The 227,595-nt window shown below is 65.4% G+C and carries 205 protein-coding genes, 2 tRNA genes, 2 other RNA genes, 2 pseudogenes and 1 riboswitch (1 of these 212 only partly in view); of the genes and pseudogenes, 82 read left to right on the forward strand and 129 right to left on the reverse strand.

Translation table 11 applies throughout. The features are described from left to right. The 3 genes from DT069_RS09880 to DT069_RS09890 form a co-directional block, all read right to left on the reverse strand. On the reverse strand, window positions 1–2,074 hold a 2,074-nt coding region (locus DT069_RS09880; RefSeq protein WP_425450135.1), incomplete at its 3' end, for a carbohydrate-binding domain-containing protein. A gap of 581 nt (window positions 2,075–2,655) precedes the next feature. Then, window positions 2,656–4,002 carry an HlyD family type I secretion periplasmic adaptor subunit gene (locus tag DT069_RS09885; RefSeq protein ID WP_119460152.1) on the reverse strand — a complete coding sequence of 449 codons (1,347 nt, stop codon included), beginning with the start codon at window positions 4,000–4,002 and terminating at the stop codon, window positions 2,656–2,658. After that, a complete protein-coding gene (locus DT069_RS09890) occupies window positions 4,003–5,727 on the reverse strand; it encodes a type I secretion system permease/ATPase (RefSeq protein WP_119460153.1) in 1,725 nt (574 codons plus the stop codon). It lies immediately after the preceding gene. Between the two features lie 794 nt (window positions 5,728–6,521). Between DT069_RS09890 and DT069_RS09895 the strand changes: the two genes are divergently transcribed. Beyond that, window positions 6,522–7,379 (forward strand): ParB/RepB/Spo0J family partition protein, encoded by an 858-nt coding sequence (locus DT069_RS09895; protein WP_162913107.1) that lies wholly within the window; start codon window positions 6,522–6,524, stop codon window positions 7,377–7,379. Window positions 7,380–7,529: 150 nt separating this feature from the next. Here the strand turns inward: DT069_RS09895 and DT069_RS09900 are convergent, their stop codons facing one another. The 3 genes from DT069_RS09900 to DT069_RS09910 form a co-directional block, all read right to left on the reverse strand. Further along, the gene (locus DT069_RS09900; RefSeq protein WP_119460155.1) at window positions 7,530–8,201 is read right to left on the reverse strand and encodes a PEP-CTERM sorting domain-containing protein; all 672 of its coding nucleotides are present in this window, start codon (window positions 8,199–8,201) and stop codon (window positions 7,530–7,532) included. A gap of 349 nt (window positions 8,202–8,550) precedes the next feature. Further along, window positions 8,551–9,300, reverse strand: coding sequence for a trypsin-like serine peptidase (locus DT069_RS09905; RefSeq protein WP_119460156.1), 750 nt, complete (start codon window positions 9,298–9,300; stop codon window positions 8,551–8,553). 151 nt (window positions 9,301–9,451) lie between these two features. Beyond that, on the reverse strand, window positions 9,452–10,492 hold the full coding sequence (locus DT069_RS09910; RefSeq protein WP_119460157.1) for a LacI family DNA-binding transcriptional regulator: 1,041 nt from the start codon (window positions 10,490–10,492) through the stop codon (window positions 9,452–9,454). A gap of 168 nt (window positions 10,493–10,660) precedes the next feature. Between DT069_RS09910 and DT069_RS09915 the strand changes: the two genes are divergently transcribed. The 6 genes from DT069_RS09915 (at window position 10,661) to DT069_RS09940 (ending at window position 16,700) form a co-directional block, all read left to right on the forward strand. Further along, window positions 10,661–11,701, forward strand: coding sequence for a TRAP transporter substrate-binding protein (locus DT069_RS09915; protein ID WP_425450136.1), 1,041 nt, complete (start codon window positions 10,661–10,663; stop codon window positions 11,699–11,701). A gap of 74 nt (window positions 11,702–11,775) precedes the next feature. Further along, complete coding sequence (locus tag DT069_RS09920) at window positions 11,776–12,282, forward strand: TRAP transporter small permease (protein ID WP_119460158.1); 507 nt, start codon at window positions 11,776–11,778, stop codon at window positions 12,280–12,282. Between the two features lie 21 nt (window positions 12,283–12,303). After that, on the forward strand, window positions 12,304–13,581 hold the full coding sequence (locus DT069_RS09925) for a TRAP transporter large permease (RefSeq protein WP_119460159.1): 1,278 nt from the start codon (window positions 12,304–12,306) through the stop codon (window positions 13,579–13,581). A gap of 6 nt (window positions 13,582–13,587) precedes the next feature. Further along, the gene (locus DT069_RS09930) at window positions 13,588–14,127 is read left to right on the forward strand and encodes a VOC family protein (RefSeq protein WP_119460160.1); all 540 of its coding nucleotides are present in this window, start codon (window positions 13,588–13,590) and stop codon (window positions 14,125–14,127) included. Window positions 14,128–14,131: 4 nt separating this feature from the next. Beyond that, window positions 14,132–15,415: a ribulose-bisphosphate carboxylase large subunit family protein gene (locus DT069_RS09935; RefSeq protein ID WP_119460161.1), complete on the forward strand. Its 1,284-nt coding sequence runs from the start codon at window positions 14,132–14,134 to the stop codon at window positions 15,413–15,415. Next, a complete protein-coding gene (locus DT069_RS09940; protein WP_162913108.1) occupies window positions 15,381–16,700 on the forward strand; it encodes a four-carbon acid sugar kinase family protein in 1,320 nt (439 codons plus the stop codon). Before DT069_RS09935 ends, DT069_RS09940 begins: the two co-directional genes overlap by 35 nt. Window positions 16,701–16,725: 25 nt before the next feature. On the opposite strand, the gene putA is transcribed toward DT069_RS09940, so the two are convergent. Next, window positions 16,726–20,472 (reverse strand): trifunctional transcriptional regulator/proline dehydrogenase/L-glutamate gamma-semialdehyde dehydrogenase, encoded by a 3,747-nt coding sequence (putA, locus tag DT069_RS09945; protein WP_119460163.1) that lies wholly within the window; start codon window positions 20,470–20,472, stop codon window positions 16,726–16,728. A 131-nt stretch (window positions 20,473–20,603) separates the two neighbouring features. On the opposite strand from putA, the gene DT069_RS09950 reads away from it, so the two are divergent. After that, the gene (locus DT069_RS09950; protein ID WP_119460164.1) at window positions 20,604–21,065 is read left to right on the forward strand and encodes an Lrp/AsnC ligand binding domain-containing protein; all 462 of its coding nucleotides are present in this window, start codon (window positions 20,604–20,606) and stop codon (window positions 21,063–21,065) included. Between the two features lie 492 nt (window positions 21,066–21,557). Here DT069_RS09950 and DT069_RS09960 read toward each other — a convergent pair whose 3' ends face one another. From DT069_RS09960 to hflK, 15 genes are all read right to left on the reverse strand, one after another. Further along, window positions 21,558–22,625 carry a sulfotransferase domain-containing protein gene (locus DT069_RS09960; protein ID WP_425450137.1) on the reverse strand — a complete coding sequence of 356 codons (1,068 nt, stop codon included), beginning with the start codon at window positions 22,623–22,625 and terminating at the stop codon, window positions 21,558–21,560. Then, window positions 22,614–22,689: transfer RNA gene (locus DT069_RS09965), tRNA-Lys, on the reverse strand. Before DT069_RS09965 ends, DT069_RS09960 begins: the two co-directional genes overlap by 12 nt. A gap of 189 nt (window positions 22,690–22,878) precedes the next feature. Continuing rightward, window positions 22,879–24,750: a penicillin-binding protein 2 gene (mrdA, locus tag DT069_RS09970; RefSeq protein WP_119460166.1), complete on the reverse strand. Its 1,872-nt coding sequence runs from the start codon at window positions 24,748–24,750 to the stop codon at window positions 22,879–22,881. 1 nt (window position 24,751) lies between these two features. Next, window positions 24,752–25,267 (reverse strand): rod shape-determining protein MreD, encoded by a 516-nt coding sequence (gene mreD / locus DT069_RS09975; protein WP_119460167.1) that lies wholly within the window; start codon window positions 25,265–25,267, stop codon window positions 24,752–24,754. A 9-nt stretch (window positions 25,268–25,276) separates the two neighbouring features. Next, window positions 25,277–26,146, reverse strand: a complete 870-nt coding sequence (gene mreC / locus DT069_RS09980) for a rod shape-determining protein MreC (RefSeq protein WP_119460168.1) — start codon at window positions 26,144–26,146, stop codon at window positions 25,277–25,279. A gap of 114 nt (window positions 26,147–26,260) precedes the next feature. Beyond that, on the reverse strand, window positions 26,261–27,301 hold the full coding sequence (locus tag DT069_RS09985) for a rod shape-determining protein (RefSeq protein WP_119460169.1): 1,041 nt from the start codon (window positions 27,299–27,301) through the stop codon (window positions 26,261–26,263). A 77-nt stretch (window positions 27,302–27,378) separates the two neighbouring features. Further along, window positions 27,379–28,932, reverse strand: coding sequence for a 2-isopropylmalate synthase (locus DT069_RS09990; RefSeq protein ID WP_119460170.1), 1,554 nt, complete (start codon window positions 28,930–28,932; stop codon window positions 27,379–27,381). Between the two features lie 434 nt (window positions 28,933–29,366). After that, a complete protein-coding gene (gene ilvC, locus DT069_RS09995; RefSeq protein WP_119460171.1) occupies window positions 29,367–30,386 on the reverse strand; it encodes a ketol-acid reductoisomerase in 1,020 nt (339 codons plus the stop codon). Between the two features lie 71 nt (window positions 30,387–30,457). Further along, the gene (ilvN, locus tag DT069_RS10000; RefSeq protein WP_425450138.1) at window positions 30,458–30,961 is read right to left on the reverse strand and encodes an acetolactate synthase small subunit; all 504 of its coding nucleotides are present in this window, start codon (window positions 30,959–30,961) and stop codon (window positions 30,458–30,460) included. A 30-nt stretch (window positions 30,962–30,991) separates the two neighbouring features. Further along, complete coding sequence (locus DT069_RS10005) at window positions 30,992–32,746, reverse strand: acetolactate synthase 3 large subunit (RefSeq protein WP_119460173.1); 1,755 nt, start codon at window positions 32,744–32,746, stop codon at window positions 30,992–30,994. 175 nt (window positions 32,747–32,921) lie between these two features. Further along, a complete protein-coding gene (miaA, locus tag DT069_RS10010; protein WP_425450139.1) occupies window positions 32,922–33,905 on the reverse strand; it encodes a tRNA (adenosine(37)-N6)-dimethylallyltransferase MiaA in 984 nt (327 codons plus the stop codon). Window positions 33,906–33,994: 89 nt separating this feature from the next. After that, window positions 33,995–35,479, reverse strand: a complete 1,485-nt coding sequence (locus DT069_RS10015) for a DegQ family serine endoprotease (RefSeq protein WP_425450140.1) — start codon at window positions 35,477–35,479, stop codon at window positions 33,995–33,997. Between the two features lie 197 nt (window positions 35,480–35,676). Further along, a complete protein-coding gene (locus DT069_RS10020) occupies window positions 35,677–35,877 on the reverse strand; it encodes a DUF2065 family protein (protein ID WP_119460175.1) in 201 nt (66 codons plus the stop codon). A 135-nt stretch (window positions 35,878–36,012) separates the two neighbouring features. After that, window positions 36,013–36,930, reverse strand: a complete 918-nt coding sequence (gene hflC / locus DT069_RS10025; RefSeq protein WP_119460176.1) for a protease modulator HflC — start codon at window positions 36,928–36,930, stop codon at window positions 36,013–36,015. 28 nt (window positions 36,931–36,958) lie between these two features. Then, window positions 36,959–38,131, reverse strand: coding sequence for an FtsH protease activity modulator HflK (gene hflK, locus DT069_RS10030; RefSeq protein ID WP_119460177.1), 1,173 nt, complete (start codon window positions 38,129–38,131; stop codon window positions 36,959–36,961). Window positions 38,132–38,281: 150 nt separating this feature from the next. Between hflK and apbC the strand changes: the two genes are divergently transcribed. Further along, entirely contained in the window at window positions 38,282–39,409 is a 1,128-nt protein-coding gene (gene apbC / locus DT069_RS10035) for an iron-sulfur cluster carrier protein ApbC (protein WP_119460178.1), read from the forward strand. 53 nt (window positions 39,410–39,462) lie between these two features. On the opposite strand, the gene thyX is transcribed toward apbC, so the two are convergent. Continuing rightward, a complete protein-coding gene (thyX, locus tag DT069_RS10040) occupies window positions 39,463–40,398 on the reverse strand; it encodes an FAD-dependent thymidylate synthase (RefSeq protein ID WP_119460179.1) in 936 nt (311 codons plus the stop codon). A gap of 78 nt (window positions 40,399–40,476) precedes the next feature. Here thyX and ssrA point away from each other — a divergent pair. Continuing rightward, window positions 40,477–40,844: a transfer-messenger RNA gene (gene ssrA, locus DT069_RS10045) on the forward strand. Window positions 40,845–40,922: 78 nt separating this feature from the next. Further along, the gene (locus tag DT069_RS10050; RefSeq protein ID WP_119460180.1) at window positions 40,923–41,411 is read left to right on the forward strand and encodes an SspB family protein; all 489 of its coding nucleotides are present in this window, start codon (window positions 40,923–40,925) and stop codon (window positions 41,409–41,411) included. Here DT069_RS10050 and DT069_RS10055 read toward each other — a convergent pair. Together DT069_RS10055 and DT069_RS10060 are read right to left on the reverse strand one after the other, a co-directional pair. Further along, complete coding sequence (locus DT069_RS10055) at window positions 41,363–41,653, reverse strand: Rossmann-fold NAD(P)-binding domain-containing protein (RefSeq protein WP_119460181.1); 291 nt, start codon at window positions 41,651–41,653, stop codon at window positions 41,363–41,365. The two genes, DT069_RS10050 and DT069_RS10055, sit on opposite strands and share 49 nt — an antisense overlap. 10 nt (window positions 41,654–41,663) lie before the next feature. Next, window positions 41,664–42,182, reverse strand: a complete 519-nt coding sequence (locus tag DT069_RS10060) for an NAD(P)H-binding protein (protein ID WP_119460182.1) — start codon at window positions 42,180–42,182, stop codon at window positions 41,664–41,666. Between the two features lie 575 nt (window positions 42,183–42,757). On the opposite strand from DT069_RS10060, the gene DT069_RS10065 reads away from it, so the two are divergent. After that, window positions 42,758–42,991 (forward strand): hypothetical protein, encoded by a 234-nt coding sequence (locus tag DT069_RS10065; protein ID WP_119460183.1) that lies wholly within the window; start codon window positions 42,758–42,760, stop codon window positions 42,989–42,991. 117 nt (window positions 42,992–43,108) lie between these two features. On the opposite strand, the gene DT069_RS10070 is transcribed toward DT069_RS10065, so the two are convergent. Further along, entirely contained in the window at window positions 43,109–43,912 is an 804-nt protein-coding gene (locus DT069_RS10070) for a THxN family PEP-CTERM protein (RefSeq protein WP_119460184.1), read from the reverse strand. A 443-nt stretch (window positions 43,913–44,355) separates the two neighbouring features. After that, window positions 44,356–44,565, reverse strand: coding sequence for a hypothetical protein (locus tag DT069_RS10075; protein ID WP_119460185.1), 210 nt, complete (start codon window positions 44,563–44,565; stop codon window positions 44,356–44,358). 161 nt (window positions 44,566–44,726) lie between these two features. Here DT069_RS10075 and DT069_RS10080 point away from each other — a divergent pair, with 161 nt between their 5' ends. The 3 genes from DT069_RS10080 to DT069_RS10090 are packed head-to-tail and all read left to right on the forward strand — an operon-like array spanning window position 44,727 to window position 46,718. Continuing rightward, a complete protein-coding gene (locus tag DT069_RS10080) occupies window positions 44,727–45,041 on the forward strand; it encodes a GFA family protein (protein ID WP_119460186.1) in 315 nt (104 codons plus the stop codon). After that, window positions 45,038–46,441: a class II fumarate hydratase gene (gene fumC, locus DT069_RS10085; protein WP_119460187.1), complete on the forward strand. Its 1,404-nt coding sequence runs from the start codon at window positions 45,038–45,040 to the stop codon at window positions 46,439–46,441. Before DT069_RS10080 ends, fumC begins: the two co-directional genes overlap by 4 nt. A gap of 10 nt (window positions 46,442–46,451) precedes the next feature. Next, window positions 46,452–46,718, forward strand: a complete 267-nt coding sequence (locus tag DT069_RS10090; protein WP_119460188.1) for a ribbon-helix-helix domain-containing protein — start codon at window positions 46,452–46,454, stop codon at window positions 46,716–46,718. An 88-nt stretch (window positions 46,719–46,806) separates the two neighbouring features. Here DT069_RS10090 and DT069_RS10095 read toward each other — a convergent pair whose 3' ends face one another. The 4 genes from DT069_RS10095 to DT069_RS10110 all read right to left on the reverse strand — a co-directional run bounded on the left by DT069_RS10095 (window position 46,807) and on the right by DT069_RS10110 (window position 53,278). Further along, the gene (locus DT069_RS10095; protein WP_425450141.1) at window positions 46,807–48,078 is read right to left on the reverse strand and encodes a M24 family metallopeptidase; all 1,272 of its coding nucleotides are present in this window, start codon (window positions 48,076–48,078) and stop codon (window positions 46,807–46,809) included. A 190-nt stretch (window positions 48,079–48,268) separates the two neighbouring features. Next, on the reverse strand, window positions 48,269–49,912 hold the full coding sequence (locus DT069_RS10100) for an ABC transporter substrate-binding protein (RefSeq protein ID WP_119460189.1): 1,644 nt from the start codon (window positions 49,910–49,912) through the stop codon (window positions 48,269–48,271). Between the two features lie 96 nt (window positions 49,913–50,008). Continuing rightward, the gene (locus DT069_RS10105; RefSeq protein WP_162913110.1) at window positions 50,009–52,276 is read right to left on the reverse strand and encodes an aminotransferase class III-fold pyridoxal phosphate-dependent enzyme; all 2,268 of its coding nucleotides are present in this window, start codon (window positions 52,274–52,276) and stop codon (window positions 50,009–50,011) included. 138 nt (window positions 52,277–52,414) lie between these two features. Then, entirely contained in the window at window positions 52,415–53,278 is an 864-nt protein-coding gene (locus DT069_RS10110; protein ID WP_119460191.1) for a carbon-nitrogen hydrolase, read from the reverse strand. Window positions 53,279–53,449: 171 nt separating this feature from the next. On the opposite strand from DT069_RS10110, the gene DT069_RS10115 reads away from it, so the two are divergent. Genes DT069_RS10115 through DT069_RS10125 form a run of 3 tightly spaced genes read left to right on the forward strand, consistent with a single transcriptional unit; the run spans window position 53,450 to window position 57,232 of the window. Further along, entirely contained in the window at window positions 53,450–54,841 is a 1,392-nt protein-coding gene (locus DT069_RS10115) for an aminotransferase (RefSeq protein WP_119460192.1), read from the forward strand. Then, window positions 54,838–55,755 (forward strand): transcriptional regulator GcvA, encoded by a 918-nt coding sequence (gcvA, locus tag DT069_RS10120; protein WP_162913111.1) that lies wholly within the window; start codon window positions 54,838–54,840, stop codon window positions 55,753–55,755. Before DT069_RS10115 ends, gcvA (DT069_RS10120) begins: the two co-directional genes overlap by 4 nt. 13 nt (window positions 55,756–55,768) lie before the next feature. After that, window positions 55,769–57,232, forward strand: coding sequence for an aldehyde dehydrogenase family protein (locus tag DT069_RS10125; RefSeq protein ID WP_119460194.1), 1,464 nt, complete (start codon window positions 55,769–55,771; stop codon window positions 57,230–57,232). Window positions 57,233–57,249: 17 nt separating this feature from the next. Here the strand turns inward: DT069_RS10125 and DT069_RS10130 are convergent, their stop codons facing one another. Further along, window positions 57,250–61,098 (reverse strand): AsmA family protein, encoded by a 3,849-nt coding sequence (locus tag DT069_RS10130; protein ID WP_162913112.1) that lies wholly within the window; start codon window positions 61,096–61,098, stop codon window positions 57,250–57,252. 138 nt (window positions 61,099–61,236) lie between these two features. On the opposite strand from DT069_RS10130, the gene DT069_RS10135 reads away from it, so the two are divergent. Next, entirely contained in the window at window positions 61,237–61,410 is a 174-nt protein-coding gene (locus tag DT069_RS10135; RefSeq protein ID WP_119460196.1) for a DUF4169 family protein, read from the forward strand. 275 nt (window positions 61,411–61,685) lie between these two features. Here the strand turns inward: DT069_RS10135 and DT069_RS10140 are convergent, their stop codons facing one another. After that, window positions 61,686–62,177 carry a PAS domain-containing protein gene (locus DT069_RS10140; RefSeq protein WP_119460197.1) on the reverse strand — a complete coding sequence of 164 codons (492 nt, stop codon included), beginning with the start codon at window positions 62,175–62,177 and terminating at the stop codon, window positions 61,686–61,688. Window positions 62,178–62,478: 301 nt separating this feature from the next. Further along, window positions 62,479–63,375: a LysR substrate-binding domain-containing protein gene (locus DT069_RS10145; RefSeq protein ID WP_119460198.1), complete on the reverse strand. Its 897-nt coding sequence runs from the start codon at window positions 63,373–63,375 to the stop codon at window positions 62,479–62,481. 187 nt (window positions 63,376–63,562) lie between these two features. On the opposite strand from DT069_RS10145, the gene DT069_RS10150 reads away from it, so the two are divergent. Then, window positions 63,563–64,276 (forward strand): haloacid dehalogenase type II, encoded by a 714-nt coding sequence (locus tag DT069_RS10150; RefSeq protein WP_119460199.1) that lies wholly within the window; start codon window positions 63,563–63,565, stop codon window positions 64,274–64,276. Window positions 64,277–64,579: 303 nt separating this feature from the next. Here the strand turns inward: DT069_RS10150 and DT069_RS24610 are convergent, their stop codons facing one another. The 7 genes from DT069_RS24610 to DT069_RS10185 all read right to left on the reverse strand — a co-directional run bounded on the left by DT069_RS24610 (window position 64,580) and on the right by DT069_RS10185 (window position 71,620). Beyond that, window positions 64,580–64,879: a hypothetical protein gene (locus DT069_RS24610; protein ID WP_162913113.1), complete on the reverse strand. Its 300-nt coding sequence runs from the start codon at window positions 64,877–64,879 to the stop codon at window positions 64,580–64,582. Window positions 64,880–64,898: 19 nt separating this feature from the next. After that, window positions 64,899–67,274: a S8 family peptidase gene (locus DT069_RS10160; protein ID WP_162913114.1), complete on the reverse strand. Its 2,376-nt coding sequence runs from the start codon at window positions 67,272–67,274 to the stop codon at window positions 64,899–64,901. A 333-nt stretch (window positions 67,275–67,607) separates the two neighbouring features. Further along, window positions 67,608–67,865 carry a hypothetical protein gene (locus DT069_RS10165; protein ID WP_162913115.1) on the reverse strand — a complete coding sequence of 86 codons (258 nt, stop codon included), beginning with the start codon at window positions 67,863–67,865 and terminating at the stop codon, window positions 67,608–67,610. Window positions 67,866–68,035: 170 nt separating this feature from the next. Then, complete coding sequence (locus tag DT069_RS10170; protein ID WP_119460203.1) at window positions 68,036–68,734, reverse strand: ABC transporter ATP-binding protein; 699 nt, start codon at window positions 68,732–68,734, stop codon at window positions 68,036–68,038. Beyond that, window positions 68,727–69,515 carry an ABC transporter ATP-binding protein gene (locus DT069_RS10175; protein ID WP_119460204.1) on the reverse strand — a complete coding sequence of 263 codons (789 nt, stop codon included), beginning with the start codon at window positions 69,513–69,515 and terminating at the stop codon, window positions 68,727–68,729. Before DT069_RS10175 ends, DT069_RS10170 begins: the two co-directional genes overlap by 8 nt. Beyond that, the gene (locus DT069_RS10180; RefSeq protein ID WP_119460205.1) at window positions 69,512–70,696 is read right to left on the reverse strand and encodes a branched-chain amino acid ABC transporter permease; all 1,185 of its coding nucleotides are present in this window, start codon (window positions 70,694–70,696) and stop codon (window positions 69,512–69,514) included. The genes DT069_RS10175 and DT069_RS10180 overlap by 4 nt, the downstream gene beginning before the upstream one ends. 3 nt (window positions 70,697–70,699) lie before the next feature. Continuing rightward, window positions 70,700–71,620, reverse strand: coding sequence for a branched-chain amino acid ABC transporter permease (locus tag DT069_RS10185; protein WP_119460206.1), 921 nt, complete (start codon window positions 71,618–71,620; stop codon window positions 70,700–70,702). Window positions 71,621–71,933: 313 nt separating this feature from the next. Between DT069_RS10185 and DT069_RS10190 the strand changes: the two genes are divergently transcribed. Both DT069_RS10190 and DT069_RS10195 read left to right on the forward strand, forming a co-directional pair. Next, entirely contained in the window at window positions 71,934–73,079 is a 1,146-nt protein-coding gene (locus DT069_RS10190; protein WP_119460207.1) for a branched-chain amino acid ABC transporter substrate-binding protein, read from the forward strand. A 160-nt stretch (window positions 73,080–73,239) separates the two neighbouring features. Beyond that, window positions 73,240–74,187 (forward strand): LysR substrate-binding domain-containing protein, encoded by a 948-nt coding sequence (locus DT069_RS10195; RefSeq protein WP_119460208.1) that lies wholly within the window; start codon window positions 73,240–73,242, stop codon window positions 74,185–74,187. Between the two features lie 4 nt (window positions 74,188–74,191). Here DT069_RS10195 and argE read toward each other — a convergent pair whose 3' ends face one another. From argE to DT069_RS10250, 11 genes and pseudogenes are all read right to left on the reverse strand, one after another. Then, window positions 74,192–75,382, reverse strand: coding sequence for an acetylornithine deacetylase (argE, locus tag DT069_RS10200; protein WP_119460209.1), 1,191 nt, complete (start codon window positions 75,380–75,382; stop codon window positions 74,192–74,194). Continuing rightward, window positions 75,379–76,059 (reverse strand): DUF1028 domain-containing protein, encoded by a 681-nt coding sequence (locus DT069_RS10205; RefSeq protein WP_119460210.1) that lies wholly within the window; start codon window positions 76,057–76,059, stop codon window positions 75,379–75,381. Before DT069_RS10205 ends, argE begins: the two co-directional genes overlap by 4 nt. A 2-nt stretch (window positions 76,060–76,061) precedes the next feature. Next, window positions 76,062–76,478: a RidA family protein gene (locus tag DT069_RS10210; protein ID WP_119460211.1), complete on the reverse strand. Its 417-nt coding sequence runs from the start codon at window positions 76,476–76,478 to the stop codon at window positions 76,062–76,064. 39 nt (window positions 76,479–76,517) lie between these two features. Continuing rightward, complete coding sequence (locus tag DT069_RS10215; RefSeq protein WP_119460212.1) at window positions 76,518–77,018, reverse strand: flavin reductase family protein; 501 nt, start codon at window positions 77,016–77,018, stop codon at window positions 76,518–76,520. A gap of 32 nt (window positions 77,019–77,050) precedes the next feature. Next, a complete protein-coding gene (locus tag DT069_RS10220) occupies window positions 77,051–78,520 on the reverse strand; it encodes a 4-hydroxyphenylacetate 3-hydroxylase family protein (RefSeq protein ID WP_119460213.1) in 1,470 nt (489 codons plus the stop codon). Between the two features lie 171 nt (window positions 78,521–78,691). Further along, window positions 78,692–79,027 (reverse strand): DUF2149 domain-containing protein, encoded by a 336-nt coding sequence (locus tag DT069_RS10225; protein ID WP_425450142.1) that lies wholly within the window; start codon window positions 79,025–79,027, stop codon window positions 78,692–78,694. Further along, a complete protein-coding gene (locus tag DT069_RS10230) occupies window positions 79,024–79,500 on the reverse strand; it encodes a MotA/TolQ/ExbB proton channel family protein (RefSeq protein ID WP_119460215.1) in 477 nt (158 codons plus the stop codon). The genes DT069_RS10225 and DT069_RS10230 overlap by 4 nt, the downstream gene beginning before the upstream one ends. Next, a pseudogene (gene cobN / locus DT069_RS10235) lies at window positions 79,497–83,435 on the reverse strand (cobaltochelatase subunit CobN). The gene DT069_RS10230 and the pseudogene cobN overlap by 4 nt, the downstream one beginning before the upstream one ends. 2 nt (window positions 83,436–83,437) lie before the next feature. Beyond that, on the reverse strand, window positions 83,438–85,399 hold the full coding sequence (locus tag DT069_RS10240; RefSeq protein WP_119460216.1) for a TonB-dependent receptor domain-containing protein: 1,962 nt from the start codon (window positions 85,397–85,399) through the stop codon (window positions 83,438–83,440). 145 nt (window positions 85,400–85,544) lie between these two features. Then, window positions 85,545–86,414, reverse strand: coding sequence for a universal stress protein (locus DT069_RS10245; protein WP_162913116.1), 870 nt, complete (start codon window positions 86,412–86,414; stop codon window positions 85,545–85,547). Window positions 86,415–86,530: 116 nt separating this feature from the next. Continuing rightward, window positions 86,531–87,037 carry an RrF2 family transcriptional regulator gene (locus tag DT069_RS10250; protein WP_425450143.1) on the reverse strand — a complete coding sequence of 169 codons (507 nt, stop codon included), beginning with the start codon at window positions 87,035–87,037 and terminating at the stop codon, window positions 86,531–86,533. A 198-nt stretch (window positions 87,038–87,235) separates the two neighbouring features. On the opposite strand from DT069_RS10250, the gene DT069_RS10255 reads away from it, so the two are divergent. The 8 genes from DT069_RS10255 to DT069_RS24935 all read left to right on the forward strand — a co-directional run bounded on the left by DT069_RS10255 (window position 87,236) and on the right by DT069_RS24935 (window position 94,258). After that, window positions 87,236–87,625: an MbcA/ParS/Xre antitoxin family protein gene (locus DT069_RS10255; RefSeq protein ID WP_425450144.1), complete on the forward strand. Its 390-nt coding sequence runs from the start codon at window positions 87,236–87,238 to the stop codon at window positions 87,623–87,625. Continuing rightward, entirely contained in the window at window positions 87,597–88,343 is a 747-nt protein-coding gene (locus tag DT069_RS10260; RefSeq protein WP_119460219.1) for an RES family NAD+ phosphorylase, read from the forward strand. Before DT069_RS10255 ends, DT069_RS10260 begins: the two co-directional genes overlap by 29 nt. Before the next feature lie 259 nt (window positions 88,344–88,602). Beyond that, on the forward strand, window positions 88,603–89,373 hold the full coding sequence (gene hutC, locus DT069_RS10265; protein WP_119460220.1) for a histidine utilization transcriptional repressor HutC: 771 nt from the start codon (window positions 88,603–88,605) through the stop codon (window positions 89,371–89,373). Beyond that, window positions 89,370–91,046, forward strand: a complete 1,677-nt coding sequence (gene hutU / locus DT069_RS10270) for a urocanate hydratase (protein WP_119460221.1) — start codon at window positions 89,370–89,372, stop codon at window positions 91,044–91,046. The genes hutC and hutU overlap by 4 nt, the downstream gene beginning before the upstream one ends. A gap of 44 nt (window positions 91,047–91,090) precedes the next feature. Beyond that, complete coding sequence (locus DT069_RS10275; protein ID WP_425450145.1) at window positions 91,091–91,693, forward strand: HutD/Ves family protein; 603 nt, start codon at window positions 91,091–91,093, stop codon at window positions 91,691–91,693. 202 nt (window positions 91,694–91,895) lie between these two features. Further along, window positions 91,896–92,147 carry a helix-turn-helix domain-containing protein gene (locus DT069_RS10280; protein ID WP_119460222.1) on the forward strand — a complete coding sequence of 84 codons (252 nt, stop codon included), beginning with the start codon at window positions 91,896–91,898 and terminating at the stop codon, window positions 92,145–92,147. Next, complete coding sequence (locus tag DT069_RS10285) at window positions 92,147–93,460, forward strand: type II toxin-antitoxin system HipA family toxin (RefSeq protein WP_119460223.1); 1,314 nt, start codon at window positions 92,147–92,149, stop codon at window positions 93,458–93,460. Before DT069_RS10280 ends, DT069_RS10285 begins: the two co-directional genes overlap by 1 nt. 522 nt (window positions 93,461–93,982) lie before the next feature. Next, on the forward strand, window positions 93,983–94,258 hold the full coding sequence (locus DT069_RS24935; RefSeq protein ID WP_425450146.1) for an SOS response-associated peptidase family protein: 276 nt from the start codon (window positions 93,983–93,985) through the stop codon (window positions 94,256–94,258). Here DT069_RS24935 and DT069_RS10290 read toward each other — a convergent pair. From DT069_RS10290 to DT069_RS10305, 4 genes are all read right to left on the reverse strand, one after another. Then, window positions 94,234–94,881 carry a PEP-CTERM sorting domain-containing protein gene (locus DT069_RS10290; protein WP_119460224.1) on the reverse strand — a complete coding sequence of 216 codons (648 nt, stop codon included), beginning with the start codon at window positions 94,879–94,881 and terminating at the stop codon, window positions 94,234–94,236. The genes DT069_RS24935 and DT069_RS10290 overlap by 25 nt on opposite strands. A gap of 890 nt (window positions 94,882–95,771) precedes the next feature. After that, window positions 95,772–95,847: transfer RNA gene (locus DT069_RS10295), tRNA-Glu, on the reverse strand. A gap of 74 nt (window positions 95,848–95,921) precedes the next feature. Further along, complete coding sequence (locus tag DT069_RS10300) at window positions 95,922–96,980, reverse strand: threonine aldolase family protein (RefSeq protein ID WP_119460225.1); 1,059 nt, start codon at window positions 96,978–96,980, stop codon at window positions 95,922–95,924. A gap of 34 nt (window positions 96,981–97,014) precedes the next feature. Beyond that, window positions 97,015–97,362: a DUF6476 family protein gene (locus DT069_RS10305; RefSeq protein WP_119460226.1), complete on the reverse strand. Its 348-nt coding sequence runs from the start codon at window positions 97,360–97,362 to the stop codon at window positions 97,015–97,017. 23 nt (window positions 97,363–97,385) lie between these two features. Here DT069_RS10305 and DT069_RS10310 point away from each other — a divergent pair, with 23 nt between their 5' ends. Further along, entirely contained in the window at window positions 97,386–98,366 is a 981-nt protein-coding gene (locus DT069_RS10310) for an RluA family pseudouridine synthase (RefSeq protein ID WP_119460227.1), read from the forward strand. Between the two features lie 185 nt (window positions 98,367–98,551). After that, the gene (rpoH, locus tag DT069_RS10315; protein WP_119460228.1) at window positions 98,552–99,439 is read left to right on the forward strand and encodes an RNA polymerase sigma factor RpoH; all 888 of its coding nucleotides are present in this window, start codon (window positions 98,552–98,554) and stop codon (window positions 99,437–99,439) included. A 33-nt stretch (window positions 99,440–99,472) separates the two neighbouring features. Here the strand turns inward: rpoH and DT069_RS10320 are convergent, their stop codons facing one another. From DT069_RS10320 to DT069_RS10350, 6 genes are all read right to left on the reverse strand, one after another. Further along, a complete protein-coding gene (locus DT069_RS10320) occupies window positions 99,473–99,973 on the reverse strand; it encodes a hypothetical protein (RefSeq protein WP_162913117.1) in 501 nt (166 codons plus the stop codon). Window positions 99,974–100,000: 27 nt separating this feature from the next. After that, a complete protein-coding gene (locus tag DT069_RS10330) occupies window positions 100,001–102,061 on the reverse strand; it encodes a protein kinase family protein (protein ID WP_119460231.1) in 2,061 nt (686 codons plus the stop codon). A gap of 330 nt (window positions 102,062–102,391) precedes the next feature. Further along, the gene (locus tag DT069_RS10335) at window positions 102,392–103,687 is read right to left on the reverse strand and encodes an adenylosuccinate synthase (protein ID WP_119460232.1); all 1,296 of its coding nucleotides are present in this window, start codon (window positions 103,685–103,687) and stop codon (window positions 102,392–102,394) included. Continuing rightward, complete coding sequence (locus DT069_RS10340) at window positions 103,684–104,847, reverse strand: ATP phosphoribosyltransferase regulatory subunit (protein ID WP_119460233.1); 1,164 nt, start codon at window positions 104,845–104,847, stop codon at window positions 103,684–103,686. The genes DT069_RS10335 and DT069_RS10340 overlap by 4 nt, the downstream gene beginning before the upstream one ends. Before the next feature lie 192 nt (window positions 104,848–105,039). Continuing rightward, the gene (locus DT069_RS10345; RefSeq protein ID WP_119460234.1) at window positions 105,040–105,834 is read right to left on the reverse strand and encodes a PhzF family phenazine biosynthesis protein; all 795 of its coding nucleotides are present in this window, start codon (window positions 105,832–105,834) and stop codon (window positions 105,040–105,042) included. A gap of 49 nt (window positions 105,835–105,883) precedes the next feature. Next, entirely contained in the window at window positions 105,884–106,018 is a 135-nt protein-coding gene (locus tag DT069_RS10350) for a DUF1127 domain-containing protein (protein WP_119460443.1), read from the reverse strand. Between the two features lie 198 nt (window positions 106,019–106,216). Here DT069_RS10350 and ehuR point away from each other — a divergent pair, with 198 nt between their 5' ends. After that, entirely contained in the window at window positions 106,217–107,617 is a 1,401-nt protein-coding gene (gene ehuR, locus DT069_RS10355; RefSeq protein WP_119460235.1) for a MocR-like ectoine utilization transcription factor EhuR, read from the forward strand. Window positions 107,618–107,659: 42 nt separating this feature from the next. Here ehuR and glmM read toward each other — a convergent pair whose 3' ends face one another. From glmM to DT069_RS10430, 15 genes are all read right to left on the reverse strand, one after another. Next, window positions 107,660–109,006 carry a phosphoglucosamine mutase gene (gene glmM / locus DT069_RS10360; RefSeq protein WP_119460236.1) on the reverse strand — a complete coding sequence of 449 codons (1,347 nt, stop codon included), beginning with the start codon at window positions 109,004–109,006 and terminating at the stop codon, window positions 107,660–107,662. A gap of 65 nt (window positions 109,007–109,071) precedes the next feature. After that, the gene (gene folP / locus DT069_RS10365) at window positions 109,072–110,232 is read right to left on the reverse strand and encodes a dihydropteroate synthase (protein ID WP_119460237.1); all 1,161 of its coding nucleotides are present in this window, start codon (window positions 110,230–110,232) and stop codon (window positions 109,072–109,074) included. Window positions 110,233–110,245: 13 nt separating this feature from the next. After that, window positions 110,246–112,177, reverse strand: a complete 1,932-nt coding sequence (gene ftsH / locus DT069_RS10370; RefSeq protein WP_119460238.1) for an ATP-dependent zinc metalloprotease FtsH — start codon at window positions 112,175–112,177, stop codon at window positions 110,246–110,248. Window positions 112,178–112,288: 111 nt separating this feature from the next. Next, window positions 112,289–113,752 carry a tRNA lysidine(34) synthetase TilS gene (gene tilS / locus DT069_RS10375; RefSeq protein WP_162913118.1) on the reverse strand — a complete coding sequence of 488 codons (1,464 nt, stop codon included), beginning with the start codon at window positions 113,750–113,752 and terminating at the stop codon, window positions 112,289–112,291. Further along, window positions 113,753–114,781 (reverse strand): tol-pal system protein YbgF, encoded by a 1,029-nt coding sequence (gene ybgF, locus DT069_RS10380; RefSeq protein ID WP_119460240.1) that lies wholly within the window; start codon window positions 114,779–114,781, stop codon window positions 113,753–113,755. It abuts the gene before it with no gap. Between the two features lie 249 nt (window positions 114,782–115,030). Beyond that, entirely contained in the window at window positions 115,031–115,555 is a 525-nt protein-coding gene (gene pal / locus DT069_RS10385) for a peptidoglycan-associated lipoprotein Pal (protein ID WP_119460241.1), read from the reverse strand. A gap of 144 nt (window positions 115,556–115,699) precedes the next feature. Beyond that, the gene (gene tolB, locus DT069_RS10390) at window positions 115,700–117,040 is read right to left on the reverse strand and encodes a Tol-Pal system beta propeller repeat protein TolB (protein WP_425450147.1); all 1,341 of its coding nucleotides are present in this window, start codon (window positions 117,038–117,040) and stop codon (window positions 115,700–115,702) included. 2 nt (window positions 117,041–117,042) lie between these two features. Then, the gene (locus tag DT069_RS10395; protein ID WP_119460243.1) at window positions 117,043–117,972 is read right to left on the reverse strand and encodes a cell envelope integrity TolA family protein; all 930 of its coding nucleotides are present in this window, start codon (window positions 117,970–117,972) and stop codon (window positions 117,043–117,045) included. Between the two features lie 5 nt (window positions 117,973–117,977). Next, the gene (gene tolR / locus DT069_RS10400) at window positions 117,978–118,454 is read right to left on the reverse strand and encodes a protein TolR (protein ID WP_119460244.1); all 477 of its coding nucleotides are present in this window, start codon (window positions 118,452–118,454) and stop codon (window positions 117,978–117,980) included. A 1-nt stretch (window position 118,455) separates the two neighbouring features. Beyond that, entirely contained in the window at window positions 118,456–119,217 is a 762-nt protein-coding gene (gene tolQ, locus DT069_RS10405) for a protein TolQ (RefSeq protein ID WP_119460245.1), read from the reverse strand. Window positions 119,218–119,221: 4 nt separating this feature from the next. Continuing rightward, entirely contained in the window at window positions 119,222–119,677 is a 456-nt protein-coding gene (gene ybgC, locus DT069_RS10410) for a tol-pal system-associated acyl-CoA thioesterase (protein ID WP_119460246.1), read from the reverse strand. Next, the gene (gene ruvB / locus DT069_RS10415; protein WP_119460247.1) at window positions 119,670–120,713 is read right to left on the reverse strand and encodes a Holliday junction branch migration DNA helicase RuvB; all 1,044 of its coding nucleotides are present in this window, start codon (window positions 120,711–120,713) and stop codon (window positions 119,670–119,672) included. The genes ybgC and ruvB overlap by 8 nt, the downstream gene beginning before the upstream one ends. Further along, window positions 120,710–121,330, reverse strand: a complete 621-nt coding sequence (gene ruvA, locus DT069_RS10420; protein WP_119460248.1) for a Holliday junction branch migration protein RuvA — start codon at window positions 121,328–121,330, stop codon at window positions 120,710–120,712. Before ruvA ends, ruvB begins: the two co-directional genes overlap by 4 nt. Then, window positions 121,327–121,857, reverse strand: a complete 531-nt coding sequence (gene ruvC, locus DT069_RS10425; RefSeq protein WP_119460249.1) for a crossover junction endodeoxyribonuclease RuvC — start codon at window positions 121,855–121,857, stop codon at window positions 121,327–121,329. Before ruvC ends, ruvA begins: the two co-directional genes overlap by 4 nt. A gap of 59 nt (window positions 121,858–121,916) precedes the next feature. Beyond that, on the reverse strand, window positions 121,917–122,666 hold the full coding sequence (locus DT069_RS10430) for a YebC/PmpR family DNA-binding transcriptional regulator (protein WP_119460250.1): 750 nt from the start codon (window positions 122,664–122,666) through the stop codon (window positions 121,917–121,919). Between the two features lie 480 nt (window positions 122,667–123,146). Between DT069_RS10430 and DT069_RS10435 the strand changes: the two genes are divergently transcribed. After that, on the forward strand, window positions 123,147–123,425 hold the full coding sequence (locus DT069_RS10435; protein WP_119460251.1) for a hypothetical protein: 279 nt from the start codon (window positions 123,147–123,149) through the stop codon (window positions 123,423–123,425). Window positions 123,426–123,485: 60 nt separating this feature from the next. Here the strand turns inward: DT069_RS10435 and DT069_RS10440 are convergent, their stop codons facing one another. From DT069_RS10440 to DT069_RS10460, 5 genes are all read right to left on the reverse strand, one after another. After that, window positions 123,486–124,310 carry a TIGR00282 family metallophosphoesterase gene (locus DT069_RS10440; RefSeq protein WP_119460252.1) on the reverse strand — a complete coding sequence of 275 codons (825 nt, stop codon included), beginning with the start codon at window positions 124,308–124,310 and terminating at the stop codon, window positions 123,486–123,488. Between the two features lie 72 nt (window positions 124,311–124,382). Then, window positions 124,383–125,033 (reverse strand): 5-formyltetrahydrofolate cyclo-ligase, encoded by a 651-nt coding sequence (locus tag DT069_RS10445; protein WP_425450148.1) that lies wholly within the window; start codon window positions 125,031–125,033, stop codon window positions 124,383–124,385. A gap of 31 nt (window positions 125,034–125,064) precedes the next feature. Beyond that, window positions 125,065–125,221, reverse strand: a non-coding RNA gene (gene ssrS / locus DT069_RS10450) — 6S RNA. Between the two features lie 12 nt (window positions 125,222–125,233). Then, a complete protein-coding gene (locus tag DT069_RS10455; protein WP_119460253.1) occupies window positions 125,234–125,563 on the reverse strand; it encodes a cell division protein ZapA in 330 nt (109 codons plus the stop codon). Between the two features lies 1 nt (window position 125,564). Beyond that, window positions 125,565–125,789: a hypothetical protein gene (locus tag DT069_RS10460; RefSeq protein WP_119460254.1), complete on the reverse strand. Its 225-nt coding sequence runs from the start codon at window positions 125,787–125,789 to the stop codon at window positions 125,565–125,567. 279 nt (window positions 125,790–126,068) lie between these two features. On the opposite strand from DT069_RS10460, the gene tkt reads away from it, so the two are divergent. Further along, the gene (gene tkt, locus DT069_RS10465; RefSeq protein WP_119460445.1) at window positions 126,069–128,033 is read left to right on the forward strand and encodes a transketolase; all 1,965 of its coding nucleotides are present in this window, start codon (window positions 126,069–126,071) and stop codon (window positions 128,031–128,033) included. A gap of 51 nt (window positions 128,034–128,084) precedes the next feature. After that, the gene (gene gap, locus DT069_RS10470) at window positions 128,085–129,095 is read left to right on the forward strand and encodes a type I glyceraldehyde-3-phosphate dehydrogenase (protein WP_119460255.1); all 1,011 of its coding nucleotides are present in this window, start codon (window positions 128,085–128,087) and stop codon (window positions 129,093–129,095) included. 100 nt (window positions 129,096–129,195) lie between these two features. Here gap and DT069_RS10475 read toward each other — a convergent pair whose 3' ends face one another. Both DT069_RS10475 and DT069_RS10480 read right to left on the reverse strand, forming a co-directional pair. Then, window positions 129,196–129,681 (reverse strand): VOC family protein, encoded by a 486-nt coding sequence (locus DT069_RS10475; RefSeq protein WP_119460256.1) that lies wholly within the window; start codon window positions 129,679–129,681, stop codon window positions 129,196–129,198. A gap of 55 nt (window positions 129,682–129,736) precedes the next feature. After that, window positions 129,737–130,168, reverse strand: coding sequence for a VOC family protein (locus DT069_RS10480; protein WP_162913119.1), 432 nt, complete (start codon window positions 130,166–130,168; stop codon window positions 129,737–129,739). 221 nt (window positions 130,169–130,389) lie between these two features. Between DT069_RS10480 and DT069_RS10485 the strand changes: the two genes are divergently transcribed. From DT069_RS10485 to DT069_RS10495, 3 genes are all read left to right on the forward strand, one after another. Further along, window positions 130,390–130,788, forward strand: a complete 399-nt coding sequence (locus DT069_RS10485; RefSeq protein WP_162913120.1) for a class II fructose-bisphosphate aldolase — start codon at window positions 130,390–130,392, stop codon at window positions 130,786–130,788. 127 nt (window positions 130,789–130,915) lie between these two features. Next, on the forward strand, window positions 130,916–131,836 hold the full coding sequence (locus tag DT069_RS10490; RefSeq protein ID WP_119460259.1) for a class I fructose-bisphosphate aldolase: 921 nt from the start codon (window positions 130,916–130,918) through the stop codon (window positions 131,834–131,836). Between the two features lie 80 nt (window positions 131,837–131,916). After that, on the forward strand, window positions 131,917–132,543 hold the full coding sequence (locus DT069_RS10495) for a thiamine phosphate synthase (protein WP_425450149.1): 627 nt from the start codon (window positions 131,917–131,919) through the stop codon (window positions 132,541–132,543). A gap of 13 nt (window positions 132,544–132,556) precedes the next feature. Here the strand turns inward: DT069_RS10495 and DT069_RS10500 are convergent, their stop codons facing one another. Then, a complete protein-coding gene (locus tag DT069_RS10500) occupies window positions 132,557–133,174 on the reverse strand; it encodes a CGNR zinc finger domain-containing protein (RefSeq protein WP_162913121.1) in 618 nt (205 codons plus the stop codon). Window positions 133,175–133,352: 178 nt separating this feature from the next. Here DT069_RS10500 and DT069_RS10505 point away from each other — a divergent pair, with 178 nt between their 5' ends. The 7 genes from DT069_RS10505 (at window position 133,353) to DT069_RS10535 (ending at window position 140,975) form a co-directional block, all read left to right on the forward strand. Next, window positions 133,353–134,492, forward strand: a complete 1,140-nt coding sequence (locus DT069_RS10505; RefSeq protein WP_162913122.1) for an MFS transporter — start codon at window positions 133,353–133,355, stop codon at window positions 134,490–134,492. Between the two features lie 92 nt (window positions 134,493–134,584). Next, window positions 134,585–135,631, forward strand: a complete 1,047-nt coding sequence (locus DT069_RS10510; protein ID WP_425450150.1) for an ArsR/SmtB family transcription factor — start codon at window positions 134,585–134,587, stop codon at window positions 135,629–135,631. Next, window positions 135,628–136,605 (forward strand): methylenetetrahydrofolate reductase [NAD(P)H], encoded by a 978-nt coding sequence (gene metF / locus DT069_RS10515; protein ID WP_119460262.1) that lies wholly within the window; start codon window positions 135,628–135,630, stop codon window positions 136,603–136,605. Before DT069_RS10510 ends, metF begins: the two co-directional genes overlap by 4 nt. A 105-nt stretch (window positions 136,606–136,710) precedes the next feature. After that, a complete protein-coding gene (gene efp, locus DT069_RS10520) occupies window positions 136,711–137,277 on the forward strand; it encodes an elongation factor P (protein WP_119460263.1) in 567 nt (188 codons plus the stop codon). Window positions 137,278–137,351: 74 nt separating this feature from the next. Further along, window positions 137,352–138,152: an inositol monophosphatase family protein gene (locus DT069_RS10525; RefSeq protein WP_119460264.1), complete on the forward strand. Its 801-nt coding sequence runs from the start codon at window positions 137,352–137,354 to the stop codon at window positions 138,150–138,152. A gap of 292 nt (window positions 138,153–138,444) precedes the next feature. Continuing rightward, window positions 138,445–139,587: a flagellar motor protein MotA gene (locus DT069_RS10530; RefSeq protein ID WP_119460265.1), complete on the forward strand. Its 1,143-nt coding sequence runs from the start codon at window positions 138,445–138,447 to the stop codon at window positions 139,585–139,587. Window positions 139,588–139,643: 56 nt separating this feature from the next. Beyond that, a complete protein-coding gene (locus tag DT069_RS10535) occupies window positions 139,644–140,975 on the forward strand; it encodes a peptidoglycan -binding protein (protein ID WP_119460266.1) in 1,332 nt (443 codons plus the stop codon). A gap of 505 nt (window positions 140,976–141,480) precedes the next feature. Here the strand turns inward: DT069_RS10535 and DT069_RS10540 are convergent. Then, window positions 141,481–143,340 (reverse strand): ABC transporter transmembrane domain-containing protein, encoded by a 1,860-nt coding sequence (locus tag DT069_RS10540; protein WP_425450151.1) that lies wholly within the window; start codon window positions 143,338–143,340, stop codon window positions 141,481–141,483. Window positions 143,341–143,651: 311 nt separating this feature from the next. Between DT069_RS10540 and rpmE the strand changes: the two genes are divergently transcribed. Beyond that, window positions 143,652–143,876, forward strand: a complete 225-nt coding sequence (gene rpmE / locus DT069_RS10545) for a 50S ribosomal protein L31 (RefSeq protein WP_119460267.1) — start codon at window positions 143,652–143,654, stop codon at window positions 143,874–143,876. Window positions 143,877–144,025: 149 nt separating this feature from the next. On the opposite strand, the gene DT069_RS10550 is transcribed toward rpmE, so the two are convergent. Further along, complete coding sequence (locus DT069_RS10550; protein WP_119460448.1) at window positions 144,026–144,481, reverse strand: DUF1465 family protein; 456 nt, start codon at window positions 144,479–144,481, stop codon at window positions 144,026–144,028. Between the two features lie 315 nt (window positions 144,482–144,796). On the opposite strand from DT069_RS10550, the gene DT069_RS10555 reads away from it, so the two are divergent. Beyond that, window positions 144,797–145,258 (forward strand): Hsp20 family protein, encoded by a 462-nt coding sequence (locus DT069_RS10555; protein ID WP_119460268.1) that lies wholly within the window; start codon window positions 144,797–144,799, stop codon window positions 145,256–145,258. Between the two features lie 25 nt (window positions 145,259–145,283). Here the strand turns inward: DT069_RS10555 and DT069_RS10560 are convergent, their stop codons facing one another. The 4 genes from DT069_RS10560 to DT069_RS10575 all read right to left on the reverse strand — a co-directional run bounded on the left by DT069_RS10560 (window position 145,284) and on the right by DT069_RS10575 (window position 148,903). Continuing rightward, the gene (locus tag DT069_RS10560; RefSeq protein WP_119460269.1) at window positions 145,284–146,126 is read right to left on the reverse strand and encodes an alpha/beta fold hydrolase; all 843 of its coding nucleotides are present in this window, start codon (window positions 146,124–146,126) and stop codon (window positions 145,284–145,286) included. A gap of 5 nt (window positions 146,127–146,131) precedes the next feature. Then, window positions 146,132–147,427, reverse strand: coding sequence for an O-acetylhomoserine aminocarboxypropyltransferase (locus DT069_RS10565; protein ID WP_119460270.1), 1,296 nt, complete (start codon window positions 147,425–147,427; stop codon window positions 146,132–146,134). A gap of 458 nt (window positions 147,428–147,885) precedes the next feature. Then, entirely contained in the window at window positions 147,886–148,671 is a 786-nt protein-coding gene (locus tag DT069_RS10570; protein WP_119460271.1) for a 3-hydroxybutyrate dehydrogenase, read from the reverse strand. A 46-nt stretch (window positions 148,672–148,717) separates the two neighbouring features. Continuing rightward, window positions 148,718–148,903, reverse strand: coding sequence for a DUF1192 domain-containing protein (locus DT069_RS10575; RefSeq protein WP_119460272.1), 186 nt, complete (start codon window positions 148,901–148,903; stop codon window positions 148,718–148,720). A gap of 101 nt (window positions 148,904–149,004) precedes the next feature. On the opposite strand from DT069_RS10575, the gene DT069_RS10580 reads away from it, so the two are divergent. The 6 genes from DT069_RS10580 to DT069_RS10605 all read left to right on the forward strand — a co-directional run bounded on the left by DT069_RS10580 (window position 149,005) and on the right by DT069_RS10605 (window position 155,080). Continuing rightward, the gene (locus DT069_RS10580) at window positions 149,005–150,018 is read left to right on the forward strand and encodes an NAD(P)H-quinone oxidoreductase (protein WP_119460273.1); all 1,014 of its coding nucleotides are present in this window, start codon (window positions 149,005–149,007) and stop codon (window positions 150,016–150,018) included. 270 nt (window positions 150,019–150,288) lie between these two features. Beyond that, a complete protein-coding gene (locus DT069_RS10585) occupies window positions 150,289–150,924 on the forward strand; it encodes a DUF1013 domain-containing protein (RefSeq protein WP_119460274.1) in 636 nt (211 codons plus the stop codon). Between the two features lie 110 nt (window positions 150,925–151,034). After that, window positions 151,035–152,027 carry an ABC transporter substrate-binding protein gene (locus DT069_RS10590; protein ID WP_119460275.1) on the forward strand — a complete coding sequence of 331 codons (993 nt, stop codon included), beginning with the start codon at window positions 151,035–151,037 and terminating at the stop codon, window positions 152,025–152,027. Next, a complete protein-coding gene (locus tag DT069_RS10595; RefSeq protein ID WP_119460276.1) occupies window positions 152,011–152,865 on the forward strand; it encodes an ABC transporter permease in 855 nt (284 codons plus the stop codon). Before DT069_RS10590 ends, DT069_RS10595 begins: the two co-directional genes overlap by 17 nt. Then, window positions 152,862–153,671 (forward strand): ABC transporter ATP-binding protein, encoded by an 810-nt coding sequence (locus DT069_RS10600; protein WP_119460277.1) that lies wholly within the window; start codon window positions 152,862–152,864, stop codon window positions 153,669–153,671. The genes DT069_RS10595 and DT069_RS10600 overlap by 4 nt, the downstream gene beginning before the upstream one ends. Before the next feature lie 356 nt (window positions 153,672–154,027). After that, a complete protein-coding gene (locus DT069_RS10605) occupies window positions 154,028–155,080 on the forward strand; it encodes a HEPN domain-containing protein (RefSeq protein WP_162913123.1) in 1,053 nt (350 codons plus the stop codon). Between the two features lie 186 nt (window positions 155,081–155,266). On the opposite strand, the gene DT069_RS10610 is transcribed toward DT069_RS10605, so the two are convergent. Both DT069_RS10610 and DT069_RS10615 read right to left on the reverse strand, forming a co-directional pair. Then, on the reverse strand, window positions 155,267–156,352 hold the full coding sequence (locus DT069_RS10610; protein ID WP_119460279.1) for a DUF3800 domain-containing protein: 1,086 nt from the start codon (window positions 156,350–156,352) through the stop codon (window positions 155,267–155,269). A gap of 230 nt (window positions 156,353–156,582) precedes the next feature. Further along, window positions 156,583–156,996: an amidase family protein gene (locus DT069_RS10615; RefSeq protein WP_119460280.1), complete on the reverse strand. Its 414-nt coding sequence runs from the start codon at window positions 156,994–156,996 to the stop codon at window positions 156,583–156,585. 144 nt (window positions 156,997–157,140) lie between these two features. Here DT069_RS10615 and DT069_RS10620 point away from each other — a divergent pair, with 144 nt between their 5' ends. Further along, on the forward strand, window positions 157,141–157,902 hold the full coding sequence (locus DT069_RS10620; RefSeq protein WP_119460281.1) for an NYN domain-containing protein: 762 nt from the start codon (window positions 157,141–157,143) through the stop codon (window positions 157,900–157,902). Window positions 157,903–157,991: 89 nt separating this feature from the next. On the opposite strand, the gene DT069_RS10625 is transcribed toward DT069_RS10620, so the two are convergent. The 8 genes from DT069_RS10625 to DT069_RS10660 form a co-directional block, all read right to left on the reverse strand. Next, window positions 157,992–159,437, reverse strand: a complete 1,446-nt coding sequence (locus tag DT069_RS10625; RefSeq protein ID WP_162913124.1) for an amidase — start codon at window positions 159,435–159,437, stop codon at window positions 157,992–157,994. Between the two features lie 93 nt (window positions 159,438–159,530). Continuing rightward, entirely contained in the window at window positions 159,531–159,992 is a 462-nt protein-coding gene (locus DT069_RS10630; protein WP_119460283.1) for a hypothetical protein, read from the reverse strand. Window positions 159,993–160,100: 108 nt separating this feature from the next. Next, window positions 160,101–160,967 carry an alpha/beta fold hydrolase gene (locus DT069_RS10635; protein ID WP_119460284.1) on the reverse strand — a complete coding sequence of 289 codons (867 nt, stop codon included), beginning with the start codon at window positions 160,965–160,967 and terminating at the stop codon, window positions 160,101–160,103. Window positions 160,968–161,072: 105 nt separating this feature from the next. Beyond that, window positions 161,073–162,578, reverse strand: a complete 1,506-nt coding sequence (gene amaB, locus DT069_RS10640; RefSeq protein ID WP_119460285.1) for an L-piperidine-6-carboxylate dehydrogenase — start codon at window positions 162,576–162,578, stop codon at window positions 161,073–161,075. Between the two features lie 148 nt (window positions 162,579–162,726). Continuing rightward, window positions 162,727–165,801, reverse strand: coding sequence for an efflux RND transporter permease subunit (locus tag DT069_RS10645; RefSeq protein WP_119460286.1), 3,075 nt, complete (start codon window positions 165,799–165,801; stop codon window positions 162,727–162,729). A 1-nt stretch (window position 165,802) separates the two neighbouring features. Next, the gene (locus DT069_RS10650) at window positions 165,803–166,960 is read right to left on the reverse strand and encodes an efflux RND transporter periplasmic adaptor subunit (protein ID WP_119460287.1); all 1,158 of its coding nucleotides are present in this window, start codon (window positions 166,958–166,960) and stop codon (window positions 165,803–165,805) included. Window positions 166,961–167,213: 253 nt separating this feature from the next. Then, on the reverse strand, window positions 167,214–169,139 hold the full coding sequence (locus DT069_RS10655; protein WP_119460288.1) for a propionyl-CoA synthetase: 1,926 nt from the start codon (window positions 169,137–169,139) through the stop codon (window positions 167,214–167,216). A gap of 253 nt (window positions 169,140–169,392) precedes the next feature. Beyond that, window positions 169,393–169,560 carry a YdcH family protein gene (locus tag DT069_RS10660; RefSeq protein ID WP_119460289.1) on the reverse strand — a complete coding sequence of 56 codons (168 nt, stop codon included), beginning with the start codon at window positions 169,558–169,560 and terminating at the stop codon, window positions 169,393–169,395. Between the two features lie 108 nt (window positions 169,561–169,668). On the opposite strand from DT069_RS10660, the gene DT069_RS10665 reads away from it, so the two are divergent. Beyond that, on the forward strand, window positions 169,669–170,310 hold the full coding sequence (locus DT069_RS10665; RefSeq protein ID WP_119460290.1) for a UbiX family flavin prenyltransferase: 642 nt from the start codon (window positions 169,669–169,671) through the stop codon (window positions 170,308–170,310). Here the strand turns inward: DT069_RS10665 and DT069_RS10670 are convergent. Both DT069_RS10670 and DT069_RS10675 read right to left on the reverse strand, forming a co-directional pair. Beyond that, the gene (locus tag DT069_RS10670; protein WP_119460291.1) at window positions 170,288–170,827 is read right to left on the reverse strand and encodes a TIGR02444 family protein; all 540 of its coding nucleotides are present in this window, start codon (window positions 170,825–170,827) and stop codon (window positions 170,288–170,290) included. The genes DT069_RS10665 and DT069_RS10670 overlap by 23 nt on opposite strands. A gap of 18 nt (window positions 170,828–170,845) precedes the next feature. Beyond that, window positions 170,846–171,928: an ATP-dependent 6-phosphofructokinase gene (locus DT069_RS10675; RefSeq protein ID WP_119460292.1), complete on the reverse strand. Its 1,083-nt coding sequence runs from the start codon at window positions 171,926–171,928 to the stop codon at window positions 170,846–170,848. Window positions 171,929–172,086: 158 nt separating this feature from the next. On the opposite strand from DT069_RS10675, the gene DT069_RS10680 reads away from it, so the two are divergent. Beyond that, a complete protein-coding gene (locus DT069_RS10680; protein ID WP_119460293.1) occupies window positions 172,087–172,287 on the forward strand; it encodes a YdcH family protein in 201 nt (66 codons plus the stop codon). A gap of 137 nt (window positions 172,288–172,424) precedes the next feature. Here the strand turns inward: DT069_RS10680 and DT069_RS10685 are convergent, their stop codons facing one another. After that, window positions 172,425–172,985 (reverse strand): PEP-CTERM sorting domain-containing protein, encoded by a 561-nt coding sequence (locus DT069_RS10685; RefSeq protein ID WP_119460294.1) that lies wholly within the window; start codon window positions 172,983–172,985, stop codon window positions 172,425–172,427. Between the two features lie 278 nt (window positions 172,986–173,263). Between DT069_RS10685 and purE the strand changes: the two genes are divergently transcribed. Next, window positions 173,264–173,785, forward strand: coding sequence for a 5-(carboxyamino)imidazole ribonucleotide mutase (purE, locus tag DT069_RS10690; RefSeq protein ID WP_119460295.1), 522 nt, complete (start codon window positions 173,264–173,266; stop codon window positions 173,783–173,785). Further along, complete coding sequence (locus DT069_RS10695) at window positions 173,782–174,870, forward strand: 5-(carboxyamino)imidazole ribonucleotide synthase (protein WP_119460296.1); 1,089 nt, start codon at window positions 173,782–173,784, stop codon at window positions 174,868–174,870. Before purE ends, DT069_RS10695 begins: the two co-directional genes overlap by 4 nt. Window positions 174,871–174,883: 13 nt before the next feature. On the opposite strand, the gene DT069_RS10700 is transcribed toward DT069_RS10695, so the two are convergent. From DT069_RS10700 to def, 6 genes are all read right to left on the reverse strand, one after another. Next, complete coding sequence (locus DT069_RS10700; protein WP_119460297.1) at window positions 174,884–176,575, reverse strand: adenylate class-3/4/guanylyl cyclase; 1,692 nt, start codon at window positions 176,573–176,575, stop codon at window positions 174,884–174,886. 143 nt (window positions 176,576–176,718) lie between these two features. Then, window positions 176,719–177,288 carry a hypothetical protein gene (locus tag DT069_RS10705; protein WP_119460298.1) on the reverse strand — a complete coding sequence of 190 codons (570 nt, stop codon included), beginning with the start codon at window positions 177,286–177,288 and terminating at the stop codon, window positions 176,719–176,721. A 99-nt stretch (window positions 177,289–177,387) separates the two neighbouring features. Beyond that, window positions 177,388–179,280, reverse strand: a complete 1,893-nt coding sequence (locus DT069_RS10710) for a TonB-dependent receptor plug domain-containing protein (RefSeq protein ID WP_162913125.1) — start codon at window positions 179,278–179,280, stop codon at window positions 177,388–177,390. A 164-nt stretch (window positions 179,281–179,444) separates the two neighbouring features. Further along, window positions 179,445–179,644: riboswitch (cobalamin riboswitch) on the reverse strand. Window positions 179,645–179,720: 76 nt separating this feature from the next. Then, a complete protein-coding gene (locus tag DT069_RS10715) occupies window positions 179,721–181,484 on the reverse strand; it encodes a tetratricopeptide repeat protein (protein WP_119460300.1) in 1,764 nt (587 codons plus the stop codon). Between the two features lie 22 nt (window positions 181,485–181,506). Then, entirely contained in the window at window positions 181,507–182,178 is a 672-nt protein-coding gene (locus DT069_RS10720; protein ID WP_119460301.1) for a COQ9 family protein, read from the reverse strand. Then, window positions 182,175–182,744 (reverse strand): peptide deformylase, encoded by a 570-nt coding sequence (gene def / locus DT069_RS10725; protein WP_119460302.1) that lies wholly within the window; start codon window positions 182,742–182,744, stop codon window positions 182,175–182,177. The genes DT069_RS10720 and def overlap by 4 nt, the downstream gene beginning before the upstream one ends. 270 nt (window positions 182,745–183,014) lie before the next feature. Here def and rpsU point away from each other — a divergent pair, with 270 nt between their 5' ends. Beyond that, window positions 183,015–183,218 (forward strand): 30S ribosomal protein S21, encoded by a 204-nt coding sequence (gene rpsU / locus DT069_RS10730; protein WP_119460303.1) that lies wholly within the window; start codon window positions 183,015–183,017, stop codon window positions 183,216–183,218. A gap of 464 nt (window positions 183,219–183,682) precedes the next feature. Here rpsU and DT069_RS10735 read toward each other — a convergent pair whose 3' ends face one another. From DT069_RS10735 to DT069_RS10745, 3 genes are read right to left on the reverse strand one after another with little or no spacing between them, the layout of a single operon-like run. Next, the gene (locus DT069_RS10735; protein WP_119460304.1) at window positions 183,683–185,074 is read right to left on the reverse strand and encodes an NAD(P)(+) transhydrogenase (Re/Si-specific) subunit beta; all 1,392 of its coding nucleotides are present in this window, start codon (window positions 185,072–185,074) and stop codon (window positions 183,683–183,685) included. Between the two features lie 15 nt (window positions 185,075–185,089). After that, entirely contained in the window at window positions 185,090–185,500 is a 411-nt protein-coding gene (locus DT069_RS10740) for an NAD(P) transhydrogenase subunit alpha part 2 (protein ID WP_119460305.1), read from the reverse strand. Between the two features lie 3 nt (window positions 185,501–185,503). Beyond that, entirely contained in the window at window positions 185,504–186,661 is a 1,158-nt protein-coding gene (locus tag DT069_RS10745) for a Re/Si-specific NAD(P)(+) transhydrogenase subunit alpha (protein ID WP_119460306.1), read from the reverse strand. 266 nt (window positions 186,662–186,927) lie between these two features. On the opposite strand from DT069_RS10745, the gene DT069_RS10750 reads away from it, so the two are divergent. After that, window positions 186,928–187,326, forward strand: a complete 399-nt coding sequence (locus DT069_RS10750) for a GFA family protein (protein ID WP_119460307.1) — start codon at window positions 186,928–186,930, stop codon at window positions 187,324–187,326. Window positions 187,327–187,392: 66 nt separating this feature from the next. On the opposite strand, the gene DT069_RS10755 is transcribed toward DT069_RS10750, so the two are convergent. Then, window positions 187,393–188,748, reverse strand: coding sequence for an ABC1 kinase family protein (locus DT069_RS10755; protein ID WP_119460308.1), 1,356 nt, complete (start codon window positions 188,746–188,748; stop codon window positions 187,393–187,395). Between the two features lie 44 nt (window positions 188,749–188,792). Beyond that, the gene (locus DT069_RS10760; RefSeq protein WP_119460309.1) at window positions 188,793–190,592 is read right to left on the reverse strand and encodes a M3 family oligoendopeptidase; all 1,800 of its coding nucleotides are present in this window, start codon (window positions 190,590–190,592) and stop codon (window positions 188,793–188,795) included. Between the two features lie 275 nt (window positions 190,593–190,867). On the opposite strand from DT069_RS10760, the gene DT069_RS10765 reads away from it, so the two are divergent. The 3 genes from DT069_RS10765 to DT069_RS10775 all read left to right on the forward strand — a co-directional run bounded on the left by DT069_RS10765 (window position 190,868) and on the right by DT069_RS10775 (window position 194,008). Then, window positions 190,868–192,670: an AMP-dependent synthetase/ligase gene (locus DT069_RS10765; RefSeq protein ID WP_119460310.1), complete on the forward strand. Its 1,803-nt coding sequence runs from the start codon at window positions 190,868–190,870 to the stop codon at window positions 192,668–192,670. A 147-nt stretch (window positions 192,671–192,817) separates the two neighbouring features. Then, a complete protein-coding gene (locus tag DT069_RS10770; protein ID WP_119460311.1) occupies window positions 192,818–193,735 on the forward strand; it encodes an alpha/beta fold hydrolase in 918 nt (305 codons plus the stop codon). A 48-nt stretch (window positions 193,736–193,783) separates the two neighbouring features. Then, a complete protein-coding gene (locus tag DT069_RS10775; protein WP_119460312.1) occupies window positions 193,784–194,008 on the forward strand; it encodes a hypothetical protein in 225 nt (74 codons plus the stop codon). A gap of 31 nt (window positions 194,009–194,039) precedes the next feature. Here the strand turns inward: DT069_RS10775 and DT069_RS10780 are convergent, their stop codons facing one another. Continuing rightward, on the reverse strand, window positions 194,040–195,110 hold the full coding sequence (locus DT069_RS10780; RefSeq protein ID WP_119460313.1) for an alkene reductase: 1,071 nt from the start codon (window positions 195,108–195,110) through the stop codon (window positions 194,040–194,042). Between the two features lie 116 nt (window positions 195,111–195,226). Here DT069_RS10780 and DT069_RS10785 point away from each other — a divergent pair, with 116 nt between their 5' ends. The 4 genes and pseudogenes from DT069_RS10785 to DT069_RS10800 form a co-directional block, all read left to right on the forward strand. Beyond that, the gene (locus tag DT069_RS10785; protein ID WP_119460314.1) at window positions 195,227–195,538 is read left to right on the forward strand and encodes an ArsR/SmtB family transcription factor; all 312 of its coding nucleotides are present in this window, start codon (window positions 195,227–195,229) and stop codon (window positions 195,536–195,538) included. A 334-nt stretch (window positions 195,539–195,872) separates the two neighbouring features. Next, a complete protein-coding gene (locus DT069_RS10790) occupies window positions 195,873–196,289 on the forward strand; it encodes a cupin domain-containing protein (protein ID WP_119460315.1) in 417 nt (138 codons plus the stop codon). A 76-nt stretch (window positions 196,290–196,365) separates the two neighbouring features. Next, entirely contained in the window at window positions 196,366–197,223 is an 858-nt protein-coding gene (locus tag DT069_RS10795; RefSeq protein WP_119460316.1) for an adenylate/guanylate cyclase domain-containing protein, read from the forward strand. Window positions 197,224–197,366: 143 nt separating this feature from the next. Beyond that, window positions 197,367–197,582 (forward strand): annotated as a pseudogene (locus tag DT069_RS10800) (IS630 family transposase); the annotation flags it as partial. Window positions 197,583–197,707: 125 nt separating this feature from the next. Here the strand turns inward: DT069_RS10800 and DT069_RS10805 are convergent. Next, on the reverse strand, window positions 197,708–198,691 hold the full coding sequence (locus DT069_RS10805) for an SDR family NAD(P)-dependent oxidoreductase (RefSeq protein WP_119460318.1): 984 nt from the start codon (window positions 198,689–198,691) through the stop codon (window positions 197,708–197,710). A 308-nt stretch (window positions 198,692–198,999) separates the two neighbouring features. Here DT069_RS10805 and DT069_RS10810 point away from each other — a divergent pair, with 308 nt between their 5' ends. After that, window positions 199,000–202,467 carry an indolepyruvate ferredoxin oxidoreductase family protein gene (locus DT069_RS10810; RefSeq protein WP_119460319.1) on the forward strand — a complete coding sequence of 1,156 codons (3,468 nt, stop codon included), beginning with the start codon at window positions 199,000–199,002 and terminating at the stop codon, window positions 202,465–202,467. Window positions 202,468–202,858: 391 nt separating this feature from the next. Then, window positions 202,859–203,749, forward strand: a complete 891-nt coding sequence (gene gcvA, locus DT069_RS10815; protein ID WP_119460320.1) for a transcriptional regulator GcvA — start codon at window positions 202,859–202,861, stop codon at window positions 203,747–203,749. Between the two features lie 18 nt (window positions 203,750–203,767). On the opposite strand, the gene DT069_RS10820 is transcribed toward gcvA (DT069_RS10815), so the two are convergent. Then, window positions 203,768–204,127 carry a DUF1127 domain-containing protein gene (locus DT069_RS10820; protein ID WP_119460321.1) on the reverse strand — a complete coding sequence of 120 codons (360 nt, stop codon included), beginning with the start codon at window positions 204,125–204,127 and terminating at the stop codon, window positions 203,768–203,770. 142 nt (window positions 204,128–204,269) lie between these two features. Between DT069_RS10820 and DT069_RS10825 the strand changes: the two genes are divergently transcribed. Beyond that, window positions 204,270–205,172, forward strand: coding sequence for a transcriptional regulator GcvA (locus DT069_RS10825; RefSeq protein ID WP_119460322.1), 903 nt, complete (start codon window positions 204,270–204,272; stop codon window positions 205,170–205,172). 12 nt (window positions 205,173–205,184) lie between these two features. Here DT069_RS10825 and DT069_RS10830 read toward each other — a convergent pair whose 3' ends face one another. Continuing rightward, entirely contained in the window at window positions 205,185–206,075 is an 891-nt protein-coding gene (locus DT069_RS10830; protein ID WP_162913126.1) for a sulfotransferase family protein, read from the reverse strand. A gap of 172 nt (window positions 206,076–206,247) precedes the next feature. On the opposite strand from DT069_RS10830, the gene DT069_RS10835 reads away from it, so the two are divergent. Then, entirely contained in the window at window positions 206,248–206,949 is a 702-nt protein-coding gene (locus DT069_RS10835; protein ID WP_119460324.1) for an endonuclease III domain-containing protein, read from the forward strand. A 9-nt stretch (window positions 206,950–206,958) separates the two neighbouring features. Here the strand turns inward: DT069_RS10835 and DT069_RS10840 are convergent, their stop codons facing one another. Then, window positions 206,959–207,855: a serine hydrolase gene (locus tag DT069_RS10840; RefSeq protein ID WP_119460325.1), complete on the reverse strand. Its 897-nt coding sequence runs from the start codon at window positions 207,853–207,855 to the stop codon at window positions 206,959–206,961. Between the two features lie 191 nt (window positions 207,856–208,046). On the opposite strand from DT069_RS10840, the gene DT069_RS10845 reads away from it, so the two are divergent. The 5 genes from DT069_RS10845 (at window position 208,047) to DT069_RS10865 (ending at window position 213,584) form a co-directional block, all read left to right on the forward strand. Next, a complete protein-coding gene (locus tag DT069_RS10845; protein ID WP_425450152.1) occupies window positions 208,047–209,669 on the forward strand; it encodes a peptide ABC transporter substrate-binding protein in 1,623 nt (540 codons plus the stop codon). A gap of 137 nt (window positions 209,670–209,806) precedes the next feature. Then, entirely contained in the window at window positions 209,807–210,730 is a 924-nt protein-coding gene (oppB, locus tag DT069_RS10850) for an oligopeptide ABC transporter permease OppB (protein WP_119460326.1), read from the forward strand. Continuing rightward, the gene (locus DT069_RS10855) at window positions 210,723–211,619 is read left to right on the forward strand and encodes an ABC transporter permease subunit (RefSeq protein WP_119460327.1); all 897 of its coding nucleotides are present in this window, start codon (window positions 210,723–210,725) and stop codon (window positions 211,617–211,619) included. Before oppB ends, DT069_RS10855 begins: the two co-directional genes overlap by 8 nt. Window positions 211,620–211,632: 13 nt before the next feature. Continuing rightward, complete coding sequence (locus tag DT069_RS10860) at window positions 211,633–212,598, forward strand: ABC transporter ATP-binding protein (protein ID WP_119460450.1); 966 nt, start codon at window positions 211,633–211,635, stop codon at window positions 212,596–212,598. Then, window positions 212,577–213,584, forward strand: coding sequence for an ABC transporter ATP-binding protein (locus tag DT069_RS10865; RefSeq protein ID WP_119460328.1), 1,008 nt, complete (start codon window positions 212,577–212,579; stop codon window positions 213,582–213,584). Before DT069_RS10860 ends, DT069_RS10865 begins: the two co-directional genes overlap by 22 nt. 38 nt (window positions 213,585–213,622) lie before the next feature. Here the strand turns inward: DT069_RS10865 and DT069_RS10870 are convergent, their stop codons facing one another. The 4 genes from DT069_RS10870 to DT069_RS10885 form a co-directional block, all read right to left on the reverse strand. After that, complete coding sequence (locus DT069_RS10870; RefSeq protein WP_119460329.1) at window positions 213,623–213,871, reverse strand: DUF2312 domain-containing protein; 249 nt, start codon at window positions 213,869–213,871, stop codon at window positions 213,623–213,625. 128 nt (window positions 213,872–213,999) lie between these two features. Next, the gene (locus tag DT069_RS10875) at window positions 214,000–214,305 is read right to left on the reverse strand and encodes a DUF1244 domain-containing protein (protein WP_119460330.1); all 306 of its coding nucleotides are present in this window, start codon (window positions 214,303–214,305) and stop codon (window positions 214,000–214,002) included. A 73-nt stretch (window positions 214,306–214,378) separates the two neighbouring features. Continuing rightward, window positions 214,379–215,515, reverse strand: a complete 1,137-nt coding sequence (locus DT069_RS10880) for a carboxylate-amine ligase (RefSeq protein ID WP_119460331.1) — start codon at window positions 215,513–215,515, stop codon at window positions 214,379–214,381. Continuing rightward, entirely contained in the window at window positions 215,512–216,342 is an 831-nt protein-coding gene (locus tag DT069_RS10885; protein WP_119460332.1) for an N-formylglutamate amidohydrolase, read from the reverse strand. Before DT069_RS10885 ends, DT069_RS10880 begins: the two co-directional genes overlap by 4 nt. A gap of 170 nt (window positions 216,343–216,512) precedes the next feature. Here DT069_RS10885 and DT069_RS10890 point away from each other — a divergent pair, with 170 nt between their 5' ends. Then, window positions 216,513–217,514: a 4-hydroxyproline epimerase gene (locus tag DT069_RS10890; RefSeq protein ID WP_119460333.1), complete on the forward strand. Its 1,002-nt coding sequence runs from the start codon at window positions 216,513–216,515 to the stop codon at window positions 217,512–217,514. A gap of 23 nt (window positions 217,515–217,537) precedes the next feature. Here DT069_RS10890 and DT069_RS10895 read toward each other — a convergent pair whose 3' ends face one another. Beyond that, window positions 217,538–219,016: a lipopolysaccharide biosynthesis protein gene (locus DT069_RS10895; protein WP_119460334.1), complete on the reverse strand. Its 1,479-nt coding sequence runs from the start codon at window positions 219,014–219,016 to the stop codon at window positions 217,538–217,540. 188 nt (window positions 219,017–219,204) lie between these two features. Here DT069_RS10895 and DT069_RS10900 point away from each other — a divergent pair, with 188 nt between their 5' ends. The 3 genes from DT069_RS10900 (at window position 219,205) to pyk (ending at window position 223,027) form a co-directional block, all read left to right on the forward strand. Further along, window positions 219,205–220,137 (forward strand): DMT family transporter, encoded by a 933-nt coding sequence (locus DT069_RS10900; protein ID WP_119460335.1) that lies wholly within the window; start codon window positions 219,205–219,207, stop codon window positions 220,135–220,137. Between the two features lie 153 nt (window positions 220,138–220,290). Continuing rightward, window positions 220,291–221,571, forward strand: coding sequence for a glycerate kinase type-2 family protein (locus DT069_RS10905; protein WP_119460336.1), 1,281 nt, complete (start codon window positions 220,291–220,293; stop codon window positions 221,569–221,571). Between the two features lie 37 nt (window positions 221,572–221,608). Then, window positions 221,609–223,027 (forward strand): pyruvate kinase, encoded by a 1,419-nt coding sequence (gene pyk / locus DT069_RS10910; protein WP_119460337.1) that lies wholly within the window; start codon window positions 221,609–221,611, stop codon window positions 223,025–223,027. Window positions 223,028–223,126: 99 nt separating this feature from the next. On the opposite strand, the gene DT069_RS10915 is transcribed toward pyk, so the two are convergent. Together DT069_RS10915 and DT069_RS10920 are read right to left on the reverse strand one after the other, a co-directional pair. Further along, window positions 223,127–223,360: a hypothetical protein gene (locus DT069_RS10915; RefSeq protein ID WP_119460338.1), complete on the reverse strand. Its 234-nt coding sequence runs from the start codon at window positions 223,358–223,360 to the stop codon at window positions 223,127–223,129. Window positions 223,361–223,429: 69 nt separating this feature from the next. Continuing rightward, window positions 223,430–223,990, reverse strand: coding sequence for a tetratricopeptide repeat protein (locus DT069_RS10920; protein ID WP_119460339.1), 561 nt, complete (start codon window positions 223,988–223,990; stop codon window positions 223,430–223,432). Window positions 223,991–224,098: 108 nt separating this feature from the next. On the opposite strand from DT069_RS10920, the gene DT069_RS10925 reads away from it, so the two are divergent. Further along, complete coding sequence (locus DT069_RS10925; RefSeq protein ID WP_425450153.1) at window positions 224,099–225,226, forward strand: M14 family metallopeptidase; 1,128 nt, start codon at window positions 224,099–224,101, stop codon at window positions 225,224–225,226. 107 nt (window positions 225,227–225,333) lie between these two features. Here the strand turns inward: DT069_RS10925 and DT069_RS10930 are convergent, their stop codons facing one another. Together DT069_RS10930 and DT069_RS10935 are read right to left on the reverse strand one after the other, a co-directional pair. Continuing rightward, the gene (locus tag DT069_RS10930; RefSeq protein WP_119460340.1) at window positions 225,334–226,515 is read right to left on the reverse strand and encodes a GAF domain-containing sensor histidine kinase; all 1,182 of its coding nucleotides are present in this window, start codon (window positions 226,513–226,515) and stop codon (window positions 225,334–225,336) included. A 247-nt stretch (window positions 226,516–226,762) separates the two neighbouring features. Continuing rightward, window positions 226,763–227,595, reverse strand: the 3' portion of a protein-coding gene (locus DT069_RS10935; RefSeq protein WP_119460341.1) for an adenylate/guanylate cyclase domain-containing protein. 406 nt of this gene lie beyond the right edge of the window; the window shows 833 of its 1,239 coding nt (coding positions 407–1,239); its start codon lies off the right edge, out of view; it ends in the stop codon at window positions 226,763–226,765.

Genomic DNA, 227,595 nt, shown 5'->3' on the forward strand with positions numbered 1-227,595 from the left:
CGCCCGCCGCGAACACCTGCCCGAACGTCACCACCCGGCCCGCATCAACTCCCGCGTCCCCCGCCTCCAGACGAAACCCGACAACCTCGCCAGGACCAGACGGCTGGAGAACGGTAGGCAGGCCGTCCTCATCGGGCGGGTTGCTGTCGTCCGGCGGGTTGCTGTCGTCGGGCGGATTGGATGCCCCGTCCATGTCGAAGACCAGCTTGCCATCCCAGGACATCTTCTCCGATCCCGGAAGGCTCTGGCCGTTGTCGCGCAGATAGCCCGCGTCCTCGGCCTCGTAGCGTTGACCGCCTACCTCGATGTAATCGACATAGAGATTGCAGTCCTCGCCGACCGCTCCGCCCCAGGCATCGTTCAGGAATCGAACCTCGACCTTGCCCGGCCCATCGGCGCCGAAGTCACCCGTCAGAGTGAATTCCTGCCACTCACCGTCGCCATGGGATGCGGTAACCGTGTGCGTTCCGCCGACCTTCTGGCCATCGACATACACTTCGAACTGCGGCGCGCCGTCATAGTGGTCGCCCGACACGCAGAGCTTGATCGTGTTCTGCGGCGGCAGCACGTCTACGGCGACTGAGGTGCTGGTGGTGGCCGTGTCGCCGTTCGATCCTTCCCGCGACTGGGCGGTGACGCTCAGGGAGAAATCCTCGCTGGCGCCCGCCGGCAGAGTGAGCTGCAAGCCCGGAAGCTGCGCGGCCGTCAGCGTCCAGTTGCCGTTGCCGTCCGACGTGCCGGCGCTCAGGCTGGCGCCCTGCGGCAAGCCGCCGACCGTCACCGTGAGCGTCTCGGAACCATCCTGATCGACAAGCGCCGCGGAGAGATCGAGCGGCAGGGTCGCGGCCTGGCCGGCACTCGCCTGGATCTGGAGCGTTGCCGGCGCGGCCAAGTTCGGCGCATCGGCCACCGCTTCGATGATGATCGGCAGGCTGGCGACTGTCTCGAGCGGCGTTCCATCGGCCGCCGTCGCCCTTGCCGAGATCTCGAGCGTGACGTCGCCGCCGGCATTCGCAGGCGGATTGAAGGTCAGCCCGGCGAGCTGGTCCGGCGTCAGCGTCCAGCTACCGTCCTCATTCTCCGTTCCGGCGCTGAGGCTCGCTCCCTCGGGCATGCCGCCGATCGTGATCGTGAGCGACTGCCCATCGGCGGCGTCACCCAGCCCCGCCGCGATCGCAAGCGCAATTCCGCTATCTTCACGCCCACCGGCCGGACCGACTTCCAGCGTTGGCGTTGGCGGTGTCGGCTCCGCGCCCTCCGTATCGAAGACCAACTTGCCATGCCACGGCATCTTCTCCTGGCCGGCAATCGTGCCGCGGCTGGTGAAGGTGGCGTAGGAGGCGTCCTCCGCCTCGAAGCGCTGACCGTTCACCTCGATGGAGTCGACGTAGAGATTGCGATCCTTGCCGGCCGCCCCACCCCAGGCGTCGTTCAGGAACCGGATTTCGACTTGGGCCGGTCCATCGCCACCGAACTCTCCGGTGAAGGTAAACTCCTGCCACTCACCCTTGCCGTAAACGGCGGAGACCTGCTGTGGCTCGCCGACCGGCTGGCCGTCGACATAGAGCTGAAACTCCGGCGTGCCCAAATAGTGATCGCCGGAAACGCGGACGGTGATCGTGTCGACGACCGGTTCGGGCGGAACCGGCGCAGCGCCTTCCGTCCTGAACAGGATATCGCCGTTCCACGACATCTTCTCCTGGCCGGCAATCGTGCCGCGGCTGGTGAAGGTGGCGTAGGAGGCGTCCTCCGCCTCGAAGCGCTGACCGTTCACCTCGATGGAGTCGACGTAGAGATTGCGATCCTTGCCGGCCGCCCCACCCCAACGATCGTTGGCGTACCGAACCGCAACCTCGCCCGGGCCGTCGGCGCCGAAATCGCCCGTGACAGAGAACTCCTGCCACTCGCCCTCGGAGCGGATTGCCGTGACCGTCTGCACCGCGCCGACCGCCTTGCCGTCGACGAAAATCTGAAACTGCGGTGCATCGAGATAATGATCGCCGGAAACCCGGACCACGATCGTGCTGAGCAGGGCCTCGGGCGCCAGAATATCGTTCAGGATCGTCTCGGCCATTGGCTAATTCCCCTATGCGACAGGTACTCTGCCGGGCGAGGGGCCTTTGGCCGTCAGGTGAGCAGATATGATCTCCGCCCGACTGCCGCGCCCCGAGCTGCGGCATTGATCTGACGACGAACATGCCCGAGAGGTTTGAAAAAGATGCTAACGCGTTGATGCTTCTAAAATGTCACTCAAGCATCCATTTGGATTTCCAGAGAGAAGCTGAAGTGAATCCAAGTCTATACGAAAAAGAATAACCTCTATCCTTCTGTGTTCTTTCTGTGTTATTATTGAATTTTAGATAAATTTTATAAACTTTCGGCTGATAACGCACGCCGGTCGATGGCGCATATTTCATCGCACTACGAATAACCTTCTGCGCGACAACGCCTGATAGAGTGAGATCGTCTACGGCCTGACAGAAGAAGGATGCAGGTGGGACCGGGAGATGCCCATGGTTGGCAGCACAACACGCCGGACCACGTCGCCGTGGTCGACGGCCGGGTGCTCGTCTGGGTCGGGCTCGACGGTCGCGTGACGGACGCCTCCTTCCGCCCGGACGGCCCCTGCCAAGCGCGAGAGTGGGCGTTATCCGGCTATTGCCGGAACGATTTCATGACTATTTCCTGCAGAGGCCCCATCAGATAGCCGAGAAGGGTACGCTCGTCCTTCTTGATGATGACCTCGGCCGGCATGCCGGGGATGAGTTCTTCACCGCCCAAGGCCTCCCGCCCCTTCTCGTCCACGAGGACCCGTGCCAGAAAATACGGCACGTTCGTCTTCGGATTGACGAGGCGGTCGGCCGAGATCCGCGTGACGACGCCACTAACCACCGGTGTCGTGTTCTGGTTGAACGCGGTAAAGCGAATATCCGCCGGCGCGCCGACGCGCAGATCGTTGATATCGTCCGGCCGCACTTCCGCATCGACCACCAAGTCGTCATCCTCCGGGACAATATCGAGGACCGGGCCGCCGGCCGGAATCACCCCGCCGACCGTGTGGACCGCGAGATTGACGACGACGCCCGCCGTCGGCGCCTGCAGCTCGAGCCGGCGCAGCTGGTCGCGAGCGGCGAAAATTCTTTGCGAGGTGTCGAAGATCCGCGTCTGAACCTCGCGAAGCTCGTTCTCGACGCCTTCTCGAAAGGACTTCTCGAGCTGGACGATCTGTAGCCCCGCCTCGCCGATCGCCTGCCGGACGCCGGCGATGTTCGCGACGATCTCGCCGCGCTCGCCTTCCAGCCGCTCATACTCCCGCTCGACCGCAAGAACCTGCGTCATGGACGCGTGTCCCTTGTCGAACAAGGTCTTCAGACCGGCGAGCTCCTTCTTGACCAGGGCGATCTGGCGCTCCTTCGCGCCCGCCTGCATCTCCAGCCCCTCGATCTGCGCGTTCGATTGCTCGATTCGGTTCTCGAGAATCGAGGTCTCGCCAACCAGCGTGCTACGGCGCGCCTGGAAGATACGCCGCTGCCCCGACAGGATCTCCGCCGCTTCGGGGTCCGTCGCCGCCCGCGCCGTCAGGTCGGCGGGAAATGCAATGTCGTGGCGATCGTCGCGCTCGGCCAAAAGCCGCGCCTCATAGGCGCGGTCGGCGTCGAAGCGGCCCTGGAGCAGCTCGAGCGTTGCGCGCGCCTGGGTGTCGTCCAGTCGGATCAGCACCTCGCCTGCGTCCACATGATCCCCGTCGTGGACCAGGATCTCCTTGACGATACCGCCTTCGAGATGCTGCACCTCCTTGCGGCTGGAATCGACGACGACGGTGCCCGGCGCGATCGCCGCGGAGCTCAGCGGTGCAAGCGCCGACCAAAGGAAGAGCCCGCCGAAGGCGACGAGGATGACGAGCCATCCGAAGGAGGTGACGCGCCGATAGCTTGTGGGGAAGCTAGGCGCCGGCTCGGCGCCCACGGCCGCGGCGCCGTGAGACGGCAACAAGGCGACCATCTACGACGCCTTCGCCGAAATTTGTCCGGTGGCGGTGACTGCCGAGGTCGCTGGCGCGGGCCGTGCCAGTCGAGCCAGAACTTCGCTCCGCGAGCCGAAGGCCCGGACCACACCGTCGGCAAGAACAAGGATTTGATCCATGGTGCCGAGGACGCTCGGCCGGTGCGAGACGATGACGACCGTCGTCCCCGCATCCTTCAGATCCATGATCGCGTTGGTCAGGGCGGTCTCTCCATCCTCGTCGAGGTTCGAGTTCGGCTCGTCGAGGACGACGAGCGCGGGATTGCCGAAGATCGCCCGGGCAAGACCGATGCGCTGACGCTGGCCGCCGGACAGGACACAGCCGCCCGGTCCGATCGGCGCGTCATAGCCGGAGGGCAGGCGCAGGATCATCTCATGCACTCCGGCGCGCTTTGCCGCGGCGACGATCTTCGCGGAGTCGAGCTCGCCGAACCGCGCGATGTTCTCGCTGACCGTGCCGTCGAAGAGCTCCACATCCTGCGGCAGATAGCCGATATAGGGGCCGAGCTCGTCGCGGTTCCAGTTATGGACGTCGGCGCCGTCGAGACGCACCTTTCCGGAAAAGGGCCGCCAAGCCCCCACGATCAGGCGCGCCAGGGTCGATTTCCCTGCGCCGCTCGGACCGACGACGCCGAGCACCTGTCCGGCCGCCAGCGGGAAGCTGACCTGGCGAAGCGTCGGGGCGCCGGCGCCGGGCGGCACCGCTGTCAGATTCTCGACCCGCAAGTCGCCCTTTGGTCTCGGCAGCGACGTCGAGGCGGCCGGCTCCGGCTGCTCCGCGAGCAGCGCGTTCAAGCGGGCATAGGCGGTGCGCGCCGACACGAACTGCTTCCAGGTCCCGATCGCCATCTCGACCGGCGCGAGCGCCCGGCCGACGAGAATGGAGGTCGCGATGATCACGCCAGGCGTGATCTCACCATAGATCGCCAGATGCGCGCCGGCGCCGAGCAGGGCGATCTGCAAGAGCAGCCGCAGCGACTTGGTCAGGGCGGAGATCGTGCCCGCCCGGTCGCTGGCCAGGGACTGCAGACGGAGCAGCTCCACCCGCCGATCGGCCCACGACCGCCGAAGGTTCGCGAACATCCCCATCGCCTGGAGCACTTCGGCGTTGCGCAGGCTGCTTTCGATGAAGCTGTTGACGCCGACCGAATGGCGGTTCGCCTCCTGCAGCGGCCGGCGCGTCGCAAGTTCGTTGGCGATCGCCAGCCCGAACAATATAAGGGCGCCAAGCGTGGCGATCACGCCGAGCAGCGGGTGGAACAGAAAGACCACCGCGATGATGATCGGCGTCCACGGCGCATCGAAGAAGGCGAAGGTGCCGGTGCCGGACAGAAATTGCCGCACGGTATCGAAGTCGCGCAGCCCCTGCACGCCGCCGCGCGGCGACTGCAGCGAGGAGCGGAAGATCGCCGAAAGGACCCGGGCGCTCAATCGGAGATCCAGCTGCCCGGAAACGCGAACCAGAATCCGCGCGCGGACGACCTCCAGAAGCCCCATGACGCCGAGCATGCCGCAGGCGAGCAGCGTCAAGACGACGAGCGTCTCCTCGCTTTGACTCGGCAGCACGCGATTGTAGACCTGCATCATGTAGAGAGGCGACACGAGCATCAAGAGATTGATGAAGAAACTGAATGCACCGGTCGTGATGAAGGCGTCCCGGCAGGACGACAGGGCGTCCCTGACCTCGGACTTGCTCTGTTTCATGCGCAGCCTTTTCTCTGCATGCCGTTTCGGGTCATGTCATCCGACGCCCCGCCCGAGGGCACCGGGGCGGGACGCGCCGAGCCAAAGGAGGGTGCCCAGTCGAGAGCCAAGCACGCCGGCTCCGGCCTATATCGCGCCACAGTGCAGGTTCCAAAGGGGATGTTACCAAACCGGAAGTTAATACTTGCTAAGTAGCCCAACATCGCCGGCATCGAACCCGTGCCGCCCCTTACGCCAGCGTTCCGGAAAGCCAGGACATCGGCTTCGATCTTCGTGCCCATCTCGCTCGCGCGATTGGGAGATCATGCGTCTCCCGCTGCTTTTGTGCGATCAGGCATGATGCTCCCCTTTCCCCCAAGCACGCTTCGGTCCGAAAGCGTTGCGTTCGGCCCAAGCGATGGTCGTTCCTGGCCTTGATACGCAATATGCCCGTCGAACCGGTGTAGGAAAATTGTGGCCCGAGCCGGCGACATCGAATCGGGGAAAGCCTCGGACCGATGGCAGTGAGGCGCTTTCCAGGAGAGCGCCTCTCCTCTCCATTCCTTAGAAAAAATTAATAAAATTAGCCCAGTTTATTGTTTGGACTCTGCACTGGCGCCGAAAGTCTTTCGAAGAGCGACAAGGGCATGTCTCAGGAGAATACAGATGCGAGCAGGCCGAGCGGGACTATTTCCACAGCCCTGACGGCGCCGGCCTTGCCAAATCCGGGGCTCCCTGCGCGGACCGCAGGCGAACAGCCGAAGGTCGTGACGGCGGCTCGGCCGGGCGAGCTCGCAAAGGCTGAGATCGCGAACGTGACCAGTCGTCGGTTCGGCCGGATCTGGTATGTCCCCACGGCTGCCATACACCCCGGACCGACGCCGATACGCAAGCGCCTCGCGTCCGAGGATTTGCAGGCGCTGGCCAACTCGATTCGCGAGAAAGGGATGGCGCAGCCGGTGCTGCTGCGCGTTCGCCGCGGCACTGCGGACCAGTTCGACCTGATCGCCGGCTATCGCCGCTGGCAGGCGGCGATGCTAGCGGACATGAACGAGGTTCCGGCGATCGTTATCGACAGGATTGGGGACCGCGAGGCGTTCGAGTTCGCCTTGGTGGAGAACCTGCAGCGTCGCGACCTCACAGTGATCGAAGAGGCGGAAGCCCTCCGTCTCATGATCGAGGGGTACGGCCGGACCCATGAACAGGTGGCGGCCCTCACCGGCCGGAGCCGCAGCCATATCTCCAACATCCTGCGCATTCTGAGCCTTCCGCAGGAAGTCAAGGAGATGATCGAGTCCGGACGCATCAGCTTCGGCCATGCCCGCGCCCTGCTTGCGGCCAGATCGCCGGTGCAGCTTGCAGCCCGAATCGCCGAGGAGCGACTGACGGTTCGGGAGACCGAGCGGCTGGCCCATGCCGTCGATGCGACGGTGCGAGCGACCCCTGCGGCACCCGCCTCCTCGCCCGGCCCCGAAGCTTTGATGGCGCTCGAGGCGGAGATTGCGCGGGAACTCGGCTCGATCGTCGAGATCAAGCTGGACGGCAAGCGACCGACAATTCGGATTCACACGCGCTCGCCGCAGGAAGCGGCCGCGGCCGCAAGGACGATCCGCGACGCGCTTCAACTTCTAGGCATGAACCGGGCGATGAAAAGCCTCGGCGGCATCAGCTGACTTGCGAATCTCTCGGATTCCGTGTGGAAAGTCTCGGGGCGGGAAATTGATTCGCCGCGATGACACGCTTCGCGGGATGCAGCCAAAAGAAAAGCGGCGGCCCCAGATAGCGGGAACCGCCGCCGAAGGTTCGAATGGATAGTGTCTCGATCAGGCCGCCTTGCGGCGACGCCCGATAACGCCCATGCCGAGCAGACCAGCGCCGATCAGAGTGAGCGTCGCGGGCTCCGGAACCTGGAAGTTTCCGGAATAGAGGACGCCGAATGGATTCTCGTTGGTGTTCTGCACCGTTCCGAACTGATAGGCGACCACTCTGATCGTGTGCGAACCACTGTCGACCGTCGTGGCCAGTTGGAAGTACTCCAACGGCTCGCACCCGATCGGGCCATCGGCGCAGGTGTTGTCGGTGAAGTTCGCGGCCTTGATCAGAACGTCGTCGAGATAGAGCTCGACCGTGTCGTCGGCCCAGATGTAGAAGTCGAGGCTGCCGGCCCCGGTGAAGGTCTCTTCGATCTGGAAGATCGCCTGCCTGCCGTCCGGGTTCGTCGCCGAGCCGTTATACGGCGCCAGCACGCTTCCGCCATAGCCGGTATCAGCATAGGAAACCCACTCGCCACCGTAACCGGGCGGGTTCGGAGAATTGGACTGCCACAACGGATGCGGCGTGATGGTCTGCGTGGTGCAGGCACCCGCACCACCGGAACCGCTCAACAGAGTACAGGTGCCATTACCGGCACCTGAGATGATCGGAGCGGCGAATGCGGCGCTGGCGGCGCACCCGATGCCAAGTGCCAGCAGCGCAGTAAGTGCAAATTGCTTCATAACCCAGGTCCTCCCTTGGGGGCGCAACAAGACTAACACCTGATTAGAAGCAACTCTCGTGCCATATTTACTTGAGGATCTCCAACGAAACAGTTCCCTCTGGATTTACAAGCATATACGCGAATGTTCTTCGACAATGCGGACATAAACGTTCCCCCACGGCCTTTTATTAACCATATACTGTAAACTATCCGGACGATTTGCGCAGGCTATATGCCCACTGCGGCCATCCTATCTGTGACCTTCGACGTCCAGGTAAGGGACACCAGGTGCGTCTCGGCCCCACCGGCCTACTGCGTGCCAGCCTGCGATGAGCCGACGCTGGTTGGGCTGTAAGGACTTCTGACGGTTAATGACCGGCGAGAACCGCCCGAAGCGCTGCGCTGAAACCCGCCGCGGATACGGCGAGACCGTGATCGGCACCATTGGATCGCACGACACCGAGATCGACGCCGACAAGGCTGACGCCCTTCTCCGTGCGCCGCAGCAGCGGCGAACCGGAATCGCCCCGGGTGGCATCGCAGCTATGCAGCAGCAGCCGTCCGCCACCGGATCGGCCTGAGATGCCGCAGCCCTCATGAACCGACAGGAGGTGGGCCCGATCCCGGCCATAACCGGCGCGCACCAGCCGGTCCCCGGCAGACAGCGCACGGTCGACAGCCCACACCGGGACCGGGCGAATATCGATCGGGTCGCGCAGCACCACAACTGCCCAATCCTCAGCCAGCACGTCCACGTTCATGGCGGCGTCCGGACGGTAGCCTTGCGGGACAACCAACGCGCGCGCCACCGAGTGGGCGAGATAGTCGCCTCGCTGATAACCGGCAACGAAGTGAATGTCGGACGGCACGATACGGCGCCTGCCGCGGTCGAACAGGCAATGTGCCGCAGTCAGGACCTGCCGCGGACCGACCAATGTGCCGGTGCAGAACCCGCCCGAAGCACGATTGACTCGTCCGATGGCGGTCCAAGGCCAGTCCAGGGATTCTGTCGGAACCCGGTCATCGTCGCCGAGAATGCCCGGCAAGGCCTCCAGCTGCGCGGTCGCCGGCATGACCGGGAGCAATTGCAAGCAGAGAAGGAGAAGGAGGCGCATCATGCTGACTCTGAACGGGCAATAGGTTCTCGATCGACGAAGACTAATGGATTCTCCTGGCGCTGCGCGGAAACAAAACAGTGGCCAAAGGAAGACGCCGTTCAGGGCTGCAGAAATCGCCTATTGGTCGCAAGCTGCCTAGGATATCCTGTCTCTACGGAATGTTCTCGCAGGAGATGATTTCGAGGTTGATTGGCGGCACGCCTGCTAGAATCGGCATGGCGGCGCGCAGGTTGGAAAAGATCTGCAGCGTGTTGTGAACGATGATATCCGGGCTCTGGGTGATGACGATGTCCATCGTACCGTCGATCAGCATCGCCCTTGTGTCCTCGGTAAGGCCGTGTCCGACGAACACCACGCCCTGCGCCCGTCCGGCCTCCCTCAGCGCCCGGGCGATGCCGTCCGACGAGCCGCCGATATTGTAGATCCCGATGAGATCCGGGTGATCGGCGAGCAGCACCTTGGCATGGTGGTAGTTCTCGGACCTGTCGTCGTGGCCTTCCCGCAGGCCGATCAGTTCCATCTCCGGGAACTGCTCATGCAGAAGGCTCATGAAGCCCATCTCCCGGTCCTGATGCGCGCGATAGTGCAGGCTGCCGGCGATGAGCGCGATCTTGCCGCTGTTGCGGCGCGTGAAACGGCCAAGCAGATAGGCCGCGGTTCTCCCGCAAGCGCGATTGTCGAGGCCGACATAGGCGGCCCGCTCCGAGTTCGGCAGATCGGACACGAAGGTGACGACATGCTTGCCATCGGCGGCGAGTGTCGCAACTGCCTCCCGCACTGCCGGATGCGCCAGCGCCATGAAGGCGATACCGTCGGCGTTCCTGCCGTGCCGCTTGAGAGCCTCGGCCAGTCCGAAGGGGTCGAAACCCTCGATGAAATAGGACTTGATCCGCAAGTTGAAGGCCGACTGCCGGTCGTCGCTACTGCGGATCCGCTCGCCGAGCAGACGCAGATATCGGTTAGTGCCGGAAGGCAGAAGGAACACCAGCTTCATCGGACTCGGATGCAGCGCCCGGGCGAGAGCTTCCTTTGGCAGATAGCCATGCTCGGCGGCGGCCTCCAGCACCCGTTTCAGGGTCACCTCGCGCACACCGCCGCGATGATTCAAGACCCGGTCGACCGTTGCGAGCGATACGCCGCTGGTGCCGGCGATATCGGCGATAGTCGGCCGCTTTGTTTTCGTCCTTGGCATAGTGGAACATCCGATCAACGGCGATGAAAGCCGTCAAAATCCCTCAAAAGCCATCAAGAGATACGCGTTGACCCGAAGAATAGACGCCAATAGCGTTCTTGGAAATCGGGGAAATAACCCGTGTCAAAGCTGCTCAGAACCACGCAAAAACCATCAAGGGAGGAATTGATGGCCACGTATCCATCCATCCTCGGATCCGTTTTCCGCGCGCGGCTCGGCGCTCTGGTCGGCGCAGCCTGCATCGCCGTGGCCACGGGGCTCGGCACGCCGAATCCCTCACAGGCCGCCGACCTTACCCTGCGCTATGGCCACATGAACGCGCCGACGAGCATCACCGGCATGCAGGCCGAATGGCTCGCGGAGGCGATCGCCAGGAACACCGGTGGCGAGATCGAAGTGCAGGTCTTCCCCTCTTCGCAGCTCGGCAAGCTGCAGGAACTCGCCGAGGCGGTGTCGACGGGAACGATCGCCCTGTCGCATAACACCGCCGGCGCGCTCGGCTCGCTCCACGCCCCGTTCTCTGCTCTCGATACCCCCTTTCTCTATCGGGATCTCGACCATCTGATGAAGGTCACCGACGTGAACTCGCCGGTGATGAAGTCGCTGAACGAAGGGCTGATCGCGAATGCCGGCGTGCGCGTCCTCTACGCCTTTTATTTCGGCACTCGCCAGTTGACTGCCTCTCAAGCAGCCTTGAGCCCGGCCGATCTTGCCGGCGTCAAGATCCGCTCGATCCCCTTTCCGATCTATATGACGGCGGTCGAAGGCCTCGGCGCGGTACCGGTGCCGGTCGACTGGTCGGAGGTTCCGACGGCGCTGGCCACCGGCGTCGTCGCCGGTCAGGAGAACCCGGTCAATGTGGTGCTGTCGAACAAGCTTTACGATGTCCAGTCGCACATGATGTTGACCGGCCACATCATGGGCGCCGAGGTGGTCGTCATCAACGAGAGCGTATGGCAGGACCTGACGCAGGCTCAGCGCGACGGCATCGCCGCGGCGGCCGAAGAGGTGCGGCAGAGGGCCTCGAAAGCGGTGGAGGCTCAGGAAGAAAGCGATCTGGAAGAACTCACCGGCTTGGGCATGACCGTCATCGGCCCGGAGCAGGGCCTTGAGGTCGATGCCTTTCGGAAGTCTGTAGGGAAGCTCGTAGGCGAGCGGTTCTCCGAGGAATATGGCGACCTGTATGAGATGATCACTGAAATCAAGTAGCGTCGCGCCGCCCGTCCTGCCGAAGAGTCGCCCGGCACAGCAGCCGTCCAAATCCTAGCAATCGGAGATCCGTCATGGCGACCGCTCCCGGAACCATGCGCCCCGGAATCATGCGCCTCGAGCATGTTCTGCGCTGGGTTTCCAGCGCAGGGCTTGCGGTCGCCATGACGATGCTGGTCCTCATGACGATCCTCATCGCCCTGCAGGTCGCCTGCCGCAACCTGCTGGATATGGGCCTGCCCTGGGTGGACGAGTTGGCCCGCTTCGCCGGCCTGTGGGTCGTCTATCTGACGGTTCCGCACCTGCTCCTCGAAGGCCGCCACATCGCCGTCAATATGCTGATGGGGCTGTTTGGCGGACGGGCGCGCAAGCTTCTTCACGTTCTGAACGAAATCTGCGTGATCGGCTTCTGCGTCCTGCTCCTGGTCGGTCTGCAGACATTTCTGGAGCGCGCGGCGACCTTCTCCACGCCGGCGATCGGCATGCCGAATTGGGTCTTCTACCTGCCGATGACGATCGGCATGGGCCTCCTGACCCTGGTCGCCATCTTTCGCCTCGTCCGTGCGCTACGCGGCGCCTGACCCCGAACGAGGTCCGCATCCATGACGACCCTCCTTCTCGCGCTGTTCGCCGTCACCATGCTGATGGGCGTCCCGATATCGATCGCCATGGGCCTATCCGCCGCGGTGGTGATCGTCCTCAACGACCTACCCGTCGCAGTCCTGGCCCAGCGTTCGGTCAACGCGCTCGATTCCACGCCGCTACTCGCCGTTCCGCTCTTCATCTTCGCCGCCAACCTTCTGAACGTCACCGGCGTGACCCGTCACCTGTTCGACCTGATCCGCATCCTGGTCGGACGGATCCGCGGCGGGGTCGCCCAGGTAACGGTGCTCGTCAGTCTGGTGTTTTCCGGGATATCCGGAGCCGCGCTCGCCGACATCGGCGCGCTCGGCAGCATGCAGATCAAGATGATGCGCGAGCGGGGGTATCGTGACGAATTCTCCGCAGGAATCACGATGGCCGCGGCGACCATCGGCCCGATCTTTCCACCATCCATACCAATCATCATCTTCGCCACGGCAGCCAACGTCTCTGCCGTGAAGCTGCTCCTCGCCGGGATCGTCCCGGCGCTGATCATCACGGCGCTGTTGATGATCCAGATCGCTGTGATGGCCCGCCTCCAGAACCTGCCGCGCGACGAGACCGTACCGAGCCTCTCGGAACTCGGCCGCCAATTTGCACTCAGCCTGCCGGCGCTGCTGGCGCCCGTCCTTCTGATCGGCGGCCTCTTGAGCGGCTTGTTCGGGCCGACCGAGGTCGCCGGTATCACTGTCGTCTACGCCATCCTGATCGGCCGGTTCTTCTATCACCAACTCAGCTGGACAGGCTTCGTCGGCGCGGCGCGGGAGACGGTCGAGGCAACCGCGAACGTGCTCTTCATCGTCGCCTCCGCGGCGCTGTTCGCCTGGGTCCTGACCATCGACCAGGTACCGGCCCGAGCGGCCGAACTGCTCTTGGGACTCTCGACCGATCCCATCGTCCTCCTGTTCATCGTCAACGGCCTGCTCCTGGTCGCGGGCATGTTCCTGGAGTCGATCGCCGCGATCCTGATCATCGCACCGATCGTCACCCCGATCCTGACCATGGCCGGCGTCGACCCGATCCAGCTCGGCATCGTGTTCGTGCTCAATCTGATGATCGGGCTGCTGACGCCGCCGGTCGGCATGAGCCTCTATATGGTCAGCATCGTCGCCAAGATGCCGCTGCCGACGGTCGTTAGCGGCGTGCTGCCGTTCCTGATTCCCCTCCTGTTATCGCTCCTGGTCGTGACGCTGGTTCCCGCCGCCTCGACTTGGTTGCCCGGTCTTTTGATGAAGTGAGGATATATGAGCAGGTTACTCGGAGAGGTCCGACAACTGGGCTATGTCGTTGAAGACATCGAAGCCGCGATGGAGTTCTGGATCGACGTCATAGGCGTCGGACCGTGGTTCTATAACGAGCATGTGCCGATCCGGAATTACCGGTTCCGCGGCGAGGCCTTCGACGTTCACAACTCGGTCGCGCTGGCCAATTCCGGCCGCGTCCAGGTCGAGCTGATCCAGACTCGCAGCGACACGCCGTCGATGTATCGCGACTTCCTGCGCGCAGGACATACCGGTCTTCAGCATATCGCCTTCTGGACAGAGACCTTCGACGACGACCTGGCCCGCATGGAGGCGCAAGGCTTCAAGGTCGAAATGAGCGGCGAGGTCGGTCAGAACGGCCGTTTCGTCTATTTCGACCGCCAAATGCATCCCGGCACCGTGATCGAACTCTCCGAAGTGCTCGGGCCGAAGGGCCGGATGTTCAAGATGATCCGTGACGCCGCAACCGGCTGGGATGGCTCCGACCCGATCCGCGACTTCCCGTCGCTCGAGGGGAACTGACATCATGAATCCGGGCAGCGCCGTCGTCGCGGAGTACCTGATCGAGACACCGCTGGAGCCGGCGCGGGTCGCTGAGATCATGGCCGGCGAGCAGAGCTGCGGCACGTTCACGCGCGTCGCCGGTGAGAGCGAGGAACTGCGCCGCCGCGCCGCCGCCGATGTGCTGCGCGTTGAGGAGATCGAGCCCAGCGCCCTGCCGAGCCTGCCGAGCGCCTATCTGGCGCGGCGCGGAGTCGAAGGTCCCTGGCGCCGGGCACGCGTCGAGATCGCCTTTCCGCTCGCCAATATCGGACGAAACCTGCCGACGCTTGCCGCCATCGTCGCGGGCAACCTCTACGACCTGGGCGAGATCACCGGGCTGCGGCTCCTCTCCCTGCGAATGCCGGATGCCTTCCGTAGCCGCTTTCCAGGGCCGGTGGCCGGGATCGGCGGAACGCGCGACAGCGTCGGCACCGGCCAGCGGCCGTTGTTCGGCACGATCATCAAGCCCAATCTGGGTCTCTCAGCCGAGGCGACGGCCGATCTGGTCGAAGACCTGTGCGAAGCAGGCGTCGACTTCATCAAGGACGACGAGGTCAACGCCAATTCGGATCATGCGCCGATCGAGGAGCGGGTGCCTGCGGTGATGCGGCGCATCCGCCGTCATCGCGATCAGACCGGCCGCACCGTCATGATGGCCTTCAACATCACGGACGAGGTCGATGCCATGCGGCGCCATGCCGATCTGGTCGAGGCGACGGGCGGGACCTGTGTCATGGCGAGCCTCAACTGGTGCGGTCTGGCGGCGGTCGAGGCACTCAGGGCCGCTACGCCGCTCGCGCTCCACGGCCATCGCAACGGCTTCGGCGCCTTCGCCCGCGATCCGGCGCTGGGCATTTCCTTCAGGGCCTATCAGGCGCTCTACAGGCTCACCGGCCTCGACCACATGCATGTACACGGCCTCGGCGGCAAGTTCGCCGATTTCGACGAGGATGTCGTCGATGCCGCGCGTGCCTGTCTTGAGCCGGTTGCCGTCGACGGCGCCGCGGACGATCGGGTAATGCCGGTGTTCTCCTCCGGCCAGTGGGCCGGCACGGTCGCGGCCACCTGCGAGGCAGTCGCCGGCCATGACTTCATGTTCCTCGCCGGCGGTGGCATCCTGGCGCATCCCGATGGTCCGGCCGCCGGCGTCGCCAGCTTGCGACAGGCGTTCGAAGCCGTCGAAGCGGGTGTCCCAGCCAAGCACTATGCGGAAGGGGCACCGGAGCTCCGCCGTGCCCTCGACTTCTTCGGCCCGACGCTCGGCTAAGATGGCGCCGCCCGAGATTACCTTCTGCGGCGACGACTTCACCGGCGCGAGTGACACGCTGGCGACCCTGGCGCGCGGCGGCCTGAAGGCACGGCTCTATCTCGACCCGCCCGGGCCGGAACGACGGGCGGAGATCGAGGCGTTGGACGCCGTCGGCGTCGCCACCGCCCTGCGCACCATGCCGGCGGCCGAGATCGCGATCGAGGCCCGGCGGATCGCCGAACGGCTCGTGGCGCTTCGGCCGCGCTTCGTCCACTACAAGATCTGCTCGACCTTCGATTCGAGTCCTGACATCGGCAGCATCGGCGCGGCGGTCGCTGCGTTCCGCCAACAGCTCGACACGCCCATGGTGGCAATCATCGGCGGACAGCCGAGCCTCCGTCGGCACTGCGTCTTCGGCACGCTGTTTGCCGCCAGCGGCGACGAGACATTCCGCATCGATCGCCATCCGGTGATGAGCCGCCATCCCGTGACGCCGATGGCCGAGGCCGATCTGCGCCGCCATCTCGCCTCCCAGGGTCTTGGCCCCATCGCGCTGATCGACCGCACCCTCATGGCGCAGGGGATGGGCCATGTGAGGGATCGCCTGACCGCCCTTCGCGCCAGCGGTGTGGCGCTCGCGCTGTTCGATATTCTCGACGCGGTGGACGTCGCTCTCGTCGGCGACGTGCTGCGGCGGGAGGCCGGTCCCGGGCCGCTTCTGATCGTCGGTGCGAGCAGCGTCGCTGAAGCGCTTCTCGCGGCCGCGGACAATCGCGCGAGAGAGGCGGCATTCGCCGTTCCGGCGACGAACGGGCCGGTTTTCGTGATGGCCGGCAGCCGCTCGCCGATAACGCAGGCGCAGATCGATGCGGCCGCCTCGTTCGAGAAGGTGGCGCTCTCACCCGCCCTACTTGGCGCCCGCGCGAGCGGCGGGGCGTTTCGCGCCGCCAGCGATCGATGCGCGGTACTGCTGCGGGAGGGAGCGCACGTTCTCGCCTTCGTGGAAGACGACATGGAGCACGGCCACTCGCGTCTGGAGATCGCAGCCGCCACGGCGGAGTTCGCAGCCCTTGTCGCAGCGGCGGCCCGGCCCGGCTGTCTCGCGATCGCCGGTGGCGACACCGCGAGCCTCGCGATCCGCCGGCTCGGGGTCGAGAGCATCTCCTATCTCGCCGACCTCGATCCGGGGGTGAGTTTGTGCTGCGCCCATGCGCCGGATCCGGCGCTCGACGGCATCCGGCTCGTTCTGAAGGGCGGACAGATGGGACGGGAGGATCTGTTCGATCGGCTGATCCAACTGTAAGGCCAAACCACCGGTCACAACCCGATCAGCCGATCGACATCAGGCTGGCATTGCCGCCAGCGGCGGCCGTGTTGACGCTCGTCGCCACCTCGTCGACCATCAGGTCGAGCGAATAGCCTTCCGCACCGCCGGCAAGCGCGGCGCTGGAAACGGCCTGCAGCAGAATGATCGGACCGTCGGTCTCGGCGAGCGCGCCCGCCGTCCTGATCACGGCATCCCCCGTCCCTTCCTGCAGCACGCCGACAATCGTCGTGGCTGCGGCACTGTCGACAATCCGCTCTTTGATCTCCGGCGGCAGATCGGCAAGGCTGTCCGCCAACCCGGATGCGGGATCGATCAGCGCCCGATTGCCGGTCGCGACTACGGCACCGAGTTGCAACGCCAGCCCCTGGAAGGTTTGCGGTTTGAGCAGGAAACAGCCCTTGGCGCGCAGGGCATAGGTATTGCGCTCACCCACCGGACCGGGCAGTTCGAGGATGAGGCAGGTGGCCGACTGGCGCGCATAGTTCGCGCAGCGTTCGGCCTCGGCGTCGAAGCCCTTGCCGCGCAGCCAGTTGCAATAGGTCGCGGCTGCGGTCTTTGGGGCGGTCCCGGCCTGATCACTCTCGATGAGATCGGGCAGCGCAATGCCGACGGTCTTGACGAGTCGGCGCAGATAAAGCGGGCCGCCGGCCTTGGGGCCGGTGCCCGACAGGCCGTGACCGCCGAAGGGCTGCACGCCGACAACTGCGCCGATAATGTTGCGGTTGACGTAGATATTGCCGACGCTGATACGGCTGATCGCCTGGCCGATCGTCTCGTCGATACGGCTATGGATGCCGAAGGTCAAGCCATAGCCCATGGCATTGATGTCGGCGATGAGTCCGTCCAGATTGCCGCGTTTGAAGCGCACGACATGGAGCACGGGCCCGAAGACTTCCGGCCCAAGATCGGCAACGTCGTTAAGCTCGATTATGGTCGGGGCCACGAAGGTGCCGTCGCGGTTCGATACGGGCAAGGATAGTTGCGCCGTGGCAAACCCGCGCGCAGCCATATCGGCGATATAGGCATTGATGGTCCGCTGCGCGTCTTCGGTGATGACGGGTCCGACATCGGTGCTCAGACGGTCGGAATTACCCAGGCTCAATTCCTGCATCGCCCCCTTGATCATGCTCAGGGTGCGGTCGGCGATATCATCCTGCAGGCACAAGAGGCGCAGGGCCGAGCAGCGCTGGCCGGCGCTGTCGAAGGCCGAAGTGATCACATCGGCGACGACCTGTTCGGGCAGGGCCGAGGAATCGACGATCATGGCATTCTGCCCGCCGGTTTCCGCGATCAGCGGAATGGGCCGCCCATCGGGCAGAAGGCGCTTTGCGAGCTCGGCCTGGATGAGGCGGGCGACGGCGGTCGAGCCGGTGAACAGGACGCCGCATGTCGCCTCGTGGGCAATGAGGGCGGCGCCGACGCGCCCGTCGCCGGGCAGCAGTTGCAGCACCTGCCGGGGCACGCCCGCCTCGTGCATCAGCCGCACGGCGGCCGCGGCGATCAGCGGGGTTTCTTCGGCCGGCTTCGCGAGTACGGGATTGCCCGCGGCGAGCGCCGCGGATATCTGGCCGGTGAAGATGGCGAGCGGGAAGTTCCATGGGCTGATGCAGACCACCGGCCCATTGGCGAGGTGGGTCGCATTGTCGAAATGGTCGATCACCCGCCGCGCATAATAGCGCAGGAAATCGACCGCCTCGCGGACTTCCCCGATCGCATTGACCGCCGACTTGCCTGCTTCGCGCATGGCGAGCCCCATGAAGACCGACATACGCTCTTCCAGGAGGTCGGCCGCGCGGAGCAGCGGCTTGGCCCGATCCGATGGCGCCGTCGCCGCCCAATCGTTTGCTGCAGCGGTGGCGATTTTCATGGCGCTGTCGATGTCCGCCTCGGAGGCATCGATGACCTCTCCGACGATGTCGCGGCGGTCGGCGGGGTTGCGCAGGAACCACCGTTCCCCCTCCGCCTCCCCTTCCCCGAGCAGCGGTTCGGCCCGCCAGACTTCCTTGGCGGTCGCGGTCAACTCCGCCTGAAGCACTTGCAACCGATGCTCGTTGGAGAGGTCCAGGCCTTCGGAGTTCTTGCGGCCTGGCCCGAGAATATGCGCCGGCAAGGCAATCTGAGGATGGGGAAGGCCAGGCGGATCATATTGGCGCGCGATCGCCACCGGATCCTCGACAAGGCTGTCGATTGAGATCGACTTGTTGGCGATCTGGTTGACGAAGGAGCTGTTGGCGCCGTTCTCCAGCAGGCGACGCACCAGATAGGCGAGCAGGGTCTCATGGGAGCCCACCGGTGCGTAGATGCGGCAGGGCCGGTCGAGCTTGTTCTTGCCCACGACCTGATCGTAGAGCGGCTCGCCCATGCCGTGCAGGCACTGGAACTCGTACTGCCCCTTCCAATAGTCCCCGGCCATCTTGTAGATCCACGCCATGGTGTGGGCGTTGTGAGTCGCGAATTGGGGATAGACCACGTCGGTCGCGGCGAGCAGCTTGCGGGCGCAGGCGAGATACGAGACGTCGGTATGCACTTTGCGCGTATAGACCGGAAAATCGTCCTGGCCGTCGAGCTGGGCGCGCTTGATCTCGCTGTCCCAATAGGCACCTTTGACGAGGCGGACCATCAGCCGATGGCTCGAGCGGCGGGCAAGGTCGATGAGATAGTCCAGCACGAAGGGGCAGCGCTTGGAATAGGCCTGGACCACGAAGCCGATGCCGTCCCAGCCCGCCAGGTCGCGATCGCGACAGAGCGCTTCGAGAATATCGAGCGAGAGTTCGAGCCGATCGGCTTCCTCGGCGTCGATATTGAGCCCGAGATCATATTGCCTGGCGAGAAGCGCCAGTTCCTTCACCCGCGGAAGCAGTTCGGACATCACCCGCTGATATTGGGCGCGACAGTAGCGCGGGTGCAGGGCCGAAAGCTTGATCGAAATGCCGGCGCCATCATAGATGCCACGGCCATTGGCCGACTTGCCGATGGCCTCGATGGCGGTGACGTAGTCCTTCATATAGCGGTCGGCATCGGCTGCCGTCATGGCGGCTTCGCCGAGCATGTCGTAGGAATAGCGAAAGCCGCGCGCCTCCTGCTTGCGCCCGTTGCGCAGAGCCTCCTCGATGGTCTGGCCGCAGACGAACTGCTCGCCCATGATGCGCATGGCCATATCGACGCCGGCACGAATGATCGGCTCTCCGCCCCGCGCCAAAAGCCGGGTCAGCGCGCCCGACATCGACTTGACATTGACCGGCGAGACGAGCCGTCCGGTAATGGCGAGGCCCCATGTGGCCGCGTTGACGAAGACAGACCGGTCGCCACCGAGATGGGCGCGCCAGTCGCCACGGGCGATCTTGTCCCTGATGAGCGCGTCGCGCGTCTCCTTGTCGGGTGTACGCAACAGAGCCTCGGCCAGACACATCAGCGCAACACCTTCGTCGCTCGAAAGCGCGTATTCATGCATCAGGCCCTCGATGCCGCCGCCGGTGCCGCGTTCGCGGATCGCAGTCACGACCTTGCGAGCCAGAGCCCTGATCTCTTCCTGCCGCGCTTCGCGCACCGCCGCCGCCTCGAGAAGCGGGGGCAGGCACTCGGTTTCAGGCCGCCGATAGGCCGCCGTGATCTTGTCGCGCAGGGCACTTTGGTGACCGGGCTTGCCGGCAAACTCGGAGAACGGGTCAGTCATCGGCACTCGCGCGACAGCCGCATCGGCTGAGGCGGACTTGCTCGATCTCGAATCTCCAGCGATGGAACGGGACATCACGGTCTTCCCTCATTGGCCCAGCGAGCAGGTTCCCAACCTGAGAGATAGCCCACCCGACCCCGGATAACCATTGCTATATTAGGCAACATGCCGTATGAATCGTGAAATATTCGTATGGAGCCGTATATATGGCGGATTTGGACGGAATTGATCGTCGCATCCTCAATGAGCTGCAGGCCGACGGCCGAATCTCCAATATAGAACTAGCGAACAGAGTCGGGCTTGCACCTACCTCGATGAGCGACCGGCTGCGGCGATTGCAGCGGCAAGGCTATATCGCCGGCTTCGGCGCGCGGCTCGACCCGCACCGCCTCGGGCTGGGATTGCTGGTCCTTGTCGAAGTGTCGCTCGATAAGACAACGCCGGACATCTTCGACAAATTTGCCGAGGCCGTCAGCAGGACGCCGGAAGTGCTGGAATGCCATATGGTTGCCGGTGGGTTCGACTACCTCATAAAGGCCCGTCTGCCCGACATGATCACTTATCGCCGCTTCCTGGGCGAGGTCCTGCTTTCCTTGCCAGGCGTCAGCGAAACCCGCACCTACCCGGTGATTGAAGAAGTAAAGAATGACGGCCCGCTGCCGATTTAGAGTGCCTGACATGACTTGCCCATGGTCGGCATTGGCCTGGGCGCGGCGCCGGCCCCGCCCGAAACCTCGGCACCATCACGTCCGCGGTCAAATACCTCGCTCGGCGATCATCAATCCTACCGCGCGTTCGGCGAGTGCGGCTATCGTCTTGGACGAGCTGAGGCCAAGCGCTCGCGGCACGATTGCTCCGTCCGGGACGTAAGGCCCGGATGGCCAAACACGCGTCCAGCGTGTCCGACCACGCCCGCCGCTGGCGCTGCAGCCATGTTGCACCCGCCAAGCGCTAACGTCGCGAATCCATCTACCTAGGGACTAAGTGAATCGCAGTGAGAGCCGGATGGCGTGCTGCATCCACTACGGGAGCGAAGCGGCCGGGCCGGAGGGTTCCGCGTCAGGCTGCTGTCCGCGTCAGGGTCATATTGTATCGCGGCAACAGATTAGGCGCGCGGTCAGGCGTCATATCCCGCACGGTCTTCTTGACAGGCGCTGACGTCAGACAGTCTCCGAATATGCCGTAATCGCATCATACACGTCGGCCTCATGATACGGCCCTATGCCTTCTGCGGAATAGCCGAAAGCTTTAAAAATTGGGCTGCGCTTCAAAATGGCTTCCACAAGCGCACGCTCTTCATCTTCGTACTCGACATACCGGCCCTTCCTAAATGCACCCCGGGTTTTCAGTGAGGAAGCGTCACCTTTTTTGCCGGGAGCGAGCCATGCCGCCTTATAGAGATTCTGCTCCTCCGCCGCTCGCATTTTTTCGAAAGAAGCAGCTTCGACAATTTGGCCAATGACGGCCTCATTTGCGGGAAGCTCTGAGAATCTCAAGATTCTCCCCAACTCATGCTTAGTATCAGCCAAGAGGTCTTCATATCGCAGCATCAGCACCGGAACGCCCGACTTGCGGATGCTCTGCACATAAAATGCTAAGTACTCTTCATATCTGCGAATACCGATTTTGGGGTCGGCAATAAAATTTTTAAATCGACATCCTTCATCCAAACGGATACCAAAAAACTTCTTGGTTTTCAGGTGCGCATAGAATGAAGCAACGACCTTTACTGGATCTCTTACCAGAAATATAACACCCGCGGGCGGGTTGTACCAAAGCCGCTCATAGTGATAACCGCTTAAGTCTTGATGCGGCGACACGCCGTGAACGTAATAGAACTTTGGCTCTTTGCGCCGTCGGTTGACAACACCATGAATATAGCGCCCCAAAGGTCGTCCGCTTATAGCGCTTTCAATGTGACATAGCATAAACCGCAACCAAGACCGCCCTGACTTGGGATATGACAGCACCGTATAATAGTCTCGATCGCGCTCCACCTCCCATTGCCGCACTCGCGAAGAGATGCGCTTCCAGAAGCTCTTCCGCCTTAGGAGCAGAACCAATCGTGTTTCAAAATCCAACAAATCGGATCGCCTCAATTTAGCAGGTCTGGTCCGTACAACGGCGATACTATCGACAGCCCATACAACAGCAGGGCGGATGCGTCGGAGCTTGGACACATCCGCCTCGTAAATAACTGATAAGCCTTGGGATTTTGGTGGGCGCACAAGGACTCGAACCTTGGACCCGCTGATTAAGAGTCAGCTGCTCTACCAACTGAGCTATGCGCCCCAAAACCCTGTCCGACCGCCGAGTCTCCCCTCGGCCACAGCATCGGCCGACCGGAGTGGGTCTGGAAAGACGGGCGGTATAGCAAAGCAGCCCTGCTTTGTCGATAGCTTTGGCCGATGCGGTCCGGTGACGGTTTGTCCTCGCCGCGACCCTCCTGCCGAGGCGGCGGCGCTCTCCGTGTCGCCGCGTTCATCCGGGGTCGATCCCCGCCACCTGTCGCGGCGGAACCTGCCGGCTGGGATCGCGCCGTTGTGTCTCGATCAGGATGTCGCGGGCGATCGGCGCGGCCACGGCTGACCCGCCGCCACCATGCTCGATCACGACGGCAACCGCGTAGCTTGGGGCCTGCACCGGCGCGAAGCCGACGAACAGCGCGTGATCGCGCTGGTTCCAGGGCAGATCCTCGTTCTTCCTCACCCCGGTGGCCCGCTCGCTCATGGTGATGCGTCGGACCTGGGCGGTCCCGGTCTTCCCGCCCATTGCCATGCCCGCCTCCTTGATTCGTGCGCCATAGGCCGTGCCTCGCGGGTGATTGGAAACCTGATCCATTGCCTCACGAATCAGCTCCAGCCTTCCCGGGGCGAAGCCGAGGGATGGAAAAGGCGGCTGCGCGGGCGTTTCTGGCGCGCCGTGGAAGACCGAGGGGCGGGTCAGGAACGGCTTCACCGCATATCCGCCGTTTACGATCCGCGCCGTCATCAGCGCGAGCTGCAGCGGCGTAGTCAGGACGAAGCCCTGCCCGATCCCGGTAACCATGGTCTCGCCCAGCTGCCACGGCTTGCCGATGTTGCCGAGTTTCCAGTCCCGGTCGGGGATCAATCCCGGGCGCTCGCCCGGAAGGTCGAGACCGGTTTCCTCTCCGAGGCCAAACCGGCGGGCCATCGCGGCGATCGCCTCGATCCCGACGCGCAGCGCGATGTCGTAGAAGTAGACATCGCAGGAATGCTTGATGCCGCCGATCATATCGACATGCCCGTGGCCAATCGCTTTCCAGCAATGGAACCGGGCATTGCCGAGGGTTATGAATCCCGGGCAGAAGACCTCTTCGCCGGGAGCGATACCGGCCTCCAGCGCAGCGAGCGCGACGATCATCTTGAAGGTGGAGCCGGGCGCGTACTGACCGGCGATCGCCTTGTTGTTCAGCGGACGGAACGGATCTGAAATCAGGCTATTCCAGCTTTGCGAGCTGATGCCCCGGTTGAAGGCGTTAGGGTCGTAAGTCGGCGTCGAGCCGAGCGCCAGGACGCCACCGCTGTGAATATCGAGCACGACGGCCGATCCGCTGTGCTCGGTGGCGAGGCGCTGTTGGACATATTGCTGGAGCGCCATGTCGATCGTCAGCACCTGGTCTTTTCCCGGCTGGCCCTCGTCGCGCGACAGCTCGCGGATGATTCGGCCAACGGCGTTCACTTCCACCTGGCTGGTTCCCGCCGAGCCGCGCAGGACCCCGTCATACTGCCTCTCGATCCCGCTCTTGCCGATCCGGAACCCCGGCAGTTCGAGCAGCGGCTCTCCGGTCAGGTCCGCCTCCGAAACAGCCGCCACATAGCCGACGACGTGGGCCGTCAGCCCACCGAACGGATAATCGCGCGTTTGCCCGACCTCGATGCTGACGCCCGGCAGGTCCGGCGCGTTCACCTCGATCTGCGCGACCTGATTCCAGGCAAGGTTGTCCCGCACGGTGATTGGAACGAAGGCGCGCCGATGGACGCCCTCGCGCAGGATCCGGATGTATTCGTCTTCGCTCAGGGGAATGATCCGCGCGAGATCGCGCAGCGTCACCTCGAGGTCGGGTGTCTGTTCCGGAACGATGACGACGCGGTAGTTCTGGTCATTCCTTGCGATCGGCACCCCGAACCGGTCGACGATTCGACCGCGCGGCGGCGGCAACAATTTGAGGCTGATTCGATTCTCATCCGCCAGGACGGTGTATTTCTCCGATTCGAGGACCTGCAGATAGTACATCCGCCCGGCCAAGGTGGACAGCAGCAGTGCCTTTCCACCGGCCAGCAGCGCGGTCCGCCGCGTGAAGATGCGATAGCGCTGTTGATCCTGCCGCATGTCAGTCCCGCCTCGACAGACCGCGCTGCGCGCGCGCGAACAGATGCGCCACGGCCGGGTAGAGCCCCACGGTCAGCAGGCAGTCGAAGATGGCGGGGCGTGGATCGACCACCGTTCCGAACAGCAGGCTGCTGATCACCCAGGCGGCAAAGGCTGCCCCTGCCGCCACCGCCGCGAAGCCGAGCCAGACGAGAGCGAAGGGGGCGCCCAGAAAGTTGCGGCGTTGTGAGACGATGATACCGTAAACGATCAGCAGCACCAGCACGCCGACGCCGACGGGCGCGTCGCCAAAGAAGTCATTGAGTACGCCGACCAGGAACACCGCCGGGGCCGGCAGAATCGTCGGGCGATGGAGCGCCCAATAGTAAACCGAGATCAGCGCGAATCCGGGGCTGACCGGCGCCAGATGCGGAATCTGTAGCGGCACGATCCCGAGGATCAGCAGCAGCACCGTAAGGGTGAACGGCCAGAGGGTACGCGCCACCAGATCGAGATGATGCCACAGCGATGACTTCACGGTGCGGCTTCAATCCGGCCGGTGCCCAGAGGGAGATAGGAGGATGCCCGGCAGTTCGTAATCGACCAGCCGGACATACTCGACGCGGCTCCAATCGACGAAAGGCTGCACGCTGACTCCGTCCTCACCGGCGGAGCTCACGACCCCGACCGGAAGCCCCGGCGGAAAAATGCCGCCGTGACCCGATGTGACGATCCGGTCGCCCGGTGTCGTTCCGGAGTTCGGCGGCAGATAAAGCAGGTGCGGAGAATTCGTGTTGTCGCCGGCGAGCACGGCGCGCTCGCGCGTCCGCTCGACGAGCACGGGAATGCGGGAGTTGATATCGGTCAGCAGCAGGATCCGCGCGGACCGCCGGCCCACCTCCGAAACCCGGCCGGCGAATCCCTCGCCCGTCATCACCGCCTGCCCCTTTCGGGCTCCGTCGCGATAGCCGGCAGTGACCAGGGCCGAGCGGACAAAGGGACCGGCGGTGTTACCGATCACCCGCGCCGAGATAAATCGGGCCCGCGGATCGGGCACAAGGTTCAGTAGCTCGCGAAGAGCCTGATTCTGCGCATCCAGCTCGCGGGCGACCGACTGCCATTGCAGAAGCCGCGCCCGGTCTTCGCGGAGGCGCGCATTCTCCTCTCTCAGATTCGCCAGTTCGCCGACATTCTCAAGGATCTCAGCCGCGCCCGAAACCGGTCGGGACAGGACATCGAGAATCGGACTGATGGCATCCACGACGGCGGCGCGCGTGCGTTCGATGATGATGCTGTCGGCCCGGTCGAGCAGCATCAGCGCGACGGACGCGCCGATCAAGAGGGCAAGCGTGAAACGCTGACTCCAGGCCTTCAGCGGAGATGCGAAACGCAGCATTGATCCTGCGTGTGACTTCATCGTCCCCCTCCCCGACGATGCTTACAGCGGACGGATCCTGCTGCCGTTCAGGAAAAAATAACCAATAGAAATCAGTGCTGTAGTAATGGTGACCTCAACCGCTCCGTAATGCAACTAATACATGTTTATCAAAACATTCTTCAATGTCTTCATTTCTTCCAGACAACGCCCCGTTCCCAGAGCAACACAGGACAGCGGATCGTCTGCGATCGAGACCGGCAGGCCGGTCGAGTGGCGCAGGACGAAATCCAGGTTGCCGAGCAGTGCGCCCCCACCGGTCAGCACGATGCCCTTGTCGACGATGTCCGCGGCGAGTTCCGGCGCGGTGTGCTCGAGCGCGACCTTCACCGCCTCGATGATCGCGCCGACCGGCTCAGCCAGGCTGTCGGCGATCTGACGCTGGCTGATCACGAGCTCCTTCGGCACGCCGTTCATCAGATCGCGCCCTTTGATCTCCATGACCTGCCCGTCACCGTCGTCCGGCGGGCAGGCCGAGCCGATCTCCTTCTTGATCCGCTCCGCGCTTCCCTCGCCGACCAGCAGATTGTGATTGCGGCGGATATAGCCGATGATCGCCTCGTCCATCTTGTCGCCGCCGACGCGGACCGAGCGGGAATAGACGATGCCGCCCAGCGAGAGCACGGCCACCTCGGTCGTGCCGCCGCCGATGTCGACGACCATGGAGCCGGTCGGCTCGGTCACCGGCAGTCCGGCGCCGATCGCCGCCGCCATAGGCTCCTCGATCAGGAACACACGCCGGGCGCCGGCGCTTTCCGCCGACTCCTGGATCGCCCGTCGCTCGACCGCGGTCGAACCCGACGGCACGCAGATGATGACCTGCGGGCTGGCGAAGCTGCGACGGTTGTGCACCTTTCGGATGAAGTGCTTGATCATCTCCTCGGCCACCTCGAAGTCGGCGATGACGCCGTCTCGCAGCGGCCGGATGGCGGAAATGTTGCCGGGCGTGCGGCCCAGCATCATCTTGGCCTCGTCGCCGACTGCAAGCACGTGCTTCTTGCCTCGGAGTTCGGCGATGGCCACGACCGACGGCTCGTTCAAGACGATCCCGCGCCCCTTGACATAGACCAGCGTATTGGCCGTGCCGAGGTCGATGGCCATGTCGGCGGACAGCATGCCCAGTAATCTAGAGAACATGAAACCTCACTCGTAATAAACGATGGCCGGTGTTGCCGCCCATCGCGGCGACAGCCCCGTTGTTTATCCTTGAACCGTCAAGCGGAAAGCGCTGCCGGCGCCGTCTTCTGGCGCTTCGTCAGCAGCTTGTTCAAAGCGTGGATATAGGCCCGGCAAGAAGCGACAAGCGTGTCGGTGTCGGCGCCTTGGCCGTTGACCGTCTTGCCGTTCTCTTCAAGCCGGACCGTGACTTCGGCCTGCGCGTCGGTGCCTGCGGTCACCGCATGCACCTGATAAAGCTGCAATCTGACCTCGTGCGGGAAGAGCTGCTTGATCGCGTTGAAGGTGGCGTCGACCGGGCCCGCCCCGATCGCCGTCGTGGTGTGCACCGCGCCGTCGATCTGCAGCTCGAGCTCCGCCTTCTGCGGCCCGCGCGATCCGGCGATCACCTGCAGCGAGACAAACCGGATCCGATCGTTGCTGCGGCCGACCTCGTCATCGACCAGCGCGACGATATCCTCGTCGAACACGTCCTTCTTCTTGTCGGCCAGATCCTTGAAGCGCCGGAAGGCCTCTTCGACCGCGTTGTCGCCGAGGTCGAAGCCCAACTCCTTCAGCTTCTCCTTGAAGGCGTGGCGGCCGGAATGCTTGCCCATCACCAGGGTCGAGCGGTTGAGGCCGACCGATTCGGGAGTCATGATCTCATAAGTCCCGGCATGCTTCAGCATGCCGTCCTGATGAATACCCGATTCATGCGCAAAGGCGTTGGCGCCGACGATCGCCTTGTTCGGCTGCACCACGAAGCCGGTGATGGTCGAAACCAGCCGCGAGGCCTTGGTAATGATCTCGGTATTGATGCCGGTGCTGTAAGGCAGGTTGTCGTGGCGCGTCCTGAGCGCCATCACGATCTCCTCCAGCGCGGCATTGCCCGCCCGCTCGCCGAGACCATTGATCGTGCATTCCACCTGCCGCGCGCCCGCGCCCACCGCCGCAAGCGAGTTCGCGACGGCCAGGCCGAGGTCGTTGTGGCAGTGGACGGAGATGATCGCCTTGTCGATGTTCGGCACCCGGTTCATCAGCATCGCGATCAGCGCCGCGAACTCCTCCGGCACCGCATATCCGACCGTATCAGGAATGTTGACGGTCCGCGCGCCGGCCTTGATCGCCGTCTCGACGCAACGGCACAGGAAATCATGCTCGGTGCGCGACCCGTCCTCCGGCGACCACTCGACGTCGTCGCACCGATTTCGCGCGTGGGCGACGCTGTCCGCGATCGCTTGGTGGACGGCCTCCGGCTCCATCTGCAGCTTATACTTCATATGCAGCGGGCTGGTCGAAATGAAGGTGTGGATGCGCGGCCGGGCGGCGCCGGACAGCGCCTCCCAGGCGCGATCGATGTCTTTCTTCGACGCCCGTGCCAGTCCGGCGACCGTGGCGCCACGGACCGTTCGGCCGATCTCGCGCACGGCGTCGAAGTCGCCGTTCGATGCGATCGGGAAACCGGCTTCGATGACGTCGACCCCGAGTTCCTCGAGAACCATCGCAATCCGCCGCTTCTCCTCCAGATTCATGGAGGCGCCGGGCGACTGCTCGCCGTCGCGCAGGGTCGTGTCGAAAATGATAACGCGGTTGCTGTCGATCGTGTGACTCATGGGATCACCCCTCCGTCTTCAGGCAACGCGGCGCGGCGGACAAGACATCCTCCGAGCGCCTGTTGCCGGCTACGGAGGCGCTCAGGGGTGCCTAGGAAGGGTTTGATCACCGGAAGCCAGGACGGGACAGAGGCAAGCCGCCCGAACCGGAGCAGCCGGGCGTAAAGCATCGGCGAACGCCCTGGAGAGGCTGCTGAAACGCGGCAAGGACATGGCTGTGCCTGTTTGTTCGAAAGACCGTGGCGGGTCCGATATTTTGTAACCCTGCCACGCTAAGGTTAACAAGTCCTTTGTTCAGTGTTGTGAAGAGCGGGACCAGGTCCCAAATGCGCGTAGCATAGGGCCGGCCCTATGTGGCCGTCCGATCGCACACAAAACGCCCGATCGGGGCGCCCACACAGGGACGCCCCTACGATCATGGATCGCCGACGGGATCAGTTCCGGTTCTTGTCGACGAGGCGGTTGGCGCCGATCCACGGCATCATACCCCGCAGGCGAGCGCCGACCTCCTCGATCGGATGCTCGGCATGGCGCCGGCGGGTGGCCTTGAAGCTCGGCTGTCCGGCTTGGTTCTCGAGCACCCAATCGCGGGCGAAGCGGCCTGACTGGATGTCCTCGAGGATCCGCTTCATCTCTTCTCGGACTGCCGGGGTAACGACCCGCGGCCCACGCGTGTAGTCGCCGTACTCGGCCGTGTTCGAGATCGAATAGCGCATATTGGCCATGCCGCCCTCATACATCAGATCGACGATCAGCTTCACCTCGTGCAGGCACTCGAAATAAGCCATCTCCGGCGCATAACCGGCCTCGACGAGGGTTTCGAACCCGGCGGTGATCAAGGCCGAGAGGCCGCCGCAGAGAACCACCTGCTCGCCGAACAGGTCGGTCTCGCACTCTTCCTTGAAGGTGGTCTCGATGATTCCGGAACGGCCGCCGCCGAGGGCGCAGGCATAGGAGAGGGCGATCTCCTGCGCATTGCCGCTCGGATTCTGCTCCACCGCCACCAGGCAGGGCACTCCGCCGCCGCGCTGATATTCGGAGCGGACGGTGTGGCCCGGACCCTTGGGCGCGATCATGAAGACGTCGAGGTCGGGCCGCGGCTCGATCAGCTTGAAATGGATGTTGAAGCCGTGCGCGAAGGCGAGCGCCGCGCCCTGCTTCATGTTCGGCGCGAGATCGTCGCGATAGAGCTGCGCCTGCAATTCGTCGGGGGTCAGCACCATCACGACATCCGCCCATTTCGCGGCGTCTGCGGCTGACATGACCGTGAGGCCGGCGGCCTCCGCCTTCTTGACCGTGGCCGAGCCGGGCCGCAGCGCTACCCGGACCTCGCTAACGCCGCTGTCCTTGAGGTTGAGGGCATGGGCGTGGCCCTGGCTGCCATAGCCGACGACGGCCACCTTCTTGCCCTTGATCAGGTTTACATCGGCATCACGGTCATAATAAACGCGCATCGGAAATCCCCATTGAAAACGGCAGAGGCCAGCCTGCGGAAAACAGTGTTTCGGCTACGGAAGGCGCTGTTTTAGATCGCCTCCGGCCCGCGCGCAATGGCAACGACGCCCGTGCGCGAAACGTCGACCAGGCCCAGCGGCTGCATCAGGTTGATGAAAGCGTTGAGCTTCTCCGGCGATCCGGTCATCTCGAAGACGAAGGACTCGAGGGTGCTGTCGACCACACGGGCGCGAAAGATATCGGCGATCCGCAGCGATTCGATCCGCTTGTCCCCCGTCCCGTTCACCTTGACGAGCGCCAGCTCGCGCTCGAGATGCGGCCCCTCGTTAGTCAGGTCGCTGACCCTATGGACGGGCACGAGGCGGCCGAGCTGTGCCTTGATCTGCTCGATGATCATCGGCGTGCCCGAGGTGACGATGGTGATACGCGACAGGTGCCTCGCCATGTCGACCTCGGCCACCGTCAGGCTTTCGATATTGTAGCCGCGGCCCGAGAACAAGCCGATGACCCGGGCGAGGACTCCGGCCTCGTTATCGACGAGAACGGAAATCGTATGTCGTTCGATTGCTTCCACCGGATAGCGCTCCAGTCCCAGATGCCACGGTTAGACCAAAACCATGCCTTCTTCGGAGACTGGCTTCGCGACATCATCGGGCCCGAGCAGCATTTCATTGTGCGCCGCGCCCGATGGGATCATCGGGAAGCAGTTCTCCGTCTGGTCGACGCAGCAATCGACGATGACCGGCGCCTTGACGGCGATCATCTCGCGAATGACGTCGTCGAGCTCGTCCGGCTTCTGGGCGCGCAAGCCCACGGCGCCGAACGCCTCGGCCAGCTTCACGAAATCCGGCAGGGATTCGGTGTAGCTCTCCGAATAGCGCCCGCCATGCAGAAGCTCCTGCCACTGCCGCACCATCCCCATCCACTGATTGTTCAGGATGAAGATCTTGACCGGCAGCTTGTACTGGACGGCGGTCGACATCTCCTGGATGTTCATCAGGATCGATGCCTCGCCGGCGACGTCGACGACGAGCGCGTCGGGATGCGCCATTTGCACGCCGACCGCCGCCGGCAGGCCGTAACCCATGGTGCCGAGCCCGCCGCTGGTCATCCAGCGATTGGGCTTCTCGAACCGGAGGAACTGTGCCGCCCACATCTGATGCTGACCGACTTCGGTCGTGACGTAAAAGTCACGGTCCCCGATCGCCGCCTGCAGGCGCTGCAGGGCATATTGCGGCTTGATGATCTTGTCCGAGTTTTTGTAACGCAGGCAGTCGCGCCCGCGCCATTGCTCGATGCTCCGCCACCACTCGGCGAGCGCCGCCGCGTCGGGCCGCGCCTTCGTCCGCTTCCAGGCCGCGATCATCGCCTCGAGCACCAGCTTGACGTCGCCGACGACCGGAAGGTCGACCCGGACGTTCTTGTTGATCGAGGACGGATCGATGTCGACATGGATCTTCTTCGAGTTCGGCGAGAAGGCGGTCAACCTGCCGGTCACCCGATCGTCGAACCGGGCGCCGATATTGATCATGACATCGCAGTCATGCATCGCCAGGTTCGCCTCGTAGGTGCCGTGCATGCCCAGCATTCCCAGGAAATGCGGGTCCGAGGCCGGCATGGCGCCGAGCCCCATCAGGGTCAGCGTGCAGGGAAAGCCGGTCATCCGGACGAACTCGGTCAGCAGGGCCGACGCTTCGGGGCCGGAATTGATGACCCCGCCGCCGCAATAGAACAGCGGCCGCTTGGCCGAGGCCATCAGCGCCACTGCCTGCTCGATCCGATCGGCGTCGGGCGTGGTCTGCGGCTTGTAGCTGCGACGCTCCACGTCGATACCGTCGGGATAGGCGCCCTTGCCCTGCAGGATGTCCTTCGGTAGGTCGACCACGACCGGTCCGGGCCGGCCGCTACGGGCGACGTAGAACGCCTCATGCATGACCCGCGGCAGATCGGCGATGTCCTTGACGAGATAGTTGTGCTTGGTGCAGGGCCGCGTGATGCCGACGGTATCGGCCTCCTGGAACGCGTCGTTGCCGATCAGATGAGTCGGCACCTGTCCGGTCAGGCAGACCACCGGGATGCTGTCCATCAGCGCGTCGGTCAGGCCGGTGACCGCATTGGTGGCACCCGGACCGGACGTCACCAGGACGACGCCGACCTTGCCGGTCGACCGGGCATAGCCTTCCGCGGCATGAACCGCGCCCTGCTCGTGCCGAACCAGGACATGACGCAGCGCATTCTGCTTGAACAGCTCGTCATAGATCGGAAGAACGGCGCCGCCCGGATAGCCGAATACGACATCAACGCCCTGGTCCACCAGAGCCTTGATGACAATTCCTGCTCCCGTCAATTCCTGCGTCATCGTCTCGTCCTCGCTATGACATGCGTTTCGACGCGATCGGCCTGGTTGCCGATCGCCCATGCTGCGCCGCGGTAAACCCCTGATCCAGCGGCGATATTCCGGTTAATGGCATCATGCGGAGCCTGTCGGCTTTCGCACTGCACCGTAGCCTAGGCCTTCGATCCGGAACGGTCAATCAATAATGACGAATTATGTTGCAGATCTCGTCTGCCAACCTTTCCGAATATTGCGCCGCGGAACCATCCACCTCCAATCGATGGGCGTCGGCCATCTGATGGCGGAACCAGGTCATCTGCCGCTTGGCATAGCGCCGCGTTGCCTGCTGCGCCGCGGTCGTCGCCTCGACGAGCGTCAGCTCGCCATGAATGTGGCGGCGGAGTTCAGGGATTCCCAGGGCCTTCATGGCAGGGAGCTGCGGATCGAGCCCGAGCGCATCGACACGCTCGGCCTCGACCAAGGCGCCCTGGTCGAGCATGCGCAGGAAACGGGCGTCGCAGGCCGCATAAAGCGCGGCCCGCGCCGGCGCCACGACGAAGCTGGTGAATTGAAGATCGCCCAGGGGATCGCCCGGGGAATCGTCCGGGGCACCGCCCAGGGAGGCACCCGGCGAGCCACTTGTCGGCGTGGCCGGCTCGCGCTGCCACGCATCGAGCGAGCGTCCGGTCGCCTCCAGCACCTCCCAGGCGCGCGCCAGCCGCTGCCGGTCGCTCGGGTTGAGCCGCGCCGCCATGGCCGGGTCGCGACGGGCCAGTTCTCGGTGGAAGGCCTCGCCTCCCATATCGGCCAGCTTTGCCCGCGTCGCCGCGCGCACCGCCAGCGGGATTTCGGGCACGGGCGCCAGCCCTCGCATCAGCACCCGCAGATAGAGCCCGGTACCGCCGACCACCACCGGAAGCCGTCCGGCCGCTGAGGCCGCGGCGATCTCCTCCAACGCCCGTTCGCGCCAGAGCGCGGCCGAGTAGGGCTGGGCGACCGGGAGAAATCCATAGAGGCGGTGCGGCACCGCGGCACAGTCGCTCGCGTCCGGCCGGGCGGTCAGGACCGATAGCTCGCGATAAACTTGCATGCTGTCGGCATTGATGATCGTACCGTCGAGAGCCCTGGCGACGGCGAGGCCGATCGCAGATTTGCCGCTCGCCGTCGGGCCCGCGATGACCACCGCCCGCGTCGCCGCGCGTTTATTTTCGATTTCCGTCCGGCCCACATCCGTATGTAGGGGCGGGTTTGAAACCCGTCCCTACGGTGCTGCTATCCTTGGTCGATCCGCAGGGCGACCCACTGATATTCGCCGTCGCGATCGACCAGCAGGGTGACGACACGGTAGCCATTCTCCCGGGCTTGGCTCACCCTTTGGTCGACATCCCCGGGATTGGCGACCGGCTCCTGATCGACCTCGACGATCACGTCGCCGGGGCGCAGATCCTTCTCAGCCGCCGAACCGGCCTGGTCGACCTCGGTGATCACAACGCCCGATGCGCCATCATCCAAGCCGAAGCGCTCTCGCAACTCGGGCGACATTTCCGCCAGGGCCAGCCCCAGCAGATCGACCGTCCCCTCCCGCCTCTCTGGCGTGCCTTGCGGCTCTTGCGGAGTGAGGGCGGCCATCTCTGCGGCCTCGTCCAGCTCGCCGAGCACGACATTCAACGTCACTTCTCGGCCTTGCCGCCAGACGACGACTTCGACCTCCTTGTCGATCGCGGTTTCGGCCACCATCCGCGGCAGCTTGCGCATCTCCTCGACCGGCCGGCCATCGAATTTCAAGACGACATCGCCCTGCTCGATGCCCGCCAGATCGGCCGGGCCGTTCTCGGTGACGTTCGCGACCAGCGCCCCTTCCGTGCTCGGCAGGCGCAGGCCTTCCGCCAGCTCTTCGTTGACCGTTTGGATGCGCACGCCGAGCCAACCGCGGCGCGTGTGCCCATATTCGCGAAGCTGGGCGATCACGTTGCGGGCGAGGTTGGACGGGATGGCGAAGCCGATGCCGACGCTGCCGCCCGAGGGTGAGAAGATCGCCGTATTGATGCCGATGACCTCGCCGTCCATGTTGAACATCGGCCCGCCGGAATTGCCCCGGTTGATCGAGGCGTCGGTCTGCAGGAAATCGTCATAAGGGCCGGCCATGATGTCGCGCTTTCGCGCCGAGACGATGCCGGCCGTGACCGACCCTCCCAGGCCGAAGGGATTGCCGATTGCAACCACCCAGTCGCCGATCCGGGTCTTGTCGGAGTCGCCCCAGGCCACCGCCGGCATCGGCTCTTTCGCATCAACCTTCAGCAGGGCGAGGTCGGTCTTATCGTCGATGCCGATAACCTCAGCCGTCAGCTCGGTATCGTCATGCAGCCTGACCGTGACCTCGTCGGCGCCCTCGATGACATGGTTGTTGGTGACTATATAGCCGGCCGGGTCGATGATGAAGCCCGAGCCGAGCGAGGTCGCACGACGCGGGCGCTCCATGCGTCCCTGACGGTCGAAGAACTCTTTGAAGAACTCGTCGAGTTCCTGATCGCCGCTGGTTCCCGCCATCTGCTCCTGCGTCGTCGAGACATTGACGACGGACGGCAGCAGCTTTTCGGCAAGATCCGCGAAGCTGTCCGGCGCCGGACGAGCGGAGGCTGCGGCGGCAGCCAGCAGAAGCGCCGCGGCGATCGGCAACGCGAGAAGCGGATGAAGCCATTGGGGAGCTGTTAAGGAATGGCGCCCGCTCGCAGAGAACAGCGCCGCGGTTGTCATCATTGCACGGGTCGTTGGCTTCAACGGAATCTCCATCACGACGGCTCATGAGCGGTCCGGTTCGCCGCCCATCGAACTTGGCGCATCTCGCATCTAAAATAGGCCATTTTCGCCCGCGATTGGTAAAGAATCATGCAATGGCCGCCAGCAAGACAGCCATCCGGCCCCCCATTGGCGTATCGGGGCGCGTCGGAGGCGCGTCATCCGCGCACCAGCCAAACGACAAGAACGCCGACGGCGGCGGATAACAACCCAACCAAACGGAGCGACTGCGCGGAATGCGCCAACATCTCGGCCACGAGCCGTTTGAGCAGATCCGGCGCCAATGCCAGCAGGAGGCCTTCCAGAACCAGGACAAGTCCCAGCGCCGTCGCCAGATCGAAGACACCGACCCCCGTCATCGCCGTTTCCTTCGGGCCGCAGTCAAATCATCAGCCCTGGATCCATCGACTTGGGCCAGGCCATCGGCCGAAGCGGCGGCAGGGTGACGAACATCGCTCCGCCGCCGTCCCCCGCGCCGCTACTCCTGGGTGCCGTTACTCCGCCTGGGCCTGCCGATTGCCGCCCGTCGACGCCGAGGCCTGGGACTCACCGGGCCCTTGCCCGAAGAACCGGAAGAAATCGCCGTCCGGCGGTCCGACGAAGGTCGTCGTCTCGCTCGGTAGTCCCTCCTTCAGAGCCTGCATCGACCGGTAGAAGTCGAAGAAGGTGGGGTCCTGCCCATAGGCATCATTGTAGATGGCCGTCGCCTGCGCATCGCCCTCACCGCGCAAGATCTCTGCGGTCCGCCGCGCATTGGCGAGGATGACGACGCTTTGCTTGTCGGCCTCGGCGCGGATCGTCTGCGCGTCGCGGGCGCCCTCTGCCCGAATGCGCCGCGCCTCCTGCTCGCGCTGCGTCTGCATGCGGCGGAAGATGGCCTGGCTGTTCTCCTCCGGAAGATCGAGGCGCTTTATCCGCACGTCGACGACGTTGATGCCGAAGGTCTGCGCCTCCACGTTCACCTGCTCGGCGATCTGCTGCATCAGCCCGCCGCGCTGGTTGGTGAGAATGAAGTCCAGAGGCACCTCGCCCAGCGCGCCGCGCAGGGTCGAACTGATGATCGAGCGTAGCCGCGCCTGGACACCTGCCTCATTAGTCACCGTCTGGAAGAACCGCAGCGGGTCGGTGATCCGGAATCGCGCGAACGCGTCGACCACGACCTGCTTCTGATCGACGGTCGGCACCTCCGCCGCCGGCGCATCGAAGTTCAGAACCCTGTTGCTGAAGACGACGACATTCTGAATGAACGGAACCTTGAAGTGCAGGCCGGGCTCCTTGACGACGCGCTGCGGCTCGCCGAACTGCAGCACCAGCGCCTGCTCGGACTGGTGCACGGTATAGACGGAGGAAAGCGCCACCAACACGGCGACGGCGGCCGCGATAGCCAATCCAATGAGGGCTGGACGCTGCATTATTATATCACTCCTTTGCCGCTGCCGATCATTCCGCCGCGGCGTTGGGGGAAACCCTCAACCCATCGCCGGACTTGCCCGCACCGGGCGTCTGACGGCGCATCAGTTCGTTCAGCGCGAGATAGGGGACGGTCCCGTTGGCACCGCCGGCACCCTGCGCCGCAGTATCGATCAGCACCTTGTCCATGCCGCGCATCACCTCCTCCATCGTCTCGAGGTAGATTCGGCGCGTGGTCAGTTCCCTCGCCTGGGAATATTCGTTGAGAACGGAAATGAAGCGCTGCGCATCGCCGCTGGCGATCGCGACCTTCTCCTCCTTATAGGCCTCACCCTCCTTGATCAGCCGCTGGGCATTACCTTCCGCCCGTTGGGTGATCTCGTTGTAGTAGGCCTGGGCCTCGTTGACGGCACGCTCGCGATCAGCACGGGCGGCCTGCACGTCGCGGAACGCCTCGATCACCGATTGCGGCGGATCGACCTGCTGCAGCTCGACTTGGGTTACCTCGATTCCGGCGCCATAGCTGTCCAGGATGCCCTGCATCGACTCCACCGCGCGCGCCTCGATTTCGGCCCGCCCCTGGGTCCGGGCGCGCTCGAAGGGGGTCTGGCCGACGATCTCGCGCATCGCGCTTTCGGCGACGCTCTTTACCGTGGCCTCGGGATCCGCGATGTTGAAGAGGTACTGGCCGGCATCCTTGATCACCCAGAACACGACGAACTGGATGTCGATGATGTTCTCGTCGCCGGTCAGCATCAGGCTCTCGGCCGGAATGTCGCGCGCGGACGCGCTTCGTCCGTTGCCGTCGAATCCCGAACTGAAGCCGACCTCGGCGCGGTTCACCCGCGTCACCTTCGGCGTCTCGACGGAGCCGATCGGCGCCGGCAGGTTGTAATTCAGGCCCGGCTGCGTAGTCGCCACCCATTCACCGAAGATCAGGGCGACGCCCTGCTCATTCGGCTGGACGCGGTAGAAGCCGCTGGCAAGCCACAGCGCAAGCGCTATGACGGCAATGAGCAACAACCCCCGCCCGCCGCCGAAGCCGCCAGGGAGAATGCTCCTGAACCGATCTTGGCTTTTGCGGAGAAGATCTTCAAAGTCGGGTGGCCGTTGCCCGGAGGGACCGCGCCCCCAGGGACCTTGGCCACCTCCGCCACCACCCCAAGGACCGCCGCCGCCGCCGCCTTGATTCTGCCAGGGCATAATCTGAATTCCCGTTCAAACGCGGACGACCACTATCCCGAGAGATCTCCTTCCCAACGGAAAGCGTTCGCCCTATATGACAGCCGGCACAATAGCGCACCCGGCCAGAAATGCACCCAGCATATTGGGGACACAAAGGAGTTTTCAAGAATGGCCCACCTCACCGAGAGCCAGGTTCTCGATGTTCTTCGCACCATAAAGGACCCGGACCGGTCCGGCGATCTCGTCAGCCTGGGCATGATCTCGGGCCTGGTCGTGAAGAACGGGAATGTCGGCTTCGCGATCGAAGTGGACCCTCGCCGCGGACCGCAGCTCGAACCGCTGCGCAAGGCGGCCGAGCAGGCCGTCGGGGCGCTCCCCGGCGTGCTGTCGGTAACGGCCGTGTTGACGGCCCATCGCGAGGCACCCGCCGGCGGCGCGCAGCAGCAGCCCGCCGCCGCCCCCGCTGCGGCGGGTCACGGCGGCAAGGCCCTGGTGCCTGGCGTCCGCTCCATCGTTGCCGTCGCGAGCGGTAAAGGTGGCGTCGGAAAATCGACCTGCGCGGTCAATCTCGCGCTCGGGCTGGCGGCCCAGGGCCTGCGGGTCGGCATGCTCGACGCGGATATCTACGGGCCTTCGCAGCCGCGCATGATGGGAATCGGCGGCCGGCCGACCTCGACCGACGGCCGCACGCTTCAGCCGATGCAGAACTATGGCGTCAAGGTGATGTCGATGGGCTTCATGGTCGCCGAGGACACGCCGATGATCTGGCGCGGACCGATGGTGATGAGCGCGCTGCAGCAGATGCTGCGCGACGTCGACTGGGGCGAGCTTGATATTCTGATCGTCGACATGCCCCCGGGTACCGGCGACGCGCAGCTCACCATGGCGCAGCAGGTGCCGCTCTCGGGCGCGGTCATCATCTCGACGCCGCAGGACATCGCGCTGCTCGACGCGCGCAAGGGCCTGAACATGTTCCGCAAGGTCGACGTGCCGGTCCTCGGCATCGTCGAGAACATGAGCTACTTCGCCTGCCCGCATTGCGGCGAGCGCAGCGATATCTTCAGCCACGGCGGCGCCCGCCGCGAGGCTGAAAAGCTCGGCACCGAGTTCCTCGGCGAGGTGCCGCTCCATATGGAGATCCGCGAAACCTCCGACAGCGGCCGGCCGATCGTCGTCGCCCGGCCGGACAGCGAGCATGCGAAAACCTACCGCGCGATCGCGGCCCGCATCTGGGAGAAAGTTTCCGCCGGCCTCTCCGGCGGCCAGCGCCAGGCGCCACGGATCGTGGTGCAGTAGATCGATAGAGCGCACCGATCGCATCTCCCTCTCCCCTTGTGGAAGAGGGGGCCTCACTCCCTCCCCAGCACCGCCATCAGCTCGCGCCACTCGCGCTTGCCAAGGCCGCTCGACTCGATCGCAACCTGCTCGCCGGCGAGCATCCGCTTCACCACCTTGAGTGCGGCGGCGGATAGCGTCGCGGCGTGGAGGCGGTGCTGTAGGAAGGCCTCGTAGGTGATCGGGACCCAGCGCTTCACCACATCGAGCATCGCCTCGGCATAGACGCGGATCTCGTACTGCGCGTGTGGATCGGCGCGCAGCGACAGGAAGTGCAGCAGGTTCTGCAGATCGATCTTCCAGTACCACTGCGTATAGAAATTGAGCGGCAGGTTCATGCGCGCGAGCTCGCGGGCGAGGCCGGCGCGCCCTTCATCGATCGCGCTGCCGTCCTCGCGCTCGTTCAGCATCTCGACATAGTGGTCATAGCTGCGAATCGAATCCTCGCGCAGCAGATCCAGGACCCGCGCCGCATCCTCGCCTTCGAGAAGATCGCCGCGGCCCTGACGGTTGGCGGTGGATTGCGCGGCCAGATGCTCCGGCGCCGGGACATAGAACTCCTTGTCGAGGATGGAGTAGCGCGCCGAATACTCGTTCACGTTGGCAGTGCGGTGGCGGATCCACTGGCGCGCGACGAAGATCGGCAGCTTCACGTGGAACTTCATCTCGCACATTTCGAACGGCGTCGAGTGGCGATGACGCATCAGATAGTTGATCAGCCCGCGATCCTCGCTCACCTGTCTGGTGCCGCGGCCGTAGGAGACGCGCGCCGCCTGCACGACGGCGCCATCGTCGCCCATATAATCGATCACCCGGACGAAGCCGTGATCGAGAACGGGGATCGGTTGGTAGAGGATCTCCTCCAGCGCCGGTACGGTGGCACGGCGGGTCGGCTGGGCGTCGACGCGGAGCTGGTCGACGGCGGCTTGCTGTTCGGGAGTCAGGGGCATCGGTGCATCAGGTGATCGGAGGTGATTGGGAGGCGCACTTTAACCACTCCCTCCCCTCCACGCTAGCATCGGACGCAACCCCTTCCGATTCGCCGCGGTTGCACCTATATTACCCCTGTCGGGAAACCGACTATGGCAATAAACGCCTTATGGCATAAGCGTAGCGGACCCGGGGGCAGTACCCGGCGCCTCCACCAATTTCTCCGACCCGGCTTCTCGGCCCGACGGCCACGCCGAGTCGGCCCCCGAGGAAAATATCATCCCGGGGGCACCAATGGGGGCGAACCAGGATCGACGCGCGTGGTAAAGGTAAGGTTTTTGCCCGGCATGGTTCCGCCGTTATCGGGCCGTTTCAAAAGTGCCAACGACAACCGTATGGCTCTCGCTGCCTAACATTGTTAGGTAAGCGCGGTTCGGGGGGCGCCGGGCAACAGAAGCCCCCCACTTCGCATGGCCGTGAAGAACGCGTCCCGCGATCGGGGCGATGAAGAAACGACTGAGGATACGGGGAAACACCGCGAGGCATGTCGGAAGACCAGTTGAGATATGACAGGCTTGTCGAGGATGCGCTGCGCAGCGTCGTCCGCGAGGCGCTGCTGCAGGTGGCCGAGCACGGATTGCCCGGCGACCATCACTTCTACATCACTTTCCATACCAACGATCCGGGGGTGGAAATTCCGGAGGTGCTGCACGCGCAGTATCCGGAAGAGATGACTATTGTGCTGCAGCATCAGTTTTGGGGGCTCGAAGTCGAGGAAAAGGCCTTCGCCGTCACGCTCAGCTTCAACAATCGACACGAGCGCCTCTACGTCCCGTTCTCGGCGATCACCGCCTTTGCCGATCCGGCGGTCAAGTTCGGCTTGCAGTTCGAGGTTTCGGAGGCGGACCTTCGGATGGAGACGCAGACGACCGCGGGCGCGGGGCAGCCAGACGCCGATGCCGCCGAGTCGGAAGGCGACGATGATCAGAAGAGCGCCGAGGTCGTCACCCTCGATGCGTTCCGAAAAAAGTAAGCCTTCCTGAAAGTCGCCACCGCCGCTGAGAAAGCGCCGAAGACGTCGACCCGCGTCGGCTCCCAGCCGAGGTTCCGCCGGGTCTTCTCGCTGCTCATCCGCTGGTCGAGGGCATAGCCGCGCGCCCACTCGCCCAGCTCGACGACGATCTCCTCAACAGGCCGCACTAGCGGCGCCTCGTCGCCGCATCCGAACCGGCGGGCAATGCCCCGGGCGATCTCACCGACCGGAACGCCAGACATCGACGCCCCGTTATAGGCGGCGCCCGGTAGCCCTCTCTCCAGCGCGCGCATTGAGGACCGCCAAGTCCTTCCTGTGCACCAGCGGCCACCGGATCGTCTCGCCGCCGACCACCCGCACCCGCCCGAGTCGTCTCGCGTCGTCGGCGAAGCCGGCCAACACACCACCGCCGTCGCCCCATAGGAGAGCCGGATAGAGCCAGCAACCGCCGGTATAGAGCAACGTCGGACTCCGTCCGCTCGCCCGCAACCGCGGCAGAAACGCCTCCACGAGCGCTTGGTCGACGACGCCCATATCGTCGGTGAACGTGGCCGCGGCATGCACCACGGCGTCAACCCTCTCGACCGCCTCGCCTAGCCATTGCTCCGGATCGCGAATGTCGCCAGACAGGGACCGCGCGCCCATGTCGCGCAGGCGACCGGCTGAGGCAGCGGACCGCACCAGCGCCGACACCTCATGCCCGCGCCCGACCAGGCATTGGACAACGGAGGCGCCGACCGCCACCGTTCCACCAAGAATCAGAACTCTCATGCACAACTCACGTCGCGGGATGGTTTGTGCCGATCCGCCATGAGAACTTTTTCGTGAAATCGGGTTTCAGTTTGTGGCGAACTTTGGAAACGCGATATTGGCTATCGTCGCCGAGCTTTCGACTTTTCGAATGCTGTGGCACCGACGCCACAATCAGTGAAATTCTCCCCGGTTTCTCTCCCATTTCGTTTGACGCGCTCGCCAGGCCGATCTTATTCTATGCGCGCCTCAACGGAGGAGGACGTCGAATGATGCATGCCAACGGCAAAGGCTCCATCGCAGCCTGACGATCGATGTCAGAAGACGCCGGATTGGCGTCTGATCCTCCACGAACTCCAAATTTGAGTTCCGAGCTTCCGACTTCCTGCTGACAATCGACCCGGGCTCCGCCGCGTTTCGATCGGCCCATTGCTTCAGATGGGCCGCGGCAGGATTCCATCCGGTCTGACTCGATCCCTTCGCAACCGCAAACGATCACGCCCGGCGGGCCGATGAACGCGACCGCAGCTTGGCGTCGGCGCCCCGACTCCGTTTTCGCCGACCCGCGGGATGTGACGCCTCAAGGAAGGTGGGACATGATGACCGCACATCTGGCCATTCTCTCGTTCTTCATCGGCCGCCCGATCGGCCGTGCGCGGCCGGGCCGCGCCGTACCGCAAGTGGACGAGCGCCCTCGCGGCCGGTGGGCGGCGCTGCTACGGCGTCCCTGGCAGGAACGAGCGCCACCGCTGCATCGCCTGAACAACCACCTGCGCCGAGACATCGGCCTTCCGCCCTTGGACGAGCGGAACCGCTGGCCTCGGTGGTGATGAAAGGCCAGGGCGGCTGGGGCCGAGATGTCCCCAGCCGGGCCTACCAGACGGCAGGCCAAAAAAGAGCGGCGGCTCGGAAGAGCCGCCGCTCACGAGAAAGCGATGTCGGTGTGGTTAGGCCGTCTTGCGACGCCGGACCACGCCGAGGGCGACGAGGCCCGCACCGAGCAAGGCCAGCATCCCGGGCTCCGGGACGACCCGCGGCCCGGTGATTCTGAGATTGGTGCCGAACTCGGTCAGTCCGTTCTCGGTAGTCTTGAAACCGATGCAACCCGCCTCGAAGCCGAACAGACCGCACTCTGCTGCGCCGAGCGGCGCCAGCGCGTCCGCTCCGAAGAACAGTGTGTAGGTCTCTTCGAGGAAGTCGAAGCTGTACTCGGTACCGCCCGCGGCGACCAGCAGGAAGATGTCGTCGCAGGTGCTGCCCGACGGGTATCCGCAGGGCGACTCGTTTGCGGTCTCCATGAACAGGAATTCGAAGAACGCGTCGATCGGGCCCACCGAGCCACCCGCTGCCGGGCTGAACGGTGTGAGCGTCGCCTGGACGCTCAGCCTGCCGCCGGTGAGGAACTCATCCGCTCGATTGCTCGCAATCGGATTGTTCTCGTGACGGATTCCGGCGCCGGCCACCGCCGATCCGTTCGTCACTAGGTTGTTGCCGCTCACGAAGCTGTCGACTTCCAGCGCGCTGCGGTCGGTGAGAGAACCTGACGGCCATTCGAGCCGGGTCGCCCCGCCCAGGACCGGATTGGGATTGGAACCCTCGACCCCTACGGCCGGATCCCAGTCGGTGAAGGCGTTGTTGATCTCATAGCTCCAGGTGGCAATCACCGGGGCTGCGCTGGCCGAACCGGCCGCGCCGGCGACGAGCGCAAAGGCAAGCGCACCGCCCCCAGCGAGTTTCTGCCATTTCTTCATTAACTGTCTCCGTTCTCAAAAAGACCCAGTTCCGTTTCCTCTTTCGGAAGGCCTCGGGTCCTGCGGCTCATTCCCCGGCAGGCTTGAAGCAAGTGTCGTGCCAGATGCCCTTTCTTGGCCTGTTCTCCGGACGGGCAAAGGAGGCAGGCCACTAGTAGGGGGGACGCGGCGCGGATTTTCCTTGGAATTGTCAGGAATTTTGACAACGAAACGGCGCCCGACAAGGCGCATAGACCGCCTCCAGCTACGCTCACGTCGCGAAGGCAGGAAAGAAGCTTCAACTAATACAACATGTTATTGAATATAATTCTTAGAAAAGGCCTTGTAAATTCCCCTGACAATACTGCGGTTTGCCGCATAGAAGCGGCGTTCTACCGGCGGTATGAGTAGTATCAGGATGTCAAGGCCGCCTGCGACTCGTGACCGGCCGGTTGGCCGGATGCCTACTTGGCGCGCTTCCCTGCCGTCAGCGGATCCCATTTGCTGATCGTCTTCTTCGGCTTGGGCGCCGGCGGACCGGCTTGGCGACGCAGATCCTGCTCCTTCAGTGCTGTCGTGAATGCGGTGAAACGGCGCTGTAATTCCTGCCGCTCCTCTGGGGTCATGTCCTCATCCGGACGCCCTGAAAAGTCCGCCTCCCGCAGATCGGTCATCGAACCGCCCTCCTCTCGCAAAGCCGGCTGCGCCCAGTCTTGCCCGCATGGTCACTCGCAAGGGTTCATAATTCCTTATCGACCGTCTTTCCGACCTGCCCCACGTCCCTTTAACGCAGCGCCCTTTGGGGATAAGGTCTGCCATCGATCGGAGCCGGACCATGATGATTTTGCCTCCCGATGGCGGCTGCCTCTGCGGCGCCATACGATACCGGGTAAGCACCCCACCGCTGCAGGCGGGCTACTGCCACTGCCGCCTGTGCCAACGATCGACTGGCGCGCCCGTCCTTTCCTGGGCGTCGGAAATCTCGATCAATCTGACGACGCTCGACGAGCCCGCAGCCATCGTCCCCGACCACCATATCTGGACCAGCAGCCGAATCGGCTGGTTCGAGGTGGCCGACGATCTGCCGCGTTTCGCCGAGCGGGGCCCGGTATCCCCCAATCAGCCAAAGGAAACAGGACTCGGAGAATGACGGACCACCAGAAGATGCGCATCGAAAGCGATTCCATGGGCGAGATCGAGGTCCCGGCGGACCGCTATTGGGGCGCCCAGACGCAGCGCTCGCTGCAGAACTTCCGGATCGGTGGCGAGCGCATGCCGGAACCGCTGATCCGCGCGCTCGGCATCCAGAAGCGGGCGGCGGCCGAGGTCAATATGGAGTTGGGCGCCCTGGATCGGAAGCTGGGCGAGGCGATCGTTCAGGCCGCCGACGAGATCATCGCCGGCAAGCGGAACGAGGAATTCCCCCTCGTGGTCTGGCAGACCGGCTCCGGCACCCAGACCAACATGAACGCCAACGAGGTGATCGCCGGCCGCGCCAACGAGATTTTGGGACAAGGCCGCGGCGGGAAATCGCCGGTCCACCCGAACGACCATGTGAACCGCGGACAGTCCTCGAACGACACCTTCCCGACCGTGATGCACATCGCCGCGGTCCAGCAGATCCACGACACAACCCTGCCGGCGCTGAACCGATTGCGGGAGTCGCTGGCCGCCAAGGCGGACGCCTTCGCCGACATCATCAAGATCGGCCGCACCCACCTGCAGGACGCAACACCGCTGACCCTGGGGCAGGAGTTCTCCGGCTATGTCGCGCAGGTCCGCAACGGCGTCGCCCGCATCGAGGCGACCTTGCCGCGCCTCTATGAACTGGCGCAGGGCGGCACCGCCGTCGGCACCGGCTTGAACGCGACCGCCGGCTTCGCCGAACTCTTCGCCGAGAAGGTCGCCGAGATCACCGGTCTGCCCTTCGTCACCGCCGAGAACAAGTTCGAGGCGCTGGCCGCCCATGACGCGATCGTCGAGGCATCGGGCGCCTACAATGTGCTCGCCGCCTCGCTGATGAAGATTGCCAACGACATCCGCCTCGCCGGATCGGGTCCGCGCTCGGGGTTGGGCGAGCTGCTGCTGCCGGAGAACGAACCGGGCTCGTCGATTATGCCGGGCAAGGTGAACCCGACCCAAGCCGAGGCGCTGACCATGGTGGCGACCCAGGTGATGGGCAACCACACGACGGTCACCGTCGCCGGCAGCCAAGGCCATTTCGAGCTGAACGTCTTCAAGCCGGTGATGATCTACAACCTGCTGCAGTCGGGCCGGCTGATCGCCGATTCCTGCCGCAGCTTCGCCGAGAACTGCGTCGACGGAATCGAGCCGAACCGGCCGCGCATCCGACAGCTCCTCGAGCAGTCGCTGATGCTGGTGACCGCGCTCAACCCGCATATCGGCTACGACAACGCCGCGAAGGTGGCGAAGAAGGCTCATGCGGAGGGCTCGACCCTGCGCGAGGCCGCCGTCGCGCTTGGCCTGCTCGAGGTCGAGGCGTTCGACCGTCTAGTGAAGCCGGAGGATATGCTCGGGCCGAGGCGGTGAGGCCCATTCAATGAAGGGCGCCGCCGACCGCCGGCTCCGCAAGCGTTCCGTCCTTCTCGCCGGCCATCGGACCAGCCTGTCGCTCGAGGCGGCGTTCTGGGACGCGCTCAAGGAACTCGCGACCGCCCGCGGGCTCTCGCTCAACCGGCTGATCGAGGAGATCGACCGCGCCCGCTCGGCCGACGCCATGCCCGGCAATCTGTCGAGCGCGGTGCGGGTCTTCGTCCTCGATGCCGTGCGGGCGTCGGCCTCCTATACCAACAGCCGAAAAGATTGACTCGCTTTGACAATGCAGGGACGGGTTCCAAGCCCGCCGCTACTCTCGACCCGGCGACGAAGGAGCGGCCCCAGAAGGTCGTCCCGCGTCATCCGCTGAGCAGCGTCTCCTCGAACGGGAAGGTCGACAGCAGTTCGACGCCGGTCTCCGTGATGAGAACCTGTTGCTCGAGCTTGACGCCTTCGTTCCCGGTATCCGCGCCGATGTAGCTCTCGACGCACACCGTCATGCCGGCCTCCAGCACGCCGTCATAGGCCAAGCCGTCGGTGAAGGCGTCGAAGTGCGGGATCACGGGATACTCGTCCGCCATGCCGACGCCGTGGACGGTCGCGGAATAGCGGCGCGCCCAGTAGACATCGGGAATCCGCCACGCCTTGTCGGCGTACTCGCGGAAGCTGACGCCGGGCTTCAGCAGCGCCATGTTGGCGTGGACCTGCTCGTAGGCCAAGCCATAGAGCCGGCGCTGGTCGTCGCTCGGGCGGCCCGGTCCGCAGAAATAGCTGCGGCTGATATCGGCGCAGTAGCCGAACGGTCCGATCAGGTCGGTGTCGAAGCTGACCAGCTCGCCCGCACGGATGACCCGATCGCTCGACTCCTGGAACCACGGGTTCGTGCGGCCGCCCGATGTCAGCAGCCGCGTTTCGATCCATTCGCCGTCCATGGCGATGTTGGTGGCGTGGAGAATGGCCCAGAGCTGGTTCTCGGTGAGCCCGGGTTCGAGCGCCTGGCGCATGCGCGCCATTCCGGTCTCGCAGACGGAGATCGCCACATTCATGCAGGCGATCTCGTCGGCCGACTTGATCGCGCGGGCGCGCTCGAGCGGGGCCTGGCCGTTCTTGACCTCGATGCCGAGCGCCGCCAAAGCGGCCGTTCCCTCGGGATCGCAGTGATCGAGCGCGAGCCGCCGGTTGCCGCCGCCATGCGCCGTGACGAGATCGGCGATCTCGGCGGCCCAGAGCTTGGCCCGCTCGTCCACGCGCGGGCCGGCGGCGAAGTAGTACCAGGGCTGCGTCGGGCGCACCTCGGCGATGGTCTCGAGCCCGTCGCTCAGATGGTCGCAGCCATGGAAGTCGAACAGGATGATCGGTCCCTCGGTCGGGATGAAGCAATAGCGCGCCGCGTTGTGGAGCGTCCACACGGTCATGTTCCGGCTGCCGGTGGCATAGCGGATGTTGATCGGATCGAAGAGCAGAGCACCAGCATAGTCGAGGTTCCGGAGCTGTTCGCGCACACGACCCAGGCGATAGGCCCTCAGGCGGACCATGTCGATGTCGGTGCGGGTGTCGGTCAGGCCAGCGCCCGGCGTCTTGCGGGCGCGGTCGATCGAGCGGGCGAGGCCAACGGACTCATCGCGTGGCACGGGATGGTTCTCCAGGGTTGGTGTGGGGATCGACGAGGTCCACGGTTCCGAGGGTTTAACGGTCGCTGCCGCATCGACAGGTGCGGTGATTCATGGCCGATTCATGGCCGACGGCGGGCGATACCGCGCCGAACGCGGATCGCCCGTCCGCGAAACCGCCATCATGCGCGGCGATGGCGAACACGCTCCCCTACGCTTCCAGGGACCACTCCTCGCAGAAAACATAGAGGGTCGGGTGCATTCGAAAGCCCTTCACCCGCTTGTCCATGGGAGCGAAGACGGCGCGCCAGAGCGGGATGATGGCCGGGCCTTCCTCGAGCATGAGCGTCTCGATCTCGGCCATGACCTCGCGCCGCTCGTCGAGATCGAGAATGCCCTCGGCCTTTGCCAGCAGCTCGTCGAAGCGCTTGTTCGAAAAGTGAGTCTCATTCCACGGCGCTCCCGTTCGGTAAGCCAGCCCCAGAACCATGATCCCAAGCGGACGGTGCGACCACTGGGTGAAGGCGAAGGGAACGTTCGGCTTGTTCCAAATCTCCCAATACTGGGCCGAGGGGATGAGGTTGATCTTCACCCTGGCTCCGGCCTTCTCCCACATCTGGACCATGGCCTGCACGCAGATCGGCTCCCATTCGGGGTCGCCCTTGCAGACGATCTCGGTGTCGAGGCCGTCCGGATAGCCCGCCTCCGCGAGCAGTTTCCTGGCCCCTTCGGTGTCCTGCTTCATGAAGCCGACATCGGCGTACTCCGGATGCACCTCGGCGACATGGTGATGCTCGCCGGGGCGTCCCAGGCCCAGCTGCGCGACCTGCAGCAGCTTCTCGGTATCGAGCGCCATCCGCATGGCCTTGCGCACCCGCGCGTCGTCCCAGGGCTTGTGGCTGGGCTGCATCCGCGCAACCGCCGTGTCCGCGGTGACGACGGAATGCAGCTCGACGTTCGGCAGCTTCTGCAACGCCGAATACTGGGCGGTGGACCCCTCCAGGAGACCGTGAACCTGGCCGGAGGCGAGGGCCGCCACCTGTGCCGCCGCATCATCGCCATGATCGATGAATTCGACTGTCTCGATCGCCGCCGGCTTGCCCCAATAGCCGTCGCGCCGCTTCAGGACGGCCTTCTTGCCGACCTCGTACTCGGTCAAGGCGTAGGCGCCGGTTCCGATCGAGCCGACGCCGAAGGCGCCGTTCTCGCTCGGATGGATGATGAGCGCCGGGTAGTGGAACAGATGCTCCGGCACGGCAAGCTGCGGCGAACGGGCGTTCAGGCGGATGGTGTAATCATCGACTTTCTCGATCGCGTCGGCGTTCCACAGGGCCGTGCCCTCATCATTCATCAGATAGCCTTGGACCAAGCCAAGAATCGACGAGCCGACCTTCGGGTCGACCCAGCGCTTCATGTTCCAGATCACATGCTCGGCGGTGAGCTCGTCGCCGTTGGACCACGTGATCCCCTTCTTCAGGATCAGGTCCCAGGTCTTCAAATCATCGCTCGCCACCCATTTCTCGAGCAGCCACGGCTCGGTTACGTTGTCCGGACCGGTCCGGGTCAGATAGTCGCAGACTTGCCGCGTTATATTGGAGTCCTGAACCCAGGAATAGGTATGTGGGCTTTCGAGCGGCATGACGCGCATGGAAATGCGTATCGTCCCGCCATCCGCCGCGCGGGCCGGCGCGACCATGCCCTGTTCCGGCACGCCCGCCAGCGCATAGGCCGCCGTCGCCGAAAGCCCCAGAAGGGTTGAGGTCCGGAGAAATTCCCGCCGGTCCAGCTTGCCCGCCTCGAGCTGATCGACCAGCGTCGGCAGGTAGGAGTGAATCGTCTTCAGATCCTCGGCCATGTTTCTCTCCCCGTCAGTTTATTGGCTCTGTTTCGAAGGCTACCGCCGACGGCGCGCGCTGAAGCGTCTCCGCTCCAGCCATTCAGGACGCCGTAGTCAATGCCCCATCTCCGTCAACACCGCATGCAGGGTTTCAACCAAATAGCTTGCGTTCTGACTCGAGAACGGCAAGGGCGGCTTGATCTTCAGGATGTTGAGATGCGGGCCGTCGGTGTTCAGCATGATGCCGTGTCCCAACATCCGCTGAACGACCTCATCCGCGGCCGCGGTCGCCGGCTCCAGGCTCTCTCGGTCCTGGACCAGTTCGACGCCGAGGAACAGGCCGCTGCCCCGGACCGCGCCGATGAGAGGGTGACGTTCCATCAAGGATTCAATTTCGGCCTTGAGATGCCCGCCCACCTCGGCGGCTCTCGCCTGCAGCGCCTCGTCGCGGATCACGTCCAGCACCGCCAGCCCGACCGCGCAGGCAACGGTGTTCCCGCCGAAGGTGTTGAAGTACCCCATTCCGTTGTGGAACGATTCGCCGATTTCCGGCGTCGTCACGACCGCGCCCAGCGGATATCCGTTGCCGATCGGCTTTCCGAGCGTGATGATGTCGGGGATGACGTTCTGTGTCTCGAAGCCCCAAAAATGAGAGCCGATGCGGCCGAAGCCGGTCTGGACCTCATCGACGATGCAGATCCCGCCGGCCGCGCGCACCGAACGGTAGACCGCATCGAGGTAGCCGGCGGGAATCAGCGACTGCCCGTGCAAGGACAGCAGCGCCTCGGAGAAGAACGCCGTCGGCCGCCTGCCCCGTTCTTCTATCTCAGCGAGGACGCGCCGCACCTCCTCAGCGTATTTTTGTCCGACCGGGGCATCATATCCCCTGTATGTCCCCCGATACCCGTCAGGGTAGGGCACCTTATGGACGAAGGGCCGTGCACCCGTCCCGCCCGGCCCGTCGAACTTGTAGGGGCTGATTTCGACGACCGCGCTGGTCTGGCCATGATAGGCGTAGTCCAGAACGACCACGTCCTGCCGGCGGGTATGCGTTCTGGCGAGACGGAGCGCCAGATCGTTCGCCTCGCTGCCGCTGTTCACGAAAAAGCAAACCCGCAACGGATCGGGCAGCATCGCACACAGGCGCTCTGCGTACGCGACGAGATTGTCGTGCAGATAGCGCGAGTTGGTGTTCAGGACCGCCATTTGCCTGTGGGCCGCCTCCACCACCCGCGGATGGCAGTGTCCGACATGCGCCACGTTGTTGACGCAGTCCAGGTAGGCGCGGCCCTCCTCGTCATAGAGATACTGGGCCCGTCCTCGGACGATCTTCAGCGGCGCCTGCGGGTAATGCACGCCCATCGCCTTGCTGAGATGCCGGTCCCGCAGCGCGAGAATCGTCTTTTTGTCCCGGCGCTGTCCCGATGGTGGATCGCACGCCGCCTCGAAGCGGCCCAGCACCATGACCGGGTCGATCCGGCGCAGGCGGGCCAGCGCCTCCCAGACCGCCCGCTCGCTGATCGACAGATAGTCGTTGTGCGGCTCGCAGGCCCGCTGATAGGCGGACATCGACACGCTGATGCACAGGCGGATGCAGATCAGGTCGAAGAGGACATCCAGCTCCGCGGGCGCGAGCGGAAAGATCTCGTTGTAGCCGCGCAGCAAATGCGTCGCCGGCGTGATCGGATCCGGTCTCCCCAGCATGGTGAACGCGGCGACCACGGCCGGTTCGGCGACCGTGCAGGTGCGCAGCATATCGCCGAAATCGATGAGTCCGAAGCTTTGAAGGGCATCATCGCACCGCCCCCGGCACAGGATGTTGAAGGGGTTTCCGTCGTTGTGAATGACGCTTGTTCGAAGGGCGCTCAACCTCGGCTCGACGAGCCGCTCGAACCTGTCGAGAAAGTGCTCGACGAGGCCGATGCGCTCGGCGTCTTCGATATAGGTTAGTCGGGCGCCAATATCGCTCGCCCGTCTCACGTCCCACGGCAGGGCGCGCTCCATGGCCGGATGCGCGAAGTCTTGGAGCGCCCGATCGACATGCCCGAAGAAGCGTCCCAGATTCTCCAGGAAGGCCGGCGACTCGTCCCCGACCGCTTCCAGAATGTCGCCGCGAACGAACGTCAACATCCGCGCGAGGCTATCGCAGCCTTGCGGCCCGCGGGCGCGTGCGATCTCCTCACCGGACAGGGTACGGCAGAGACGCGGACAGGCGATCGCCGCGTTCTTTGTCGCCAAATGCGACAGCGCCTTGTTCTGAAGATCGAGCACATCCATCGGAACGGATGACGGCACGATCTTGAGAACGAATGCTCCTTGTTCGCTGGTGACAAGGAAGTTCTGGTTGGCCAGATCGCCGACGAGGCGCTGCGCTTTGCCCACGATCCCGTAGCCGTTCGCGGCGATTCGCGCCGCGTGCTCTTCCGAGAATGTCGCAGGTTCGGAATTCTGACCTGACGTTCCTAGCAATGGAAGTATCCCTGCGACCGCTTCGTTGCGAGGCCATCTCTTCTGCAGTTCCTAGCTCCTCTGCGGCGTCCTGCCGTCCAGCGTCAGCAGCGGCCCATAGAGGTCCGGCCGGCGGTCGCGGAAGAGGCCCCAGGTGGCGCGCTTCTCGCGGATCGCTTCCAAGTCGAAGCTCGCGGTGATCACCTCCTGGTCCTCGCTGCCCGCCTCGACGACGATCTCGCCCGTCGGCCCGGCGACGAAGGAGCGGCCCCAGAAGTCGGTCGTGCCGAACTCGCCGCTCTCCCGCCCGACCCGGTTGGCGGCGATCAGCGGAGTCAGGTTCGAGGCCGCGTGGCCCTGCATCGCGCGCTGCCAGTGGCCATGGCAGTCGGAGCCGATGCCCGTCGGGTAGAATAGGATCTCGGCGCCCAGCAGGCACATGATCCGCGCCGATTCCGGAAACCACTGGTCCCAGCAGACGCCCACCCCGATCGTGCCGTGCTGCGTCTTCCAGGCTTTGAAGCCGGTGTCGCCCTCGCTGGTGTAGTTCTTCTCGAAGCAGCCCGGCGGGCCGAGGGGGATGTGCGACTTGCGGTAAATGCCCAGTTCGCGGCCGTCGGCATCGAATACCATGATCGTGTTGTAGTAGGCGTTGTTCGCCCGTTCGAAGAAATTGACCGGCAGGACGACGCCGAGTTCCTTCGCCAGCGCGCCCATGCGCTTCAGGATCGCGCTGTCCTCGACCGTTTCGGCGAGCGCGAAATATTCCGGCTTCCAGTCCATGAAGGCGAAGAAATGGGTCGCAAACATCTCCTGCAGCAGGACGATGTTGGCGCCGCGCCGCGCCGCCTCGCGCACCACAGTCTCCGCCTTCTCCAGATTCGCCGCGCGGTCCCAGCCACACGCCATCTGGGTCGCCGCCACCGTGACGTTCATTCCCCTTTTCCTCCGTTACACGAAATTTATCTTGGATAAATGACACAACACGTTGACGAGGTCAAACTGGAATCAGTAAATACAGGTTGGATGTTATAAAATTTCTTTTACCAATACTTCCTTTTACACCAGAGATAAGATTTTCTTATTTCACACGAGCGGGAGATCCCTATGACGGCATTCGACGATACGGCTGCGGCCGAGTTGGCACGCAAGGATCGGGCGCATGCCCTTCATCCCTGGGGCGAGGTCTGTCCGTCGGCGGACAACGGCTTCATGGTCGAGGGCGACGGCGCCTATATCCGCGACCTTGAAGGCCACCGGCTGCTCGACGGCGTCGGCGGACTGTGGTGCGTGAATATCGGCTATGGTCGGCGCGAGATGGCCGAGGCGATCGCCGCGCAAGTGATGCGCCTGCCCTTCTACAGCGCCTTCATCGACACGGCCTCGATCCCAGCGACAGAGCTGTCGGCCAGACTCGCCGAAGCGACGCCAGGCGATCTCTCGCGCGTGTTCCTGACGACCGGCGGCTCGACGGCGAACGATTCGGCGATCCGCTTTCTTCATTTCCTGTTCAACCGCACCGGCCGCGCCGGCAAGAAGCACATCATCACCCGGGCCGATGCCTATCACGGCAGCACCTATTTGACCGCTTCTGTCAGCGGCAAGTTCAGCGACCTGAGCGACCTCGACGTGCTGTCCGACCAAGTGCATCACCTGCCGTCGGTCAATCCCTATCGCCGTCCCGCGGGTATGAGCCTCCCGGAGTTCTGCGACGAGAAGGTTGCCGACCTGGAGCGCAAGATTCTGGAGCTCGGCCCCGAGACCGTCGCTGGCTTCATCGCGGAGCCGGTGCTGGCCTCGGGCGGGGTGATCGTGCCGCCGGAGGGCTATCATCGCCGAACGCTCGAGGTCTGCCGGAAGTACGACGTGAAATACATCTCCGACGAGGTGGTGACCGGGTTCGGGCGGCTCGGCCATCTGTTCGCGTCGGAATCGGTCTTCGATCTTGTTCCGGACATCATCACCTGCGCCAAGGGCCTGACCTCCGGTTATGTGCCGCTCGGCGCGATGATCCTGTCCGAGACCCTCTGCCGGGAGGCGAGCTGCGGCGAGAGCGCCGCATTCAGCAATGGCTTCACCTATTCCGGCCATCCGGTCGCCTGCGCCGCCGCGCTCACCAACATCGCGATTCTCGAACGCGAGGATCTGTGCGGCCATGTCCGGCGGCTCGCGCCTTATTTCATGGAGCACCTGGGGAGCCTGCGCGACCTGCCCCTGGTCGGCGACGTCCGCGGCATGGGCTTCCTCGCCGGCGTCGAGTTCGTCGCCGACAAGACGACCGCGCGGTCGCTGGCGCCGGAAGTCGGCATCGGCAAGCGGATCGGAGCGGCCTGCCGCCGCCGCGGCGTGATGGTGCGTCCGCTCGGCGCCGCCATCGGCATCTCCCCGCCCCTCACCATCGGCCGGGAGCAGATCGACATACTGGTGTCCGCCCTGCGGTCGAGTATTCTCGAGGCCGCCGATGAGCTTACCCGGGAAGGAGTCCGGCTTGCATCGTGACCCCGCGCTCGACCGATAGCCAAGCCTCGCGCGACCTGCCGCTCCATGCGCTCCGCGTCTTTGAGGTCTGCGCCCGTCACCTGAACTTCACCAAGGCCGCGCGGGAACTTCGGGTGACGCAGGCGGCCGTGAGCCAGCAGATCGCCGGGCTGGAGGCCTATCTCGGGCTGCATCTCTTCCGCCGGGTCGGGCGCGGCGTGGTGCTGACGGACGACGGCACCAGCTATCTGATCGCCGTGCGCGAGGCGCTGGCGCATCTCGATCTCGCCACCCGCAAGCTTCGTGCCCGCCGCGACGAGGCCGTCATCATCTGCAGCATCGCGACGACCATCGCGATGCGCTGGCTGGTGCCGCGGCTGCGCGGCTTCACCCTGGCGCATCCCGGGACCGAGGTGCGGCTCAGCATTACCGAGCGCTTCGTCGACTTCGCTCGCGAGGACGTCGATATCGCGATCCGTTACGGCGCCGGCACCTGGCCGGGCGTGGTCAGCGATCTTCTGTTCCGCGAGAGTCTCGTGCCGGTTTGCAGTCCCGAACTGTTGCGCGGCGAGCGCCCGATCGCGCGGCCGGCGGATCTTGCCGGACATACGCTGCTGCATTCGGCGAACAGCCTGCAGGATTGGGCGCACTGGCTCGCCGCCACCGGAACGAACGGGATCGACGCGAAGCGTGGCCTGATCTTCGATCAGCCGCATCTCGCTCTACAGGCGGCGGCCGACGCGCTCGGCGTCGCGATCGCCGACCGCTCGCTGGTCGAGGCCGAGATCGCCTCCGGCCGGCTGGCGACGCCGTTTGACGTGAAGCTGGCCAGGGCCGAAGGTTATTATGTCGTCGGTCCGGCGGCGGCGCGGGACAGCCTGCAAGTCGGCCCATTCTGGCACTGGCTCCTGGCCCAGGCGGTGACGAAATCATAGGACGAGAGCAGCGATGACCGAGCTGAAGGCTTATTGGCGGAATTTCGTCGGTGGGAAGTGGGTCGACGGCGCGCAAGGACGGCGCATCACTATCGAGAATCCCGCGACCGCGGAGCCGCTCGCCGAGATCGCGCGCGCCGAGGTCGAGGATGTAGACCGCGCCGTCACCGCCGCCCGCCGCTGCTTCGAAACCGGCGGCTTGACGGGCCTTCGGCCGGCCGACCGTGCCGCGCTGATGTTCCGGATCGCCGCGGAGATCGAGGTGCTGGCCGAGGAGATCGGCCTCGCCGAATGCCTCGACAACGGCAAGCGGCTCTCCGACGCGCGCGGCGAGGCGACCGCCGCGGCACGCTACTTCACCTATTATGGCGGCCTCGCCGACAAGCTCGAGGGGCGCTCGATCCCGCTGGGCGCCGGCTATGTCGACTACACCATCCCGGCGCCGTTCGGCGTCTCCGCCCAAGTCGTGCCGTGGAATTTCCCGATCGCCCTTGCCGCCCGCTCCTTGTCCTGCGCGCTGGCAACGGGCAACAGCGTGGTGATCAAGTCGCCCGAACTGTCGCCGCTCAGCATCTGCCTGCTGGCGCAGGCCTGCGAGCGCGCTGGGGTGCCGGACGGCGCGGTGAACGTGATCTGCGGCTACGGCAGCGATGCGGGCGCGGCGCTCGTCGCGCATGGCGATGTCGATCACATCGTCTTCACCGGCTCCGTCAAGACGGGACAGAGCATCCTGCGCGCCGCCGCCGAGCGGATCATCCCCTGCGTGATGGAGCTCGGCGGCAAGTCGGCCGGGATCGTCTACCCCGACGCCGATCTCGACCAGGCGGTCGCCAGCACCGCGATCGGCATCTTCTCCAACGCCGGCCAGATCTGCTCGGCTGCGTCGCGGCTCCTGGTCCATCGCTCGGTCCATGACACGGTGGTCGATCGGCTGGTCGCGCGCGCCAAGGACCTCAGCATCGGCCCGGGCATCGAAGAGCATGATCTGACGCCGCTGATTTCCGCCCCTCAGCTTGATCGGGTGGAAGCCTATTGCCTGGCCGGCGTACAGGCCGGCGCCGTCGCCGCCACCGGCGGCCGGCGCGTCACCGGCCGGCCCGGGCATTTCATGCAGCCGACGATCTTCACCGGCGTCGCCCCCGACATGACGATCGCGCGTGAGGAGATCTTCGGCCCGGTGCTGTCCGTCATGCCTTTCGACGAGCCGGCCGAGGCCATTGCCATCGCCAACGGCACCGATTACGGCCTCGTCGCCGGCGTCTATACCCAGGATCTCGCCCTCGCCCACTGGAGCGCGGAGCGGCTGGTCGCCGGACAGGTGTTCGTCAATGAGTGGTTCGCCGGTGGGGTCGAGACGCCGTTCGGCGGCACCAAGCGGTCCGGCTATGGCCGCGAGAAGGGGCAGGAAGCGCTGCTGAACTATGTGCAGACCAAGAACGTCGCGATCCGCCTCGGGAGCAGCCCGGGATGCGCCTGACGGAGACGGCGCCGCCCCTACTGCTGCGGTCGCAATTCTTCCAGCAGGCCGGGGATCAGGTCTCTGAACTCGCCGCCCGGGGTCGCTTCATCGTCTTGCGCGGCCGATCCCGCGTTGCCTGTCGGCGCGGGCTCGCCTCCCTCCGGCGCCTGCTGTTCCATCTCGCCGCCGGTCAGACCTGGAACCACTTCTCTCAGAAGGCCGCCAAGCGTCTCTCCGGGCTGGGCCGTGCCGCCCGAGAGCGCCGCGCCGCTGAGGCCGACATTCGGTTCGTCGAGAGGTCCCTGCAAGGTCACCGTCGCGAACGGCGTGTCCGGCGCCTGCTCGCCATAGACCTGCGCCACCATGTCGAGCGTCCAAGCCGCCAGATCGGCGCTCCCGACCGCCGTGGCGTGCACGCCGGTGCCGCTCAGCGTCGTGTCTTCCGTGCGCAGCACGCCGTCCTCGATGCGAAAGCTCCCGCTCAGCGCGTTCGGGCTGTCGGTGAAGGCTGAATAGAGCGCACCGATCCGCTCGGTCACGTCGAGGAGCCGCTCCTCCACCTCCCCACCCAGAAGGCCGAGCAAGGCCGACCCGACCTCCTGCTCCACCGGCGTCCGGACCGTGAGCGTCCCCTCCAGATTGCCCCCGCCCTGCAAGGCGCCGACCAGGTCGGCCATGCTCGCCCCCGCCGTTCGCAGGTCGGTGCCGACGGAAACCGGCCCGCGGACATGGTCGGCGAGCGTGGCACCCCGCATCACCTGATCGATGGCCACGCCGGTCGCGGTCAGGCTTGCCGTCGCCGCCGGGCGGTTGCGGCTCGCGAGTCGTCCGGTCATTTCGAGCGAGCCGCCATAGGCATCGCCCGTGAAGCGTTGGACTTCCAGTACGCCGTTCTCGAGCGTCATCGCGAGCCGCGGCTGGTCGATCCGGGTTTCGCCGAGAATGAAGGCGTCGGCCACCAGCTCGACATCGGCATCCAGCAGGTCAAGCGCGGACAGGTCGAGCGGTTCGGTCGACCAGCGCCCGCCCGCGTTTTCGCCGCCGCTCGCGTCATCACTTGCGGTGGCGGCCGGTTCGCCGGCGGTCAGCCAGCCGAGGACCATCTCGTTCCCCCGCAGATCGGCCGTCAGGCGGGGGCGCGTGCCGCCCGCCGCGACATCGACCGTTCCGGTCAGGCGCGTCGGGCCTGCCTGCAAGACCAGATCCGACAGGGCGAACGCCTCGGTGCTGCCCCGCGCCGCACCGGCCATGCTGAGGGCCCCCAGTGGCTCCCTTGGCCGCTGCTCGCCCTCAGCGAGGGCGGCGAGCAGCTCTCCAAGCTCGGGATGCGTCGCCTCGACCGCGACGTCGAACCGCGCCGGCATCGGCGTGACGGACAGCGAGCCGGTCACGCTGGCTTCACCGCCGAGTCCGGTCAAGGCCAGGTCGAGCCGCATGTCGTCGCCTCCGCCGGCCAAGGTACCCCCGATACCCAGCGCCCCGAGTTGCCCTGCCGCCGCTCCTCGAAGCCCCGCCAGCCTTAGAAGAGGCGCAGGTTCCTCCGCGTGCAGACTCAGGCGGGTATCGATCCGTGGCGTCGTCGCCAGCTCGGAGATCGTGCCCGCCAAGTCGCCGCGGCCACGGACTCCGGTCGCCGCGACGGACAGCTTGTAGGTTAGCCTGTCAGTCCCGGTTTCCGCGCTGCCGGTGACGGACAGGGCACCTAGCCCGGCTCCCGCCTGCTGCGGCAACCCAGCCAGATCGAGCAGCGGCCCCGGCTCGTCGGCCGCGATTTCGAAGGTCGTATTGAGGCGCGGAATGCCCGAACCGAGGCCGGCGGCGCTTCCCTCGGCCTGGCCGCGCGCATCGATCCCGCCGATCGTGAAGGCGACGTCATAGGCAATCTCGTCGGCGTCGCCGGAGAGCGTGCCGCCGAGCGCCAGCGCGCCAAGCTTGCCCGGCGCCGAGCTGGCCAGTCCGGCAAGCTCCATCACCCGGCCGGCGTCCTGGACCGTCAGGTCGAACTCCGTATCGAAGCGAGGCGTTCCGCTGATATCGGTCACGGTGCCGCTGAGCTTGCCCTGACCGCCGGCGAACTGCGTCACGCTCAACTCGCGCAACGTCAGGCTTCCCTGCTGCACGGTGCCATCGAGATGGATCCCCTGCAGGGTCTGCCGATTGTAGGTCAGGCTGCCGATCCGCATATCCAGATTGGCGGCGAGGTCGGCCAGAGGCGCCAGCGCATCCAGCGGCAGCCCCGCCGCCTGTCCCGCCAGCTCCGGTTCCGTCGCCGCACTGGCCTGGGTCGACGCGGTGCGGGGCAGATAGGCATCGAGGTTGACCTGATCCACCGCCAAGCCGACTCCGAATCCGGGCGTCCGGCGCGGTCCGGTCGGCAGCGCGACGACGACGCCGCCGCGCACATGCGAGGAATCGAGGCGAAGATCGATGTCGGCGATCTCGACGGTGGCGGGCGTGGCAGTGACGCGGCTGACGAAAGACATCCGACGCAGTCGATCGGAGGGCACCTCCGGCAGGCCGAACTCGAGCCATGCCAGCAGACTGCGGAAATTGTCCGAACTGGCCTCGACCGAGCCGGTGAAGCGCGGCGCGCCCTCCGCAGCGGCCAGGGTCCCCGCGATCGCGATATCCGACCCGCCCGGCAGCAAGGCGCTCATCCGATTCAGTTGAAGCGTCCCATCCGACAGGGTGGCTGCGAGCCGCAGATCGTTCATCAGCCCGCCCCGATAGGTGACGGCGACGACCGTGAGATCGATGTCGGCGTCGACGTTGCCCGGCAGGGCGAAGTCCCCGCCGCCCGACGCATTATTTCCTGCCTGGGTTTCCGCACTGGGGGATTCTGTTTCGGACTGGTTCGCGCGCGCCGTTCCGCCGTCCAGAAGTGGATCGAGATCGAGTCGGTTCACGGTCAGCGCGATATCCGCCTTTAGTGGAGCGCCGGGAATGACCGTCACCGTGCCGGACCCGGTGGTGTCGCCGAGTTGCACGGACAGGTCATTCAGCGCCACCGCGGTGGCCGTCGCGTCGAGATTGCCCGTCAGCGCGAAGGCCTGGTCGGCGGCGGCCTGTCCGCCCGTCCCTGACGACAGCGCCGCGAGCAGCCCACCGAGATCGGCGGCATTGCCCTCCAGCCGGCCGCGGATCCGACTATCCCCCCCTTGGAGGCGCAGGCTCCCGACGAACTGCAGGGCGGCATCGACGCGCGCAAGGCCTGCATTCAGGCGCAGCGACGCCGTTTGCCCGCCCTCGATCCGGCCGGTCCTGACGTCGAAGGTCACCGGCTCGCCGTCGACCAAACCTTCTCCGGTCGCACGGAACGGGCCACGCAGCGTTTCGGCGGCCACTTCGGCGTCAAGCTGCTCGACTCTCCGCTCGGTATCGGCGCCTAGATCGCGGTAGATGATCGTGCCGTTCTCGATCGAAACATCGTCGAGGCTGACGTTGAATCCAGTTTCCGCCCCCGCGGGCGCGCTATCCGGCGCGTTCGTCTCGCTCGCACCGAATTCCCAATTGTTGCGGCCATCGGCCGTGGTCTCGAGCAAAATCGTCGGGTTGACCAGGACGACCTCCTCGACCTGGATGTTCCCGCGCAGCAGTGGCCAGAAGGCGACGCGCACCCGAAGCGTGTCGAGTGTCGCCATCTCCGGCGCGCTGCCTTCCTCCATATTGGCGAACCGGACCCCCTCGGCGGACAGCGTCGGCGTCGGAAGAACGCGCACCGAAATGTCGCCCGTAATGTCGAGATCCCGCCCGGTGCTCTGCTCGACCGTTGCGGCTATCTCTTGCTTATAGCGGTTCCAATCGACGAAGCTAGGGCCGATCAGGATGGCCGCGACCGCCAGGACAAGCAGGATGCCGAGGGCGATCAAACTCTTGTTGAGCATTCCAGGTGCATCTCCGATCTGGTTCGCGAACGGCAGAATGCGCGGCGCCATTTGCACCGGCAGCGAATTGCATTACTCTGATCGCCGGGGCCATACGCGATCGTTTCCGACCTTCGTGTCGGCAGGAGCAGTATCAGTATGGGTGAAGTCGTCAACCTCAACAAATACCGCAAGGGGCGGCAGCGTTTGAAGGATGAGAAGCTCGCCGCCGAAAACCGGGTGAAGTTTGGCCGCAGCAAGGCGGACCTGAACCAGACCCAGGCCGAGATCGAGCGGGCGAGCAAGGAACTCGACGACAAGCGCCGAGAGTAGCGGCGCCGCGAATAGCGGGCGGGACTCCCGCAACGGCTGTCCTCTTGGTGCATCCGACGTTCCGCTCGGGCGCGTCCTTATCGCCGGCTTCGCATCAGCCAGTCGGGCTTGGCGAGGCGGTCCTCACGTCGACGAAATTCGGAGCATGACGCCCGACCTGCCACGGGCGCAAGATCGTTGAACCATAGAGGCACAGAGAAGACTTCGCCCTCTGCGCCTCTATGGTTAACGCGTCCTAGCATCGTCGCTCGAATGTCAGCAGCACCACCGCACCGTCATCGAATGGTATCCATGACGCCGATGATCATATCCACCGCCATGCCGTCGCTCGACAGTGGGCAGTCGATCGATTCGAACCGACGAAGATCATTGTCGGGGAACGCAAGGGAGCCGACGCACCGGCGGCAGGTCTTGGCCTCGATTATCGAGCGGTAATAAGCGCCCAGGGCGTGTCCGTACTCCGCCCAACTCGAGTCCTTGACGGTTTCTCCCGTATAGTTCCGGCCGACCATCGCGATCACCTCCTCGCCGAGAAGGCGGAAGACGAAATCGCCGCGCGGAGTGACTTCGGTTAGAAAAAGATTTGCGATAATACTCTTGTGGTCGACGACGTCGAACATCCCCCTCGAGGGCAGCCGCCCGCCTCCCGCCATACACCACCAGTCGTAGAGATGCTTGACCTTCGCGCTATGGAACAGCGTCTCTATGTCGACAATGCTTTCTTCGATATCGAAGATCCGGTTGAAGCTTCCTTCATCCGCGGTCATCCCGCCCGACTCCCCCTTCCCTTCGCGCCCCCAGGCTGAATATCGCAGGTTGTAGGACTAGATTCTATTGCAAACTGATTCCATGCCGAATGCCGAAAACCTAACGGTGCGAGGATCCTTGATGCAGTGAGGACTGCAGTCGGGATGGCCCGTATGGTTGTGGAGAATAGTTTCCTACCACGCCCTGCCTTGTCGCAAAAGTTCCGTTCTGCGGCCTTGCAAAAGCCAGGCTCAAAACTGTCGCTTTAATCGGGAGCTCTGCGATAAACAGCGATCACCGCTTTGAGCCCTTTGCAGTCCATCAGGTAAGTCGGGAATCGGCGACGCAACCTCGAAGATGAGATGCCAACAGTGTGGAAGCGGCTTTGGCGCGCCCGCGCACGGGTGCGACCAAGAAGAACGCACCATCAGCAGAGATGGGTTGGTCCCGGAAAACTGCGAGCCGTCCTTCTCTCACGAGATCCCCTGTGTTCGAGATCCAACCTAGCATCACGCCCATGCCTGCGATTGCGGCCTGGGTAGCTTGCACATAATTGCTGAAGGTCCGGTCTCCTTGCCGGTTTCCCGATAGCCCAATCACCTCGAAATAGTCGTCCCAGCGGGGCCAGCAATCGTCCTCGGCCTCGACGTGCAGCAAGGTCGCTTTTTCCAGATCGCCAGCGCCGAAACGCGCGACGGCTTGCGGACTACAGACGGGAACCAGGCGTTCGCCGAACAGAAGCTCGCTCTTCCCATCGGTCCAGTCGCCAGAACCGTAACGGATGAGCAGGTCGGTATCGGTGGCAAACCTCGGAACGCCGGACGAGGTTACGACACGAACTGTCACGTCGGGATACCGGCTGTAGAACGCGGCCAGCCGTGGCATCAGCCAGTAGGTGCCGGTGCAGATGGTGCAGGCGACTGTCACCACATTCTGCTCGACTCTTTCCATCGCCTTGATTTGGTCTATTGCCCGCCCGATCTGATCTATCCCGTTCGACACGGCCCGGAACAGAATCTGCCCGGCTTCCGTCAAGGCGGCTGGCCGCATACGACGATCCAGCAGCTTTGCGCCGATATGATCTTCAAGGCTTCTCAATGCCTGGCTAACGGCCGGTTGCGTGACATTCAGCTCGGCGGCGGCGTTCTGGACCCCTCCTGTGCGAAGCACCGCTTCAAAAGTCGTGAGAAGACGGAGCGGTGGAAGGTCACGGCGCATCACTATAATTCCCAGGTTATATAGGATTAGAATTTCCGGTCTTCTAAGATTATGAGATTTCAGCAATTTTTTTCAATACGAAGCGAAATCATGTTGCTGGCTGATGACTGCAACATAAGCCCTATTGCAATTGCGGGGAAAAATGACCGCTGACGGATGACCAAATGAACCGGCGTGGAGAGCTGAAGTGACGAAAGTTGAGGTATTGTTCTTCGATGTTCTGGGAACAGTTGTCGATTGGCGCGGCAGCATAGCGACAGAGGCGCGTTCCTTTCTGAAGCGCCACGACGCTTCGCATATCGACGCGGGTGCTTTTGCCGATGCCTGGGTCGGACGCTATGACGAATCGGTCGAGGCCGTTCGCTGCGAGCAGCGATCCTTTGTTCCGCTCGATCTGCTCAACATGGAGAACCTGGAAGCCTGCCTAAAAGGATTCGGGCTGACGCCATCGGCTTTACCGCGCGCGGAACTGGAAAACCTGAATCTGGCTTGGCACCGTCTGAAGCCGTGGCCGGATTCGGTGGAGGGTCTTTCCAGATTGAAGGCACGCTTCATCGTCGCACCGCTGTCTGATGGGAACACCCGGCTTCTGGTGAACATGGCAAAACATGCCGGACTGCCATGGGATACGATCCTTGGCGCTGATGTCTCCCGCGCCTATAAGCCGATGCCGCAGGTGTATCTTCGTGCCTGCGAGTTGCTGGGCGTGACGCCGGACAGGGCGATGCTGGTCGCTGCCCACGACTACGATCTAGAAGCTGCGCGCCGATGCGGGTTGAAGACGGCCTATGTCGTTCGCGAGAATGCGCAAGATCCGTCGAAGGCTGCCAATGTCAGGCCGCACGATGGTTGGGAATACATGGCAAGCGACCTGATCGAACTCGCTGAGGTTCTGAAGTAGGTTGCGAGGGGCGCTCCGGCATCCGGTCGCAAAAATCCTGACATTGGTGGCGAGATCGGCGGCGGTGAAAGATCAAGGCATCTCCGTCGCGAAAGTCAGGTGCGAAAGTCGGCGTTCTCGGCAATGCCGGAGAGAAACGTCGCCAGCATTCGGCCGTTCTACGCCTTCGACCCCAAGGCAGCTCAACCGCTGCGCGATGGCAATCACCCACGAGACCGCGCGGACCTATTTGAAACGGATTCTCTCCAAGACGGGAACCGAGCGGCGATCGGAACTCGTCAGTCTGCTGCTGCGGAGCGCGAGCTATCCACCGCACTCCGCCTCCCGGCGGTCCGTCGTGAAGGACCCGTCCGGTCGGCGGTAATAGATTACGGTCAAGGTAGCCAGGGTATCGGAGTCCGGTCTGTACATCCGGCACCCTCCATCATCGTCGCCGAGCGGCACCATGTAGAGATGCTCGTGAAGGCGAACCGTGCCGGCCGGAAACTGTGCCTCTTCACCCGCTGTTCCTCCGTCTCCTCCGATCGCCGGTTGGCGCTGATCGCAGGCCACCGATGCGAGGAGCCCGCCCAGCCCTAAGAGCGCGCGCCGTCGTCCTGTCATTCGCATTTTCTTTCTTAGATCAAAATGGAACGCCAAGCTTGACGCCGAGTCCGAATTCCGTATCGGCGTCCGGATCATGATTTGGCTCGATCCGGGCGTAGCTGCCCGCAGCATATGTCAGGCCAAGGTCCTCGATACCGCCGGAATAGACCATCTGAAGCGCCGTTTCGTTTCCATGGGGCGACACGTCGACCCGTTCTTCCCGATAGTGGACGGCCCCCTTCCGGTCGTCGGACACGGGGACCCTCAGGGTGATCGTGCTGTCATCCACCTTGAAGGGCTGCGACACCACGAACACGAGTCGATCTTCGCCGAAGATCTCTGAGATGCTTGCGCCGACCCCGAAGGAACGACCGGCACTGTCCGACCATTCCGAGACGAGGCCACTCCCGCCGACATTTATGTCGGAGGTCCCGACGGTGACGCTGCCGAACAGCGCTACCGTCGTAGCGAGATCATAGTTGACGGAGAACGACAGATACCGCGTCCGCGATTCGAGGCCGCCGCCCAGCGCGCCGTCGGCAGCCGAGCCCAGCGCGCTCTTGTCCTCGGAGAGAAAGCCGGCCTCCCAGTTCAAGGCCAAGCCGTCCAGAATGCTGTGTGTCATTCCCAGATTGCCCAGGGTGGCGTCGCCTTCTTCCAGATTGTCGCCGCTTTGCCATCCGAACTGAACCACGTTGCTGTCATCGATTCTGTAGGACAGGGCCGCTCCAGTGTTTCCGAAGACATAGGATGAATATGGCGCGAACGCCGCTTGCAGCGGCAGCACGCTGTCCGGGACCTGGGCAAAGGCCGGGTGCGAAGCCGGGCCGCCGAGCATGCCGTCGCTGAGCCTGAATTCGGTGCGCTCATCCAGCGCCAGCGTCACCGAAAAGCTCTCGATCTCGTCGGCGCTCTCCGGCGAGAAGAACTCGCTTCGACGGATGTCGACATCCGATTCGCCGACCGCAAAAGCGACCGACCCAAGATCGGCGATCGGCGTTCGTACGGTTCTGCTCGGCAAGGCATCCACAAACGCTTCCAGACCGGACGGCTGCTCGCGTCCGCTGACGTCGCTCCCCAGATCGGAATAGAACTGGAATCCCTGGCTGTCATAGGTCAGGACGCTGTTCAGGGCAGCCTTGAGGGCGGTTGCATCGAACCCGGGCGCCAGATGCAGCGACGTCAATTCAACCGGGGCAAGGTTCCCGTCCGAAGTCGCCCCCGTCGGGACGCTGAGCGTACCGACCGGATTCATCGCCCTCGCCAAATTCATTCCGCCATGGCCGTAAATCGACGAAGCCCCCAGAGGGTCCGCCGTCGTCAAAAGGCGGTTGAGTATCTGTTCGGGCGGCTGGTTGGGAAAGGCCGCCATCAGGACGGCGAGACCGCCGGCAACATGCGGAGCGGCCATGCTCGTGCCGCTCATCGTGCCATAGCCGCCAAGGTCCGTGGAGTAGATACCGGAACCGGGGGCGAATATGCAGTAACTCGCCGTGTGGGCGCAGTGATTGCTGAAGGAAGCGGCGGCTGTCCCCGACCCGTTGAGCGCGCCGACGACGACGGCATGGCCGACGATCAGAGGATCGAGAACGTAGCTGGCCGGTGCCGCGGATGGCCCGAGAAAATTGCTTTCGTTGCCGAGAGCGACGACCATCAGCTTGCCGGCCTGGGCCGCTTCCGCCATGGCGCTGAAGACCTGATATCCGCTGTAGGTCAGCCCGCCGCCGCTGATCACCGCAGGATCGGGCGTGCCGAAGCTCATGTTCATGATATCTGCGTCGGCAGCCGGCATAGAGTTCCTGGTCAGCGGAACGGGACCATGCGGCGTTCCCTTGAATTGCAGATTGCCGTGGATGTCCGCTGCCAGATATGCACGGTCCAACCCAGCCGCCGACGCGATGGAAGCCGCGGCCTCGCTTGGGAACGTCGCGATCGGATCGATATTGGGCCCGAGGTCCGAGACGTTTCGGAATGCCTGGATGGCGACGAGATCCGCGTTATAGGCAACCCCATGAACGCCCCGGCCGTCCCGCCTGGCCGCGATCGTTCCGGCGACATGAGTCCCGTGGCCGTCCCTGTCGCCTTCGACGTCACCTTGGAAAGCGAATGACTGGGCCTCCAGATCCGGGTGCGTCTGATCGATGCCCGTGTCGATTACGGCGACCCGCACGTCCTCCCCGGCGGGCTTGCCCGTCGTTCGGACGGAGTAGGCTTCCGCGGCATGAATGATCGAAAGACCGTTGGCGTTCAGATATTCGTCGCTGCCGCTCCAGGCGGAAGGCGAGGAGCCCGTTGCCGGTTCCTCCAGAAGAGGCGGGCGGTCGATGTTGGGTGACGCGTCTTCGGCAAGGCCGCCGCCACCGCCGCACCCGGACAGAACCGCCGAAACAGTCAGCACGAGAACGGTTCTCACCCGATCTCCGATCATATGCCCTTCCCCCTGTCGAATCTCCAAGGCTTTTCCGCTGCCTCTTTTGCTATGGACGGCTCCCTTTGTTCTTCAGTTTCCTAGGCGGTAATTGCGAGGACGCCCTTGCCGACCGCTCCGAAGTGCTCGCCGACTCGGACAAGGACTGCTTCTGTTCGGAAATATCGGGCAGGCGGAAGCGTGCGAGCCGATAGACTGTACAACGGCTGCCTACAGACGACCACCGCAACGGGAAGACGCCTCTATGGATCGCGACGGATCTAACCGGGAGCGTCGAGATCTCCTAGCAACGCAATGGTTGCGTCGCTGGCGGTCGGGTTACGGCAGCGTCGGCCCCCACTTGCCCAGAGGGTCTTCCATCGGCGCATCGTCCTCGACCTCAACCGTGATGCGGACTCGCTTACCGCGCAGGCTCTCGAGGATCGGGTGCCGCTTGTCCGCGCTCCGGCTGCCGAGGCGAACGAGAAAGGCGTTGTCATACTCGCCCTCCACCACGCACCGGTCCAAGCGACGGCAGATCAGCACCTGCCCTGCCTCCTCATAGCGGAAGGAGTCCTCGGGCAGGACGGCGGTCATGCTGCAAATCTTCTGAAACATGCTTGTTGCCGGTGCATCGCCGCCTTCTCTCTGGGTTTCCGATCCGCAATGAATTGCACTCGACCATACGGTTCGGATAGCCCCATTTGGGGAGAGTCTTCGCGCTTGGGAAGGAGACTGCGACCGCGCTCTCGCGGTTATGGCGGGCGTCAGAAATACAGGTGCCGAACTGCCTCGGCCTCGATCAGCTCTTGCGTCCGGCCCTCGGTGATCACGCGCCCCTTGAGGAGAACGTACCCGCGGTCGGCGACGCGCAGCGCCCGTTCGGCGTTCTGCTCGATCAGCAGCACGGTCGTGCCGCTCTCGCGCATCTGGCCGACGATCTCGAAATACTCGTCGATCAGACGCGGCGACAGCCCGAGCGACGGCTCATCCATGATCACCAGCTTCGGCCCGCCGATCAGCGCGCGCGCGAGAGCGACCATCGCCTGCTCGCCGCCGGACAGGGTACCGGCCGCCTGCTTCAGGCGCTCCCGCACCCGCGGGAACATGGCCCCCATCTTGTCGAGTCGGGACTCGAACGCGTTCCCGCCGCCAGCCGCCTGATAGCCCAGCCAGAGATTCTCGCGAACCGTCAAATCCGGAAACAGCCGGCGCCCCTCCGGCACAAGACCGACTCCGAGCGCGGCGACCCGCTCCGTTCCGATCTTCGCGACCGGTCGTCCCATGACGGAGACTTGGCCACGGGCGGCGGGCACGAGCCCGGTGATCGCGCGAAAGGTGGTCGTCTTCCCGGCACCGTTCGGCCCCAGCAGGCAGACGACCTCTCCCTCGTCGACGCGCAGCGAGACCTGCCTGAGCATTGGAACGCGGTCGTAATATGTGTCCACGCCTGCGAGTTCAAGCATGGGCGGTCGCGCCTCCCAGATAGGCCTGCTGGACGCGTTCCAGAGCGCGGACGCTCTCGAACGAGCCCTCGGCGATCTTCCGTCCGTAATCCAGAACCATCACGCGGTCGGGCAACTCGGCGACGAGGCTCATATCGTGCTCGATGATCATGATCGAAAGATCGGAACGCTCCTTGCAGACGGTGCGGATGTCACGCACGAGCGCCTTGGTCTCCCGGTCATCCATTCCAGAAGACGGTTCGTCGAGCAGCAGCAGCTTCGGCTCGGTCGCCAGGGCCCTGGCGATCTCCAGCCGACGACGATCGGCCTGGGCAAGCTCGCTGGCGCGCCGGTATCGCTGCTCGAAGAGGTCGACGGACACGGTCCGGAGGAGGTCCGCCGCCCTGCGGGCCGCATCCTCCAGCTCCCGCCGTGCGCGCCCATAGCGCAGAACGGCATCGAGAACGCCGGTCTTCGTCCGCGTGTGCAGCCCGATCACCACATTGTCGAGAACGCTCATATCGGCGAAGAGGCGGCTCGACTGGAAGGTGCGGGCAATGCCAAGCTCGACGATTCGATGAACCGGCCGGCCGTTCAGCTCCGTTCCGGCGAAGCGCATCCGCCCGGCACTCGCCCGGTAGATGCCCGTGATCGCGTTGAACAGCGTGGACTTGCCGGCGCCGTTCGGGCCGATGATCCCGAGGATCTCGCCCTGCGCGAGGGTGAAGCTCACCCCTTCGAGCGCCGCAAGGCCGCCGAAGCGGACCGAGACGGCGTCGCACTCGAGCAGCATCGGGCTCATCCATGGCCCCCATATCGCCGCAGCCGCTTCGGGAACAGCCCTTCGGGGCGAACCATCAGCATCCCGATGACGATCACGCCGTAAAGAAGAAGCCGATAGTCCGAGAAGACGCGGAACTTCTCCGGGAGGACGGTGAGCAGGAAGGCGCCCAGGATCACGCCGAAGATGTTGTCCATGCCGCCGACGATGACCATCGTCATGATCGTCACGGACACGAGGAACGTGAAGTTGTCGGGCGAGATGTAACCGATATAGAAGGCATAGATCGTGCCGGCGAAGGCCGCCATGAAGGCATCGACGGCGAAGGCCAGCACCTTGTACCAGGTCACGTTTATCCCCTGGCAGCGGGCCGCGAGTTCGTCCGTGCGCAGGGCGTTCCAGGCGAGGCCGATCCGAGAGTGATGCAGGCGCCGCGCGACGACGATGGACAGCCCGATCAGCGCCAGCGCCGTATAATAGAAGTTGGCTTGGCTCGGCAGGCGAAAACCCAGGACCTCGATCGGTTCGGCGAAGGAATGTCCGAAGAGCGTGGGTGCCGGAATCCCGACGAGGCCGTTCGGGCCGCCTGTCCAGGTCACGTTGTTGATGACCTGATGCACGACCACGCCGAACGCGATCGTCACCAGGGCGAGATAGGATTCGCGCGTGCGCATCGAGGGCACACCCAGAACGAAACCGAAGAAGGTGGCGACCATCGCGGACGCGACCAGACCGCCCCAGAAGCCGATGCCGAAGTGAATGGCGAGAAGCGCCGACGCATAGGCACCGATGCCGTAGGATGCACCGGTGGCGAAGTTCGGGATGTTGGCGCTGCCGAGCTGGAAATTGAGGGCGAGCGCAAGCACGGCATACAGCTCGGCAATGATCAGGAGATGCAGCACATAGCTGTCGCCGCCGAGGAAGAAGGGGAATGCCACGGCAAGGGCGCCGCCCACCACGATCGCGACGAGGCGGGCCTGCGCGAACCAGTCGGTGATCCGCGTCTCGATCTCGGGATTCCGCTGAAGCCAGAGAAACCCGGCGCCGGCCGCCGCCAGCAGGCCGACGGTGACGATCCAGCTTTCGCTCGTGAGAAAGAGGAAGAGCAGCAGCGCAAGCAGCGCTTCGAGCAGGATCACGAACAGCCCGGGGCCGAGGAGACCCGGCGAGGCTCTCTCTTCGCTCGTATCGCGCATCGCCATGGATCAGACCTTTTCCGTGACGGTCCGGCCGAACAGGCCCGCGGGGCGGAAGACGAGAAAGGCAATCACCAGAAGAAAAGCGAACACCTGCCGATAGGCCGTCCCGTTCTCGATCGCTGCCTGGGCGAAGGTCTCGACCCCTGCGAGCAGCAGACCGCCGATCACCGCGCCGGGAATGCTTCCGAGCCCGCCGATAACCGCCGCCGAGAAGCCCATCAGGCCGGCCAGAATACCGAAGTCGAACCGCGTCACGCCGACATAGCTCGCATAAAGTAGGCCCGCGAGCGCCCCCGTCGCCGACGCGATGAAGAAGGTGTTTCGAAAGACCGCATTGGCGTCGATGCCCATCAGGCGGGCAGCCTCGCGATCCTGCGAAACCGCGCGGATCCGCACGCCGACTCCGGTCTTGCGAAGCAGAATGGAGAGAACGAGAAGAACCGCAGTTGCGGAAGCGACATCGAGAACCGTAAACCAGCTCACCACGACATTGCCCAGAGCGAAGGCGGGTTCGGCCAGCGGGGTCGGGAACGCATGCGGATTGCCGCCCTGAGGGAACAGGTGGCGGATGAGTTCGCGGATCACGATGCCGAGCGCGACCGTCGTCACGAGTGCCATCATCGCGGGTTTGTCCCGAAAGGCGCGAAGCACGAACCGGTCTATGGCGATCCCGAGAACGCCGACGGCCGCGATGGCGATGAGGCAGGCCAGAACGAGGTCGGCTGCTCCCCCGAACCACGATAGGCTGGCCAACGCAGTCTGGAGAATGGCGAGCGCCACGAAAGGAGCGACCAGCGAGATATCACCATGCGAGAAGTGAATGACGCCGAGCACGCCGAAGAGGAGGCTGAAGCCCACCGCAAGCAGCGCATAGATGCTCCCGAGGGCGATCCAGTTGATGAGTTGCTGAAGAATTTCCTCGGACATTCGTCCCCCGCCGGGGCCGGGCCCTGGCCTTCTTATGCTGAAATGGGCCCCCACAGCCATGCGGGGCAAGCAACGCTTTCGCGTGCAACCATGCCGGAAAACGTGTGGCAACGGTTATAGAAAGTTCTTGGCAAGGTTATAGATAGATTATCGTTTCACGGCCTCTTTCGTTAGCGAGAATGTTCAATCTGTCTCGCGAGGCTTATGCTTCTCCCGGAAGGTGAGGCACTTTGGCGCAAGAGGCTGGAGGTGCCGAGGCCTTCCGGGCAAGGCACCGCATAACACGGCATAACATGACAAAGGGAGAGCCTACATGTCCTCGATTGTGACCACAGGCCTGAAACGGGCCGTCGTCATCTCAGCTGCGATCGCCGCCGTCTGCGGCCTGTTTACCCCCAACGAAGCCGACGCGGAGACAATCAAGCTCGGATTCATTGGCCCGCTCAGCGGCGGAAATGCCCTGCAGGGAACGGGCGCGCGCAACGGCTTCCTGCTGGCGATCCAGCAAGCCAACGAAGACGGATATCCCTATGAGGTCGAGCCGGTCGCACTCGACGATGCCTCCGATCCCGCCACCGGCGTCTCGGCGGCGCTGAAGCTGGTGAACGACCCAGACGTGGTCGCGGCCATCGGCCACTGGAACAGCCCCGTGGCACTGGCGACGACACCGGTGTTCAATCGCTATCAGATGCCGTTCATCATCTGGGGCGCAATCAGCCCGAAGATCACCGAGGCCAATTTTCCCGAGGTGACGCGCGTTACGCCGACCCTCGCCCAGGAGAACAAGCCGCTCGCGGACTGGGTCGTGAAGACGCTTGGGCTCAAGCAGATTGCCATCGTTTCGGACACCAGCGACTACGGCGTCTCGAACACGGAGACCTTTCAGGACTATGTGACGGACGCCGGGGCGGAGATCGTTTCGACGGATGCGGCGCCCGTGGGCACGACCGACTTCCGGGCGATTCTCACCAAGGTCAAGGCGTCGCAGCCGGACGCCATCTATTTCGGCGGGGTCATCACCGAAGCCGCTCTCGTGCGCAAACAGATGCATAACCTCGGAATGGACATTCCGATGCTTGCGATCTCCGGCATCTATGACGAGAAGTATCTCGATATCGCCGGAGAGGCCGCGGACGGAACGATCGTCAGCTATCCGAAGGTCAAGAGCTCGGAAGCGCTCGATGCTTTCAACGAGGCCTATGAGGGCGCCAACTTCGACGATCCCGCAGGGCCCTACGCCAAATACGCCTTTGACGCGACGAACATCCTCCTCCAGGTAATCGAGGAGCACGGTCCGGACGATCGCGAGGCTCTGGCCAGCGCGATCCGCGAGATCGATTACAAGGGCGCCCTTGGTCGGACCACCTTCGACGAGAACGGCCAGACCAAGGTCCCCGTCGAAGTGGATATCTATGTCGCGAAAGGCGGCGAGTGGGTTCCTTGGGAGGCCGCAAACTAGCGGTTGCCGGACGACGCCTCCCTAATTGCGGTGCTGACGGCGCGGACAGTTTCAAGCTCTGTCCGCGCCTTCTTTGCGCGGCAAGGGCACTCAGTCCCCTGTTGATCCCACCGCGAGCGGGATACCATCGACCCAAATCGGGCCGGCAAGAGGGCAAGCGATGTCTGAGGCGCGCGTTTTTCCCAACTTCTCCTACACCTTGCGGCAGCTTCGCTATTTCACGATCGTCGTCGAAAGCGGCAGCGTGGCCGAAGCGTCGCGGCGGCTCAACATCTCGCAGCCTTCGGTTTCGCTCGCCATCAAGACGCTGGAGGAGAACTTCTCGACCCAGCTCTTCATCCGGCATCATGCGAGCGGCGTTTCGCTTACGCCCTCTGGCTTGCGGTTCTACCGTCAGGCGCTTGATCTTCTCCGCCAGGCGCGCGAGCTCGAGCAGAGCGTGTTCGCCGATAGCAACAAGGTCGGCGGACAGATCGAGGTCGGCTGCTTCGAAACCATCGCACCGCTTTACATACCGCGGCTGCTGGCCGGCTTCCGGCAGCGCTATCCGAACGTGCGGATCCATGTTCAGGACGGCGTGCAGAGCGATCTTCTGGCCGGTCTTGAGAACGGGGCATTCGACCTCGTCCTGCTTTACGACCTGGAACTCGGTGGAGCCTACCGGCACGCGCCGCTTCTGCCCGGCCTCCGCCCCCATGTCCTCTTACCGGAAAAGCACCGCTTCGCCGATCGCGCCTCCATTTCCCTGCGCCAGGTCGTAGAGGAGCCGCTGATCCTTCTCGACGTTCCGCCAAGCGGCAAATATTTCTGCGGGCTCTTTCAGGAAGTCGGCCTTGAGCCGAACGTCACCCATCGCTCGCCGTCGGTCGAGCTCGTGCGCGGGATGGTCGGCCAGGGGCTCGGCTATTCGGTCCTCGTCACCAAGCCCAGCACGAGCCTGACCTATGACGGCAATAGCGTGGTCGCGGTGCCGCTGCTCGATGATGTGAAGTGCTCTGATCTGGTTGCGGCGTGGCTGCAACGGTCGCGCCTGACCAAGCTGGCCCAAATATTCATCCACTTCTGCCAGGAGGAGCTTGGAACCTCGGCCGCGGTGAGCGCGGCCTAGTGCCTTACAACCCGACCTCTTCCAGGCGATCGGCGAGTCTGCGCAACATATCCTCGCACCGGCGTAGCTGATCAAGCGTCACATATTCGTCGGGCTTGTGGCCCTGTGCCATGCTTCCCGGCCCGCAGACCACGGTCGGAATGCCGGCCTCGTCGTAAAGCCCGCCTTCGGTGCCGAAGCTTACGGTCCCTGTCTTGTTCGCGCCGGTCAGCTCGCGCACGAAGGCGACCAGAGGCGTATCGGCCGGGCAGGCCAGCCCGGGGTAGGACGACAGTTCGCTGAACAGGATGTCGGCCCCCTGCCAACGGCGCCGCATGTCGGGAACGAGCTCCTCGGCGGCGAACCGCTTGACTTCGTCGACCAGCGCTTCGGCGCTCTGGCCCGGCAGGACACGCGCCTCGAAGTCGAAGCGCGCCCGGTCGGGAACGATATTCACGGCGGTGCCGCCGGAGACCACCCCGCACTGGATGGTGGCGAAGGGTGGGTCGAAGTCGGCGCTTCTCTCTCCTCCACTCTCCTCTCTCCGCGCGATCGCACGAATCCTGTGGATCAGCTCCGCGGCATACTCGACCGCGTTCACGCCATCGGGCGCATGGGCCGAATGGCAGGCGAGGCCCCGGACATCGCAGCGGACGGCAAGCTTGCCCTTATGCCCGGTCACCAGGCGCATCTCGGTCGGTTCGCCGATTATGCAGCCGCGCGGGCGGACCGGCCGCTCCCGCAGCGCAGCAATCAGGGGACGGACGCCGAGGCAGCCGACCTCCTCGTCATAGGAGAACGCCAGATGGATCGGTGTCTTCAGCCGCCGCTGCGTGAAATAGGGCACGCAGGCGAGGACGACCGCGATGAAGCCCTTCATATCGGCCGTGCCGCGCCCGTACAGGCGGCCGTCCTTGCGAGACAGGCGGAACGGATCGACCGTCCAGGGCTGTTCGTCGACAGGGACGACGTCCGTATGCCCGGACAGGATGATCCCGCCCACGTCTTCGGGCCCGATCGTCGCGAAGAGGTTCGCCTTGCGGCCGTCGTCCGACAGTTGAATCTCCGCTTTGACCCCGTGGTCGTCGAGAAGGTCGGCGATGAAGTCGATGAGCGCGCGGTTGGAATTCCGGCTGACGGTATCGAAGCCGATCAGGCGTTCGAGAATCTCGTCCGATGCCGGAAGCGTCCTGGCCGGCGCCCCTTCGGCTGTCATTGGTCCCCAGGAACGCCGTAGCTCGGAGCCAAGGCCGGCTTCAGGGCGCGGGCGACATAGTCCATCATCTGCGGCTCGTAGGCTCGCCACAAGGCGCTCAGCCGCGCCACCGGATCCTCGTCGTCCCAATCCACCCGCAGATCCACGAGCGGCCAGGAAAGCTCGCTGGCGACCAGCAGAGCGGCGGAATGAACCGGCCCCATCTCCCCGCCGCGCCCCACGCCCGCCGTGAGCCCGGTCAGAAGCCGCTCGGCCAGATGCCGGTCCTCGCCGGCCTGCTCGAAGGCCTCTACCATCGCTTGCGGCACTGCGTCGGTCGAAAGGAGATTACCCGCGGCAATGGCGTCGCGCCCCTTCGCGACGGCGTTCGTGCCGAGAATCTTCTCGCCTGTGTAATGAGCGGCCCGGCCATCGCAGTCGATCACGACCACCTGACGGTAGGCCCTGTCCTTCTCGCGCTCCATGAGCGTCCGTACGGCGTCTTCCGGGGCTTCGCCGCGCTCGAGGCAATCGAGGATGCTCGGACCCAGGGACGGAAGGGTCACGTTCTGCGTCGAGACGGCGCCCGCACCCGCGCGCACCCAGGGACACCGGCTTCCGACCGCGATGCTCGACGTCGTGATGGCCACGCCGACCATTCGCGTGCGGGCGCACCGCCCGACCAGGGAAAACGTCATGGCTAGGCCTCGTCGGCCGGAATGACGGCTTCCACGTCGATCTCCATCACCATCTCGGGTAGCGCCAGGCCGTTGACGATCAGCCCGGTGGAGCACGGGTAGACGCCCTTCAGCCACTTTCCGATCGTCCGGTACACGGGTTCGCGGTAGGCGCGGTCGGTGATGTAGATCGTGACCTTGCAGATATGCTCGAGCTTCGCCCCGGCCTCCTCGAGCAGAATCTTCACGCACTTCATCGCGTTGTCGGCCTGCGCTGCCGGATCTCCCGCCCCGACGAAGTTCCCGTCGAGGTCGAACCCAGTCTGGCCCCGCAGGAAGACCCGATTGCCGGCGCGCACGGCCATGCAAAGGTCGTTGTCCATGTCCTTGCCCGGATACATCTCGCGCGTGTTGAACTTTCGGATTCTGGTGTGCGCCATGCTGGCTTCCTTCGATTTACGGATATTGACGAAAAGGAATTAAACGGGCTCGGCGACCGACAATGGAGCGAATCGGCCAAAGGTCCGATTGCCATACAGAAGCGGCTCGGCCTCGCCGAGCTCGACGGCGGCCACATCGCCGACGAAGATGAAATGCGTGTTCCAGCGCATCGCCGAGCCGAGCCGGCAGTCGAACGCCACGAGTGGCTGATCGAGGACCGGCGCCCCGGTTTCCAGCGTGCGCCACCGGGCACAGCTGAACTTGTTCCCGTCGTCGGTCTTGGATCGGCCGGCGAAGGTGTTGGCGACGACCGCCGCCCCGGCGCGCAGCACATTCACGCAGAACACGCCGTTTTCCTGGATCGCGGCGCAGGCGGGGCTGAGATGATGGATGCAGACCAGAAGCCCCGGGCCGTCCGCGGAAACGGACGACAGGGTGCTCGCCGTCACGCCGGCCCGCCCGGCCTGGCCGTCCGTCGTCACGATGCAGACGGCATTGGGCACGCGGCCCATGCCTTCCGTGAATCTGTCGCGCAGCATCACCTCGTCCTCCGCCTTTCGATCTTGCCGACCTACTCCGCCGCCTTTTTCCGCTCCGGCGCCACCCTGTCCGAAAGCCCGGCAGACTTCTTGACGAAGTCGAGCGGACCGGAGAAGTCGAAGTTCCGGTAGACGGCACCAAGATGCGCGAAGGGCGGCGACTGCGCGAAAAGCTGGAAGGTCAGCCGGTGACCCGCATAGTCGGAGTTCAGGAGATCGCGGGCGAAGGCGAGAAGCTTGCGCCGATCCTCGGCGTTCCAATGCTCGTTGATCGAGTAGTACTTCTCCAGCCATTTACCGGTTTCTGGGTGACGGAACGCGGCCGCGTCCGGCGTCACGCAGATCTGGCCGCCGCACAGCTCGCGCGCGACATGCATCATCGCCGGCAGGTTGGAGCAGGCATGCACCCGTCCGGTGTAGAGCAGCGACTGGTTGGGCATCAGGAGCCCGCCCGGGCTGCGCTCGGTATGGGCGATCGCGGCGCTCAGATGCGCATTGATTCCCTCCCGATAGACCGCCAGCGTCGCCAGCTTCTCCTGCACCGCAGGCTGCTTCTCGAGGCCGGTCTGCCGCACGTTGAACAGGGCGGCGCCGATCATCATGTCGGCGAAGCGCAGAATCCGCTGCACGAAGGCAAAGGCGCTGTACCGGTGCAGGGTCGCACGGATGAACTGCGCGGCCCGCGTATGCCGGTAGAAGAGGACATTCTCCCAAGGGATCAGGACATTGTCGAAGATGAGGAGGGTGTCGATCTCGTCGAAGCGGTTGGCCAGCGGATAATCCTCCGCCGGGGCCCGGCCGGCGAATCCCGTCCGGCAGATGAACTTCAGGCCCGGCGAGGACAGATCGCAGATGAATCCGACCGCATAATCCGACAGTTCCGCATCACCCCAATTGGCGATCGTCGGTTTGGTGAAGGCCTGATTCGCATAGGCGGCGGCCGTTTCGTACTTGGCGCCGCGAACGATGATGCCGGCGTCGGTTTCCTTCACGACATGCAGCAGCATGTCGGGGTCCTGATCCTGGGGCCGCTTCGAGCGGTCGCCCTTGGGGTCCGTATTGGCCGAGACGTGAAACGGATCGCTATAGAGAACCCGGTCGATATGGGTGCGGATGTTCTTGGAGAATTGCGGGTCGACCTCGTTCAGGACGTCCTGGCCGTCATAAAGCGACCACATCTCCCCGACGGTCTCGTCCCCGACACGCGTGACTACGCCGGCCACGTCATCCAGAACCGCATCGGTCGCCCGCCGTTTCGCGACCCAATCCTCCTGCGTGGCCGGCAGCTTATTGGCGATCGCATGCTCGTTGCCGTCCTCGTCGCGATAGGTCAGCACGGGCTTCGTCGCCGGCTCGTGCTGCATATCGTAGATGCGGGCACGGATATCGACGAGCGGCTTGAACATGGGGTGCGCCGTGACGTCGGTCACGCGCTCTCCATTAACCCAGACCTCGCGCCCGTCGCGGATCGATTCCTTGTATTGCTCGCCTTTTCTGATCACGTCTCTCGCTCCCAAGGGAATCTGCCGTTCTTCGGTGCAGCGAGGATCGCAAAAGCGGCCTCATTACGAAATTATAGTTTTTCGAAAGACAGAGTATAGTTTGCCTATATCCGCCTCGCCGGCTTGCCGGCGGCTGTCGATTCAAGCTGGGCGGATCCAGCTCCGGTGGGCTTATCGAGTTGCCTCTACCGGCCCACCCGCCTCGGGAACATAAACGAGCCGCCCGTCCGGCAGCCGATAGGTGGTTCCGGCCTTCACGCCCCGCCCCTCGCCGATCTCGCCGCTCGCCTCGTAGCGGGTCAGCTCCTCGCCATCCTTGATCGTGATCCGCATGTCCGCCTCGCCCGGCTTCTCGACGACCACGACCCGGTCGCTGCTGAACGGGTTCAACGGGTTCCGCAGGATGACGATCATCAGAATGGCAATGACCACCAGGAACAGGTCGATCAGATTGACGACCGACAGAATCGGATCGTCCGCTTCGTCATGCTCGAGGAAGCGCATCATCTCGCTCCCCGGTCCCGCTCGATGGCGCGGAGCTCTTGGAGCAGCCATCGCCGGCGGATGGTGAGCAGGAAGAAGGCGATGCTGGCGCTGATCAGCGCCAGAACGACGGCGGAGAACGCGACCACCAGGTTGTCGCCAATGGCTTCGGCATCATTGCGGCTGAGCGCCAGCAGCGCCGGGCCCATCGGGATCATCGTAGCCACCAGGCCGAGCATCGGTACGCTCCGCGCGATGATCCGCAGCCACTCCAGGCGCTTGAGGATCCACACCTCCAGGTCGTCGCTGCTGCAGTCGGTGCGGCTCTGATGTGCCGCGAGGCGCGAGCGATAGAGGTCGTGCCGTCGCTGCCAAACCTCCACGGCAAATCCGCCGAGGCCGGCAAAGACATAGGCTAGCGCGGCAAGGATCAGCACGAGCACGGGCACCAGGAACAGATGAGCCAAGTCGTAGAGGCCGGATTCGAAGACTGTCATGAGGATCCCATCGTTCCGCTTGTCATGTGATTGCTGCGCACCTGCCAGAAAGCGCCCGCGAGCAGGCAAAGACCGAGCGCCGCGAGCCCGAGCCAGAGACGCCAAGCGGCCTCCTCTGCGGTCGCCGCCGCTGTCGGCTGCAGCACCTGGCCCCGCACCTGTTCGCCGGCATCGCTTTCGCCGGTATCGCTCGCGACCGATGGCTCGGCTGGGGCCGGAGGCTGCCTGGACGACGCGGGGGCACCGTCAGACGCCATCTGCAGCCCGAAGCCGGCTGCCGTCTCCTCAATGAAGGCGCGGGTGACGTCGGCACCGATGTCGACGCCGTGCACACGGGCGAGTTGCTGCCACCGCTCAACGAGCTCGCGCCGGGTCTGCGCGCCGGCATCCCAGTAGCCCTTACGGACGGCCTCGACAAGACGTTCGATCAGCTGCGCCTGCGCGGTGGGATTGTGCGTCTCGAACCAGGCGTTCAGGTCGAGTTCCCGCGTGTCGCGCAGGAATGTGTCGTGGACCGCCTGCCACTGGTCAGCCCGTACGGTCTCGGGTGCGGCGACCTGCCAGCCCCAGATATTGTTGACGATCTTCAGGATTTCGAGGGTCCCGGCATAGCCCTCGGCCTGCGTCGCCGTGATCCAGTGCGGGTTCAGATACCGGGACCGCAGCTCCTCGGCGAGGAAGCGCTCGGCTCCTGTGATGCGCGCCTGGCGGTTGCGGAGGTCGGCAACGTAGAGCGCGGGACTCGCGCCGTCGAGATGGCGCACCGCTAGCGCCAGCCCACCGAGATACTCGAAGGGATGGTCGGTCGAAAGCACGCCGTGAAGCCGCGACGAGCGGGAGAGGACGGCCGCTTGCACGCCCTTGAGCTGGGAGGCAAAGAGGTTGCCGGTGTCGAGCCGCACGCCCCACTCTTGCGCGCCGTAACCGTATTGCAGGCGGGACAGGAACTGATCCGCCAGCCGCGCCTCCGTCTCCCATCTCGTGGAATCCAGCGCTGCCTCCGGCAAGCCGCTGCCGTAGTCGCCGGGCGCGTTGCTGAACAACCGTAGGCGCGCAAGCTGCCGGGCGCGCTCAGCCGGGATCCCCTGCTCGATCAGCTGCGCCGCGAGAAGGCCGCTGTTGCGCGCCACAGCGTTGTCTGGCTCGTCGAGCTGCGCCACACGGTCGATTGCCTCCGCGAGCAGCCGCATGAAGCCGTCGAACTGATCGCGATAGACACTGGTCACCTGCAGCACCACGTCGATCCGCGGGCGGCCGAGCTTGGCGGTCGGAATGATGTCCAAGGCCTTTACACGGCCGCCATCGTCCCAGACGGGGCGCAGGCCGAGCGCATGCAGCACCTGGCTCTCCAGGATCCCGAGATGCCGGAGCGCTTCCGAGGACCAGAGAGAGAAGGCGAGCTTCTGCGGCGCTTGCCCGCCATGGTCCGCCCGGTAGGCGTCGAGCAGCTTCTGGAATGCCTCCGCACCGGCCTCGTAGGCCGCACGCGTCGGGATCTTGTCGGGCTCGAAAGCATAGAGGTTGCGGCCGCTCGGCACATCCGGGTTGCGCACCGGGTCACCGCCCGTTCCGGGCGCCACGAAGCGGCCGGCCAAGCCCGCCAGCAGGGCCTCGATCTCCTGCGTATCCGCGAGGTGGCGATCCAGCTCAGCCCCGCGCGCGAGAAGCGCGCGCAGCTTCGGGTCGGTAACCTCGTCCAACGAGGCACCGTCCCGCAGATGGCGATGTAGCAGGCGGAAGGGCGGCGTTTCCTGCAAGTCATGGAAGTCGCCGACGAAAAGCTCATCCGGCTCGGGATCGAGGAGGCTGTAGTAAGGCTCGTCGAGCTGCTGCATGACTGTGCTGAGGCGGTGCTCCGGTGCAGCCGGTTCACCGAAGCTATGCAGGCCTAGCGGCATGGAACTGCGCGCCAGCTCATGCAGGTGATCGTGGAGCACGAGCATGAATCCGACGAAATCGGTACCGATCTCCGCCTCGTCCCAACCGAGATCGCGGTGCAGACTGCTCTGCACTACCGCGTCTCGAATCTGGTCCGCGGTGCGCTCGCGCACGGCGCCCTCTTCAAGCTGCTGGTACTCGTGGATCAGCGCATGCAGGTCGCGCAACTCGTCGTAGAGACCGGCCGGTGCGAAGGGCGGCGTCTGATGGCTGACGATGACGGCGCGCCCGCGCCGCTTGGCCTGGATCGCCTCGGCGATATTGTCCTGGATGTAGGGATAGAAGACCGGCAGGTCACCGACGGCAAGGAAGGGAAAGTCCTTGGTCCATAAGCCGCGATCCTTGCCCGGGGTCCATTCCTGAGTACCGTGCGTGCCGAGATGAATCATCGCGTGGGCGTCGAATCCTTCTCGCAGATAGAGATAGGCAGCGAGATAGAAGTGATCCGGCGGCAGCTTGGCGTCATGATAGGACTCGCCGGGCCGCCCGGCGCGAGGCGGCTGCGGCATGATCACGAGGTTGCCCAGGCGCAGACGCGGGATGATGAACTGCGGCTCACCCTTGACCTCGCGCATGGCCCAATGGTCCTCCGGCTCGTCCCAGCGCTCGTGCAGCGCCGCCCGTACCGCCTCCGGCAGAGCGTCGAGCCAGGCCTGATAGCGCGCCAGCGGGAAAGCCTCGGCGAGGCCGTCCGACAGAAGACCGTCCAGCTTGTCGGGGTGGTACAGGGCACCCAGCATGGCTTGGCCCGCCGCGATCAGCCGGGCTTCCGCCGTGGGTAGGACGTCGTAGCCGGCCGCGGCGAGCGCCGCCGTCAGACGTTCGAGGCTCCGCGGCACATTCAGATGCGAGGCGGAGAGGTTCTTCTCGCCCGCCGGATAGTTCCAGAACATCAGGGCAAGGCGCTTCTCCGATGCCGGGGTCCGACGCAGCGCCGCCAGGGCCGCCGCCTTGTCGAGCAACGCCTCGATCTGCTCTGTGATCGGCACCGGCTCACCGCCCTCGACGGCATCGATCACCAGCGGATCGCTCATCCCCCAGCTTTCCGGCACGCTGAGAAAGGGCGCGACCATATGCATCGGCACACCGCTGGTCGCCTCGCGCCATGTGGCGGGATCGCCCTGCCGATAGGTGAGGGTCTGCAAGACAGGAATGTCGAGGGCGCGGAACTCGGCGCGGCGCGCCGATCCGTTCTGCATATGCTGGAGATTGACCAGGATGTCCGGCTTTGCAGGTCCGAGGTGTGTTTGGAGCGCCCGCGGGTCGGCGGCGTCGAACCAGAACACCAGCGGCACGAGTCCCCGCGCCTCGCTGGCCGCCACCAGCGCGTCCAGCACCTTGGTCTGCATGTTGGCAAGCGCCGTCGCATGGATGGCGAAGGCAACGCGCGACGCGCCGTCCGGCTAGCGCGACGCACCCCAGTTGAGATAGGCTTCCAGGGTGGCGAAGCTCTCGGCGGCCTCCGGATGATAGAAGCCGCTCTTCGGCAACGGGATGGCTGGCGGCAGCGATGCGACGTCCCGCCCGTCATGCCAATGCCGGACATAGGTCAGCATCCGGCGCAGATTGGTTTCGCCGCCATTCGCATAATAGGCGATCAGCCGCCGCGCATGATCGGGCGCGAGGTGATCGAAGGTCGGTGGGCCGCCGCCGACCCGGATCCAGGGGACGTCGGTTCGGTTCAGCGCCGCCCCCATCCGCTCCTGCACCATGGCAAGGTCGATGCGTCGCGGCGTGTCGAGAATGACGAGATCCGCGCCGACGAGCCAGTCCTGCGGCTCGCCCGGTGCCGTCTCGACAGAGACGCTCTCCATTCTGACTCCGGCTTCGCGCGCCCAAGAGGCGATCTTGGCGAGCTTGCCGGGGAGGACGAAATCATTGGCGATGATACGCAGCAGCGGCTGCTCCGTCGGGTCATCGACGACGCCATGTTGCGCCGCCGCGCTGGCGCCCAGCAGCAGGCACAGCATCAGCAAGAAAGGTGCGATCCGTTTCATGATCAGAAGCTGTAGTTGAGGCCGACCCAGAAGAGCCGGCCCGGCTCGGCATAGGTGAAGCTGGACGATTTCTCGGCGAGGCGTTCGTCGGTAAGGTTGTGAATCCCGCCGCGGAGCGTGACGGCGTCCGTCAGTTGGTGGCTGAGATCGATCGACCAGATCGCGTAGTCGGGCAGGGTTTCGGTCGCCGGCCCCGAATCGACGATCTGCCGGCCGACATACTCGCTGCGCAGCCGCGCCATGAAGGCATCCGTCGGGAACCAGCTCAGCGCGGCGTTGAGGCCATGCCGCGGCCGCTCGGCGAGCTCTTCGCCGGTGGCGCGATCCTCCGTGTCGAGATAGGTGTAGTTGGCGTCGAGCCGGAGCTGCCCGGGCAGGTCGACGCCGCCGCCAAGTTCGACACCGCGGATGCGGGCTTCGTCGACATTCTCATAGGTCCGCCGCTCGGCACCCCGGATGCCGCAGGACTGCACGCAACGGGTCTGGATCAGATCTTCAAGGTCGTTCTGGAACAGCGTCGCGCGGAGCGACCAGCCACTGCCCACATAATCCAGGCCCAGCTCGTACATGGTGTTCGTCTCGGGCTTCAGGTCCGGATTGCCGACGATGGTGAAGCGGCCTGCCGCCGCGACCGCCTCATATTCGGGCGAGAGCTGTTTCAGAGTCGGTGCCTTGAAGCCCATGCCCACGCCGCCTTTCAGCGTGAGCGCGTCCGTCAGATGATGCACCAGATAGGCGCGCGGGCTGTGATGCCAGCCGAACTCCTCATGGTGGTCGGCGCGGTTGCCGATCAGCAGCGACCAGTCGGGGCTGATGGCGATCTCGTCCTGCAGGAACAGTGCCTGGTGCTCGGCCTCGGCCTCGCCGCGGAGGTTCACCGTGGGGTCCTCGAGCCGCTCACGGCGCCATTCGCCCCCGACAGTAATCAAGTTCCAATCGAGGACCGGCGCGCTCACATGGCCGTCGATGGTGTCGTCGGTGAGCTTATTGGGGCCGCTCGGCGCTCCCTGCGTCCGCCGGTTCTCGCGGTCCAGCATGGAGCGATAAGCGCGCAGCGTCGTACTGCCCCACTCCCACTCGCCCCGGTGCGACAGGGACAAATGCTGCCGCTCGATATCGTCCGTCGACTCGTAGAAGGTCGGGGCGGGGCCTCCGGTCTGGATCTTGCGCACGCGCTCCTCGGTGCCGTAGCCGAAGCCGAGGTCGATACGTTGGGCCTCGTCCGGCGTCCAGGTCAGGGTGGCGCTGCCGGTCTTCGCATCGCGCTCCTCGAGCTCGGACAGACGCGGCTCGTTCGGATCGGGGGTCTCTCCCCGGCCTCGTATCTCGGCATAGAGACTGAGGCCGAGCCGTCCCGGAACAAGCGGCCCGCCGACATAGGCCCCGGTCTGGTAGGTATCTCCGCCCGATCCCTCCTGCAGCCCGCCGGTGCCTGACACGCTCCCCTTCCAGACATCGGTCGCCTTGCGCGTGATCACATTGACCACGCCTCCCAGCGCCTCCGAGCCGTAGAGGGAAGACATCGGCCCGCGCACGACCTCGATCCGCTCGATCGCCTCGACGGGAACCCAGTTCAGATCGAAATCCGCGTGCGCGATGGCGTTGCCGGCCGCGTTGACCCGCTTGCCGTCCACCAGGATCAGCGTGTGCTCGGCCGACATGCCGCGAATGCTGATGCCTCGCCGATTGAGCCCGATGCTGTTGATGGTGATCCCCGGCGTCCCGCGCAGGGCATCCGAGAGGTCCTGCACAGGACGCTCCTGGAGTTCCTCCTGGGTGATCACTGTCACGGTTGCCGGTGCATCGCGCAACTGACGCTCGGTCGACGTGGCACTCACGACCACGGGCGCCAGCTCGATGGCATCCTCGGCACGAGCGTCTATGAAACCTACGAAATACGAGCTCAAAAAGAAGATTCCGAAACCCTTCCCGAAGCAGGTTCCGGCGACAAATCTCAGAAACATTGCCCCCCCCAAAGGCCGAATCGCCCTTGACCAGGTTCGACCGACCGCATGCGGAATATATTATAAGCAACGTTATAACATTTCATTATTCGCTGCTGTCAACCAGCTTCCCCGTGGAGCTGGAGATGCCGGGCCGGTGCGCTCTCTATCGGCTCATCAGGACCGGAATGTCCGCGGCCTCGAGCACATGCCGGGTCACCCCGCCGAGAAGCATCTGGCGGACGCGGCTGTGCGTGTAGGCGCCCAGAATCAGCAATTCCGCCCGCGCCTCGCGGGCGGCGCTCAGGAGCCTTGCGCCCAAGGCTCTCCCGGGTTCGATAGCCAAGGACGTCGCTCGAATATTATTGATGCCCAGATATCTCACCAGCGCCTCGGCATCGGCGGCCGTGATGTCGCCCTCCGGCGCCGTCGCCACGGTCACCTGCTCCGCTGCAGCGAGGATCGGCATGGTGAGGCCGACCGTCCGGGCGGCTTCCAGACTGCCGTTCCAGGCGACCATAACGGTTCGAAGCGCACCGACGGTCGTCGCGCGAGGTACGAGCAGCACGGGGCGGCCGGTGTCGAATAGCGCCGTTTCGAGTTCGACGCGTGTCTGTTCGGACATCGCATCCACCGAGCGGCTGAGGACGATCAGATCGGCCAGTCGGCCGAACCGAGCGATCGATCTTTGCGGCGCGCCGCGGGTTTCGCGCCATGCGGCCGACGGCTTGGCCGCGTCCTTTGGCGCGTCCTTCGGGTGATCCGTCACGGTTACGGCTTGGGCGGCGCACCATTGGTCGAAGGCAGCCTTGGCGCGTCTGCAGGACTGCTCCGCATCGCGTTCGATGGCGGCCGCGAGTTCGGGCACGCCGGCGGCCAGCGCCTCGCCGCCGACGAACCTGCTGAGCTCGGCGGGATCCAACCGGGTATGGAGGGCTTCGATATGGGATCCGAACCGGCGAGCCACGGACAGCGCGGCACCGAGGACGGCTTCGTCCGTATCGCCGCCGGTGAGGTGGGCAAGGATCGCTTTCATGGAGAGCTCCGTCTGCCGGGAAGATCCCCTCTCTCTACACCAGCCGGTCGCCGTCGCCATTGATTCAGATCAGATCGGCCACAGGGGCCGCTGGCCGGCCGAACGGTTCCGACGGTTCAGCGTCGTGCGTCGGGTCCGGTCGCGGCGGCTTGTGCCGGCTCCAGATCGAGCAACCGCGCGAGCCGGCGGCGCGGCGTGAGCAGGTCCGCGAGCGTGTACCGGTCGAGGACCGCCAGGAAGGTGCCGAGCGCCTCCCCCAGGACCGACCGGAGGATGCAGACGCTCTCGATCCGACAGTGTCCGACCTCCGGATCGAAGCACTGCACCAACGTCATATCCTCCTCCGTCCGGCGCACCACGTCGCCGAGATTGATCGCCTCAGGCGACCGGGCGAGCCGCATGCCGCCGCGCTTCCCCCGGACCGTCTCGATATAGCCGAGCAGGCCGAGTTGATGGACGATCTTCATCAGATGGTTGCGCGAGATGCCGTAGCTCTCGGAGATCTCGTTGATCGTCGCCAGTCCCTCCTGCTTGAGCCCGAGATACATCAGCACCCGGAGGGAATAGTCCGTGTAGAGCGTCAGCCGCATCGCGGTGAAGTCTCCCGCTCGGTTCGGCCGCAACGGGCCGGGTCCCTGAAGATGAGCCAGCAATGCCTCTTTTTCAAGCAACCGGCGGCGTCACCGTCTCCTACTTTGAATGGGTGCAGAACCGCCAATTCCCGCAACTTATGGCCTCCGGCCACCAACCCTTGACAGCGGGGAAGAATGAATTAATCTTTCTGCGGAAAGATAATGGCTAGCTCATTTCTAGAGAATGATATGATGCAGGATCGTTCGCGCAACAAGGCTGACGATGTGCGACGGCAGGAAGCGGTTCTATCCAAGGCCGTTATCCGCGCCGGGGAGCGCCTTGGGCTGCCGAATGTCGTGCTGGCCAAGATTCTGGGCCTCTCGGAGGCTTCCGTCTCACGCATGCGCAACGGAGAGTTCCTGCTCAGCCGGGACAGCAAGCCGTTCGAGCTTGCTCAGCTCTTTGTACGGCTGTTCCGTAGCCTCGATGCGATCACGGGCGGAGACGACGCGTCGTCCCGCTCCTGGATCGTCTCGGAGAACCTTGCCCTCAAGGGCCGTCCCATCGAGCTCATCAAGACAATCCGCGGGCTGACGGCAACAGTGGCTTATGTGGACTCCCGCCGCGCTGTCGTCTGAGGCCAAGCCCTACAGCGGTGACATCTGGCGAGTCGTGGAAGCGCAGTCCCGCGCCTCGACCATGCGCATCACCGATACCCTCGATGAGCAGGCCGTGCTCGAGAGCCTCATCGAGGAGGTCAAGCCGGCGATGCCGTCGGACTGCGCCCGTCTCCATTGGCTTCTGTCCGCGCCGTTTCGTTATGGCCCCTATCCTCACGGCTCGCGCTTTCGCCGTGTCGATCAACAGGAGGGGGTCTACTATGCGGGGGAGACGGTCGAGACGGCGGTGGCCGAGATCGCCTTCTATCGACTGCTGTTCTTCGCGGAATCGCCCGGCACGAAACTGCCGGACCGCCCGGTCGAGCATACCGCCTTCTCGGTACGGTGCCGCGCCAGGCTGGCGATCGACGTCAGCAAGCCGCCGCTCGACCGCGACAGCGCGATCTGGACGCATCCGGTCGACTATGGGCCGTGTCAAGACTTGGCCGACAGCGCCCGGCTCGCTGCGATAGAAGCCGTTCGCTACCGCTCGGTACGCGATCCCGATGACGGGATGAACGTCGCCCTTCTCTCGCCGCGGGCCTTTGCCGCGTCCCGGCCGCGGACGATGCAGACCTGGCGCCTTTACGTGCGGCCCCGCGGCGTACAGGCTTGGTGCGAGTATCCGCCGTCGGCCAAGGAGTATGAAGCGGCTCATTTCCGCCAGGACCCGCGGCTCGCCAACCTGCTGGACTGACCGACCGGCCCGGCCCGGGGACATGCCATAGGAACGGCAGCCGTCGGGTCACCGACCGGCGACGGAAGAAGCGGCTTCTGGAGATCGATCCCGTGACAACGCCGCTTGACCATCTCCGATAATGCGGTCTATGTCCTGTCTATACAGGTATAGGATAGACGTGAATCGCTCGCCTGGCGGTCGAAGGCCGTCTTGGCTTATCGAACCGGCTCAATCCGATGCGGATCGGGGTTCGCAGTAGGACCGGCGGGTGCGAGGCATGACGATGCTCGATACGACGCAACCCACACACGCGCTCTACGCCCGGATCAAACAGGCGATCGTGCAGCGGATCGAGGCCGGTGATTGGACAGCGGGAACGCGCGTTCCCTCCGAGAACGAGCTGGCGTCCAAACTGGCGGTCAGCCGGATGACGGTGAACCGTGCCCTGCGGGAGCTGACCCTGGAAGGCCGACTTGTTCGCGTCGCGGGTGTCGGCACCTTTGTTGCCGAGAGGATGCCGACGGCAGAGTTTCTCGAACTGCGGAACATCGCGGACGATGTCGCGGCGCGCGGCCATCGCTATTCGGCGCGCGTCTACAGCTTGAAAGAGATCGAAGCGGACGACGCCGCGGCCATGTTGCTCCAGCTGAGACCAAGGGTCCCTGTCTTCCGCTCGGTGATCGTGCATTTCGAGGACGAGACGCCGCTTCAGTTGGAGGACCGCCTCGTGAACCCGGCGAAGGCGCACGGCTATCTGGAGCAGGACTTCACGCGCACCACGCCGAACCTCTATCTGACCGCGGCGGCTCCGGCCGACGAGGTCGAGCACCGGGTGGAGGCGGTGATCCCGGCCGGCGAAGTTCGCCGGCGCTTGGCCATGACGCCCGGCGAGGCATGCCTGCTCCTGCACCGGCGAACCTGGTCCGGGGGCCAGGTGGTGTCCAGCGCGCGGCTCTTCCATCCGGGGGCCCGCTACAGCCTGGGCGCGCGCTTCTGGACCACATCCCCGCGAATCTTTCCCGGCCAGGAACAGGAAGTGAAACAATGACCGAGCAACCGAATCGCCTGGACAACGAACGCAAGATCCGCGCGCCGCGCGGGTCGCAGCTCACCGCCCAGAGCTGGCTGACCGAGGCGCCCTTGCGCATGCTGATGAACAACCTCGACGCCGAGGTCGCGGAGAAGCCGCAGGAGCTGGTCGTCTATGGCGGCATCGGCCGGGCGGCGCGCGACTGGCAGTCCTATGACCGGATCGTCGCCACGCTGAAGGAGTTGGGCGAGGACGAGACGCTTCTGGTCCAGTCGGGCAAGCCGGTCGGCGTCTTCAAAACCCACGCGGACGCACCGCGCGTGCTGATCGCGAACTCCAACCTGGTGCCGCATTGGGGGACCTGGGAGAAGTTCCACGAGCTCGACCGCAAGGGCCTGATGATGTACGGCCAGATGACGGCGGGCTCCTGGATCTATATCGGCAGCCAGGGCATCGTCCAGGGCACCTACGAAACCTTCGTCGAGGTCGGTCGTCGCCATTTCGGCGGGAACCTCAAAGGCAAATGGATCCTGACCGGCGGCCTCGGCGGCATGGGCGGCGCGCAGCCGCTCGCCGCGACCATGGCCGGCGCCTCGATGCTCGCCGTCGAATGCCAGCCGAGCCGCATCGACCGGCGGCTGGAGACCGGCTATCTCGACCGCCGGGCCGACAGCCTCGACGAGGCGCTTGGCCTCGTCCGCGAAGCCTGCGCCCGCGGCGAGGCCCTCTCCGTCGGGCTACTCGGCAACGCGGCGGAGGTGTTTCCGGACCTGGTCCGTCGCGGCGTGAAGCCGGACGTCGTCACCGACCAGACCAGCGCGCATGATCCGTTGAACGGTTATCTCCCTGCCGGCTGGACACTCGACCAGGCGGAGCGGATACGCGGGAGTGATCCCGATGCGGTGGTCCGGGCGGCGAAGCAATCGATGGCGATACAGGTCCGCGCAATGCTCGATTTCCACCATATGGGCGTGCCGACGCTCGACTACGGCAACAACATCCGCCAGATGGCGCTCGAGATGGGCGTCCCGGACGCCTTCGCCTTCCCGGGCTTCGTGCCGGCCTATATCCGGCCGCTGTTCTGCCGCGGCATCGGTCCGTTCCGCTGGGCCGCCCTTTCGGGCGATCCGGAGGACATCTACAAGACCGACGCCAAGGTCAAGGAGCTGATCCCGGACAATCCGCATCTGCACAACTGGCTCGACATGGCGCGCGAGCGGATCCAGTTTCAGGGCCTGCCGGCGCGGATCTGCTGGGTGGGCTTGGGCGAGCGGGCGCGGCTCGGCCTCGCCTTCAACGAAATGGTCGCCAGGGGCGAGCTGAAGGCGCCGATCGTGATCGGCCGCGACCATCTCGATTCCGGCTCGGTCGCAAGTCCCAACCGCGAGACCGAGGGAATGAAGGACGGCTCGGACGCGGTCTCCGACTGGCCACTTCTCAACGCTCTGCTGAACTGCGCGAGCGGCGCAACCTGGGTCAGTCTGCATCACGGCGGCGGCGTCGGCATCGGCTACTCGCAGCATGCCGGCATGGTGATCGTCGCCGACGGGACGAATGCGGCGGCGCGCCGGCTCGAGCGGGTGCTGACCAACGATCCTGCAAGCGGCGTGATGCGCCACGCCGACGCCGGCTATGACATTGCGATCGACTGCGCGAAGGAGCACGGGCTGAAGCTGCCGTCGATTGCCTGACCGAACCGCGCACGCAATCCCATTCCGTTGACGCGAGGGTCCTCATGTCCGACAAGCGGATTCGCCTTCTATCTCCCGCCGATTACCACAGCATGCGCTGGAAGAACGGGCTCGGCATGACGACCGAGCTGTTACGGCATCCTCCGGACCCGAAAGCCGGTCCGGACCAGTTCCGCTGGCGGCTCAGCATCGCGGAGGTGGCGACCTCCGGTCCGTTCTCTCTATTTCCCGGCTGCGATCGGCAGCTTCTGGTCCTCGATGGCGACGGCTTCCGGCTGAACTTTGCCGATGGCGAGTCCGTCACCCTCTCGGGCACCACCGGCTTCCACTATTTCAGTGGTGAGCGGATCGTCTCCAGCGAGCTCGTGAATGGACCGACACGCGACTTCAATATCATCTTCAATCGTGCAGCGATCGACTGCATGGCGAAGGTGGTCGCACTCGGCGGCGAAGCGACGACGGAACAGCCGGACGCTCGATCGACCCTGGTTCTCCACCCCTTGACGGGAGAGGCGCGGTTCCGTGACCGCGAGGTGGATATCGCCGTGCCGGCCAGCTGGACACTGCTCGCCCGGGCCCAGGGAAGCACCCGCCTCTCCGGATCCGCCAGCCGCACCATCGTAGCGGAATTGAGGGACCGGACCTGACGATCCGAGCGGCGCCCACCCGCCGGCCAAGTGTCCGGACACTCGCTCGAGAACGAGGAGATCGCGCGCATCCTTGCCGATCTCCTCAAGGCGTATAGATGCACGTTATACGCGATAGCGTATATAGGCGGTTTATACGCTGTTGCGTATATTGACAATTTATACGGAACCGCGTATAAAGCGGGAGAAAGGACTCTCCCGCATGGAACAGATCGCTCGCACGGCAAAGCATATAGGAGCTGCGGTTCGCCGCAGGCGTCGCCAGCTAAACCTCTCCCAGGAGCAGCTCGGGTCGAAAATCCATCTCAGGCAAGCCACGATCTCCAAACTTGAGGCTGGCGAGCCGGCTACGCAATTGCGGACGCTGCTCGATGCCCTGAGCGCTCTCGATCTTGAAATCGTCATCCGGCCTCGCACCAAAGCTTCGGTCGCGGACATCGAGGAACTTTTCTGATGGCCCGCCGGCGAACACGCATACCCTTAAGCGTCTATCTCAACGGACGGCTCGTCGGTCTTTTACGCCGCGAGACGAGCGGCGCCATCGATTTTCAGTACGACGCCTCATGGCTCGGCTGGGATCACGCCATGCCCGTCTCGCTCTCCTTACCGCTGCGCGAGGACAGGTTCATCGGCGAACCTGTCATCGCGGTCTTCGACAACCTGCTTCCGGACAACGACGAGATACGCCGCCGGCTGGCCGAGCGGGTTCGCGCGGAAGGCATTGATGCCTATAGTCTCCTTGCGGTCATCGGACGCGACTGCGTCGGAGCGCTTCAGTTCCTGCCGGAAGGCGCAGAACCGGAACCAGCCGGTCACGTGTCCGGACGCCCGCTCGAGGACGAGGAGATCGCGCGCATCCTTATCGATCTAAAGCGCACACCATTGGGCCTGGACGAAGATGAGGAGTTCCGGATCTCGCTCGCGGGCGCTCAGGAAAAAACCGCCCTGCTCTACCGGAACGGCCGCTGGCATGTGCCGCATGGAACTACGGCGACCACCCACATCCTCAAACCGCAGATCGGAACGCTGCCCAACGGCATCGACCTGTCGCAGAGTGTCGAAAACGAGCATCTGTGCCTGACATTGACAGCGGCTTTGGGTCTGCCTAGCGCGCGCTCGGAGATTCAGGACTTCGAAGGCAGGCGTATTCTGGTCGTCGAGCGTTTCGACCGCCGCTGGACGAAGGATGGTCGTCTGCTCCGTCTGCCACAGGAAGATTGCTGCCAAGCCCTCTCGATCCCGCCGACGCTCAAATACGAACCGGATGGCGGGCCTGGAATCCGCCAGATTGGGGAGCTGCTGAAGGCAAGTGACGAACCGGATGCCGATCGGAGGCTGTTTCTCAAGGCCCAGATTGTCTTCTGGCTGCTCGGAGCGACAGACGGGCACGCGAAAAACTTCAGCATCCATCTGGCGCCCGGGGGGCGTTTCCAACTTGCGCCGCTCTACGATGTCGTGTCCGCGCAGCCGAGCGCCGATGCAGGGCAAATCCAGAGGAACAGGATGAAGTTGGCGATGGCGGTCGGGGACAACCGCCATTACGTCGTCGACTCGATCATCCCGCGGCATTTCCTGCAAACGGCCGCAAGCTGCGGCCTGCCGGCAGCGATGGTGCAGAACCTATTCGTGGAACTCAGCGAACGGGCTCCGGCCGCAATCGACGAGACCCTCGCAAATTTGCCAAGCGGCTTCCCGGAAACCATAGCCCGGTCGATCATCGATGGGCTGCGAAAACGCCTCCGCCTCTTTGAGCAGGCCACAGCCTGACAAATCGTTCCCGCTCGCGATTCCGTCCAGTTCCCGAGACGGTGCGGATCGACTATTGGGAAATAACTGGTGGGGAAAAGCTGGGAAATCCGCCGCGCCGGCCATTACTCACATCGCAAGCGACTGATCGTTGGCGTGCCGTCGGTGATCAAGCCGAGAACCGATGGATGGTCGTTGCAGCTCTCGGGCGCAAACCTATCCGCCTCGGCCCCACGTCAAAGCTTTTGGAGTGATCCTGCGACGAGCAGTTTGATCACCAGCAGGCACTCGCCCTAGGATTTCGGTGCCATTGCCCGCACCGCAAATGCTCGGGCACTCAAATGGATGCTGCCGTCGGCCGGTGACGGCAGAGCGTCGCGCAGCCGAACCCTGAGCGCCTCTTGTCGCCCCGGTGGCAAGCTCATGCAGTAGCCCGGCGCTGGTCCCTGGCCGCCGCGGAAGGGCGACCAATCCCGCTCCTGACCGCTCTCATCTACTTCGATCGATCTGCGGCGGATAGCATTTGGATCGAGGAAAACGGCAATGTGCGGTCGCTACAGCATCACCTCACCCACGGAAGCCGTTCGCCGCGTCTTCGGCGTGCCGGAACTATCCAACCTGGAGCCGCGCCACAACGTCGCCCCGACCCAGCCCAAGCCGGTCGTTCGGCTGGACTGGGGAAAATCGCCGCGATCTGGAGCCATCTCTCGCGCCTTGGTCAAACCGGCACCGTCTGACCGCTTGCCCCCGCGGATGACCCCGCAGAGTATGGGATCACCGCGGTGGCCTATGCCTCATTCTGTGTTGCGACGACGATAAAGAAGTCCGCCGAGACTTGTCAGACCGACACCGAGCAGACCCAGCACGCCGGGCTCTGGCACCGAGGTCGGCGGCGTCGTCGTCACGCCCGTGACGGTGAAACGCGACGCATCACTGTTGCCCGGGACGGCCTCCAAAACGCCGAGAAGGCGCTGGCCGCCCGAAAAGTCGATGGTCGCCGTCGCCCCGATCATCTGATTGCCAAAGACCGTATAGCCCGAAGAGTTTCCGCCGAAGAAATCGACATCGAGTAGCCACGTGAAGGTCTCACCGGGATCGAAGTCGGTGAACGACAGATCGAGCAGTGTGAAGGTGTCGGTGTTGAGCGGTGGGCTGCCGATCGGCGTCTCTAGGCCCGTCGTGACATCGGATCCACCGACAGGCGTAAATTCCGTCCCATCGATGCCATTGTCATAGACGAGCCCCGGGCCGGAGATGTCGAGCTGAAAGCGCGTCACGCGTTCGCCGGCATCCGAAGTGTTGTCGATGGAAAAGGGAGTGTTGAGAGTATTGCCGTCAACGAAGAACGAGAGCGACGGCGTCGCATGTGCGGAATAGGGTTGGCTCGCATAGACTGCGACCGCCGCAATACCTCCTAGTACAACTCGGCTAATTTTAACCATAAATTTCCCCCAGTGGCTTATTAACTCATGGATTTGAGCGAATTAACTCAAGCAATATTCATGCCGCCTCGAGAAAAACTAGGTTTTACAATTATTAAGCAGGCCAATAGCCTCGCTTTTGCTCCCGAACTGTAAAATACTCTGACAAACATTGGAATTAACTTCTTAAGCGCGCGCTTGACCCGTCGCGCCGCATCGACTTGCTCCAGGCCAGCACCAGAAAACTCAAAGCGTATTCTTGGGAGCTGAGGAGCACGCGCGGCCTCAGATTTCTGTAGGACCTCCTGAAATTCTGGATTGGGGTTAACCCGCACACTGCCGAGCCGGCGCACCATGGCTGGATCGAGGCAGCAGACTGAGGCGAACGCGGCTACAAGGCGCACCCACAGTCCCGGAGGCGCGCTACTGCCGCATCTGCAATTCCCGTTAGATGTGTGAACGTACCCCACTCACGACGGATAGCGGGTACATCGGGACCCGAGCGGAGCCTCCCTCCCCCGCCCTGGCCGACCGCTCCGCTGCGGAGCGCAGGCATCCACCTCTTCAGTCAGCAATACTAACCTTATTGAGCGGCGTTATCCCGACAACTATGCGGGTGCGGTGGATGCAGACTATTCAATCTGTGTCCGTCGATTGTCTTCTGTCACAACAACTTACGGCATTCGTGGATCGGCAAGCGAGGCGGCTCCGGTAATGCATATCCTGGAAGTAGCTCACTGGTTTGGGGCGGCAGTTGCGTCCACCGTCTACTCGTTTCGGGCGGTTTGGCTGCGAGCCGACCCGAACGGAGCGGCGTCACCGTCATGTTTGTAGCAGACGCCGTTCAGGGCCACATATTGGGGAATAGTTGGGGAAGTTTGCCGCCTGCCTAACAAGAATGGCAGAAATGCTGGCGTCCCCAAGGGGATTCGAACCCCTGTTTGCGCCGTGAGAGGGCGCCGTCCTAGGCCTCTAGACGATGGGGACGTGAAGCGGCCGGAGGCCCTTCACATAAGGGATGCCGCGGTGCCGATCAAGTGTTTTAGATCGGCTGCACTCGCCTAGCCGGCTGCGCGCTCCATCCCAGGCGTCGCATGACGCTCGGCCGCGGCGAGGAAGGCCTCGACGGCGGCGGGGTCGGTATCGAAGGCGGTGACCAGGCGCACCATGCGGCCGGTCGGGCCGTCCCAGCGGTAGAAGGTGAAGCCGTCGGCCAGCAGGCCGGCGATCACCGGCTCCGGCAGCCGGGCGAACACCTCGTTCGCCTGCACCGGATAAACGAGCTCGGCGCCCTCCAGGCGATGGAGCCCGTCGGCGATCCGCACCGCCATGCGATTCGCATGGGCGGCGTTCCGGAGCCACAGATCGTCTGCCAGATAGGCTTCAAGCTGCGCACTCAGGAACCGCATCTTCGAGAAAAGATGACCGGCACGCTTGCGCCGGAAGCCGAAATCGGCCGCCCGCGCGCGATCGAAGAAGACCACCGCCTCGGCGGCAAGCGCCCCGTTCTTGGTCGCGCCGAAGGACAGCAGGTCGATGCCGGCCCGCCAAGTGAGATCGGCGGGCGACCGGCCGAGGCTCGCGGCTGCGTTGGCGAAGCGCGCCCCGTCCATATGGACGGCGAGGCCGTAGCCATGCGCCAGATCGGTGATCGCGCGCAACTCATCCGGGCTGTAGACGGTGCCGCATTCGGTGGCCTGGGTCAGGCTGACCGCCGCCGGCTGAACGTGATGGACGACGCCCTTTCCCGCCCCGGCCAGCACCTCCGCCAGATCCCTGGCCGTCAGCTTGCCGTCGGGGCCGGGCAGGTCGACGAGCTTGGCGCCGCCGGTGAAGAACTCGGGCGCGCCACATTCGTCGACATTGATATGGGCGGCGGCATGGCAGTAGATCGCACCGTAAGGCGGCGTCACCGCCGATAGCGCGAGTGCGTTGGCGGCGGATCCGGTCGCCACCGGGAAGACCGCGACCTCGGTCTCGAAGATCTCGGCCATCCGGGCCTCGAGCCGCACTGTCACGGCATCGTCGCCATAGGCGGCGGCCGGCCCGTCATTCACCGCCGCCAAGGCCGCCAGGATCTCCGGCGCCACGCCGGTCACGTTGTCGCTTGCGAAGTTCATGTCGCCTCGCTTCCGTGCTTCCGCCCTGCCGCGCCTATTCGGCGGGCATTTCAGAGGGCGTCAAGATGAATCGACCAAGCAACGATCCCGTTTCCATGTCGAGGACCAGGATCTGCGCGCAGGCTCCGGCGGCGGAATTCTCTGGTCCCAGCTGCAGGATCAGGCGATCGCCGGCCGCCGCCGTCGAGGTCACCCGGCACCCCGCGGGCACAGCTAACGCCGCCTCGCCGAAATTGGCTGGCGCAGGCGCAGGTGCTGATGCCGTGGGCGCGGGCTCTTCGGCCATTCCGCCGAGCCGGTTGTAGATAGTCACGACGACCACCGCCACGCCGGCGATGATCATGATCCCCATGATGATGACGAGTGCCTTGAGCGCCTGCATGGTTTCGGTCCAGTCTTGCCGCCATGACGGCGCCTCGAGAAAACAATCTGCGTGAGATCACCGCCGGGCCGGCCAGCGTCGGCCAGCGGCTCGACCGCATGCTTGCCGACGGCCTGTCCGACCTCTCCCGCAGCCGGGTCAAGGCGCTGGTGGAGGCGGGCCGGGTAACGGCGGGCGGCGTGACGATAACCGACCCCTCTTACCGGGTCAAACCCGGCCAAACTTTCGCCATCATGCTGCCGGACCCTGTGGCCGCGCTGCCCGCCGGGCAGGCCATCGCGCTCGACGTCGTCTATGAGGATGCCGATTTGATCGTCATCAACAAGCCCGCCGGCATGGTCGTCCATCCCGCCCCGGGAAACCCGGACGAGACGCTGGTCAACGCCCTGATCGCCCATTGCGGCAGCTCGCTGTCGGGGATCGGCGGCGTCCGGCGGCCGGGGATCGTCCACCGCCTCGACAAGGATACGAGCGGCCTCCTCGTCGCGGCTAAGAATGACGTGGCGCACCAGGCGCTGGCCGACGCCTTCGCGCGGCACGATGTCGAGCGGGCCTATTGGGCGGTGGTCTGGGGCATTCCCGCTCCGCGCGCGGGCGAGATCGCCGGCGCGATCGGCCGCCATCCGGTGAACCGCAAGAAAATGGCCGTCGTCAGTCGCGGCGGAAAGGCGGCACTGACCCGCTATCGGGTCCTGCGGCCGCTGGGCCCGGCGGTGAGCCTGGTGGAATGCCGGCTGGCCACCGGGCGGACGCATCAGATTCGCGTGCATCTGGCCTCGATCGGCCATCCCCTGATCGGCGATCCGGTCTATGGCCGGACGACCGCGGCGCGGCTCGGCCGGCTGGCTCCGGCGGCGCGCGCCGCGGTAGAGGGCATGAAACGCCAGGCCCTGCACGCCTTCCTGCTCGGATTCCGCCATCCGCGCACCGGTCTCCCACTTCGCTGGGAGGCCGAGATGCCGGCGGATATCCTAGGATTGACGCGCAGTTTAGAACAGATTTAAAAATTGACTATATCTGACCAGTTAGGTCATGTATGATTGACAGCAACGACGGCAGATACTAGTGCTCTTGAGTCTGAAGGGCCCCAGCGCGCTCGAGCGAGCGCCCGGAAAGTATCAAACCGGTAAGGTCCGGGCCAATCGTGCCCGGCGGCACGGTGCCGCACTGCATGAGGAGAGATGTAGCTATGGCCGTATCTCGATCGCTTCCGACACTGAACTCGGACAGCAACCTGTCGCGTTACCTGCAGGAGATTCGCCGGTTTCCGATGCTGGAGGCGGATGAGGAGTTCATGCTGGCAAAGAGCTGGCGCGAGCATGGCGACACCGATGCGGCGCACCAGCTCGTGACCAGCCATCTGCGGCTGGTCGCGAAGATCGCGATGGGCTATCGCGGCTACGGCCTGCCGATCAGCGAGCTGATCTCCGAGGGCAATGTCGGCATGATGCAGGCGGTCAAGCGGTTCGACCCCGACCGCGGCTTCCGCCTGGCGACCTATGCAATGTGGTGGATCCGCGCGGCGATCCAGGAATACATCCTGCATTCCTGGTCGCTGGTGAAGATGGGCACCACGGCGGCGCAGAAGAAGCTGTTCTTCAACCTGCGCAAGCTCAAGGGCCAGCTTCAGGCGATCGAGGAGGGCGACATGTCGCCGGAGAACGTCAAGGCGATCGCCGAGCGGCTGGACGTCCCCGAAGCGGATGTGATCAGCATGAACCGCCGGCTGGCCAGCCCCGACCATTCGCTGAACGCGCCGCTGCGCATCGACGGCGAGGGCGAGTGGCAGGACTGGCTGGTCGACGAGCAGGAGACGCAGGAGATCGCGCTCGCCGAGCGGGAGGAGCTGGGCAAGCGCCGCAAGCTGCTGACGCATGCGATGACCGCGCTGAACGAGCGCGAGCGCAACATCCTGACCGAGCGGCGGCTCAAGGACGAGCCGACGACGCTCGAGGATCTCAGCAAGGAATACGGCATCAGCCGCGAGCGGGTCCGCCAGATCGAGGTGCGCGCCTTCGAGAAGCTGCAGAAGTCGATCCGCAACGCCGCCTTGGAGCAGCGCCTGGGGACCGCCTGACGCCGTCGGGGCCGTTCCTTCGACGCAGACGGTTCAGCGTGACTCGTCCGCGCTCCGGCTTTCGGCGACGGCCGGTCCCCACTCTTCGACAAGCTCGCTCTGCAAAGCGCGCAGCTCCGCCAACCGAATCCGCTGCCTGGCGGCGCTAACTCTAGCCACGAGCACCGGCATCGTCAGATAGATGACCCAGCCAAGCGCGGCGCCGGCGAAGGCGCTCAACCAGCCAAAAAGGCTGGTGAGCACGTGGAAGGCCGCCTTAAGATCGTGACCGAGCATCCACAGCTCGATGAGAAAGACCAGGGCGCCGCAGAAATTCAGGGTGCCGACGGATAGGGCAAGGGATTTGTCGCGGCTTCGGTCGACATAGATGGCGACCGCCGTCGGCAGCATCGCGGGCGCCAGCACGATGCAGCTCGGCAACAGAATGAGAACCGCCGGCGCGAGGCAGAGCAGCGCGACCATCTTTCGCGTCGATCCGGATTTTCGCGTCGATGCCCGTTTTCGGCTGGTGCGACGGCTGCTGCTGGCGGTCATTCGGCTCGGCTCCCCAGAGGATCAGGTCTAGAGCGTCAGGAAAGCGGCGACGCCGAGCATTACGAACCCGGCGGTGATCCCCGACACCGCCGCAGCGGCCCGATGTGCCAATCTCGAAACTTGGTCCTGCGTCGCCTCCTCGCCCGCTTCTATCCTAGCCACCTCCCGCTGCGCCGCGGCATAGTGGATCCGGGCGCGGGCGAAGCCGTCCGAATCGCGCTTGCGGAGCTCGTGACTGTCGAGCAGCCGTACGAGGTCGGCGATCCAGCCACTCTCGGCAACCTCGGCGACCTTCCGCCGCAGGCTCTTTTGAAACGGCCGATACTGATAGCTGTCGATGATCGGCTGCGTCTGCGCCGCAAGCCAGGCGCGCAAGGCCGAGAAATCGCCGCCTCCCGCGGTTTCTTCTGCCACGGCCAGAAGGCGCAGGATCGCGAGCCGCCGCTGCGCCACATCGATGTTGGGCCGGAGCCAGTCAAGCTCGCGGTCGGCCGAGTTCTTCATCCGGGCCGCGATAAAGGCCGCGATATGCCGATCGATCGGCTCGCGCTCATGATCGCCGCGGGCCGCGACACGGTTGAGCGCCGGAAGAAGCTCGGCGACCTTCGAGACATATTCCTCTTCGAGCAGAGGGCTCCGGCAAGGAAGGCCTGGATTCAACTCATAGAGGCAGCGTTCGATACTGAAGCCGGCACCGGGCCGGTCGAGGAAATATCGCAGCATGTCGACGATCTTGCGCACCGGCATGAAGTCGAGACGAGTCTCGCCCTGCATCTCCATCCAGGCCTGCGGCAACTTGCCCTGGATCAGTTCGACGAAGGTCTGCGCCGCGCCCGACTGATCGAAGCTGGCGGCGAGAGCCGTTCCCATGCTGTCGATCCGGGCCGCAAAGCCTCGGTAGCGCATCGGCGCCCCAGGATCGAGCGCCATCAGCGCCCAGGCCAGCTGCAGATGGCCGGCGGCCTTCTTCCCGTCGCCTCCATCGAGCCTCGAAGTGCCCACTGCCAAACGTGTCGCCTGCGCCTCGTCGCCGTGGCTCCGCCGCAGCCATGCCTCGACCTCCCCGGCCTCGACGACACCGATCGCGCGATCCCAGCGCCGCGCCATCGCATGGGCCAGGGACGGCCTCGTCCAATAATCATTGCCGTCGAAGCGGAACGGCCGTCCCGCCCGCGGCGGCAGGTTGGGCGGATTGGGGCTGAGCCGCCGACCGTCGAGCCAAGCATCGAGCTGGTCGAAGGTCCAGCGAATATCGGTATTGTCGGCGAGAAGGCCGCGAAGCGCTTCCGTCATCGTCATGCTGAGGCGCATTTGCCCGGCAATGGCGGCAAAGGATCCTTGCGCGATCTTCGCCGCGATAACCGCGTCATCGTCCAGCGCGGCCATCGGATTGCGCCCGATGAGAAGTATGGCGAGCGTGACGCCGAGGGCGTAGAGGTCCTCGGTGAAGCTGCCGCCCCCCCGGCCGCCGGGGCTGGCCATGCCGCCCTCGATGGTCAGGAAGAGAACCGGCTGGTGGAAGCCGGGCGGCGCACTGCAGCTCTCTCCCAGCACTACTTCGCCCGCTGATCCGCTGCGAAAGAACAGATTATCGGGCCGGATCGCCCCATGGCTCAGGCCGACCAGCGCCATATCCTTGAGACCGGCCAGCACCGGGCGCAAAACGGTCTGCGTCACGGTGTCTTCGCTCATCGGCGGGAGCTCTGCCGAGAGTGACGGCATCAGCCGGTTGCCGCCGGGCGCCTCGAAAATCACGGCCGGCCACCGGCCCTTCTTCGGCCCGCCGTCGCTGCCCCCGTCGCTGCCATTGTCACCGGGCCAATCGATCACCCCCCAATCGACCGGCGGCAGAGGCTGCGGACGGTTAAGCCGGCGCAGGGCGGACAGCGGTTCCTCACGGAGGGGCAGATGCTTCGGATACAACAGCGCGAACAGCCGGCGCGTCGGTTCGCGGGAATCCCGGACGGCGAACGCCGGCGCCCCCGGCGAGGCAAGCTCGGGTATCGGGTGCGTCGGCAGGATCTCGTAGCGCCCGGCCAGCGTGACGATCGCCTCGGTTTCGGTCTGGACTCCCCCATCCTTCGCCATGGGGCGAGCTTCCCCCTTCCTGCGGTTTGAAGCGGGCGGTCCGCCCGCCCATGGGCAGTTAATCGCAGGAGGGCAAAGGGACGGTTAACGGCGCAGGATCGCCAAGACGATGTTTGCTTCTTGTTCTCAAGGCCGTTGGAGATTCAAGCCCCTCATCCCTCGACAAGCCCGGGATGAGGGGGAGACCTCATGCTGAGCCTCCTCACCCCCGAGCTTGTCGAGGGGCGAAGCATGAGGTTCGGGCTGGCCTATCGGATGGATCAGCCCTTAACTTTTTAGATGAGAGGACGATTCACTGATCAGGTTGACCCAACCTGATCGGATCGTGCTCTATCGGGCGGCGAAGGGATCATGCACGAGAATCGTGTCCTCGCGTTCCGGGCTGGTCGACAATAAGGCGACCGGCGTCTCGATCAACTCCTCGATACGGCGGACATACTTCACCGCGGTCGCGGGAAGCTGCGCCCAGGACCGCGCCCCGCGGGTCGATTCCGACCACCCCTCGAGCGTCTCGTAGATCGGCTCCGCCGCGGCCTGCGCCGCGGGAGAGGCCGGGAGATGATCGAACGCTTCGCCGTGAATCCGATAGCCGGTGCAGACCTTCAGGCTCTCGAACCCGTCGAGCACATCGAGCTTGGTGAGCGCGATGCCGTCGATGCCGCCGACCTTGACCGTCTGGCGCACCAGCGTCGCATCGAACCAGCCGCACCGCCGCGGCCGTCCTGTCACCACGCCGAACTCGCGCCCCCGCTCGCCGAGCAGGCGGCCGACCTCGTCCTGGAGCTCCGTCGGAAAGGGCCCGCTACCGACGCGGGTTGTGTAGGCCTTGGTGATGCCGAGCACATAGCCGACCGAGCCGACACCCAGCCCCGATCCGACCGCCGCCTGCCCCGAGACGGTGTTGGACGAGGTGACATAGGGATAGGTGCCGTGGTCGACATCGAGCATCAGCCCTTGCGCCCCCTCGAACAGGATCCGGTCGCCCCGGCGCCGGGCCGCATCGAGCCGCTGCCACGTATTGGCGACGAATGGCAGCAGTCGCGGCGTGATCTCGATCAGGGCGTGGAGCAGCTCCTGACGATCGATCTCCGGCGCCCCCAGCCCCCTCAGCAGCGCGTTGTGATGCAGTAGCAGCGCATCGACCCGTTCGCTGAGGCTCGGCAGGTCGGTCAGATCGCAGACGCGGATCGCGCGCCGCGCCACCTTGTCCTCATAGGCCGGGCCGATGCCGCGCCCTGTCGTGCCGATCTTGGCCGGCCCACGCGCCTCCTCCCGCAGCAAATCGAGCTTGCTGTGGAGGGGCAGAATCAGCGCGGCGTTCTCTGCGATCAGCAGGTTCTCGGGGGTAACCGCGACGCCCTGTTCGCGCAAGCCTTCGATCTCCCGGAACAGGGCCCAGGGATCGAGCACGACCCCATTGCCGATGATCGACAGCTTCCCCGAACGAACCACGCCGGACGGCAAGAGGCTGAGCTTGTAGGTGGTGCCGTCGATTACCAGCGTATGCCCGGCATTGTGCCCGCCCTGGAAGCGCACCACCACGTCGGCACGCTCCGAGAGCCAATCGACGATCTTGCCCTTTCCTTCGTCGCCCCACTGGGCGCCGACCACCGCGACGTTTGTCATGGCCGTTCCTCTTTCTTGGTGCCGCCGACCGCCTGGATCTCACCGTCGACGAGCGCATGGCTGCAGGCTTGCCGCCGGGCTTCGCGCCGCGGATCGGCCAGCCGGTCGAGACCGGCGACAGTGACCCAACCCTCTTCGCGCAGCCGGGCCGCGGTTGCACGTGGTGTCCCCGCGGGCACGAACACCCGCCGCGCCGCGATAGGCTGCGGCAGCGCCCGCAGCAGCGTATCCATATAAAGCGTGAAGCCGGTCGAAGACTCGGAATCGCCGCTGAGATAGCGGCCGCCCCGCCCCAGCTCGCCGCGCACCCGCCGGGCGAACAGGGTAAAGCTGACGCCGGTGTGATATTCGAAGCCCCGATGTTCGACCGGGTCGATCGTCAGGTTGAGATCGGGCGCGGCCGTGAGGATCAGGTCGACGACCTCGCCGAGATGGGCGCGCTCGGCCGCCGCCGTCGCAGGCAGGTCGAGCGCCTGCAGCGCCGCCATTGCCCTGCGTGCCGGTCCCGCCGCCCGCATCAAGGCAACGAACCGCGGCGCATGGCCGCCCGCGATGGCCTGGATCGCCGGGGCATCCTTGCGATCGAGCGTCGCGACGAGCGATCGCACCGTCGCATCGGCAAAACCCAGCCCCGACGCCAGGGCCGGGACCAGCGTGGGCAGGGTGAGGTCCACCGTCAGGTTCGGCACGCCGACGGCTTGCAGCGCCTCGGCCGCGACCAGCACGACCTCGGCATCGGCCCCCGCGGAGGCGCCGCCGATCAACTCGACTCCGGCCTGCCCCACCTGTCGTTCCGGCCGAAGCTGCGACCCTTTGATCCGCAAGGTCTGCCCGGCATAGCAAAGCCGCAGCGGCCGCGGCGCGTTCTGCAGGCGGGTCGCGGCGATGCGCGCGACCTGCGGGGTGATGTCGGCGCGCAGGCCCATCATGCGCTGCGAGACCGGGTCCATCAGCCGGAAGGTGTGCGCGGTCATCGCGGCCCCCGCGCCCGACAGCAGGCTCTCCTCGAACTCGATCAGCGGCGGCTTTACCTGTGCATAGCCCTGCGCCGTGAAGCCGGCGAGCAACCGCTCGACGACACGCGCTTCGAACGCGGCATCGGGCGGCAGGATGTCGCGCAGCCCGGCGGGCAGCAGCGCCATTTCACCGAATTCCTTCATCGTCGGGCAGGGTCCTCGCGGAACGGCTTTGCGGAAAGCCGAGCGGCGGTCGCTCGCGGCCCACCGCCGGCCGCAGCGTTACTACCCGGTTTGCCCCCAAACAGCAAGGCAGCCCTGGAGACCTCCGAAAGGAATTAAGCGACTCCGAGCGGAATCAGGCCCGATCAGGCGGGACTGGCGCAGGGCCGAGGGTCAGACGAAGATCCGCCCTTCCAGATACCGTACGGCACGGCCGGCGATCGTCACCCGCGCGCCATGATCCTCGCAGAACAGCTCGCCGCCACGGGTGGAGATCTGCCGCGCATGCAGGGAACTCCGGCCAAGCCGCTTCGCCCAATAAGGGGTCAGGATGCAATGCGCCGATCCGGTGACGGGATCCTCCGGAATCCCGGCCGCCGGCGCGAAGTAGCGGGAGACGAAGTCGACCTCGCGGCCGGCCGCCGTGGCGATTACGCCGTCCCTATCAAGCGCAGCGATCGCGGCCATGTCGGGCGCCAGCGCCGCGACCTCCGCCTCGTCGGCGAAGACGGCGAGATAGGACGAGGCGGCGAGCACTTCGCGCGGTGCCAGCCCGAGGGCCGCGGAAAGCGCCGGCGGCGTTGCGACCGGCTCCGGCGGACGCGCCGGGAAGTCCAGCACGAATAGATCGCCGCGCCGGGTCACTTCGAGCGGCCCGCTGCGGGTCTCGAACCGCATGTTCTCCGTGCCTGGCGCGAGGATCGTGGCGATGACGAAGCCCGTCGCAAGGGTGGCGTGGCCGCAGAGCGGAACTTCAACCGTCGGGGTGAACCAGCGCAGCCCGAATGCCGCACGCCCCGCGTCCCCGTCCTTGGGGACGAAGAAGGCCGTCTCGGCAAGATTGTTCTCGGCGGCGATCGCCTGCATCACCTCGTCCGGCAGCCACCGCTCGAGCGGGCAAACCGCCGCTGGATTGCCAGCGAACAGTCGGCTGGTGAAGGCATCGATCTGATAGATCGCAATCTCCATTCGGTCCTCCTTCAGGTTAGACCCCGTTGGCAAGTTAGGTGCGTTGACCTCAAACCCGCCAGAATGGCTTCGACGTCTCCGCCTCGACGTCGGCGCGCGAAAGCCCGACATCCTGCAGTAAGCGATCATCGAGCATCTGCAGGAATCGCCGCTGACGCGCTATCTCCATCCAAGACAGCAGCATATCGAAGGCAGCCCACAGAAGATCAGCCGCGGCCGGGCCGCGCCTATACTCCTTTCGGTCGGTGCTACCCTCGACTGGCGTGACTAATTGCCTGATTGTACCCATACAATCCTCCCGGCGACAAGCACATTGTCTGTTTCAACGAGAGACAATAAGTACAATTGACATCATTACCCGGTCAATGCTAACATTGTCACCATGACAATATGGAATCCCGACCTGAATGGGCGCGCCGGCCCACGCTATGTCGCCATCGCCGACGCGCTCGCCGCCGACATCCGGGCCGGACGGCTCGGCCGCGGCGCCCGTCTGCCGACCCATCGCGACCTTGCCTATCGGCTTGGCGTCACGGTCGGGACCGTAAGCCGGGCCTATGCCGAGGCGGAACGGCGCGGCTTGATCGGCGGCGAGGTGGGCCGCGGCACCTTCGTGCGCGACGGCATGGCGGCGGTACCGTCCTTCACCATGCTCGATCATGGTAGCGCCGAGGCGGCGGATGCCGGACCGGTCGATCTCAGCCTCAATTTTCCGGCGCGAAACGAGGGCGATGAGCTTTTGGCCGTGGCCCTGTCCGACTTGGCCGGGCAGCCGGGCATCGCGACGCTCCTGGATTATCAGCCGCACCGCGGCCTGCCGCGCCACCGCGCCGCTGGCGCCGACTGGCTCAAGCGCGCCGGGCTTCAGCTCTCGCCCGACCAGGTCGTGCTCACCGCCGGCGCCCAGCACGCCATGATGGTGGTCTTCAGCACCCTCACCCGGCCGGGCGATCTGATCCTGACCGAGGCCGCGACCTATCCCGGGATGAAGACTCTGGCGAATCTGCTCCATCTCCGCCTTCAGGGCTTGGCGATGGACGAGCAGGGGCTGCGCCCCGACGCCTTCGAGGCGGCGTGCCGCACCGCCTCCCCGCGCGTCCTTTATTGCCTCCCCAACATTCAGAATCCGACCGGCAGCCTGATGTCCGAGGAGCGCCGAAGCGCCATCGCGCGCATCGCCGAAGCGCATCAGGTCGCGGTAGTCGAGGATGACGTCTACGGATTTCTCGCCGAGGATGCGCCGCCGCCGCTTGTCACACGCCTGCCGCAGCTCGGTCACTATCTCACCAGCGTCTCGAAAGCGATGGCGCCGGGGTTGCGGGTCGGGTTCCTGGCGGCGCCGCCTGGAACCGAGGCGACGTTCGCCGCCGCGGTTCGGACGACCACCTGGATGACGACGCCGCTCAGCACTGAGATCGCCGCCAGATGGATCATCGACGGCACAGGTGACCGCCTCGCGCAGAGCCGACGCACGGAAAGTATCGTCCGGCAGGAAATCGCCCGCCGCATCCTCGCCGGGTTCGACTACGCCGCCCATCCGGCCGGCTTTCACGGCTGGCTGACTCTTCCGGAGCCCTGGCGCTCCGAGGAATTCACGGCGCAGGCGCGGCTCAAAGGCGTTCTGGTGACTCCGTCCGAAGCCTTCGCCGTAAGCCGTCCCAGCCCCCGCGCTGTGCGGCTATGCCTCAGCGCGGCGCGGACACGCGCCGACCTCGAGCGCGGGCTGCATCTCCTGGTCGATTTGCTGCGAACCGCGCCCGACGCCTATCTGTCGATCGTTTGAAGGCACCGTGAATACGCCCTCTCCCCTTGTGGCAGAGGGCGTTTAACGATCGGCAGCCTCGATCGCCTCGGCAATGTCGTCGACGACGCGGCCGATCAGCGCGGGATCCTCGCCCTCCGCCATCACGCGGATGAGCGGTTCGGTGCCCGATTTGCGGATCAGCAGCCGGCCCGATTGGCCCAGCACCGCTTCGCCGGCGCGGATCGCATCCTGGACCCGGGAATCGTCCAGCGGCGCTCCGCCATTGAAGCGCAGATTGCGCAGCAGTTGCGGCAAGGGCGAGAACAAGCGCCCCGCCTCGCTCGCCGGCCGCCCCGAGCGCACGATCTCCGCCAGCACCTGAAGCGCGGCGATCAGCCCGTCGCCGGTCGTCGCATAGTCGCTGAGGATGATATGCCCCGACTGCTCGCCGCCGATATTGAAGCCGCCGGCCCGCATATGCTCGACGACATAGCGATCGCCGACCGGCGTGCGCACCAGGGTCAGGCCGAGCGTGTCGAGATAGCGCTCGAGCCCGAGGTTCGACATAACGGTCGCGACGACCCCGCCGCCGGAGAGGCGGTCGGTCTCGGCCCAGGACCGCGCAACCAACGCCATCAGCTGATCGCCATCGAGGAGATTGCCATGCTCGTCGGCGACCATTAGACGGTCGGCATCGCCATCGACGGCGATGCCGAGATCGGCGCCATGCGTGATGACGGCGCTGCGCATGCTCTCGGTTGCCACCGCGCCGCAATTCCGGTTGATGTTGAGTCCGTCGGGCCCGACCGCCAGCGGGATGACCTCGGCCCCCAGTTCCCAGAGCACCGTGGGCGCGACCTTGTAGGCGGCGCCGTTCGCGCAGTCGACGACGATCTTCAGCCCTTCGAGGTTCAGGCCCTTGGGAAAGGTATTCTTGACGAACTCCATATAACGCCCCGGCGCGTCCTCCAGCCGCTTGGCCCGGCCCAGCCGCCCGGGCCGGGCGAGGGTCCAGCCGTCGACCTTGCCCAGGCGCGCCTCGATGGCGGCCTCGACCGAATCGGAGAGCTTGTAACCGTCCGGGCCGAACAGCTTGACACCATTGTCCTGATAGGGGTTGTGCGAGGCGGAGATCATGACGCCCAAATCGGCGCGCAGCGAGCGGGTCAGCATCGCCACCGCCGGCGTCGGCAGCGGCCCGAGCAGCATCACGTCCATGCCCATCGAAATGAAGCCGGCGGTGAGCGCCGGCTCCAGCATGTAGCCCGACAGACGCGTGTCCTTGCCGATGACGACCCGGTGAAGATGATCGCCCCGGGTGAATTGCGCGCCCGCGGCGAGTGCCACGCGCAAGGCGGTCTCGGCCGTCACCGGCTCGAGATTGGCCGTTCCCCGGATTCCATCGGTGCCGAAAAGCTGTCGCGTCATGCCCGTTCCGTTCCTGCCCGTAAAAGCTCGGGTTATAGCAGAACGGCTTCTTTGTTGCAGTTCCCTTAAGCCGGAGCGGGCTGGTCCGGCGTTTGGCCGCAGGTCGCAAGTCTCTCCCACACGGCGCGGGCTTGGAAGGTTTCGGCGACGTCGTGGACGCGCAGGATCTGCACCCCCTGCGACAGGCCGGCGAGACCGGCGGCAATCGATCCGGGGAACCGCCGCTTGGCTTCCTCCCCCCGGCTGACCCGACCGATGAAGCTCTTGCGGGAAACGCCGAGGAGAATCGGGCAGCCAAGATCGTGAAAAAGCGCCAGCCGCTCCATGATCTGGAAATTATGCTCGACTGTCTTGCCGAACCCGATGCCGGGGTCGAGGACGAGGCGGTCGCTCGCCAGCCCGGCGGCCTCGCAGGCGGCGATCCGCTCGACGAAGTGGTCGTAAAGATCGAGCGGCGCGTCGACATAGCGCGGATCCTGCTGCATCGTCTGCGGATCGCCCTGCATATGCATCAGCACGACGGCAACGCCGCTGCGCGCGGCAACGGCGAGGCTTTCGGGGTCGCCCGTCAGCGCGGTGATGTCGTTGATCAGCCGCGCGCCGGCCTCGACCGCGGCGGTCATGACCGCCGCGCGTCGGGTATCGATGGAGATGACGGCACCGCGCGCCGCAAGCGCGCGAACCACCGGGACGACGCGGCCGATCTCCGCCTCGACACCGACCGGCGCGGCGCCCGGCCGGGTCGATTCACCGCCGATATCGAGAATGTCGGCGCCGGCCTCGAGCAAGGCGACGCCTTGGGCGATCGCGGCGCCGGCCTCGGCGAAGTCGCCCCCATCGGAGAAACTGTCGGGGGTCACGTTGATTATGCCCATGATGATCGGCCTATCGACGCGAAGACCCGCCACCGCGGCGCGCGGCCTCGAGAGCCGACGCAGCCGATCCTCGAGCGCCGCCGCCAGCCCGGCGTCCGCCGCCCAATGCCGAAGATCGGCAAGACCGAACAGGGTTTCCGAACGCTCGGTGCCTCGGCGTCGAATCACGGTGCAGCCGGTGAAGGCGAGCGGACCGCCCGCGAGCCATTCCGCGGTGCCCTTACGGCGGGCATGGGCGGCAAGGCTGCCGCTCAGCAATCCGGCCGGTTGCAGATAGAAGGCGCCGTCGGGCGCACCCGGATCAAAGGAAGGGCCCCGCATGATGGCGGGGCCCTGTTCCGATGTCGTCATGGCCGACGCCCGATCAGGCGCCGGGTTGCGGCTCCGGCTCCAGCCCGCCGGGTCCCCTGCCCGGCTCCGCCGTCGGCCGTCCGCTGCTCGGCACCGACGAGCGCGGCTTGCTCTGCGGCGGCGGCTCGTTGCCGCCGGTCCGGATCGCCTCGCCACGCAGCAGCGCCTTGATCTCGTCGGCGCTCAGCGTCTCGTACTCCAGCAACGCCTTGGCGAGGACATGGAGGTCGTCGAGATGCTCGGTCAGGATCTGGCGCGCCGCGGCCTCGCCGCTCTCGACCAGCTGCCGTACCTCGTCGTCGATGATTCTGGCGGTGGCATCCGACACGTTCTTGCGCTGCGTCACCGAATGGCCGAGGAACACCTCCTCCTCGTTCTCGCTGTAGCGCAGGGGCCCGAGCTTGTCGCTGAACCCGAACTCCGTCACCATGCGCCGCGCCCAGTTGGTGGCCTGCTTTATATCATCGGACGCACCCGTCGTGACGTTCTCCTTGCCGAAGATCAGCTCCTCGGCGACGCGGCCGCCGAACAGGCTCGCCAGCTTCGACTCGATCTCCAGGCGGGAGAAGCTATAGCGGTCCCGCTCCGGCAGCCACATGGTGACGCCCAGCGCGCGGCCGCGCGGAATGATCGTCACCTTGTGCAGCGGCTCGTGCCCCTTCGCATACAGCATCACCAGGGCATGGCCGCCCTCGTGATAGGCGGTCAGGCGCTTCTCGTCCTCGGTCATCACCATGGAGCGCCGCTCGGCGCCCATCATGACCTTGTCCTTGGCCGCCTCGAAATCCAGCATCGTCACGACCCGCTTGCCGGCCCGCGCCGCAAGCAGCGCCGCCTCATTGACCAGGTTCGCCAGATCGGCACCCGAGAATCCGGGCGTTCCCCGGGCGATCACGCGGGCATCGACGTCCGGCGCCAGCGGCACCTTTCGCATATGCACCTTCAGGATCTGCTCGCGGCCGAGGATATCGGGGTTGGGAACCACGACCTGCCGGTCGAAGCGGCCGGGCCGCAAGAGCGCCGGATCGAGCACGTCCGGCCGGTTGGTCGCGGCGATCAGGATGACGCCGTCATTGGCCTCGAACCCGTCCATCTCGACGAGCAACTGGTTCAGCGTCTGCTCGCGCTCGTCATTGCCGCCGCCCAGGCCTGCTCCACGGTGGCGACCCACCGCGTCGATCTCGTCGATGAAGATGATGCAGGGTGCGTTCTTCTTCCCCTGCTCGAACATGTCGCGGACGCGGCTCGCGCCGACGCCGACGAACATCTCAACGAAATCCGAGCCGGAAATCGTGAAGAACGGCACGTTCGCCTCGCCCGCGATCGCACGCGCGAGTAGCGTCTTACCGGTGCCCGGGGGTCCGACCAGCAGGCAGCCCTTCGGAATCTTGCCGCCGAGGCGTTGGAACTTCTGCGGGTCGCGCAGGAATTCGACGATCTCCTGCAGCTCCTGCTTCGCCTCGTCGATGCCGGCGACGTCCTCGAAGGTGACGCGGCCGAGCTTCTCGGTAAGGAGACGGGCGCGGGACTTGCCGAAACCCATGGCCTTACCGCCGCCGGATTGCATCTGGCGCATGAAGAAGATCCAGACGCCGATCAGCAGCAGCATCGGGAACCAGGAGATCAGGATGCTGACCAGCGGATGGACCGGCTCCTCCTCGGGCGCCGCCGAAATATTCACGCCCCGATCCGCCAAGCGGTTAACCAAATTCGGATCGTTGGGGGCATAAGTCGTAAAGGCGCGACCGTCGGCCAGGTGCCCGCTGATGTTGTTGCCTTGAATCGTAACGTCGGAGACCTGGCCCTGCTCGACCTCGCCGATGAACTCCGAATACGCCATCTGGGACTGCGGTCCCCGCCCCGGCGACCCCTCGAAGAGGTTGAACAGGGCGATCAACAGCAGAGCAATGATGATCCAAAGAGCGAAGTTCTTGGTGAAATTCACGGATTCTGCCTCTTACAGTCGCGCAACGCAGGCGCTGGGCCAACGATGACGCCACTACGGTTAATCAATAAACGTGCTGCCGCTGATAACTTAGATAATGTGCCCCGCGCTTTAAGCAACTGTAAAGCGAGCCGTTGCGAGAGCTTGTGCCGGCGCATAGTCGAGCCGGGTGATTGCCGGGCCCGGCAACCCGTCCTGAGTCCGGTAACCAAAATGCGGCGCCGCCAAGACCCGCCCCTCGCGCCACAGCGCAGGAAGCGTCGGCCGAACGGCCGCGGGGATCGGCACAGGGCTCGGATTGTCGCGCAATGCCGGAGCGGCCGCGGCAATCTGGCGCCAGCCATCGGCACCCAGCCGGCGCAGCAGCAGCTCTCCCCCGTCGGCCCCGCGAGTCCTGGCCATGTGAACCGACGCCGCTTGGCTATCCTTGGTGCGACCGAACGCCACGACGAAGCGGCCATCCCAATGCAGCCGGGCACCGGGCGAGACGGGAAGCTCTTCAACGGCCTTGGCCGCCTCGCGGCAGACGAGCACGCCTCCACGATGGCATGAAAGCCGGCACCCCGCGAGGGTACGCGGCGGCGGCGCCTCGGTGCCGATCAGCACCGCATGCAGCCGTTCGAGTCGTTCGAGCCGCGGCGTATAGATCCCGCCGCCAACCGCAAGCAGGACGCGGGCAAGGGCACGGAGCGACGCCTCGCGCGGCGCCTCCGCTAAGGCGCTGGCGTCGAGACGGGCATAGCCGGCCGGGAAGAAAGCGACGGCGCGGGCCAGCAGCGCGGCGACCATGTCGTCGAGCGCGGCGCGCGCCCGGCCAAGCTGGCGTGCCGTGCCGGCGAGGCGATGCGCCGTCAGCCCGGCCGGAGCCAGGCTGGGCGCCAGAGCCGGCAGCTGCATCCGCAACCGTGCCCGCAGGTGGGCGGGGTTGCGGTTGGAGGGATCCTCGATCCATGCTTGGCCGCACGCCGCCAGGGTGTCCCGCAATCGGTCCCGCCCAATCGGCAGGAGCGGCCGGATCACACGCACCGCCGCTTCACCTTTCGTCTCGCCGACGGCAGCCATCGCCGCCAGCCCGTCGAGACCGCTCCCGCGGATCAGACGAAGCAGCAGCGTCTCGGCCTGGTCCTCCCGATGATGCGCGACGGCGAGGTGGAGCACCCCGTTCTGTCGGCACCATGCGCCGAGAAGCCGATAGCGCGCATGCCTGGCGGCATCCTGCAGTCCGCTCGCCGGGCGCGGACCGTCCCAACGAAGAATCCGGTGGCGAATATCCCGGGCAGCGAGCCAGCCGGCAACCTTCCGGGCTTCCGCCGTGGACTCCGGTCGCAATCGGTGATCGACGGTCAGCGCGACGACGTCGCCGCCATTCGCATCGGCCCAATCCCTGAGCAGCAAGGCGAGAGCCAAGCTGTCGGCGCCGCCCGACACGGCGACCGCGATCCGGGGTCCTGCTTCGAATGGCCCAACCGCCGCCATCAGCGCGTCGAACTCGTCACCTGCTATGGGCGCCCCGGATGCGGCCATTGGCGCGGCCCTTGGCGCCTCGGCCACACCGTCATACGGTCTGATCGACAATCACGAGCACCCGTTGCGCTGACCTTCGCGAGTCGCGCGCTCCTTCAGATTGCTGGGCGCGTCGGGGAACTGCCGACTCAGCTCCAGGAAGGCGCGGCAGGCATCATCCGTCTGGCCGATCTCCGCCAGCGACATGCCGAGCTTCAGCAGGTTGTCCGCCGCCTTGCTCCCCTCCGGATATTGCTGATAGCCCTCTGCGAAGGCGACGGCGGCCTGAGTATAGTCGCCCCGCACATAATAGGTTTCGCCGAGCCAATATTGCGCATTGCCGGCCAGTTCGTGGTTGGGATGGCGCTCGATGAAGCCCCTCAGCGCACTCTCCGCTTCGGCATAATTAGCCTGCCGAAGCAGGCCGAAGGCATAGTCGTACTGCTCTTCCGGCGTGCCGCCGCCCCGGTTGGCCGGCGCGGTCGATAAGGCAGCCGACTGGTTCTGGGTCGGAGCCTGCCCATTCTGAAGGCTGTCGAGCTGCTCTTGCGCCAGGACTCCCAGCGTCTGCGGGCCGGCACCCGCCACCACGGCAGGGTTCGATGCGGCAGCCGATGCATCCGAACTAGGCGCCGCTGTTCCGTCGGCGTCCGGCGCCTGCGCCATCGGCGTCCCTCCGCGCTGCTGTTCTATCGCGCGCAGTCGGAAATCGACATCGGCGATCAGCTTGTTCAGTCGATCGGTCAGCTGACGCACGCCGAAGGCCGCTTGCTCGACGCTGCCGGTGAGTTCCTGCAGCTGCGCCTCGAGCTGCTGCATGCGGATCTCCTGCCTCGCATCGAGGGGGCTGCCCCCCGCGCCTACCGCTGTTCCCGTCGGGCCGTTCGCTGCGCCCCCGGAATAGACCTGACGCTGCAGGTCGTTCAGTTCCCTCTGGAGGCGCGTCACCTGATCCGCCAGCGACCGAACATCGCCATCCTGGGCGTGCGCGGAGGGCGGCGCCAGGACGATCAAGCACCCGAACGCCAGAAATCCGGCCAGGAAGGCGGGAAGAACCCGGCTGCCGGCCACCGACGGACGATCCCGGTTTGTCATAGACATCGATACGCACTCCTGTCCGTGAGGTTGCGTTCCCGTGAGATTGCGTCCCTGACGGGGAGACTTGGCGAAGATTCTAGGCGAAATTGTGGCATGGCGGAATACCGGGGGCGGAATACCGGACGGATCCGCAGCCTGTTCCGACCTGAATGGGCTCGATATCGACGAGCCGAAGAGAACGCCAAAATGCAACGGGCACCTATCCGGCCTCAGTGCCAGACAGGCGCCCGTCAGCAACCATCGATGATGGCGTCAGTTCACAACGGTGACGCCGCGGCGATTCTGCGCCCAGGCGGCCTCGTTCGAACCGAGAACGGCCGGCCGTTCCTTGCCGTAGCTGATCGTCTGGATACGATTCGGGTCGATGCCCAGAGCGACCAGATAGTTCCGAGCGGAGTCGGCGCGACGCTCACCGAGCGCCAGGTTGTACTCGCGGGTACCGCGTTCGTCGGCATGACCTTCAACAGTCACCGTCACGTTCGGATTGGCCTTCAGCCAAGCAGCCTGCCGCTCGAGCTGCTCACGAGCCTCCGGGCGAAGATCATATTTGTCGAAATCGAAAAAGACACGATCGCCGACATTGACAACCAGATCTTCCTGCGTGCCGGGAACCACCCCTATTTCAGTCGTCCCTGCTGGTTCCGTCGTCTCTGTTGCCATCTGCGTATCGGTAGATGTCATCCCGCCGCCGGTCGTATCGGCCGTCGTCTTCGGCTGGGACGCGCAAGCGGACAACAACAGGGCCGCCGCAAAGATTGTCGCAAATTTAAGGCGCATTTTGGGACCTCTCACCCCTATCCCTTGACAAACAAAAACCCGGCAAGCCGGGGCCTTAAGAAAGAGTCAACGACACCAGCAAAAGTTGCGTCGCGCGTGCGGCCCGCTGACTTCTAACATCGGCGCAATATAGCCATACAAAGGTTAAGGAATCAAGGGCGACCAAGCCGGATCAGATGCATCGAGAGGCGTTGGCAATTCACGCTCGTTGAAGCCCGTAAGATCGATGGTATAGACCCGAGTCCGCGCTCCGCGACCCTGGGAATCGCCTGGAGTCTGCCGAAAAAAAGCCAACACGCGACCGTTCGGGGCCCAGGTCGGTCCCTCGACCAGATAACCTTCGGTCAGCAGGCGCTCGCCGCTGCCGTCCGGGCGCATCACACCAATATAGAATTTTCCATCGGCGAGCCGCGTGAAGGCGATCAAATCGCCGCGCGGAGACCACACCGGTGTCGCATAGCGGCCGCGCCCATGGCTGATCCGCTGCACATTGCCGCCGTTCGCATCCATTACATAGAGCTGCTGACTGCCACCGCGATCGGAGTTGAAGACGATCCTCGTTCCGTCCGGTGAGTAGCTCGGCGAGGTATCGATCGACGGATGGTTGGTCAGCCGGGTCACCTGCCGGGTGCGGAGATCCATCGTATAGATCTCGGAATTGCCGGAAGTCGCGAGGCTCATGATGACCCGATTGCCGTCGGGCGAGAATCGCGGTGCGAACGTCATGCCGGGGAAGTCGCCGAGAACCTCCTGTTGCCCGGTCTGGATGTTGAACAGATAGACCCGCGGCTGATCGCCGACATAGGCGAGATAGGTGATTTCTTGTGTGCTCGGCGAGAAGCGGGGGGTGAGCACCAGATTGCTGCCGTCGGTCAGGAACCGGTGATTCGCACCGTCCTGGTCCATGATCGCGAGCCGTTTGACCCGGCGGTCCGCCGGCCCCGACTCTGCGATATAGACGATTCGGGTATCGAAATATCCGTCCTCCCCGGTCATCCGCTTGTAGATCGCGTCGGAGATGGTGTGTGCGATGCGCCGCCAGTTCTCGACCGGCGTCGTATAGCCGAGGCCGGTCATCTGCTGCTCGCCAAGGACGTCCCACAGGCGAAACTCGACTCGCAGGCGCCCGTCGGGCTGCACCTGCGCGCTACCGCTCACCAGCGCGGAGGCATTGATCACCCTCCAGTCGCCGAAGCGCGGCTGGATCCGCAAGGCCTCGGGCGTCTGGATGAAGGCCCGCTTGTCGATCGGCGCGAACAGGCCCGAACGCTCCAGATTGGCGGTGACCACGGCGGAAATGTCGGCGCCGACTTTCGCATCGGACGGCGCGGCGCCGTAGAAATCCGTGATCGCGATCGGCAATGGCTCGACCTGCCCGCGCGTGATGTCGATGCGCAGCTCGTCCTGCGCCGATGCCGGCGTCACCAAGCACAGCAAAAGAAGCCACGCGACACCGGTGATCGTTGTCCGTCCAATCCGAAGCATTCTCATAGACCCAACATCTCTCTTGCGTTGAAAACCAATGTCACTTCTTTCCACGTGGCGTACTTCTTCTGCGGAATTTTCAGCGGGCTGCATTTCAGGACGGCGCGCCGCGCGCTTTCCGCCACGACTCTGTAAAGCTTGTCGCTGTTATAGCGGTTTTGGTCTTTCCAATAGGCCCGGTTCACCGATCCGTCGGGATTCAGCGTGGTGACGATCTCGACGGTGATGTCCTCGATCCCCTTCATGCCGGGATCGACGATCCAGCAGCGCTCTATCTGAGCGCGAATCGCATCGATTTCGCTGACGGTCAGCGGTTCGCTCGACAGGTTCCGGTCCTCCGCCGCGGCCGCGGGCGTCGGTTCCGGCGAGGGCTCCGGCTCCGCGGCAGCCTGCTGCTTCAGCTTCTCGACGTTCTTCAGTACGGACGTGAAGCTCCTCTCCTCGGGTTCCTCTTCCTCCGGCTCCTCGGGCTTGTTCTCGGCGACCTTCTTCTCCGCCGTCTTCTTAGGCGGCTCCGGCTTCACCTGCGGCACCGGCAGAGGCTCCGCTTTCGCCACCTCGGGCTCCGGCTCGGGCGTTTGCTTCGGCTCCGGTACGGGCTCGGGCGGCGGCGGCGCGACCACCGGTTCCGGCTCGGGCGGCGCGGGTTCCTGCTCCGGTTCCACCGCCGGCGCGGGCGGCGGCTCCTGCTGCGCCTCGGGCTTGGGCGGTTCGGGATCCGGCGGTTCCGGTTTCTGCGGTTCCGGCTTCACGGGCTTCGGCGCCGGCTTTTCTTCCTGCTTCGGCGGCGTCGTCACGTCGGCGATATCCACCACCTGAACGGAAATCGGCTGTTGGGTCTCGGTCGGGGCAAAGAGGGACGGCAGCCCGAAAAAGGCGATCAAGGTGACCGCCAGGTGCAACAGACCCGAGAAGAGAGCGCCTTTACGCATCGCTGTTAGTCGGTGGCCGTCAAAGCTGCGGCTTGCTCCGGCGGCCGCTCGGCGATCAGCGCAACCTGGGTGAAGCCGGCTGAGGTGATGGTCCCCATCACCTCCATGATCCGGCCATAGGCGATGCCGCGGTCGCCCCGCAGGAAGATCCGCGTATCGACCTTGTTCTGCGTGATCGCCGCCAGCCGCGCCACCAGGCTATCGAGCTCGATCTCGGTTTCCTGAATGAAGACCTTGCCCGCGGCGTCGACCGTGATGACCAGCGGCTCCTGCGGGTCGCTGAGCACGTCGGCCTTCGTCTGCGGCAGGTTGACGGGGATGCCGGCCGTGAGCAACGGCGCCGTCACCATGAACACGATGAGCAGCACCAGCATCACGTCGACCAGCGGCGTGACGTTGATCTCGCTCATCGGGCGGTAGCCGCCCTTGCGGTGGAAGCGTCTGCTGCCGCCCCCGCCGCCGCCCTTGAGGCTAACGGCCATGCTACCGCCGCTCCTCGAGCTGCCGCGACAGAATGGCGCCGAACTCGCCGGCGAAGGCTTCGAGGCGATGCGCATACCGGCCGATATCGCCGCTCAGCTTGTTGTAGGCGAGCACCGCGGGAATCGCGGCAACCAGGCCAAGCGCGGTCGCGAACAGCGCCTCGGCGATGCCGGGCGCCACGACGGCGAGGCTCGTGTTCTTCGACGCGGCGATCGAGGCGAAACTGTTCATGATCCCCCACACCGTCCCGAACAGCCCGATGAACGGTGCCGCCGATCCGACCGAAGCCAGGAAGATCATGTGCCGCTCGAGCTGCTCCATCTCGCGGCCGAGCGTGATATCCATCACCCGCTCGATCCGCTCCTGCAGGCCGGCGCGCAGATTGTCGGTGGCGAGCACGCCTTTCGCGGCGGCGCGACGCCACTCGCGCATCGCGGCGACGAAGACCGACGCCATCGGATCGGGCGGCCGATTGCCGAGCCGGTCGAACAGATCCTCGAGCGACCCGCCCGACCAGAACGACTCCTCGAACTGCTTGGCCTGGCGGCGCAGCCGGCGAATGCGCATGGACTTGTCGAAGATGATCGCCCAGGTCCAGAAGGAGGCGACGATCAGCAGCAGGATCACCGCCTTGACGATCAGGTCGGCCTGCAGGAACAGGCTCCAGACCGTCAGGTCGTGCATCGGAACGGATCCGGCCAGGGCCGCCGCATCAACCGGCACGGATGGGGCCGCCGTGGCCGCATCAAGCTGATTTTCCATCGATTTAAGCTCGCTCTTGCGATTTATGGTATTCGTTGAATGCCGCGCGGATTTCAGCAGGCACCCGGACCGCGCGGCCCGTCTCGGTGATGCAGGCAAGGCGGACGCGGATCCTCGCCAGTTCGGTACCGTCGCGCATCACCAGCTGCTCGGCATCGACCGTTGCGCCGCCGAGCTCGAGAATGCGGGTTTCCACGTCGAGCAGATCGTCGAGCCGGGCCGGGCGGAAATAATCGACCTCGCAGTGGCGAACCGCGAAGCTGCACCGGAACCGGTTAACCATGTCTGAATGCGGGGCGCCTGCCTCCCGCATCATCTCGGTCCGCGCCCGTTCGGCGAACTTCAGATAGTTGGCGTAATAGACGATCCCGCCGGCGTCGGTATCCTCGTAATAGACCCGGATCGGGAAGCGATGGGCGGCCCCGGAAAGGACCTGGGGAGAGGCGGCGGCGTCACTCATCCGTCACCTCTTCCAGCATGTCGAGTTGTGCGATAACCGTCTTCGGCGGCGTCAGGCCGAGATAGCGGAACCCGTTCCCGGTCAGCAGGCGGCCGCGCGGCGAACGCTGGAGCAGGCCCTGCTGAATGAGATAGGGCTCGATGACCTCCTCCAGCACGTCGCGCTGCTCGGAGAGCGCGGCGCTCAGCGTCTCGACCCCCACCGGTCCGCCGCCGTGATGGTCGGCGATGCAGCGCAGATAGCGCCGGTCCATGGCGTCGAGCCCTTGAGCATCGACGTCGAGGCGCATCAACGCCGCATCGGCCGCGACGGCGTCGACCGTCGTCGCCCCGGCGACCGCGGCGAAGTCGCGGACCCGGCGCAGCAGCCGCCCTGCCACGCGCGGCGTTCCGCGCGCGCGGCGGGCGATCTCCGCCGCCCCGCTCGCCGACAGGTCCATGCCGAGCAGGCGTGCGCCGCGGCGGATGATCTGCTCCAGCTCCTCCGGTGTGTAGAACTGCAGACGCAAGGGGATGCCGAACCGCTCGCGCAGCGGCGTCGTGATCAGCCCCGAGCGGGTGGTGGCGCCGACCAGCGTGAATTGCGGCAGATCGATGCGGACCGAGCGGGCAGCCGGCCCCTCGCCGATGATGAGGTCGAGCTGAAAATCCTCCATCGCCGGATAGAGGATCTCCTCGACCGCTGGATTCAACCGGTGGATCTCGTCGATGAACAGCACATCGCGCGGCTGCAGGTTGGTCAGGAGCGCGGCAAGATCGCCGGCACGCGCGATCACCGGGCCGGAGGTGGCGCGGAAGCCGACGCCGAGCTCGCGGGCGACGATCTGGGCGAGCGTCGTCTTGCCCAGGCCCGGCGGCCCGAAGAACAGCACATGGTCGAGCGCCTCGCCCCGCGCGCGCGCCGCCTCGATGAAGACCGCAAGATTATCGCGCAACTGCTGCTGGCCGGTGAATTCGGCCAGGCTGAGGGGGCGCAACGCCGCCTCGGGTGCATCGTCCGCGGCAGACTCTGCCGCGATGATTCGGGCGTCGCTCATTGGTGCACCTTGGCGCTTAGCTCCTTCAGGCCGGCCCGGATGAGGGCGTCGATCCCGGCATTCGGGCCGAGCTGCTGGGCGGCCTGGGCGACCGCGCCGAACGCCTCAGCGCGGCGATAGCCGAGATTGACGAGGGCCGACACCGCATCGGCGATGGGACCGGCCGCGCCGGCCGAGGTCGAGATTGCCGCGGCGACCGCCGGCTCGAGCGCCATTCCGGTCACCTTGTCGGCGAGCTCCGCGATGATCCGGCCGGCCAGCTTCGGACCGACGCCCGAGGCCCGGGTCAGGCTCGTCTTGTCCTTCGCGACGATCGCCTGCATCAGCTCGTCCGGCGACAGCACGCCGAGCAGGGCCAGCGCCATTCGCGAGCCGACGCCCTGAACCGTGGTCAGGAGGCGGAAGCAATCCCGCTCGGCCGCGTCGGCGAAGCCGTAGAGGTGGATATAGTCCTCGCGCACATGCGTCTCGATCAGCAGCGTGACGCTTGCGCCGGTGCTTCCCTGGCAGCCGAGCGTGCGGCCCGAGCAGAAGACCAGATAGCCGACCCCGCCCACGTCGATCACCAGCGAGTCCGTAGCGGTCGAATCGAGAATGCCGGTGAGCTTGGCGATCACCGAACGCCGCCTTCCTGCGTCTTCAGGGTCGGCGCGGCAGACCCGCCCCAGCGCCGCGCCGTGGCATCATGATGCGCATGGCAGATCGCCACGGCCAGCGCGTCGGCGGCATCCGCCGTGGCCAGCTCACAGCCGGGCAGCAGCATCCGCACCATCATCTGAACCTGCTCCTTGCCGGCGTGACCGGCGCCGACGACCGATTTCTTGATCAGATTGGCGGGGTACTCGGCAACCGGAAGCCCGGCCAAGGCGGGCACCACCAGCACCACGCCGCGGGCGAGGCCCAGCTTCAGCGTCGAGGTCGGGTTCTTGTTGACGAATGTCTCCTCGACCGCCGCCGCATCGGGCCGATACAGGCGGATGACCTCGGTCAACCCGTCATGCAGCTGCACCAGACGCTGGGCCAGCGGCAGACCTCCATCGGAATGAATCGCGCCATCGGCGACGTAGCGGAGCCGCGACCCCTGTGATTCGATCACTCCCCAGCCGGTATGACGCAGCCCCGGATCGAGTCCCAGCAACCGCATCAGAACCCGCCTCGCTCGACAACTCGCTCGACAAGGAGAAGCAGCACGGTCTTCGTCGCTCAGGCGGTGAGGCGCGCCAGAACGTCTTCGGCGACCTCGAAATTCGCCGAAACCGTCTGGACGTCGTCATTGTCTTCCAGCACGTCGAGAAGCTTGAAGAGCGTCTGGGCGGTGTCACCGTCGACTGACACGGTGTTCGTCGGCCGCCAGCTCAGCCGCGCCTGCCCCGGCGCGCCGAACTTCGCCTCGAGCGCGTCGCGGACCGAGGAGAAATCGTCCGGCGCACAGGTGACCTCGTGACTTTCGGCATCGCTCTCGACATTGTCCGCCCCCGCTTCCAGGGCGGCCTCGAACATCGCATCGGCCGACGCGACCTCGAGCGGATAATGGATCACGCCCTTCCGCTCGAACATGAAGGACACGCTGTTCGACTCTCCGAGATTGCCGCCGAACTTCCCGAACGCGGCCCGCACCTCCGAGGCCGTGCGGTTTCGGTTGTCGGTCAGCGCCTCGACGATGACCGCGACCCCGCCCGGGCCATAGCCTTCATAGCGGATCTCCTCGTAGTTCTCACCGTCGGCCCCGCCGGCGCCGCGCTTGATCGCCCGCTCGATCGTATCCTTCGGCATGTTGGCATCGCGCGCGGCGGTGACCGCCGCCCGCAGCCGCGGATTGCCGTCGGGATCCGGAAGGCCGGTCCGCGCAGCCGTCGTCAACTCGCGAATGAGCTTGGTGAAGACCTTGGCGCGCTTGGCATCCTGCGCGCCCTTTCGGTACATGATGTTCTTAAACTGGGAATGGCCAGCCATATGTCATTAGCCCCCGAATTCAGCGGATTCCGTGGTGCAGTCTACCACAGGCTCTAGCGTACGATCCGATCAGGTTGACCAAGCCTGGACGGTGAATCGTCCTCTAACTCAATTAGAGACTGATTCACCGATCACATCGGTTCGATGTGATCGGATCAGGCTCTAGTGTGATGATTCCGGCGCCTGCTTCCAAGCGTCGGAAGTCGAATCACACCCGACTCCGAAATCGGCGGCCCGTTCACGCCGGCACCTGGGAACCAGACGCTAGCGACGGGACGCCGGATATCTACCGATTCCGCGGCCGCCACACCTAACCAGCCAATATGGCAAGATTTTGGCGTGTCCTCTTGCCACTGGTCCTTCGCATGCGCTGAGGCTGCAACGCGGCGATCGGCAATCGTCGACGCGCTTTTACCCGATCTTTACCAGCGGTCGTCAAGATTTTGCGCGATCGTCCCGGAAATCGAGGAGGAGTCGGCCATGGGCCCGCCGAACGACCTGCCGCAGGTGGCAAACGCCAACATCGCACCGATTGCGCCTCAGTCGATACAGCAGCAGATCGAGGAACTTGCGCTCTGCGTCGACGAGATCACCACTCAGACGGCGCTGAGCAGCTTGACCACCATCCTCGAAGCGGCAACCGCGGATGACGACAGCAGTGCCGTTCGGGCATCCGCCGTCGCCACCGAGCTAGCCGAGGGCGCCGAGGCGCTCGAAGCCCATATCCGCCGCTTGATCGCCGCTGCCACCTCGACCTGACGGGCCTCAACGAAAGCCTTCGATCGCGATTCAGCCGGCTGCCCCGTCAATCGGCCCAGTTCAATCGGCCAGTTCAATCGGCCAGTGCGGAATCAAGCGGCCCGCCACGCGCAGCGGCGCGACCTGCCGCGCTAGCCCGGTCTTGTCGTCCGTCTCCACGAACACGGCGCAGAGCGTCGCCGGGCCTTGCGCCGGCGCCATCCGCTCCGTCGGCATCTTTCGGGTGAAGCGCGCGACGGGGACCGCCTTCTCCATGCCGATCACCGAGTCATAGTCGCCGCACATCCCCGCATCGGTCTGGTAGGCGGTGCCTTTGGGCAGGATCTGGCTGTCGGCGGTCGGCACATGGGTATGCGTGCCGACGACGAGCGAGGCGCGGCCGTCGGCGAAATGCCCCATCGCCATCTTCTCGCTGGTCGCCTCGGCATGGACATCGATGACAACAGCGTCGGCGGTGCCGGCCAGACGATGGATCGACAGCTCACGCTCGACGGCGGCGAACGGGTCGTCGAGCGGATCCATGAACAGCCGCCCCATCACGTTCATGACCATGACCTTGCGGCCGCGCGCCGTCTGGAACAGGCCGACCCCGCGACCCGGCGTGCCCGCCGGAAAGTTCTGCGGCCGCAGCAGCCGCGGGTCGCGATTGATGAAGCCCATCGTCTCGCGCTGGTCCCAGACGTGGTTTCCGGTGGTGATCGCATCGACGCCGGCGGCATAGAGCTCGGCGCAGATCCTCTCGGTGATGCCGAAACCGCCGGCCGCGTTCTCGCCGTTGACGATGACGAAATCGAGCGCGAGTTCCTGGCGCAGCCGCGGCAGATGCTCGCGAACCACGTCACGGCCCGACCGCCCCACCAGATCGCCACAGAACAACAGCCGCATGTTCAATCTTTCTTCTGCATAAGGTTTCGAGGCTTGGCTCTCGCGCGTTGACGGCGGGGCACCGGCGCGTCCTTAAGCCGGTCGCCCTTCGGCCGGTCGAACCGCCGCCCGCTCGGTCACCAGCCAGTCCAGCCGCTGGTCCGTCGGCTCGCGCGGCACCGTCGGCAGCTCCTGGCTGGCGTAGGCGAGGCCCACTGCCAGAACCGGGCCGCCGCGGCGCAGTTTCTCCAGCGTCCGGTCGTAGAAGCCGCCGCCATAGCCCAGACGGTAGCCGGCCCGGTCGAAGGCAAGCAACGGCGCCAGCACCACTTCAGGCACCACCTCGGCCGCGTCGGGGCCGGGCGTCATCACCTTGAAGGAGCCGACCACCAGATCGGCGTCCGGATGCCAACGCCGGAAGATCAGCGGCGTTGCGCGCGCGGTGACCACCGGCAGCCCAATCACATGACCGGCTGCCGCGAGCCGGCGCAGGATCGGCCGCGGATCGATCTCGTCGGCCAGCGGCCAGTAGCCGGATATGACGGCCCCCGCCGCCAACGGGACAGTCCGGAGGAAATGCTCCGCCGCCGCCGCGCCCGCCTCGGCCGGCGGCAACGCCGCGGCCGCTGCTTTGCGCCGCGCCGCCGCATCGGCTCGCAGTGCGCGCTTCGCATCGATCAGCGTCTCGGCGGGCAGGGGATCGCCCGGAATGTCGGAGGGCGAGTCGGCGGCAGTGTCGGTCACGATTTGGCGCGCCCTCCGGCGGGACGATGTGGGCGGGACCGCCTCGGCCGGTGGCTTATGCGGATCCTCTGTGGCCTGCTTACGCAGGTGGGCGCCATGTACCGAGGCCAAGACCCCGGCAGGGACAGCTCCCTAGAGGTGTATATTGGCCCCAGGGATCAACAGCCTATCGAACCGAACAGCACCCGCCCGACCGCTATTTAGGCAGACTCGAGGCGCGCGGCAATACCTTCGATCCGTTCCGCGAGCCTTTCGATCGCATCGGCCAGCGCATCTTCGCCCGCAGTCGATCGATCGCCCGCCTCGGATTGCAGCCTCGCGACTTCCTTATAGCTCTCCGACAATTCATCGGCGATGAGCAGGCCAGCCATCAGCAGCAGGCGATTTTCGCCGATCTGCCCAAGCGAAGCGACGAGGTCGTCGACACGCTGCGCGATTGCCGACCCCAGCACCCGAAGATGCTCTTCCTGGCCTTCCCCGCAGGCGACATCGTAGCTGCGCCCGTTCACCACCAAGGGAACAGTAGGCATGTCAGACTTCCATGAACGATCGGATGCGGCCGATCACGGCATCGAGACGCGACGATACCGTGTTGGCCTCGGCCCGAAGGGTGGCGTGATCGGCGCGTAGGTCGCGTAGCTCGGTCGTGAGTTGCTCGCGTTCCGCCACGATTTCATGTCCGCGCGACTCCAGGCCGGCTTCAAGGCGATGGATAGCCGCATCGAGACGGTCCATGGCGACGTTCAGGCGGGACATTGCAGCGGTTTCGGCTCTGTTCGCAATGATTTAATCATGTTCCTTAAGGGAAACTACAATAGGTCCGCGTTCACGGCCGCGTCAACCGGCGCTTCGCCCTACGAGATCCCTAACTTGAAGGTTGACGACCGCCGGACCGGGCGGCATTTTGCGCCGTCCGAGCGCCGGGACACCACGCGCACCCGGCCCCCCTTTCCTCACGCCCGAGAGCGCCAGATGGACGCTGCCAGATCCCGCCGTTCCGCCGATACTGCCTCGGCCACCGCCGGCTATCGCGACATGCACCGCGACATGGCCAACGCGATTCGCGCGCTCGCCATGGATGCGGTCGAGCAGGCGAACTCCGGCCATCCCGGAATGCCGATGGGCATGGCCGACGTCGCCACGGTCTTGTTCACGCGCTTCCTGAAGTTCGATCCCGCGCACCCGCAATGGCCGGATCGCGATCGCTTCGTGCTGTCGGCCGGCCACGGATCGATGCTGCAATATGCGCTCCTTTACCTGACGGGCTACCCGGATATGACGCTGGAGGAGCTGAAACGGTTCCGACAGCTCGGCAGCCGAACTGCCGGTCATCCGGAATATGGCCATGCCGCCGGCATCGAGACGACGACCGGGCCGCTCGGGCAGGGTCTTGGCAACGCCGTCGGCATGGCGCTGGCCGAGCGGCTGCTGGCGGCGCAGTTCGGCGACGACCTGGTCGATCACTACACCTATGTCCTCGCCGGCGACGGCTGCCTGATGGAAGGCATCAGCCATGAGGCGATCTCGCTCGCCGGGCATCTGCGGCTGAATAAGCTGATCCTGCTGTTCGACGACAACAAGATCACGATCGACGGGCCGACCTCGCTGTCCACTTCGGAGGACCAGCTTGCCCGCTTCGAGGCCGCCGGCTGGGCGGTGCAGGCGGTGGACGGGCACGATCCGGACGCCATCGCCGCCGCGATCGAGGCGGCGCATCGCAGCGACCGTCCGTCGCTGATCGCCTGCCGCACGGTGATCGGCTATGGCGCACCGACCAAGGCCGGCACCGCGGCGACCCATGGGGCCGCGCTCGGCAAGGCCGAGGTCGCCGGGGCGCGCGAGAAGCTGGGCTGGCCGCATGCGCCGTTCGTCCTGCCCGATCCGGTCCTGTCCGCCTGGCGTGCCGCCGGCAGCCGCGGCGCCGGGAGCTATCAGGCTTGGTCGGACCGCCACGCCCAGCACGCCGAGCGGGCAGAGTTCGACCGCCGCATCGACGGGGCGCTGCCGGAAGCCTTTGCGCCGGCGCTCGCCGAGCTGAAGCGTGCGATCACGGCCGAGGCGCCGAAGCTGGCAACGCGGGTTTCCTCTCAAAAAGTGCTGGATGCGCTCGCGCCCGTTCTGCCGGAATTGATCGGCGGCTCCGCCGACCTCACCGGCTCGAACAATACGAAGGCCGGGGCGATGAAGCCGGTGACCGCTGATGATTTCGGCGGCCGCTACATCTATTACGGCGTGCGCGAGCACGGCATGGCAGCGGCGATGAACGGTCTCGCGCTGCATGGCGGCACGATCCCTTATGGCGGCACCTTTCTGGTCTTTACCGACTATTGCCGGCCGTCGATCCGCCTGTCGGCGCTGATGGGGCAGCGCGTGATCTATGTCATGACGCACGACTCGATCGGCCTCGGCGAGGACGGGCCGACCCACCAGCCGGTCGAGCATCTGGCCAGCCTTCGAGCGATGCCGAATCTGCAGGTGTTCCGCCCGGCCGATACGGTCGAGACGGCGGAATGCTGGGCGCTGGCGTTGGCCAGCCATAACCGCCCGTCGGTGCTGGCGCTCAGCCGCCAGGCCCTGCCAGCGGTGCGGCGGACGCATAGGGACGAGAATCTCTGCGCCCGCGGCGGTTATGTCCTCGTCCCGGCGGATGGCGATCGGCAGGCGACCCTGCTGGCGACCGGCTCGGAAGTGAGCCTCGCGCTGGAGGCGCGGGACAAGCTGCAGGCCGAGGGCATCGGCACGGCGGTCGTCTCGCTGCCCTGCTGGGAGCTGTTCGATACGCAGCCCGCCGCCTACCGCGCGACGGTCCTGGGGCCGGCCCACGGCATCCGAGTCGCGGTCGAGGCGGCCTCGCCCTTCGGCTGGGAACGCTATGTCGGACCGGAGGGCGCGGTGATCGGCATGACCGGCTTTGGCGCTTCGGCCCCGGCGGGCGATCTCTACAAGCATTTCGGCATCACCGCGGAGCATGTCGTTGCGGCGGTGAAGGCGCGCGTCTAGATAAGTCTGTGAAGAGCCGGGCGTACCGGCAGTCAACCGGTTGGAGGAGTCATGGCAGTACGTGTCGCTATCAACGGGTTCGGCCGGATCGGCCGATTGGTGCTGCGCGCCGCCCACGAGACGCAGCGCGAGGATATCGAGTTCGTCGCAATCAACGATCTGGGCTCCGTCGAGGCGAACGCCCATCTGCTGAAATACGATTCGATCCACGGCCGCTATCCCGGTCCCGTCGAGGCCGATAAGGATTCGATCCGCCTCGGCAACAAGTCGGTACGGGTCCTGGCGGAGCGTGAGCCGTCGAAGCTGCCCTGGAGCGATCTCGGCGTCGATATCGTGATGGAGTGCACCGGCCGCTTCGCCAAGCGCGATGCCGCCGCGCAGCATATCGAAGCCGGCGCCAAGCGCGTGCTGATCTCCGCCCCGGCGAACGACTCCGACATGACGGTCGTCTATGGCGTCAACCACCAGAAGCTGAACGAGACTCACCAGGTCGTCTCCAACGCCTCCTGCACGACCAACTGCCTGGCCCCGGTCGTCCATGTGCTGCACCAGGCGATCGGCATTGAGCGCGGCTACATGACCACCATCCACTCCTACACCGGCGACCAGCCGACGGTCGATACCCTGCACAAGGATCTGCACCGGGCCCGCGCCGCGGCGGTGTCGATGATCCCGACGACGACCGGCGCCGCCCGCGCGATCGGCCTCGTCATCCCCGACCTCAAGGGCAAGCTGGATGGCGCCTCCATCCGCGTTCCGACGCCGAACGTCTCGCTGGTCGACTTCAAATTCACCACCAAGCGGCAGACCTCGGCCGAGGAGATCAACGAGGCCATCACCGCCGCGGCGGCAAGCGGGCCGCTGGAGAACATCCTCGCGGTCAATCGCGATCCAGTGGTCTCCGTCGACTTCAACCACAATCCCGCCAGCTCGACCTTCGACCTGCCGCATACCCAGGTGATCGACGGCGTCTTCTGCCGCGTGATGGCCTGGTACGACAATGAGTGGGGCTTCTCCAACCGCATGAGCGACACCGCCATCATCATGGGCGGGCTCGGCTGAGCGGCCTTACGACGGCGGCAAAAGAGCCATTCGCTTGAAATGTGGAATCTGACGGCCGACGAGCGCGCCTCGCCGGCCGTCAGATCTTGCAGCATCCGGATTACGCGGCCGTCCGGCCGTCATAGGCCGCCTTGAGACCGGCGATATCGAGCTTGATCATCTGCAGCATCGCCTGCATGACCCGCTGTGCCTTGGCGGGATCGGGATCGCTCAGCATCTTGCTGAACACGGTCGGCACGATCTGCCACGAAACGCCGTAGCGGTCCCTGAGCCAGCCGCACTGCTCGACCGAACCGCCGTCGGACAGCGTGTCCCACAGCCGGTCGACCTCCGCCTGATCGGCGCAGTCCACGTGGAACGAGACGGCATGGGTGTATTCGAAGCGCGTACCGCCGTTGAGCGCCATGAAGCGCTGGCCGGCGAGCGTGAAGTCGACGACCAGCACGCTGCCGGCCTTTCCGGCAGGACGGTCCGCCACGTTCCTCTGTATGTGGTCGATGCGCGAATCGGGGAGCAGCGAGACATAGAATTTTGCTGCCTCCTCGGCCTCGCCGTCGAACCACAGGCATGGCGATATCTTGGACACGGGTGAATCCTTTCGTGATGGGTTGGAAAGGGAGGCCGGGCTGGCCGGGCGCGGGTCAGGCCTTGGCCATCTCGGATTGCGCGGCCATCGCCGCCTCGACGTCCATCCACATCACTTCCCAGATGTGGCCGTCCGGATCTTCGAAGCTGCGGCCATACATGAAGCCGTAGTCCTGCTTCGGGCATGGATCGATGGAGCCGCCCGCCGCCTCGGCCTTGCCGACCATCGCGTCCACGCTGTCGCGGCTGTCGGCGGAGAGGCAGATCAGCACCTCGCTGGTCGTCTTCGCGTCGGCGATCTTCTTGGGCGTGAACTGGCGGAACTTGTCGTGGGTCAGCAGCATCGCATGGATCGTCTCGGAAAAGACCATGCACGACGCCGTCCCGTCGCAGAATTGCTCGTTCTTCTCGGCGCCGACGGCCTCGTAGAAGGCGGTCGCGCGCTCAAGGTCGCTGACGGGCAGGTTAACGAAGATCAGTTTGGACATAGGAAGCTCCCCTCGATTGACTCGACCAGAGGACGATCGGAGGGACGGGAATCCGACAGCCGATAGGAAAAAGTTTGCCGGCTGTCGAATTTTCGCCGGTGGCGAATATGTGAGCTCGGCCCGCCCAGCATCCGCAGGTTAGGTTAATGGCCGGTCCGGCGACCGCGCCTTTTTCATTTTACCTCCGCCCCGTTATCATCCGCCCTATGAGGGGGCCCGCGGTGATCATCCATGAGCTTGCCGATGCGAAGGCGGCGCTGGCGGCGGCGGCTGAACTCGGCCTGCCGGTCACGCTGCTGAGCGCGCCGGGCGGAGCGGCCTATCTCGGCGCCGGCTGGTTCGACGCCGTGGTCCGCCAGGCCTGCGCGGCCTTTCCGGATGTACCAGTTGCGGCCGTGCTCGACTGCGGCGACCGGGCCGACCTGGCGCAGGCGGCGTTGCGCCAAGGCCTCAAGGAGATCTGCTTCCACGGCCCTGCCGGCGTCGCCGCACGGCTTGTCGACATCGCCCGGCAGCAAGGCGCCATCCTGCATCGTCGACGACCGCCGGCCCTGGACCTGTTCGGGGTTACGGATCGGCTTGCCGCCTGCCGCGCATGGCTCGCGGAACAGACACACTAAGCGCGGCGTTCGTTACGGGGGGGCCAGTTGGGGGCGATCAGTTGAAAAGCGGCCGAGGCTCGGCTATTGAGAGCCCATAATCCAGAGCTATTCCAGCCAGACACGGGAGCGTTCGAGAGGAATCGTCATGAACATCACGCCAGCCGTCCGCAAGATCCTGTCGAACTATGAGAGCGACAATCCGGGAACCAAGGCCAATCTGGCCCGGATCCTGATGCAGGGCCGCCTTGGCGGCACCGGCAAGCTTCTGATCCTGCCGGTGGATCAGGGCTTCGAGCATGGCCCCTCGCGCAGCTTCGCGCCCAACCCGTCGGCCTATGATCCGCAATATCATTTTCAGCTCGCCGTCGATGCCGGGCTCTCGGCCTTCGCCTCGCCGCTCGGCATGATCGAGGCCGGCGCCGACAGCTTCGCCGGGGCGATCCCGACGATCCTCAAGGTGAACAGCGCCAATACTCTCTCGGCGGCCAAGAACCAGGCGATCACCGGTTCCGTCAGCGACGCGCTGCGGCTCGGCTGCTCGGCCATCGGCTTCACCATCTATCCCGGCTCCGACGACGCCTACGACATGATGGAGGAGATCCGCGAGATGGCCGAGGAGGCCAAGTCGGTCGGCCTCGCCGTGGTCATCTGGTCCTATCCGCGCGGCGGCAAGCTGTCGAAGGAAGGCGAGACGGCGATCGACATCACCGCCTATGCGGCGCATATGGCGGCCCTGCTCGGCGCCCATATCATCAAGGTGAAGCCGCCGACCGACTTCCTCGAGCAGGACGAGGCCAAGAAGGTCTATGAGAAGCAGGGGATCGATGTTTCCTCGCAGGTCGCCCGCATCGCGCATATCGTGCAGGCCTGCTTCAATGGGCGTCGCATCGTCGTCTTCTCCGGCGGGGCGGCCGGCGACATCGAGAGCGTCTATGAGATGAGCCGGGCCATTCGCGACGGCGGCGGCAACGGCTCGATCATCGGCCGCAACACCTTCCAGCGGCCGCGCGAGGAAGCGCTCGCGATGCTCGACAGGATCGTGAAGATCTATCAGGGCGAGGTCTGAGCGGCCTCGCCTCCGCTGATCCGAGGGCGCCGACCCTGAGCGACATCGACGCCGACTTCCCGGGCTGCCGGCTCTATCTGGTGACTCCGCCGGGGCTGGCCTCCGGCGGACTCGACCCGCAGGCGTTCGCGCCGATTCTGGCTGGCGCCCTCGATGCCGGCGATGTCGCCAGCCTGCTGCTGCGTCTGCCGGGCGCTTCCGATGACGTGGTCCGGCGCGCGGCCGATCTCTTGCGCCCGATCGCCCAGGATCGCGACGTCGCCTTCCTGTTGAACGACCGTCCCGACCTTGCGGTCGAGACCGGGGCCGACGGCGTCCATCTCGAGGATGAGCGCGCGAACCTTACCGCCGCGCGCCGGCTCCTCGGGCCGGACTCCATCGTCGGCGCGGCCGGCGATCTCGAGCGTCACCGCGCCATGGTCGCCGCCGAGCGCGGCGCCGACTACATTGCTTTCGGCCGGTTCGATGGGCCGGAGGAGCCCGCTCCGGAAGACGATGCGGCACTCGCCGAACTCATCGGCTGGTGGAGCGAGCTGATGACCGTGCCGTCCGTAGCTCTCGGTGCCTTCACGCCGGCAAGCTGCGAGTCGATCGTCCGCGTCGGCGCCGACTTCCTGACCGTGGGATCCGGCGTCTGGGATCACCCGGACGGTCCCGCCGCAGGCGTACGGGCCTTCCTTGCCGCAATCGACGCCGCGCAGCGGTAAAATCCGAGTCTATTCAGCCGCTCCGTCCACGGTGCCGGCGAGCCTTCATCACGTTGCCGCAATTCCGCATATCGCACCACCGGCGAGAGCGATTGCGGCTGCGGTCAACGAACAGCCAACGACAGTCGGCATTGGCGCACTCTCGTAAACGGTTCACGTCCTCGCCATTCAGCAGGTCGAAGGCTGACCATGCAACCGGCCAGAGCACCCGGTCCGGTACGTCTGCAGCACCTGCCCAGTCGCGCGTGAAGCCACCAGACTCGGGCGTCAGGCGCGTCCGGGCGAGCAATCCGAACATATGGCGATTCAGCGTGCTAAGTGCCTCCGCGGTCGGGGAATGGTGGCCCGCTGCCGCCGAAGCGACGTTGTAGATCGCCTCGCGCAGGCTTAGGGCTCGGCCAAGGGTCGTCCTCGCGGCGGCCGGCTCCATCGCCGCGCGGGCGAGGAGGCGATCCGCCGCCGTGCTGTCCAAGGCGCCCGCGCGCTTAGCCCACCATACGAGATCCTCGTATGTCGCGAGCCAATCATGGACGCGCTCGGTGCCTCGCCAATCCACAGTGTTCGCGAAATCGAGGCAGAGAGCGCCGCCGACGAGCAGCATATCATCCGCTTCCGATACGCGGTCGCGCATTCTTGCCCTCTCCCGGGAACGTAACCCTCGTTTGCTTGTTGGAGGGTTACGCAGCTTTTGGCAGCGTAATTCGCTTAACTCTATTTGGTGATAACGAACCGTGCGGCAAAGGTCGTCTAAAAGCCACCTCGGCGCGGAACGAATGGCGGAGCGACAGCCCGCCCGGTCTCGGGGGCCAATGCGCCACGGCGCCGGCGTGTCGTGGCGTGCGATCATCGCGGTGATCGCCTGCGTCAGTGTTTTCGACGTGACGCTCGGCCTCACCTACCCGCTGCTGTCCCTTATTCTGGAAGCGCGGGGTGTCGAGGCGGCCACCATCGGGCTCAACGCCGCGATGACGCCGCTGGGCATTATTCTCTCGGCGCCCATCATTCCTGAGGTGGGGCGACGTATCGGGACCTGGCGCTTGGCCGCCCTCTGCACCGTCGCAACCGCGCTGCTGCTGATCCTCTTCAAGCTGTTTCCCGCCCTGTCCGTCTGGTTCGCCCTGCGCTTTCTTCTGGGCGTCACGATCAACGGCCTCTTCATCATCAGCGAGGCTTGGATCAACGAGCTCGCCGCGGGACCAACGCGCGGGCGCGTCATGGGGCTGTACACGACCGTGCTCTCGCTCGGTTTCGCGGTCGGGCCATTTCTCCTTCCCGCGACCGGCATAGAGGGCTGGCTTCCCTTTCTGGTCGGGGCCGCCTGCGCGATCGCGGCGCTGGTGCCGCTCGCCCTCTCGCGCGGCGCGATACCAGTCCCGAAGCGGGAAGCACAGGCATCGCTCCTGCACTTCCTGACGCGGGCGCCGACGCTGCTCGCCGCCGTTGCCGCTTTCGGCGTGTTCGATGCGGCGACGCTGTCCCTGCTGCCGCTCTATGGCCTGCGTAACGGCCTGGACGAGGCGACCACCGCCTACGCCCTTGGGGTTCTGATCGCCGGCAACGTCTTCCTGCAATATCCGCTCGGCTGGCTGGCCGACCGACTGCCGCCGCGAGCCTTGATGGCCGGCTGCGCCGTCGCAACGGTGCTTGGCAGTCTGTTGCTGCCGGCGGTCATCGCATCCCCGCTTCTGCTGTGGCCTCTCCTGTTTCTCTGGGGCGGAGCGGCGTTCGGCGTCTATACGCTCGCGCTGGCGGAACTCGGCCACCGCTTCTCGGGCGCGCTGCTCCTCGCCGGTGCCGCGGCATTCTCGGCGATCTGGGGCGCCGGAGCCATCCTGGGCCCGCCCCTTGCGGGATTGGCGATGGAACATCTCGGCCCCGACGGTTTACCCGTCACGCTCGGCCTTGCCTATCTGACCCTGGCGCTCGCTCTGGCTGGCCGGTGGCGCTGAGTCGCCGTGGATCTTTTCCAAAGACAAATTGTCCAGATCATGATATAAGGATATCTTTATAACTCATTCTCTCCTGAGAAGCAGAGTCAGGAATGGGGTCGAGGCCGTACGCATTGGACGATCACGAGACGATGAGGCTGCTCGCCGGCCTGCGCGCCGCGGCCGAGCCGACGCGGCTGCGGCTGCTGGCGCTCTGCGCCGCCGGCGAGCTGACGGTCGGCGAACTGGCGCAGGTCCTGGGGCAGAGCCAGCCACGGGTCTCGCGCCATCTGAAGCTGCTCTGCGACGCCGGCCTGCTCGAGCGTTTCCCCGAAGGCAGCTTCGTATTTCACCGGCTGGCCGATACCGGGCCGAATGCGGCGCTGGCCGAGCGGCTCGACGCCTTGATTCCGCGCGGCGACAGCACATTCCGTCTCGATCGCAACCGCCTCGTCGCGATCCAGCGGGCGCGGGAACAGACGGCGGCGGCCTATTTCCGCGACAATGCGGCCCGCTGGGACGAACTCCGCTCGCTCTATGTCGACGAGGCGGAGGTCGAGGAGGCCTTGCTCGCCCTGCTTCCGCTGAACTCTGCGGACGATCTGCTCGACATCGGCACCGGCACCGGCCGGATGCTGGAGCTGTTCGGCCCGCGGGTGGCGCGGGCCATCGGGATCGATCAGTCGCGCGAGATGCTGGCGATCGCACGGTCCCGCCTGGAGCGCGCGCGCCTCGCCAACTGTCGCGTCCGCCGCACCGATATGTACAACCTGCCCTGGCCGGGGCCGAGCTTCGATGCCGTCACGATTCATCGGGTGCTGCATTTCGCGGAAGACCCAAGCCGCGCGATCGCCGAGGCGGCGCGGGTGCTGCGGCCGGGCGGGCGCCTGGTCGTGGTGGATTTCGCCCCGCACGCGCTGGAGGCGCTGCGGACGGAGCATGCGCACCGCCGGCTCGGCTTCGCCGACGAGGAGGTGAGCGGCTGGTGTCGTGATGCCGGCCTGCAGGTGCATCCGACCCGCCATCTGCCGGGCAGCCGGCTGACCATCAGCATCTGGCAGGCGGCCCGCCCGGCCGAGCACGGTTCCGGCAAACGCCGCCCGGCACAGGCCACTGGCGAGCATGACCATCCACAGGTTTCGCAGGAGGTTGGCGTATGACCTTGCATCTGAACCGCGCTCCGTCGCGGCGCACCGCCCCTCCCTTCCCCTCCGGTGCGGCGCTTCCACATGTCTCGTTCGAGTTCTTCCCGCCGAAGACGGAGGCGATGGCGACGCAGCTTTGGGCGGCGGTGACGGCGCTGGAGCCGTTGAGCCCGCAGTTCGTGTCCGTGACATACGGCGCCGGCGGCACCACGCGGGAGACGACCCATGACACCATCATCCGGATACGGCGCGAGACCTCGCTCACGCCCGCCGCGCATCTGACCTGCGTCGGCTCTCCCCGATCCGAGATCGATGAAATCGTCCGGCGCTACTGGCAGGCCGGCATCCGCCATCTCGTCGCGCTGCGCGGCGATCCCCCGGCCGGCAGCGACGGCTATCGCGCGCATCCCGAGGGGTACGCCTACGCCGCCGACCTCGTCGCCGGCATTCGGCGGGTCGCCCCGTTCGAGATCAGCGTCGCCGCCTTTCCGGAAACCCACCCGGAGGCGGTCAGCGCCGGCGCCGATCTCGACAATCTGAAGCGAAAGCTTGACGCCGGCGCGACCCGGGCGATCACCCAATATTTCTTCGACCCCGATCTGTTCCTGCGGTTCCGCGACCGGGCGCGCCGCGCCGGCATCACGGCGCCGATCGTGCCGGGTATCCTGCCCGTGACGAACTTCGCCCAGGTCGCCAGGTTCAGCCGGCAATGCGGCGCGTCGATCCCGGGCTGGCTGGCCGATCTGTTCGACGGCCTTGACGACGACCCGGAGACCCGCAAGCTGGTCGCCGCCATGGTGGCCACGGAACAGTGCCGCGCCCTGCAGGCGGAAGGCGTCGACGCCTTCCATTTCTACACACTAAACCGCGCCGACCTGATCCTCGGCATCTGCCGACGGATGGGCCTCAAGCCGGCGCCGGCCGAAGGGCTTTCGACGAACTGGTCGGCGCAGCCCGCGCCGCCCGCTTTCGATCCCAACGTTCCCTGATTCGCTTCGCGGCGGGCGCCTACTCCCCCATTTACTCCCCTTGGGCAAGCTGGTAGGGTCCGCGCCGCATTTCCCCCAACAGCCTCAGGGAACGGGATTTTCCGCATGAAGATCAATGGCAATGCCATCCGTCCGGGCAACGTCATCGAGCATAACGGCCGCCTTTGGCGGGCCGTGCGCATCCAGCATACCCAGCCGGGCAAGGGCGGCGCCTATCTGCAGGTCGAGCTCAAGGACATCCGCGACGGCACGAAGCTCAACGAACGGTTCCGCTCGAGCGAAACGGTCGAGCGCGTGCGCCTGGACGAGCAGCCCTATCAGTTCCTCTATCGCGACGGCGACCAAGTGACCTTAATGGACAACGAGACCTTCGAGCAGATCACGGTCAGCGACGACATGATCGGCGAGCCGGCCGTGTTCCTGCAGGAGGGCATGGAGGTGATGGTGATGAGCTATGAGGGTGAGGCGCTCAGCGTCGAGCTGCCCGACATTGTCACCATGCGCATCGTCGAGGCCGATCCGGTGGTGAAAGGGCAGACCGCCTCCTCGTCCTACAAGCCGGCGAAGCTCGAGAACGGCGTGCGCGTGATGGTGCCGCCGCATATCGAGTCCGGCGTACGCATCGTCGTCAACACCGCCGACGCGACTTACGTCGAGCGCGCGAAAGACTAGCTGGAACGTCGCGAGACGGTGAGAGCCGGCCGCCCGGTTCCGCCACAGCCTTCGAACGAGAGCGAGTACAGCCCATGGCGACCCGGTCCGCCATAATCAACGTGATGTCCCGTGCCGCCGACAAGGCCGCGCGCGGGCTGAGGCGCGACTTCGGCGAGGTCGAGCATCTCCAGGTCTCGATGAAGGGGCCAGCCGATTTCGTCTCGGCCGCCGACCTCAAGGCAGAGCGGGTCCTGCGCGAGGAGTTGCGCAAGGCGCGGCCGACCTATGGCCTGGTCATGGAGGAAGGCGGCCACACCGCCGGCGAAGACCCGAATCACCGCTGGATCGTCGATCCGCTCGACGGCACCACGAATTTCCTGCACGGGCTGCCGCATTTCGCGATTTCGATCGCGCTCGAGCGCGAGGGAGAGATCGTCGCGGGGCTGATCTTCGACCCGCTCAAGGACGAGATGTTCTGGGCGGAGAAGGGAATCGGCGCTTTCCTGAACGATCACCGCCTGCGCGTGTCCTCGCGCCGCAATCTCGATCAGGCCGTGCTCGCCACCGGTTTCCCGTTCCGCGCTCAGGCGGAGCGCCCGACCTTCCTGGCGCAGCTGGACGCCGTGATGGGCGCCACGGCAGGCGTCCGCCGCTTCGGCTCCGCCTCGCTCGACCTCGCCTATGTCGCCGCCGGGCGCTATGACGGGTTCTGGGAGAACAGCCTGTCGCCGTGGGATATCGCGGCCGGCATCCTCATCGTTCGCGAGGCCGGCGGCTATGTCAGCGAGATCGGCGGCGGGTCGGACATGATGACGAGCGGCAGCATCCTGGCCGCCAACGACCGGCTGCACGCGCCGATCGGCCGCCTGCTGCGCGACGCGGCGGCCCGCTGATCGACCTCCGTGACCGGCAACAGAGACAGATCAGGTCCTGAATTCTGAATTTATTAACCTATTTTCGACAGGTATCATCCTGTACATGGGGCGCGGCGCGATGATGAATCAGCGGCGCCAGGGTCATTATTCGATCGAGCAGGGCGGACGCAGTACCCGCATGAACGTTCGCGGCCTCTGCAGAATCGTTGAAGGAAGGCCTGCAGACCGGGTAGATATCATCCCGCAAAGCCAATGACTCATCGCCGTTCGGCGGTTCCGGTCTGACGAATCGTCGGCAGCAGGAGTGTTCATGACACGTCCGAAGCGTTATCTCGTCTTGATGGCCGTCTGCGTCGCGGCCGTCCTATTGCTCTCCGCCATTCTCTATCCGCAGCTCCACAGCGCCTTCATGAACAATCCCGCCCTGAACGGCGGCATCCTGATCGTGGCGCTGATCGGGATCGTCTATCTGTTCTGGCAGGTCCTGCGGCTCTATCCGGAGGTCACCTGGCTCGAAAGCGTGATGCGGGGCGAGCGAATGCTGTCGAGCGACACCGCGCCCCGGTTGCTGGCCCCGATGGCGGCGATGATCGGCGAGCGCAAGGGGCGGCTGAGCCTCTCGGCCATGTCGCTTCGATCGCTGCTCGACGGGATCAACGCACGATTGTCCGAGTCGCACGACATCTCCCGCTACCTGATCGGGCTGCTGGTCTTCCTGGGTCTGCTCGGCACCTTCTGGGGCCTGCTCGGCACGATCAGCGCGGTCGGCGAGGCGGTTTCCCGGATCTCGGTCGGAGCCGGCGACGCGAACCTGCTCTTCAGCGAGCTGAAGGAAGGCCTGCAGGCGCCGCTCTCCGGCATGGGCACGGCCTTCAGCTCGTCGATGTTCGGCCTCGCCGGCGCGCTGGTGCTCGGTTTTCTCGAGCTCCAGGCGGGCCAGGCGCACAACCGGTTCTTCAACGAGCTGGAGGATTGGCTGGCCGGACAGACGCGGCTGTCGGGCGGCGGACCGGTCGGCGACGGCGAGCAGCCGGTTCCAGCCTATATCCAGGCGCTGCTGGAACAGACGGCCGACAGCCTGGAGAACCTGCAGCGCACGATGACGCGCGGCGAGGAAGGCCGGATTCAGGCCAACAATAACCTGAAGACCTTGACGGACCGGCTCGGGATGCTTACCGACCAGATGCGCGCCGAACAGCAGCTGATGGTCAAGCTGGCGGAGAACCAGACGGAGATCCGGCCGATGATCGCCCGCCTGGCCGACTTGGCCTCGCAGGGCGGCTTCGGCATCGATGAAGCGAGCCGCCACCATATCCGCAACGTCGATCTCCAGATGAACCGCTTGATCGAGGAGCTGTCGCTCGGCCGCCAGTACACCGTGCAGGAGCTGCGCAGCGAGATAAAGCTGCTGGCCCGCACCATCGCCGCGATCGCCGAGGAGGGCGAGCGCTGAAGCGCAGCCCTCTGCCTCGAATTCGAGGCCGACGGGAATCCTGAGGATAAATCGCCATGGCCCTTCAAGGACGCAGGACCAACCGCTCCTTCGACATCTGGCCGGGATATGTGGATGTCCTCAGCACGTTGCTGATGGTCATCATCTTCGTGCTGATGGTCTTCGTCATCTCACAGTTCTTTCTGAGTAATGCCCTAAGCGGCCGCGAACAGGCGCTCGAGCGCCTGAACCGGCAGGTCACGGAATTGAGCGAGCTGCTCTCGCTCGAGCGCGCGAGCAGCGCCGATCTCAGGATCAACATGGCCGAGCTGTCGTCCGAGCTGCAGAACTCGATCACGGCGCGGGACAACCTGAACCGTCAGCTGACGGTCGTGATCGGCGAGCGGGACGCACTCGCCGCCAGCTTGGCCGAAGCCAACGCCAGCCAGGCGGAAATCGAGGCGGCCCGCAAGGCGATGGACGAGCGGCTCGCCGTGCTCCTCGCCGAGCGCGACAAGCTCGACTCCAGCCTTGCCCAGGCGACCGCGGAGCTGGAGGAGGCTGACCGGCGGCTGGAAACGACCACTGAGGCGAAGGCGAAGGTCGAGGCGGAGCTCGAGGACGCCTACAAGGTGATCGAGGCCGACCGCGCCAAGATCGAGGCAATGCTCGGCGATATCGCGACGCTGGAAAGCCTGCGCGACGAACTCGAGGCGAAGGTCCTGACGACGACGGAGCAGGCCGAGCAGGAGCTCGCCGCCGAGCGCGAGATCTCCGAGGAATCGCGGCGCCAAGTCGCGATCCTGAACCGCCAGCTCGACTCCGTGCGGGCGCAGCTCTCGCGCCTCGCGGCGGCGCTCGAGGCCTCCGAGGCGAAAGCCAGGGAGCAGGAGGTCCAGATCGCCGACCTCGGCAGCCGCCTCAATCTCGCGCTCGCCAGCAAGGTCGAGGAGCTGGCGCGTTACCGCTCGGAGTTCTTCGGGCGGCTGCGCGAGGTCCTCGGTGACCGGCAGGACATCCAGATCGTCAATGATCGCTTCGTCTTCCAGTCCGAGGTGCTGTTCGAGTCGGGTTCGGCGGACCTCGAGCCGGCCGGCCGCGAGCAGCTCGCCCGGTTCGCAGACACGCTGCTGGAGATCGCCGCGAAGATCCCGGACGACATCGAGTGGCTGCTTCGGGTGGACGGCCATACCGACAAGCGGCCGATCAACACGCCCGAGTTCCCGTCGAACCTGCATCTGTCGACGGCCCGCGCCATCTCCGTGGTCCGCTTCCTGGAGAGCCAGGGCGTGCCGTCCGAGCGCATGGTGCCCGCCGGCTTCGGCGCCTACTACCCGCTCGACCCAGGGGACGACGAGATCGCCCACCGCCGCAACCGCCGCATCGAGCTGAAGCTGGATCAGCGGTAGGGGTGCGGGGCCTCTTCGTCGAAATCGAAAAATAACCCCATGCAAAGGGGAAAGCGACATGGGAAATGTCGCTTTTGCAACAGTCCGCCCGCGCATGCTTGAGCGCCATCGCTGGGACGCTCCACATAGACGCACCGTCGCGATCACGCGCGCGGCGATTCGCCTTCATCCGAGCCTACCCAAGCTGACCGGTGACCGATAACGGGCCAGGCCCCTACCAACCTGCGGGTCGCGTCCTCACCGGGATGAGCTTGCAACCACAGGAATAGGAACCCGATCACCGGGAGCAGGAGGTCCGTATAGAAGATCACGCCGGCATTGCCGGCGCGAAGTTGCCGGCCGATATCATCTCCTGAACATGCACGCCAGCCGCGCCCCGCGCTGCCCGAACCGCAGCGGAACGGCAACGCGCCAAGTCCCACTGCAGCTTCGCCGGCCGGTGTGGGCGCACCGGTGGCATCTCGGCTTTATAGGCTAGGCGAATCGCCCCGTTTCAGCCCCGCCCCTAGGACACCGCCCGATCCGGGCTACGGTCAGGGGGGCGGTCGCTCCCCTGACCCGCCAGCGCCTCGGCCTGGTCGAACTGGAGGGCGGCGAGGCGGGCGTAGAGGCCGCCTTGGCGGATCAGCTCCGCATGAGTGCCGGAGGCCACGATGCGGCCGCGATCCATCACCAGGATGCGGTCGCATTTCAGCACGGTGGCGAGGCGGTGGGCGATGACCAGGGTCGTGCGCCCGACCATCAGCTTATCGAGCGCCTGCTGCACCATGCGCTCGCTCTCGGCGTCGAGCGCACTGGTCGCCTCGTCCAGGAGCAGGACGGCCGGATCGCGCAGGATCGCCCGGGCGATCGCGATGCGCTGCTTCTGCCCGCCCGACAGCCGCACGCCCCGCTCGCCGAGATGGGTCGCGAAGCCCTGCGGCAGGCGGTCGAGGAACTCGGTGGCGTAGGCCGCTGTGGCCGCGGCGCGAATCTCCGCCTCCGACGCGTCCGGCCGACCATAGCGGATGTTCTCCCAGGCATCGGCCGCGAAGATCACCGGCTCCTGCGGGACCAGCCCGATCCGGGCGCGGACCGCCGCCGGGTCGGCCGCGCGGAGATCGACCCCGTCGAGCCGGACCTCGCCGGCCTGCGGATCGTAGAACCGCAGCAGGAGCTGGAAGACCGTCGTCTTGCCGGCGCCCGACGGGCCGACCAGCGCCAGCTTCTCGCCCGGCGCGACGGCTAGGTCGATCCCCTCAAGCGCAGCGCCGTCCGGCCGCGAGGGGTAATGGAACAGCACGCCGCGGAACGCGACGGCGCCGCGCGGCGGCTCCGGCAATGCCACGGGCCGCGCCGGCTCGGTGATCTCGGGCTCGGTCCCGAGCAGCTCCAGCAGCCGCTCCATCGCGCCCGCCGCGCGCTGCAGATCGCCGATCACCTCGCTGATCGCGCCGACCGACCCGGCGACGACGATGGCATAGAAGACGAAGGCGGAGAGCTGGCCCGGGCTGATCCGCCCGGCCAGCACGTCATGGCCGCCGATCCACAGGATCGTGCTGACGGCGCCGAAGACCAGAAGGATCACCACCGCGGTGAGGATGGCGCGGGCGCGGATGCGCGCGACGGCGGTGCCGAAGGCGGCCTCGATCCGCGCGGCGAACCGGGCGCGATCCACCGGCTCATGGCCGAAGGCCTGGACCGTCTGCATCGCATGCAGCGTCTCGTCGGCATAGGCGCTGACGTCGGCGACGCGATCCTGGCTGGCGCGCGAGAGGCGCCGGACCTTCCGGCCGAACAGGAGAATCGGCAACAGGACGAGCGGCACCACGAGGAAGACGAGGCCGGTCAGCTTCGGGCTGGTGACGACCAGCATGACCGTGCCGCCGATCAGCAGCAGCATGTTCCGTAGCGCGACGGAGACCGACGACCCCACGACCACCTGCAACAGCGTGGTATCGGTCGTCAGCCGCGACAGAACCTCGCCGGTTCGGGTCACCTCGAAGAACCGCGGACTGAGACGGACGACACGGTCGAAGACCGCGCGGCGGATGTCGGCGACGACCCGCTCACCCACCCAAGAGACGAGATAAAAGCGGCCGAAGGTGGCGGCGGCCAGGAGAGTCGTCACGACGAACAGAATCACCACGGCCCGGTCGAGAAGCGCCGCATCGCCGGCCCCGAACCCCTCGTCGACCAGCGTGCGGAGCCCGTGCCCCAGGGCGAGCACCGTCCCGGCGGCGACGGTGAGCGACAGGAGCGCTCCCACGAGCGGCAGCTTGTAAGGCGCCAGGAAGCCGGCCAGGTGGCGGAGCCGCGACAGCCGGCGGCTGGACGGCCGGTCAGCGGCGTTTTCGGCCCCAGGGGTAGGCACAGAAGCCGGCATGGCCGGGCCGGAGGCACGTCCGGTGTTCTGTCGCATCATCGAACCCGATGGAGAAGGACTGCGGAGACTGGCTGTCCGGACACTCGTTTCACTCGCGGGGCTGGGGGTGCGGATGGCCGGATCGCGACGCCCCGCACGCCGGAACACCCATGGTAAAAATCCGTTCAGGCAAGGACATCGGCACGGCAAACCGGCGGCTATCCCTATCCCAGGCCTACCGGAATGGCAAGCGGGGGTCGGGACAAGGCACCGCGGCGCTTGCCTCGCCGGAGCGGCTTCGCTATATAACCGCGTCCTGAAGGAGCGGCGCCATGAAGAAAGACATCCATCCCGACTACCACGAAATTACCGTCCTGATGACCGACGGCAACAGCTTCACGACCCGGTCAACCTGGGGCAAGGCGGGCGATACGTTGCGGCTCGACATCGATCCCAAGTCGCACCCGGCCTGGACCGGCGTTCATCGCCTGCTCGACAGCGGCGGTCAGCTCGCCAAGTTCAACAAGCGGTTCCAGGGGCTCGGCCTCAAGAAGTAGCGGCCGGCCGGTATCTGGCAGGGGCGGCTCTCTTGTGGCCGTCCGGTTCGGATGCCAGCCAGGAGGGCGCCCACGAAGGGGCGCCCTACACCCGGCCCCTACGATGCGGCCCCTACGATGCGGATGAGGGTTTTCGTCCGACTGCGCCCTTAATCCACGGACTTCGGCTGCGACTCCCGGGCCGGCAGGCTCAGCGGCGGCTGGTCCGCGGCCTCGCCCTCGGCGCGCAGGTCCACCATCTCGTCGAGACGCGCGATGCGGGTATAGAGATTGAAGCTGCGGTCGAGCAGGTCCTGCAGCTGCGGCGGCAGAACCAGATCGCCCCAGCTGTCTCGGGTCGTGCAGACCTCGCGGCCGCCGAGCCGGTGCTCCGGGCGTGTCGCCTCGGCCGCCGTCATCTCGCCGGCAAGAACGGCCTTCTGAACCAGCAGCCATGCCATGATCTGGGTCATCCTGGCCGTGAGGCGCATGGTCTCGCAGCTCATCACGAGCTGGATCAGCGGTCGCGGCTCGCTCGCACCCAGCCTGTCCCGCGTGGCGATGTAGTTGCGCGCCTCGACAAGCAGGTTGAGCGCCTCGTCGAAGGTCCGGTCAAAAAAGGACACGGACGCCCTGCCGTTGTTCACGCCGAAGTCACTCCCCGGCTGTTCCTTGAATTGCGATCTGCCGCGAATCGAAGTCTGTCGGCGGCCGATGCTAAGTCGCTGCCATTAACATCCCCTTTACCGGCCCTTTACCGGCAAGGCAAGCCGGTTGGCCAGGGGCGCCCGGCCAACCGGGCTCTTCCGGACCCTCTTGAAATGTCTGGGACCCTGCTTATCTCAGGGCTGCGGCCGGATGCCTTGAAGGGTCCGGCCGGAGATCCAACGGGTCGGCAGAATTGTGCCCGTTTAACCATGTTGCTCAATGGAGGATATGGCATGCGAAATTACGATCTGAGTCCCCTGTTCCGCTCCACGGTCGGATTCGACCGGATGACGCGCCTGCTCGACGCCGCGACCCGGCTCGACGACAGTGCGCTCTCCTACCCGCCCTACAATATCGAGAAGACCGGCGAGAATGCCTACCGGATCACCATGGCGGTGGCCGGCTTCGGCGAGGATGACCTGAACATCACCGCCCAGGAGAATTCGCTGGTGATCTCCGGCAAGGTCGACAAGCCGGAAGAGGAGCGGAAGTTCCTGTATCGCGGCATCGCCGGCCGCGCCTTCGAGCGCCGGTTCGAGCTTGCCGAACACATCAAGGTCACGGGTGCGAGCCTGGCCAACGGTCTGCTGCATGTCGAGCTCGTCCGGGAGATCCCCGAGGCAATGAAGCCGCGCAGCATCAAGATCGAGGCCAAGGCGGACAAGGCGCAGGTGATCGAAAACAAGGCGGCCTAACCGCCTGAACCGACAAAACAGGCAGTCAACCCGAGCCGGGCGGAGCTTCTTCCGCCCGGCTTTTTTCGTTTGCCGCAGAGGGTAGGAAGCGCCACAAGGCCGCGGTGACGGCCTCCGGCCGCTCGACCATCATCATGTGGCCAGCGTCCGCCAGAATGACGCTGTCCGCGTCCGGAATCGCCTCGACCAGCGCGCGGGCCTTCGCCGGCGGGGCCATGCGGTCCTCCGCGCCGAGCAGGAACAGCGTCGGGCAGGCGACGCGCGCTGCCGCCTCTTCAGCGCCGTCATAGGCGTCGCAGGCGGCGAGGTCCGTCGCCAGCACGCCCTGCCCCGCCCGCTCCAGCAGGCGCATCCCGCCCCCCGCCAGCCAGAGGCCGGGCGCCGGCTGGCCGCCGACCCGCCCGGCAGGGCCGTAGCCCCAGGACACGATGAGTTCCTGCGCCCGATGATCGCCGGCCCGCGCTGCCGCCGACAGGTCGGGATGGACCGGCATGCGGGCGGCGATCCCGAGCAGGGCCAGGGCGGCGACGCGAGCCGGTGATGCGGCGGCGGCGGCCAGGGCGACCAGCCCGCCCATGCTGTGCCCGACCAGCGCGGCCCGCTCGAGACCGGCGGCATCGAGCAGGCGGACGACCCAGTCGGCCAGCTCCGGAACGGACGGCAGCGCCGGTCCGTCGGACCGGCCATGGCCGGGCAGGTCGACAGTCAGCACCGCCCGCTCATGATGCGCGACATAGCGGCTCTGCTGACTCCAGACCGTATGGTCCATGCCCGCCCCGTGCAGGAATAGAACGGCGGGCTTGGCGGCGTCGAACGGGCGCCCGCCGGTGACCGCGAATACCGTCCGGCCGTTGACGCGGATCTGCACCGCCTCTAACCCTTCTGCGACGCGCGCAGCGCCTGGGCTAGGTCGTCGATGATATCGGCGGCGTCCTCGATGCCGACCGACAGCCGGATCATGTCCTCGCCGACCCCGGCGGCGGCCAGCGCCTTCGCGTCCATCTGCTGATGGGTGGTACTGGCCGGATGAATCACCAGCGTCTTGGCGTCGCCGACATTCGCGAGATGCGAGGCCAGCCGCAGATGCTCGACGAAGCGCCGACCGGCGGGGCGGCCGCCCTCGACGCCGAAGCTGATGATCGAGCCGCAGCCCTTCGGGAACAGCCGGGCGGCGAGAGCATGGTCCGGGTGGCTGTCGAGGCCGGGATAGTTGACCCAGGCGACCGCCGCATGCTGCGCGAGGAAGTCGGCGACCCGCCGGGCGTTCTCGACATGGCGGGCCATGCGTACCGGCAGGGTCTCGACGCCCTGCAGGATGTGGAAGGCGTTGGTCGGGCTGAGGCAGGCGCCGAAATCGCGCAATCCCTCCGCCCGGGCGCGCATGATGAAGGCCTGCGGGCCGTATTCCTCCGCGAAGTCGAGGCCGTGATAGCCGGCATAGGGCTCGGTCAGCGTCGGAAACTTGGCCGTTGCCTGCCAGTCGAACCGGCCGCCATCGACGATGACGCCGCCGATCGCCACGCCATGCCCGCCGAGCCATTTGGTGGCCGAGTGCATCACGAGATCCGCGCCATGCTCGATCGGACGGTTGAGATAAGGCGTCGAGAAGGTGGAGTCGATCAGCAGCGGAACCTGCACCGCATGGGCGATCTCCGCCACCGCCTCGATATCTAGGACCTCCAGGCCGGGATTGCCGAGGGTCTCGGCGAAGACCAGCCGGGTCTCGGGCCGGATGGCGGCACGGAAGCCGTCCAGGTCGCGCGGATGGACGAAGCTGCTGGTGATGCCGAAGCGCGGCAGCGTCAGCTTCAGGAGATTGACGCTGCCGCCATAGAGGGAGGCCGAGGCCACGATATGGCCCCCCGCCCCCATCAGGGTCACGATCGCGAGATGCAGCGCCGCCTGGCCGCTGGCGGTGCAGACCGCGCCGACGCCGCCTTCCAGCGCGGCGAGCCGCTCCTCCAGGACCGCGACCGTCGGGTTGGAGATCCGCGAATAGAGATGGCCCGGCGTCTCCAGGTTGAACAATGCCGCCGCATGGTCGGTGTCGCGGAACAGGTAGGACGTGGTCTGATAGATGGGCACGGCCCGCGCACCGGTCGTCGCATCCGGCTGCTGCCCCGCATGCAGGCTCAGCGTATCGAACTGGAGGAATTTCGGATCGGCCATGGTGGATCGATCAGGGTCGACGAAGCCGGAGACAAGGAACAGCCACTAGGGAACAGCCACCAGGGAATAGCGGGTCAAAAAAGCAGAGGGCCGCTTGCCCCCAGCTGGGCCGCGGCCCTCCTTATTTTTTTGCCTCAACCTGTCCAACTTGCCGGAAGCCAACGTTATGACCCCGTGCGCGACCCGTCAAGAGCCGATTCACACCTCGTTTACGCTGATTTGCGGCACACCCGAAAAGAAAAGGCCGCCGGCCAAGGCCGGCGGCTTCGAGTTAGACAGGGAGGCGTCAACAAGGATCGGATGTGATCCAAGAGAAAGTCCAGTCACGGACCGTCTAGAAGTGACCCTAGAGAAAATCTCTTAAACATTAATTAAGATGGACGGCGCGGCGCGATCGGCAAGATTGGATCCGCCGCATCGTCCATCCGACCGCAAGCCTTTATTTGGGGAGACCTTTTCTATTGTGCGGTCCAGCCGCCGTCGATCGACAGCGACGAGCCGGTCATCTGTGACGCCGCCTCGGAACACAGAAAAAGCGTCACCTCGCCGAGTTGTTCCGGCGTGACGAACCGGCCGGAGGGCTGCTTCTCGGCGAGGAGGTCGCGCTCCGCCGCCTCGACGGACAGGCCCTGGTCGCGCGCCCGGTTATCGATCTGCCGCTGGACCAGCGGCGTCAGGACCCAGCCGGGGCAGATCGCGTTGCAGGTCACGCCGCTGCCCGCCGCCTCCAGGGCGACGGTCTTGGTCAGCCCGATCAGCCCGTGCTTCGCCGCCACATAGGCGGATTTCTGCGCCGAGGCGACGAGGCCGTGCGCCGAGGCGATGTTGACGATCCGCCCCCAGCCGCCCGCCCGCATGCCGGGCAGGGCCGCCTGGATCGTGTGGAAGGCCGAGGAGAGGTTGACCGCGATGACCGCGTCCCAGCGCTCCGCCGGGAACCGCTCGATCGGATCGACATGCTGGATCCCGGCATTGTTGACCAGGATGTCGACCGGGCCATGCGCATCCGCCGCCGCAGCCATGAGGTCGGCGATCTCCGCCGGCTTCGTCATGTCGGCACCGTGGAAGCCGACGGGCGCGCCGCTGCGCTCCGCCAAGCCGTCGCGGATCGTCTCGATCACCCCGGCCTCGCCGAAGCCGTTCAGCATCACGGCCGCGCCCTGGCGCGCGAGCGCCGTGGCGATGCCGAGCCCTATGCCGCTTGTGGAGCCGGTGACGACGGCGGATTTTCCTCGCAATGTCATTTTGCCGATTTCCTTCCTCTGCAATGCGGCCAAGGGGTTTTGACTGTCAGGAGGTCTTGAACAGGGCGGCGGCGCCGGTCCGATGCGCCTCCTTGGCCGCGATCTTCGCCTTGGCCCGGGCGATCTCGGTCTCGAGCGCGGCGATATAGTCCGTAAGCTCCTCGACCGAGAGCGCGTCCAGATCCTTCGGCTTCGGGGCGGCCTTGCGCGGCTCCAGATCCTCGAATTCCATGGCGGTGCTCCAGCGTCTCCGTGCGGTTTGGGTTGTCCCTTCGGTCCAACAATAGTAGTCCTTCCGCCCGACATGCCATAGCCAGCCGAAGGGTCCCCGAGATGAGCGACGCCATTCCCGCCAGCATGACCGTCATCGAGATCACCCAGCCCGGCGGCCCTGAGGTCCTCGTGCCGAAGAGCCGCCCGGTGCCGCAGCCCGCGCCCGGCGAGGTGCTGATCGCGGTCGCCGCGGCGGGGGTGAACCGGCCGGACCTGCTGCAGCGCGAGGGCGGCTATCCGCCGCCGCGGGGCGCCTCGGACATCCCGGGGCTGGAGATCGCCGGCCGCGTCGCGGCGGTGGGTCCCGAGGTCGACGAATGGAAGGTCGGCGATTCGGTCTGCGCGCTGGTCACGGGCGGCGGCTATGCCGAGTACTGCCTCGCCCCGGCGCCGCAATGCCTGCCGGTGCCGAAGGGCCTCGACATGACCCAGGCGGCGGCGCTGCCCGAGACCTTCTTCACCGTCTGGAGCAACGTGTTCGATCGGGCCCGGCTGCAGCCGGACGAGAGCTTCCTGGTTCATGGCGGATCGAGCGGGATCGGGACCACGGCGATCCAGCTCGCGCACCAGTTCGGCGCGACGGTGTTCGCCACCGCCGGCAGCGACGAGAAATGCGCCGCCTGCAAGGAGCTTGGCGCCGACCGGGCGATCAACTATCGCAGCGAGGATTTCGTCGAGGTCGTGAAGGAGATGACGGAGGGCACCGGCGTCGACGTGATCCTCGACATGGTCGGCGGCGATTACGTGGCGCGGAACCTGAAGGCGCTCGCCGTGGAGGGGCGGCTGGTCCAGATCGCCTTCCTGAAGGGCAGCAAGGTGGAACTCAACCTGATGCCGATGATGCTGAAGCGCCAGACCCTGACGGGCTCGACCCTGCGCGCCCGGCCGGTGGTCGACAAGGCGGCGATCGCCCGGCCGCTGAAGGAGAAGGTCTGGCCGCTGATCGAGGCCGGCAAGGTGAAGCCGGTCCTGCACGCCACATTCGCTCTGGCCGAAGCGGCCGAGGCCCACCGGCTGATGGAATCGAGCGCCCATATCGGCAAGATCGTGCTGACGGTCGGGGCGAGCGGCTAGGCGGACCTGCGAGGTTCATCTCATGAATCTCCCACCCTTGCGGGAGGGGGAATTCGCAAACAGACCGCTCGATCTGCGACGCTTTTCTTAGGTTTCGCTTCTCTCGCGGGGGCCTACCCTTATATAAGGGGGAGAATTCACGGTCGCCCGCCGGTTCGGCGCGGGCCGATTACCGAAAACAGGGCGTCCGACCGGTACCTGATCGCACGATCAGGTACCTAACTTAACTGAGGTAACAACTTTCTACGAAAGTTGATACCAGGAGGTATTATGGCACAGCTTCTGATGCCGAAGGCAACCGCCGTTTGGCTGATCGAGAACACGGCGCTCACGTTCGAGCAGATCGCCGCTTTCTGCAACCTGCATCCGCTCGAGGTGCAAGGGATCGCCGACGGCGAGGTCGCGATCGGCATCGTCGGGCTGGACCCGACCGCCAACGGCCAGCTCACCTCGGAGGAGATCAAGCGCTGCGAGGGCGACCCGTCGGCGCGGCTGAAGATGGCGAAGCAGGACATCCCGATGCCGGCGACCCGCACCAAGGGCCCGCGCTACACGCCGATCTCGAAGCGGCAGGACAAGCCCGACGCCGTCGCCTGGCTGCTGCGCCACCATCCGGAGCTGTCGGAAGCGCAGATCTCGAAGCTGATCGGCACGACCAAGCAGACGATCGCGGCGGTGCGCGACCGCACCCACTGGAACTCGCCGAACCTGCGGCCGCGCGACCCGGTCCTGCTCGGCCTCTGCACCCAGAGCGACTTGAACAGCGTGGTGCTGAAGGCGCGCAAGACGCTCGAGAAGTCCGGCGAGCGGATCGTGCCGCATGACGGTGGCGCTCCCGATGGCGTTCCCGACGAGCCGCGGCCCAAGGCGGGCGGCTTCGATTTCAGCGGCTCGCTGCAGGAGTAGCGCCGCGCCCCGCGAAGGGGAAGATGACCACAGAGACACAGAGAGGAAATGAAATCCTCTGTGCCTCTCACGTCTCTGTGGTTCAAAAACCTATCGGCAAAGAGGCAGGGATGAATAAGGTCACTTTCGGCGCCCTTGCGGGCGCACTTCTTTTGGCAACCGCTTCCGCTGCTCCGGCGCAGGAGATTCCGGCCGAGCCGGAGGCCGGGGAGATCCGGATGGGACTGCAGCCCTGGCTGGGCTATGGCCAGTGGCATGTCGCGGCGGCCAAGGACCTGTTCGCGGCGAACGGCCTGGAAGAGGTCGAGCTGGTCAATTTCACGACCGATGCCGACGTGAACGCGGCGCTGGCGAGCGGCCAGCTCGACGCGGCGAACGTCGCGACGCACACGGCGCTGGCGATCGCCGCGGCCGGCGTGCCGATCAAGATCGTCATGCTGCTCGACGTCAGCACCACGGCCGACGCGATCATCGCCGGCGGCGACATCGCCTCCGTGGCCGACCTGGAAGGCAAGAAGGTTGCCTATGAGGAGGGCACGACGAGCGACATCCTGCTGAACTACGCCCTGGCGCAGAACGGCATGAGCATCGAGGACATTCAGCGGGTGCCGATGCCGGCGGCCGACGCCGGCGCCGCGCTGATCGGCGGACAGGTGCCGGTGGCCGTTACCTACGAGCCCTATCTGACGCTGGCGCTGGCGCAGGACCCGGAGGCCAAGCTGCTGTACACCGCCGGCGAGAATCCGGGCCTGATCAGCGACGTGCTGATCGTCCGCGAGGACGTGCTGAACGAGCGGCCGGGCCAGGTCGCCGCGCTGCTGCGCGCCTGGGACGAGGCGCTGGCCACCTATCGCGCCGACGAGACCGAAGGCCGCGCGATCATCGCCGAGGCGGTGGGCGCGCCGCCGGAGGATCTGGAGACCGCCTTCGAGGGCGTCGAATTCTATTCCCTGGAAGAGAACCAGGAGCAGCTCACCGGCGATTATGCCGGGAAGGTCGTTCCCGAGGTCGAGGAGGCGGCGACCAAGGCCGGTATCCTGACCGACGACGTCGACGCCGAGGCGCTGATCGAGGGCAGATTCGTCGATGCCGCTGCCCAATAGGGATGGGCTGACCACATCGGGCGCCGCCCCTCGCCGTAAGCGGCGCCCCTCCTCCCCCTTCCGCCTGACGGCGGAGCTGACGACGCCGCAGTTCGTCGGGATCGCCGTCCTCGTCTTCGCCGGGCTGCTGGCAGCTTGGTGGGCGGTGACGGCGAGCGGGCTGGTCGCGCCGCTGTTCCTTCCGGGGCCGGGGCAGGTCTTCGGCCGGCTGGTCACGCTGGCGCTCAATGGTCAGCTCTGGGAAGACGCCGGGATCAGCATCTACCGCATCATGGTCGGCTTCCTGATCGCGACGGGGCTGGCCGTGCCGATCGGCGTGCTGATCGGCAGCTATCGGGTGTGGGAGGCGGCGATCGAGCCGGTGGTGGACTTCATCCGCTACATGCCCGTGGTCGCCTTCGTGCCGCTGACCATCCTGTGGGTCGGCACCGAGGACCCGCAGAAGTTCCTGATCATCTGGATCGGCACCTTCTTCCAGCAGGTCCTGCTGATCATGGACAATGTGAAGCGCGTGCCGTGGGACTTCATCGACCTCGGCCGCACGCTGGAGATGCCGGAGCGCAAGATCCTGACCCGCATCGTGGTGCCGAGCGCGCTCCCCGGCATCTGGGACTCTCTGCGGATCAGCCTCGGCTGGGCCTGGACCTGGCTGGTGCTGGCCGAGCTGGTCGCCGCGACCTCAGGCCTCGGCTATCGCATCGTGACCGCCCAGCGCTTTTTCCAGACCGACACGATCATCGGCTATATCCTGGTGCTCGGCTGCTTCGGCCTGATCAGCGATCAGGCGATGAAGGCGGTGTCGCGCCGCCTGTTCCGCTATGCGGAGGCGCGGCGATGAACGTAGAACAGCCCAAGCTCCAGATCTCCGGCCTCTCCAAGGAGTTCCGCCGGCGGGGGCAAGCCGTGCTGGCGCTCGACGGCGTCGACCTCGCCATCGCCGAGAACGAGTTCGTCTCGCTGGTCGGCACCTCGGGCTGTGGCAAGAGCACGCTCTTGATGATCGTCGCCGGGCTGCAGGACTTCGACACCGGCGAGGTTCTGGTCGACGGCCAGCCGGTCGAGGGGCCCGGCCGCGACCGCGGCGTGGTGTTCCAGAGCTATACGCTCCTGCCCTGGCTGACCGCGCAGCAGAATGTCGAGTTCGCGCTGCGGGCCGCCGGAAGCAAGGGCGCCGAGCTGCGCGAGCGGGCGCGCGAGCATCTGGCGCTGGTCGGCCTCGACCGCTTCGCCGACGCCTTTCCCAACCAGCTCTCCGGCGGCATGAAGCAGCGGGTGGCGCTCGCTCGCGCCCTCTCCTACCGGCCGAAGATGCTGTTGATGGACGAGCCGTTCGGCGCGCTCGACGCGCTGACCCGGCACCATATGCAGGAGCTGCTCACGCGGATCTGGGAGCGGCACCGCCTGACCGTGCTGTTCATCACCCACGACGTCGAGGAGGCCGTTTATCTGTCCGACCGGGTGGCGATCATGAGCAACGCGCCCGGCCGCATCAAGGAAACCATCCCCATCCCGCTGGCCCGCCCGCGGCGCTATGACATCACCACGTCGGCGGAGTTTTTGGAGCTGCACCGCCGGGTGCTAAAGAGCATTCGGGAGGAGTCGATCAGGGCGGCGGAGATGGATGAGGCATTGGCGGAGGGGTGAGCTTCGCAGTTGCGAGATGGTTGGAAGTTGAGTTTGGAATTGACCCGAAGCGGATGCAGGCCCCTTGCACGGTGAGTGGCGCGGCTGACCGAAGGATCGCTCTTTAGTAAGTTCGGACTATGCCGACTGAATCCCAAATAGATAAGGGCATCGCGCACCTTGCGGAGCAGGCTGTCCATGAATTGCTCGAAGCTATGCCGATGCTGAGGGCAGCCCCGCCGAGCGAGCGGAGTATCGCGATTACACGATCTATGCACTCATCCGAAAGCAGTGCGGCGAAGCTGAGAGATACCTTCCGAAACGACACATCATTTGGAAATCTTCGGGATGGATGGCTTCAGTACGGTGGAATGGGAATGGCTGTGCAGGACCAAATGCTTCCCCATATCCTGGTTCAGAGTGCGATTGACGGTGAATCCGTTGGCCCTCTCATCGCCGAGGCACAAGCATTTGCAAACTCCCAAGCGAGCACGGTTGAATGGTATGCAGCTTTAGCAGGCGTCACAGTGACGGAAGCGACCAATCTGGCACCGGATATCGACCTGCTTCCTTGGTCCGATGTTCCGGACAGCCACCAAAAGAGGGTATTCAGCGGTGCTTTCGAAAATCGCGAACTCCTGTCTGGGCCGGCTTTCATGCAATTTCCTACCGCCGCGACATCCGCGGTCCGAATCCGCCAAGCGAAGCGTCAAGTTCTATACTCACGATCTGAGGCGGCTAAGATTGCGTTTGATGCTACAGCAAGCGAAGTCGCAGCCCAACGTGAGCGAGTGCAGGACGTTGTGCGTAGCCTCACAGCATTGAGCGTGTGTGCTGTGGCGGCAATCGGATATTGGACACAACTCGGTCAAAAAATCGCAAACCGCATTGGTGGCATCGGTTATTCTTACGACGGGGCGCTGTTCGAAACCGCCGTCCGCACAGCATCCTCCAAGCCTATCGCGCTGGACGGGCAATCTGTCGTCCTACTGTTTCGACGTTTCGAAAGGTTTGAACCCTCCGACAAGACTGCTTTGCGGGTCGCCTTGGACCGGCTTAACCAAGCGCTCCGCGAGCGAGACATCGTTGACAGTGCGATCGACGTCGGTATTGCGCTCGAAGTGATACTACTCCATGGCTTTGGCGCGAATGACCGAGGGGAATTGAGGTTTCGCGCATCCATTCGAGGAGCAGCGTTTCTAGGAGGAGACAAGGCGGAACGACTGAAGACCTTCAACGTCCTGAAGGATGCTTATGACCTAAGGTCCAGAGCAGTTCATTCCGGGCGCCTCGAAAAAGGGAAAAGGGCGATGGAGCCCAAGCAGAAACTGGAAGAAGCGAATAGCATCTGCGCTAGCATCGCACGGAAGGTAATTGAACGAGGATCATTTCCGGACTGGGACTCCGAGTACGTAATTGGCGGAGCGTGAATTGGCACAAGTCTCCACTGGATCGCAATACACAGTAGCCGTAACGTCGCGTTCTCGCGGCGATCCGCGCCAATCGCCTGATACAGTTATGGCAAGAGGCCGCCAATCAATTCATACGTGCGTTTAGAGATCCCAATATTATCGCGATTAGCGTCCGATCACGTCTCAAATTATAAGTACTTCTGGTTATCGAGGATTGTTGTGAGGACCGAATATAATCCCTGTCATACGGTCGACGACGTCAGGCCCTGCTAGTCGCTTTGGCGGAATGCGATCTGGAAAAACTTGGCTCGGACGAATGCCGTTGTATTCTATTGCGTTTAGTCCGGCGTTGATCACTTCGTCCAACAGCTTTCGATTATCACCATCTATCCGCATATCGAAATGGCGGGCAATGACACCTGCTAGTACATCGCAGAGCTGAACCGAATAGTTATCTTCAGAGTTCACCTGTGTTGTCGACACAACCCGCAACGGATACTGCACTAAAGCTCCATCACCAAGCGGCATCATCTGAGCTGGAACGTTGTTGTTGGTGATTCGATCCCAAATCTCGCGTTGACGAAAAAAATTTGCGGACGCGTCATGAATCACTGCAAAGTCCTCAGAGTAGAGCTTTCGCCAGTGAGCGATGACGGCGAGTATGCTCGTCACTTGCAGCTCGTTTGTCTTCTTGAAGGTTTCCAGGTTGTGGTAGTGGGCGAAAAGATCGGCACCGAGCGACATCTGCTCGAGGAAGATTCGGATCGGCTCTTCTGAACTCGCCGCCATAATCCCAAGCTGGTTTTGTAAACCACTCAGACGTTCGGGTGATGGGTTTCGGCTGAAGGTTTGATAGGCCTTTACTAAGCTGTCGTAGAGTTCTGGCGCAGCAAACTGCATTAGCCCGAAATGGATATAGTTCGCGTACTTCCAGCAAAAACCGTCCGCATAAAAATCATACCCAGCGTCGGTTATATATGGTTCGATCAGAAAGTCGACTATCTTGGTCAGCACAGCGAATCGCTTGTCTATCATCCACGTGAAAGCATGATCACGCAGCCCGCCGAGTCGGCGACTAAATTCGACAAGCCCTGCCTTATTGTTTGATCCCCATATGTTGGCGAATTTGAACTCACTCCCTCGGTACTTTGGAAATGATTCTTTCAAAATTGTTTCGGCCACTACCGTGTCGATGTCCGTACTGGCAACAGTGAATATCGGTTGGGCACCGTCAAGCAGGTTGTAGCCGGTGAATCCTGATTCATCGAAATAGAGGGTTCTTATTGGCATGGGAAACATCGGCCTTTGCGATTTAAGTTTCTACGGCCGAATCGAAAATAAAAAGCGCAGAAGTTTCATTTAGAAAAAGTTCAGCGATTCTGGCCTCCAAGCTTAATGAGGTTAACTCGGATCGCCGATTACAGTTTGACGACGATGATTATGTGAAGCCATGCAATGCCCTCAGGTTAGATGTCACATAATTCTGTTTATGCCAATAGCAGACATTGGGAAATCAAAACCTAAAGCAGATCATAAAGCCACTTGTCACTACGTCTCTTGATCACCCAAACACCATCGGCCGCCGCTCCCGCTACGGCACCGCCCGTTCCATTTGTCCGGCCAACTGCAGCAATAACCCATCCGCCCCATGCCGCGCGGCGAGCTGGATGCCAAACCGGCAAGCCCGCCGGGTCGGTCGTGAGCGGCAGCACAATCGCCGGCTGGCCGGTGACGTTGAAGAAGGCCGTGTAGGGCGAGAAGGTCAGCATGCGGGCGACGTGGGCCTCGACGTCGTCCGTGGCGGTGGGGAAGGCGCCGAGATTGGGCGCCGGGCCGGCGAGCGCCGGGGTCAGCAGGACGTCCACTCCCTCGAAGAAGGCGCGCCCCTGCGCCGGGTCGGAGGGGTGAGCGACCGCCCCCAAGGCGGACATCATTTCCCGAATCGATCTTTCCTTCTCCGTCTTTTCCCGACGCTTCGGTCTTGTCGAAGTGCGGCTCGATCGTCCGAACGCGGCCGCGCTTGCAAAGGGTCGCCACGCCACGTACCACTAGGCTTCGCGCCCCCATGGAGAGAGCTCGTGGCCTCCGAACCTCGTTCCGCCCGCCTTGCCGTTCTGATCGATGCCGACAATGCTTCGCCCCGCATCGCCGATGGGCTTTTCGAGGAAATCGCCAAGATGGGGGAAGCCAGCGTCCGGCGGATCTACGGCGATTTCTCGAGCACGCGCCTGAAGTCGTGGGCCGACATCCTGTCCAAGCACGCAATTCTCCCGCACCAGAATTTCGCCTATACGACGGGGAAGAACGCCTCGGACATCGCGCTCGTGATCGACGCGATGGACCTGCTACACAGCGGCCGGTTCGAGGGGTTCTGCCTCGTCTCCTCGGACAGCGACTTCACGCGCCTCGCCGCGCGCATTCGCGAGCAGGGCGTCGACGTGTTCGGCTTCGGCGCGCATAAGACGCCGGAGAGCTTCCGCCAGGCCTGCCGCCGGTTCATCTACACCGAGAACCTGCTGCCCGAAGCGCCCGCGCCGGATCGCGAGCGGGCAACCGAGGCGAAGCCCTTGCAGCCGCCCAGCGCCGCGATACCGCTCCTGCGGAAGGTCATTTCCCAGATGGATGACGAGGACGGCTGGGTCGGCCTCGGCGGGGTCGGCCAGCGGCTTCCGAACCTTGCCCCGGATTTCGACCCGCGGACCTACGGGCATGCGAAGCTGGGCGACCTCGTCCGGAAGACCGGCGCCTTCGAGGTCGAGCGGCTGGAGAGCGGGGGCGTGCGCATCCGCCTCAAGCCGGCCCCGGCGCCGGCCCGGCGAGCCGCCAGGAAGAAGGCCTAGAGTACGCTCCGATCAGGTTGGGTCAACCTGATCGGATCACGCTCTAAGCGCCGAAGGGGGCGATCGGCCCGGAGCGGGCCGGCGTCAATTCAGACATGGACCGACGGCCGGCGCTCCCGCCACGGCGCCGCCCGCTCGATCTGCCCGGCGAGCTGCAGCAGCAGACCATCGGCGCCATGTTTCGTAGCGAGCTGGATGCCGACCGGCAGGCCGGCGGGGTCGGTGGCGAGCGGCAGCGCGATCGCGGGCTGGCCGGTCACGTTGAAGAGGGCCGTGTAGGGGGAGAAGGTCAGCATGCGGGCGACGTGGGCGTCGACGTCGTCCGTGTCGGTGGGCAGGGCGCCGAAGGTCGGGGCCGGGCCGGCGAGGGCCGGGGTCAGCAGGACGTCCACCCCCTCGAAGAACGCGCCCATGCGCCGGGTCAGGCGATGCTTGAGGCGCTCGGCCGCGAGATAGTCGAGGGCCGAGAGCGTGCGGCCGCGCTCGGCCGCGGCCCAGACGACCGGCTCGACCGAGTGCGCGTCCGGGGGCGCCGGAAGGTCGCGCGCCATCGCCGCGAAGTCGGCAGCCGTCTGGGCGCAGACCTGCGTGGCGTAGATCCGGCGCGGCGCCAGCAGGTCGTCCTCGTCGAGCGGCAGCGCCGCCTCCTCGATCCGGTGGCCGAGGGACTCCAGCAGCTCGGCCGCGCGGGTCATGGCCTGGAGGCTGGCCGGGGCGACCGCGACGTCGCCGGGGCAGCGGGCGGAGAACGCGACGCGGAGGCGGCCGGGCTCCGTCTCCGTCAGGCGCTGGAACGAGTCGGGCCGCAATGGTGCCGCGTAGGGGGCGCCGGGGTCGGCGCCGAAGGCCGTATCGAGCGCGGCGGCGCTGTCGCGGACGGTGCGGCTGACGACATGCTCGGAGACGAGGCCGCCATAGATGTCGGCGGCGAACGGCCCCTCCGGCATCGCGCCGCGCGAGGGCTTGAGCCCCACGAGGCCGCAGCAGGCGGCCGGGATGCGGATGGAGCCGGCCCCGTCCGTCGCGTGGGCGAGCGGCACCATGCCGGCCGCCACCGCGGCGGCGGACCCGCCGGACGAGCCGCCGGTCGAATGGCCCGGGTTCCAGGGGTTGCGCGCCGGGCCGAACAAGGCGGGCTCGGTCGTCACGTTGAAGCCGAACTCGGGCAGGTTCGTCTTGCCGAGCGTCACCAGCCCGGCCGCCTTGTAGCGCCGCGTGAGCTCGGCATCGGAGGCGGGCGGCGGGGCGTGGCGGGCGAGATAGCGGCTGGCCCCCGTCGTCGGCACGCCGGCATAGGCCGCGCCGATGTCCTTGAGCAGGAAGGGGACGCCGTAGAGCTGCGCGTCCTTATCCGCGCGGGCGAGGTCGGCGCGGCCCTCCTCGAACATCGGGCGGATCACGGCGTTCAGCGCCGGGTTGAGCCGCTCGATCGCGGCGATCGCGGCTTCGGTCACTTCCTCCGCCGAGACCTCGCGGCGGCGGATGAGGTCGGCGAGGCCGACGGCGTCGGTCGCGGCGTAGTCCTTCGGGTCCATTGCGGCCCTCCAATTTTCCTGGAAACTCAGACGGCTCCGGTGCAGCTGCTCGATATCATGCGCAGCGGCGGCCCAGGCCTGCGGCATCGGTACTCAGGGCAGGCTCAGCAGCGGACCGTCTTTGCGCCGGCCCGATCCGGCATGCAGCCTCGAGACTGTCCCGCCGGGCTGAATCTCGGTAAGGATCGCCACAAAATCCCCGATCCTGAATTCCTCGCTCTTGGGCCACGAGTCCAGGAAAGCGGGCACGCCGTTTACCAGCCCGAGCTGATAGCTTTTGACGTGCCATTTCGCCCACTGGGAATCGCCGGCAAGAGCGACGAGCTTGCGCGCGTCTGCGCTGTCGAGCGCAATGCCGCGCACATGCAGATAGAATCCGTCTCCGAACGTTGTCTCGTAGACATCCTCATGCAGCACCGCCCACACGGTCAGGGTGCCGCCGGCTTCCCTGATGCGCGCGGCGACGGCTTCGGCCATTGCGGGCGTGATCTCCGTATCGCCCTGGCGTCGTGGCGGACCGATGTGAAGGATGTTGCGCTCGTCGTGAACTGACATGGGTGTTCTCGCGTGTCCGATTCGATGCCGGATCCTGCGGGATGCGGCCAAACCATGTCAATTCAGGCCTGCCCTTGGCGACGACCTGAGTGGTTGCCTTCCTTCCCGTCAGCGGGCGAGACCGTCCGCGAAGGCCGTGAGGTCGGCGGCGACGCGGGCAGGTTCCTCCCAATGCAGGCCGTGCCCCGCGCCGGGATAGACGGTGAGCCACGCGCCGGCGATCCCCGCCGCGAGGGCGTCCTGCGTCCGCCGCGGCAGAATCGAATCGTGACTGCCCCAGAGGATGAGGGTGGGCGCCGCGATCCGGCCGAGCGCGCCGGAGACGTCCTCGTCCATCTGGCCGGCGAGCGCCGCGCGCCAGACATGCGCCGGGACCTTCAGGCTCTCCGCCACGACCATGTCGAGGAAGGCCGGCGACACCGGCCGGGCAAGCGTGCTTTCCTGGAACTCGCGCACGAATTCCGGATCGACCGGATCGGTCAGCGTCGCGATGTCCGAGTTCCAGAGGTCTTCGATGACCGGGTTGCCGTTCAGCGTGGCGAAAGCGCCCAGCAACACGAGCCCGCGCGTGCGCCCGGGATTCTCGATCGCGAAGCGCTGGGCGACGACGCTGCCCATGGAGTGGCCGGCGATGACGGCCTCCTCGATCCCGAGCGCATCCATGAAATCCTCGAGGTCGGCCGCGAGGACGCGCGGATGGTAGCCCGCCGCCGGACGGCCGGCATCGCCGTGGCCGCGCTGGGTGAGCGCGATGGCGCGGAACCGGGGCGGCAGATGGCCCAGCACGCGCGCGAAGGAGCGCCAGGAATCGGTGTAGCCATGGAGGAACAGGACGGGCGGCCCCTCGGGATCGCCCTGCTCGACATAGGGGAGCGTCAGCCCGTGGGGCAGCGCGATGGTCTTGACGACGGGCGCCGCATCAAGGGTCGGATGGGCGCGAGCACGAACGGCGGTGGCGGCGGTCTGGGCGGCCATGGGTGATCCTCCGCATCGAAGTTCAAGTTTTGCGGACGGGATCTTGCACCGGGCGCGCGGGCCGGCGCAGTGACGCTGTTCACAACGCCGGCGGCCGCCCTCGCCTCAACCCGCGTCGAAGACGATGCCCTGCGCCAGCGGCAGCGCGTTCGAGTAGTTGACCGTGTTGGTCGCGCGGCGCATGTAGCTCTTCCAGGCGTCGGAGCCGGATTCGCGGCCGCCGCCGGTCTCCTTCTCGCCGCCGAAGGCGCCGCCGATCTCGGCCCCGCTCGGGCCGATATTGACGTTGGCGATGCCGCAGTCGCTGCCGCGGGCGGAGAGGAAGACGTCGGCCTCGCGCAGGTCGGTGGTGAAGATGCAGGAGGAAAGTCCCTGCGGCACGTCGTTGTGGAGCGCGATCGCGTCGTCGAAGTCCTTGTACTTCATGACATAGAGGATCGGCGCGAAGGTCTCCTCGCGCACCACGTCGGTCTGCGCCGGCATCTGGACGAGCGCCGGCTTGGCGTAGAAGGCGTCGGGGAACTCGTTCGACATCACGCGGCCGCCGCCATGGACCTTGCCGCCGTCCGCCGCCGCGCGCTTCAGCGCCCGCTCCATGCCCTCGAACGCGGCGCCGTCGATCAGCGGGCCGACGAGGGTTCCGGGCTCCAGCGGGTTGCCGATGCGGATGCCGCCATAGGCCTTCTTCAGGCGCGGCAGCAGCTTGTCCTCGATGGTCTCATGGACGAACAGGCGGCGCAGCGTCGTGCAGCGCTGGCCGGCGGTGCCGACCGCGCTGAACAGGATCGCGCGGGCCGCGAGGTCGAGGTCGGCCGAGGGCGCGACGATCATCCCGTTATTGCCGCCGAGTTCGAGCAGCACGCGGCCGAATCGGGACGCCACGCGCGGCCCCACCTCGCGGCCCATACGGGTGCTGCCAGTCGCGCTGACCAGCGCGACGCGCGGGTCGTCGATCAGCCGCTCGCCCGCCTCGCGCCCGCCGATCACGACTTCCAGCAGGCCCTTCGGCACGCCGCCGAAGCGCTTGGCCGCGCGGGCGAAGATCTTCTGGCAGGCGAGCGCGGTCAGCGGCGTCTTCTCCGACGGCTTCCAGACGACAGGGTCGCCGCAGACGATGGCGAGCGCGGTGTTCCACGACCAGACCGCGACCGGGAAGTTGAAGGCGGTAATGACGCCGACGACGCCGAGCGGATGCCAGGTCTCGGCCATCCGGTGGCCCGGCCGCTCCGAGGCGATGGTGAGGCCGTAGAGCTGCCGCGACAGGCCGGCGGCGAAGTCGCAGATGTCGATCATCTCCTGGACTTCGCCCTTGCCCTCCTCGAGGATCTTGCCGTTTTCGATCGCGACCAGCTCGCCGAGCGCCGCCTTGCTCGCCCGCAGCTCCTCGCCGAGCAGGCGGATCAGCTCGCCGCGCCGCGGCGCCGGCACCTCGCGCCATTCGCGGAAGGCCGCCGCCGCGCGATCGATCTTCTTCGCGACCTTGGCCGGGCCGTCGGTCTTCAGCCGCGCGATCTCGCCGCCATCGATCGGCGAGTGCACGGCGAGATCGCCGGCCTTGAGGTCGGCCGCGTCGAGGCCGAGGGCGTTCAGGAGCTGCTTCTTCAGTTTCATCGGGATTCCCCTGCCGTGGTTCCGGCATCGGTCATGTCACGGTGTCCCGCGCAAATCAAGCCCGTGCCCCTCCCCGAGCCTCGCCCTTCGACTGCGCTCAGGGTGAGGCCCTCATGCTGAGGTTGTCGAAGCATGAGGGCCGACAGGTTTACTCCGCCGCCCGCTTACGCTCGAACTCCGCGGCGGCGACCGGCTCGGGCGCGCGGGTGCGGCTGAGCAGGGTGTAGGCGGTGGGGACGACGAAGAGGGTGAAGATCGTGCCGACGGTGATGCCGCCGACGATCACCCAGCCGATCTGCTGCCGGCTCTCGGCGCCGGCGCCGGAGGCGAGCGCCAGCGGCACCGCGCCGAACACCATGGCGCCGGTCGTCATCAGGATCGGCCGCAGCCGGAGCGCCGCCGCCTCGACCACCGCCTCGCGCACGCCGCGGCCCTGGGCCTGGAGCTGGTTGGCGAACTCGACGATCAGGATGCCGTGCTTGCTGATGAGCCCGATCAGGGTGACGAGGCCGATCTGGCTGTAGATGTTCAGCGTCCCGCCGGTGAGATAGAGCGCCAGCAGCGCGCCGGCCATCGAGAGCGGCACGGTCAGCATGATGATGAGGGGGTCGATGAAGCTCTCGAACTGCGCGGCGAGCACCAGGAAGATGAAGCCCAGCGCGAGCAGGAAGATGAAATAGAGGCTGGACCCCGACTCCTTGAACTCGCGCGATTGGCCCGCATAGTCGGTCTGGACGCTCCCCGGAAGCACGCGGGCCGCCGCATCCTCCATGAAGGCGAGCCCCTCGCCCAGCGAATAGCCGGGGGCGAGACTGGCCGAGATCGTCGCCGAGCGGAGCTGATTGAAGCGGTTGAGCTCCTTCGGCGCGACCGTCTCGCTGAAGGTCACGATATTCGAGAGCGGGATCATCGCGCCGTCCCGGCCGCGGACATAGATCGAGTTGAGCACGTCCGGGGTGCGGCGGTTCTCCTCGCCGACTTGGACGATGACGTCATACTGCTCGCCGTTTCGCTCGAACCGCGTCACCTGCCGGCCGCCGAGGAGGCTTTCGAGCGTCCGCCCGACGGTCTCCACCCCGGCGCCCACATCGGCCACCTTCTCGCGGTCGAGGTCGATGTCGAGCTGCGGCTTGTTGAGTCGCAGATCGCTGTCGACGTTCAGGAGGCCGGGATTCTTGAGCGCCTCCGCCGTCAGCCGGTCGACATAGTCCTGCAGTTCGCGGTAGGTGCCCGAGGTCTGGATGACGAACTCGATGGGGCTCGAGCGCGCACTCTGGCCGAGCGACGGCGGGTTGTTCGGGAAGGCCAGGATGCCGGGGATGCGGAACATCTTCGGCTGCAGCTCGGCGACGATCTCCTGCTGCTTGCGCTCGCGCTCCTCCCACGGGTCGAGGCCGGCGAAGGCGATCACCTGCGTCACCTCGGGGAAGCCGGTGATGACGAAATAGCGGGCGATCTCCGGCACGGTCTCGAAGATCTTCTCGAACTCGCGCGCATAGCGGCTGGTGAAGTCGATCGTCGCGCCCTCCGGCCCGACGCCGATACCGACCACGACGCCGCGGTCCTCCGTCGGCGTCAGCTCCGACTTCAGGTTGGTGAACAGGAAATAGCCGCCGCCGGCCACCGCCAGGCCGACGAGGACGACCAGCGGCCGCAGCCGGAGCGAGCCTTCAAGCAGGCGCCGATAGCCGCGGTTGAGGCCGAGCAGCCCGCGCTCGAGCGCGTTGTAGATCCGCCCATGGCTCCGCTCGTGCCGCATCAGCTTCGAGCACATCATCGGCGTCAGGGTGATCGCGACGAAGCCGGACACCAGCACGGCGCCGGCGAGGGTGAGCGCGAACTCGGTGAAGAGCTTTCCGGTCCGGCCCGCGGCGAAGGCGACCGGCGCATAGACCGCCGCCAGGGTGAGCGTCATGGCGATGACGGCGGTGGAGATCTCGCCGATCCCCGTGATCGCGGCGCGCACCGGCGCCATGCCCTCCTCGATATGGCGGTGGATGTTCTCGAGCACGACGATCGCGTCGTCGACCACCAGTCCGATCGCGAGCACCATGGCGAGCAGCGTCAGGGTATTGACCGAGAATCCCAGCGCATACATCAGCGTGAAGGCGCCGATCAGAGACACCGGAATCGTCACCAGCGGGATCAGGGTGGCCCGCAGGGTGCGCAGGAAGAAAAAGATCACGAGGACGACCAGCACCACCGCCTCGGCGATCGTCGTGAAGACCGCCTCGATCGAGCGGTCGATGAAGACCGACGAATCGTAGGCGATGGCGACGTTCATCCCCTGCGGAAGCTCCTCGACGATCTGCGGCAACGCCTCGCGGACGGCGGTCGACACGTCCAGGGGGTTCGCCGTCGCCTGCTTCACGACGCCGAGCGCGATGGCGCTCTCGCCGTTGAAGCGCGTCGTCCGCCGCTCCTCCGCCGCCCCGACCTCGACCTGCGCCACATCGCCGAGGCGGACCGGGAACCCGTTCGCATCCTTGACGACGATCCGCTCGAACTCCTCCGGCGTCTGCAAATCGGTCTGGGAGAGAACGGTGAACTCGCGGTCGAGGCTTTCGATCCGCCCCGACGGCACCTCGACGTTCTGCGCCCTAAGCGCGTTCTCGACGTCCTGGATCGTCAGATCGTAGGCGGCAAGGCGGAAGCGGTCGATCCAGATCCGCATCGCATAGCGCCGCTCGCCGAAGATCCGAACCTCGGCCACGCCCGGCAGGTTCTGGAGCCGGTCCTTCACATAGCGGTCGGCGAAGTCGGTGATCTCCAGCGGCGGATGCCGATCGCTCGTGAAGGCGAGATAGATGACCGCCTGGGCATCCGCCTCGACCTTGGCGATGACCGGCTCGTCGATCTCGTCGGGCAACTGTCCGCGCACGCGGCCGACACGGTCGCGGACATCGCTCGCCGCGACGTCGGGATCGGTCGCGAGCGTGAAGCGGATGCTGATGTCGCTCCGCTCGGCGCGGCTGGTCGAGCTGATCGTCTCGATGCCCTCGATGCCGGCGACCGAGTTTTCGATCACCTGCGTCACCTGCGTCTCGATGATCTCGGCGCTGGCGCCGGGATAGTCGGTCCGGACCGAGACGATCGGCTCGTCGATGTTCGGATATTCGCGGACCGTCAGCTGCTGGAACGACACCAGCCCGATGAGTATGATCATCAGGCTGACGACGGTCGAGAAGACCGGGCGGCGGACGAAGAACTCGAAAACCGGCATCCTACGCTCCGGCGACGGGCTCGACAGGTTCGACGACGTCCACCGGGGCGCCGTCGCGGAGTCGCTGCTGGCCCGCCGTCACGACCACGGCATCGGGCCCGAGCCCCTCAAGAATCTCGACCTGCCCGGGCAGCCGCCGTCCGACCTCGACCTTGGTCAGCAGCGCCTTGTTGTCCTCGATGCGATAGACGAACTTGCCGTCCTGCTGCGGGACCAGGGCCGCTTCCGGCACGAGGACGGCGTTCTCGCGCTGCTCGACGATGATCGAAACGCGGGCGAACAGGCCGGGCGACAGCCGACCCTCGGGGTTCGGGATGCGCGCGCGCAGGCGGATGGCCCGCCCGCTCACATCGACCTGCGGGTCGATCGCATAGATCTGCCCCCTGAAGATCTCGCCGGGCAGCGCGTCCACGGTCACGTCGATCTTCTGGCCGACCCGGACGTTCGGAAGGAAAACCTCGGCGACGCGGAAATCGACTTTCAGCGGGTCGATCTGCTCGATATTCACGATCCGGTCGCCCGGCCGGACATAGGCGCCGACGCTGACGCTGCGCAGACCGAGAACGCCCTCGAACGGCGCCCTGATCGATGCGTTCTCTAGCCGGACCTCCGCCAAGATCAGATTGGCCCGATCCGTTTGCATCTGGGCCAGCGCCTCGTCCCGCGCCCGCACCGTTCCGGTGCCCTGGTTGGCCAGGGTGTTCGCCCGCTCGTAATTCGCTTCGCTCAGGATCAGGTTGGCGCGCGCCTGGGCAAGCTCGGCCTCGAGGATCTCGGTATCCAGCCGGACCAGGACCTTACCCTTCTCGACCGCTTCGCCCTCGCGAAACAGGATCTCCGCGATCCGGCCGTCGATCTCCGGCCCGAGCACCACGGACTCGTTCGATTGCAGGGTGCCCACGGCCTCGATTTCGGCGGTCACCGTGTCGACCTGGACGGGCGCCGCCTCGACCGGCATCGCCGGCTCGGCAGCCGGAGCGGCGGCAGCGCCGTTCCCGGAGTCGCTCTCTGGGCCTGCAGCCGGGGCAACAGACAAGTCCGGCGCGGCGGTCTCGGTCGAAGCCGACCGCTCGGAAAAATTGTCGTACAAGACGGCGCCGACGCCCACCAGGGCGGCAATCCCCACCGCAACGGCGCCGTATCCAATGCCCCTGTTCATGGTCGGCTTGTTGTCCTGACTTAAAAATAGACTAGACGGTACAGTTCAGAAATGCCGCTCAACCTATGTTGCGGAGCTCGGCATCGTCAAGCAGGGCCACCAAGGCGGCAAGCCGCTTCACATAGCAAAGAAACACCCTTCAACGCCATCATCGAAGAGAACAGCCGGCCTCCGAAACCGGCCCGCGAAGTCTATCAGGCCGGACCGGCACGTGCCGTAGAATACTGAACCGCTATTTAGGGTGCCAGCCGGTTCATTCCACCGGCTTTCCGTAGCCGACCCGGCGCAGGGCCGCGTCGATCTCGGACAGGATCGCCGGATCGTCGATGGTCGCGGGCATTTTGTAATCCTGCCCGTCGGCGATCTTCTGCATGGTGCCGCGCAGGATCTTGCCGGAACGCGTCTTCGGCAGGCGCTTGATCACGACGGCGGTCTTGAAGGCGGCGACCGGACCGATCCGCTCGCGCACCATCGCGACGACTTCCTTGGCGATCTCGCCATCCTCCCGGTCGGCGCCGGCCTTCAGCACCATCAGGCCCAGCGGGACCTGCCCCTTGAGCGGATCGGCCACGCCGATGACGGCGCATTCGGCGACATCGGGATGCGCCGCCAGCACCTCCTCCATGCCGCCGGTCGAGAGGCGGTGGCCGGCGACGTTGATGATGTCGTCCGTGCGGGCCATGATGTAGACATAGCCGTCCTCATCGACGAACCCGGCATCCCCGGTCTGATAGAAGCCGGGATAGCGGTCGAAATAGGCCTCCCGGCATCGCGCATCGGCCTGCCACAGCGTCGGAAAGCCGCCGGGCGGCAGCGGCAGCTTGCAAATGATGGCGCCGATCTCGCCGGGCTTGGCCTTCCGCCCCTCGCCGTCGGCGACGTGCACGTCCCAGCCCGGCACGGGCTTGGTCGGCGAGCCGTGCTTGACCGGCAGCCGCTCGATGCCAATGCAGTTCGCCGCCATCGGCCAGCCGGACTCGGTCTGCCACCAATGGTCGATCACCGGGACCTTGAGATGGGTCTCCGCCCATTCCAGCGTCGCCGGGTCGGACCGCTCCCCGGCCAGGAACAGGGTTCGGAGGCTGGACAGGTCGTAGTTCCCGATCAGCGCGCCCGCCGGATCGTCGCGCTTGATCGCGCGGAAGGCGGTGGGGGCAGTGAACAGGGTCGACACCTTATGCTGCGCGATGACCCGCCAGAAGGCGCCGGCATCGGGCGTGCCGACCGGCTTGCCCTCATAGAGGACCGTCGTGCAGCCATGCAGCAGCGGCGCATAGACGATATAGGAATGGCCGACGACCCAGCCTACATCGGAGGCGGTCCAGAAGACTTCGCCCGGCGCGACGCCATAGACGTTGCGCATGCTCCATTTAAGCGCGACGGCGTGGCCGCCATTGTCCCGCATGACGCCCTTGGGCTGGCCGGTCGTGCCGGAGGTGTAGAGGATATAGAGCGGGTCGGTCGCGGCCACCGGTACGCAGGGCTGGGGCTGCGCCTCGGCCGCCGCAGCCTCCCAATCGAGGTCGCGCCCCGGGGTCAGCGCGGCCGGCTCCTCGGGGCGCTGCAGGATGATGCAGCGCTCCGGCTTCGCGGTCGCCAAGCTGAGCGCGGCGTCGATCAGCGGCTTGTAGGCGATCACCCGGCCCGGCTCGATGCCGCAGGACGCCGAAACGAGGACCTTGGGCCGGGCGTCGTCGATCCGCGTCGCCAGCTCGGCGGCGGCGAACCCGCCGAAGACGACCGAATGGATGGCGCCGATCCGAGCGCAGGCGAGCATCGCGATCGCCGCCTCAGGCACCATCGGCATGTAGATCAGGACGCGATCACCCTTGGTGACGCCCTGCGCCGCCAAGACGCCGGCGAACCGGGCCACCGCGTCGCGAAGCTCGGTGAAGCTGTAGCGACGCTGACTGCCGGTGACGGGGCTATCGTAGATCAGCGCGGCCTGATCACCGCGCCCGGCCTCGACATGCCGATCGAGCGCGTTATAGCAGCTGTTCAGGACACCGCCGGAGAACCAGCGATAGAAGGGCGGGTTGGAGCGGTCCAGGACCCGGTCCCACCGCTCGATCCAGGCGATATCCTCCGCCGCCTCGGCCCAGAAGCCCTCCGGGTCGGCCAGCGAGCGGGCATGAACATCGTCGAACCGGCCGGTCGTGGATTCTTTCGGGACGGGCATCGGCTTTCCTCGACTTCCGTGAAGGCTCATCCGGCATCGATTGTGCGGGAGAAACGCGCCGTTTGCCAAGGCTCCAGACGGTACGGCGGCCGACATGCAGCGGCTCTGCCCCGTTTTCCGGGCGGGCCGGCTGGAAAGAAAGCGTAACGGGAAGGTATTGCCGCCCCCTGGAGCGGCATCGGGTTTCCGCGTCGTGATCACGGACCTGCTGACCGGTTGACCGGTCAGCAGGCGGAGTCCCTGAATTCCTGAGCTAGCGCGCCGCTAGCTGGACGATTTCGTCCTTGATTCGGAGCTTTTGACGTTTAAGTTGCGTGACCATCGTCTGATCGGGATGCGGTCTGCCTTCCTCCTCTTCGATCAGGTGGTCGAGATCTGCATGCTTGGCCTTCAACGAATCAACGTGCTCCGCTACGGACATACGAATCCTCCGTTTCGTGAACGTTAGGCTGCCGTTTAAAGTTAATATGGCGAACGGGCGAATGCAAACATCGCGAGTCGGACGAAATTCCTACTCGTCTTACACGGTATGGTCGTGAGTCCGCCGGCTCGCCTTATCATCGGTATTAGCGGCGCCTCAGGCGTAATTTATGGAATCCGCCTGCTCAAGGCCCTTCGCCCCCTGCCGGTGGAGACCCATCTGGTGATGTCGCGTTCGGCCGAGTTGACGCTCGCCTATGAGACCGATCTCAAGGTGGCGCAGGTGCAGGCGCTCGCCGATGTCTGCTATCCGGTGGCCGATGTCGGTGCCGCGATCGCCAGCGGCTCGTTCAAGACTCTCGGTATGGTCATCGCCCCCTGCTCGATCCGCAGCATGGCGGAGATCGCCACCGGCGCGACTTCGAACCTGCTGACCCGCGCCGCGGACGTCGTGCTGAAGGAGCGCCGCCGGCTGGTCCTGATGCTGCGCGAGACGCCGCTGCATACCGGGCATCTGCGCAACATGCTGGCCTTGTCGGAGATGGGGGCGATCATCGCGCCGCCCGTGCCGGCCTTCTATGCGCAGCCGCGTTCGATCGACGATATCGTGGACCACAGCGTCGGGCGAGTCGCCGACCTGTTCGGCCTCGACACCGGAACGATCCGCCGCTGGGGCGAGCCGATAGAAGGCGAGCCGGGGGAAGGCAAAGCACGGCCGCTGCGCACCGTCACCCGGAAGCGTCCGGGCTGAGCTCCCCTGGATCGGCCGGAAAGGCGGCGCGCAGAATCGTTTCGAGATCCGCGCGCTCCGCCGGACCGATCGCGACATCCCGCAATTCCAGATAGGTCCGGAGGCTGGCCAGCGCCGTCCGTGCCGTCGCCGATGCGTTGCCCGTCCCGGTTGCGGGCAGTGCCGCTAGCGCCTGCTGCGCGATTCGCTCGGCCTCGATCTCGATCTCGGCGATCCGTCGGCGCAGCGCATCCGTCTCGGCCGCGGCGACGCCGGCGACGCCGCCCTTCAGGCGCCGGCGAACGGCGCGAATCGGTCCGACCGCCGCCTCATGCCACGGTGCGACCGCGTCGATCGCGCGCCGGAGGTCGGCGTCCGACAGCGGGCGGCCCTCCGCCGCCGTCCAGCAGCAGAACAGCAGCAGATTGACGTCGAGGCCGCAGCGATCCTGCAGCGACAGGCAGGCCGGCGCGACACCGGGGCGGCCGTAAAGCTCCAGGGAAAAGGCCCAAAAACGGTCGGCGGCGGCCTCGGCCACGAAACGGCTCGCAGGCTCTCAATCGCCGAGGCAGATGCCGAGGCCGCGCGCCGTATGCACCAGCGTTCCCCTGGGATCCACCGCCTGATATTGGGTAATGGCGTCCTCGATCGGCACGTCGACGACCTGGCGGTTCTGCCACGCGACCATCCGGTCGAACTTGCCCGCGGCGATCAGGTCGACCGCGTGGACGCCAAAGGCCGAGGCCAGCAGCCGGTCGCGCGGTTCCGGCGTTCCGCCGCGCTGGACATGGCCAAGCACCGTGACTCGCGTCTCCGCGCCGGTCAGGTCGGCGATCCGCTCGCTGATATATTGGCCGATGCCGCCATAAGTCGGCTTGCCGCCGGTATGGGCGGTCAGCAGCGCCTCACCCGACTCGGTCTTCACCGCCTCGGCGACGACGACGAGTGCGAAATTGCGGCCGCGATTCTTCAGGTTCTCGATCTTGGCGGCGATGCGGTCGAGACTATAGGGAATTTCGGGGATCAGGATCACGTCGGCGCCGCCGGCGATCCCGGAGACGAGGGCGATATGCCCGGCATCCCGGCCCATGACCTCGAGCACCATCACGCGGCTGTGGCTGGCCGCCGTCGGCTGCAGATGGTCGAGCGCCTCGGTGGCGGTGACCACGGCGGTCTCATGGCCGATCGATACCTCCGTGAGGCCGAGGTCATTGTCGATGGTCTTCGGAATAGCGACCAGCCGGATGCCGCCCTTCGCCGCCAAGTCGCGCAGGATTCGCAGGGACCCATCGCCGCCGATCCCGATCAGGGCGTCGAGCCCGAGCTGGCGATAGCCGTCGATGACCTCGTCGGTGCGGTCGATCAGATGGCCATCCGCGGTCGGGAAGGCGAACGGGTCCCCCTTGTTCGTGGTGCCCAGGATGGTGCCGCCCATGCGCAGGATGTTGTTCGTCGTGACGTTGAGGCCAAGCTCCTCATACTCGACCGGCCGGGCAAGCAGGCCGGCCGTGCCGTTATGGATGCCGACCACCTGCCAGCCATGGCTGTCGGCGCGGTGGACGACGGCGCGGATGACCGCATTGAGGCCGGCGCAATCGCCGCCGCTGGTCAGAATGCCGATCCGCCTGATGGTCTGCATGACGCTGTCCTCCCCTGCTGGAGCCTGCCGGGCCGGGCGCTCCCTGGATGGCGAGCCTGATTGCGGCCCCCAATGGCGACCGATGACGGCGGGAGCGCTTTCGGTTATCATGTTTCAAGTATAATGGCGAGTGAGCGATGCCACGCGATCAGGGAAATATGACGGATCTGCACGATCTGCGGCTGCAGTTGGAAGAGCTCCGCAGCGAGCATCGCGACCTGGACGATGTCATCGCGCGGCTGGCGGAGACGGCGCCTTTCAATCAGCTCCAGATTCAGCGGCTGAAGAAGCGGAAGCTCTCGCTGAAGGATCAGATCGCCAGACTCGAGAGCAAGCTGCTTCCCGATATCATCGCTTAAGAGCGGAGCGCCGGGGCAAGAGTCCGTCTTCCCGCAAAAGACAACCATTGCCGCGCCGCGCAACTTGAAGCGCGGCAGATAAGCAAAAGCGGCTCTCGAGGGAGCCGCTTCCGGCGAACTGTAAAGAATACGGACAGTCAGATTTCGCGGCGCCTGCGCAAAGCAGCGATGCCAAGCAGCCCTGCCCCGAGCAAAGCCAATGTGGCCGGTTCCGGTACATCTGTCGGCTCTGCCGGCGTTTCTACCCGTGTCAGATCGAAGGAGATACCGCCTCTATTGTGGTGATATAACCTGCCGGTATAGACGAACCGAACATCTTGGTTGCTGGACAAAGTGAATTGGAACGGTCCGGCCGCCTTCGCAGCCGCCAGTGCATCAAGCGAACCCGAGAAAAGCCCGAAAAAGGCACTCGACACGATTTGATTCAACTCATCGACAAGCTGATATCGCCACTGCCAGCCTCTCAAACAGTTCTCGCCCCACACGTCACAGCCCTCCACCAGACCCCAGACATTGAGGGCGTCGAACGCACCGCCCTCGCTGATTCCGACCGGCGTGATCTGGTAGGTGCCAGCCTCAAGACTGAGAAGATGATTCACCGGACCTCGGTGGTCGAGATCGATGATCGTGGCCTCTGCCGCCGCTGCGAACGAGAAAATGGCGGCCGCAACGCCAGCTCCCAATACAAAATGACGCATCGCATGCTTCCCTATCGCGGTTACTTTTCTTGCAGTTAGTCGAAAGCAATTTCCGTTCCAACTTACCAAGCACCTTACTTTCAATACTTTATTTTTGCATGGTAATAAAATCGTCGAAATATTTTACACAGCACCGGCCTTCCAGAGGCGTCATTCCCTGGTGGTTTTGGCGGGCACCAAGGCTGCGACAATCCGCGTAGATCGACCTTTCCTTGCGTTGCATCGGCCGATTCCTATAATTGCGCCCTTCTTTTCCGCCTGCGAAGGTCATCAGCAGCATGCGCACCGGTTCGCCGGCGATCGGCATCATCATGGGCAGCCAGTCCGACTGGGAGACGATGCGGCACGCGGCCGAGACGCTGACCGCGCTGGAGATCCCGCACGAGACGCGGATCGTCTCCGCGCATCGGACGCCGCGACGGCTCTACGACTATGCCGAGACGGCGCGGGAGCGCGGGCTGAAGGCGATCATCGCCGGCGCCGGGGGTGCGGCGCATCTGCCGGGCATGGTCGCGTCGCTGACGCCGCTGCCGGTGTTCGGCGTGCCGGTCGAGAGCGCGGCGCTGAACGGCCTCGACAGCCTGCTTTCGATTGTGCAGATGCCCGCGGGCGTGCCGGTCGGGACCCTGGCGATCGGCAAGGCCGGCGCGATCAACGCGGCGCTGCTCGCGGCATCGGTGCTGGCGCTGGGCGATGCGCGGGTGGCCGAAGCCCTCGACGGCTGGCGGGCGGCGCGCACGGCAGCCGTCGCCGATTCCCCCCTGGCAGACGAGTTGGCGGACCAGAAGACCGAAGGATGAGTATCGATCAAGGACAGAGTTTCGGCCCGGGCGCGACGATCGGCATCCTGGGCGGCGGACAGCTCGGCCGCATGGCTGCGCTGGCGGCGGCACGGCTCGGCTATCGCACCCATATCTTTTGCCCCGAGGCGAACAGCCCGGCTTCGCAGGTCGTCGCGGCGACCACCGTCGCCGCCTATGACGACCAGGCGGCGCTGCGCGCCTTCGCCGAGGCGGTCGACCTGGTCAGCTTCGAGTTCGAGAACATTCCGGATTCGACGGCCGAATTCCTGGCTGCGCTGCGGCCGACCCGGCCAGCACCCCGTGTCCTTCATATCGCCCAGGAGCGGCTGCGCGAGAAGGACTTCCTGACCTCCATCGAGGTGCCGACGACCCGCTATATGGAGGTCGCCCGCGCCGAGGGGCTGGAGCGAGCGGTCCGGGAAATCGGCCGGCCCAGCGTACTGAAGAGCGCCCGGTTCGGCTATGACGGCAAGGGGCAGGTGCGGATCGACGCCGACACCGACCTCAGCGAAGCCTGGACCCGGATGGGCGCCGATCTCGGCATCCTCGAGGGCTTCGTCGATTTCACGCATGAGATCTCGGTGATTGTCGCGCGCGGCGTCGACGGAACCAGCACCGTTTACGAGACGGTCGAGAACAAGCACCGCAACCATATCCTCGACGTCACCATCGCCCCGGCGCGGCTGCCGCAGCCGGTGACGATGAAGGCTGAGGCGATCAGCCGCCACATCGCGGAAGCGCTGGATCTCGTCGGCCTTCTGGCGGTCGAGATGTTCGTCACCGGGAACGGCGAGGTGCTGGTGAACGAGCTGGCGCCGCGACCGCACAATTCCGGCCATTGGACGATCGACGGCTGCGTGACCAGCCAGTTCGAGCAGTTCATCCGGGCGATCTGCGGTTTGCCGCTCGGCTCGACCGAGCGCCACTCGGACGCGGTGATGAAAAACCTGATCGGCGAGGAGGCGGACGGCTGGCGCGAGATCCTGGCCGAGCCGGGCGCCAAGCTGCACCTCTACGGCAAGGCCGAGGCCCGGCCGGGCCGCAAGATGGGCCACGTCACGCGGCTTAGTCCTAAGAGCTGACAAAAGCGGAGGGCTACGCCGGCAGCCCTGCTTTCAGCAGGCCCTCCGTCCAGTGCTTCATGTCCGCCTCCAGCATGAAAGGCTCGCTCCGGGCGGACCGGGCTATTGAGAAGTCGGGCCTCATCGCAAGGACCTTGGCGGTCCGGGCCTGCGTCGCCGGTATATCACCCATTTGCGCGAAGCAGGCGGCCAGATAGGCGTGGATCCAGACCGGGGCGTCGCTGATCCGCTGCAGGGTCCGGCTCGCCTCCGCATAGCGCCGCGCCGCATAGAGCGCCAGCCCGAGATGCTCGCAATACCAGTCCGGATGATGCGGGTTCAGGCGCATCGCCTTATTCACCCAGACGATCCCTTCGTCCGGCCGCCCGAGATAGGTGTAGAGCAATCCCATGTTCGCGGCGAGATGGGCGTCGTTCGGGTTGAGGGCGACGGCCTTTTCGCAGTGCGCCTCCGCCCGCGCGAACGCCCGCTGGTAGAGGCAGACCCGGCCGCAGACCAGATGGCACCAGCTTTCATCTTCGTCGAGGCCAAGCGCCTTCTCGGCAATCCGGTGAGCCCTGGTCAGGATCCGGTCGTCGGCATCGCAGAACCAGTCATAGAGATAGGTCGACGCGATGCCGGCGTGGGCCAGGGCGTAGTCCGGATCGAGCGCCACGGCCCGCTCGAGCAACCGGCGCGCCTCGGCATTGTCCTCCCGCGTATAGCGGCTGAGATGCTCCATCCCCCGCAGCAGGTAGTCATAGGCCGCCAGATTCTCGGTTCGTTTGCGCTTCGCCTGTTCGGCTCCGGCATCCTGAAGCTGGCCGACAAGGGTGGAGACGATGGTCTGCGTGACCTCGTCCTGGACGGCGAAGATGTCCTCCAGGTCTCGATCGTACCGCTCCGCCCAGAGATGCTGGCCCGTCGCCGCATCGACGAGCTGCGCGGTGACCCGTACCCGCTTCCCGGCCATCCGGATGCTGCCTTCGAGCAGGAACTGCACGCCGAGCTCGCGGCCCACCTGCTGCCGGTCGATGGAGCCGCTGCGGTAAGCAAAGGAAGAATTGCGGGCGATCACGAACAGCGACCGGAAACGGGACAATTCGATGATGATGTCCTCGGTGATGCCGTCGCTGAAATATTCCGTCTCGGGATCGCCGTTCATGTTGAAGAAGCGCAGGACGGCGATCGACGGCTTCGCCGGCAAATTGAGCTTACCGCCAGCCGCCGGGCCACGCGGCGCAGCCGTGGCCGGATCGAACCAGGCGCGATAGAGCCGCACCGGCCGCCCGCCATAGGCAAGGGCGTTCTCACCGAGATAATCGAAGCGGAGCGCGAGTCGGCCTTGGATCTGATCGTAGATGCCGCCGGAGATGCAGATCCCGCCGGGCTCGGCGAGGGCGATCAGCCGTTGCGCGAAATCGGCGGCATCGGCGGGAATCGCTTCACCGTCGCCGAGATTGAACAGGCTCGCGCCGATCCGCAACGCACCGATGTTGTTTCCGGGGCCGGCCTGGGGTTTCTCGAGCTGCTGCTGAAGCCGCAATGCGCAGCGCATCGCGACCACGACACTGGCGAACTCGGCAATGAGCCTGTCGTCCCAATTTCCGTGAAGTCGACCGTCATGCTCGCGAATCATTCTCTCGAGAAGCGCTCGCTCCTCGGCCATGGAAGGACCGCCCGGCACCAGATCCGCGGCAAGAATGGTGCTGAGCCTCTGTTCCATAGGGCTCTTTCAATGACAAGCCGTCGCTTGAGAGACCGGAGAATGTAAAGAAGCCGGATTCGCGTTGCAATCGTTATGACATGCGGCGATCGGAAGGTAGAGGGCGGAGCCCTAGGGCTCCGCCCTTCGGAATGCAGGCCGGCTTAAGCTGCCGACACCGCAGCCGTGACGCGCGGCGCATGTCCGGCGACCAAGCCGATGGCCGTCCCGAGGCGATACAGAACCAGAAGCCCCGCAAGCGCGACAGTGTTCGTCAGGAGGATCTGGCCGACGACGGCAAGGCTGAACGGCTCGCCGCTTCCCGGCAGCAGGAACGAAGCGGCGAACAGCGCCGCCTCGAACGTCAGGAAAGCAGCCCCGAACGCGCTGACGGTGGTGAAAGCACGGCCCATAGGCGCGAGCTGCCCCGCAATCCGATGAGCAACCAGGGTTCCAATCAGCGCCGCAGCACCCATCGCGGCGCCCCAGGCAACGCTCTCGAACGTCTGCGGATAGGCCAGGATGCCGTACCCGACGGCTTGGTTGGCAAGCCACGCGGCCAGGATGAGGATTACGGCGTCGCGCCGCCCCATGTTCAGGGCCGCGATCGCACCCAAGGCGGCGAACGGCGTCGCGCAGGCGAGACCCAGGCTGAACAGGACGCTGGCGGCCGTCAGGAACCCGAGCCAGAGCCAGCGGCGCGCCCTATGCATTTCAACGGAAGTCTGCATCATGATGGTCTTCTCCTCTCTTGTGAGTTGGATGGAATGGACAGGTCGTTCGCCGGGATATCACGCGAGTCGTTAACGCCATGAGCTTTCCCCGTCCCCACATCAGAAGCGCGCGCGGAGGCCGATATAGCCGGCGCGGCCCGGCGTCCCGTAGGTGAACGCTTCCTCGTAGTTCTCGTCGAACAGGTTCTCGATTCGCCCGAAGGCCTCGAGATTGCCCGTCACCCGAACCGAGGCGGCAAGGTTGACGAGCGTGTAGGGATCGAGGCGGACGATCGATTGGTTGTAGGCGGCGTCGAAGGCGATGTCGTTGCGGGCGCCGACCCAGATGACCCCCAGATTGACCGTCGCACGATCCTCGAAGAAGCGATAGCTGAGGTCGGCGCCGGCCTGATGGCGCGGGCGCCGGACGAGTTTGTTGCCGTCCGGATCCTGGCTGTCGGTAAAGGTGTAGCTCGCGGTGAGATCGAGCCCATCCCACAGCGCGACCGCGGCCGTAAGTTCGACGCCGCGGATGCGGGATTCGCCGGGCAGGTTGACGACCGTCTGACCGGCCAGGCTGACGAAGTTGTCGAGGCGCTGATCGAAATAGGTCGCGCCGATCGAGAGCCGGTCGCCGAACAGCGCCTGGTCGATGCCGGCATCCCAGCCGCGCGCCGTTTCCGGCTCCAAATTCGGGTTGGGCCGGAAATTCGCGTCATAACCATAGAGATCGAACAGCGTGGGATTCTTGACTGCGGTGCCGTAGGAGCCGCGCAGCTTGGTGCCGGTTTCCTCGATCCGATAGGCGGCGGTGAGCCTGTAGGTCGTCGCATCCTCGAAGCGATCGTTCGCGTCGAAGCGGCCGCCGGCCGTCAGGAACAGATCGTCGAAAAGCGCGACCTGATAGAGACTGTAGACGCTCCGGGTCGTGATCGAGCGATCGAAATCGGAGAAGGCGCTGGTCAGGATCGCCTCTTCCCGCTCCTGCTCCAGGCCGAGGCTGACGGTATGGTCCGCCGGCAGAAGCGCCTGGGTCGAAAGACTGAGATCGGTCTGGTAATCGATCTTGGTCTTCATGCCGTCGTAGGAGCTGACCTTCTGCCCATCGGTCCGGTAATCGGTTCGGCTGTCGGCGCCGGACAGGCCAACCCGGTGCTGCCATCGGCCGTCGAGCAGCGCCAGCCTGGCCTGGATCCGGCCGAAGCGCTGAATCGTCGCGCTGTCCTCCTCGGCGTCGACGGCACCGACGCCGCCGACGAAGCCGTCACCCTCCCGCTCGGCGTCGGTGAAGCGGCCGACGACATCGACATCGAGGTTGTCGAGAAGGCTGGCACCGAGGTTGGCGGACAGCGTGCCGTTGTCATAGCCGTCCTTCTCCGAGTTGTCGCGCCGCTCGCTTGCCGCCGAGATGCCGTCGGTGTGGAGGCGGACGGCACTGAGGCTGTAGCGAAAGCGGTCCTCCGCGAGACCGCCCGAAAGGCTTGCGCTGCCTCGGGCGGTCCCGAACGAGCCGCCTTCCGCGGCGACGGACGAGTGAAGCGGGCCGCCGCCCTTCCGCGTGATGATATTGACGACGCCGCCTAGCGCGTCCGACCCGTAGAGGACGCTCTGCGGCCCGCGCAACACCTCGATGCGCTCGATGTCGTCGGTCATGAGATTGGCGAAGTCGAACTCCGAGCCGAAGGAGGGGTCGTTCACCTCGATGCCGTCGATGAGAACCAGGGTCTGATTCGCCTCCGCGCCGCGAATGCGGACCAAGGTCTGGGAGCCAACGCCGCCGATGCGCGCCACGGAAAGCCCCGGCACCGTGCGGAGGGCATCGGCCACGAAGCGGATCTGGCGCCGCTCCAGCTCCTCTCGGGTGATCAGGGTGATGGAACTGCCCACCTGATCGAGCGGCACATCAGTTCGCGTGGCGCTGACCACGATCGGCGGAAGCTCGATCGGCTGCGATTGCGCGAGCACGGGCGTGCTGCAGAGAGAACCGAAAAGGGCAACCCGCAGGGCGCTCATGGCCGCCTTTTGCGGACCGCCCCGGAACGGAGAGAAAAGGGAAAGCATCCGAACCTACGCGGTGACTGGTGTGGCACGTCACCGCGAACCAGATGTCGATGGCGGACGATCCCCGACCGCCCATCAGCAACTTCCCGCCGGTGCACCCCGCCCAGCGTGCTCGCGTGTGACCACGACCGACGGTAGGTCTCCTGGCTCGCGGGTTCTCGCCTTTCGTCGCCTTCCCAGCGTCTTAAGACGCCAGTGGCATGATGACGAACGGCTCGCCGCTTACAGTTGCGGGGACAGCCACGGCATTGGGCGAAGATACCCGCACCGTGTTCCCTATTAAGCCCCGAAGGGCACCGTCAACCCGCTTGATAGGCAGTGTCGGGAACCGGGTCAAGCTGTTTCGGCTCGGCAATGAAACTTCGCGTTCCAGACATCGGGAGAACAATCCGCTACGCGGGAAGCCCCGCCTTACGCAGGCCATCGAGGAAGATCTCGAGCGCCTCCGGATCCTGGTCCGGCTGCTTCTCCGCCCAGTCGGCGACCGAGAAGTTCGGATGCATCTCCAGGACCTTCGCGGCATAGGCCGCGGCCTCTTCCGCGCGACCGAGCTGGGCATAGCTGGCAGCGAGCAGGCGATAGCCCTCGGCCGGATCGTTCATTCTCTCCAAGGTCCGGATCGCCTCCTCGTACCGGCCCAGGGTGTAGTAGGCGTCGCCCAGATACCAGAGATACCAGTCGGGAAAGAACGGGTTCAGGCGCATCGCCTTGTGGAGCAGTTCGACAGCCTCCAAGGCGCGTCCGTCATGCGTGAGCGCGTCGGCGAACTCGGCCATGATATCGGCGTCGTTCGGATTGAGGGCGAGCGCGCGCTCATACTCCACGATCGCCGCGGCCCGCTGCTTCGTATAGAGATAAACGAACCCGAGCGCGGCGTGCCCCCGAGCGCTGTTCTCGCTGAGCGCGATCGACCGCTTCGCGAATTCGAGCGCCTTCTCCAACGACTCCGCCGGCGACGCGGTCCAGCCATAGCGCCATTCGACGATATGGGCCGTCGCCAGGGCCGCATAGGCGCGCGAATAGTCCGGATCGCGCTCGAGCGCGCGCCGGTACATCTGCTTCGCCTCGGCGAGGCCATCCTTCGAGTACCGGCGCAGGAACATCTGGCCGCGCAGGCGGAAACCGTAGGCTTCGAGGTCCTCGGTTTCCGCACGCCGCACCCGGGATTTCTCCGCCTCCTCAAGACGGACGGCGAGCGTGGCGACGATGAGCTGCGTTAGCTCGTCCTGCACCTCGAAGATATCGGTCAGCTCGCGGTCGTAGCGCTCCGCCCAGAGATGGTGCCCCGTGGCCGCGTCGACGAGCTGCACGGCGATCCGCACCCGGCTGCCGGCACGTCGCAGGCTACCCTGCAGGAGGTAGCGGACGCCGAGATCGCGCCCCGTCTGCTGCGGGTTCGCCTCGCCCCCCTCGAACCGGAAGGAGGAATTCCGGGAAATCACGAACAGCTCGCGGAACTTGGAAAGGTTGGTGATGATGTCTTCGGTGATGCCGTCGGTGAGATAAGCTTGCTGGGAGTCGCCGGTCATATTGATGAAGGGTAGCACCGCAATCGACGGCTTCGCAGGAATCGGAAGCGACGTTCGGTTGGATCCGGAGTCTGCCGCCGGCACGAGGCCATCCTCCGCCGGCGCCACCCGCAGGCGATAAACGCGCACCGGCCGGTCGATGTTCTTCACCAGCCGCTCGCCGAGCGGCTCGAACTGGAGCGGTAGCTTGCCTTCGATCTGGTCGTAGACGGTGCCGGAAATGGCAATACCCCCCGGCTCGGACAACGCCTCCAGCCGGGCCGCGACATTGACGCCGTCGCCGAAGAGGTTCTCGCCCTCGATCATCACGTCGCCGAGATTGATGCCGATGCGGAACCGCATGCGGCGCTCCGGCGGCAGTGCGGCGTTGCGCGTCTCGATATCCTCCTGAATCCGCAGCGCGCAGCGCACGGCGGCGGCGGTCGCGGCGAACTCGGCGACGAGATTGTCCCCGGCAGCGGCGAAGACCCGCCCGCGATGCTCGGCGACAAGGCTGTCGATCAGGCTGCGATAGTGGTTGAGCGTCCGCAGCGTGCCCTCCTCGTCGGCTCCCATGAGCCGCGAGAAGCCGGCGACGTCAGCGCTTAAAATCGTGCTGAGCTTGCGCCGGATGTTGTGCGGAGTCATGAGCCGTGCACAAAGCTCGACCTCACCGAACGGTTGGGCGGCGCAACAGGCGCAGCGGGTTCGGGAGATGCTCGGCGATCCGCCCGATACGGCCAATCACCTGGGGCACACGCATCACGTCGGCGATGCGCCGATCGAGAAAGTCCCAGCTATCGGAGAATCCGTCGGACCTGTCGTTCAGCCAATACAGCACCGTGCTGCCATAGACGCCGGCGAGCAGCCCGCGCTTCGTATAGAAGTTATAGTCGGTGGAAGTATCGCCGGCGGCATACCAGATGCCATTCACCGTGCGATAGAGGCAGCGCGCTGCCAAGGCGGCGTTCTGCGGCATCGCCAGGACCGAAAGGCCCAGCCGGATCGCCTCCCGATGCGCCGCATTCTGCTCGAGCCGCAGACGAATCGCGGTGGCGATCCGCTCGCGGATCTTCATTTCCGCCAGATCGCGTGCTTCCAGCGCCTCGAGCATGCGCCGATCGGCGATCTTGTTGAAGAGCTCGACCATTTCGCCAGCCCCGCCCGGAAACATGCCGGCCGCCGTCGCCAGCGCGATGCCCGCATCCTCGGCCCCGGCACGCAGGGCCGCGTGCGTCCAACCGTCGAAGGGCACATGCGGCAGCATCGCCTCCAACAGGCGTTCGCGCAGCGCTTCGCGATGCGTGTTTCGGGGAGTTCTCCGGGGAGCTGCACTCGTCATCCGACTGCCCTCTCGTCCGTTCCGCCATCTCCCCCGGCCGGAGTCGGAATGCCGTGCCGCAGCTCGTCGGCGAAGACGAGCAGCGATAGGTCGGTCATCCGCATCGGATAGAGAATACCTTCGAGATGATCGCATTCATGCTGCAGGACCCGGGCGTGGAAGCCTTCGGCCACACGCTCGATCGACTCGCCCGCGGGCGTCGTGCCGCGGTAGCGGATGCGGGTATGACGTGGAACCGCGCCGGTCAGGCCGGGGACCGACAGGCAGGCCTCCCAGCCCAACGCCGTCTCGGGGCCGAGCGGCTCGATCTCAGGATTGACGAGGACGGTCAGCGGCACCGCATCGCCGCCCTCGCGGTCCGCCCGCCCGGCGGGCACCTCGAAGAGGACGACACGCTGTGGCACATGGACCTGCGGCGCCGCCAGCCCGATGCCGCCGACATCCGCCAGCGTCTCCAGCATGTCCGCGACGAGGCGCCGGACCTCCGGCGCGGTCGGATCGGCGACCGGCTCGGCTCGCCGCCGCAGCACCGGATGACCCATACGGGCAATCTTGAGAATGGCCATATACCTAATATGCGGGAAAGAGAGCTTGCCGGAAAGAGGGGTCCGTCGCATCTTCGGCCGCCGCACAAGTTTCATTGGGCGAGACCGAAGAGAGTGTGGGAGGCTGTTCTCGGCGATTCGGAAACGGATTCTTAACCAATCCCAATTGGCACGCCCTCTTCCCAAATTCCCCATGATGTGATATCAAACTCTCCCTTCAGTCGGGAGTGACGCGGGATAGCGGCCTCCCGATGGTGTTTTTGTGCCCGAACACAAGGAGATTTGACAAACGTGCAAGTTGTAGTTCGCGACAATAATGTCGATCAGGCCCTGCGCGTGCTGAAGAAGAAGATGCAGCGCGAGGGCGTCTTCCGCGAGATGAAGCTGCGCCGCAATTACGAAAAGCCGTCCGAGCGCAAGGCGCGCGAGAAGGCCGAGGCGATTCGCCGCCATCGCAAGCTGATGCGCAAGCGTTTGGACCGCGAAGGCTACTAGAACAGGCCCGCTCGCCGTGCCGGATCGCAAAGATCGGCCCTATGGTGGGCAGTTCCCAGGCTGAATATCGACAGCGGCTCTGCGTTCGCAGAGCGCTGATCCTTTCTTTCTGGCTTTTGTGCGCGATATCGCCCCTGAAGGCTTCGGCGGCCGGAAGTGCCAACGCCGAGACGGTCTGGAGGGCGGTCTATGATTTTGCCTAACCCGCTATGCCTATGACGGCCGCGTCTATAATGGCGCGCCGTTCCATTACCAAGCCGGCTTGGCTGCGCGGCGCCTTTCTGGGCGGCTTCTTCCAGCCCGAACCGGATTTAGGGCCGTCCTGCCCGTCCTACATAAAGCTCAAGGAATATAAGTAGCCGGGCTGGCGCCATCCCCGCCCTTCGACAGGCTCAGGGCGAGGCCTTCATGATGAGCCTGTCGAACCATGGCATCGCGCCGATGTCCCCAGTGATAGCGCAACGCTAATCCAGCGACTTGACGATTTCCTCGCACATCTTCTTGGCGTCGCCGAACAGCATCATCGTGTTGTCGCGGAAGAACAGCTCGTTCTCCACGCCGGCATAGCCGGATGCCATCGAGCGCTTCACGAACAGCACCGTCTTCGCCTTCTCCACATCGAGAATCGGCATGCCGTAGATAGGGCTCTTCGGGTCGGTCTTCGCCGCGGGGTTGGTCACGTCGTTGGCGCCGATCACGAAGGCGACGTCGGTCGAGGTGAAGTCGCGGTTGATGTCCTCGAGTTCGAACACCTCGTCATAGGGAACGTTCGCCTCGGCCAGCAGCACGTTCATATGGCCCGGCATGCGGCCTGCGACCGGATGGATGGCATAGGTGACCTTGGCGCCCTTCTCCTTGAGCAGGTCGGCCATTTCGCGCAGCGCATGCTGCGCCTGGGCGACCGCCATGCCATAGCCCGGCACGATGATGACCGAGCTGGCGTTCTCCATCAGGAACGCGGCGTCCTCGGCGCTGCCGGTCTTGACCGTCCGGTCGCCCGTGGCGCCGGCCGCCGCCCCCGCGGCGTCGGTGCCGAAGCCGCCGAGGATCACGTTGAAGATCGAGCGGTTCATCCCCTTGCACATGATGTAGCTGAGGATGGCGCCCGAGGAGCCGACGAGCGCGCCGGTGATGATCAGCAGGTTGTTGCCGAGGGTGAAGCCGATGCCACAGGCGGCCCATCCCGAATAGGAGTTCAGCATCGAAACGACGACCGGCATGTCGGCGCCGCCGATCGGCAGGATCAGCAGCAGCCCGAGCAGCAGGGCCACTGCCGTCAGCGCCCAGAAGGCGGCCGCGCTCTGCCCCGTCACCAGCGCGACGATCAGGACCACGAGCGCGATGCCGAGCGCCGCGTTCAGGTAATGCTGCCCGGTGAAGACCAGGGGGGCGCCGCTGACCAGCCCCTGCAGCTTCGCGAAGGCGACGATCGAGCCGGTGAAGGTGATCGCGCCGATCGCCACGCCCAGCCCCATCTCGACCAGGCTCGCCGGCGCGATGTCGCCGGCCACTCCGATGCCATAGGCCTCCGGCGTGTAGAAGGCGGCGGCCGCGACGAACACTGCGGCAAGGCCGACCAGGCTGTGGAAGGCGGCGACGAGCTGCGGCAGCGCCGTCATCTGGATGCGCAACGCGACGAAGGTGCCGATGGCGCCGCCGATCACGATGCCGGCGAGGATCGCCCCATAGCTGACCACTCCCGGCAGGGCGAGCGTGGTGATGATCGCGATCGCCATGCCCGCCATGCCGAAGCGGTTTCCGGACTGTGCCGACTCCGGCGAGGACAGCCCCTTTAGCGCCAGGATGAAGCAGACAGAGGCGATCAGGTAGAGAAAGGCCGCGAGATTCTCAGTCAAAGGAACGTCCCCCGCCTATTTCTTCTTCCGGAACATCGACAGCATGCGCTGGGTGACGATGAAACCGCCGAATATGTTGACGGAGGCCAAGGTCACCGCCAGGAACCCCATCACCTGGGAGAAATTGAAATCCGCCGGGCCGGCGGCGATCAGCGCGCCGACGATGATCACGCTGGAAATCGCGTTGGTGACGGCCATCAGCGGAGAATGCAGCGCCGGCGTCACCCGCCAGACCACGTAATAGCCGACGAAGCAGGCGAGCACGAAGATGGTCAGGCCGAAGACGAAGGGATCATGCTCGGCGCCCGCCCCGCCTTCGAACGCCATGCGTGACGCCTCATAGGCCAAATCGGCCGCCTGCTCGGAGAGGCGCATCGCTTCATTGGCAAGATCGGCTGCGCCGTCGGCAATGGTTGCTGGCTCCATGGGCTACGCTCCCTCTCCGGTGAAGGTCGGATGGATCACCTTGCCGTCGCGGGTCAGCGCCGTGCCCTTGATGATCTCGTCCTCCCAATCGATCTTCAGCGCCTTCGCTTCCTTGTCGATCTGCGACGTGAGAAAAGCCAGCAGGTTGCGGGCATAGAGCGCGCTGGCGTCGACCGCCAGGCGACTCGGCACGTTCAGATGGCCGACGATCTTCACGCCATGCGCCTCGACCACCTGCCCGGGCTCCGACAGCGGGCAGTTGCCGCCCTGCTCGACCGCTAGGTCGACGATCACCGAGCCCGGCTTCATGGTCCTGACCATCTCCTCGGTCAGCAGTACCGGCGCCGGCCGGCCGGGGATCAGCGCCGTGGTGATGATCACGTCCTGCTTCTTCACCGTGTCGGCGATCAGCGCCGCCTGCTTCTGCTTGTAGGCATCGCTCATCTCCTTGGCATAGCCGCCGGCGGTCTCCGCCGCCTTGAACTCCTCGTCCTCGACCGCGACGAAGGTGGCGCCCAGGCTCTGCACCTGCTCCTTGGCAGCCGGCCGCACATCGGTGGCGGAGACGATGGCGCCGAGCCGACGCGCCGTGGCGATCGCCTGCAAGCCGGCCACACCCGCGCCCATCACGAGCACGCGCGCCGGCGCGACGGTTCCGGCGGCCGTCATCATCATCGGAAAGGCGCGGCCGAACTCGGCGGCGGCGTCCAGAACCGCCTTGTAGCCGGCCAGATTGGCCTGCGAGGAAAGGACGTCCATGCTCTGCGCCCGGGTGATCCGGGGCATCAGCTCCATGGCGAAGGCGTCGACGCCATGCTCGGCATAGGCGGCCACTTGATCCTTCGCCGCATAGGGCGACAGAATGCCCACCAGGACGGCGCCGCGCTTCAGCAACGCCAGCTCGTCCGTGCCGCCCTCGGCCGCAGTCAGCGGCCGCTGGACCTTCAGCACGATATTGGCCTCGCCGAGGGCCGCCTGCGCGCTTTCGGCGATCTGCGCGCCCGCCGCGGTGAAGGCCTCGTCGGTGAAGGAGGCACTGTAGCCGGCGCCCGTCTCGATCGTCACCTCGGCACCCAACCCGACAAGTTTTTTCACGGTGTCGGGCGACGCCGCCACCCGCCTCTCGTTCTGGCGGCGCTCCTTCGCTATGCCGATTTTCATTGCTTCGCCAGCCCCTCGCCTGAAGTTCGTCTTTTCCCCCTGGGCACGCCCCCTCGGGCACGTTCCGCCCCGGCCGCGCGCAATCTTGCCCGGTCAGCGCGGCGGAACACAATGCCTTTCCGAAATCATTCGCGCAACCCATGGTATACCATATACCAGAAGAAAATTGCTGATCCTGCCGCCAATCAATCATGACCGAACGTGCTAATCGTCTGGAAGTCGGAGCAATATCGGTGCAGCGGTACGAAACGGCTTGAGAGGACAAGATGGAACTGAAAAGGGGGCGCTGCCTATGTGGAGAGATCTCTTTCGAGTATAGCGGTCCAGAAAACTGGCGGGGTCATTGCCACTGCGATAGCTGCAGGCGAAACACGTCCTCGCCATTTACCACGTTCTTCGGGGTGCCACGGGACGCATATCGCTTCACGGGCAATGACCCGAGTATTTATCGCTCATCGCCAGGAGTTCGCAGGCTGTTTTGCGCCAATTGCGGAACGCCAATGGCCTATGAGAACGACAAATACCCGGAAGAGATCCACTTCTATGCTGCAAGCCTTGAAGACTCGCAGAATTTTTCGCCGCAGTTTCATGTCCACTACGCGGAGAGATTGCCCTGGATCGATCTCAGCGATGATCTTCCACGATACGACCATGGCACAGGCTGACTCGCACGTCGTCAGGGCCGGAAACAAGGCACCAAGCGTCTGATTTTATCCGCTGGAACCAGCATCTCACGTCGGCAGCGGCACCTTGGCGGCCTTCAGCGCCTTGGTCTGGCGTTTGTGCAGCAAGTCGACGTCGAAGCCTTCGATCAGCTCGTGAAACAGCCGGTACCAGTTGATCTCGGCCTTAAGATGGAAGAAGACCGAGCCGAGGCCGATCGCGGCGCGATCCATGAACACGAACTCCCGCGGCGGCGTCACCGGTCCCAGACGGCGCAGGTCCTCGTGAACGCTCTCGGCGACCTCGCGACCGTAGACACCCGACTCGGTTTCCTGGATCAGGCGGGAACGGTCCTCCAGCAGCGGTCCGTAGACGAACTTCGCCCAGCGGTTCAGGACGTCGATGGTTTCGGCCGTCAGGTTCTTGAAGCCCCAGCTCTCATAAGCATGCACGGCCAGATCCCGGTCGTCGTTCTGCAAGGCATGATAGAGATCGATCACACCCTGGACGAAGCTGGCCTGAAACACCCGGATGCAGCCGAAATCGAGCAGATTGACCGAGCGGTCCGGCCGGACGGTGTAGTTGCCGAGATGCGGATCGCCGTGGATGACGCCGTAATAATAGAACGGCACATACCAAGCGCGGAACATGTTGAAGGCGACCTCGTTCCGCACCGCGGCATCCTCATGCTCGGCGATGAATTTGAGCAGCGGCGTGCCCTCGAGCCAGGTCATCGTCAGCAGGCGCCGCGTCGACAGCTCCGGCAGCACCTCGGGCACATGGACGCCGGCCTCCTTCGCCAGCATGGCGCCATAAAGCGTCGTGTGCCGCGCTTCGAGGTCATAGTCCAGCTCCTCGCGCAGGCGGGCGGCGATCTCGGCATGGATCTCACGGGTTGCGATCGCCCGATCGTAGCGTTCGTAGATCCCGAAGATCAGCCGAAGCTGGCGCAGATCCGCCTCCACCGCGGATTGCATGTCCGGATATTGCAGCTTGCAGGCAAGCAGCCGTCCGTCGTGGCCGGTCGCCCGGTGCACCTGGCCGAGCGACGCGGCGGCCCCGGCCTCGTGCTCGAAGGACGCGAACCTCTTTCGCCAGTCCGCCCCGAGCTCCGCCGCCATGCGCCGCTTCACGAAGGGCCAGCCCATCGCCGGCGCGTTGGCCTGAAGCTGCGCCAGCTCCTGGACATATTCCTTGGGCAGCGCATCGGGAATGGTGGCCATGATCTGCGCCACCTTCATCAGCGGGCCCTTGAGCCCGCCGAGCGCCGCTCTCAGCTCCGCCGCATGGCGGTTGCGGTCGAGCTTGACACCGAGATAGCGTTCGCCGGCCAGCCGCGCCGCGAGGCCGCCGACCGCCGTCGAGACGCGCGCATAGCGTCGGACCCTGCCCGACAGCCGGTTGTCTTCGGAGGAATCGGACATGGTGCGCCCCCTAATGCGTTCCGGGCGTCCCCAGCTCCGCAGGCTCAGATTTTTTCGAGATCCGTGATGAAGCCCTCGATGACGCCCAGCCCCTTGGCCCAGAAGGCCGGGTCCGACGCGTCGAGGCCGAAAGGCTTCAGCAGGTCCTTGTGCCGCAGCGTCCCGCCGGCCCGCAGCAGGTCGAGATATTTCTCGGCGAAGCCCTGATCCGCGTTCTGGTAGACGGCGTAGAGCGAGTTCACCAGGCAATCGCCGAACGCATAGGCATAGACATAGAAGGGCGAATGGATGAAGTGCGGGATGTAGGACCAGTAGACGCGGTAGTCGTCGTCGAACCGCAATGCGGGCCCTAGGCTCTCACGCTGGGTGTCGAGCCAGATCTCGCCCAGCCGGTCGGGCGACAGCTCGCCCTCGCGCCGCTCGTCATGAACGCGCCGCTCGAACTCGTGGAAGGCGATCTGCCGGACCACGGTATTCAGCATGTCCTCGACCTTGCCGGCGAGCAGGATCCGCCGCCGGTCCGGGTCCGTCTCCTTGCCGAGCAACGCCTGGAAGGTCAGCATCTCGCCGAATACCGAGGCGGTCTCCGCCAGGGTGAGCGGCGTGTCCGCCATGAGCTGCCCCTGCGGGCCGGCCAGCACTTGATGGACGCCGTGGCCGAGCTCGTGGGCGAGCGTCATCACGTCGCGCGTCTTGCCATGATAGTTCAGCAGCAGATAGGGATGTGCGCTCGGCACTGTCGGGTGAGCGAAGGCGCCCGGCGCCTTCCCGGGCCGCGGCGGCGCGTCGATCCAGCGATTGTCGAAGAAGCGCCGGCCCACCGCCGCCAGGTCGGGCGAGAAGGCCGCGTAGGCGTCGAGCACCGTCGAGGTCGCCTCGTCCCAGCCGAACGCCCGATCCTCGTCGCTCGGCAGCGGCGCGTTGCGGTCCCAGTAATCGAGCTGGTCCTGCCCCATCCAGCGCGCCTTGATCGCGTAATAGCGGTGCGACAGCCGCGGATAGGCGTCCTTCACCGCCGTGATCAGCGCGTCGACCACCTCGTCCTCCACCTGGTTCCCCAGATTGCGGGACGAGACCGGCCTCTGGAAGCCGCGCCAGCGATCCTCGATCTCCTTGTCCTTCGCCAGGGTGTTGGTGATGAGAGCGAGGTCGCGGATATTATCGCCGAGGACGCCCGCGATCGACTTCGCCGCCTTCCGGCGCATGGCGCCGTCACGGTCGGTCAGCAGGTTGAAGACGTCGCTGTTGGTGAGCAGCTTGTCGTCGACCGGGAAGCGGAGCGCGGCCATCGTCTCGTCGAACAGCCGCGTCCAGGCGGCGCGACCGGTGATGTACTTCTCATGCAGCACACGCTCGACCTCGTCGGAGAGCTGGAACGGCCGGAAATCCCGGATCGCGCGCAGCCAGGGCTCGTAATGGGCGAACGCCGGCGTCTTCAGCCGCTCGGCGAACGCCGCGTCGTCGAGCCGGTTGACCTCCAGCGTGAAAAACAGCAGGTCGGTCGAGATGTCGCTGACCCGCTCCTGCATCGTCTGATAGAACTGCGCGACGGCCGAATCGGTCATGTCCGCGGAATAAACGAGCTGCGCGTAGCTGATGATCCGCGACAGGACCTCCTGCTGGCGCTCATACTCAACGATCGCGGCGCCCAGCGTGGCCCCGTCGCACTCGGCGACGCGGCCTTCGTAGCGCTCGCGGAAGGCTTTCGCGTCGGCCGTCACCTGCGCCAGATCGGACTTCAGCTCGGCCGAGTCCCGGCCCGGATAGAGGTCCGAGAGATTCCATTCCGGGAGGTCTTTCTGAGGGGCCGTGTCCGATTTCGTCGCGCTGGCGCTGCTGCTCATGGAATGTCCTCTGACGTGTCTCGACGGGTTCAAGCTGTCCAACAGCGATATAAGATCGCGAAGCGGCCCCGCCAAGCACCTTGACCGGCGCGCCGCAAGCGGACAGCCTCGGCGGACGACGAAATCGGCAGCGCCAGCGGCGCATGCCGGCTAGCACCTGATCGCGCAAATTCACGAAACGCTTCATTTACTGAATTTTCGCGTGAATCAGGTACTTGCAATTGAGCCGATGTACCAACTTACTGCGCGAGTTGGTGTCAGGGGGGAGATGCTGGATGCATTACGAGGTCTGGCGCAGCCTGCCGGACATGTTCTTTCGGCAGGCCGAGCACCGCAGCGGACAGCCATTCCTGTGGAGCAAGCGCGACGGCGTCTTCCAGCCGATCACCTATGGTGAAGCGGCGCAGCAGGTAAAGCTGTTCGCCCGCGGGCTGCGCGACCTGGGTATCCGGCCCGGCGACCGGGTCGCGCTGATCTCGGAGAACCGGCCGGAATGGCTGGTGGCGGACATGGCGATCATGACCGCCGGCGCGATTACCGTGCCGACCTTCACGACCAACACCACCGCCGACCATCAATATATTCTGGCCCACAGCGGCGCGCGCGCGGCCATCGTCTCGACCCGGACTATTGCCAAGACTCTTCTGCCGGCGGCGATCGAGGCGCCGGAGCTCGAGTTCGTCGTTAGCATGGAGGATCTCGGCCTGGCGCAGCAGCCGACAGCTCCGGTCGTCTCCTGGGCCGAGGTCATGGACCGCGGCGAGGCCCGGCCGGACGACTCGGCCGAAATGATGGCCGAGCTGCGGCGAGATGCGGTCTGCTGCTTCATCTACACCTCCGGCACCGGCGGTACGCCGAAGGGGGTGATGCTGACACATGGCTCGATTCTGGCGAACTGCATGGGCGCCTATCACCTTTTGGTCGACTATTTCGGCGTCCATAAGGAGGTGTTCCTGTCGTTCCTGCCGCTGTCGCATGCCTATGAGCATACGGCGGGGCAGTTCTTCCCGATCTCGATCGGCGCCGAGATCTATTACGCCGAGAGCGTCGAGAAGCTGACCGACGACATGGCGACCGTCCGACCGACGATCATGACCGCGGTGCCGCGGCTCTATGAGGTGATGCATCACCGCATCATGCGCACGGTCGACAAGACCGAGGGATTGCAGAAGAAGCTCTTCCTTCTTGCCCATGAGCTCGGCCGCCAGAAATATGAGCGGCCCGGCTCACTGACGCTCTGGCAGCGCATCCTCGACCTCGTCGCCGAGCTGCTGGTGCGGCGCAAGGTGCGCCGACGCTTCGGCGGGCGGCTGAAGGCGCTGGTTTCCGGTGGCGCCGCGCTCAGCTATGACATCGGCCTGTTCTTCACGGCGCTCGGCGTCCGCATCCTGCAGGGCTATGGCCAGACCGAGGCCTCGCCGGTGGTGAGCGCCAACCCGCCGGGCCGGATCAAGCTGCGGACCGTCGGGCCACCGGTGAAGGGCGCCGAGCTGCGGATCGCGGAGGATGGCGAGGTCCTGGTGCGCGGCGAACTGGTGATGAAGGGCTACTGGCGCGACGCGCAGGCGACCGCGGCGGTGATCCGCGATGGCTGGCTGCATACTGGCGACATTGGCGAGATCGACGATGAGGGATATCTGAAGATCACCGACCGCAAGAAGGACATCATCGTGCTGTCCGGCGGCGACAATGTCGCGCCGGCGCGCATCGAGGGCTTCCTGGTCCTGCAGCCGGAGATCAATCAGGCGATGGTCCATGGCGACAAACGCCCGCATCTGGTGGCGCTTCTGGTGCCAGAACGCGACTTCATACTCGACTGGGCACGGGCGAACGGCAAGAGCGCCGACCTCGCCGCGCTCGCCACGGACGGGGACTTCCACCGCGCGCTCGGTGGCGCCGTCGACCGGGTCAATGCACGGCTCTCGAGGATCGAGAAGATCCGCCGCTTCGCGATCGTGCCCGAGCCCTTCACGATCGAGAACGAGATGATGACGCCGTCGCTCAAGATCCGCCGGCACAAGATTCGCGCGGCCCATGGCCAGATGATGGAGAAGCTGTACGAGAAGGCGACCGGCTGATCCGGCGATCCGGAGTTGGGCCTATGGGCCATAAGGTAGAGATTGCTGGCCATCCTGTGATCCTGGTCACTGCGGATATAGCGCTTCGCCTATAGACACTTCCCCGGGCTGAGGCCGAAGAGGCGTCCCGTGGGAAGAATCCGTGACATGCACAGACTCGATGCCGGTGAGACAGGTTCCGTGGAGCGGTCCTGTAGCGGCGCCTCACGCGGCCAGGGCGTGAACCGTCGTGCCATCCTCAAAGGGTTGGCCGGGGCGGGTCTGTGCTTCCGACCCGGTTTGGTTTTCGGTGAAGAAGATCGAAGGGCTGATGTGGAGATGGAAGCGACCACGACGAACGGCGACGTGATCATCCGCTACCGCACGCTTGGTGAAGGAAAGCCGCTCGTCATGCTGCACGGCTTTACCGACAGCTCGGAATCCTGGGCAGAGATGGGGTATGCAGCCCCGCTTGCGGCCGCCGGCCATCGACTCATCCTGATCGATGCGCGCGGTCATGGCGGCAGCAGCCGTCCGCAAGATCCTGCGGCTTATTCGGCCTGGCACAGGGCGGGCGATGTGGCGGCGGTGCTGGACGCGGTCGGCCTCGAACGCGCCGATCTCTTCGGCTATTCAATGGGCGGCTGGTCGGCGCTTACCTTTGCAGGCACGTTCCCCAACCGGGTCGGACGGCTCATCGTCGGCGGTGCCCATCCTTTCGGACAGAGCATGGCGTTTTACCGCGAGGCCGTCGCCCCCGGCATTAGCAACTGGATTGCCATTCTCGAGCACCTCGGCGGGCCGCTCTCCGATGCCTGGAAGGCGCGCATTCTGGCCAATGATCTGGCCGCGTTGCAGGCGGCAGTCGCCGAGGATCGCCCCGATATCTCAGCCACCCTTGCCGGCCTCGAGCGGCTCTGCCTCTTCTATGTCGGCACCGAGGATTCCCTGCGCGCGCAGATCAGGCGCTGCGCCCAGCTCCTGCCGCAGGCTGAAATCCTGGAGCTTCCCGGCTGCAACCATCTGACGGCGCTGCTCCGTACCGATCTGGTGTTACCGCGCCTCCTCCCTTTCCTTTCGGATTGAACACGCGTAGGAAGGCCGAAGCTGCGGGACCAAGCTTCGGACGGCACCATGGACGGTTACGTCGCGATCATCCTGATCTGTCTGAACACGGTGGCACCAGGCGCCTGTACGGAGGAAACCGCCGCCGACGTGATGTCGACCCCGGCGGATTCGGAGCTCACCTGCAATTTCGGCTGGCAGGAAGCCGTCGGCCGATCTGCGTTCGCGGACAGGATCGGCTCGACGGCCTATGTGAAGACGATCTGCCGGCGCGCGACGGGCGAGAGCGACTGACGATCGCACTGCCCCTCTGCACTCCGCGACGTCAGGCACTCTTTGCCATCCGCTCCAGCGCCGGATAGTCCGTGTAGCCCTCGGGTCCGGCCGAGTAGAAGGTGGCGCTGTTCGGCTCGTTCAGCGGCGCCTTGCGGGCGAAGCGCTTCGGCAGGTCGGGATTGGCGATGAACAGCTTTCCGAAGGCGGCCGCATCCGCCTCGCCCCTGGCCAGAAGCGCCTCAGCGTCCTCCTGCGTGAGGCTGTCATTGGCGATATAGACGCCGCCAAAGGCCTGCTTCACCATCGGGCCGAGGCGCGGCTCGGCAACCGACTCGCGGCCGACGAGGAACGCGATCTTCCGCACCCCGAGTTCCTTCGCGACATAGCCGAAGAGCGCGGCGGGGTTCGAATCGCTCACCGAGTGGGAGTCCGACCGCAGGTTCAAATGCATGCCGACCCTATCCGCGCCCCAGACGGCGATCACGGCGTCGGTCACCTCCAGCATCAGCCGGGCGCGGTTCTCGATCGACCCGCCATAGCGGTCGGTCCGCTTGTTGCTGCCGTCATGCAGGAACTGGTCGAGCAGATAGCCGTTGGCGCCGTGGATCTCCACGCCGTCGAAGCCGGCCGTGAGCGCGTTCTCGGCGCCCTTGCGATAGGCCTCGACGATGCCGGGGATCTCGTCGGTCTCCAGCATGCGCGGCGTGACATAGGCCTTCTTGGGCCGCACCAGGCTGACATGGCCGTCCGGCGCGATGGCGCTCGGGGCGACCGGCAGAGCCCCGTCCAGATAAACCGGGTCCGAGATGCGGCCGACATGCCAGAGCTGCAGCATGATGCGCCCGCCCGCCTCGTGCACCGCGTCGGTGATCGCCTTCCAACCCTTGATCTGCGCGTCCGACCAGATGCCGGGCGTGTCGGGATAGCCGACCCCCATGGGGGTGACCGAGGTCGCCTCGGTCAGGATCAGGCCGGCTGAGGCGCGCTGAACGTAATAGTCGCGCATCAGGTCGTTGGGCACGCGGCCTTCGCTGGCGCGCGTGCGGGTGAGCGGCGCCATGATGATGCGGTTGGGCAGATCCAGGGCACCGATCTTGATGGGGTCGTGCAGCGTGGGCATGGGTTTGGTCTCATCCTCGCGATTGACGGCGTTGGCTCGTCGGCGATTGAAATTACCGGTGAAAAGCTGTATATTGTTCGATATTCGACGAACATAGAATATGGGTGAGCCCACGCATGAAACAACCCTTTCATCCCGAAACGGCCGAAATCACCCTGACCGGCGTCCTCGCGGCGCTGAGCGATCCGGTGCGGCTGAAGATCGTGGCGGAAGTCGTGACGGGGGGCGAGCGGGGCTCGACGGAGTTCGACTGCAAGATCGCAGGCTCGACCCTGAGCCATCACATCAAGCAGCTTCGCGAGGCGGGCATCCTCCAGCACCGCAAGGAAGGCACACGCTGCTTCGTCTCGCTACGGCCGGAGCTGGAACAGGTGTTTCCGGGGCTTCTGGAATCGGTGCTGCGGTTCGCGCCGAAGGACGTCGCCTGATCCCGACCGTGTCAGCCCGCTCGGTACGTGTCTGGGCGCTGACAGCCTAGAGCGGGATGAGATAGGGCGGAGTCGGTAGAGGATTCCCAAATCGGGTGGAATTTGATTCAACTGCTGGCTGGGGAAGGAGGCCAGCAGGGATGCCAAAGCCCTATTCTGTTGATCTTCGCGAGCGGATGGTTGGAGCGGTTGAGGCGGAAGGGCTGTCGCACCGTCAGGCGGCGGTCCGGGTTAACCGGGCGCCGTCGCGGGCGCATCTTGCGCCCTGTGGGCAGAGCACCTTTTGAGGATCCCGGTGTTGATATGGAGAATCAACCGCTGAAAGGAGGGAACCATGAGACTCAGCATCCCTGTCATCGCCGCCACGGTTCTGCTGGCAGGCACCGCCTTCGCCCAGGAGAATCTTCAGGAAATCGACAAGCCCGCCTCGCAGCTGGAGCAGGTGCTCGCCCAGGAGGTGAAAATTCCGGCCGACGCGCGGGAGGTGCGGGTCGTGAGGGCCACGGTCGAGCCGCGGACGGTCGCAGGGTGGCATACCCATCCCACGCCGGTCTACGTCTACGTCGTCGATGGCACCCTGACGATGGAGGTCGAGGGCAAGGAGCCGCGGACAATCATGGCCGGTGAGGCGGTCGCCGAACCGCTGAACGCGCCGATGCGGGTGAGTAACGAGGGCGACCAGCCGGTCGAGCTCGTCGTCTTCCAGATCAGCCCGCCGCAGAAGCAGTTCCTCGAGCAGAACGAGCCGTGACCGCTCCGAAAACTGATCGCGCTGCCCTCAACGTGTCGCCGCACGCGGGGCGGGAGCGCCGGCTCAGGAGGTTGCCATGGCACAGAATCCACACACTTCTGAGGCCCAGAGCGATGATCTGTGGCGCGCGGTGTTGACAGGGCAGCATCCCGCTCTGAGCCGGGGGCGGCGCCTCTTCAAGCTCCTGCCTTCCCCGAGCGGCCCGCGGTGCAAGATGTGCCTCGCCCCCTTCAGCGGGGTCGGCGCGCCGTTGATGCGCCTGCTGGGACGGCGGCCGTGGCACAAGAACCCCCATTGGTGCACCATCTGCGAGAAGTTTGTGCGCGAGCATCCAGGCGGCGCCGAGATGGAGGTGGCCCTCGTGTTCGCCGACGTACGCGGTTCGACCGCCTTGGCAGAGGGCATGGCGCCCGCGGAGTTCAGCCGGGTGATACGCCGGTTCTACACGGCGGCCACGCGCATCCTCACGGCCAACGACGCGATCATCGATAAGCTGGTGGGCGACGAGGTCATCGGCGTGTACCTGCCGGGGCTGTCGGGGCCCGACTACGCGCGGCGGGCAGTGAACGCCGCGCGCGACCTGCTTGAGGCGACCGGCCACGGCACCCGTGGCGGCCCTTGGATGCCGGTCGGTGTCGGGGTCCACACTGGGCCCGCCTTCGTCGGCAGCATCGGAGCCGAGGACGGCGTCACCGACTTCACCGCCCTCGGCGACACGATGAACGTCGCCGCGCGCCTCGTCGCGGCGGCCGGTGCGGGAGAAATCATCGTCAGCGAAGCCGCCTACAAAGCCTCCGGACTGGATCTACCGGACGCCGAGCGGCGGCAGCTCACCCTGAAAGGTCACCTGCAGCCGATCGAGGTTTACATCCTGCGCAACGCATCGGACAAGCATACCAAAGCGGCGTCAGGAGCGCCTGGCGATCCGCGATGATGCCATTGCGCGTCGCTCCGGCGCCGGCTGAGAGGAACGAGTGCGCCGGCTAAAGCGGAATGAGATAAGCCTGAGTCGATAGGGATTCCCAAGTCAGTTGGGATTTGATTCAACATGCTGGCTGGGGAAGGAGGCCAGCATGGATGGGCCAGCCATATTCTGGGGATCTTCGCGAATGCGTGGTTGCGGCGGTCGAGAAGGAGGCGCTGTCGCGCCGTCAGGCGGCGCGCTTTGGCGTCAGTTACAGCGCGGTGATCGAGTGGGTGAAGCGCTTTCGTGAAGCGGGCAGCCTCAAACTGGGCCAGATGGGCGGCCGCAAGCCGAAGAAGGTTTCCGGCGCGCATCGGGACTGGCTGGTTGCACCGATCATCATCTATCGCTGGAGTGGAGGGCAGTATGCCCTCTACTGGTCGCCGGACTGAGCTCCTGTTTCCGCGAGCGACGATCGATCTCTGGCTTGCGGACCGGCGAACCGGGCGTCATCTCACGCCCCGTGATACTCCCGGAACCACGCCACGAACTGCGGAATGCCCTCATCGATGGGCGTGCGCGGGGCGAAACCCAGGTCGTTGGCGGCGGCGGTGATGTCGGCGAAGGTTTCGCGCACGTCGCCGGGCTGCATCGGCAGCAGGTCGAGCTTGGCCTTGCGGCCGCAAGCCTCCTCGATCATGCCGATGAAGCGCATCAGCGGCTCGCTGCGGTGGTTGCCGAGATTATAGAGCCGGTGCGGCGGCGCATCCTCGCCTCCGTCCGAGGGAGGATGGTCGAGCGCGGCCAGCACGCCCTGGACGATGTCGTCGATATAGGTGAAGTCGCGCCTCATGTCGCCCTTGTTGAACACGCGGATCGGTTCGCCGGCGAGGATCGCCTTGGTGAACAGATAGGCCGACATGTCCGGCCGCCCCCAGGGCCCGTAGACGGTGAAGAACCGCAGACCCGTCATCGGCACGCGGAACAAGTGGGCGTAGGCGGCGCTCATCAGCTCGTCCGCCCGCTTGGTCGCGCCGTAGAGCGACAACGGCCGGTCGACGGGATCCTCGATCGCAAAGGGCAGCTTGCGATTGCCGCCGTAGACAGAGGAGGAGCTGGCATAGACCAGATGCTTGAGGTCCGGCAGCCGGCGGCAGGCCTCGAGGATCACGAGATGGCCGGTGATGTTGGCCTCGATATAGGCGTGCGGCTCGGTGAGCGAGTGGCGCACCCCGGCCTGGGCCGCGAGATGGACGATCCCGTCGAGCGGGCCGATTCGGTCGAAGGCCGCCTCCGCCGCGGCGCGGTCGCCAAGGTCCAGGCGGTGGAACGTGAAACCCGGCGTCTCCTCAAGGCGCGCGAGCCGCGCTTTCTTGAGGTCGACATCGTAATAGGCGTTCAGATTGTCGACGCCGACCACCCGCTCGCCGCGCGCGAGCAGGGCCGAGGCGACGTGGAAGCCGATGAAGCCGGCGGCGCCGGTCACGAGAACGGTCATTAAACACCCCTGCGCTTTCCGGCCTCGCAAGATGCGAAGCAATGATACAAGCTCGGTATCCTATACCCCGGCAGCACCCCAAAATCACTGCCCTATCCCGAGTCGCGCGGAGCGGCGCGAAGGCGGCCGGAACAGGAGAAATATCCTTGTCCGGCAATCGCCGGCCGTGAAATATTCGTAATCGTTGCGTCCCCGACGGATTGTGCCGTTGCGATTCCCATCTTTCCGTCCAGCCAATTTGCATCCCCGCCCCGGCTCCCTTAACTTAGGAGTCACAGGGATTTGGCCGTTCGCCTTGAGAGGGCACCATGACGCTTGCGGCCGTTACTCTTGACGATAAATATGCGCTCGAGTCCGGGCGGATTTTCCTGACCGGGACCCAGGCGCTGGTCCGCCTGCCGATGATGCAGCGCCAGCGCGACAAGGCGGCAGGCCTCGATACCGCCTGCTTCGTGACGGGATATCGCGGCTCGCCCTTGGGCGGGGTCGACTTGGCGATGGGCCGGGCGAAACGGTTCCTCGAGGCGAACCAGATCCGCTTCCAGCCGGGCGTCAACGAGGACCTCGCCGCGACGGCCGTCTGGGGCAGCCAGCAGGTCGGCCTGTTCGGCGACGCCCGCCATGACGGTGTCTTCGCGATGTGGTACGGCAAGGGACCGGGCGTCGACCGGTCGGGCGACGTGCTGCGCCATGGCAATCTGGCGGGATCATCGAGGCATGGCGGCGTGCTGCTGCTGGCCGGCGACGATCACACCTGCAAATCCTCGACCACCGCGCATCAGAGCGAATATGCCTTCATGGATGCCTGCATCCCGGTGCTGAATCCGGCCGGCGTGCAGGAGTTCCTCGATCTCGGCCTCTATGGCTGGGCGATGTCGCGCTATTCCGGCTGCTGGGTCGCCTTCAAGACGGTAGCCGAGACGGTCGACAGCTCCGCCTCGGCCTATGTCGATCCGCACCGCATCGAGATCGTTACGCCGGACGATTTCGAGATGCCGGAGGGCGGCCTGAACATCCGCTTGCCGGACACGCCGCTGCAGCAGGAAATGCGGCTGCATCGTTATAAGCTTTATGCCGCCCTCGCCTTCGCCCGCGCGAACAGGCTCAACCGGGTCGTGATCGACAGCCCGCGACGTCGGTTCGGCATCGTCACCTGCGGCAAGTCATACCTCGACGTCCGCCAGGCGCTCGACGATCTCGGCATCGACGAGGCCCATGCCGCGGAGATCGGCCTTTCGGTCTACAAGCTCGGCATGACTTGGCCGCTGGAACGCGAGGGCGTCCGGCATTTCGCCGAGGGGCTGGAGGAGATCCTCGTCGTCGAGGAGAAGCGCGCCCTCGTCGAGAACCAGATCAAGGAGCAGCTTTACAACTGGGACGAGCGGGTGCGCCCGCAGGTGATCGGCAAGTTCGACGAGACGGGCGAATGGATCCTGCCCTCCGCAGACGAACTCACCCCGGCACGCATCGCCCGGGTGATCGCCAAGCGCATCGCGCGCTTCCACAGCAGCGAGCGGATCGCACAGCGCCTCGCCTTCCTCGAGGCGAAGGAGAAGGCGCTCGCCGGCCACAAGCCGCCGATCCAGCGCGTGCCGTATTTCTGCTCCGGCTGCCCGCACAACAGCTCGACCAAGGTGCCGGAGGGCAGCCGCGCGCTCGCCGGCATCGGCTGCCACTACATGGTCCAATGGATGGACCGGAACACGGCCACCTTCACCCATATGGGGGCAGAGGGCGCCAACTGGGCGGGCCAGGCGCCGTTCGTCACCACGCCGCACGTCTTCCAGAATCTCGGTGACGGCACCTACTTCCACTCCGGAATCCTGGCGATCCGCTCGGCGGTCGCGGCGAACGTCAACATCACATACAAGATCCTCTATAACGACGCCGTCGCGATGACCGGCGGCCAGCCGGTTGACGGCCCGCTCGACGTGCCGCGACTGGCCCAGCAGCTCGCCGCCGAAGGCGTGGCGCGCATTGCCGTGGTCAGCGACGAGCCGGAGAAATACCCGACCGGCGGCGGCTTCCCGCAGGGCACGACGATCGATCACCGCGATAGCCTGGACCGCATCCAGCGCGAAATGCGCGAGACCCCGGGCGTGACGGCGATCATCTATGACCAGACCTGCGCCGCCGAGAAGCGTCGCCGTCGCAAGCGCGGGCTGATGCCCGATCCGCCGAAACGCGTCGTGATCAACGAGGCGGTCTGCGAAGGCTGCGGCGATTGCGGCACACAGTCCAACTGCCTGTCGATCGTGCCGGTCGAGACCGAGTTCGGCCGCAAGCGCGCGATCGACCAGTCCTCCTGCAACAAGGACTTCTCCTGCCTCAACGGCTTCTGTCCCAGCTTCGTGACCGTCCATGGCGGCCGCCTGCGCAAGCGGAAGCCGGTGGTGTCCGACGCGACGTTCGGCGCGCTGCCGCCCCCCACCCTGCCCGCCACCGCGGAGCCTTACGGCGTCCTGATCACCGGCGTCGGCGGGACCGGCGTGGTCACGATCGGCGCACTGATCGCGATGGCCGCGCATCTGGAAGGGAAGGGTTGCTCGGTGCTCGACATGGCCGGTCTGGCGCAGAAAGGCGGCGCGGTCTTCAGCCATGTCCGCATCGCCGACAAGCCGGAGGACATCCACGCGGTGCGCATCGCCGCGGGCGGCGCCAAGCTGCTGCTCGGCTGCGACATGGTCGTCGCCGGCAGCTTCGACGCGCTGGCCAAGGTGCAGGAGGGCACAACCTCCGCCGTCGTCAATTCGCACGAAACCATGACCGGCGAGTTCACGCGCAAGCCAGACCTGGCCTTTCCGCGTCAAGGCCTGCTGGACCTGATCGCCGAGACGGCCGGGCGAGATCGCACGGAGTCCATCGACGCGACCCGCATCGCCACGGCGCTGATGGGCGATTCGATCGCCTCGAACCTGTTCATGCTCGGCTACGCCTTTCAGAAGGGTCTCGTCCCGGTCTCGGCCGAGGCGATCGACCAAGCGATCGCGCTGAATGGCGTGGCCGTCGAGGCCAACCGCCAAGCCTTCCTGTGGGGCCGCCGTGCCGCCCATGACCGGGCGGCGGTGGAGCGGGCGGCCCAGCTCGAGCCGGAGGCGCCGCCGGCTGCGGCGCCGACCCTCGATGCGCTCGTCGCGCGCCGCGTCGCATTCCTGACCGACTATCAGGACGCAGCCTATGCCGACCGCTACAAGGCCTTGGTCGAGCGCGTGCGGCAAGCCGAAACGGAGAAGGCGCGCGGTCTGTCGGGCCTCGCCGAGACTGTCGCGCGCAACTACTTCAAGCTGCTCGCGTATAAGGACGAGTATGAAGTGGCGCGGCTTTACACGGACGGGGCCTTCCTCAAGCGGCTGGAGGATCAGTTCGAAGGCAATTTCCGGGTCGAGTTCAATCTTGCACCGCCGCTGCTGGCGGCGCGCGATCCGGACACCGGCCATCCGCGAAAGCGCAGCTTCGGCCCTTGGATGCTGACCGCCTTCCGGCTACTGGCGATGATGAAGGGCCTTCGCGGCACCCGTTTCGACCTCTTCGGCCGGACCGCCGAGCGCAAGCTGGAGCGGCAGCTGATCCGCGACTATGAGGCGGTGGTCGAGGAGCTGATCGCGGGTCTGAGCCACGACAAGCACGCGCTCGCCCTTCAGATCGCCGCGATTCCGGAACAGATCCGCGGCTTCGGCCATATCAAGCAGGCGCATCTCGAGCCGGCGAAGCGGCATGAGGCCGAGCTGCTGGTCGCCTACCGCGCGCCGACGCCGCAGCAGACCGCAGCGCAGTAGGACAGAGCGCAAAGCACTGTCGTGCTTCGACAGGCTCAGCACGAGGTCCTTGTCCTGAGCTTCCTCGAAGGATGAGGGTCTGGCCGACCGCGATCGACAGCCGGCAAGACATCACAAGTCCTCCCCACACCCATAAGACGGCGCCGCCAAGACCGGCGCGCACCCTCCCGCGCCTCATCGGCACCGTCGGGCACCGCATCCGGATTGCCTTTGCGGGGCGGCTGCCTGAAGGTAGCCACGGAAAACAGATCGGCGTAGATGTCGAATAGAAACATCGCATGCTCCCGTTCGTATCGCCTTTTGGCACGATCGATGCCGGGAGCGTGGCGCCGTCCGGTCAAACCCACAAACGCCGTTTCGGCAAGCTAGCGTAAGGAAAAGTCACCGATCCATGAGCCGCCGCCTGCCGCCCCTCAACGCGTTGCGCGCCTTCGAGGCCGCGGCACGGCACAACAGCTTCACCGGCGCGGCCGAGGAGCTGGGCGTTAGCCACGCGGCGATCAGCCGGCATGTCCGCGGCCTGGAGGCGCGGCTGGACGTCACCCTGTTCGGCAAGGCGCCGCGCGGAGTTGTATTGACCGAGGCCGGGGCTGCCTATCTCGACCGGATTCGGCGCGCGCTCGACGACATCGCCGAGGCAACGGAGGCGCTGACCGGGACCGCCCGGCTGCAGATCTGCGTCAGCGCCGAACCGGCCTTCGCCACGAAGTGGCTGGTCCACCGGCTGGGGCGCTTTCGCGAGCGGCATCCGACCTTCGATGTCTATCTGGACGTGTCGCCGCTGCTGGTCGATCTGAATCGCGACGAGGCGGACCTCGCGATTCGCTACGGCAAGGGCGATTGGCCGGGCGTGCGCGAGGACCTGATCGTCCGGCCGCTGCTGTTCCCGGTCTGCCATCCGGCCCTGCTGAATGGGCTGGAACTGCCGCGTCCGTCGGAGTTTTCACAGCATACGCTGCTGCATGAGGATGGCGGCATGCGCTGGCGCCGCTGGTTCGAGGCGGCCGGCGCAGCGGTCGACGGCATCACCCGCGGCCCGCGATTGTCCGAGACGAACCTTGTGATCGACGCTGCCATTGCCGGGCAGGGCATCGCGCTCGCCGACGAGTTCCTGGCGGAGAAGCCCCTGCGGGAGGGCTCGCTGGTGAGACTCTCCGATATCGTCGTGACGGACGGGGCCTATTACCTGCTGTCGCTGCCCGGCGCCGGCCGGCGGAAGCCGATCGCCTCCTTCCGCAACTGGCTGCTGGCGGAGGCGGGCGTGACGCCCGCCCCCGCCTGATGCCGTTCCGCCGAAGTCTTAACCGCAGCCCATCGGAATCGGGGTCCCGCTGCGGACGGATTGCAGCCTTCCATGCGTCTCGTTCACCGCGTTCCGCTTCGCACGAGATTGGTCGATAAGCTCGTCGACGACGAAGCCGATATCCCCGCGAAGGAGACCGATGTCCCTGAGAAGCCTGTCGTCAAGATCGCTCAGAACCTTGATCGTGCTCCGGCGTTCGTGCCAGCGCACCACGCCGTCGACTGCCGTGCGTAAGACCGTCACTGGCGCCTCCGCGAGTCGGCTGATCGCCGAGGTGACGGGAAGGATGGCCCGATGGCCCCGGTCCGAATCGGCCTTGTGCGCCAGACCGGTGAGGTAAGAGAGACGCGACATCATCCACCTCCTGCTTTCAAATGAGAAAAACTGTTCCCGTTGGCTTCACGATGACCTATCGTTCCTTCCTATTTATGCCGGTCAGCGCGCGACGACAAACGAGTAGTTGTCACGTGTGTCATTAGATATTCTAATCTGAAGAGCGATGAGCCGCCGCCTGCCCCCACTCAATGCTCTGCGCGCCTTCGAGGCTGCGGCGCGACATCTCAGCTTCGCCAAGGCCGCGGCGGAGCTGCATGTGACGCCCGCGGCGATCAGCCATCAGATCAAGGCCCTCGAGGCGCATTTGGGGCTGCCGCTGTTCCGCCGGCTCAACAGGGCAGTGCTGCTGACGGATGCTGGGCAACGCTGCCTGTCCGGCGTGCGCGAAGGTTTCGACCGGCTCGCCGAAGCGATGGAGCGAGTCAGGGCCGAGGGCGCCAGCGGGCCGCTGACGGTGACGGTCTCGCCCTCCTTCGCCGGCAAGTGGCTGGTGCCGCGGCTCGACCGCTTCCGCCAGGCTCATCCCGACATCGATGTGCGGATCGACGCCTCATCCGAATGCGCCGACTTCACCCGGGACGATGTCGATATCGGCATCCGCTTCGGGACCGGCCGTTATCCTGGCCTGCGGGTCGATCACCTGATGGACGACCGGGTCGTGCCGGCCTGCAGCCCCCGGCTCGTCGACGGGCCGCATCCGCTCCGGACGCCCGACGACCTTCGGTGGCACACGCTCCTGCATGTCGATCATGCGACGCGGGACGAGACCTGGCCGGACTGGCGCATGTGGCTGCTCGCCGCGGGCGTGCGGGATGTCGACTCGAACCGCGGACCGAAATTCAGCCAGGCGAGCATGGCGATCCAGACGGCCATCGAGGGGCACGGGGTGGTTCTCGCCGAGCAGATTCTCCTCGCCGACGATCTGGCGGCGGGCCGTCTGGTCAAGCCCTTTGATCTCAGCCTGTCCCCCGGCTTCGCCCACTATGTCGTCTGCCTGGAAACCGCCGCCGACCGGCCGAAGATCGCCGCCTTTCGCGACTGGCTCTTCGCCGAGGTGGAGCGCTGACGGTGCCGACGGTTATGCGAGCCAATGGCCGAGGTCGCGCCCGAGCAGCCCCTGCAGCTTGAGGATGTCGTCCTTGTACAAGGCCGTCAGGTCCTGGCGGACCGCCGATGGCAGTTCGGGCTTGACGAGATTGCGCCGGTTGATTGCGGTGACGCCGGCATAGATCGGGCGCCGCACCCAATCCGGTAGGCGAGCCTGCACGGTCTTGGTGAACATGGTGGGCTGCAGCAGCCGGTCCAGCAGCTTGTTTCGAGGCAGCCCGGAGGCGTTGAACTTGATGGACATGTCCGGCGCGAAGTTCTCGTCCACCTTGAGGAAACGAAATATGGATCGCAGAACCGCCCCGGCATCGCTCCGGAAGTCGTCGTAAAGGTACAAGGTGATCTGCTCCCGGCTGAAGCGATCGAGGTAAAACATCAGATTCTGATGATAGAATCCCGCCTCGATGTAGGGCGCGCCTGGAAGATTCCGAGCCTTCTTGTGCCGTGCATCGCCGACGACTTCGGCTAGACTCCGGTTTTCCGATCCGCGCCTGACCGCAGCCAGATAGCCGGCATGAGCGCGATCGGCCGGGTTGCGCAGGATCGCGATCAGCTTCGCGTCGGGCATGTATTGCTTGATGCGATCGGCCGCCAGCGGCCTGGCGAGATACAAAGGCGAGACTTCACCGACGGCGCTCTCCTTCCCCGCAGAAGAAAAAAGCCCTTCATAATGCGCAAAAGTCCTGACCCGAAACCGTTGGAGCGGATCCGGACGATGTGAATCCGTTTCCGCATCGTAAGCGAGAAAGTTCGTTTCCTTGATCGGGCTGAGAAAAATCTGAGGGTGCTGACGAAGATAATAGTAAAGCGAGGTCGTTCCCGACCTGAAAGCCCCGATGACGACGAAGTTCGGCAGCGTCATTATCGCGCTCTCCCCCTGTTGTACCTCCAGAATACTAGTCATCGACATGAACGCGAGTCTGGTGGCTCAAAGTTCCATGACCGCTCGCATCACACTCTTCCTCGACCTCCCTATCCTTGAAACGTGAACCGCTCCGTCTCGCGGGAGCGTTCGCATCGGATGAGGGAGCGAAATGCCAACGCGCCGTGCTGACCGAGAGGGCATCGAGAGGCCCAAGGAGGCGCTGGATATCGACGAAGTCTTCCGCCGGCTTCGCCGGGCCGTGGCCGAGCTGCCGAAGGCGGCGATGTTCGATCTGCGCGACCGGGGTTATGGCTCGCCCTTCGAACAGCTCGTCGGCAGCCTGATCTCGGCGCGCACGCGCGACGAGACGACCATTGCCGTCTGCCTGCGCCTGTTCGCCGTCGCACGAACGCCGGAGGCGCTGGTGGCGCTGGACGAGGCCGCGCTGATCGACCTGCTCCATGGCGCGACATTTCCGGAGCCGAAGGCCCGCGACTTGAAGCTGCTAGCGCGGCGTATCCTCGACGAGCATGGCGGCCGGGTACCCGACAGCATGGAGGCCCTGACCGAGTTTCGCGGCGTGGGCCCGAAGATCGCTGCGCTGACGCTTGCCGTCGGCTTCGATCGCCCGGCGATCGCCGTCGATATCCATGTGCATCGGGTGAGCAACCGCTGGGGCTATGTGGCGACGACCACGCCGGAGCGGACCATGGCCGCCTTGGCCGACAAGCTGCCGGAGCGCTACTGGATCGAGATCAACGAACGGCTGGTTCCGTTCGGCAAGTTCATCTGCACGCCAACCCGGCCGAAATGCTCGACATGCCTGCTCCTGTCGATGTGCCGCCAGGTCGGTGTTGTGAGTCCGCGGTGAAATTGCCGGTTACAGCGTACCCACTGCCTCCGCCGCCTCGCGGGCGAGAAATGGCAGCAGCCGTTCGTTCTGTGCCAGCGACCGGCCTTCGGTGAAGACGACCAGCGTGAAGCTGCGACCGCCCGGCAGCTCGATCAAGGCGGCATCTTGGCGGGTCTCACTGGTCCAGCCGGCCTTCGACCAGAGCCGTGCCCCGTCCGGCAGGCCCTCGCCCAGGAAGCCGCCCACCTGAGCTTCGGGACAGTCGCGCCAGACTGCCGGATCCAGATCGCGGGCGAGCAGCGCACGCATCGCCGCCGAGTGCGCCGGCGAGACCGCTTCGCCCGCGTTGATGGCGCCGAGCAGTCGCGCCGTTGCATCGGTGGTGAGCCGGTTGCGGTTGTTCTCGACCGTGAAGCGGGACTGGTGCTCGCGACCATAGGGACCCTCGTCCCAAGTTTTCTGCGTCGCGTTGATCGCCGCGAACTCGGGCCACTTCCATCGCGCGAAATAGCGATTGACGGCGCGCCGCCGGGCGAGCCAGCGCGCGAGTGCCGCCGGCGAAAGCTCTGGTCCGCTCGTCGTGCCGGTGAGGAGATCGACGAGGTGATTGGTCGCATCGTTGCTGGATTCGCGGATCATGGCGGCAAGCGCCCGGTCGAGTTCGGCGCTCGGCCTGAGCCGCCCGGCTTCGAGCCACCCCTGGGCGGCCACCAGATAGAACAGCTTGATCACGCTCGCCGGATAGATCGGGCAATCGCCGCGATGGCCGAAGCCCCGAGGAATGGCGTCGGTCAAGCCGGGTACGACAAGCGTCAGGGCGATGCTGTCCGGCTCCAGGCCGGTCGGGCCGAACTGTCGCAGCGCGGACGCGATCAGTGACCGGCCGGCATCCTCCAGCGCGGCGTCCCGCCGATAGAAAACCACGGACGCACCCTCCCCTAACCGCTTGGGAACAAGCGCAAACGGTCGTTGACAAACATGCGAAACGGGTCTGCCATAAGACGTTGTCCGTTTTGAGAACCCGTCGCGAGAGTCCACAGCCGTCGAATTTGTACAAGCTCAGCATCTACACGCCAATGGCGAACAAGAACAGGCGTCTACAAGGGAGGGGTTTCATGAGAAAGGCGTTTGCGCGTCTCAGGACTACGGCGCTCACGACCGCGTTTGTCCTGGCGACGATTCCGATGATCTCCATCGCGGCACCCGGGATCGCCATGGCAGAGCAAGTCCTGCACCGCGGCAACGGCACGGAACCCGAAACTCTCGATCCGCACAAATCGACGGGCGTGACCGAGAACGTCATCGAGAACGACCTTTACGAGGGGCTGGTCACGCTGTCCGCCGAGGGCAAGCAGGTTCCGGGCGTCGCCGAAAGCTGGGACATCAGCGATGACGGCACCGTCTATACCTTCCATTTGCGGCAGGACGCGAAATGGTCGAACGGCGATCCGCTGACCGCCGAGGACTTCGTCTACTCCTTCCGCCGCGCCGTCGATCCGGACACGGCGGCCGACTACGCGCCGATCCTGATCCCGATCAGGAATGCCGAGGCGATCATCGCCGGCGAGATGCCCGTCGACCAGCTCGGCGTCAAGGCGGTCGATCCGCACACCTTCAGAATGACCCTGAACGGGCCGACGCCCTTCATTCTCGGCGTGCTGTCCCACAACATTTCCTTCCCGGTCCACCGTGCCACGGTCGAGAAGTTCGGCAATGAATGGACGCGGCCCGGCAATGCCGTCACCAACGGCGCCTTCATGATGACGGACTGGGTCCCGCAGTCGCAGGTCACCGTCGTCAAGAACCCGCATTTCCACGACGCCGAGAACGTCAAGCTCGACAAGATCGTCTATTACCCGACCGAGGATCTGGCCGAGGAGTTGAAGCGCTTCCGCGCTGGCGAGCTGCACATCACCTATGACATTCCCTCGGAGCAGATCAAATGGGCCGAGGAGAACATGGCGGACCAGTTCCACAACACGCCCTATTTCGGCACCTACTACTATGTCGTCAATCTCACGCGCGAGCCGCTCGGCAGCAGTCTGAAGCTGCGCAAGGCCCTGGCGCTCGCGATCGACCGGGAGATCCTGACGGACAAGGTGACCCAGGGCGGCGAGCTGCCGGCCTATTCCTGGGTGCCGCCCGGCGTCGAAGGCTATGACCAGCAGGAGGTGGATTTCGCCAAGATGTCGCAGGCCGAGCGCAACGCGTTGGCGAAGAAGCTTTATGCCGAAGCCGGCTACGGTCCCGACAACCCGCTGGAGCTGGAGCTGCTCTACAACACCAACGAGAACCACAGGAAGATCGCCATCGCCGTCGCCAGCATGTGGAAGCAGACGCTGGGCGCGCAGATGACGCTGACCAACAAGGAATGGAAGGTCTATCTCGAGGACCGCGACCTGAAGAAGCACGAACTGGCCCGCGCCGCCTGGATCGGCGACTATGTCGATCCGCTGAACTTCCTCGAGCTGTTCCTGTCGAATGCCGGTGAGCGGAACGATGCCGGCTACAACAATCCGGAGTTCGACCGACTTCTGGCCGAGGCGGCGAAGCCGGAGAATGTCGATAAGCGGATGGATATTCTGGAGCAGGCGGAAGCCGTATTCCTGGCCGATATGCCGCTGATCCCGATCTATCACTACACCACGCAGCATATGATCAGCCCCGATGTCCAGGGCTGGGAGTTCAACGTCCTGGACATCCATCCGGGCCGCTATATTTCGCTCAAGAGCTCGTAGCACGGAGCCGATGGCTTCCTCCTCCCGCCCCGTCGAAACACGGTTGGGAGGAGGATCCACCGATGAGGCGAGGACCAAGACTTGAGCATTAACGACCGGACGAGACCCGGAGCTCGCCGCCGGCACGGGAGAGCATTGTGCTGCGCTACGCGGTGAAGCGGATGCTCGGCGCCCTGCCGACGCTCTTCCTGATCATCACGATCGCCTTCTTCATGATGCGTCTGGCGCCCGGCGGTCCGTTCGACAAGGAGCGAAACCTCCCGGCCCAGGTCGAGGCCAATTTGAACAAGGCCTATCACCTGGACGAGCCGCTGCCGCAACAATATCTGCGCTATGTCGGCAATATCCTCCAGGGCGATTTCGGTCCGTCCTTCCAGTACAAGGACTTCTCGGTCACGGAGCTGATCTGGGGCGGATTTCCGGTGTCCCTGCGCCTCGGCGGCTTGGCGATCCTGTTCGCCTTCGGCATCGGCGTCGCGCTCGGCACGGTCGCCGCGCTCAATCAGAACAGCCTGACCGACTATCTGGTGATGGGAACGGCGATGACCGGCATCACCATTCCAAACTTCGTGATGGCGCCTCTGCTGACGCTCGTCTTCGGGCTTTATCTGAGCTGGCTACCGGTTGGCGGCTGGGGCGGCGGCGGCATCGCGCATTCGGTCCTGCCGATCGTCGCATTGTGCCTGCCGCAGGTGGCCGCGATCGCGCGGCTGACACGCGGCAGCATGATCGAGGTGCTGCGCAGCAACTTCATGCGCACCGCCCGCGCGAAAGGATTGCCGGAGCGCGTGACGATCCTGCGCCACGGGTTGAAGGCGGCGATGCTGCCGGTCGTCTCCTATCTCGGGCCGGCGGTCGCCAGCATCATCACCGGCTCGGTCATCATCGAGCAGATCTTCGGGATCCCGGGAATCGGGCGCTATTTCGTCCAGGCGGCGCTGAACCGCGACTATACGCTGGTGATGGGCGTGACGATCTTCTACGGCGTCCTCATCATCCTGTTCAACCTGCTGGTCGATCTGCTCTACGGCCTGCTCGATCCGAAGGTGCGGTATGACTGATACGGCGATCCCGCCCGGCACCGCACCGACTGAGGAGTTCGCCGGGCGCAGCCTGTGGGCCGATGCCTGGCGCCGCCTGATGCGGAATCGGGCCGCGATGGCCAGCATAGTGATCCTGGCCGCGATCGCGCTGGCCTCCATCTTCGCACCCTGGCTCAGCCCGCATCCCTATGACGAGATCTATTGGGACCAGATCGACGCACCGCCGAATTTCGCGCTCGGCCACTATTTCGGCACGGATTCCAACGGCCGCGATCTCTTCGTCCGCACGCTCTATGGCGGGCGGATGTCGCTGATGGTGGGGCTGGTGGCAACGCTGGTGAGCTTGGTGATCGGCGTCGCCTATGGTGCGACAGCAGGATTCATCGGCGGCCGCGTCGACGCGGTGATGATGCGGTTCGTCGATGTTCTCTACTCCCTGCCCTTCATCTTCTTCGTGATCCTGCTGACCGTCATGTTCGGCCGCCACCTCGTGCTGATATTCGTCGCCATCGGGGCGATCTCCTGGCTCGACATGGCGCGGATCGTCCGCGGCCAGACCATCAGCCTCAAGCGCAAGGAGTTCGTCGAGGCCGCCGTGGCCGGCGGGGTGAGCAGCTTCAATATCCTTCGCCGCCACATCATCCCGAACACGCTGGGGCCGGTCGTCGTCTACGTCACGCTGACGGTCCCGCAGGTGATCCTGACCGAATCCTTCATCAGCTTCCTTGGCCTCGGCGTGCAGGAGCCGAACACGAGTTGGGGCGTCCTGATCAGCGAGGGCGCGCGGTCGATGGAGACGACGCCCTGGGCGCTGATCTTCCCCGCGACGTTCCTGGCCGTCACGCTGTTCTGCTTCAACTTCATCGGCGACGGGCTGCGCGATGCGCTCGATCCCAGGGATCGGTGAATTGGGATCGGTGATGGAGCCCGTCCTCTCGATCGAGAACCTGCACACCCGCTTCGCGACGCCGGATGGGCTGGTCGAGGCGGTGAACGGGGTGAGCTTCACCGTCGGCGAAGGCGAAACCCTCGGCATCGTCGGCGAGTCGGGCTCGGGCAAGAGTCAGATCTTCATATCGGTGATGGGGTTGCTGGCGGCGAACGGACGGGCGTCCGGCAGCGTCCGCTTCCGCGGCCACGAAATCCTCGGATTGCCGCGCAAACAGCTCAACCGGATCCGCGGCGCGCGCATGTCGATGATCTTCCAGGACCCGATGACGTCGCTGAACCCCTATCTGACGATCGCCCGGCAGATGACGGAGGTGCTCATCGCCCATAAGGGCAGCAGCCGGGCCGAGGCGCGCGGCGAGGCCATCGCGATGCTCGAGCGGGTGCAGATCCCCGAAGCGGCGCGCCGCATCGATATGTATCCGCACGAGTTCTCCGGCGGCATGCGGCAGCGGGTGATGATCGCGATGGCGCTGCTGTGCAAGCCGGAGCTGCTGATCGCCGACGAGCCGACCACGGCGCTCGACGTCACCGTCCAGGCGCAGATCCTCGAGCTGATCGGGGCGCTGCAGCGGGCCAGCAACACCGCCATCGTCCTGATCACCCACGACCTCGGCGTCATTGCCGGGCTGTGCGACCGGGTGCTGGTGATGTATGCCGGCCGGGTGGTCGAGTCCGGCCCCGTCCGCGATATCTTTCGCGATCCGCAACACCCCTATACGGCCGGGCTTCTGCGGTCGACGCCGCGTCTCGACGAGGCGGCTGGCGCAAGATTGTCGACGATTCCCGGACAGCCGCCCAACCTGCAGCGCCTGCCGCCCGGCTGCGCCTTTTATGAGCGGTGCGCCCATCGCGAGGCGATCTGCCTCGACGACCGGCCCGAGTTGCGCAGGATCGGCGAGGAGAGGAAGAAGGCATGCCACCTGCCGCACCTCTAGGCCCATCGCCGCTGCTCTCGGTCCGCGACCTGAGCGTTCATTTCACGCTCGGTGCCGGTGGGCTGTTCTCGCGCCGCAAGCCGGTCCTGCTGCGGGCGGTGGACGGGGTGAGCTTCGATCTCCGCCCCGGCGAGACGCTTGGCCTCGTCGGCGAGTCGGGTTGCGGCAAGTCGACGCTCGGCCGCGCCGTCCTGCGCCTTCTGCCGTCGGCTGCGGGCCGTGTCGTCTGGCTCGGCCAGGACCTGGCCGCGCTCTCGACCGCGGCGATGCGGCAGAGGCGCAAAGAGATGCAGATTATCTTCCAGGACCCGCTCGCCTCGCTCAACCCGCGGATGACGGCCGGCGAGACCATCGGCGAGCCGTTGAAGACCTTCCGGCCGGACCTGAAACCCGCAGAGGCGAAGCGGCGCATTCAGGAAATCATGGCGAAGGTCGGCCTGCTGCCGCAGCAGATTAACCGCTATCCGCACGAGTTCTCCGGCGGCCAGTGCCAGCGCATCGGAATCGCCCGGGCGATGATCAACGATCCCAAGCTGATCGTCTGCGACGAGCCGGTCAGCGCCCTCGACGCCTCGATCCAGGCGCAGATCATCAACCTGCTGATGGACCTGCAGCGCGAGACCGGCCTGTCGCTGATTTTCATCTCGCACAATCTGAGCGTCGTGCGCCAGATCAGCCACCGGATCATGGTGCTCTATCTCGGCAAGGTGGTCGAGCTGGCCGACCGCGACCAGCTCTACCGCAATCCGCGCCATCCCTATACCCAGGCGCTGATCTCGGCGGTGCCGATTCCGGACCCGGATCTGGAACGAGCGAAGCAGCGGCTGGTGCTGAGCGGCGACCTGCCCTCGCCGCTCGATCCGCCCAGCGGCTGCCGGTTTCGAACGCGCTGCCCCAAGGCGACGGAAATCTGCGCCCGCCTGTCGCCGTCGCTATTGGAAATCGAACGCGGCCACGAGGTGGCCTGCCATCATTGGGACGAGTAGGAAGCCCCTCTCCCCTTATGGGAGAGGGCGCACAACCTCTACTCGACCAGCCCCAGCGCCTGCTTGTACAGGTCGAGCAGCGACTCCTGCTCCTGCCGGTCGTTGGCGTCCATCTTCCGCAGGCGGACGATCTGCCGCATGATCTTGGTGTCGAACCCGGTCCCCTTGGCCTCGGCGTAGACTTCGCGGATATCGTTGGCGAGTCCCGCCTTTTCTTCCTCCAGCCGCTCGATCCGCTCGATCAGCGAGCGCAGCCGATCCGCCGCGATTCCCCCGACATCCGCCATGCCTTCGTCTCCGTCCTAATCTGCTCTTTCGGGAAGCCCCATGCCCGGTCCGGGCACGGGAGGGCGGAACATATCGAGGCGGCGGACCGGCTGCAAGACTCTCGACGCGCAGAGACGACGCACAGAGATCACGCGTGATTGCGGCTGGTGTGCCCCGCGGCCCAGGCCTGCTTCTGCTCGGGCGTCGCTTCCGTCTGGTGCTTCGCCTTCCATTCGTCATAAGGCATGCCGTAGACGATCTCGCGCGCCTGGTCGTAGCTCATCTCGAGCCCGCGCTCCTCGGCCGCCGCGCGGTACCATTTCGACAGGCAGTTGCGGCAGAAGCCGGCGAGATTCATGAGATCGATGTTCTGAACCTCGGGATGCGCGCGGAAATGCTCCACCAGGCGGCGGAAGGCAGCAGCTTCCAGTTCGGTGCGGGTCTTGTCGTCCATAAGTCTCTCCCCGTCCTCTCTCATATGGCTCGGATATGGGCCTCGGGCCTCCGGATTGCCAACGCGGCATCCGTCAAAGACCCTCGACGGTCTCCTCGATCAGCAGGTCGACCACGGCCTTGAGCGCATCCTCCCGGCTCTGCCCAGCCTCGAGGGCCTGGGCGAGCCTGGCACGCTGGCGATGGGCGCTGGTGCCGCGCTGCAGGATCGTGCGCGCATGCTCGATTTCGGTCGTGCAGCCGAAGAACTCGGCATCCTCGCGCGTCAGAGCGATGATCTCCTCCAGCAGCTCGGGATAGGAGACGATCGCGCCGCGGCCGAAATCGACCAGCCCCTCGTCGAGCCCGTAGCGCTGCGCCCGCCAGCGATTCTCGTTGACCAGCATCATGGCATAGCGCCGCCAGCGCTGGTTGGCGCGCCGCAGCCGCCAGAGCATCCGGATGAGGCAGCGATAGATCGCGGCGATGCAGATCCCGTCGTCGAGCCGCGTGCAGACGTCGGCGATCCGCATCTCCAGCGTCGGGAAGCGCACGCTCGGCCGCACGTCCCACCACAGCTTGCTGCCGTCCTCGATCAGGCCGGCGTCGACCAGGATGCGCAGATGCCGCTCGAACTCGCCATAACTGTCGAAATATTCCGGCAGGCCGGTGCGCGGAAGCTCGTCGAACACCGCCAGCCGATAGGATTTCAGGCCCGTATCCTCGCCGCGCCAGAAGGGCGAGGAGGTGCTGAGGGCAAGGAGATGCGGCAGGAAATAGGCGACCTGCCCCATCAAATCGATGCGAAGCTGCGGGTCCTCGATGCCGATATGCACATGCATGCCGCAGATCAGCAGCCGGCGGGCCGGCGTCTGAATGTCGCGGGCGAGGATGTGATAGCGCTCCTTGTCCGTATGCTTCTGGGCATCCCAGGCGGCGAAGGGGTGGGTCGACGCGGCGATCGGCGCCAGGCCGTGGCGACCGGCGACCTCCGCCACCGTGCTGCGCAGATGGGCGAGCTCGGCCCGCGTCTCGGCGAGGCTCCGGCAGACGCTCGTGCCGACCTCGATCTGGCAGCGCAGGAACTCCGGGCTGACCTGCGCCTGCAGCAGGTCCTGGCATTCCTCCATCATGCCCGGCGGCGGATCGCGGACCAGATCGCGGCTGGCGCGATCGACCAGCAGATATTCCTCTTCGACCCCAAGAGTGAAGACGGGCTCAGGGCGCGTCATTCGTAGTGGACCACCCGAAAAATCTCGTCATCGACAAGAATCGACGTGAGCGCATCGGCGAGCCGATCGGCCCAACTCTCGGCCCCGTGGCGCGTATCGATCAAATCCTGCCGTATCTCAATCAACACGTTGGCAAGGCCCAGCTCGTCGCCATGGACGGCAGTCGAATAGCCATGCTCATCCCGCGCCGTATAGGGCTCGTTGTCGCCGACGCACAGTTCCGGATCGGCCGCGAGCCTCTCCATCAGAGGAACGGGAATGCGCGGATCACGGTTCCATAGGATGCCGACATGCCAGGGCCGCTCGACTCCGCCGAACACCGGTGTGAAGCTGTGCATCGAGATCAGCGCCGGCACGATGCCGGCCCGCCGGCGGCCCTCGATCAGCCGGGCGACCGCATCATGGTAAGGCTGAAAGCAAGCCTCGGCGCGTTGCACCCGCTGAGCCGCCGTCAGGCCGCGATTGCCCGGAACATCGATACCGTCGCTGACCTGGGCAATCGAGGTCGGGTTGTCGAGACGCCGGTTGCAGTCGATCACCAGCCGCGAATAGCCGGCAAGCACGGCGGGCGCGTCGAGCCGCTTCGCTAGGCGCCGGGTCACGTCGGCGATGCCGATGTCCCAGGCGATGTGTCGGGCCAGCGTGACTTCATCCAGCCCCAGCGTCTTGAGGGCGGCCGGAATCGCCTGGCCGGCATGGTCGCAGATCAGCACCACCCGCGCGGCGCCGTCGGGATTGACGACCTCGAACGGCGGCGGGTCCTGGGGCCCGAGCAGCGGCCGCCGAGGCGCGGACGCGGGCTGAGGCGGCGGCGCTGGATCAGGCATGGGCGGCAATAGACCAAATCGGCCGTTCGTCTGCAAGCTGGCGAAATGCAGCCCGATTGACCGGCTGCGACAGTCCGGCTTAAAACCGTCGCGCGGCCTAGCCCTCATCCTTCGACAGGCTCAGGATGAGGGCCGGACCGCGCCTCCGACGGCTCCGCAGGGCGACCGGCATGAACACGCACACCTTCTTCTGCATCGACGCCCATACCTGCGGCAATCCGGTCCGGGTCGTCGCCGGCGGCGCGCCGCCGCTCGTGGGCGAGACAATGAGCGAGAAGCGGCAATATTTCCTGCGGCATCTCGACTGGATCCGCACCGGCCTGATGTTCGAGCCGCGCGGGCATGACATGATGTCGGGCAGCATTCTCTATCCGCCAACGCGGCCCGACTGCGACCTCGGCATTCTGTTCATCGAGACGAGCGGCTGTCTGCCGATGTGCGGCCACGGTACCATCGGGACGGTAACCGTGGCGCTCGAACGCGGGCTGGCGGCGCCGCGGGAGGACGGCGTGCTGCGGCTCGATACGCCGGCCGGGCTGGTCGAGGCGACCTATCTCCGTGACGGCGCCCATATCGAGTCCGTGCGCATTCGCAATATCGCGTCCTATCTGCACGCTACCGACGTGCCGGTCGACTGCCCGGAGCTGGGCACGCTGACCGTCGACATCGCCTATGGCGGCAATTTCTACGCAATCGTCGAGCCGCAGGCGAATTACGGCGATTTAGCAGACCTCGACCCCGGGCAGATCCTGCGGCTCAGCCCCATCGTCCGGCAGCGGCTGAACGAGACCGGCGACTATGTTCACCCGGAAAATCCGACGATCCGCGGCGTCAGCCACGTATTGTGGACGGGACGGCCGCGCGACCCCCGGGCACACGCCCGCAATGCGGTGTTCTATGGCGAGAAGGCGATCGACCGCAGCCCCTGCGGCACCGGCACCTCGGCGCGGATGGCGCAGCTTGCCGCCCGCGGCGCCCTGAAGCCGGGCGACGACTTCATCCATGAGAGCATCATCGGCAGCCTGTTCAACGGCCGCGTCGAGGCCACCGCGCGCGTCGACGATCGCGACGCGATCGTGCCGTCGATCGAGGGCTGGGCCCGGATCACCGGCTTCAACACGATCTTCATCGACGACCGCGACCCCTACGCGCACGGCTTTCAGCTGGTCTGACAGAGCGGATTTAAAACCCGCCCCTACGGCGCGTCCGCAGCGACGGACGGTGCGGCGCCTTTGCGCGTGCCTTCGCGGAAGAAATTGAAGAGCCGCAACCCCGACCGCGGTGCGGCGAGCATTACCGTGCCGATATAGATCACGGCGCCCGTGGGCACGATCGCTGCCAGAACGAGAATATCGGACCAGCCGACCAAGAGCCACGCCTTGAGCGCGAACAGGCTGGCAACCATAAGCGCCGCGGCGAGCAGCGGAACGCCCGCTCCCCTGAACTGCTCCAGGAAGCCGATTCCAAGGCTTCGATGCAGGAGCCAGAGACTCATCGGCAGGGTGAAGACGTGCTGGCCGGCGGAAACGACGGTCGCGATGACGATGCTCTCCCTGCCGAACAGAAGAAGCCCGGTGATCGTGATCACGAAGCCGCCGATGCTGGCGACCAGGACCAGCTGCGGGCGGCCCAGCGCCTTGTAGACGACCGGGGTGAACTGCCGGAGGGCCGTCCCGATCGCGCCCAGCGCGAGAATCTGGACCAGCAGAGCGGATGGCATCCATTGCGCGCCGAGGATGAGGCCGACCATTTCGGGCGCGCAGACGAAGATGCCGGCAAAGATCGGCACGGTCACCACCGCATTCATCTCCGTGGCTTCCATGAAGCCGCGCCGGAGCTTCGCCCTGTCGTGCTGGATCCGCGAGAACATGACCAGGGCGACATGGGAGACGGCATTGGTGAGTATGAACCGAAGGGTGTCGATCAGCTTCGTGGCGATGTTGAAATAGCCGAACGCCGTCACCCCCAGGAAGTAGCCGACGAGAACCGCGAACAACCGGATCTTGCTCTGCAGGATGAATTGGGACAGGAAGACGGGAATCGCGAACCGCAGGAGCTCGTCCAGGCGGGCAAAGGAATAGCGCAGCTTGGGCCGGCGCGTGGCGCTCGCCCAAACCCAGAGGGCGGCGAAGGCGCTCGAAGCCACGTTCTGCGCCACAAGGCTCCAGACTCCGAAGCCGGAGAAGGCCATGGTGATGCCGATGGCGGCGCCGCAGACACGCCCGCAAAGCGAACGCAGGGCAACCGGCTTGAACCGCAGCTCGCGACGAAAGCTGGCGAGCAGGACGCCGCTCGAACTGCTGAACAGCAGGCTGAGACTCATCCAACCGAGGATCGAGCCCAACGTCGGCTCGTCGAAAAGATCGGCGAGCAGCGGCGCAGCGAGCCAGCAGCCGCAGACGAGCACCACCGCTAAGCCCATGCAGGTCCAGAGCGCGGTGTCCAGATGCGCCTCATCGAGCTGCTTCCGCTGCACGATCGCGTCGTGGAAGAGCATCTCCACGACTAGGTTCAACAGCTGAACGATGCCGAGAGCCAGGGCCGCGATGCCGAATTCGGCCGGGCCAAGGAGCCGCGCGAGGACGATGGCGGTGATCAGCATCAAGCCCGAAAGGCCGCCGCTTTCCAGCGCGGACCAGACCAAGGAACGTGCCGCCGCCCGCCGTCCGGTCATGCTTCTTGCGAGTCCTCAGTTATCGGCGTGAAGGGCACCGCAGCAATCACCGCCCTGCAACGCCGGAGAAGGCCGGGCTCGGCCGACGGCCGGACGCTGCCACTCACGCGACCGGGTCGTCAATGGAAAACGGCAGCTTGGGAAAACGGTAGCTTGGCGGCCGGCTGGCGCAGCCCTATAAGGGCGGCATGACGACCGCCTCCTCCATCCTGCCCGATAGCGGGCAGGCGCGCCTCGGCCTTGTCGTGCTCATTGCAGGCGCGATCACGATTTCCTTCTCGGGCATTTTCGTCAAGCTGTCGGAGCTCGGCCCCTCGGCCACGGCCTTCTACCGGCTGTTCTTCGCTCTTCCGGTATTCTGGCTGTGGCTGGAGCTCGAGGCGCGCGGGCCCCTTCCACCCACCCGGCCGGCGACATGGCGGGACTACTGGCACCTGGCGGTGGCGGGCCTGTTCCTGGCCGGCGACCTCGCCTTCTGGCACTGGGCCCTGACGCTGAGCTCCGTCGCCAATGCGACGCTGCTCGGCAACGCCGCGCCGATCTTCGTCACGCTCGCCGGCTGGCTGTTCTTCGGGGAGCGCTTCACCAGGACCTTCCTGGCCGGCCTTCTCCTGTCGATTGTGGGGGCCGTCGGCCTGATCGGCGGAAGCTTTTCGCTGAGCATCGAGAATCTGGTGGGCGACCTGTTCGGCGTCGTCACGGCTGTCTTCTATGCCGGCTACATCATCGCGGTGAAACGGCTGCGGGCGCAGTTCTCGACGGCCACAATCATGATCTGGAGCGGCGCTGCTACCTGCGCGGCACTGCTCGTGGTCGCGCTGCTGTCCGGCGAAAGCCTGATCGCGACCAGCCTTTACGGCTGGGGCGTCCTGATCGGCTTGGCGCTGCTGTCGCAGGCGGGCGGGCAAAGTATGATCGCCTGGGCGCTGGCGCATCTGCCGGCCGCCTTTTCCTCCGTCAGCCTTCTGATCAACCCGGTCGCGGCCGCGATCTTCGCCTGGATCATTCTCGGCGAAGCCATCGGGCCGTTGCAGGCGACGGCCGGCTTCGTCGTCCTGGCCGGCATCGCGCTCGCCCGTCGCGGTAGCCGGGCCAAGCCCGTCCCAGAAGCGACGATATGACGCACCCGATATAAAGCGGGGCGCAACCTATTGACCGTTTCCCTGTTCTCCGGTCTATCAGTGATCAGGTCATAGCGTGCGGCGGATCGGCGAGCAGAGCCGACGACGCCAAGACCGCGTCGAGCCTGAGCGCGCCTGATCAGGAGTTCTATCGTGTCGATCGCTCCCCGCACCCTACTTTGCAACCTGTTCGATGCCGCGCTTGCCGCGGCCGATCCGGCGCGGTGCGTGCCGCCGCACCTGCCGCCGCGGCCGAAGGGTCGCACCGTGGTGATCGGCGCCGGCAAGGCGGCGGCCTCGATGGCCCGCGCCGTCGAGGAGAACTGGGATGGTCCGCTTTCGGGGCTGATCGTCACACGCTATGGGCATGGCCTGCCCTGCACGCGCATCGAGGTGGTCGAGGCGGCTCATCCGGTGCCGGACATCGCGGGACACCAAGCGGCCGCGCGCATCCTCGCGATGGTTCAGGGGTTGTCGGCGGACGATCTGGTCCTGGCGCTGATTTCCGGCGGCGGCTCGGCCTTGCTGTCGCAGCCGGCGCCCGGCCTGACGCTCGAGGACAAGCAGCGGATCAACGCCGCCCTACTGCGGTCCGGCGCGAACATCGCCGAGATGAACTGCGTGCGGAAGCATCTCTCGGCCATCAAAGGCGGCCGGCTGGCCGCCGCCGCGGCCCCAGCCCGGCTGGTCAGCCTGCTGATCTCCGACGTGCCCGGCGACGATCCGGCGGTGATCGCGTCCGGGCCGACGGTCGCCGATCCGACGACCTTCGCCGACGCGCTGGCCATCCTCGAGAAATACCGGATCACCGAGCCCGAGGCTGCGGTTGCCCATCTGCGCGCGGCCCGGGACGAGACGCCGAAGCCCGGCGATCCGCGCTTGGCCGCCTCGGAAACCGTCATCGTGACGCGCCCGCAGGCATCGCTGGAGGCGGCCGCGGCCGCGGCGCGCCAAGCGGGCCTGACGCCGGTGATCCTGGGCGACGGTATCGAGGGCGAGGCGCGCGACGTCGCGCTCGTCCATGCCGGCATCGCCCGGCAGGTGGCGAGGCACGGGCAGCCGGTACCGGCGCCTGCGGTCCTGCTGTCAGGCGGCGAAACCACGGTGACCGTGCGCGGCGAAGGACGCGGCGGCCGCAACGCCGAGTTTCTTCTGGCGCTGGCGGTCGCGCTCGACGGCCATCCCGGCATTCATGCCATCGCCGGCGACACCGACGGGATCGACGGGACCGAAGACAATGCCGGCTGCCTGCTGGCCCCCGACAGCCTCGCCCGGGCCCAGGCGCTGGGCTTCAGCGGCAAGGCGCGGCTGGCGGACAATGACGGCTATGGGTTCTTCGCGGCGCTCGACGATCTGGTGATCACGGGTCCGACGCGAACGAACGTTAACGATTTCCGTGCCATCCTCGTGCAGCCGGGACCTGCCGGGGGGTGACGCGCGATCGAACAGGAAGCAGGGGGTAATCTTTCCGATGAGACGCCAGCGCAAAGCTAAGATCGTCGTGACGCTCGGGCCGTCGACGTCTTCGCCGGAGGCCATTCGCGCCCTCTTCGAGGCCGGCGCGGATGTGTTCCGGCTGAACTTCAGCCATGGCACGCAGGAGGATCACCGCCGCACGCACACGATCCTGCGGCAGATCGAGGCCGATCTTAACCGTCCGATTTGCATCTTGATGGATCTGCAGGGCCCGAAACTGCGGCTCGGGACCTTCACCGAGGGATCGGTCGAGCTGAAACGCGGAGACTCGTTCCGCCTCGATCTGTCGCCCGAGCCCGGTGACCGACGGCGCGCGCCCCTGCCCCATCCGGAGATCCTGTCGGCGCTGGTTCCCGGCACCGATCTGCTGCTCAATGACGGGCGCGTGCGCCTGACGGTGAAGGAATGCAGCGACAGCTTCGCCGAGACGGTGGTGATCACCGGCGGACAGCTCAGCAACCGCAAGGGTGTCAATGTGCCGGGCGTGGTGCTGCCGCTGTCGCCGCTCACCGAAAAGGACCGGCAGGATCTTCGCTTCGGCCTCGACCTCGGCGTCGATTGGGTGGCGCTGTCCTTCGTGCAGAAGCCGGAGGACGTGGCCGAGGCGAAGCGCCTGATCGCCGGCCGGGCGGCAACGATGATCAAGCTGGAGAAGCCCGCCGCGATCGATCGTCTCGACGAGCTGATCGATCAGTCCGATTCGGTGATGGTGGCGCGCGGCGACCTCGGCGTCGAGATGCCGCCGGAGGACGTCCCCAGCGTACAGAAGCGGATCATCGGCGCTTGCCGTATCGCCGGCAAGCCGGTGATCGTCGCGACGCAGATGCTGGAATCGATGGTCCACGCTCCGGAGCCGACCCGCGCAGAGGCCTCCGACGTGGCGACTGCGGTCTATGACGGCGCCGACGCGGTGATGCTGTCCGCGGAAACCGCGTCGGGCGATTATCCGATCGAGGCGGTCTCGATGATGAACCGCATCGTCACGCGGGTCGAGCAGGATCCGATATACCGCCGGATCCTCGGCGCGCAGCATCACGCGCCGGAGGCGACTTCGGCGGACGCCATCAGCGCGGCGGCCGCCCAGGTCGCCCATACGCTGTCGACGGCGGCGATCGTCACCTACACCACCTCGGGCTCGACGACGCTGCGCGCCGCGCGCGAGCGGCCGGAGGTGCCGATCCTGTGCCTGACCGAGAACCTGAACACCGCGCGGCGGCTGACGCTGGCCTGGGGCGTGCATTGCGTCTGCACCGAGGATGTGCGCAGCTTCTCGCAGATGGTCGAGAAAGCCTGCGCCATCGCCTGTCGCGAGCAGTTCGCGACGGTGGGCCAGCGCCTCGTCGTCACCGCCGGCGTCCCCTTCGGCACGCCGGGGTCGACCAACGTGCTGCGGGTCGCCTACGTGAGTGGGTGAACCGCCGACAGAATGCTCTGCGCCACCCCCATGCTTCGACTTCGCTCAGAATGAGGCCTCACCCTGAATCTGTCGAAGCGTAGGAACTGATCGGCACGATCACCGCGTCTGGGTATAGCCCTTGTTCGTGATGATCTGGTCGATATGGCCGCGCTCCGCTTGGCCCTCGGCATCCTTGGGCTCGTCATCGCTCGGCTTGCTGCGCGCCCGCGCCGGATCGAGATGGTCCTTCTTGTTCCAATCCGCGCTCTTCCGCGCCTTGGCCGGCTCCTCCTGGCGCCGTCTTTCCGCCTGCTTTCGCTTGTCATAGTCCTTGAGTTCCGGATCGGCCATGACTCTCCCTCCATCCATCGGAAACAGGACTTCCGAGGGTAGTGAGGGCCGCCACCCATTCAAGCCGGCTTAGATCTCCCGACCACCGATCCGACGCTTGAGTTCTTCGATATTGCGGCGGACGCTCGTCATGTGCGGATTGATCGCCAGCGCGCGCTCGAAGGCCTCGAGCGCCGCTTCCTCCTCGTTCAGCGCACTGTGAACCAGGCCGAGGCCCGATAGTGCGCCAAAATGGCGCGGTTCGAGCGCGAGCGTGCGGTTGATGTCCTGGAGTGATGCGGCATAGTCGCCCCGCAGATAATGGGCGGTCGCGCGCTTGTTCCAGCCTTCCGCGAAGTCTGGCGCGATCTCGACCATCTGATCGAACGTGGCGAGCGCCGTGCGATGGTCCTGCACGGCCATCGCCTCGACGCCGATCTTCATCAGGCGGGAAACCTCGGCATCCTCGGATGTCATCCAGATCCGCCAGATCAGGCCCTCGAGCGCCCGCCCCTCCAACACGCTCTCCGCCGTCAATAAGCGGTCGAACAGCTGGGGAAGGCGCGGGTCGGTCTGGTCCGCCCGAATCGATACCGGCGGTACGAGGAGAGCCGCCAGGAGAAACGCCAGGACAGGGAGCAGCCGTCTCATCACAGTTCAGTATGCCCCTTGCGGAAAGTCGCCCAAAGGGGAAAACATTCTCCCGGCCGGCGATTGGCGCGGCTACTCTGGCGGACGGATCTGGTAGGTCGAGGCATCATGGGCGTATCGAATTATTTCTCGGATTGCTACGAAGCGGCGCGGGCGAAGTTCCGTGAAGCGGCGCGCGCCGCCGGCGCGACGGTGGAAACCCATGCCAATCCTTCCAGGGGGCCCGAAGGCGAGGTTCGCGACTGGCTCGCCCTGCCGACGGCGAACGGGGACGCGGACCTCACCACCGACGTCATCTGGATCGGACCGCGCGATGCCGAGCGCCTGCTGCTCACCGTGTCGGGGACTCACGGCGCCGAGGGGTTCTGCGGCTCCGGCATCCAGGTCGGCTGGCTCGAGAGCGGCCTTTACCGGGAGCTGCCGCGCGGCACCGCCATGCTGATGGTCCACGCGCTCAATCCGCACGGGTTCGCCTGGCTTCGCCGCGTCAATGAGGGGAATGTCGATCTCAACCGCAACTTCATCGATCACACCGGGTCCTACCCAGTGAATGAGGGCTATGAGACGCTGAGAGATGCCATCTGCCCGGCCGAATGGACCGCGGAGTCGCTGGCGGCGGCGCGCGAGAGGCTCGATGCCTATGGGCAGACGCATGGCGCCATGGCGTTGCAGAGCGCGATCAGCACCGGCCAGTACAGCGACCCGCAGGGCGTGTTCTACGGCGGAACGGCGCCGACCTGGTCGAACCGGACCCTGGATTCGGTGCTGCGCCGTCATGCCGGCCACGCCCGCCATGTGGCCTATATCGACCTCCATACCGGCCTCGGCCCCCGCGGGTATGGCGAGATCATCAGCAATCATCCCGCCGGCTCCGGCGGCCACGCGCGCGTCGTCGAATGGTATGGCGACGAGGCAACCAATGGTGACGACGGCACCTCCTCCTCCGCCGCCGTGATGGGCGACACCACGGTCGGGGTGGAGCGCGCATTGCCCGCGGCCACGGTGGCGGGGATCACGCTCGAATACGGCACGGTGCCGCTCGACGAGGTGTTGACCGCCGTGCGCGCCGACAACTGGGTGCATCTTCATGGCGATCTCGCGGCGCCGCTCGGCCGCGAGCTCAAGACGCGGATGCGGCGCGCCTTCTATGCCGACGCTGATGACTGGAAGGCGATGGTCTGGGAGCGGGCGGTCGACGTTCATCGCCGCGCGTTGAGGGGCCTAACGGAGTTATAGAATGGTGGGAATGCCGGGAATGCTAGCGTCAGTCACACGCCAACGGCACATTCGAAAGGTGAACCGTCGCCATACGGCCTGGCGCCGAACCTGTTAGGAACGAGCGATCAGCTCACCGGCATCCGGAACGTAAAGCGGGTTTCGTCGGACGACGAGGTCACGTCCAGTGTTCCTCCGTGGGCACGGGCGATCTCGCTCGCGATGTAGAGCCCCAGCCCTAGCCCCTGCTGGTTTGGCCGAGCCGAAGTGCGGAAGAAGGGGTGGAACAGCTTCTCGATCGTGGCGGTGGAAATTGGATCACCTCGATTCGCAACTGAGAGTTCGAATATTCCCTCAGAGGACGAGGCCCGAACCCGGACCGGCCCATCCGGCGATCCGTGGGTGAGGGCGTTTGCAAGAAGATTCGAGAGCAGCTGGCCGATCCGGATGCGATCGCAACTGACGGCATCGGCCAGGGCGAAATCGGTTTCGATGACCCGATCGGGCCTGGCGGCACACAGCTCGGCAATTACCTGCTCCAGAACCGGTTTCAGCGGTTCATCGGCGTTGCGCTCCAACAGCAGTCCGCCACCCAGGCGCCCGCGAGCCAAATCCAGTACGTCGCCGATAAGTTCTGCCATCCGGTCGACGCTGTTTTGGATGAGGTTGATGATGGATTTTGCTTTACCGTTCAAGGGCTCCCGCAACAGCATTCGCGCCCCTGCCTCAATTGAGGCGAGCGGATTCCTCAGATCATGTCCGAGCACGGCAATGAACTGCTCACGCAGTTCCGCACTCTCGCGCTCGTTCAGGAGAATGGCCTCGCTGGCCGCCACTCGCTGATGTGCATCGAGGTGAAAGGCGATCAGATCGGCAAATAGCTTGAACATGCCGATTGTCTCGGGCCTGTTCACCCGTGCCGGTCGGGGATCGATCGCGCAGAGTGTGCCAAAGAATGTGCCGTTCGGGAGGACGATCGGCATCGAGATATAGCTCTGGAAGCCATACATGGCTGGGGTAGCATGGAGGCAGAATGCCGGATCCTCGGCGACATGATCGATGACCACAGGCTGTCTACTCTCCCGGATCTCATGGCAGATGGTCGTCTCGACCTTCAGCTCGCCGCCAGGCTGTAAGCCGAATTGAATGTCGTCGCGCACCGAGCAGGCGATCCACCGGTCCTCGGTAACTCTCGCAACCGCGGCAAAGCCCATTCCCGTCGTACGGCAGGCAACATCAAGAATTGTAGGAATCGCATCGATTTGAACGATCGCAGCGATGTCAGCGTTGAGATCGTCTTTCGAAGCCATGCTGGTACTTGTTTAAGTCTGACCACAGTGCTGGCACCATCTGCAGACAACATGTTCTTGACTTGCTGGTTCCCTATTCGCAAAGCGACCGGCTTCCAGAAAACGGCTCAATCTCGCCCGATGCCAGGGCCGTTGCGATATATGATCGAAGTTTGCGAATTCAATTGTCTCGAAAGGCCGCGCCTGACGATTTCCGGAAGACGACCACGGCGTTCGCTTCGACAAGCGACGATGGCTCTTGGAACGCCTAATCGCAGCGGTCCGCATCGGACAACAGCATGCCGGGATCGAGCGTGAACAGCTCTTGCGCCCGCCCCACGCCGCGCAACGCGTAGCGGCCCACAGAGACGAGGTTCGCCCTCTCGGCGTCCGGCGTCGCCGCCGCGAAATCGGATGACAGAACAACGCTCCGATCGACAGACCGGCACATCGATACGATCCGGCTGACCTCGTTCACGGCGGGCCCGACAACGGTGAAGTCCAGGCGATCCTCGCTGCCGATATTGCCGTAAAAGACATCGCCGATATGCAGGCCGAGATAGACTGAGGTCACCGGACGCCCCTCCGCGGTCCGACGCTCGTTCAGCGCCTGTATCCCAAGCCTCAGATTGGCCTCCGCGCGAAGCGCACATCGGCAGGCATCCGCCGGATCGTCTGCCTTGAAGATCGCCAGCGTGCCGTCGCCGATCAGTTTCAACACGTCGCCGCCGGCATCATGGATCGCGGAGATGACGGCATCCGCGTAGTCGTTCAGCAGCGGGATGATCTCATCCGGCGGGGCAGTGTCGGTGATCGTCGTGTAGCCTCGCAGATCCGAAAACCAGAGAACCGCATTGATCCGGTCGGCCACACCACGAGAAATGCGACCATTCAGAACACGCTGCCCCGCGTCGTGTCCGAGATAGACTTCCACCAAGGTCCCCGCGATCCGGGCAAGCGATGCGCATTTGATCGAAAGCGCCAAGGCCGGCACGAGCCGCCGCAGGGCCGCAAGGTCGGCATCGTCGAAGCCATTCGGATGGCGCGTCGTCCAGGACGAGTAGACGCAGTCCATGTCCCCGATAACGCCGTCGCTGGCAA

Source organism: Virgifigura deserti (assembly GCA_003576685.1).
Taxonomy (GTDB): domain Bacteria; phylum Pseudomonadota; class Alphaproteobacteria; order Dongiales; family Dongiaceae; genus Virgifigura; species Virgifigura deserti.

Coding starts and splice junctions, on each gene's coding strand:
- DT069_RS09885 (WP_119460152.1), bottom strand. CDS start 4,002: ATGGTCGCCTTGTTGCCGTCTCACGGCGCCGCGGCCGTGGGCGCCGAG.
- DT069_RS09890 (WP_119460153.1), bottom strand. CDS start 5,727: ATGAAACAGAGCAAGTCCGAGGTCAGGGACGCCCTGTCGTCCTGCCGG.
- DT069_RS09900 (WP_119460155.1), bottom strand. CDS start 8,201: ATGAAGCAATTTGCACTTACTGCGCTGCTGGCACTTGGCATCGGGTGC.
- DT069_RS09905 (WP_119460156.1), bottom strand. CDS start 9,300: ATGATGCGCCTCCTTCTCCTTCTCTGCTTGCAATTGCTCCCGGTCATG.
- DT069_RS09910 (WP_119460157.1), bottom strand. CDS start 10,492: ATGCCAAGGACGAAAACAAAGCGGCCGACTATCGCCGATATCGCCGGC.
- DT069_RS09915 (WP_425450136.1), top strand. CDS start 10,661: ATGGCCACGTATCCATCCATCCTCGGATCCGTTTTCCGCGCGCGGCTC.
- DT069_RS09920 (WP_119460158.1), top strand. CDS start 11,776: ATGGCGACCGCTCCCGGAACCATGCGCCCCGGAATCATGCGCCTCGAG.
- DT069_RS09925 (WP_119460159.1), top strand. CDS start 12,304: ATGACGACCCTCCTTCTCGCGCTGTTCGCCGTCACCATGCTGATGGGC.
- DT069_RS09930 (WP_119460160.1), top strand. CDS start 13,588: ATGAGCAGGTTACTCGGAGAGGTCCGACAACTGGGCTATGTCGTTGAA.
- DT069_RS09935 (WP_119460161.1), top strand. CDS start 14,132: ATGAATCCGGGCAGCGCCGTCGTCGCGGAGTACCTGATCGAGACACCG.
- putA (WP_119460163.1), bottom strand. CDS start 20,472: ATGTCCCGTTCCATCGCTGGAGATTCGAGATCGAGCAAGTCCGCCTCA.
- DT069_RS09950 (WP_119460164.1), top strand. CDS start 20,604: ATGGCGGATTTGGACGGAATTGATCGTCGCATCCTCAATGAGCTGCAG.
- mrdA (WP_119460166.1), bottom strand. CDS start 24,750: ATGCGGCAGGATCAACAGCGCTATCGCATCTTCACGCGGCGGACCGCG.
- mreC (WP_119460168.1), bottom strand. CDS start 26,146: ATGAAGTCACACGCAGGATCAATGCTGCGTTTCGCATCTCCGCTGAAG.
- DT069_RS09985 (WP_119460169.1), bottom strand. CDS start 27,301: ATGTTCTCTAGATTACTGGGCATGCTGTCCGCCGACATGGCCATCGAC.
- DT069_RS09990 (WP_119460170.1), bottom strand. CDS start 28,932: ATGAGTCACACGATCGACAGCAACCGCGTTATCATTTTCGACACGACC.
- ilvC (WP_119460171.1), bottom strand. CDS start 30,386: ATGCGCGTTTATTATGACCGTGATGCCGATGTAAACCTGATCAAGGGC.
- DT069_RS10005 (WP_119460173.1), bottom strand. CDS start 32,746: ATGACGCAGGAATTGACGGGAGCAGGAATTGTCATCAAGGCTCTGGTG.
- DT069_RS10015 (WP_425450140.1), bottom strand. CDS start 35,479: ATGATGACAACCGCGGCGCTGTTCTCTGCGAGCGGGCGCCATTCCTTA.
- DT069_RS10020 (WP_119460175.1), bottom strand. CDS start 35,877: ATGACGGGGGTCGGTGTCTTCGATCTGGCGACGGCGCTGGGACTTGTC.
- hflC (WP_119460176.1), bottom strand. CDS start 36,930: ATGCAGCGTCCAGCCCTCATTGGATTGGCTATCGCGGCCGCCGTCGCC.
- hflK (WP_119460177.1), bottom strand. CDS start 38,131: ATGCCCTGGCAGAATCAAGGCGGCGGCGGCGGCGGTCCTTGGGGTGGT.
- apbC (WP_119460178.1), top strand. CDS start 38,282: ATGGCCCACCTCACCGAGAGCCAGGTTCTCGATGTTCTTCGCACCATA.
- thyX (WP_119460179.1), bottom strand. CDS start 40,398: ATGCCCCTGACTCCCGAACAGCAAGCCGCCGTCGACCAGCTCCGCGTC.
- DT069_RS10050 (WP_119460180.1), top strand. CDS start 40,923: ATGTCGGAAGACCAGTTGAGATATGACAGGCTTGTCGAGGATGCGCTG.
- DT069_RS10055 (WP_119460181.1), bottom strand. CDS start 41,653: ATGTCTGGCGTTCCGGTCGGTGAGATCGCCCGGGGCATTGCCCGCCGG.
- DT069_RS10060 (WP_119460182.1), bottom strand. CDS start 42,182: ATGAGAGTTCTGATTCTTGGTGGAACGGTGGCGGTCGGCGCCTCCGTT.
- DT069_RS10065 (WP_119460183.1), top strand. CDS start 42,758: ATGATGACCGCACATCTGGCCATTCTCTCGTTCTTCATCGGCCGCCCG.
- DT069_RS10070 (WP_119460184.1), bottom strand. CDS start 43,912: ATGAAGAAATGGCAGAAACTCGCTGGGGGCGGTGCGCTTGCCTTTGCG.
- DT069_RS10075 (WP_119460185.1), bottom strand. CDS start 44,565: ATGACCGATCTGCGGGAGGCGGACTTTTCAGGGCGTCCGGATGAGGAC.
- DT069_RS10080 (WP_119460186.1), top strand. CDS start 44,727: ATGATGATTTTGCCTCCCGATGGCGGCTGCCTCTGCGGCGCCATACGA.
- fumC (WP_119460187.1), top strand. CDS start 45,038: ATGACGGACCACCAGAAGATGCGCATCGAAAGCGATTCCATGGGCGAG.
- DT069_RS10090 (WP_119460188.1), top strand. CDS start 46,452: ATGAAGGGCGCCGCCGACCGCCGGCTCCGCAAGCGTTCCGTCCTTCTC.
- DT069_RS10100 (WP_119460189.1), bottom strand. CDS start 49,912: ATGGCCGAGGATCTGAAGACGATTCACTCCTACCTGCCGACGCTGGTC.
- DT069_RS10110 (WP_119460191.1), bottom strand. CDS start 53,278: ATGAACGTCACGGTGGCGGCGACCCAGATGGCGTGTGGCTGGGACCGC.
- DT069_RS10115 (WP_119460192.1), top strand. CDS start 53,450: ATGACGGCATTCGACGATACGGCTGCGGCCGAGTTGGCACGCAAGGAT.
- DT069_RS10125 (WP_119460194.1), top strand. CDS start 55,769: ATGACCGAGCTGAAGGCTTATTGGCGGAATTTCGTCGGTGGGAAGTGG.
- DT069_RS10130 (WP_162913112.1), bottom strand. CDS start 61,098: ATGCTCAACAAGAGTTTGATCGCCCTCGGCATCCTGCTTGTCCTGGCG.
- DT069_RS10135 (WP_119460196.1), top strand. CDS start 61,237: ATGGGTGAAGTCGTCAACCTCAACAAATACCGCAAGGGGCGGCAGCGT.
- DT069_RS10140 (WP_119460197.1), bottom strand. CDS start 62,177: ATGACCGCGGATGAAGGAAGCTTCAACCGGATCTTCGATATCGAAGAA.
- DT069_RS10145 (WP_119460198.1), bottom strand. CDS start 63,375: ATGCGCCGTGACCTTCCACCGCTCCGTCTTCTCACGACTTTTGAAGCG.
- DT069_RS24610 (WP_162913113.1), bottom strand. CDS start 64,879: ATGACAGGACGACGGCGCGCGCTCTTAGGGCTGGGCGGGCTCCTCGCA.
- DT069_RS10165 (WP_162913115.1), bottom strand. CDS start 67,865: ATGACCGCCGTCCTGCCCGAGGACTCCTTCCGCTATGAGGAGGCAGGG.
- DT069_RS10170 (WP_119460203.1), bottom strand. CDS start 68,734: ATGCTTGAACTCGCAGGCGTGGACACATATTACGACCGCGTTCCAATG.
- DT069_RS10175 (WP_119460204.1), bottom strand. CDS start 69,515: ATGAGCCCGATGCTGCTCGAGTGCGACGCCGTCTCGGTCCGCTTCGGC.
- DT069_RS10180 (WP_119460205.1), bottom strand. CDS start 70,696: ATGGCGATGCGCGATACGAGCGAAGAGAGAGCCTCGCCGGGTCTCCTC.
- DT069_RS10185 (WP_119460206.1), bottom strand. CDS start 71,620: ATGTCCGAGGAAATTCTTCAGCAACTCATCAACTGGATCGCCCTCGGG.
- DT069_RS10190 (WP_119460207.1), top strand. CDS start 71,934: ATGTCCTCGATTGTGACCACAGGCCTGAAACGGGCCGTCGTCATCTCA.
- DT069_RS10195 (WP_119460208.1), top strand. CDS start 73,240: ATGTCTGAGGCGCGCGTTTTTCCCAACTTCTCCTACACCTTGCGGCAG.
- argE (WP_119460209.1), bottom strand. CDS start 75,382: ATGACAGCCGAAGGGGCGCCGGCCAGGACGCTTCCGGCATCGGACGAG.
- DT069_RS10205 (WP_119460210.1), bottom strand. CDS start 76,059: ATGACGTTTTCCCTGGTCGGGCGGTGCGCCCGCACGCGAATGGTCGGC.
- DT069_RS10210 (WP_119460211.1), bottom strand. CDS start 76,478: ATGGCGCACACCAGAATCCGAAAGTTCAACACGCGCGAGATGTATCCG.
- DT069_RS10215 (WP_119460212.1), bottom strand. CDS start 77,018: ATGCTGCGCGACAGATTCACGGAAGGCATGGGCCGCGTGCCCAATGCC.
- DT069_RS10225 (WP_425450142.1), bottom strand. CDS start 79,027: ATGATGCGCTTCCTCGAGCATGACGAAGCGGACGATCCGATTCTGTCG.
- DT069_RS10230 (WP_119460215.1), bottom strand. CDS start 79,500: ATGACAGTCTTCGAATCCGGCCTCTACGACTTGGCTCATCTGTTCCTG.
- DT069_RS10240 (WP_119460216.1), bottom strand. CDS start 85,399: ATGTTTCTGAGATTTGTCGCCGGAACCTGCTTCGGGAAGGGTTTCGGA.
- DT069_RS10245 (WP_162913116.1), bottom strand. CDS start 86,414: ATGAAAGCGATCCTTGCCCACCTCACCGGCGGCGATACGGACGAAGCC.
- DT069_RS10255 (WP_425450144.1), top strand. CDS start 87,236: ATGATGCAGGATCGTTCGCGCAACAAGGCTGACGATGTGCGACGGCAG.
- DT069_RS10260 (WP_119460219.1), top strand. CDS start 87,597: ATGTGGACTCCCGCCGCGCTGTCGTCTGAGGCCAAGCCCTACAGCGGT.
- hutC (WP_119460220.1), top strand. CDS start 88,603: ATGACGATGCTCGATACGACGCAACCCACACACGCGCTCTACGCCCGG.
- hutU (WP_119460221.1), top strand. CDS start 89,370: ATGACCGAGCAACCGAATCGCCTGGACAACGAACGCAAGATCCGCGCG.
- DT069_RS10275 (WP_425450145.1), top strand. CDS start 91,091: ATGTCCGACAAGCGGATTCGCCTTCTATCTCCCGCCGATTACCACAGC.
- DT069_RS10280 (WP_119460222.1), top strand. CDS start 91,896: ATGGAACAGATCGCTCGCACGGCAAAGCATATAGGAGCTGCGGTTCGC.
- DT069_RS10285 (WP_119460223.1), top strand. CDS start 92,147: ATGGCCCGCCGGCGAACACGCATACCCTTAAGCGTCTATCTCAACGGA.
- DT069_RS24935 (WP_425450146.1), top strand. CDS start 93,983: ATGTGCGGTCGCTACAGCATCACCTCACCCACGGAAGCCGTTCGCCGC.
- DT069_RS10290 (WP_119460224.1), bottom strand. CDS start 94,881: ATGGTTAAAATTAGCCGAGTTGTACTAGGAGGTATTGCGGCGGTCGCA.
- DT069_RS10300 (WP_119460225.1), bottom strand. CDS start 96,980: ATGAACTTCGCAAGCGACAACGTGACCGGCGTGGCGCCGGAGATCCTG.
- DT069_RS10305 (WP_119460226.1), bottom strand. CDS start 97,362: ATGCAGGCGCTCAAGGCACTCGTCATCATCATGGGGATCATGATCATC.
- DT069_RS10310 (WP_119460227.1), top strand. CDS start 97,386: ATGACGGCGCCTCGAGAAAACAATCTGCGTGAGATCACCGCCGGGCCG.
- rpoH (WP_119460228.1), top strand. CDS start 98,552: ATGGCCGTATCTCGATCGCTTCCGACACTGAACTCGGACAGCAACCTG.
- DT069_RS10320 (WP_162913117.1), bottom strand. CDS start 99,973: ATGACCGCCAGCAGCAGCCGTCGCACCAGCCGAAAACGGGCATCGACG.
- DT069_RS10330 (WP_119460231.1), bottom strand. CDS start 102,061: ATGGCGAAGGATGGGGGAGTCCAGACCGAAACCGAGGCGATCGTCACG.
- DT069_RS10335 (WP_119460232.1), bottom strand. CDS start 103,687: ATGACAAACGTCGCGGTGGTCGGCGCCCAGTGGGGCGACGAAGGAAAG.
- DT069_RS10340 (WP_119460233.1), bottom strand. CDS start 104,847: ATGAAGGAATTCGGTGAAATGGCGCTGCTGCCCGCCGGGCTGCGCGAC.
- DT069_RS10345 (WP_119460234.1), bottom strand. CDS start 105,834: ATGGAGATTGCGATCTATCAGATCGATGCCTTCACCAGCCGACTGTTC.
- DT069_RS10350 (WP_119460443.1), bottom strand. CDS start 106,018: ATGCTGCTGTCTTGGATGGAGATAGCGCGTCAGCGGCGATTCCTGCAG.
- ehuR (WP_119460235.1), top strand. CDS start 106,217: ATGACAATATGGAATCCCGACCTGAATGGGCGCGCCGGCCCACGCTAT.
- glmM (WP_119460236.1), bottom strand. CDS start 109,006: ATGACGCGACAGCTTTTCGGCACCGATGGAATCCGGGGAACGGCCAAT.
- folP (WP_119460237.1), bottom strand. CDS start 110,232: ATGACGACATCGGAACAGGGCCCCGCCATCATGCGGGGCCCTTCCTTT.
- ybgF (WP_119460240.1), bottom strand. CDS start 114,781: ATGTCTATGACAAACCGGGATCGTCCGTCGGTGGCCGGCAGCCGGGTT.
- pal (WP_119460241.1), bottom strand. CDS start 115,555: ATGCGCCTTAAATTTGCGACAATCTTTGCGGCGGCCCTGTTGTTGTCC.
- tolB (WP_425450147.1), bottom strand. CDS start 117,040: ATGCTTCGGATTGGACGGACAACGATCACCGGTGTCGCGTGGCTTCTT.
- DT069_RS10395 (WP_119460243.1), bottom strand. CDS start 117,972: ATGCGTAAAGGCGCTCTCTTCTCGGGTCTGTTGCACCTGGCGGTCACC.
- tolR (WP_119460244.1), bottom strand. CDS start 118,454: ATGGCCGTTAGCCTCAAGGGCGGCGGCGGGGGCGGCAGCAGACGCTTC.
- tolQ (WP_119460245.1), bottom strand. CDS start 119,217: ATGGAAAATCAGCTTGATGCGGCCACGGCGGCCCCATCCGTGCCGGTT.
- ybgC (WP_119460246.1), bottom strand. CDS start 119,677: ATGAGTGACGCCGCCGCCTCTCCCCAGGTCCTTTCCGGGGCCGCCCAT.
- ruvB (WP_119460247.1), bottom strand. CDS start 120,713: ATGAGCGACGCCCGAATCATCGCGGCAGAGTCTGCCGCGGACGATGCA.
- ruvC (WP_119460249.1), bottom strand. CDS start 121,857: ATGCGGTTGCTGGGACTCGATCCGGGGCTGCGTCATACCGGCTGGGGA.
- DT069_RS10430 (WP_119460250.1), bottom strand. CDS start 122,666: ATGGCTGGCCATTCCCAGTTTAAGAACATCATGTACCGAAAGGGCGCG.
- DT069_RS10435 (WP_119460251.1), top strand. CDS start 123,147: ATGGGCCCGCCGAACGACCTGCCGCAGGTGGCAAACGCCAACATCGCA.
- DT069_RS10440 (WP_119460252.1), bottom strand. CDS start 124,310: ATGCGGCTGTTGTTCTGTGGCGATCTGGTGGGGCGGTCGGGCCGTGAC.
- DT069_RS10455 (WP_119460253.1), bottom strand. CDS start 125,563: ATGCCTACTGTTCCCTTGGTGGTGAACGGGCGCAGCTACGATGTCGCC.
- DT069_RS10460 (WP_119460254.1), bottom strand. CDS start 125,789: ATGTCCCGCCTGAACGTCGCCATGGACCGTCTCGATGCGGCTATCCAT.
- tkt (WP_119460445.1), top strand. CDS start 126,069: ATGCACCGCGACATGGCCAACGCGATTCGCGCGCTCGCCATGGATGCG.
- gap (WP_119460255.1), top strand. CDS start 128,085: ATGGCAGTACGTGTCGCTATCAACGGGTTCGGCCGGATCGGCCGATTG.
- DT069_RS10480 (WP_162913119.1), bottom strand. CDS start 130,168: ATGTCCAAACTGATCTTCGTTAACCTGCCCGTCAGCGACCTTGAGCGC.
- DT069_RS10490 (WP_119460259.1), top strand. CDS start 130,916: ATGAACATCACGCCAGCCGTCCGCAAGATCCTGTCGAACTATGAGAGC.
- DT069_RS10500 (WP_162913121.1), bottom strand. CDS start 133,174: ATGCGCGACCGCGTATCGGAAGCGGATGATATGCTGCTCGTCGGCGGC.
- DT069_RS10505 (WP_162913122.1), top strand. CDS start 133,353: ATGCGCCACGGCGCCGGCGTGTCGTGGCGTGCGATCATCGCGGTGATC.
- DT069_RS10510 (WP_425450150.1), top strand. CDS start 134,585: ATGGGGTCGAGGCCGTACGCATTGGACGATCACGAGACGATGAGGCTG.
- metF (WP_119460262.1), top strand. CDS start 135,628: ATGACCTTGCATCTGAACCGCGCTCCGTCGCGGCGCACCGCCCCTCCC.
- efp (WP_119460263.1), top strand. CDS start 136,711: ATGAAGATCAATGGCAATGCCATCCGTCCGGGCAACGTCATCGAGCAT.
- DT069_RS10525 (WP_119460264.1), top strand. CDS start 137,352: ATGGCGACCCGGTCCGCCATAATCAACGTGATGTCCCGTGCCGCCGAC.
- DT069_RS10530 (WP_119460265.1), top strand. CDS start 138,445: ATGACACGTCCGAAGCGTTATCTCGTCTTGATGGCCGTCTGCGTCGCG.
- DT069_RS10535 (WP_119460266.1), top strand. CDS start 139,644: ATGGCCCTTCAAGGACGCAGGACCAACCGCTCCTTCGACATCTGGCCG.
- DT069_RS10540 (WP_425450151.1), bottom strand. CDS start 143,340: ATGCCGGCTTCTGTGCCTACCCCTGGGGCCGAAAACGCCGCTGACCGG.
- rpmE (WP_119460267.1), top strand. CDS start 143,652: ATGAAGAAAGACATCCATCCCGACTACCACGAAATTACCGTCCTGATG.
- DT069_RS10555 (WP_119460268.1), top strand. CDS start 144,797: ATGCGAAATTACGATCTGAGTCCCCTGTTCCGCTCCACGGTCGGATTC.
- DT069_RS10565 (WP_119460270.1), bottom strand. CDS start 147,427: ATGGCCGATCCGAAATTCCTCCAGTTCGATACGCTGAGCCTGCATGCG.
- DT069_RS10570 (WP_119460271.1), bottom strand. CDS start 148,671: ATGACATTGCGAGGAAAATCCGCCGTCGTCACCGGCTCCACAAGCGGC.
- DT069_RS10575 (WP_119460272.1), bottom strand. CDS start 148,903: ATGGAATTCGAGGATCTGGAGCCGCGCAAGGCCGCCCCGAAGCCGAAG.
- DT069_RS10580 (WP_119460273.1), top strand. CDS start 149,005: ATGAGCGACGCCATTCCCGCCAGCATGACCGTCATCGAGATCACCCAG.
- DT069_RS10585 (WP_119460274.1), top strand. CDS start 150,289: ATGGCACAGCTTCTGATGCCGAAGGCAACCGCCGTTTGGCTGATCGAG.
- DT069_RS10590 (WP_119460275.1), top strand. CDS start 151,035: ATGAATAAGGTCACTTTCGGCGCCCTTGCGGGCGCACTTCTTTTGGCA.
- DT069_RS10595 (WP_119460276.1), top strand. CDS start 152,011: ATGCCGCTGCCCAATAGGGATGGGCTGACCACATCGGGCGCCGCCCCT.
- DT069_RS10600 (WP_119460277.1), top strand. CDS start 152,862: ATGAACGTAGAACAGCCCAAGCTCCAGATCTCCGGCCTCTCCAAGGAG.
- DT069_RS10605 (WP_162913123.1), top strand. CDS start 154,028: ATGGCTGTGCAGGACCAAATGCTTCCCCATATCCTGGTTCAGAGTGCG.
- DT069_RS10610 (WP_119460279.1), bottom strand. CDS start 156,352: ATGCCAATAAGAACCCTCTATTTCGATGAATCAGGATTCACCGGCTAC.
- DT069_RS10615 (WP_119460280.1), bottom strand. CDS start 156,996: ATGATGTCCGCCTTGGGGGCGGTCGCTCACCCCTCCGACCCGGCGCAG.
- DT069_RS10625 (WP_162913124.1), bottom strand. CDS start 159,437: ATGGACCCGAAGGACTACGCCGCGACCGACGCCGTCGGCCTCGCCGAC.
- DT069_RS10630 (WP_119460283.1), bottom strand. CDS start 159,992: ATGTCAGTTCACGACGAGCGCAACATCCTTCACATCGGTCCGCCACGA.
- DT069_RS10635 (WP_119460284.1), bottom strand. CDS start 160,967: ATGGCCGCCCAGACCGCCGCCACCGCCGTTCGTGCTCGCGCCCATCCG.
- amaB (WP_119460285.1), bottom strand. CDS start 162,578: ATGAAACTGAAGAAGCAGCTCCTGAACGCCCTCGGCCTCGACGCGGCC.
- DT069_RS10645 (WP_119460286.1), bottom strand. CDS start 165,801: ATGCCGGTTTTCGAGTTCTTCGTCCGCCGCCCGGTCTTCTCGACCGTC.
- DT069_RS10650 (WP_119460287.1), bottom strand. CDS start 166,960: ATGAACAGGGGCATTGGATACGGCGCCGTTGCGGTGGGGATTGCCGCC.
- DT069_RS10655 (WP_119460288.1), bottom strand. CDS start 169,139: ATGCCCGTCCCGAAAGAATCCACGACCGGCCGGTTCGACGATGTTCAT.
- DT069_RS10660 (WP_119460289.1), bottom strand. CDS start 169,560: ATGTCCGTAGCGGAGCACGTTGATTCGTTGAAGGCCAAGCATGCAGAT.
- DT069_RS10665 (WP_119460290.1), top strand. CDS start 169,669: ATGGTCGTGAGTCCGCCGGCTCGCCTTATCATCGGTATTAGCGGCGCC.
- DT069_RS10675 (WP_119460292.1), bottom strand. CDS start 171,928: ATGCAGACCATCAGGCGGATCGGCATTCTGACCAGCGGCGGCGATTGC.
- DT069_RS10680 (WP_119460293.1), top strand. CDS start 172,087: ATGACGGATCTGCACGATCTGCGGCTGCAGTTGGAAGAGCTCCGCAGC.
- DT069_RS10685 (WP_119460294.1), bottom strand. CDS start 172,985: ATGCGTCATTTTGTATTGGGAGCTGGCGTTGCGGCCGCCATTTTCTCG.
- purE (WP_119460295.1), top strand. CDS start 173,264: ATGCGCACCGGTTCGCCGGCGATCGGCATCATCATGGGCAGCCAGTCC.
- DT069_RS10695 (WP_119460296.1), top strand. CDS start 173,782: ATGAGTATCGATCAAGGACAGAGTTTCGGCCCGGGCGCGACGATCGGC.
- DT069_RS10700 (WP_119460297.1), bottom strand. CDS start 176,575: ATGGAACAGAGGCTCAGCACCATTCTTGCCGCGGATCTGGTGCCGGGC.
- DT069_RS10705 (WP_119460298.1), bottom strand. CDS start 177,288: ATGATGCAGACTTCCGTTGAAATGCATAGGGCGCGCCGCTGGCTCTGG.
- DT069_RS10710 (WP_162913125.1), bottom strand. CDS start 179,280: ATGAGCGCCCTGCGGGTTGCCCTTTTCGGTTCTCTCTGCAGCACGCCC.
- DT069_RS10715 (WP_119460300.1), bottom strand. CDS start 181,484: ATGACTCCGCACAACATCCGGCGCAAGCTCAGCACGATTTTAAGCGCT.
- DT069_RS10720 (WP_119460301.1), bottom strand. CDS start 182,178: ATGACGAGTGCAGCTCCCCGGAGAACTCCCCGAAACACGCATCGCGAA.
- def (WP_119460302.1), bottom strand. CDS start 182,744: ATGGCCATTCTCAAGATTGCCCGTATGGGTCATCCGGTGCTGCGGCGG.
- DT069_RS10740 (WP_119460305.1), bottom strand. CDS start 185,500: ATGGAGCCAGCAACCATTGCCGACGGCGCAGCCGATCTTGCCAATGAA.
- DT069_RS10745 (WP_119460306.1), bottom strand. CDS start 186,661: ATGAAAATCGGCATAGCGAAGGAGCGCCGCCAGAACGAGAGGCGGGTG.
- DT069_RS10750 (WP_119460307.1), top strand. CDS start 186,928: ATGGAACTGAAAAGGGGGCGCTGCCTATGTGGAGAGATCTCTTTCGAG.
- DT069_RS10755 (WP_119460308.1), bottom strand. CDS start 188,748: ATGTCCGATTCCTCCGAAGACAACCGGCTGTCGGGCAGGGTCCGACGC.
- DT069_RS10760 (WP_119460309.1), bottom strand. CDS start 190,592: ATGAGCAGCAGCGCCAGCGCGACGAAATCGGACACGGCCCCTCAGAAA.
- DT069_RS10765 (WP_119460310.1), top strand. CDS start 190,868: ATGCATTACGAGGTCTGGCGCAGCCTGCCGGACATGTTCTTTCGGCAG.
- DT069_RS10770 (WP_119460311.1), top strand. CDS start 192,818: ATGCACAGACTCGATGCCGGTGAGACAGGTTCCGTGGAGCGGTCCTGT.
- DT069_RS10775 (WP_119460312.1), top strand. CDS start 193,784: ATGGACGGTTACGTCGCGATCATCCTGATCTGTCTGAACACGGTGGCA.
- DT069_RS10780 (WP_119460313.1), bottom strand. CDS start 195,110: ATGCCCACGCTGCACGACCCCATCAAGATCGGTGCCCTGGATCTGCCC.
- DT069_RS10785 (WP_119460314.1), top strand. CDS start 195,227: ATGAAACAACCCTTTCATCCCGAAACGGCCGAAATCACCCTGACCGGC.
- DT069_RS10790 (WP_119460315.1), top strand. CDS start 195,873: ATGAGACTCAGCATCCCTGTCATCGCCGCCACGGTTCTGCTGGCAGGC.
- DT069_RS10795 (WP_119460316.1), top strand. CDS start 196,366: ATGGCACAGAATCCACACACTTCTGAGGCCCAGAGCGATGATCTGTGG.
- DT069_RS10805 (WP_119460318.1), bottom strand. CDS start 198,691: ATGACCGTTCTCGTGACCGGCGCCGCCGGCTTCATCGGCTTCCACGTC.
- DT069_RS10810 (WP_119460319.1), top strand. CDS start 199,000: ATGACGCTTGCGGCCGTTACTCTTGACGATAAATATGCGCTCGAGTCC.
- gcvA (WP_119460320.1), top strand. CDS start 202,859: ATGAGCCGCCGCCTGCCGCCCCTCAACGCGTTGCGCGCCTTCGAGGCC.
- DT069_RS10820 (WP_119460321.1), bottom strand. CDS start 204,127: ATGATGTCGCGTCTCTCTTACCTCACCGGTCTGGCGCACAAGGCCGAT.
- DT069_RS10825 (WP_119460322.1), top strand. CDS start 204,270: ATGAGCCGCCGCCTGCCCCCACTCAATGCTCTGCGCGCCTTCGAGGCT.
- DT069_RS10830 (WP_162913126.1), bottom strand. CDS start 206,075: ATGACGCTGCCGAACTTCGTCGTCATCGGGGCTTTCAGGTCGGGAACG.
- DT069_RS10835 (WP_119460324.1), top strand. CDS start 206,248: ATGCCAACGCGCCGTGCTGACCGAGAGGGCATCGAGAGGCCCAAGGAG.
- DT069_RS10845 (WP_425450152.1), top strand. CDS start 208,047: ATGAGAAAGGCGTTTGCGCGTCTCAGGACTACGGCGCTCACGACCGCG.
- DT069_RS10855 (WP_119460327.1), top strand. CDS start 210,723: ATGACTGATACGGCGATCCCGCCCGGCACCGCACCGACTGAGGAGTTC.
- DT069_RS10860 (WP_119460450.1), top strand. CDS start 211,633: ATGGAGCCCGTCCTCTCGATCGAGAACCTGCACACCCGCTTCGCGACG.
- DT069_RS10865 (WP_119460328.1), top strand. CDS start 212,577: ATGCCACCTGCCGCACCTCTAGGCCCATCGCCGCTGCTCTCGGTCCGC.
- DT069_RS10870 (WP_119460329.1), bottom strand. CDS start 213,871: ATGGCGGATGTCGGGGGAATCGCGGCGGATCGGCTGCGCTCGCTGATC.
- DT069_RS10875 (WP_119460330.1), bottom strand. CDS start 214,305: ATGGACGACAAGACCCGCACCGAACTGGAAGCTGCTGCCTTCCGCCGC.
- DT069_RS10880 (WP_119460331.1), bottom strand. CDS start 215,515: ATGACGCGCCCTGAGCCCGTCTTCACTCTTGGGGTCGAAGAGGAATAT.
- DT069_RS10885 (WP_119460332.1), bottom strand. CDS start 216,342: ATGCCTGATCCAGCGCCGCCGCCTCAGCCCGCGTCCGCGCCTCGGCGG.
- DT069_RS10890 (WP_119460333.1), top strand. CDS start 216,513: ATGAACACGCACACCTTCTTCTGCATCGACGCCCATACCTGCGGCAAT.
- DT069_RS10895 (WP_119460334.1), bottom strand. CDS start 219,016: ATGACCGGACGGCGGGCGGCGGCACGTTCCTTGGTCTGGTCCGCGCTG.
- DT069_RS10900 (WP_119460335.1), top strand. CDS start 219,205: ATGACGACCGCCTCCTCCATCCTGCCCGATAGCGGGCAGGCGCGCCTC.
- pyk (WP_119460337.1), top strand. CDS start 221,609: ATGAGACGCCAGCGCAAAGCTAAGATCGTCGTGACGCTCGGGCCGTCG.
- DT069_RS10915 (WP_119460338.1), bottom strand. CDS start 223,360: ATGGCCGATCCGGAACTCAAGGACTATGACAAGCGAAAGCAGGCGGAA.
- DT069_RS10920 (WP_119460339.1), bottom strand. CDS start 223,990: ATGAGACGGCTGCTCCCTGTCCTGGCGTTTCTCCTGGCGGCTCTCCTC.
- DT069_RS10925 (WP_425450153.1), top strand. CDS start 224,099: ATGGGCGTATCGAATTATTTCTCGGATTGCTACGAAGCGGCGCGGGCG.
- DT069_RS10930 (WP_119460340.1), bottom strand. CDS start 226,515: ATGGCTTCGAAAGACGATCTCAACGCTGACATCGCTGCGATCGTTCAA.